240 protein-coding genes and 4 tRNA genes (2 of these 244 only partly in view) are annotated in these 230686 nt (G+C 26.5%); 110 read left to right on the top strand and 134 right to left on the bottom strand.

Annotated features, from left to right (window positions below; genetic code table 11):
* Positions 1 to 1465, top strand: partial view of a transporter substrate-binding domain-containing protein gene (locus AELL_RS08000; protein WP_118917446.1) — the 3' portion only. The gene continues 2354 nt to the left of window position 1, outside the view; the window shows 1465 of its 3819 coding nt (coding positions 2355-3819); the start codon falls outside the window, past its left edge; the stop codon is at positions 1463 to 1465.
* A gap of 3 nt (positions 1466 to 1468) precedes the next feature.
* Here the strand turns inward: AELL_RS08000 and AELL_RS07995 are convergent, their stop codons facing one another.
* Genes AELL_RS07995 through AELL_RS07980 form a run of 4 tightly spaced genes read right to left on the bottom strand, consistent with a single transcriptional unit; the run spans position 1469 to position 5435 of the window.
* Positions 1469 to 2047, bottom strand: coding sequence for a nucleotidyltransferase family protein (locus AELL_RS07995; RefSeq protein ID WP_118917445.1), 579 nt, complete (start codon positions 2045 to 2047; stop codon positions 1469 to 1471).
* A gap of 1 nt (position 2048) precedes the next feature.
* The gene (locus AELL_RS07990) at positions 2049 to 2831 is read right to left on the bottom strand and encodes an XdhC family protein (protein WP_118917444.1); all 783 of its coding nucleotides are present in this window, start codon (positions 2829 to 2831) and stop codon (positions 2049 to 2051) included.
* Positions 2832 to 2834: 3 nt separating this feature from the next.
* Positions 2835 to 4979, bottom strand: a complete 2145-nt coding sequence (locus tag AELL_RS07985; RefSeq protein ID WP_118917443.1) for a xanthine dehydrogenase family protein molybdopterin-binding subunit — start codon at positions 4977 to 4979, stop codon at positions 2835 to 2837.
* 3 nt (positions 4980 to 4982) lie between these two features.
* Positions 4983 to 5435 carry a (2Fe-2S)-binding protein gene (locus AELL_RS07980; RefSeq protein ID WP_118917442.1) on the bottom strand — a complete coding sequence of 151 codons (453 nt, stop codon included), beginning with the start codon at positions 5433 to 5435 and terminating at the stop codon, positions 4983 to 4985.
* 280 nt (positions 5436 to 5715) lie between these two features.
* On the opposite strand from AELL_RS07980, the gene AELL_RS07975 reads away from it, so the two are divergent.
* Both AELL_RS07975 and AELL_RS07970 read left to right on the top strand, forming a co-directional pair.
* Positions 5716 to 7212: a hypothetical protein gene (locus AELL_RS07975; protein WP_118917441.1), complete on the top strand. Its 1497-nt coding sequence runs from the start codon at positions 5716 to 5718 to the stop codon at positions 7210 to 7212.
* Between the two features lie 91 nt (positions 7213 to 7303).
* Positions 7304 to 8899 (top strand): ABC-F family ATP-binding cassette domain-containing protein, encoded by a 1596-nt coding sequence (locus AELL_RS07970; protein WP_118917440.1) that lies wholly within the window; start codon positions 7304 to 7306, stop codon positions 8897 to 8899.
* Positions 8900 to 8970: 71 nt separating this feature from the next.
* On the opposite strand, the gene AELL_RS07965 is transcribed toward AELL_RS07970, so the two are convergent.
* Both AELL_RS07965 and AELL_RS07960 read right to left on the bottom strand, forming a co-directional pair.
* Entirely contained in the window at positions 8971 to 9444 is a 474-nt protein-coding gene (locus tag AELL_RS07965) for an acyl-CoA thioesterase (RefSeq protein WP_118917439.1), read from the bottom strand.
* A gap of 134 nt (positions 9445 to 9578) precedes the next feature.
* A complete protein-coding gene (locus AELL_RS07960; RefSeq protein WP_118917438.1) occupies positions 9579 to 11357 on the bottom strand; it encodes a PAS domain S-box protein in 1779 nt (592 codons plus the stop codon).
* A gap of 276 nt (positions 11358 to 11633) precedes the next feature.
* Here AELL_RS07960 and AELL_RS07955 point away from each other — a divergent pair, with 276 nt between their 5' ends.
* Positions 11634 to 12737, top strand: a complete 1104-nt coding sequence (locus AELL_RS07955; protein WP_118917437.1) for a response regulator — start codon at positions 11634 to 11636, stop codon at positions 12735 to 12737.
* A gap of 28 nt (positions 12738 to 12765) precedes the next feature.
* On the opposite strand, the gene AELL_RS07950 is transcribed toward AELL_RS07955, so the two are convergent.
* Complete coding sequence (locus AELL_RS07950; protein ID WP_118917436.1) at positions 12766 to 15273, bottom strand: sensor histidine kinase; 2508 nt, start codon at positions 15271 to 15273, stop codon at positions 12766 to 12768.
* Between the two features lie 12 nt (positions 15274 to 15285).
* A complete protein-coding gene (ligA, locus tag AELL_RS07945; protein ID WP_118917435.1) occupies positions 15286 to 17235 on the bottom strand; it encodes an NAD-dependent DNA ligase LigA in 1950 nt (649 codons plus the stop codon).
* 101 nt (positions 17236 to 17336) lie between these two features.
* Here ligA and AELL_RS07940 point away from each other — a divergent pair, with 101 nt between their 5' ends.
* Positions 17337 to 17684 carry a hypothetical protein gene (locus AELL_RS07940; RefSeq protein ID WP_118917434.1) on the top strand — a complete coding sequence of 116 codons (348 nt, stop codon included), beginning with the start codon at positions 17337 to 17339 and terminating at the stop codon, positions 17682 to 17684.
* A 79-nt stretch (positions 17685 to 17763) separates the two neighbouring features.
* A complete protein-coding gene (locus AELL_RS07935) occupies positions 17764 to 18051 on the top strand; it encodes a TFIIB-type zinc ribbon-containing protein (RefSeq protein WP_118917433.1) in 288 nt (95 codons plus the stop codon).
* A gap of 39 nt (positions 18052 to 18090) precedes the next feature.
* On the opposite strand, the gene AELL_RS07930 is transcribed toward AELL_RS07935, so the two are convergent.
* The 4 genes from AELL_RS07930 to ccsA form a co-directional block, all read right to left on the bottom strand.
* Complete coding sequence (locus AELL_RS07930; protein WP_118917432.1) at positions 18091 to 19383, bottom strand: M20/M25/M40 family metallo-hydrolase; 1293 nt, start codon at positions 19381 to 19383, stop codon at positions 18091 to 18093.
* 38 nt (positions 19384 to 19421) lie between these two features.
* Positions 19422 to 22229 carry a transporter substrate-binding domain-containing protein gene (locus AELL_RS07925; RefSeq protein ID WP_118917431.1) on the bottom strand — a complete coding sequence of 936 codons (2808 nt, stop codon included), beginning with the start codon at positions 22227 to 22229 and terminating at the stop codon, positions 19422 to 19424.
* Positions 22226 to 22945, bottom strand: a complete 720-nt coding sequence (locus AELL_RS07920; RefSeq protein WP_118917430.1) for a response regulator transcription factor — start codon at positions 22943 to 22945, stop codon at positions 22226 to 22228. The genes AELL_RS07925 and AELL_RS07920 overlap by 4 nt, the downstream gene beginning before the upstream one ends.
* A 130-nt stretch (positions 22946 to 23075) precedes the next feature.
* Positions 23076 to 25817: a cytochrome c biogenesis protein CcsA gene (gene ccsA / locus AELL_RS07915; RefSeq protein ID WP_118917429.1), complete on the bottom strand. Its 2742-nt coding sequence runs from the start codon at positions 25815 to 25817 to the stop codon at positions 23076 to 23078.
* Between the two features lie 133 nt (positions 25818 to 25950).
* Here ccsA and cmoB point away from each other — a divergent pair, with 133 nt between their 5' ends.
* Complete coding sequence (cmoB, locus tag AELL_RS07910; protein ID WP_118917428.1) at positions 25951 to 26865, top strand: tRNA 5-methoxyuridine(34)/uridine 5-oxyacetic acid(34) synthase CmoB; 915 nt, start codon at positions 25951 to 25953, stop codon at positions 26863 to 26865.
* Positions 26866 to 26885: 20 nt separating this feature from the next.
* Here the strand turns inward: cmoB and AELL_RS07905 are convergent, their stop codons facing one another.
* From AELL_RS07905 to AELL_RS07895, 3 genes are read right to left on the bottom strand one after another with little or no spacing between them, the layout of a single operon-like run.
* The gene (locus tag AELL_RS07905; RefSeq protein WP_118917427.1) at positions 26886 to 27860 is read right to left on the bottom strand and encodes a GGDEF domain-containing protein; all 975 of its coding nucleotides are present in this window, start codon (positions 27858 to 27860) and stop codon (positions 26886 to 26888) included.
* Positions 27861 to 27868: 8 nt separating this feature from the next.
* Positions 27869 to 28771, bottom strand: coding sequence for a GGDEF domain-containing protein (locus AELL_RS07900; RefSeq protein WP_118917426.1), 903 nt, complete (start codon positions 28769 to 28771; stop codon positions 27869 to 27871).
* Between the two features lie 13 nt (positions 28772 to 28784).
* On the bottom strand, positions 28785 to 29378 hold the full coding sequence (locus AELL_RS07895; RefSeq protein WP_118917425.1) for an MBL fold metallo-hydrolase: 594 nt from the start codon (positions 29376 to 29378) through the stop codon (positions 28785 to 28787).
* Between the two features lie 53 nt (positions 29379 to 29431).
* Between AELL_RS07895 and AELL_RS07890 the strand changes: the two genes are divergently transcribed.
* Together AELL_RS07890 and AELL_RS07885 are read left to right on the top strand one after the other, a co-directional pair.
* A complete protein-coding gene (locus AELL_RS07890; RefSeq protein WP_118917424.1) occupies positions 29432 to 30250 on the top strand; it encodes a ferritin-like domain-containing protein in 819 nt (272 codons plus the stop codon).
* Complete coding sequence (locus AELL_RS07885; RefSeq protein WP_118917423.1) at positions 30250 to 30909, top strand: hypothetical protein; 660 nt, start codon at positions 30250 to 30252, stop codon at positions 30907 to 30909. The genes AELL_RS07890 and AELL_RS07885 overlap by 1 nt, the downstream gene beginning before the upstream one ends.
* Here the strand turns inward: AELL_RS07885 and AELL_RS07880 are convergent.
* From AELL_RS07880 to dnaJ, 3 genes are read right to left on the bottom strand one after another with little or no spacing between them, the layout of a single operon-like run.
* Entirely contained in the window at positions 30906 to 31499 is a 594-nt protein-coding gene (locus tag AELL_RS07880) for a hypothetical protein (RefSeq protein WP_118917422.1), read from the bottom strand. The genes AELL_RS07885 and AELL_RS07880 overlap by 4 nt on opposite strands.
* A gap of 14 nt (positions 31500 to 31513) precedes the next feature.
* Entirely contained in the window at positions 31514 to 32731 is a 1218-nt protein-coding gene (trpB, locus tag AELL_RS07875) for a tryptophan synthase subunit beta (RefSeq protein ID WP_118917421.1), read from the bottom strand.
* Between the two features lie 33 nt (positions 32732 to 32764).
* On the bottom strand, positions 32765 to 33883 hold the full coding sequence (dnaJ, locus tag AELL_RS07870) for a molecular chaperone DnaJ (protein ID WP_118917420.1): 1119 nt from the start codon (positions 33881 to 33883) through the stop codon (positions 32765 to 32767).
* 89 nt (positions 33884 to 33972) lie between these two features.
* Here dnaJ and recR point away from each other — a divergent pair, with 89 nt between their 5' ends.
* The 4 genes from recR to AELL_RS07850 are packed head-to-tail and all read left to right on the top strand — an operon-like array spanning position 33973 to position 37146.
* The gene (gene recR / locus AELL_RS07865) at positions 33973 to 34545 is read left to right on the top strand and encodes a recombination mediator RecR (RefSeq protein ID WP_118917419.1); all 573 of its coding nucleotides are present in this window, start codon (positions 33973 to 33975) and stop codon (positions 34543 to 34545) included.
* A gap of 3 nt (positions 34546 to 34548) precedes the next feature.
* Positions 34549 to 34725: a uracil-DNA glycosylase gene (locus tag AELL_RS07860; RefSeq protein WP_118917418.1), complete on the top strand. Its 177-nt coding sequence runs from the start codon at positions 34549 to 34551 to the stop codon at positions 34723 to 34725.
* Between the two features lie 3 nt (positions 34726 to 34728).
* Positions 34729 to 36210 carry a PAS domain-containing sensor histidine kinase gene (locus tag AELL_RS07855; RefSeq protein ID WP_118917417.1) on the top strand — a complete coding sequence of 494 codons (1482 nt, stop codon included), beginning with the start codon at positions 34729 to 34731 and terminating at the stop codon, positions 36208 to 36210.
* 9 nt (positions 36211 to 36219) lie between these two features.
* On the top strand, positions 36220 to 37146 hold the full coding sequence (locus tag AELL_RS07850) for a dUTP diphosphatase (RefSeq protein ID WP_118917416.1): 927 nt from the start codon (positions 36220 to 36222) through the stop codon (positions 37144 to 37146).
* Between the two features lie 22 nt (positions 37147 to 37168).
* On the opposite strand, the gene AELL_RS07845 is transcribed toward AELL_RS07850, so the two are convergent.
* From AELL_RS07845 to AELL_RS07810, 8 genes are all read right to left on the bottom strand, one after another.
* Positions 37169 to 37669 (bottom strand): gamma carbonic anhydrase family protein, encoded by a 501-nt coding sequence (locus AELL_RS07845; protein WP_118917415.1) that lies wholly within the window; start codon positions 37667 to 37669, stop codon positions 37169 to 37171.
* Positions 37670 to 37714: 45 nt separating this feature from the next.
* A complete protein-coding gene (locus tag AELL_RS07840; protein WP_118917414.1) occupies positions 37715 to 40300 on the bottom strand; it encodes a M14 family zinc carboxypeptidase in 2586 nt (861 codons plus the stop codon).
* A gap of 3 nt (positions 40301 to 40303) precedes the next feature.
* Positions 40304 to 41800 carry a helix-hairpin-helix domain-containing protein gene (locus tag AELL_RS07835; protein ID WP_118917413.1) on the bottom strand — a complete coding sequence of 499 codons (1497 nt, stop codon included), beginning with the start codon at positions 41798 to 41800 and terminating at the stop codon, positions 40304 to 40306.
* Positions 41801 to 41805: 5 nt separating this feature from the next.
* Positions 41806 to 42726: an ATP-grasp domain-containing protein gene (locus tag AELL_RS07830; protein WP_118917412.1), complete on the bottom strand. Its 921-nt coding sequence runs from the start codon at positions 42724 to 42726 to the stop codon at positions 41806 to 41808.
* An 11-nt stretch (positions 42727 to 42737) separates the two neighbouring features.
* Positions 42738 to 43832 carry a M20 family metallopeptidase gene (locus AELL_RS07825; RefSeq protein WP_118917411.1) on the bottom strand — a complete coding sequence of 365 codons (1095 nt, stop codon included), beginning with the start codon at positions 43830 to 43832 and terminating at the stop codon, positions 42738 to 42740.
* A 135-nt stretch (positions 43833 to 43967) separates the two neighbouring features.
* Positions 43968 to 45209, bottom strand: coding sequence for an argininosuccinate synthase (locus AELL_RS07820; RefSeq protein ID WP_118917410.1), 1242 nt, complete (start codon positions 45207 to 45209; stop codon positions 43968 to 43970).
* A gap of 122 nt (positions 45210 to 45331) precedes the next feature.
* The gene (locus AELL_RS07815; protein WP_118917409.1) at positions 45332 to 46858 is read right to left on the bottom strand and encodes a YfiR/HmsC family protein; all 1527 of its coding nucleotides are present in this window, start codon (positions 46856 to 46858) and stop codon (positions 45332 to 45334) included.
* 7 nt (positions 46859 to 46865) lie between these two features.
* On the bottom strand, positions 46866 to 48971 hold the full coding sequence (locus AELL_RS07810) for a TonB-dependent receptor plug domain-containing protein (protein WP_118917408.1): 2106 nt from the start codon (positions 48969 to 48971) through the stop codon (positions 46866 to 46868).
* Between the two features lie 96 nt (positions 48972 to 49067).
* On the opposite strand from AELL_RS07810, the gene AELL_RS07805 reads away from it, so the two are divergent.
* Genes AELL_RS07805 through lptB form a run of 4 tightly spaced genes read left to right on the top strand, consistent with a single transcriptional unit; the run spans position 49068 to position 51439 of the window.
* Positions 49068 to 49316 (top strand): S4 domain-containing protein, encoded by a 249-nt coding sequence (locus tag AELL_RS07805; RefSeq protein ID WP_118917407.1) that lies wholly within the window; start codon positions 49068 to 49070, stop codon positions 49314 to 49316.
* Positions 49316 to 50299: an anthranilate phosphoribosyltransferase gene (trpD, locus tag AELL_RS07800; RefSeq protein ID WP_118917406.1), complete on the top strand. Its 984-nt coding sequence runs from the start codon at positions 49316 to 49318 to the stop codon at positions 50297 to 50299. The genes AELL_RS07805 and trpD overlap by 1 nt, the downstream gene beginning before the upstream one ends.
* A gap of 8 nt (positions 50300 to 50307) precedes the next feature.
* Positions 50308 to 50724 (top strand): tRNA (adenosine(37)-N6)-threonylcarbamoyltransferase complex ATPase subunit type 1 TsaE, encoded by a 417-nt coding sequence (gene tsaE, locus AELL_RS07795; RefSeq protein ID WP_118917405.1) that lies wholly within the window; start codon positions 50308 to 50310, stop codon positions 50722 to 50724.
* Positions 50717 to 51439 (top strand): LPS export ABC transporter ATP-binding protein, encoded by a 723-nt coding sequence (gene lptB, locus AELL_RS07790; protein ID WP_118917404.1) that lies wholly within the window; start codon positions 50717 to 50719, stop codon positions 51437 to 51439. The genes tsaE and lptB overlap by 8 nt, the downstream gene beginning before the upstream one ends.
* Before the next feature lie 17 nt (positions 51440 to 51456).
* On the opposite strand, the gene AELL_RS07785 is transcribed toward lptB, so the two are convergent.
* From AELL_RS07785 to kdsB, 3 genes are all read right to left on the bottom strand, one after another.
* On the bottom strand, positions 51457 to 52776 hold the full coding sequence (locus AELL_RS07785) for a GGDEF domain-containing response regulator (RefSeq protein ID WP_118917403.1): 1320 nt from the start codon (positions 52774 to 52776) through the stop codon (positions 51457 to 51459).
* Positions 52773 to 54749, bottom strand: coding sequence for an EAL domain-containing protein (locus AELL_RS07780; RefSeq protein ID WP_118917402.1), 1977 nt, complete (start codon positions 54747 to 54749; stop codon positions 52773 to 52775). The genes AELL_RS07785 and AELL_RS07780 overlap by 4 nt, the downstream gene beginning before the upstream one ends.
* A gap of 98 nt (positions 54750 to 54847) precedes the next feature.
* Complete coding sequence (gene kdsB / locus AELL_RS07775; RefSeq protein WP_118917401.1) at positions 54848 to 55573, bottom strand: 3-deoxy-manno-octulosonate cytidylyltransferase; 726 nt, start codon at positions 55571 to 55573, stop codon at positions 54848 to 54850.
* 84 nt (positions 55574 to 55657) lie between these two features.
* Between kdsB and polA the strand changes: the two genes are divergently transcribed.
* From polA to AELL_RS07755, 4 genes are all read left to right on the top strand, one after another.
* The gene (polA, locus tag AELL_RS07770; RefSeq protein ID WP_118917400.1) at positions 55658 to 58345 is read left to right on the top strand and encodes a DNA polymerase I; all 2688 of its coding nucleotides are present in this window, start codon (positions 55658 to 55660) and stop codon (positions 58343 to 58345) included.
* Positions 58346 to 58438: 93 nt separating this feature from the next.
* The gene (locus AELL_RS07765; protein ID WP_118917399.1) at positions 58439 to 59143 is read left to right on the top strand and encodes a response regulator transcription factor; all 705 of its coding nucleotides are present in this window, start codon (positions 58439 to 58441) and stop codon (positions 59141 to 59143) included.
* A 39-nt stretch (positions 59144 to 59182) separates the two neighbouring features.
* Complete coding sequence (locus tag AELL_RS07760) at positions 59183 to 59377, top strand: hypothetical protein (RefSeq protein ID WP_118917398.1); 195 nt, start codon at positions 59183 to 59185, stop codon at positions 59375 to 59377.
* Entirely contained in the window at positions 59377 to 59649 is a 273-nt protein-coding gene (locus tag AELL_RS07755) for a DUF2116 family Zn-ribbon domain-containing protein (RefSeq protein ID WP_118917397.1), read from the top strand. Before AELL_RS07760 ends, AELL_RS07755 begins: the two co-directional genes overlap by 1 nt.
* A gap of 2 nt (positions 59650 to 59651) precedes the next feature.
* On the opposite strand, the gene lgt is transcribed toward AELL_RS07755, so the two are convergent.
* The 3 genes from lgt to AELL_RS07740 form a co-directional block, all read right to left on the bottom strand.
* Positions 59652 to 60467: a prolipoprotein diacylglyceryl transferase gene (lgt, locus tag AELL_RS07750; protein ID WP_118917396.1), complete on the bottom strand. Its 816-nt coding sequence runs from the start codon at positions 60465 to 60467 to the stop codon at positions 59652 to 59654.
* Positions 60468 to 60470: 3 nt separating this feature from the next.
* Positions 60471 to 61769 carry a (Fe-S)-binding protein gene (locus tag AELL_RS07745; protein WP_118917395.1) on the bottom strand — a complete coding sequence of 433 codons (1299 nt, stop codon included), beginning with the start codon at positions 61767 to 61769 and terminating at the stop codon, positions 60471 to 60473.
* Positions 61770 to 61871: 102 nt separating this feature from the next.
* A complete protein-coding gene (locus tag AELL_RS07740) occupies positions 61872 to 62858 on the bottom strand; it encodes a hypothetical protein (RefSeq protein WP_118917394.1) in 987 nt (328 codons plus the stop codon).
* Between the two features lie 134 nt (positions 62859 to 62992).
* On the opposite strand from AELL_RS07740, the gene rraA reads away from it, so the two are divergent.
* From rraA to ovoA, 4 genes are read left to right on the top strand one after another with little or no spacing between them, the layout of a single operon-like run.
* Positions 62993 to 63472 carry a ribonuclease E activity regulator RraA gene (gene rraA / locus AELL_RS07735; RefSeq protein ID WP_118917393.1) on the top strand — a complete coding sequence of 160 codons (480 nt, stop codon included), beginning with the start codon at positions 62993 to 62995 and terminating at the stop codon, positions 63470 to 63472.
* A 2-nt stretch (positions 63473 to 63474) separates the two neighbouring features.
* Positions 63475 to 64041 carry a gamma-glutamylcyclotransferase gene (locus AELL_RS07730; RefSeq protein ID WP_118917392.1) on the top strand — a complete coding sequence of 189 codons (567 nt, stop codon included), beginning with the start codon at positions 63475 to 63477 and terminating at the stop codon, positions 64039 to 64041.
* Positions 64042 to 66264, top strand: coding sequence for a tetratricopeptide repeat protein (locus tag AELL_RS07725; RefSeq protein WP_118917391.1), 2223 nt, complete (start codon positions 64042 to 64044; stop codon positions 66262 to 66264).
* Positions 66261 to 68351 carry a 5-histidylcysteine sulfoxide synthase gene (gene ovoA, locus AELL_RS07720; RefSeq protein ID WP_118917390.1) on the top strand — a complete coding sequence of 697 codons (2091 nt, stop codon included), beginning with the start codon at positions 66261 to 66263 and terminating at the stop codon, positions 68349 to 68351. The genes AELL_RS07725 and ovoA overlap by 4 nt, the downstream gene beginning before the upstream one ends.
* Before the next feature lie 8 nt (positions 68352 to 68359).
* Here ovoA and AELL_RS07715 read toward each other — a convergent pair whose 3' ends face one another.
* Positions 68360 to 68908, bottom strand: coding sequence for a hypothetical protein (locus tag AELL_RS07715; RefSeq protein ID WP_118917389.1), 549 nt, complete (start codon positions 68906 to 68908; stop codon positions 68360 to 68362).
* A 44-nt stretch (positions 68909 to 68952) separates the two neighbouring features.
* Between AELL_RS07715 and AELL_RS07710 the strand changes: the two genes are divergently transcribed.
* Positions 68953 to 70188 carry a ComEC/Rec2 family competence protein gene (locus AELL_RS07710; RefSeq protein WP_118917388.1) on the top strand — a complete coding sequence of 412 codons (1236 nt, stop codon included), beginning with the start codon at positions 68953 to 68955 and terminating at the stop codon, positions 70186 to 70188.
* Here AELL_RS07710 and AELL_RS07705 read toward each other — a convergent pair.
* The 4 genes from AELL_RS07705 to tatB are packed head-to-tail and all read right to left on the bottom strand — an operon-like array spanning position 70177 to position 73063.
* Complete coding sequence (locus AELL_RS07705) at positions 70177 to 70917, bottom strand: 3'-5' exonuclease (protein ID WP_118917387.1); 741 nt, start codon at positions 70915 to 70917, stop codon at positions 70177 to 70179. The two genes, AELL_RS07710 and AELL_RS07705, sit on opposite strands and share 12 nt — an antisense overlap.
* A gap of 9 nt (positions 70918 to 70926) precedes the next feature.
* Positions 70927 to 71949: a tRNA preQ1(34) S-adenosylmethionine ribosyltransferase-isomerase QueA gene (queA, locus tag AELL_RS07700; protein WP_118917386.1), complete on the bottom strand. Its 1023-nt coding sequence runs from the start codon at positions 71947 to 71949 to the stop codon at positions 70927 to 70929.
* A gap of 2 nt (positions 71950 to 71951) precedes the next feature.
* A complete protein-coding gene (tatC, locus tag AELL_RS07695) occupies positions 71952 to 72686 on the bottom strand; it encodes a twin-arginine translocase subunit TatC (protein ID WP_118917385.1) in 735 nt (244 codons plus the stop codon).
* Positions 72686 to 73063 carry a Sec-independent protein translocase protein TatB gene (gene tatB / locus AELL_RS07690; protein WP_118917384.1) on the bottom strand — a complete coding sequence of 126 codons (378 nt, stop codon included), beginning with the start codon at positions 73061 to 73063 and terminating at the stop codon, positions 72686 to 72688. Before tatB ends, tatC begins: the two co-directional genes overlap by 1 nt.
* A gap of 90 nt (positions 73064 to 73153) precedes the next feature.
* On the opposite strand from tatB, the gene AELL_RS07685 reads away from it, so the two are divergent.
* Genes AELL_RS07685 through AELL_RS07650 form a run of 8 tightly spaced genes read left to right on the top strand, consistent with a single transcriptional unit; the run spans position 73154 to position 77679 of the window.
* A complete protein-coding gene (locus AELL_RS07685; RefSeq protein WP_118917383.1) occupies positions 73154 to 73909 on the top strand; it encodes a TerB family tellurite resistance protein in 756 nt (251 codons plus the stop codon).
* 3 nt (positions 73910 to 73912) lie between these two features.
* A complete protein-coding gene (locus AELL_RS07680) occupies positions 73913 to 74143 on the top strand; it encodes a (2Fe-2S)-binding protein (protein ID WP_118917382.1) in 231 nt (76 codons plus the stop codon).
* Positions 74143 to 74373, top strand: coding sequence for a (2Fe-2S)-binding protein (locus AELL_RS07675; RefSeq protein ID WP_118917381.1), 231 nt, complete (start codon positions 74143 to 74145; stop codon positions 74371 to 74373). Before AELL_RS07680 ends, AELL_RS07675 begins: the two co-directional genes overlap by 1 nt.
* Before the next feature lie 2 nt (positions 74374 to 74375).
* Positions 74376 to 74588, top strand: a complete 213-nt coding sequence (locus AELL_RS07670; protein ID WP_118917380.1) for a hypothetical protein — start codon at positions 74376 to 74378, stop codon at positions 74586 to 74588.
* Positions 74589 to 74609: 21 nt separating this feature from the next.
* Positions 74610 to 75371: an NAD+ synthase gene (locus AELL_RS07665; protein ID WP_118917379.1), complete on the top strand. Its 762-nt coding sequence runs from the start codon at positions 74610 to 74612 to the stop codon at positions 75369 to 75371.
* Between the two features lie 3 nt (positions 75372 to 75374).
* Complete coding sequence (locus AELL_RS07660) at positions 75375 to 76514, top strand: DegT/DnrJ/EryC1/StrS family aminotransferase (RefSeq protein WP_118917378.1); 1140 nt, start codon at positions 75375 to 75377, stop codon at positions 76512 to 76514.
* 6 nt (positions 76515 to 76520) lie between these two features.
* The gene (locus tag AELL_RS07655; protein ID WP_118917377.1) at positions 76521 to 77474 is read left to right on the top strand and encodes a tetraacyldisaccharide 4'-kinase; all 954 of its coding nucleotides are present in this window, start codon (positions 76521 to 76523) and stop codon (positions 77472 to 77474) included.
* A 1-nt stretch (position 77475) separates the two neighbouring features.
* A complete protein-coding gene (locus AELL_RS07650; protein ID WP_118917376.1) occupies positions 77476 to 77679 on the top strand; it encodes a PLDc N-terminal domain-containing protein in 204 nt (67 codons plus the stop codon).
* Between the two features lie 14 nt (positions 77680 to 77693).
* On the opposite strand, the gene hemN is transcribed toward AELL_RS07650, so the two are convergent.
* Positions 77694 to 79061, bottom strand: a complete 1368-nt coding sequence (gene hemN, locus AELL_RS07645; protein ID WP_118917375.1) for an oxygen-independent coproporphyrinogen III oxidase — start codon at positions 79059 to 79061, stop codon at positions 77694 to 77696.
* Entirely contained in the window at positions 79062 to 79991 is a 930-nt protein-coding gene (gene argF / locus AELL_RS07640) for an ornithine carbamoyltransferase (protein ID WP_118917374.1), read from the bottom strand.
* Between the two features lie 212 nt (positions 79992 to 80203).
* On the opposite strand from argF, the gene AELL_RS07635 reads away from it, so the two are divergent.
* Genes AELL_RS07635 through AELL_RS07625 form a run of 3 tightly spaced genes read left to right on the top strand, consistent with a single transcriptional unit; the run spans position 80204 to position 83115 of the window.
* The gene (locus AELL_RS07635; RefSeq protein ID WP_118917373.1) at positions 80204 to 82318 is read left to right on the top strand and encodes a ribonucleoside triphosphate reductase; all 2115 of its coding nucleotides are present in this window, start codon (positions 80204 to 80206) and stop codon (positions 82316 to 82318) included.
* Positions 82296 to 82460 carry an anaerobic ribonucleoside-triphosphate reductase gene (gene nrdD / locus AELL_RS14415; RefSeq protein WP_118917372.1) on the top strand — a complete coding sequence of 55 codons (165 nt, stop codon included), beginning with the start codon at positions 82296 to 82298 and terminating at the stop codon, positions 82458 to 82460. The genes AELL_RS07635 and nrdD overlap by 23 nt, the downstream gene beginning before the upstream one ends.
* Complete coding sequence (locus tag AELL_RS07625) at positions 82411 to 83115, top strand: anaerobic ribonucleoside-triphosphate reductase activating protein (RefSeq protein WP_268878302.1); 705 nt, start codon at positions 82411 to 82413, stop codon at positions 83113 to 83115. The genes nrdD and AELL_RS07625 overlap by 50 nt, the downstream gene beginning before the upstream one ends.
* On the opposite strand, the gene AELL_RS07620 is transcribed toward AELL_RS07625, so the two are convergent.
* Genes AELL_RS07620 through hemB form a run of 3 tightly spaced genes read right to left on the bottom strand, consistent with a single transcriptional unit; the run spans position 83092 to position 85972 of the window.
* Positions 83092 to 83769, bottom strand: a complete 678-nt coding sequence (locus AELL_RS07620; protein WP_118917371.1) for a response regulator transcription factor — start codon at positions 83767 to 83769, stop codon at positions 83092 to 83094. The two genes, AELL_RS07625 and AELL_RS07620, sit on opposite strands and share 24 nt — an antisense overlap.
* Before the next feature lie 3 nt (positions 83770 to 83772).
* A complete protein-coding gene (locus AELL_RS07615) occupies positions 83773 to 84996 on the bottom strand; it encodes a PAS domain-containing sensor histidine kinase (protein WP_118917370.1) in 1224 nt (407 codons plus the stop codon).
* A 1-nt stretch (position 84997) separates the two neighbouring features.
* Positions 84998 to 85972: a porphobilinogen synthase gene (gene hemB / locus AELL_RS07610; protein ID WP_118917369.1), complete on the bottom strand. Its 975-nt coding sequence runs from the start codon at positions 85970 to 85972 to the stop codon at positions 84998 to 85000.
* 59 nt (positions 85973 to 86031) lie between these two features.
* Between hemB and ribA the strand changes: the two genes are divergently transcribed.
* The 8 genes from ribA (at position 86032) to AELL_RS07575 (ending at position 91410) form a co-directional block, all read left to right on the top strand.
* Positions 86032 to 86607 (top strand): GTP cyclohydrolase II, encoded by a 576-nt coding sequence (gene ribA, locus AELL_RS07605; RefSeq protein WP_118917368.1) that lies wholly within the window; start codon positions 86032 to 86034, stop codon positions 86605 to 86607.
* Positions 86604 to 87185 (top strand): 16S rRNA (guanine(527)-N(7))-methyltransferase RsmG, encoded by a 582-nt coding sequence (gene rsmG, locus AELL_RS07600; RefSeq protein ID WP_226805965.1) that lies wholly within the window; start codon positions 86604 to 86606, stop codon positions 87183 to 87185. Before ribA ends, rsmG begins: the two co-directional genes overlap by 4 nt.
* 2 nt (positions 87186 to 87187) lie before the next feature.
* Positions 87188 to 87403 carry a PP0621 family protein gene (locus AELL_RS07595; RefSeq protein WP_118917367.1) on the top strand — a complete coding sequence of 72 codons (216 nt, stop codon included), beginning with the start codon at positions 87188 to 87190 and terminating at the stop codon, positions 87401 to 87403.
* Positions 87404 to 87412: 9 nt separating this feature from the next.
* Positions 87413 to 87781: a hypothetical protein gene (locus tag AELL_RS07590; protein WP_118917366.1), complete on the top strand. Its 369-nt coding sequence runs from the start codon at positions 87413 to 87415 to the stop codon at positions 87779 to 87781.
* Between the two features lie 59 nt (positions 87782 to 87840).
* On the top strand, positions 87841 to 88119 hold the full coding sequence (locus tag AELL_RS07585; RefSeq protein WP_118917365.1) for a hypothetical protein: 279 nt from the start codon (positions 87841 to 87843) through the stop codon (positions 88117 to 88119).
* A 48-nt stretch (positions 88120 to 88167) separates the two neighbouring features.
* Positions 88168 to 88326 carry a hypothetical protein gene (locus AELL_RS14285; RefSeq protein WP_164967242.1) on the top strand — a complete coding sequence of 53 codons (159 nt, stop codon included), beginning with the start codon at positions 88168 to 88170 and terminating at the stop codon, positions 88324 to 88326.
* Complete coding sequence (gene glyS / locus AELL_RS07580) at positions 88319 to 90334, top strand: glycine--tRNA ligase subunit beta (protein ID WP_118917364.1); 2016 nt, start codon at positions 88319 to 88321, stop codon at positions 90332 to 90334. The genes AELL_RS14285 and glyS overlap by 8 nt, the downstream gene beginning before the upstream one ends.
* 161 nt (positions 90335 to 90495) lie before the next feature.
* On the top strand, positions 90496 to 91410 hold the full coding sequence (locus tag AELL_RS07575) for an AraC family transcriptional regulator (protein WP_118917363.1): 915 nt from the start codon (positions 90496 to 90498) through the stop codon (positions 91408 to 91410).
* A 125-nt stretch (positions 91411 to 91535) separates the two neighbouring features.
* Here the strand turns inward: AELL_RS07575 and AELL_RS07570 are convergent.
* The 5 genes from AELL_RS07570 to AELL_RS14280 all read right to left on the bottom strand — a co-directional run bounded on the left by AELL_RS07570 (position 91536) and on the right by AELL_RS14280 (position 93280).
* A tRNA-Thr gene (locus AELL_RS07570) sits at positions 91536 to 91612 on the bottom strand.
* A gap of 25 nt (positions 91613 to 91637) precedes the next feature.
* Positions 91638 to 91714 (bottom strand) — tRNA-Met (locus AELL_RS07565).
* A gap of 303 nt (positions 91715 to 92017) precedes the next feature.
* On the bottom strand, positions 92018 to 92590 hold the full coding sequence (locus AELL_RS07560; protein ID WP_118917362.1) for a hypothetical protein: 573 nt from the start codon (positions 92588 to 92590) through the stop codon (positions 92018 to 92020).
* 3 nt (positions 92591 to 92593) lie between these two features.
* Positions 92594 to 92887 (bottom strand): hypothetical protein, encoded by a 294-nt coding sequence (locus tag AELL_RS07555; protein WP_118917361.1) that lies wholly within the window; start codon positions 92885 to 92887, stop codon positions 92594 to 92596.
* A gap of 60 nt (positions 92888 to 92947) precedes the next feature.
* Positions 92948 to 93280, bottom strand: coding sequence for a hypothetical protein (locus AELL_RS14280; RefSeq protein ID WP_164967243.1), 333 nt, complete (start codon positions 93278 to 93280; stop codon positions 92948 to 92950).
* 155 nt (positions 93281 to 93435) lie between these two features.
* Between AELL_RS14280 and AELL_RS07550 the strand changes: the two genes are divergently transcribed.
* The 17 genes from AELL_RS07550 to AELL_RS14275 all read left to right on the top strand — a co-directional run bounded on the left by AELL_RS07550 (position 93436) and on the right by AELL_RS14275 (position 105279).
* Positions 93436 to 93936, top strand: coding sequence for a hypothetical protein (locus tag AELL_RS07550; RefSeq protein ID WP_118917360.1), 501 nt, complete (start codon positions 93436 to 93438; stop codon positions 93934 to 93936).
* Positions 93933 to 95066: a tyrosine-type recombinase/integrase gene (locus AELL_RS07545; RefSeq protein ID WP_118917359.1), complete on the top strand. Its 1134-nt coding sequence runs from the start codon at positions 93933 to 93935 to the stop codon at positions 95064 to 95066. The genes AELL_RS07550 and AELL_RS07545 overlap by 4 nt, the downstream gene beginning before the upstream one ends.
* A 12-nt stretch (positions 95067 to 95078) precedes the next feature.
* Positions 95079 to 95441: a hypothetical protein gene (locus tag AELL_RS07540; RefSeq protein ID WP_118917358.1), complete on the top strand. Its 363-nt coding sequence runs from the start codon at positions 95079 to 95081 to the stop codon at positions 95439 to 95441.
* A gap of 415 nt (positions 95442 to 95856) precedes the next feature.
* Positions 95857 to 96267 carry a hypothetical protein gene (locus tag AELL_RS07535; RefSeq protein WP_118917357.1) on the top strand — a complete coding sequence of 137 codons (411 nt, stop codon included), beginning with the start codon at positions 95857 to 95859 and terminating at the stop codon, positions 96265 to 96267.
* 110 nt (positions 96268 to 96377) lie between these two features.
* Positions 96378 to 96788 (top strand): hypothetical protein, encoded by a 411-nt coding sequence (locus tag AELL_RS07530; protein ID WP_118917356.1) that lies wholly within the window; start codon positions 96378 to 96380, stop codon positions 96786 to 96788.
* 56 nt (positions 96789 to 96844) lie between these two features.
* A complete protein-coding gene (locus AELL_RS07525) occupies positions 96845 to 98233 on the top strand; it encodes a hypothetical protein (protein WP_118917355.1) in 1389 nt (462 codons plus the stop codon).
* Positions 98234 to 98235: 2 nt separating this feature from the next.
* Positions 98236 to 98430: a hypothetical protein gene (locus AELL_RS07520; protein ID WP_118917354.1), complete on the top strand. Its 195-nt coding sequence runs from the start codon at positions 98236 to 98238 to the stop codon at positions 98428 to 98430.
* Between the two features lie 2 nt (positions 98431 to 98432).
* Positions 98433 to 98891, top strand: coding sequence for a glycoside hydrolase family protein (locus AELL_RS07515; RefSeq protein ID WP_118917353.1), 459 nt, complete (start codon positions 98433 to 98435; stop codon positions 98889 to 98891).
* Between the two features lies 1 nt (position 98892).
* Positions 98893 to 99126 (top strand): hypothetical protein, encoded by a 234-nt coding sequence (locus AELL_RS07510; protein WP_118917352.1) that lies wholly within the window; start codon positions 98893 to 98895, stop codon positions 99124 to 99126.
* A 1-nt stretch (position 99127) separates the two neighbouring features.
* Positions 99128 to 100339 (top strand): hypothetical protein, encoded by a 1212-nt coding sequence (locus AELL_RS07505; protein ID WP_118917351.1) that lies wholly within the window; start codon positions 99128 to 99130, stop codon positions 100337 to 100339.
* 21 nt (positions 100340 to 100360) lie between these two features.
* The gene (locus AELL_RS14410; RefSeq protein ID WP_268878303.1) at positions 100361 to 100483 is read left to right on the top strand and encodes a hypothetical protein; all 123 of its coding nucleotides are present in this window, start codon (positions 100361 to 100363) and stop codon (positions 100481 to 100483) included.
* Positions 100483 to 101448, top strand: a complete 966-nt coding sequence (locus tag AELL_RS07500) for a hypothetical protein (RefSeq protein WP_118917350.1) — start codon at positions 100483 to 100485, stop codon at positions 101446 to 101448. Before AELL_RS14410 ends, AELL_RS07500 begins: the two co-directional genes overlap by 1 nt.
* 72 nt (positions 101449 to 101520) lie before the next feature.
* A complete protein-coding gene (locus tag AELL_RS07495; protein ID WP_118917349.1) occupies positions 101521 to 102291 on the top strand; it encodes a hypothetical protein in 771 nt (256 codons plus the stop codon).
* A gap of 66 nt (positions 102292 to 102357) precedes the next feature.
* Complete coding sequence (locus AELL_RS07490) at positions 102358 to 103089, top strand: hypothetical protein (protein WP_118917348.1); 732 nt, start codon at positions 102358 to 102360, stop codon at positions 103087 to 103089.
* Positions 103090 to 103266: 177 nt separating this feature from the next.
* A complete protein-coding gene (locus AELL_RS07485) occupies positions 103267 to 103674 on the top strand; it encodes a hypothetical protein (RefSeq protein WP_118917347.1) in 408 nt (135 codons plus the stop codon).
* Between the two features lie 94 nt (positions 103675 to 103768).
* Positions 103769 to 105124 (top strand): hypothetical protein, encoded by a 1356-nt coding sequence (locus AELL_RS07480; protein WP_118917346.1) that lies wholly within the window; start codon positions 103769 to 103771, stop codon positions 105122 to 105124.
* 11 nt (positions 105125 to 105135) lie between these two features.
* Positions 105136 to 105279 (top strand): hypothetical protein, encoded by a 144-nt coding sequence (locus AELL_RS14275; RefSeq protein WP_164967244.1) that lies wholly within the window; start codon positions 105136 to 105138, stop codon positions 105277 to 105279.
* Between the two features lie 24 nt (positions 105280 to 105303).
* On the opposite strand, the gene AELL_RS07475 is transcribed toward AELL_RS14275, so the two are convergent.
* Positions 105304 to 105380, bottom strand: a tRNA-Met gene (locus tag AELL_RS07475).
* 19 nt (positions 105381 to 105399) lie between these two features.
* Positions 105400 to 105474, bottom strand: a tRNA-Gln gene (locus tag AELL_RS07470).
* A gap of 119 nt (positions 105475 to 105593) precedes the next feature.
* On the opposite strand from AELL_RS07470, the gene AELL_RS07465 reads away from it, so the two are divergent.
* Positions 105594 to 106625: a bifunctional 3,4-dihydroxy-2-butanone 4-phosphate synthase/GTP cyclohydrolase II gene (locus AELL_RS07465; protein WP_118917345.1), complete on the top strand. Its 1032-nt coding sequence runs from the start codon at positions 105594 to 105596 to the stop codon at positions 106623 to 106625.
* Positions 106626 to 106638: 13 nt separating this feature from the next.
* Here the strand turns inward: AELL_RS07465 and AELL_RS07460 are convergent, their stop codons facing one another.
* From AELL_RS07460 to AELL_RS07440, 5 genes are all read right to left on the bottom strand, one after another.
* A complete protein-coding gene (locus AELL_RS07460) occupies positions 106639 to 107133 on the bottom strand; it encodes a hypothetical protein (protein WP_118917344.1) in 495 nt (164 codons plus the stop codon).
* An 84-nt stretch (positions 107134 to 107217) separates the two neighbouring features.
* The gene (gene pckA / locus AELL_RS07455; protein ID WP_118917343.1) at positions 107218 to 108798 is read right to left on the bottom strand and encodes a phosphoenolpyruvate carboxykinase (ATP); all 1581 of its coding nucleotides are present in this window, start codon (positions 108796 to 108798) and stop codon (positions 107218 to 107220) included.
* Between the two features lie 29 nt (positions 108799 to 108827).
* Positions 108828 to 110153, bottom strand: coding sequence for a sodium ion-translocating decarboxylase subunit beta (locus AELL_RS07450; RefSeq protein WP_118916242.1), 1326 nt, complete (start codon positions 110151 to 110153; stop codon positions 108828 to 108830).
* 17 nt (positions 110154 to 110170) lie between these two features.
* The gene (locus AELL_RS07445; protein WP_118916243.1) at positions 110171 to 111985 is read right to left on the bottom strand and encodes a biotin/lipoyl-containing protein; all 1815 of its coding nucleotides are present in this window, start codon (positions 111983 to 111985) and stop codon (positions 110171 to 110173) included.
* A 5-nt stretch (positions 111986 to 111990) separates the two neighbouring features.
* A complete protein-coding gene (locus AELL_RS07440) occupies positions 111991 to 112239 on the bottom strand; it encodes an OadG family protein (RefSeq protein ID WP_192941184.1) in 249 nt (82 codons plus the stop codon).
* A gap of 328 nt (positions 112240 to 112567) precedes the next feature.
* Between AELL_RS07440 and AELL_RS07435 the strand changes: the two genes are divergently transcribed.
* On the top strand, positions 112568 to 113224 hold the full coding sequence (locus AELL_RS07435; protein WP_118917341.1) for a S24 family peptidase: 657 nt from the start codon (positions 112568 to 112570) through the stop codon (positions 113222 to 113224).
* Between the two features lies 1 nt (position 113225).
* On the opposite strand, the gene AELL_RS07430 is transcribed toward AELL_RS07435, so the two are convergent.
* Genes AELL_RS07430 through AELL_RS07405 form a run of 6 tightly spaced genes read right to left on the bottom strand, consistent with a single transcriptional unit; the run spans position 113226 to position 118180 of the window.
* A complete protein-coding gene (locus AELL_RS07430) occupies positions 113226 to 114224 on the bottom strand; it encodes a peptidoglycan synthetase (RefSeq protein WP_118917340.1) in 999 nt (332 codons plus the stop codon).
* Positions 114224 to 116182 carry a methionine--tRNA ligase gene (gene metG / locus AELL_RS07425; protein ID WP_118917339.1) on the bottom strand — a complete coding sequence of 653 codons (1959 nt, stop codon included), beginning with the start codon at positions 116180 to 116182 and terminating at the stop codon, positions 114224 to 114226. The genes AELL_RS07430 and metG overlap by 1 nt, the downstream gene beginning before the upstream one ends.
* A 14-nt stretch (positions 116183 to 116196) precedes the next feature.
* Positions 116197 to 116403 carry a hypothetical protein gene (locus AELL_RS07420; protein WP_118917338.1) on the bottom strand — a complete coding sequence of 69 codons (207 nt, stop codon included), beginning with the start codon at positions 116401 to 116403 and terminating at the stop codon, positions 116197 to 116199.
* A complete protein-coding gene (locus tag AELL_RS07415; protein ID WP_118917337.1) occupies positions 116396 to 117238 on the bottom strand; it encodes a class 1 fructose-bisphosphatase in 843 nt (280 codons plus the stop codon). Before AELL_RS07415 ends, AELL_RS07420 begins: the two co-directional genes overlap by 8 nt.
* A 2-nt stretch (positions 117239 to 117240) precedes the next feature.
* Complete coding sequence (gene mobB, locus AELL_RS07410) at positions 117241 to 117738, bottom strand: molybdopterin-guanine dinucleotide biosynthesis protein B (protein WP_118917336.1); 498 nt, start codon at positions 117736 to 117738, stop codon at positions 117241 to 117243.
* A gap of 52 nt (positions 117739 to 117790) precedes the next feature.
* A complete protein-coding gene (locus AELL_RS07405) occupies positions 117791 to 118180 on the bottom strand; it encodes a PLDc N-terminal domain-containing protein (protein WP_118917335.1) in 390 nt (129 codons plus the stop codon).
* 141 nt (positions 118181 to 118321) lie between these two features.
* Here AELL_RS07405 and AELL_RS07400 point away from each other — a divergent pair, with 141 nt between their 5' ends.
* On the top strand, positions 118322 to 118804 hold the full coding sequence (locus AELL_RS07400) for a hypothetical protein (protein ID WP_118917334.1): 483 nt from the start codon (positions 118322 to 118324) through the stop codon (positions 118802 to 118804).
* On the opposite strand, the gene AELL_RS07395 is transcribed toward AELL_RS07400, so the two are convergent.
* From AELL_RS07395 to bamA, 6 genes are read right to left on the bottom strand one after another with little or no spacing between them, the layout of a single operon-like run.
* Positions 118773 to 120434 (bottom strand): lytic transglycosylase domain-containing protein, encoded by a 1662-nt coding sequence (locus tag AELL_RS07395; RefSeq protein ID WP_118917333.1) that lies wholly within the window; start codon positions 120432 to 120434, stop codon positions 118773 to 118775. The genes AELL_RS07400 and AELL_RS07395 overlap by 32 nt on opposite strands.
* Positions 120435 to 120443: 9 nt before the next feature.
* Entirely contained in the window at positions 120444 to 120716 is a 273-nt protein-coding gene (locus AELL_RS07390; protein ID WP_118917332.1) for a YggT family protein, read from the bottom strand.
* On the bottom strand, positions 120713 to 122014 hold the full coding sequence (gene gltX, locus AELL_RS07385) for a glutamate--tRNA ligase (RefSeq protein ID WP_118917331.1): 1302 nt from the start codon (positions 122012 to 122014) through the stop codon (positions 120713 to 120715). The genes AELL_RS07390 and gltX overlap by 4 nt, the downstream gene beginning before the upstream one ends.
* 2 nt (positions 122015 to 122016) lie before the next feature.
* Entirely contained in the window at positions 122017 to 123309 is a 1293-nt protein-coding gene (locus tag AELL_RS07380) for a M16 family metallopeptidase (RefSeq protein WP_118917330.1), read from the bottom strand.
* A 6-nt stretch (positions 123310 to 123315) separates the two neighbouring features.
* The gene (locus AELL_RS07375) at positions 123316 to 124389 is read right to left on the bottom strand and encodes a dehypoxanthine futalosine cyclase (RefSeq protein WP_118917329.1); all 1074 of its coding nucleotides are present in this window, start codon (positions 124387 to 124389) and stop codon (positions 123316 to 123318) included.
* A complete protein-coding gene (gene bamA, locus AELL_RS07370; RefSeq protein WP_118917328.1) occupies positions 124389 to 126662 on the bottom strand; it encodes an outer membrane protein assembly factor BamA in 2274 nt (757 codons plus the stop codon). Before bamA ends, AELL_RS07375 begins: the two co-directional genes overlap by 1 nt.
* An 85-nt stretch (positions 126663 to 126747) precedes the next feature.
* On the opposite strand from bamA, the gene AELL_RS07365 reads away from it, so the two are divergent.
* Complete coding sequence (locus tag AELL_RS07365) at positions 126748 to 127578, top strand: prephenate dehydrogenase (protein ID WP_118917327.1); 831 nt, start codon at positions 126748 to 126750, stop codon at positions 127576 to 127578.
* 18 nt (positions 127579 to 127596) lie between these two features.
* Here the strand turns inward: AELL_RS07365 and folP are convergent, their stop codons facing one another.
* From folP to AELL_RS07340, 5 genes are read right to left on the bottom strand one after another with little or no spacing between them, the layout of a single operon-like run.
* Entirely contained in the window at positions 127597 to 128736 is a 1140-nt protein-coding gene (folP, locus tag AELL_RS07360; RefSeq protein ID WP_118917326.1) for a dihydropteroate synthase, read from the bottom strand.
* A 10-nt stretch (positions 128737 to 128746) separates the two neighbouring features.
* Positions 128747 to 129376: a DNA polymerase III subunit delta' gene (locus AELL_RS07355; protein WP_118917325.1), complete on the bottom strand. Its 630-nt coding sequence runs from the start codon at positions 129374 to 129376 to the stop codon at positions 128747 to 128749.
* 2 nt (positions 129377 to 129378) lie between these two features.
* The gene (locus tag AELL_RS07350) at positions 129379 to 129930 is read right to left on the bottom strand and encodes a HobA family DNA replication regulator (RefSeq protein WP_118917324.1); all 552 of its coding nucleotides are present in this window, start codon (positions 129928 to 129930) and stop codon (positions 129379 to 129381) included.
* Between the two features lie 2 nt (positions 129931 to 129932).
* Positions 129933 to 131144, bottom strand: coding sequence for an aspartate kinase (locus tag AELL_RS07345; RefSeq protein WP_118917323.1), 1212 nt, complete (start codon positions 131142 to 131144; stop codon positions 129933 to 129935).
* A 17-nt stretch (positions 131145 to 131161) separates the two neighbouring features.
* A complete protein-coding gene (locus AELL_RS07340) occupies positions 131162 to 131659 on the bottom strand; it encodes an RNA pyrophosphohydrolase (protein WP_118917322.1) in 498 nt (165 codons plus the stop codon).
* Between the two features lie 55 nt (positions 131660 to 131714).
* On the opposite strand from AELL_RS07340, the gene hemW reads away from it, so the two are divergent.
* From hemW to AELL_RS07315, 5 genes are read left to right on the top strand one after another with little or no spacing between them, the layout of a single operon-like run.
* Positions 131715 to 132782, top strand: coding sequence for a radical SAM family heme chaperone HemW (gene hemW / locus AELL_RS07335; RefSeq protein ID WP_118917321.1), 1068 nt, complete (start codon positions 131715 to 131717; stop codon positions 132780 to 132782).
* 53 nt (positions 132783 to 132835) lie between these two features.
* Positions 132836 to 133663, top strand: coding sequence for a peptide chain release factor N(5)-glutamine methyltransferase (gene prmC, locus AELL_RS07330; protein WP_118917320.1), 828 nt, complete (start codon positions 132836 to 132838; stop codon positions 133661 to 133663).
* Between the two features lie 14 nt (positions 133664 to 133677).
* The gene (locus AELL_RS07325; RefSeq protein ID WP_118917319.1) at positions 133678 to 135645 is read left to right on the top strand and encodes a M3 family metallopeptidase; all 1968 of its coding nucleotides are present in this window, start codon (positions 133678 to 133680) and stop codon (positions 135643 to 135645) included.
* 52 nt (positions 135646 to 135697) lie between these two features.
* The gene (locus tag AELL_RS07320) at positions 135698 to 136159 is read left to right on the top strand and encodes a hypothetical protein (RefSeq protein ID WP_118917318.1); all 462 of its coding nucleotides are present in this window, start codon (positions 135698 to 135700) and stop codon (positions 136157 to 136159) included.
* A gap of 17 nt (positions 136160 to 136176) precedes the next feature.
* Positions 136177 to 136455 carry a hypothetical protein gene (locus tag AELL_RS07315; protein WP_118917317.1) on the top strand — a complete coding sequence of 93 codons (279 nt, stop codon included), beginning with the start codon at positions 136177 to 136179 and terminating at the stop codon, positions 136453 to 136455.
* On the opposite strand, the gene AELL_RS07310 is transcribed toward AELL_RS07315, so the two are convergent.
* Together AELL_RS07310 and AELL_RS07305 are read right to left on the bottom strand one after the other, a co-directional pair.
* Positions 136456 to 136812, bottom strand: a complete 357-nt coding sequence (locus tag AELL_RS07310) for a sirohydrochlorin chelatase (protein WP_118917316.1) — start codon at positions 136810 to 136812, stop codon at positions 136456 to 136458.
* A 53-nt stretch (positions 136813 to 136865) separates the two neighbouring features.
* Entirely contained in the window at positions 136866 to 137918 is a 1053-nt protein-coding gene (locus AELL_RS07305) for a tyrosine-type recombinase/integrase (RefSeq protein ID WP_118917315.1), read from the bottom strand.
* Positions 137919 to 138038: 120 nt separating this feature from the next.
* Here AELL_RS07305 and AELL_RS07300 point away from each other — a divergent pair, with 120 nt between their 5' ends.
* From AELL_RS07300 to AELL_RS07230, 14 genes are all read left to right on the top strand, one after another.
* Positions 138039 to 138632: a hypothetical protein gene (locus AELL_RS07300; RefSeq protein WP_118917314.1), complete on the top strand. Its 594-nt coding sequence runs from the start codon at positions 138039 to 138041 to the stop codon at positions 138630 to 138632.
* A gap of 3 nt (positions 138633 to 138635) precedes the next feature.
* The gene (locus AELL_RS07295) at positions 138636 to 138845 is read left to right on the top strand and encodes a hypothetical protein (protein WP_118917313.1); all 210 of its coding nucleotides are present in this window, start codon (positions 138636 to 138638) and stop codon (positions 138843 to 138845) included.
* Between the two features lie 2 nt (positions 138846 to 138847).
* A complete protein-coding gene (locus AELL_RS07290) occupies positions 138848 to 139069 on the top strand; it encodes a hypothetical protein (protein ID WP_118917312.1) in 222 nt (73 codons plus the stop codon).
* A gap of 196 nt (positions 139070 to 139265) precedes the next feature.
* Positions 139266 to 139670: a hypothetical protein gene (locus AELL_RS07285; protein ID WP_118917311.1), complete on the top strand. Its 405-nt coding sequence runs from the start codon at positions 139266 to 139268 to the stop codon at positions 139668 to 139670.
* A 96-nt stretch (positions 139671 to 139766) separates the two neighbouring features.
* Positions 139767 to 141128, top strand: a complete 1362-nt coding sequence (locus AELL_RS07280; RefSeq protein ID WP_118917310.1) for a hypothetical protein — start codon at positions 139767 to 139769, stop codon at positions 141126 to 141128.
* 176 nt (positions 141129 to 141304) lie between these two features.
* Positions 141305 to 141763 (top strand): glycoside hydrolase family protein, encoded by a 459-nt coding sequence (locus AELL_RS07270; protein ID WP_118917308.1) that lies wholly within the window; start codon positions 141305 to 141307, stop codon positions 141761 to 141763.
* A gap of 1 nt (position 141764) precedes the next feature.
* Complete coding sequence (locus tag AELL_RS07265) at positions 141765 to 142001, top strand: hypothetical protein (protein ID WP_118917307.1); 237 nt, start codon at positions 141765 to 141767, stop codon at positions 141999 to 142001.
* A 9-nt stretch (positions 142002 to 142010) separates the two neighbouring features.
* Positions 142011 to 142766 carry a hypothetical protein gene (locus AELL_RS07260; RefSeq protein WP_118917306.1) on the top strand — a complete coding sequence of 252 codons (756 nt, stop codon included), beginning with the start codon at positions 142011 to 142013 and terminating at the stop codon, positions 142764 to 142766.
* 122 nt (positions 142767 to 142888) lie between these two features.
* The gene (locus AELL_RS07255; protein WP_118917305.1) at positions 142889 to 143851 is read left to right on the top strand and encodes a hypothetical protein; all 963 of its coding nucleotides are present in this window, start codon (positions 142889 to 142891) and stop codon (positions 143849 to 143851) included.
* Positions 143851 to 144606 carry a hypothetical protein gene (locus AELL_RS07250; protein WP_118917304.1) on the top strand — a complete coding sequence of 252 codons (756 nt, stop codon included), beginning with the start codon at positions 143851 to 143853 and terminating at the stop codon, positions 144604 to 144606. The genes AELL_RS07255 and AELL_RS07250 overlap by 1 nt, the downstream gene beginning before the upstream one ends.
* 60 nt (positions 144607 to 144666) lie before the next feature.
* The gene (locus AELL_RS07245; RefSeq protein ID WP_118917303.1) at positions 144667 to 145410 is read left to right on the top strand and encodes a hypothetical protein; all 744 of its coding nucleotides are present in this window, start codon (positions 144667 to 144669) and stop codon (positions 145408 to 145410) included.
* 232 nt (positions 145411 to 145642) lie between these two features.
* Positions 145643 to 146038 (top strand): hypothetical protein, encoded by a 396-nt coding sequence (locus AELL_RS07240; protein WP_118917302.1) that lies wholly within the window; start codon positions 145643 to 145645, stop codon positions 146036 to 146038.
* Positions 146039 to 146142: 104 nt separating this feature from the next.
* A complete protein-coding gene (locus tag AELL_RS14270; RefSeq protein ID WP_192941183.1) occupies positions 146143 to 147312 on the top strand; it encodes a hypothetical protein in 1170 nt (389 codons plus the stop codon).
* A gap of 8 nt (positions 147313 to 147320) precedes the next feature.
* A complete protein-coding gene (locus AELL_RS07230; RefSeq protein ID WP_118917301.1) occupies positions 147321 to 147551 on the top strand; it encodes a hypothetical protein in 231 nt (76 codons plus the stop codon).
* A gap of 28 nt (positions 147552 to 147579) precedes the next feature.
* Here AELL_RS07230 and AELL_RS07225 read toward each other — a convergent pair whose 3' ends face one another.
* Together AELL_RS07225 and AELL_RS07220 are read right to left on the bottom strand one after the other, a co-directional pair.
* The gene (locus AELL_RS07225) at positions 147580 to 147900 is read right to left on the bottom strand and encodes a TonB C-terminal domain-containing protein (protein ID WP_118917300.1); all 321 of its coding nucleotides are present in this window, start codon (positions 147898 to 147900) and stop codon (positions 147580 to 147582) included.
* 185 nt (positions 147901 to 148085) lie between these two features.
* On the bottom strand, positions 148086 to 148271 hold the full coding sequence (locus AELL_RS07220) for a helix-turn-helix domain-containing protein (protein ID WP_118917299.1): 186 nt from the start codon (positions 148269 to 148271) through the stop codon (positions 148086 to 148088).
* Between the two features lie 107 nt (positions 148272 to 148378).
* Between AELL_RS07220 and AELL_RS07215 the strand changes: the two genes are divergently transcribed.
* A complete protein-coding gene (locus AELL_RS07215) occupies positions 148379 to 148804 on the top strand; it encodes a hypothetical protein (RefSeq protein ID WP_118917298.1) in 426 nt (141 codons plus the stop codon).
* 201 nt (positions 148805 to 149005) lie between these two features.
* On the opposite strand, the gene AELL_RS07210 is transcribed toward AELL_RS07215, so the two are convergent.
* The 15 genes from AELL_RS07210 to AELL_RS07140 all read right to left on the bottom strand — a co-directional run bounded on the left by AELL_RS07210 (position 149006) and on the right by AELL_RS07140 (position 165512).
* Positions 149006 to 149596: a flavodoxin family protein gene (locus tag AELL_RS07210; RefSeq protein ID WP_118917297.1), complete on the bottom strand. Its 591-nt coding sequence runs from the start codon at positions 149594 to 149596 to the stop codon at positions 149006 to 149008.
* Between the two features lie 10 nt (positions 149597 to 149606).
* Complete coding sequence (locus AELL_RS07205; RefSeq protein ID WP_118917296.1) at positions 149607 to 150680, bottom strand: protein-glutamate methylesterase/protein-glutamine glutaminase; 1074 nt, start codon at positions 150678 to 150680, stop codon at positions 149607 to 149609.
* Between the two features lie 19 nt (positions 150681 to 150699).
* Positions 150700 to 151377, bottom strand: a complete 678-nt coding sequence (locus tag AELL_RS07200; RefSeq protein ID WP_118917295.1) for a chemotaxis protein CheD — start codon at positions 151375 to 151377, stop codon at positions 150700 to 150702.
* The gene (locus AELL_RS07195) at positions 151374 to 152219 is read right to left on the bottom strand and encodes a CheR family methyltransferase (RefSeq protein ID WP_118917294.1); all 846 of its coding nucleotides are present in this window, start codon (positions 152217 to 152219) and stop codon (positions 151374 to 151376) included. The genes AELL_RS07200 and AELL_RS07195 overlap by 4 nt, the downstream gene beginning before the upstream one ends.
* A gap of 5 nt (positions 152220 to 152224) precedes the next feature.
* Positions 152225 to 154315 carry a chemotaxis protein CheA gene (locus AELL_RS07190; protein WP_118917293.1) on the bottom strand — a complete coding sequence of 697 codons (2091 nt, stop codon included), beginning with the start codon at positions 154313 to 154315 and terminating at the stop codon, positions 152225 to 152227.
* Between the two features lie 16 nt (positions 154316 to 154331).
* Positions 154332 to 154700, bottom strand: coding sequence for a response regulator (locus AELL_RS07185; protein ID WP_118917292.1), 369 nt, complete (start codon positions 154698 to 154700; stop codon positions 154332 to 154334).
* Positions 154701 to 154867: 167 nt separating this feature from the next.
* Positions 154868 to 157042: a polyribonucleotide nucleotidyltransferase gene (locus tag AELL_RS07180; RefSeq protein WP_118917291.1), complete on the bottom strand. Its 2175-nt coding sequence runs from the start codon at positions 157040 to 157042 to the stop codon at positions 154868 to 154870.
* A gap of 6 nt (positions 157043 to 157048) precedes the next feature.
* Entirely contained in the window at positions 157049 to 157699 is a 651-nt protein-coding gene (locus AELL_RS07175; RefSeq protein WP_118917290.1) for a phosphoribosyltransferase, read from the bottom strand.
* The gene (locus AELL_RS07170; RefSeq protein WP_118917289.1) at positions 157699 to 159822 is read right to left on the bottom strand and encodes an LPS-assembly protein LptD; all 2124 of its coding nucleotides are present in this window, start codon (positions 159820 to 159822) and stop codon (positions 157699 to 157701) included. The genes AELL_RS07175 and AELL_RS07170 overlap by 1 nt, the downstream gene beginning before the upstream one ends.
* Complete coding sequence (locus tag AELL_RS07165; RefSeq protein WP_118917288.1) at positions 159815 to 160252, bottom strand: RDD family protein; 438 nt, start codon at positions 160250 to 160252, stop codon at positions 159815 to 159817. The genes AELL_RS07170 and AELL_RS07165 overlap by 8 nt, the downstream gene beginning before the upstream one ends.
* A gap of 7 nt (positions 160253 to 160259) precedes the next feature.
* On the bottom strand, positions 160260 to 161525 hold the full coding sequence (purD, locus tag AELL_RS07160; RefSeq protein ID WP_118917287.1) for a phosphoribosylamine--glycine ligase: 1266 nt from the start codon (positions 161523 to 161525) through the stop codon (positions 160260 to 160262).
* 457 nt (positions 161526 to 161982) lie between these two features.
* Positions 161983 to 162678 (bottom strand): Rha family transcriptional regulator, encoded by a 696-nt coding sequence (locus AELL_RS07155; RefSeq protein ID WP_118917286.1) that lies wholly within the window; start codon positions 162676 to 162678, stop codon positions 161983 to 161985.
* The gene (locus AELL_RS07150) at positions 162669 to 163310 is read right to left on the bottom strand and encodes a hypothetical protein (protein WP_118917285.1); all 642 of its coding nucleotides are present in this window, start codon (positions 163308 to 163310) and stop codon (positions 162669 to 162671) included. Before AELL_RS07150 ends, AELL_RS07155 begins: the two co-directional genes overlap by 10 nt.
* 836 nt (positions 163311 to 164146) lie before the next feature.
* Complete coding sequence (locus tag AELL_RS07145) at positions 164147 to 164599, bottom strand: hypothetical protein (protein WP_118917284.1); 453 nt, start codon at positions 164597 to 164599, stop codon at positions 164147 to 164149.
* Between the two features lie 280 nt (positions 164600 to 164879).
* The gene (locus AELL_RS07140) at positions 164880 to 165512 is read right to left on the bottom strand and encodes a recombinase family protein (protein WP_118917283.1); all 633 of its coding nucleotides are present in this window, start codon (positions 165510 to 165512) and stop codon (positions 164880 to 164882) included.
* A 492-nt stretch (positions 165513 to 166004) separates the two neighbouring features.
* Here AELL_RS07140 and AELL_RS07135 point away from each other — a divergent pair, with 492 nt between their 5' ends.
* The 8 genes from AELL_RS07135 (at position 166005) to AELL_RS07100 (ending at position 175737) form a co-directional block, all read left to right on the top strand.
* Entirely contained in the window at positions 166005 to 166589 is a 585-nt protein-coding gene (locus AELL_RS07135; protein ID WP_118917282.1) for a hypothetical protein, read from the top strand.
* Between the two features lie 102 nt (positions 166590 to 166691).
* Positions 166692 to 168194, top strand: a complete 1503-nt coding sequence (gene istA / locus AELL_RS07130) for an IS21 family transposase (protein WP_192941207.1) — start codon at positions 166692 to 166694, stop codon at positions 168192 to 168194.
* Positions 168191 to 169030 carry an IS21-like element helper ATPase IstB gene (istB, locus tag AELL_RS07125; protein WP_080950537.1) on the top strand — a complete coding sequence of 280 codons (840 nt, stop codon included), beginning with the start codon at positions 168191 to 168193 and terminating at the stop codon, positions 169028 to 169030. The genes istA and istB overlap by 4 nt, the downstream gene beginning before the upstream one ends.
* 44 nt (positions 169031 to 169074) lie before the next feature.
* Positions 169075 to 169701, top strand: a complete 627-nt coding sequence (locus AELL_RS07120) for a site-specific integrase (protein ID WP_118917281.1) — start codon at positions 169075 to 169077, stop codon at positions 169699 to 169701.
* 127 nt (positions 169702 to 169828) lie between these two features.
* Positions 169829 to 171388: a type I restriction-modification system subunit M gene (locus tag AELL_RS07115; RefSeq protein WP_118917280.1), complete on the top strand. Its 1560-nt coding sequence runs from the start codon at positions 169829 to 169831 to the stop codon at positions 171386 to 171388.
* Between the two features lie 11 nt (positions 171389 to 171399).
* Entirely contained in the window at positions 171400 to 171627 is a 228-nt protein-coding gene (locus tag AELL_RS07110) for a hypothetical protein (protein WP_118917279.1), read from the top strand.
* On the top strand, positions 171620 to 172858 hold the full coding sequence (locus AELL_RS07105; RefSeq protein ID WP_118917278.1) for a restriction endonuclease subunit S: 1239 nt from the start codon (positions 171620 to 171622) through the stop codon (positions 172856 to 172858). Before AELL_RS07110 ends, AELL_RS07105 begins: the two co-directional genes overlap by 8 nt.
* A gap of 14 nt (positions 172859 to 172872) precedes the next feature.
* Positions 172873 to 175737: a type I restriction endonuclease subunit R gene (locus AELL_RS07100; protein WP_118917277.1), complete on the top strand. Its 2865-nt coding sequence runs from the start codon at positions 172873 to 172875 to the stop codon at positions 175735 to 175737.
* 5 nt (positions 175738 to 175742) lie between these two features.
* Here AELL_RS07100 and AELL_RS07095 read toward each other — a convergent pair whose 3' ends face one another.
* The 18 genes from AELL_RS07095 to AELL_RS07010 form a co-directional block, all read right to left on the bottom strand.
* The gene (locus tag AELL_RS07095) at positions 175743 to 176975 is read right to left on the bottom strand and encodes a tyrosine-type recombinase/integrase (protein WP_118917276.1); all 1233 of its coding nucleotides are present in this window, start codon (positions 176973 to 176975) and stop codon (positions 175743 to 175745) included.
* Positions 176976 to 177268: 293 nt separating this feature from the next.
* Entirely contained in the window at positions 177269 to 177922 is a 654-nt protein-coding gene (locus AELL_RS07090; RefSeq protein WP_118917275.1) for a uroporphyrinogen-III synthase, read from the bottom strand.
* Positions 177915 to 179486 carry a SulP family inorganic anion transporter gene (locus tag AELL_RS07085; protein ID WP_118917274.1) on the bottom strand — a complete coding sequence of 524 codons (1572 nt, stop codon included), beginning with the start codon at positions 179484 to 179486 and terminating at the stop codon, positions 177915 to 177917. Before AELL_RS07085 ends, AELL_RS07090 begins: the two co-directional genes overlap by 8 nt.
* A gap of 17 nt (positions 179487 to 179503) precedes the next feature.
* On the bottom strand, positions 179504 to 180970 hold the full coding sequence (der, locus tag AELL_RS07080) for a ribosome biogenesis GTPase Der (protein ID WP_118917273.1): 1467 nt from the start codon (positions 180968 to 180970) through the stop codon (positions 179504 to 179506).
* 92 nt (positions 180971 to 181062) lie between these two features.
* On the bottom strand, positions 181063 to 181605 hold the full coding sequence (hpf, locus tag AELL_RS07075) for a ribosome hibernation-promoting factor, HPF/YfiA family (protein ID WP_118917272.1): 543 nt from the start codon (positions 181603 to 181605) through the stop codon (positions 181063 to 181065).
* Positions 181606 to 181753: 148 nt separating this feature from the next.
* Positions 181754 to 182599 carry an EF-hand domain-containing protein gene (locus tag AELL_RS07070; protein ID WP_118917271.1) on the bottom strand — a complete coding sequence of 282 codons (846 nt, stop codon included), beginning with the start codon at positions 182597 to 182599 and terminating at the stop codon, positions 181754 to 181756.
* 59 nt (positions 182600 to 182658) lie between these two features.
* The gene (gene fliD / locus AELL_RS07065; protein WP_118917270.1) at positions 182659 to 183996 is read right to left on the bottom strand and encodes a flagellar filament capping protein FliD; all 1338 of its coding nucleotides are present in this window, start codon (positions 183994 to 183996) and stop codon (positions 182659 to 182661) included.
* 11 nt (positions 183997 to 184007) lie between these two features.
* Entirely contained in the window at positions 184008 to 185606 is a 1599-nt protein-coding gene (gene flgK, locus AELL_RS07060) for a flagellar hook-associated protein FlgK (protein ID WP_118917269.1), read from the bottom strand.
* A 9-nt stretch (positions 185607 to 185615) separates the two neighbouring features.
* A complete protein-coding gene (locus AELL_RS07055) occupies positions 185616 to 185990 on the bottom strand; it encodes a hypothetical protein (RefSeq protein WP_118917268.1) in 375 nt (124 codons plus the stop codon).
* 13 nt (positions 185991 to 186003) lie between these two features.
* Positions 186004 to 187137, bottom strand: a complete 1134-nt coding sequence (locus tag AELL_RS07050) for a flagellin N-terminal helical domain-containing protein (RefSeq protein WP_118917267.1) — start codon at positions 187135 to 187137, stop codon at positions 186004 to 186006.
* A gap of 13 nt (positions 187138 to 187150) precedes the next feature.
* Positions 187151 to 189121, bottom strand: coding sequence for a flagellar hook-basal body complex protein (locus AELL_RS07045; protein WP_118917266.1), 1971 nt, complete (start codon positions 189119 to 189121; stop codon positions 187151 to 187153).
* A gap of 115 nt (positions 189122 to 189236) precedes the next feature.
* A complete protein-coding gene (locus AELL_RS07040) occupies positions 189237 to 189989 on the bottom strand; it encodes a flagellar hook capping FlgD N-terminal domain-containing protein (RefSeq protein ID WP_118917265.1) in 753 nt (250 codons plus the stop codon).
* A gap of 83 nt (positions 189990 to 190072) precedes the next feature.
* Complete coding sequence (locus AELL_RS07035) at positions 190073 to 191401, bottom strand: ArsS family sensor histidine kinase (RefSeq protein WP_226806024.1); 1329 nt, start codon at positions 191399 to 191401, stop codon at positions 190073 to 190075.
* Positions 191376 to 192062 (bottom strand): response regulator transcription factor, encoded by a 687-nt coding sequence (locus tag AELL_RS07030; protein ID WP_118917264.1) that lies wholly within the window; start codon positions 192060 to 192062, stop codon positions 191376 to 191378. Before AELL_RS07030 ends, AELL_RS07035 begins: the two co-directional genes overlap by 26 nt.
* Positions 192063 to 192125: 63 nt before the next feature.
* On the bottom strand, positions 192126 to 194369 hold the full coding sequence (locus tag AELL_RS07025; protein WP_428015339.1) for a DNA translocase FtsK: 2244 nt from the start codon (positions 194367 to 194369) through the stop codon (positions 192126 to 192128).
* 10 nt (positions 194370 to 194379) lie between these two features.
* Positions 194380 to 195327, bottom strand: a complete 948-nt coding sequence (lpxD, locus tag AELL_RS07020; RefSeq protein WP_118917262.1) for a UDP-3-O-(3-hydroxymyristoyl)glucosamine N-acyltransferase — start codon at positions 195325 to 195327, stop codon at positions 194380 to 194382.
* A 36-nt stretch (positions 195328 to 195363) separates the two neighbouring features.
* On the bottom strand, positions 195364 to 195861 hold the full coding sequence (ilvN, locus tag AELL_RS07015; RefSeq protein WP_118917261.1) for an acetolactate synthase small subunit: 498 nt from the start codon (positions 195859 to 195861) through the stop codon (positions 195364 to 195366).
* On the bottom strand, positions 195861 to 197558 hold the full coding sequence (locus tag AELL_RS07010) for an acetolactate synthase large subunit (RefSeq protein ID WP_118917260.1): 1698 nt from the start codon (positions 197556 to 197558) through the stop codon (positions 195861 to 195863). Before AELL_RS07010 ends, ilvN begins: the two co-directional genes overlap by 1 nt.
* 182 nt (positions 197559 to 197740) lie before the next feature.
* Here AELL_RS07010 and AELL_RS07005 point away from each other — a divergent pair, with 182 nt between their 5' ends.
* On the top strand, positions 197741 to 198544 hold the full coding sequence (locus AELL_RS07005) for a hypothetical protein (protein WP_118917259.1): 804 nt from the start codon (positions 197741 to 197743) through the stop codon (positions 198542 to 198544).
* Here AELL_RS07005 and AELL_RS07000 read toward each other — a convergent pair.
* Genes AELL_RS07000 through AELL_RS06990 form a run of 3 tightly spaced genes read right to left on the bottom strand, consistent with a single transcriptional unit; the run spans position 198541 to position 201137 of the window.
* Positions 198541 to 199461: a Ppx/GppA phosphatase family protein gene (locus AELL_RS07000; RefSeq protein ID WP_118917258.1), complete on the bottom strand. Its 921-nt coding sequence runs from the start codon at positions 199459 to 199461 to the stop codon at positions 198541 to 198543. The genes AELL_RS07005 and AELL_RS07000 overlap by 4 nt on opposite strands.
* A 9-nt stretch (positions 199462 to 199470) precedes the next feature.
* Positions 199471 to 200028, bottom strand: a complete 558-nt coding sequence (locus AELL_RS06995) for a CDP-alcohol phosphatidyltransferase family protein (protein WP_118917257.1) — start codon at positions 200026 to 200028, stop codon at positions 199471 to 199473.
* A complete protein-coding gene (locus AELL_RS06990; protein ID WP_192941218.1) occupies positions 200025 to 201137 on the bottom strand; it encodes a diguanylate cyclase domain-containing protein in 1113 nt (370 codons plus the stop codon). Before AELL_RS06990 ends, AELL_RS06995 begins: the two co-directional genes overlap by 4 nt.
* Before the next feature lie 98 nt (positions 201138 to 201235).
* Here AELL_RS06990 and AELL_RS06985 point away from each other — a divergent pair, with 98 nt between their 5' ends.
* Genes AELL_RS06985 through trxC form a run of 3 tightly spaced genes read left to right on the top strand, consistent with a single transcriptional unit; the run spans position 201236 to position 202393 of the window.
* On the top strand, positions 201236 to 201730 hold the full coding sequence (locus AELL_RS06985) for a putative metalloprotease CJM1_0395 family protein (RefSeq protein ID WP_118917256.1): 495 nt from the start codon (positions 201236 to 201238) through the stop codon (positions 201728 to 201730).
* Positions 201720 to 201959 carry a hypothetical protein gene (locus AELL_RS06980; protein WP_118917255.1) on the top strand — a complete coding sequence of 80 codons (240 nt, stop codon included), beginning with the start codon at positions 201720 to 201722 and terminating at the stop codon, positions 201957 to 201959. Before AELL_RS06985 ends, AELL_RS06980 begins: the two co-directional genes overlap by 11 nt.
* A gap of 2 nt (positions 201960 to 201961) precedes the next feature.
* Complete coding sequence (trxC, locus tag AELL_RS06975; RefSeq protein ID WP_118917254.1) at positions 201962 to 202393, top strand: thioredoxin TrxC; 432 nt, start codon at positions 201962 to 201964, stop codon at positions 202391 to 202393.
* Positions 202394 to 202396: 3 nt separating this feature from the next.
* Here trxC and AELL_RS06970 read toward each other — a convergent pair whose 3' ends face one another.
* Together AELL_RS06970 and AELL_RS06965 are read right to left on the bottom strand one after the other, a co-directional pair.
* Positions 202397 to 202891, bottom strand: a complete 495-nt coding sequence (locus AELL_RS06970; RefSeq protein WP_118917253.1) for a 2-thiouracil desulfurase family protein — start codon at positions 202889 to 202891, stop codon at positions 202397 to 202399.
* Positions 202888 to 203676, bottom strand: coding sequence for a PP-loop family protein (locus tag AELL_RS06965; RefSeq protein ID WP_118917252.1), 789 nt, complete (start codon positions 203674 to 203676; stop codon positions 202888 to 202890). Before AELL_RS06965 ends, AELL_RS06970 begins: the two co-directional genes overlap by 4 nt.
* 180 nt (positions 203677 to 203856) lie before the next feature.
* Between AELL_RS06965 and AELL_RS06960 the strand changes: the two genes are divergently transcribed.
* The 3 genes from AELL_RS06960 to AELL_RS06950 are packed head-to-tail and all read left to right on the top strand — an operon-like array spanning position 203857 to position 206181.
* On the top strand, positions 203857 to 204057 hold the full coding sequence (locus AELL_RS06960) for a hypothetical protein (protein ID WP_118917251.1): 201 nt from the start codon (positions 203857 to 203859) through the stop codon (positions 204055 to 204057).
* A gap of 7 nt (positions 204058 to 204064) precedes the next feature.
* Complete coding sequence (locus tag AELL_RS06955) at positions 204065 to 205285, top strand: molybdopterin molybdotransferase MoeA (RefSeq protein ID WP_118917250.1); 1221 nt, start codon at positions 204065 to 204067, stop codon at positions 205283 to 205285.
* The gene (locus AELL_RS06950; protein ID WP_118917249.1) at positions 205285 to 206181 is read left to right on the top strand and encodes a DMT family transporter; all 897 of its coding nucleotides are present in this window, start codon (positions 205285 to 205287) and stop codon (positions 206179 to 206181) included. The genes AELL_RS06955 and AELL_RS06950 overlap by 1 nt, the downstream gene beginning before the upstream one ends.
* Here the strand turns inward: AELL_RS06950 and AELL_RS06945 are convergent.
* From AELL_RS06945 to AELL_RS06925, 5 genes are read right to left on the bottom strand one after another with little or no spacing between them, the layout of a single operon-like run.
* The gene (locus AELL_RS06945) at positions 206175 to 207239 is read right to left on the bottom strand and encodes an SO_0444 family Cu/Zn efflux transporter (protein WP_118917248.1); all 1065 of its coding nucleotides are present in this window, start codon (positions 207237 to 207239) and stop codon (positions 206175 to 206177) included. The two genes, AELL_RS06950 and AELL_RS06945, sit on opposite strands and share 7 nt — an antisense overlap.
* 3 nt (positions 207240 to 207242) lie before the next feature.
* Positions 207243 to 208700 carry a DNA recombination protein RmuC gene (locus tag AELL_RS06940; RefSeq protein WP_118917247.1) on the bottom strand — a complete coding sequence of 486 codons (1458 nt, stop codon included), beginning with the start codon at positions 208698 to 208700 and terminating at the stop codon, positions 207243 to 207245.
* Complete coding sequence (locus AELL_RS06935; protein ID WP_118917246.1) at positions 208701 to 209927, bottom strand: M48 family metallopeptidase; 1227 nt, start codon at positions 209925 to 209927, stop codon at positions 208701 to 208703. It abuts the gene before it with no gap.
* 51 nt (positions 209928 to 209978) lie between these two features.
* The gene (locus AELL_RS06930) at positions 209979 to 210452 is read right to left on the bottom strand and encodes a phospholipase D-like domain-containing protein (RefSeq protein ID WP_118917245.1); all 474 of its coding nucleotides are present in this window, start codon (positions 210450 to 210452) and stop codon (positions 209979 to 209981) included.
* A 9-nt stretch (positions 210453 to 210461) separates the two neighbouring features.
* Positions 210462 to 210824 (bottom strand): YbgC/FadM family acyl-CoA thioesterase, encoded by a 363-nt coding sequence (locus tag AELL_RS06925; protein WP_118917244.1) that lies wholly within the window; start codon positions 210822 to 210824, stop codon positions 210462 to 210464.
* A gap of 121 nt (positions 210825 to 210945) precedes the next feature.
* Here AELL_RS06925 and AELL_RS06920 point away from each other — a divergent pair, with 121 nt between their 5' ends.
* The 3 genes from AELL_RS06920 (at position 210946) to AELL_RS06910 (ending at position 213267) form a co-directional block, all read left to right on the top strand.
* The gene (locus tag AELL_RS06920) at positions 210946 to 211335 is read left to right on the top strand and encodes a hypothetical protein (RefSeq protein ID WP_118917243.1); all 390 of its coding nucleotides are present in this window, start codon (positions 210946 to 210948) and stop codon (positions 211333 to 211335) included.
* A 115-nt stretch (positions 211336 to 211450) separates the two neighbouring features.
* Positions 211451 to 211714 (top strand): hypothetical protein, encoded by a 264-nt coding sequence (locus AELL_RS06915; RefSeq protein WP_118886471.1) that lies wholly within the window; start codon positions 211451 to 211453, stop codon positions 211712 to 211714.
* 56 nt (positions 211715 to 211770) lie between these two features.
* Positions 211771 to 213267, top strand: a complete 1497-nt coding sequence (locus tag AELL_RS06910; protein WP_226806023.1) for an ABC1 kinase family protein — start codon at positions 211771 to 211773, stop codon at positions 213265 to 213267.
* A gap of 41 nt (positions 213268 to 213308) precedes the next feature.
* On the opposite strand, the gene AELL_RS06905 is transcribed toward AELL_RS06910, so the two are convergent.
* The 4 genes from AELL_RS06905 to AELL_RS06890 all read right to left on the bottom strand — a co-directional run bounded on the left by AELL_RS06905 (position 213309) and on the right by AELL_RS06890 (position 218456).
* Entirely contained in the window at positions 213309 to 215849 is a 2541-nt protein-coding gene (locus AELL_RS06905; RefSeq protein ID WP_118917241.1) for a methyl-accepting chemotaxis protein, read from the bottom strand.
* A 75-nt stretch (positions 215850 to 215924) separates the two neighbouring features.
* Positions 215925 to 216944, bottom strand: coding sequence for an aldo/keto reductase (locus AELL_RS06900; RefSeq protein ID WP_118917240.1), 1020 nt, complete (start codon positions 216942 to 216944; stop codon positions 215925 to 215927).
* 69 nt (positions 216945 to 217013) lie between these two features.
* On the bottom strand, positions 217014 to 217424 hold the full coding sequence (locus AELL_RS06895) for a hypothetical protein (RefSeq protein ID WP_118917239.1): 411 nt from the start codon (positions 217422 to 217424) through the stop codon (positions 217014 to 217016).
* A gap of 54 nt (positions 217425 to 217478) precedes the next feature.
* The gene (locus AELL_RS06890; RefSeq protein ID WP_118917238.1) at positions 217479 to 218456 is read right to left on the bottom strand and encodes an SLAC1 anion channel family protein; all 978 of its coding nucleotides are present in this window, start codon (positions 218454 to 218456) and stop codon (positions 217479 to 217481) included.
* 55 nt (positions 218457 to 218511) lie between these two features.
* On the opposite strand from AELL_RS06890, the gene AELL_RS06885 reads away from it, so the two are divergent.
* Positions 218512 to 218727 (top strand): malate dehydrogenase, encoded by a 216-nt coding sequence (locus AELL_RS06885; protein WP_118917237.1) that lies wholly within the window; start codon positions 218512 to 218514, stop codon positions 218725 to 218727.
* A gap of 85 nt (positions 218728 to 218812) precedes the next feature.
* Here the strand turns inward: AELL_RS06885 and AELL_RS06880 are convergent, their stop codons facing one another.
* The gene (locus AELL_RS06880) at positions 218813 to 220069 is read right to left on the bottom strand and encodes a cobyrinic acid a,c-diamide synthase CobB (RefSeq protein ID WP_226806028.1); all 1257 of its coding nucleotides are present in this window, start codon (positions 220067 to 220069) and stop codon (positions 218813 to 218815) included.
* 107 nt (positions 220070 to 220176) lie between these two features.
* On the opposite strand from AELL_RS06880, the gene AELL_RS06875 reads away from it, so the two are divergent.
* Together AELL_RS06875 and AELL_RS06870 are read left to right on the top strand one after the other, a co-directional pair.
* Positions 220177 to 220791: an acyl carrier protein phosphodiesterase gene (locus AELL_RS06875; RefSeq protein WP_118918627.1), complete on the top strand. Its 615-nt coding sequence runs from the start codon at positions 220177 to 220179 to the stop codon at positions 220789 to 220791.
* Positions 220792 to 221283, top strand: coding sequence for a SixA phosphatase family protein (locus AELL_RS06870; RefSeq protein WP_118917235.1), 492 nt, complete (start codon positions 220792 to 220794; stop codon positions 221281 to 221283).
* A gap of 4 nt (positions 221284 to 221287) precedes the next feature.
* On the opposite strand, the gene AELL_RS06865 is transcribed toward AELL_RS06870, so the two are convergent.
* The 7 genes from AELL_RS06865 to AELL_RS06835 are packed head-to-tail and all read right to left on the bottom strand — an operon-like array spanning position 221288 to position 227019.
* The gene (locus AELL_RS06865; RefSeq protein ID WP_118917234.1) at positions 221288 to 222247 is read right to left on the bottom strand and encodes a FecCD family ABC transporter permease; all 960 of its coding nucleotides are present in this window, start codon (positions 222245 to 222247) and stop codon (positions 221288 to 221290) included.
* Positions 222244 to 222942, bottom strand: coding sequence for an ATP-binding cassette domain-containing protein (locus tag AELL_RS06860; protein ID WP_118917233.1), 699 nt, complete (start codon positions 222940 to 222942; stop codon positions 222244 to 222246). Before AELL_RS06860 ends, AELL_RS06865 begins: the two co-directional genes overlap by 4 nt.
* Positions 222917 to 223750, bottom strand: a complete 834-nt coding sequence (locus AELL_RS06855) for an ABC transporter substrate-binding protein (protein WP_118917232.1) — start codon at positions 223748 to 223750, stop codon at positions 222917 to 222919. The genes AELL_RS06860 and AELL_RS06855 overlap by 26 nt, the downstream gene beginning before the upstream one ends.
* 1 nt (position 223751) lies before the next feature.
* Entirely contained in the window at positions 223752 to 225569 is a 1818-nt protein-coding gene (locus tag AELL_RS06850) for a TonB-dependent receptor plug domain-containing protein (protein WP_118917231.1), read from the bottom strand.
* Positions 225570 to 225592: 23 nt separating this feature from the next.
* Complete coding sequence (locus tag AELL_RS06845; RefSeq protein WP_118917230.1) at positions 225593 to 225772, bottom strand: hypothetical protein; 180 nt, start codon at positions 225770 to 225772, stop codon at positions 225593 to 225595.
* Between the two features lie 33 nt (positions 225773 to 225805).
* Complete coding sequence (locus tag AELL_RS06840; protein ID WP_118917229.1) at positions 225806 to 226516, bottom strand: sulfite exporter TauE/SafE family protein; 711 nt, start codon at positions 226514 to 226516, stop codon at positions 225806 to 225808.
* Complete coding sequence (locus tag AELL_RS06835) at positions 226516 to 227019, bottom strand: hypothetical protein (protein WP_118917228.1); 504 nt, start codon at positions 227017 to 227019, stop codon at positions 226516 to 226518. Before AELL_RS06835 ends, AELL_RS06840 begins: the two co-directional genes overlap by 1 nt.
* A 301-nt stretch (positions 227020 to 227320) precedes the next feature.
* On the opposite strand from AELL_RS06835, the gene AELL_RS06830 reads away from it, so the two are divergent.
* Together AELL_RS06830 and AELL_RS14265 are read left to right on the top strand one after the other, a co-directional pair.
* Complete coding sequence (locus AELL_RS06830; protein WP_118917227.1) at positions 227321 to 227944, top strand: HAD family hydrolase; 624 nt, start codon at positions 227321 to 227323, stop codon at positions 227942 to 227944.
* An 11-nt stretch (positions 227945 to 227955) separates the two neighbouring features.
* The gene (locus AELL_RS14265) at positions 227956 to 228117 is read left to right on the top strand and encodes a hypothetical protein (protein ID WP_164967239.1); all 162 of its coding nucleotides are present in this window, start codon (positions 227956 to 227958) and stop codon (positions 228115 to 228117) included.
* Here the strand turns inward: AELL_RS14265 and AELL_RS06825 are convergent.
* The gene (locus tag AELL_RS06825) at positions 228114 to 228800 is read right to left on the bottom strand and encodes a pseudouridine synthase (RefSeq protein ID WP_118917226.1); all 687 of its coding nucleotides are present in this window, start codon (positions 228798 to 228800) and stop codon (positions 228114 to 228116) included. The two genes, AELL_RS14265 and AELL_RS06825, sit on opposite strands and share 4 nt — an antisense overlap.
* Positions 228801 to 228862: 62 nt before the next feature.
* On the opposite strand from AELL_RS06825, the gene aat reads away from it, so the two are divergent.
* A complete protein-coding gene (gene aat / locus AELL_RS06820) occupies positions 228863 to 229528 on the top strand; it encodes a leucyl/phenylalanyl-tRNA--protein transferase (RefSeq protein ID WP_118917225.1) in 666 nt (221 codons plus the stop codon).
* On the opposite strand, the gene AELL_RS06815 is transcribed toward aat, so the two are convergent.
* The 3 genes in view from AELL_RS06815 to AELL_RS06805 are tightly spaced (at most 25 nt apart) and all read right to left on the bottom strand, a layout consistent with a single transcriptional unit that may run on beyond the window.
* Positions 229518 to 230162, bottom strand: a complete 645-nt coding sequence (locus tag AELL_RS06815) for an Nmad2 family putative nucleotide modification protein (protein ID WP_118917224.1) — start codon at positions 230160 to 230162, stop codon at positions 229518 to 229520. The genes aat and AELL_RS06815 overlap by 11 nt on opposite strands.
* 25 nt (positions 230163 to 230187) lie before the next feature.
* Positions 230188 to 230559, bottom strand: a complete 372-nt coding sequence (locus tag AELL_RS06810) for a DCC1-like thiol-disulfide oxidoreductase family protein (RefSeq protein WP_118918626.1) — start codon at positions 230557 to 230559, stop codon at positions 230188 to 230190.
* Positions 230549 to 230686: the 3' end of a S24 family peptidase gene (locus tag AELL_RS06805; protein WP_118917223.1), read on the bottom strand. It continues 240 nt past the right edge of the window; the window shows 138 of its 378 coding nt (coding positions 241-378); its start codon lies beyond the right edge, outside the window; the stop codon is at positions 230549 to 230551. Before AELL_RS06805 ends, AELL_RS06810 begins: the two co-directional genes overlap by 11 nt.

Raw genomic sequence — 230686 nt, 5'->3', positions numbered from 1 at the left:
AGGATTAAATAGTTTAACTTTAAAAGAGTTAGATGAATTAGAAGAGAAATGGTTTGGGAAATATGATATTACTGATAAGATTGATGAATTAAATATTAAACTTGATGATGATGAATTATCATATTTATCAAAAAAGAAATTAATAAAAATGTGTGTTGACCCAAATTGGATGCCACTTGAAAGAATAAATGAAAATGGTTTTCACGAAGGAATGGCAGCAGATTTGATTAAAAAAATGTCACAAAAATTGAATATAAATATAGAGTTGATAAAAACATCTTCATGGGAACAAAGTTTAGAGTTTGCTAAAAATAGAGAGTGTGATATTTTATCTTTAGCTATGAAAACAGAAGAAAGAAGTAAGTATCTTGATTTTACAAGCCCTTATTTATCTTTTCCTTTTGTGATAGCAACATTACATAAAGAACTTTTTATTGAAAATATTGAGCAAATTTTAGATAAAGAGATAGCTTTAGTAAAAGGTTATGCTTATAGTGAAATTCTAAAAAAAAGATATCCAAATAAAAAGTTTATTGAAGTAACAAATATAAAAGAGGGCTTGGAATTATTATCTGAGAAAAAAGTTTTTGCTTTTATTGATACTTTGGTTTCAATTGGTTATGAAATTCAAGAGAATAATTTTTATAACATAAAAATTGCTGGAAAACTTGATGTAAAATGGGATTTATCTCTTGCAACAAGAAATGATGAACCTATTTTAAATAGAATTTTTCAAAAGGGTGTAAATTCTATTTTAGAAAATGATAAACAAAATGCCTATAATAAATGGTTTTCTATTAAGTTTGAACAATCAGTTGATTATATGATTTTATGGAAAATAATTGTTCCTATTTTTATTTTAATTTTTATTACAATTTATTGGAATAGAAAACTTTATAATGAAAAAGAAAAAACTAAAAAAGCATTAAACTCTTTAAAAAATCTTCAAGATATTTTAGAGATAAAAAATTTTGAATTAGAAAAAATGTCTAATACAGATAAATTAACAAATCTTCATAATAGACATAAACTAGATGATTCCTTAAAGTATGAATTATCAAGATTTCATAGAACAAATATTGGTTTTGGATTGATTATTTTAGATATAGATTTTTTTAAAGATGTAAATGATACCTTTGGACATAATATTGGAGATGAAGTTTTAATAGAAATTTGTTCTGTTCTTAATAAAAATGTTAGAAGTAGCGATATTTTAGGAAGATGGGGTGGTGAAGAGTTTTTAATAATTGTTCCAAATGTTACAAAAGAGGAGTTAGAAGCTTTTGCTGAAAAATTAAGAAAAGAGATTGAAGAACATCACTTTTTTAAAGTTGGTAAAAAAACTTGTAGTTTTGGTTTAACTATTAGTAAAGAGTTAGATAATGAAAACTCTATAGTAAGTAGGGCTGATAAAGCATTATATAAAGCAAAAAACAAAGGAAGAAATAGAGTGGAATTTTTATAAATTCTACTCTAAATAGTTTAAATCCTCTTTTGTATCAATATCTATTGAATACTTTTTTAAAAGTTTTATTGATATATTTTTTTCTTTTTTTAGAATCTCTTTTGCACCTTTGTTGGTATCTAATTTTAAAAGTTTGTTATAAAACTTTTTAGGAAAAATAGCAGGAACAGTTGGATTTTCATTTTCTTCATAAATTGAAGAGATTATAGATTTATTATCAATTTCTTTTTTTAAAGAGTTTAGATGTTTTATTGGTATAAATGGTTGGTCACAAAGCATTATTAAAGTGTTTTCAAAATATTTTGTATAACTAATACCAAAAGATATAGAAGTTCCCATACCATCTTTATAATTTTTGTTATAAATTAGATTTATATTTTTAAATTCCTTTAACTCATGTTCACACTTTTCTTTTTCATGTCCTAGAACAACAAAAATATTACTTGAAATTTTCAAAGCTTTTTTAACTGATATTTTTAAAAGAGATTCATTTTTATATTTTAATAACTGTTTTGGCTTGCCAAGTCTACTTGAACTTCCTGCTGCTAAAATTAAAATTGCTAAATTATTCAATTTTTCCATATCAAATCTTTTTATTTTTTCTAGCTTCTATTTGAGCACAAATTGATAAAGCAATAGCTTGATGAGTATTTCCTCCAATATCTAAACCAATTGGAGCAAAAAATCTTTTATCATTTTGTAAATTAAACTCTTGTTTTATTCTTTGCATATTTTTTTTATTTCCCATCATTCCAATATAATTCATATTTGAATTAATCAAAGCTTTTAGATAAATATCATCAGTTTTTGGACTATGACTTAAAATTACACTTGCGTCAAAAGAGTTTAAATCCATAGATAAAATATCTTCAAGTTTTTTTAATTCTATTAATGTATCTGCTTCTTTTACAAATTCATTATGAATTTCTACATCAATAACTGTTGTTTCCCAACCTAATAAGTTCGCCATTAAAATCAAAGAAGTAACATGAGCTCCAGAGCCAAAAATCAAAAGTGAAAAAAGTTTTTTTAAATTTTTATCTAAATCTTTATAATCTTTATCATAAAAAAAAGGTTCAACTTTATATTTTGAAGTTCCATGACCTGTTGATTCATCTTTAGCAATTGATTCAAAAAAATTTATCTCTTTTTTTTCTAATGAAATTTTTGATAACTCTAAAATTTTATTTTGTAAAAAAGAACTTCCTAAAATACCTGTAAATTCATTTTGTGAATTTACAAGCATCATATTTCCAACTTTTGCATATGTAGAACCAAAAGTTTCAACTACTGTTGTTATAGTTATATCTAATTTTCTATTTTTACAATTTTTTATAAAATCTAAAATTTTTTTATCTAAAAACATAAATTATCCTAGTTTTATAGGAAAACTTGTGTATCTTTTTCCAGTTACATCATAAAGTGCATTTATAATAGCAGCAAACATTGGAGGAACTCCAACTTCACCAATTCCACCTATTTTTTCACCTGAATTTATAATTTCAACATTTATACTAAGTGGCGCATCACTAATTCTATTTACTTCATAATCATAAAAATTGTTTTGGTCAACTGCTCCGTTTGTTAGGGTAATTTGAGCAGATTTAATATATCCAATTGTAAAATTAATTGCACCTTCAATTTGATTTTCAATTCCTAGTGGATTTACAGCTATTCCACAATCAACAGCTGCCCAAACATGTTCAACTTTATAATCATTGTTTTCAACTTTTACTTTTACAACGTAAGCCACGATACTACCGAAACTTTCAGCAATTGCAACTCCATAACCACTATTTTTTTCTCGTTTTTTCCAGTTTGATTGCTTTGAAACATTTTCAAGAAGTTTTATAAATCTTGGCTCTTTTAAATTTTTGATTCTAAAATCTATTGGGTCAAGATTGCTTGCTATTGCAGCTTGGTCAATTATATTTTCAACAATAGGAGCTGAAACAGTGTGCCCAACTGAACGTAACCATAAAACAGGAATAGGAGAACTTGGACAAAAGGCTTTTAAATCATGAGTTGCTATTTTATATGGATGGTCATCAAGACCTTCTCTTTGAGTTTTATCTATCCCATCTTTAAACATCATTGATTCAAACATTGTTCCTTTTGTTAAAGATTGATTTATTATATCAGCTTTAAAAGCTGTGATATTTCCTTTTTTATCAACTGCCATTTTTGCTTTGCTTAAAGTCATTGGTCTATAATAACCCATTTTTATATCATCTTCTCTTGTCCATAAAGTTTGAATTGGCCAAGCTTCATCTTTTGCAACTAAAACAGCATCAACGACAAAATCACTTGCAAGATTTGCTCTTCTTCCAAAACTACTTCCTAAATAATTATTATAATATTCAACATTTTCAGGTTCTATTCCTAAAATTTTTGCAGCTGTTCCTCTATATAAAGTTTGAAATTGTCCACCAACGCTCATAAATGCTTTAGAACCTTGATGATGAACTGTACAGTTTAGTGGTTCCATTGGAGCATGGGCTAAAAATGGGAAAGAATACTCAGCCTCTACAACTTTAAAAGCTTTATCAAATGCAGTTTTACTATCACCATCTTTTTTCATTATTGGTAAATCTTCTTTACCTAAATAACTCTTATACTCTTTTTCTAAATCAGCTGTACTAATTTTTTCAAACTCCCCATTATCCCAAATAACATTTATTGCTTCGCTTGCAAGTTTTGCTTGATACCAATGATTTGCAATTACAGCAATTTTTTCATTTGGAAGTTGTTTTATTTTTAAAACTCCTGCCATATTTTTTGCTTTAGAGTCATCATAACTTTTAATTTTTCCACCAAATACTCTTGGTTGAACAAGTGCTGCGTATTTCATATCAGGAAGTCTAACATCAATACCAAATTTAGCCTTTCCTGTTATTTTTTCTTCAACTTCTATTGGATGTCTTTTAACTCTTTTTCCTATTAAGTTATATTCACTTTTATCTTTTAATTTCACATCACTTGGAATTGGCATATTTTTTATTTCATCAATTAAACTACCATAAGATAATTTCTCTTTTGTTCTTTTATTTATTACAAATGAATCTTTTGTTTCAACATCATAAATTCTAACTTGCCATTTTTTTGATGCAGCAGTTTTTAGCATATATCTTAAAGTTGCACCAACTTGTCGTACACGTTGTTGTTGAGTTTTAATACTCATAGAACCACCCGTTAACATCATAGGCATGCCTGGAATATTATAAACATCTTTAACTGGTGCTGGTTCAAAAATAATCTCATCCCAATAAGCATCTAACTCATCAGCAATACACATGGCAATTCCTGTATATGCTCCTTGCCCCATCTCAACTTGACCAAGAATAAATGTGATTTTATTATCTTTATCAATTTTTATAAAAGCATTTGGTTCAATAACTTCTTTTTTCTTTTCTAATTGAGCTGCCATTCCTTTAATTGGAAGATTAAATCCTATAACAAAAGCTGAACTAACAAGTGCACTATTTTTAATAAATTCTCTTCTAGTTAATTTCATTTTTTATCCTTTTGCCACTGTTGTTATAGCTTTTAAAATTTTATTATATGTTCCACATCTGCAAATATTTCCTTGCATTGCCTCTTTTATTTCTGTTTCTGTTGGATTTGTTTTTGATTTTAATAATCCTGTTGCATTCATAAGTTGACCTGATTGACAATATCCACATTGTGCAACATCATATTCACGCCAAACAATTCTTAAAGCTTTTAATTGTTTATCCTCTTGATTTTCTATTGTTGTGATATTTTTTCCAAAAGCTTGTGATATTGGTGTTGAACAACTTCTTATAGATTCATTCTCAAGTAAAATTGTACAGGCTCCACATTGGGCAACTCCACAACCAAATTTTGTTCCAGTTAAATTAAGATAATCTCTTAATACCCATAATATTGGTGTATCTTCTGAAATATTTTTTAATTCATATTTTTTATTGTTTATAGTAACTTCATTCATAATTTTTCCTATTTAAAAAGATTAGTTAATTTTTTATTATATAAAAAAGTATTGATTAAAGGTAGAACAATTTTCCAGAACTATTGCCTAATCCTCTAAATTTAAAGAGATAAAAATTTAAAAAAAATAATCATTTGTCTTGACTTTTGAAATTTATTTTTTGTTTAAAGAGCAATTATAAGAAGTGGTTATTTTGTATATATTGATTATAGTATGCTATAAGAAATAAAATGATAAAATTTAGAGTAAAATTAGAAAAATAATATTTAAAAGGTAGGATATGCTTAATCTCGGAGAAATCGAAAATTGGCTAAAAGAACATTCTATTAATAATTACATGATTTCAGAAGATTTATATGTATCAGTCCAAGGAAATGTAAACTTAAATGAAAGATTAAATGGAAAAAAGATTCCTATTAAATTCGATAGAATAGAGGGATATTTTGATATAAGCAATAACAATTTAACTACATTAGAAGGTTGTCCTAAAGTTGTAGTAAAAGATTTTAATTGTTCAAAAAATAAATTAGTTTCTCTATTCGATGCTCCTACAGAAGTTGGGGATTTTGATTGTTCTTACAATCAGTTAAAAACATTATCTTATGCTCCAAAAGAGGTAAAAGGAAGTTTTAATTGTTCATTTAACGAATTAACATCAATAAAAGCAAGTCCAAGAACTATAAAAGGTCATTTTAAATGTAATGATAACAAATTGGTATCATTAGAGGGTGGTCCAAAAAATATTGATACTTATTTTGATTGTTCTCATAATTTTATAGAAAGATTAAATGGTGGTCCAGTTACAGTTAAACATGATTATATTTGTAATGGAAATAATCTAGCTGATTTAGAAGGTCTTGCTGATGAAATTGGTGGAGATTTAGTAACAGATATAAAATTAAACAATTTAACTTCAAGATTTAATGAAGAAGAAAAATATTGGAAATATAAAGGTAGTGAAGTAATATCACATATTTATAAACCAATGGTTGCTTTAAACAACAATGAAGATATTTTAAATTGGCTAAATAAATATGATATTAAAGGTTTTACAATATTATCTGATGGTTCAGTTGATGTTGCTGGAGATGTTAAATTATCAGGAAGATTAACTAATCTTTTTAAACTGCCTATAAATTTTAATAATGTTGATGGAGATTTTGACATTAGTGAAAATGAATTAGTATCTTTAGAAGGAAGTCCTAAAAAAGTTGGTGGAAGTTTTTTAGCTCATAAAAATGAACTTAACTCTTTAAGAGGTGGTCCAAAAGAGATAAAAGGAAGTTTTATTATTTTACACAATAATATCACTTCATTATTGAATTCACCAACTATGGTAAAAGGTGATTATATCTGTTCCCATAATCCTTTAAGAACACTAGAAGGAATAAACACTGTTTTAGGATATGTTTTTACTGGTGTTTATATTCCAAGATTAAAATGCCAAAAATATAACTATAAAGGTGTAACAACTTATAAATATCCAGGTGATTCTGTAATGAAATATTTGGATGAAGAGTATATTTCATTGACTGATGAAGAAAAAGCATTTGAAGCAACAAAAAAGAATTTAGAAAAAGTAATCAAAAAAATGCTAAATGCAGGAACTTTAACAAAAGAGATGATAAATGATACTTTAATTAAAAACTTAACTAAATATCAATTAGATCAATTAAAAACTAAAGTTTTATGGATTAAAAATCCACCAAATGAAGATAATAGTGATATCGTAAGTGAAGAAGATATTATGAAATTAGCTTTTGAAAAAGAGTTATAAAAAAAAGCCTTAAGTCCTAAATATATTTTTTTGGATATAATCGCAAAATCAATACAATTAAGTAAATAAAATAAATGGAGAGAATTATAATATGGTTCAAACTGTCAATCTAAAAAAAGCTTTTGGTCCAAGAGTTTTATTTCAAGATATAAATTTAAAATTAGATACAGGAAAAAGATATGGACTTATTGGTGCAAATGGTGCTGGTAAGACGACTTTTCTAAAAATATTATCAGGACAAGAAGAAGCAACAGAGGGTGAAGTACAAGTTCAAAATGGTAAAAAAGTTGGAGTATTATCACAAAATCAATTTGCTTATGAAAACTATACAATTTTTGATACAGTTTTATTAGGAAATAAAAGATTATATGATGCTGTAAAAGAAAAAGAAGAACTTTATATGAGTCCTGAATTTACTGATGAAGTAAATAATAGACTTGCTGAACTTGAAATTATTTGTTGTGAAGAAGACCCAACTTATGAATATGATATTAAAATTACAAAAATTTTAGAAGATTTAGGATTTCCAGCTGCTAGTCACCAAGATTTAATGAGTACATTAACAGGTGGGGATAAATTTAAAGTTTTATTAGCACAAGTTTTATATCCAAAACCAGATGTATTATTTTTAGATGAGCCTACAAATAACCTTGATATTGAAACAATTGGTTGGTTAGAAAACCAACTTCAACATCATGAAGGAACAATGGTAGTTATCTCTCACGATAGACACTTTTTAAATGCTGTTTGTACACACATTTTAGATGTTGATTTTAAACAAATTAGAGAGTTTGCAGGAAATTATGATGATTGGTATATTGCATCAACTTTAATTGCAAAACAAAATGAAAAAGATGTTAATAAAAAATTAAAAGAAAAAGAAGAACTTGAGAAGTTTATCGCTAGATTTAGTGCAAATGCTTCTAAAGCAAAACAAGCAACTTCAAGACAGAAACAACTTGAAAAACTTGATGTTGGTGCAATTCAAGTATCAAGCAGACGTGACCCTTCAATTATTTTTAGACAAAAAAGAGAAGTAGGAAAAGAGTTATTAACTGTTAAAAATATCTCTAAATCTTATGATGACCATGTTGTATTAAATGATGTTTCATTTACAGTTGAAAAAGGTGATAAAATAGCTTTAATTGGTACAAATGGTATTGGAAAAACAACTTTATGTGAAATTTTAGAAGGTAATTTAAAACCAGATTCTGGAGAAGTTTTATGGGGAGCAACTATTCAAAACTCATATTTTCCACAAAATGCAACTGATATTATCAAAGGTGATATGACTTTATATGATTGGTTAAGAAGTTTTGATAGAGATGCAGATATTTCTGAAATCAGAAATTGTTTGGGAAGAATGTTATTTAACGGTCAAGAACAAGAGAAAAAAGTTGATTCTTGTTCAGGGGGAGAAAAACATAGAATGATGCTTTCTAAAATCATGTTAGAGCAAGGAAATTTCTTAGTTTTAGATGAACCAACAAACCACTTAGACTTAGAAGCTATTATTGCTTTAGGTGAAGGATTAAATGATTATGCAGGTTCTGTAATTTGTGTATCTCACGATAGGGAATTATTAGATGCTTATGCAAATAGAATTATTGAAATTCAACCAGGTGGAACAATAGTTGATTTTAAAGGTACTTATGAAGAGTACATTGAGTCTAAAGAACAAGCGTAAGTTTGTTTTTTAGCTAAATAAAAAGGGGAAGATTTAAAAATCTTCCCCTTTTTTTATGGAAATAAAAGAGATTATTTTGCGTGTCTTGAAGCCATTCTAATCTCTCTTCTTTGAATAGCATCGTTATATCTTCTTTTATCATCTTCAGTTACTAATTCTAATTTAGGAACTGGTGCTGGTTTTCCGTGTTCATCAACTGCAATCATAGTAAAATAACAAACATTTGTATTTTTGATTGTATGGTCTTTAATGTCTTCTGAAATTACTTTAATACCAATTTCCATAGAAGTTCTTCCAGTATAATTAACTGAAGCATGGAAAGTAACAAGAGAACCAATTTTAATTGGGTCTTTAAATAAAACCATATCTACTGACAATGTTACTGCATACATTCCTGTATATCTTGCTGCACATGCATATGCAACATGATCTAACATTTTTAAGATTTCTCCACCATGAACATTTTTCCCAGAGAAGTTTGCTTTATCTGGAGTCATTAACATAGTCATTGTAAGAGACTTTTCTCTTTTTACTTCTTCACTCATCTTTTAACCTTGTGTTATAATTATTGATATATCTTGTATTATAAAATAAAAACGTGCCATAACCGTAGCAATTTAAAAAAATAGTCTTATAGATTGGAAAAATATATAAAAAAGTAACATTTTGATTTTAGTTCTTAATCTTTATATCTATTTCTAATTTCAATAAATAAGTTTTTATTTTCTAAAAATAAACTCACAAGAAATGGATCAAACTGTTTTCCTTTTTCATTTTCTAAAAGTTCAAAGATTTCTTCATCTTTCCAAGCTTTTTTATAACATCTATCACTTCCTAAAGCATCAAAAACATCTGCAATTGCTGTAATTCTTCCATAAATATGTATCTCTTCACCTTTTAATCCAAAAGGATATCCAGTACCATCATATCTTTCATGATGTTCTTTTGCAACAATTGCTGCTGTTTTTAAAATATCTCTATTAGAATCTTTTAAAATGTTATAACCAATTATTGAGTGTTCTTTCATAAAGTCAAATTCATCTGGAGTTAATTTTCCAGGTTTTTTTAATATAGAATCAGGAATACCAACTTTTCCAATATCGTGCATAGGAGAAGCAATTAATAAATTATTTGCTTCATTTTCACTTATCCCATAAAGAATTGCAAGAAGTTTTGAGTATTCAGCAACTCTTTTTACATGATTTCCTGTCTCTTTACTTCTTGTTTCTCCTATTTCTCCCATTTTATAAATAATCTCTTTTTGAGTTGATTGAATCTCTTCATTTAGATTAAATAGTTCAGTTAAATCATTTATAATCCACATATATTCTATTGTAAAATTGTTATCATCTTTTATTTGAACAATAGTAATATTTATCCAATAGTTATCCCCATTTTTTGATTTGTTATTTAATATTTTATTAAATATCTTTTTGTCATCAATCAATAATTCAAGATTTTCAAATAAAGAATCTTTTATATCTTTATGTTTAAAAATTTTATAATCAGAACCAATTAATTCTTCTCTTGAAAATTGAGTAAGTTCAATAAATTTATCATTTACATAAATAATTTCTCCAAAATTATTTGTTCTTAATAAAATACTACTTATATCAATGGCTTTTTCATACTCTTTTGCAAGTTTTATAGAGTGATTGAGATTATCTTCTGAACCTTTTAATTTAAGTTTGAAATACTCTTTTGCCTCTTCTTGTTCTGTTATATCATTTCTTAAAGCAATAAATTCTTCAATATTTCCATTTTTATCAATAATTGGTTTTATAAAAGCTTCAACCCAATAATATGAACCATCTTTTTTTTTGTTTTTTATTTTCCCTTTCCAAGCAATTTTTTTGTTTTTTATTGTGTTCCAAATCTCTTCAAAAACTTTTTTAGGAGTATCAGGATGTCTTACAATATTGTGATTTTTTCCTATTAATTCCTCTTTTTTATAACCTGATAATAAACAAAACTGTTCATTTACATAAGTTATGATGCCTTTATTATTAGTTTTTGAAACTATTGAACTCTCATCTACGGCATCTTTATACTCTTGTAACAATAATGAAGAGTGATTTGACTCTTTTTGCTTTTTTCTATTATCAATCCACAAATCAATTTTGAAATATAATTCTTCTTTTAAAAATGGCTCTTTTATAACATCAACAACACCTAATTTATATGCATTTTTAATAACTGAAATCTCTTTTACTCCACAAAGTATTATAGGAATTTCTAAAGTAGATATTTTTTTTAAAAAAGAGATTTCATCATACTCTTTTGAATTAATATTTAGTATTATCAAAGCAGGTTGTTGTAGTTTAATTAATTTTATAATTTCATCAATTTTATAAAAATGTATAATGTTATTATATTTCTCTTCAATTAAACTTTTTATTTTTTGTTGCACTGAATTATCAACAATAAAAATTGTTTCAGAACTCTTTTCAATTTTCATTAAAAACTCTACTTACTCAATAAGATAAAATTATTTTATATAATTAATCTAGTTATAATTTGAAAAAATAATTACACTTTTTACTATATAAACGTCTTATTATAACTTTAGCATAAAATCATAATTTTATTATATTAATAACTGGTCGAATAATTTACAATTTTTATTCCTTTAAAAAATAAAATGATATTTTTATAATACTTTTTTTGAATATAATAAAATAATGGTATTGAAATATAATAAAAGAAAGTTTTATTAAAAAATGATAGGAATATGATGAAAAAGTTTACTATTTTGATTGTAGATGATATTGAAGAAAATATCTATTCATTAAGATTATTGATTGAAGAGAGTTTTGATGTAAATATTTTTACAGCATTAAATGCAAAAGAGGCAATTAAAGTATTAGTTGAGAATAATATTGATTTGATTTTGACTGATATTCAAATGCCAGATATTGATGGATTTGAATTTGCACAATATATAAAAGGTGTAGATTCAATTAAACATATACCTATAATTTTTATAACAGGGATTTATGATAAAGATGAATATAAAAATAAAGGTTATGAAGTTGGTGGTGTTGAGTATATAACAAAGCCAATAAATAAAAATCTTTTAACTTCAAAATTAAAAATCTATATTGATATTTACAATAAAATAAAAGAGACAACTGAAAAATTAAATACAACTCAAGATTTATTAATTCAAAATAGCAAATTAGCTTCAATGGGTGAAATGATAGGTTTAATTTCACATCAATTAAAACAACCACTAAATGTTTTGTCAATGAGTTGTGATAATATAAATATGGCTTTTGATTTTAGTGAATTAGATGAAGAGTGTATGAAACGTTTTTCTGAAAATGCAAAAAAACAAATAAATTATATGGATACAACAATAAATGGTTTTCTAAATTTTTTCAAACCAAATAAAATAAAAGAGCATTTTTTAATTAAAAATTGTATAGATAAAACAGAAGAGATACTAAAAAATAAAATCAAATTATATGATGCAGTCATAAATTTAGATATTGATGAAAAATTGGAGATTTTTGGTGTAGAAACAGAGTTATTACAAGTCTTAATAAATATTGTAAATAACTCTTTAGATGCATTTAAAGAAAGAGATATAAAAAATCCAGAGATATTTATAAAATTATATAAAGAAAAAAGTAAAATAGTTTTAATCCTAGAAGATAATGCCGGCGGTGTAGATAAAGAAAATTTAGATAGAATCCAAGAACCATATTTTACAACAAAAGAGAATGGTACGGGAATAGGTTTATATTTAGTTGAAATTATTATTGAAAATAGTTTTCAAGGTAAACTAGAAGTTTTAAATGGGGAAAAAGGATTGAAGTTTATTATTGAACTTTGAAATAAATAGATGATAAAAAATCATCTATTTATATATTATTTATTTCTTCATTTGAAAGAGGAAGTTTAAAAGATTTTTCAATTTTTTCCTCTTTTACAGAATTTAATTCATCATTTGAATAAAGAATTATCAAATTATTATCCAATTTTTCGTTTATTAGATTTTTTTCTAAATCACTTAATTTTGAAATATCAATCATAATCTTTGAGTTTTCATTTTTGTTTTTCAAATCAATCAATTTATCCAAAGAATTTGTTTGTTTTACAATATATTTTTTATTCAATATGGTAATTAAATTTAAAAAAGTGATTGGGTCATTATTTAAAATTAAAATACTCTCTTTAGTTTTTTTCTCTATTTGAGAACTATTTTCTAATTTGATATTTTCAAATGAATCTATTTTTTCTTCATTTTTGATTGAGTTTTTTATTTCATTTTTTAAATTTTTAGGAAGCAATAATTCAAAAGTTGTTCCTTTATTTAATTCACTTTTTACATCAATTTTTATATCTAATAATTTACATAATTCTTTAGAAATTGCCAAACCAAGTCCAGTTCCACCATATTTCCTAGTTGTACTACTATCTACTTGTTTAAATCTTTCAAAAATTTCATTAAGATTTTCTTGAGCAATTCCAATACCATCATCTTCTATATTTATTTTAATAAACTCATTTTCATTTTTAACTTTTAATCTAATTTGACCTTTATTTGTGAACTTAATCGCATTACTTAAAAGATTGTTTATTATCTGTTTTAATTTTTCTAAATCAGTATAAATATCTTTTATATTTTCATCTATTTCTAAAACAAATTCCAGATTTTTATTTTTTGTTTGTTCATAAAATTTATCATAGATTGTTTGAATAGATTTTTTAATATCAACTTTTTCTATAGAAAGGTTTATTTTTTTTGCGTCTAATTTTGATAAATCTAAAATATCTGTTATTAAATAAATTAAATCTTTACCACATTTATTTATAATTTGGATATTTTTTAATTGGGTTTCATCTAAAGAGTTAGATTTATTTTTAAGCATAATATCGCTAATTACATTTATTGAGTTTAATGGAGTTTTTAGTTCATGACTCATATTTGCTAAGAAATTATCTTTTGCTTTATTTGCTTCTTCTGCGAAAACTTTCGCATCATATAGTTTTTTGTTTTTCAGATTTAACTCATTAATCATTTCTGTAAAATTTTGGCTTAATTGAGAAATTTCTAAAATATTTGTATCAAGAACTTTTATATCACTATTTGTCTCTTTTATTTGTGAAGTTTGTTTTGATAAATCAATAATAGGTTGAGTAATTGAAAAAGAGAATTTATTTATTTTTTTCAATAATAAATAGAAAAATATAATATAAAACAATAATAATAAAGCAATAGCTATATAACCGATTTTATTTGATAAGTTTTTTAGATATTCAATTGATGCAAATATGTTCTTTTTATCAATTAAAATCATCAATTTCCAGTTCGTTTCATCTATATTTTGTTGTAAAGTTACATATTCATTATCGTTGATTTTTAGTGTAGATAGAGTTTTATTATTTTTTATTAAATCTTTAAAATGTTCTGCAAATGGACTTTTGTTTTTTAATAAATTAAACTCTTCAGGTTTAGAAATAGTTTTTAAGATAGCATCTGTGTATAAATGTTCTTTTAACTCTTTTAGTCCTAATAATTCTTCTATTTTTTCAGGCATTGCTAAAATCATACCATCTTTATCAACCATGAATAAATTTGCATCATAAGGAAGTTTTCTATTTAAAATATTTTTAACAAACCTATCAATTGTAATATCTAGTCCTGTAACACCCTCTAAAAAATCATTTTTGTATATTGGAACTATACAAGATAACATCCAACCATTTCCAGCTGGGTCAAGATAAGCTCCCGTCCAAACAGGTTTTTTATCTGGATTATGTTTTTTAGTGGCTAAATAATAAAAGTTATAATCTTCCATATTTATGTGTTCACCATATTGTTCATAAACTTTAGGAATAAAAGGATATAAACGATTCATATTATCCCAAGAGTTAAAATATGCTGCAACAATATCAGGATTTATATCTACAACACTTTTTAAAGAGATATCCATAGCTTCAGTAAATGTTGCTTTATCTACTTCTTTTTGTGTTATAGGTGTTTTAGAAGAGTAATATAAACTTGCTCCTATTTCATTTGTTTTATAAAAAACACCATTTGGTGCAATTGCAAATTTTGGTTCATTATTTGGTAAACCAAATCTATTTGGATTTGTAAAAATTGTTTGGTGTTCATTTTGTAAAAGAAGAGCCGTTTTTGAAACTTCATTTAATTTTTCACTAATAAAAGTAGCTTCATTTTCAAGTATTGCTTGAGAATAAGATTGAGCTTCCCCAAGCAATAAATTGATATTTTTAGAAGAGATATATGAATTTATTGAAAAGTACATAACTAATAATGCAACTTCAACAACTAAGATAGGAATTAATGAATATCTAATAAAATGTTTAGATAAAAACTTTTCAAGTCGTTGTTTTTTAATCATTTATATTCCTTTTTAAGAAATTAGTCTGTTCATCTCTTCTTCTGTTAATGTTGGAACATTTAATTCAATTGCTTTGTCGTATTTACTTCCAGCATCTTCTCCAAAAATCACATAATCTGTCTTTTTAGAGACACTAGAAGCTACTTTTGCTCCTAAAGATTCAAGTGTTTTTTTAATCTCACCTCGGCTTATACTCATCGTTCCAGTTATTACAACAGTTTTTCCTTTAAAAGGATTTTCTTCAACTTCAATTTTTTCTTCAACTTTTGGATTAATTATAGAGATTAATTTTTCAACTAACTCTTTATTTACTCTCATAAATTCAGTAAATGAATTTGCCATTTGCTCACCAATTCCATCTAAGGCTATAAGTTGTTCAAAAGTTAAATTTATAACATCTAAGCCAAACTCTAAGCAAATTTGTTTTGAAGCAACTTCCCCAATATGTTCAATTCCTAAAGCATTGATGATTCTGTGAAGTTCACTTCCTTTTGTATTTTCTATTGCATTTAAAAGATTGTTTATTTTTTTCTCTTTAAAACCCTCTAAATCTTGTAAATCTTCATATTTTAATGAGTAAATATCTAAAATATCATAGATTTTTTTCTCACGTACGAGTTGTTCAACAATTTTATTTCCTAAACCATCAATATTCATACAATTCTTACTAGCAAAATAGATAATAGAATTTACAACTCTTGAAGGACAATCAAGATTTTGGCATTTTATAAGTGCTCCTTCATCTAAAAGTTCACTAGAACAATCAGGACAAGAAGTAGGGCGAGGAATATCAATTTGAGTTCCATCTCGGCGTTCTGTAAAAACCTTTGTAATTTTTGGAATTACATCACCACTTCGTATAATTATTACTTCATCATTGATTTTTATATCTTTTCTTTCTATTTCATCAAAGTTATGTAAACTTGCACGTTCTACTATAACACCTTCAATATCTGTTGGTTCAACAACTGCAACAGGAGTGATAACTCCTGTTCTTCCTACTTGTAAAATAATATCTTTGATTTTTGTTGTTTTTTCTAAGGCTGGAAATTTGTAAGCACATGACCATCGTGGAAATTTTACAGTGTAACCAAGCTCATCTTGAGTTTCTATATCATTGATTTTTACAACCATTCCATCAAGCATCATTTCTATTTCATCTCGAACCTTTATTATTTCATGGTAAAGCTTCTCAATTCCTTCAACACTTGAAGTTAAAGTTTGCATAGGTGGTTTTACAAATCCTAAAGAGTAGATATAATCCATCATTTCAGAGTATTTTGTAAAACCAAGTGAGTTTAAACCAACACCCCAAACATTAAAAAATAGTTTTCTTTTTGCAGTTATATTTGGGTCAAGTTGTCGCAGACTTCCTGCTGCTGCATTTCTTGGATTTGCAAAAACTTGTTCGTTGTTTTTGATTCTCTCTTCATTTATTTTTTCAAAATCGGCTTTTTTGATTACTATTTCACCACGAATTTCTATTAAAGATTTTTCTTCTATTTGAAGAGGAATAGAGTAAATAGTTTTTACATTATTTGTTACATCTTCACCAACAGTTCCATCACCTCTTGTGATTGCTTGTTTTAATATTCCATTTTCATAAATTATATTTAAAGATGCTCCATCAAATTTCGGTTGGCAAAAAAACTCTAAGTTTGTATTTACTTTAGAAGCTCTTTTTATCCAATCTTCAAGTTCCTCTGTATTAAAAACATCTTCTTGTGACCACATACGAGATAGGTGAGATGCTTTTTCAAATCCATCAAGTACAAATCCACCAACTCTTTTATTTGGTGAGTTTGGGTGTGAAAGTTGTGGATTTTCTTGTTCAAAAGCTAAACAAGCACGAGAGAGTTTATCATACTCTTCATCAGTTGCTATTGGATTATCAAATACATAATAGGCTTGTGCCCAAGAGATTAATTTTTCTATACTTAAATCATATTCACTTTTAGTCATAACTTCTCATTAATAATTTTTATTTGAATTATACTTAATAGATTTAGTATAAAAGATAAATAAGTTATAATTATTTTTAAATAAAAATAAAAGAAGAGTTGATGAGTTATTTAGATATTTGTATAATTGGTTGGAATTTAAACGCCTTGATGTTTGTGATAAATTTTTTGATTGCAATAAGAGTTATTTCAAGTGGTGATAGAACTAAATTACAAGAAGAGAGTTTAGTTTTAAAAGAGTTAAAAGAGGAGTTAGATAAATATTATCCATATAGAACTTTTGCAACAATTGCTGCATATATGGTTCCTTTTACAGCATTTTTTAGAATATCTTTTAGACTTGTTGAAATGTATCTGTTTTTCCAAAAAAATCAAAATGCAAAGATGTTTGATTATATGGTATATAAATATTCTTATGATATTGAAAAGGCTAAGTATAACGATAAATAACAATCTTTAATTTATTTTAAATAAAAATCTTATAGTATAGTCATTTAGATAAAAATATTTATAATTTATGGAGGAAAAAATGAAATGTCCAGTTTGTAAAGATGTAGATTTAGTAATGAGTGAAAGACAAGGTATAGAGATTGATTATTGTCCATCTTGTCGTGGAGTATGGTTAGATAGAGGTGAATTAGATAAAATAATAGAAAGAAATTTAACATCAACATCTAATTCATATTCACAAAATTCATATAATGAGCAAAAATCTCATAAAGAACATCATAATAAATATGATAATCATGCTAATCATGGTTACCATAAAAAGAAAAAAGAGGGATTTTTATCAGAGATTTTTGATTTCGATTTTTAAGATTTCTTTTAGCTATCCTCTATATTTTAGAGGATAGTTTTATTTCATCTCTAAAGCTATTTTTTTCACAATCTTATAAACATTTTCTACTGATTTTATAGAAACTTGTTCTTTTTTTGAGTGAGGGAAATTTATAGTTGGTCCAATTGAAGCTACTTTTATATGTTGATATTTGTCTTTAAATATTGCACATTCAAGTCCTGCGTGGATAGCTTCTAGTGAAGCATTTTCATTAAACTCTTTGTATATTTCCAAAACTTTTGAGGTAAATTCATTTATATCTGGTTTCCAAGCTGGATATTTTCCATTTGTTGTTACTTCAAAGTTATAGTTTTTTAGCATTTCTATCGTTTCATTTTTTAGATTTTTTAAATCATCATTATCCATAGAACGACCACTTAATTCTATTGTTATTCCATCAATTCCTGTTTTTATGATTGCTAGATTTATTGAAGTTTGAACTACATTTAACTCTTCATTCATAGCTCTTACACCATTTTGGAAGTCGTAGATAAAATCGATTATTTTATCATCGTAGATATTTAAGTGTTCAGATTTTGTATCTATTTTATTTATTATCATATTTTCGTGAGCAGAAATAGGGTGGGTTTCACTTGCAATTATTGCTTTTACATTTACTGGAATAGAGTTGATTCTTTCACCTCCATTTATATCTAAAAGTTTTCCATTGCACTCTTTTATAGTTTTTGCTATTAACTTTATACCATTTGGAATATTTTTATCTATATCAACACCACTGTGTCCACCTTGAAGTTTTCCTATACTAATTTCATATAAATCAAGATTCTGCGTATTTTGAACTATTTTTTTATTAAAATTTGTTCCAAAAATATCAACTCCACCAGCACAGCCTATACAAATCTCACCTTCTTCTTCACTATCAAGATTTAACATATAAGAGGCATTTAGTGGTAAACTTAAATTATTTGCTCCAATTAGACCAATCTCTTCATCACTTGTAAATAAAAACTCTCCATCATATTTTTCACACATTAAAGCAATCATATATGAACATCCAATTCCATTATCACTTCCAAGTGTTGAATCAACAGCTTCTAATAAATCCCCATCTTGAATGATTTGTGGGACACAATTATCACTTAAACAAACAATATCATAGTGAGATTGAAAAGCTAGTTTTGCAGTTGAATTCTCTTTTTTACATAAAATATTGTTAAATTCATCAACTAAACACAAATATCCTAACTCTTTTGATAACTCTTTCATATAATTTATAAATGGTTCGTGAGTTCCTGAACATCTAGGAATTGCTGTAATTTCTTTGAAAATATCAATTATATTATTATTCATTTTTCTAAAAATCCTTTTAAATTTTTTGTATTATATCATTATAAACTAAGAGGCAATTTGATGGTAAAAAGTGCACCATTTTCACTATTTCTAACACTTAAATTTCCCAAACAGTGTTCATCAATAATAATTTTACTCATATAAAGACCAATTCCTGTTCCTTCTTTCTCTTTTTTTGTTGAAAAATATGGGTCAAATACTTTATCAATAATTCCAAGAGAAATTCCACCTGCATTATCATTTATTTCAATAACTGCAAAATTATCAATTTTTGATGTTTTTATAAAAATCTTTTTATTTTTTATATCTCTTTCTTCAAAGGCATCTTCTGCATTTTTTAAAATAATCAAAATTACTTGTTGAACTTCATTTATATAAGTTGTGATTTTTTCATCATATTGATATTTTATCTCTAATTCTATATTTTTTGAAATGAGTGATGTTTTAATTATATTTATAGATTTTTGGATTATCTCTTTTAAAGAAGATTCAAATTTTATTTTGTCACTTCTAAAAAAGTTTCTAAAATCATCTATTGTTAAAGAAAGATGTTGAGAATAATCATTTATTAGTTTTAGTTCCACTTCTAAATCTTTATTTTCAATCTTTTTACCTAAGATGATTTTTAATAATAAATTATTTGTTGTTGCACTAATTGCTGCTAGTGGTTGTCTCCATTGATGGGCAATCATACTAATCATTTCACCCATTTGTGCAAGTCTTGATTGTTGGATTAGTTGATTTGTTTTTTCTTTATTTTTTTTAATCTCTTCGGCGATTCTTTCTTCTAGTTTATAAGTTAGACTCTCTAACTCTTTTTCCATTTTTTTTCGTTTATTAATATCTCTAATTACTGTATGAATTAAAGGAACATCATCTATTTCAATATAAGTTAAAACGATTTCTATCCAAAGATTTTCTAAATCTTTATTTTGAAAAATCCATTCAAAACTAGAAATACCATTTGTTATGGTTTCATTGATTTTTTCTTGGGCTTTTATATTTGAACTTTCTCCATTTAATTGATATTTAGGTGAAATATCAGGTAAAAATTTATTTAAAAGTTCATCTTTTTCATATTGAAGAATCTTTAAACTTGCTTCATTACAATCAATAATTTTATTATCTTTTATAAGTAAAACTCCATCTGCTGATTTACTATATAATTTTTCAAAAAGTTCTTTTTGTTTTGCAATTAATTTTGTTTTTTCTGCAATCTCATTATTTGCTAATTTAAGAGCTTTATTATGTTTATTTAAAATAATTTGTCTATAAATTAAAACACATAAAACAATAAAAATAAAAGATAAAACTTTCCATAAAAGAGAATAATCATAAGAATTTTTCAAAAAAGAGTTTGCCCATTTGTTTGAAATATTTGTATATTCATACTCTTTTATTTGTTCAATAGTTTTATTTAGAATTTTATATAAAACATAGTTTTCATTTGAAATGGCTATTTTTGTATTTAAAGTTAAATCTGTATATCTTGAAATAAAAATATCATTAAAAGCATATTTTGATACATAATAAGCAATAACAGGAAGAGGTTCAACAGCATAATATACTTTGTTGTTATTAACTGCTTCTAAGGTTTCATAATCATTTGAAGTCTCAAAAATATCAATGTTTGGATATTTTGATTTAAAATAATCAATATTTTCAGAAGTTGATTTTTTAGCCATTGTTTTGTCTAAAATTTCATCTATACTTTCTACAACAGGCTTGTTTTTTTGGGTTATAATCGCAAGTTTATAACTTAAAATAGGATTGGTAAAAAGTGCAATATTTTTAAGTTTTGTATCTTCTTGTGTTGTAGGTAAAATATCACAAACACCAGTTTGTAAATATCTTATAGCAGTTTCATAATTATAAACTTTTATATTCTCAAATTTGATATTAAGTTTTTTCCCAATCAAATTTAATAAATCAATATTTATACCTTTAACTTCATTGTTTTCATAAAATTCAATAGGTTCTAAATCTATAATATGACACATTTTTATAACAGATTTATTATTAAGGTAAGTTTTTTCTTCATTAGTTAAAAAATTCTTTTCATTATGAATTTCAGTTGTACCAAACCATTTTCTTTTTAGATTCAACAACTCTTCATCTGTAACACTATTTTGAGCTTTTATAAATATTGAATTTAAAAGAGGTTTGTTTTTTGAGGTAGCAATACTTATATGACTAACTAACTTATTATCATCAATATAGTTTGTAGGTACAACTTCTGAAATATTTTTTGTTGAAATTATGTAATCCATTACATTTTTTTTATCAATTGTTGCATCGGCTTTTCCTAAAGAGAGCAATTTTAATGCTTCAACAGAATCAGTTACTAAGATTTGTTCTATATTTGGATAGTGTTTTTCTATATATTGTTGAGCAAAAAAACCTTTTGTCATTACAATAGTTTTACCTTCTAGTTTTTCTAATGTATCTAAGTGTTCATTTCCTTTTTTTACATAAATTGCGTTAGAAGCAGAATGATAAACATTTGAAAAATTAAAAAATTTTTCTCTTTGGGGACTGCTTGACATATTTATAATAGCGTCAATTTCATCTTTTTTTAACATTTTTACAAATTCGTCCCATGATGGACCTGAAATATATTTTACGTGGATATTTAATTTTCTTGCCAAAAGATTTACATAATCTATAACAAAACCTTTGGCAATACCATTTTCATTAAAATTATAAGGAGGCCAATATTGTTCGTTATGTAATTTTAAAGGTTGATTTTTTGAGAGAAATTCTAATTCTTCTTTTGTTAGATTTATATTATTTGTTGCATTTAAAAAAGTAGTAAAAAGAATGAAAAAAAGAAGTATGAATTTCATTCTTCTTCTTCATATTTTAGAGTATATCCAAAAGAGTAAACTGCTTCAAATAAATCACAATTTAATTTTAATTTTAGTCTTGTTATTAAATTTCTCAATCTTTTTGTATTATCTTCATAATTATTAAATAAATTGTATTCAATCTCATCATAAGTCTTTGATACACAATTTGTAAGAAGAAATAGTTCAAAAAGGTTTCTTTCATATTTTGATAGTTTTATTATTTCATTGTTTTTTAATAATTGATTAGTAGTTTTATCCCAAACAAAACCATATTTTAATTTGACTCTATTATCATATTTCTTTTTTAAGTCATATTTGTCAATCAATTTATCTAAAGTTTCTGCAATTTGTTCCAAAGTATAAGGTTTTAAAATATAACCATCAATTCCTTCATTAATAGTCTTCATAAAATATTCTTTGTCATCGTGGGCAGAAAGTACAATTATAGGAATTTTTTTATTTTTTATTCTTACTGTTTCAATAAAAGATATACCATCAACCAAAGGCATTTTTATATCTGTAATTATTAGATCAAAGCACTCTTTATTGAATAAATCAAGGGCAATTTTTCCATTATCTGCTAATTCAATTTTTTTAAAAAATGAAGATAACATTTTGTTTGTTTGAAATTGTACATCAAGATTATCTTCTATATACAAAACATTAAAGTTTTTTGTATAAGTTATAATATTCTTTAATTTATCACTATGCATTGTTTACCTAAGATTTAATTTAAAGTAGGGATTATATGAAAAAAATGATGTTAAAAAGTTAAAAACAGGGTTTTATAAGAAAAAAATAATTTATTAAGGAGTTAAATAACTTAACTCCTTAATTGTTTGTTTAGATACTCTCTTTTAAATCTCTGTTTTTAAAAGCAAGTAAAATTGTAATTATAACTATAGTTACAGTTACATATGCCCAAGTAGGAATTGGAACAGGATCACCTGTTGCATAAGAATGCATTCCCGATAAATAGAAGTTTACTCCTAAATATGTCATTAAAATTGAACTGAATGCCAATAAAGAGGCTGTTGCAAATACAAATGGAGTATTTAGAGATTTTACAAATCTTAAATGAATTACAAATGCATAAACAACGATTGATACATAAGCCCAAGTCTCTTTTGGATCCCAGCCCCAATATCTTCCCCAAGATTCATTTGCCCAAACTCCACCAAGGAAATTTCCAACAGTAATAGCTGCAAGTCCAATAATTAAAGCAATTTCATTAATTGCTGTAACGTGTTTGATTATATCATCAAGGTGTGGTCTATTTTTTCTAAAAATAAACATAATTAATGTTAAGAATCCTAAAATTGCTCCAAGTCCAAAGAATCCATAAGATGCTGTTAAAATTGAAACGTGAATTGTTAACCAGTATGATTTTAAAACTGGAACTAAGTTTGTAATTTGTGGGTCAACATCTGTTAAGTGAGCTGTAAACATGAAAATTCCAGCAATAATAACAGCAGCACTTAAAGCTAAAAGAGATTTTCTAAAGAAAATAACTCCAGCAAAAACAGCTGACCAAGAAATATAAACTAAAGTTTCATAAATATTTGACCAAGGTGCGTGTCCTGATAAAACCCATCTGTAACCCATACCAAAAGTTTGTAAAGCAAATAAAATTGCTAAAATCACAAAAAATGAAGTTGTGATTTTTTTAGGTTGAAATTCTGGTTTGAAAATAACAATAAATGCCACAACAAGCATTACAAAACCAAGAAGTACGTAAGCTAAAGTTAATTTGAAGAAGATATCAATTTTATTAAATAAAATTTCTGCATCAATTTTTGATTTTGAAAGCATTACATCTGCTCCAACTTTTTCTTGATATATTGAAATCATATTAATAAAGTTATCTGCATCTTCCCATTTATTTTCAACAATAGAGTTTACTAAACCTCTTGTTATAGTTTCAACAGCAGCTTGATTTTGTCCTGTAAAAGTTTGCATTGCTTCTAAAGGAGAATACCATTTTGAATTATCATCTTGAGCTGTTGCATCTTTAACTTTTGGGAAGATATTTAATAATGAACCATTAAATACAGAATACATAATATTTAATTTTTCATCTAATTTAATAATATCTTTTTCGTAAGTTCCTCTTTCAATAGGTTTTGTTTGAAGAGCTTTTTCTGCTTCAGCTGCTAATAAATATTCACCATTTCTAAATACTTCAGAAAAAGCAATATATTTTTCATTTACATCAACACCTAAAAATTTCTTTAATTTTGGTGTTTGGATTTTTATCATTTTAACATCTTTCCAAACATCAGGTTTAGATAACATACCTAAAACTAATTGGTCAGCACTCATTCCTAAAACAGACGCTTTTCCACTTAATTTTTGAATAATTTCTCTATTTAAAGTTGCTAATGGTTTCATTCTTCCACCATTACTTTGTACAACTAAATGACCAAATTTATCAGCAGTTTGTAAAGATTCATCTTTTAATTTATTTAAGTATTCAACAGTTTGTGCTGTATTATCAACTTCAGTTTGATTTTCAGCAGCATTAAGTGAAACTGTACTAAAAGTACAGGCAAAAATAATTGCAATTGATGCAAGATTTTTATTACTAACAAATTTTGTTAATTTCCAAAATCTTGATTTTTTATCAAAGAAATTTAAAAGTAATCCAAGTGTTAATAAAAAATATCCTAAATAAGTTGGCCATTTTCCTGGGTCATTATTTACTGATAATACAGTTCCTGTTTCATCAGGGAAATATGAACTTTGGAAAAATAAGAAATTTCCTTCACTTAAAGTTCTATTCATAAAAATTCTATAATCATAAGATTTTCCATCTTCTTTTATAACTGTAACTTCAGATGCATAAGATGAAGGTGACATACTACCTGGATATCTATCAAGTTGGAAGTCATTTAATTTTATAGAAAAAGGTAAATCAACAATTTTAGAACCATACTCTAAAGTAACAGCTATATTATCAAAAGTTAAGTCTCTAGCTATTCCTTTTTGCCCTCTAAGTCCAGGTAGTCTAATATCTTGGATTTGTCCATTATAAATAGCTTGAACACTTAAAAGTCCCATTTTTGCTTGTTCTTTTTTTGCAAACATAAAATTTTTATAATTTAGCGTTAAAGATTTATCACCAAAATTTATTTCATGTGAAAAGTTGTTTAAACTTGAAAGTAAAGAAGTAAACTCTTTTTGATATTCTTGATAGTAAACCTTATCACCATCTTTTATAGTAACTTGTAAATAAGGTTCAAGTGAAAGCATTTTATTTTCTGTTTGACCTTCTGGTATTTGCATAATACCTTCATATCCAACATATCTAGTGATACCTGCTCCAATTAGAATAATTACAAAAGATGAGTGAAATATAAATCTAGCTTTATTTTTCCACATTTTATATTTAAAAATTATTCCAATTAAATTGATTGTAGTTAATACAAGAACAGTTTCATACCAAAGGTTATTGTAAACCAAAACTCTTGCTGAAGATGTACCAAAATCATTCTCTATAAAGGTAGCAACTCCCGCTCCAATTGCTAATAAAGCAAGTAAAATCAATGTAGTCTTAAATGAAAATAAGACATTTGTAAGCTTCAAAAAATATCCTTTAAATTTTTAATTTTGACGATTATATTAACTAGAGGTTAACTCAGCGTTAATGAAATGTCAATTTTGTGTTATCTTTATTAATTTAAGATGGAATTTTATCTTAAAAATTTATAATTACGCCATGAATTTAGAAATATTACAAAATAAAAAACAAGAATGTCGTACTTGGAAAAATGTTGAACCTTGGTATTTACAGCTTCAAGAGGCTTGTAAAATAGAAAAATCTGATTTAGAAATAGATTATGGTGATTGGTTTAGTGTAGGTAAAAAAGAAGATTTAACAAATGATGAGTATGAAGTTATAGTTGAAACTGCTAAAAAGTTAATACCTTGGAGAAAAGGTCCTTTTAAAGTTTTTGGTTTAGAAATTGATAGTGAATGGCAAAGTAATATCAAATATAATTTAATTCGTCCATATTTTAATTTAAAAGATAAAGTAGTGGCAGATATTGGTTGTAACAATGGTTATTATATGTTTAGAATGCTTGAGGATAAACCAAAAAGATTAATTGGATTTGATCCCTCACCACTTACTTTACACCAATTTGAGTTTATAAATCATTTTGTAAAATCAGATATTGTTTATGAAATGTTGGGCGTTGAACATTTAGAGTTTTATAATCATAAATTTGATTTTATTTTTATGCTTGGAGTTTTATATCATAGACCTGACCCAGTTGGAACATTAAAATCACTTGCACGAGGATTAAATAGTAAAGGTGAAATTTTAATTGATACTTTTATGATTGATGGAGAGGATGAGATTTGTTTAACTCCAAATAAAAGATATTCAAAAATTCCAAATATCTATTTTATTCCAACAATTCCTGCTTTGAAAAATTGGTTAGAAAGAGCAGGGTTTGAAAATATTGAAGTATTGGCAACAACTGTAACAACAAGTGAAGAACAAAGAAAAACAGAATGGTCTTTTGACCAAAGTTTAGAAGATTTTTTAGATGAAAATGATAAAACAAAAACAGTTGAAGGTTATCCAGCTCCAAAAAGAGTTTATATAAAAGCTAGAAAAGTACTATAAAAAAGATAAGATACAATAGATTAAAATAAATCTATTGTGTCTTCAGCACTTAAATCACTAAATTTAAAAAGTTGGCTTCTACCCTTGTTTTTTGCTTCATATAGAGCAATATCAGCATTTTTTATACACTCTGTAATTGTAGTATCTGAATCTATTTTATAAATTTCAAATCCAATACAAATAGTTTTTTTCAAGATTTGTTTTGTTTCTTCATTTACAACTATATCAACTAAAGCAAAATCTGAAATGATTTTTTTAGCTAATTCACATGCTTGATATTCATTTGCATTATTTAAAATAGATACTAAAAATTCATCCCCATTTAATCTTCCAACCATATCAAATTCGTTTATATTTGAGTGAATTACACGTGCTAGTTCAATTAAAACTTTATCCGCAACATCATAATCAAACTCATCAATAACAGCTTTAAAATGGTCAATTCCTATCATTAAGAAATATATTTCATTTTGTTTATTATTTGAAATTCTAAGATGTTTAGTTAGATTATCAATAAGATAATTTCTATTATAAACATTTGTAACAGAGTCTAAAGAAGATGAATCTATAAAATTTTTCTTTAGAATTGCACTTTGAACCATAGGAGAAATCTGAAAAAATGCAGCTTCAATAATAGAATATCTCTCTTCTAAAATTTTGTGATGAACTTTTGAGGTTGCACAAAATGATACAGTAGCATTTAAACTTGTGTGAGTAGTTATAATAAAAAAATGAGATAAATCATCATCTAAAAAAAACTCTTGACCTTTTATTAAAATCTCTTCTTTTGTGTTTTTATTTATATCAAATAGCGAAAATATCATATTGTCAATGTTAAATTCTTTGTTTAACCAAGTAAAAATATCTTCTGCTAATTGTTTTATATTTGTAGCATATTGAAGTTGTTCATATAGGTTAAAAATAGTAACTAAAGATTTATAAGCATCTTCATTTGTAGCAGATAATTTAATTAGTTCAAGAATTTTGTTTTTCATATTTTTACCTAAAAGAAATCTATTTTATTTGTATCTTCTTCATTGAATAAAAAAACTTGACCTCTACCTCTATTTTTAGCTTCATATAGAGCAATGTCAGATTTTTTTATGATTTCTTCAATTGTTGTTGCATTATCTGGATAAATAGATATTCCACCACAAATTGTCTTCATTAATACTTGTTTTGTCTCTTCATTAATAACTACTTTTTCTTTGCTGAAGTTATTAATAAGTTTTTCAGTGATGAGTATAGCATTGTTTTCATTAATAATGTTCAATAAAATAACTAAAAATTCGTCATTTGAAATTTTGATAACTATATCAGATTCTCTAACACTATTTTTTAAAGTTTGAGCTAAAGCCTTTAGAACTTTATCTCCAATTTCATAATCAAATTCATCAATTACAGCTTTAAACTGATCAATTGCAATTTTAACAAATGCAATTTTCTTTTGTTCTCTATTTGATAAACTTAAAAGATTTCCTACATAATTGTTTAAATAACATCTATTATATGACCCTGTAACATGGTCAACCAATGACATCTCACTTAGAGTTTTTTCCATATATTTGTTATATAAAGATTGTGAAAATATTTGTAAAGAGAGTTTTATGAAGTTTAGATTTTCTTTAATTGATTCATATTCTTCTTGTGTTTTTGATAAAAAACTAAAGATTATTTCAGTGTCACAATTTTGTTTAAAATCTAAAGTATTTATGAAATAATCTGTTTTGATATCACAAGATGAAAATAGATTTTCTATTTTTTCATTTTTTTTAATATCAATTTTAAGAAACTCTATTTTGTGATGTAAGTTTAAATAATCAAAAATATTTAAACAACTTTTTTCTAAATCAGAAAGTTTTAATTTTTCATTCTCATTTATAATTGTTTCGCAAGATAAATTCATAAATCAAGCCTTTTTATATATGTTTTTCCCATTGTCTAAGAGAAGGAATTTCATTTCTTAATGTCGTTTTATCCCCATGCCCTGGATAAATATGAAAATCTTCTTCCCATTGTAAAATTTTATTTAAACTTCGTTTCATTAACATAGCATTTGAGTTAGGAAAATCAAATCTTCCAATAGTTCCTTTAAAAATAAAGTCTCCACTAAATAAATGTTTGTCAATTTGAATAGCACTACAACCAGGAGTGTGACCTGGAAAATGATGAAATTTTATTTTTATTCCCTCTATTTCTAACTCTTCATCTGGATTAACAAGAACATCAGCATAAGAAGGAGGCATTCCTAATCCATATGGATCTAATGTTAACATAAATTCATCATCTTTTGGAGTGTAAAGTTTTATTCCAAAATTTTCTTTTACAGCTTGATTCGACCACACATGGTCAAAATGTCCATGTGTATTTAAAACTGCTATTGGATTTTTTGCGTACATTTTTAGCCAAGAAAGTGCATTAACCCCTGGATCTATGATTATATCTTTTCCATTAATTGTTACGATATAACAATTAGTTTGATAGTCACCCATTGGTTGTACTTTTATATCCATTTTAAACCTTACTTTGATAAAATTATTTCATTATATCAAAAAAGAGGTTATTTATGGATTATTTTAAAACACTTGAAGAAATTTTATTCACAAGTGAGCCTAAAAATAAAATTGAAAAGTTTAGAGATTTTTATGAAAAATTTTTAGATGGAGATTTTTATTTTGATGATTCTTATGAGCCTTATAAATTTGATAAACCTTCATATGCTACTTTTTTAGAAATTGTAAAACCAACAGCTTTACCTCCGATAAAAAATTTTAAAACTATTGAAGGAAAAAAATATTTAGTACATACAATTTTGCATATTGAGTATTCAGCGATTGATTTAGCATTGGATGCAGCTTTAAGATATAAAAATTTACCAATACAATTTTATAAAGATTGGTTAGAAGTAGCGGATGATGAGATTAGGCATTTTTTAATGCTTGAAGAGTTATTAAGTGAACTTGGAGGAGTTTATGGAGATTTTCCTGTTCATAAAAATCTTTTTGAAGCAATGGAAGCTACTCCTGAATTTTTAAGAAGAATGGCAGCAGTTCCTAGATATCTTGAAGCAAATGGACTTGACCAAAATCCAAAAATTATGGAAAAATTAAATTCAAATAGAGATGAATTTAATATAAAGTTTATAGAAGCATTAAGAGTTATTTTAGAAGAAGAAGTAAGTCATGTTAAAAAAGGTGATATTTGGTTTAAATATGAGTGTGAAAGATTGAATTTAGAGCCTGAAAAAACATATTTAGAAATAATTGAAGAGGTTTTTCCAGGCTCAACTACAAGAAAAATGGATTTGAATTTTAATGCAAGAAAAGAGGCAGGATTTTCTTGTTCAGAATTAAAATATTTATCTAAAAAAGAGGATTGCAACTGATGATAAATTCAAATTATGATATTTTGCTTTCAACTATTCAAAAATCAGATGCTGCAATAAAACAAGAAGTTGATAGTTTTTTAAATAAATTAGTTGATGTTAGAAATGAAAATAAAACTTCAAGAACAAATGCTTTAACATATGAAAATATAAAAGGTATAAGTTTAGAAGAGATAGAAACTTTGTTTGTTAGTGAAGATGATAAAAATATGGCAAAAAATCTAAGACTTGCAACTTTGTTTTCAAGTGATGAAAATTTATCAAAAGCTTTATTTAACACAGTTTTAGGAAAACCTTTTAATTTGGGATACTCTTATTTAACTGATAGATACAATGATAAAAATATATTTTTAAATTCAAATAGTAGTAGTTTGTTTGATATGTTGGATTCTTCAATTACAAGTAAAATAAACAATTCTCAAACAAATTCAACTGATGTAATATCTCAAGATAAATTAGATGAGATATTAACAAAAGTAAACTCTTTTAATTTTTTGAGTGCTTTATCTCAAAGTTCAAAAAGAGGTTATGATAAGTATAAAGATGAAAAAAGTGATTATTCATTTTTATACAATGATTACTATTTACAATACCAAGAACTTATTTCTAAATATCAAGATTTAGAAAATTTTAATAAAAATTTAATAAAACAGTTTTAAAAAATATTTATAAATAGATGTAATTTTAAATTGTCGTTTTCATTAGTTAATTTTAATTTTGAACTAATTCTATGTCTAGCTAATTCACCTTCAATTGTTTGTAAAATATGCCAAAACTTTTCATTAAATGGTATCTCAAGTTTTTTAATTTTGTGTTGAATTATTAATTCAACAATTGTTTGAATACAATGAAAATAGAAGATTTTATTTTTTGCTCTTTGAATTTTATAGTTTTTCATTAATCTTAGATTTGAAATATATGCATATTTTTCAATATCAGATAAAGTAGTTCTATTTTCTATCTCTTTTTCTTCATTATCTAGATGTATTAAATAAGAAGAGATTTCTGTATTCATAGTATTTTCTAAATTAGGATGAAATTTTAAAAGAATATCTAAAATTTCATTTGATGATAAATTTTTATGATTTATCTGATTTGAATAAACTTTTTTCTCTTCATAGGGGTGATTTATTGAATTTAGAATATCAATAGCAAAAGTTAAATATACAAATTTATCTTCTTTACCATCTTTAAAAAAAATCCCTTTTTCATCTATAATTGGTTTTGGTCCTGCATATTCAACTTTCATTAATTTTCCTTAATTTAAAATTTTGAGTTTGGAATAGGGTAGTTATTAATAACAAAATCAATATCTTTATCACCTCTACCACTAAGACTTACTAAAATAGTTTTGTCTTTATCTAAAGTTTTTGCTAATTTCATAGCGAAACCAACTGCATGAGCTGACTCAAGAGCTGGAATAATTCCCTCTAGTTGAGATAATTTATAAAAAGCATCAACAGCTTCAATATCATTACAAAGACCAACTTTACTTCTTCCAGATTCTTTTAAATAAGCATGTTCAGGACCAACAGATGGATAATCGATTCCACTTCCAATAGAGTAAACAGGAGCTGGGTTTCCATCTTTATCTTTTAGCATAATAGAGTTAAATCCGTGCATGATTCCTTCTTCACCATAAGTTAAACTTGCACTATGTTCACCAATTTTATCACCTTTTCCCATTGGTTCAACACCATAAAGCTCAACCTCTTTATCATCTATAAATCCAGAAAAAATTCCCATTGCATTACTTCCCCCACCAACACAAGCAGCAACTGCATCAGGAAGTTTTCCTTCATGTTCTAAAAATTGCTCACGTGATTCAAATCCAATAACACTTTGGAAATCTCTAACCATCATAGGAAATGGATGAGGACCAACAACAGAACCAATACAATATATAGAGTTTTGTGTATCTGCTAAATATGCTTCAAAAGCAGAATCAACAGCTTCTTTTAAAGTTTTTAATCCGTGAGTTGCAGGTACTACTTTTGCCCCAAGAATTTTCATTCTAACTACATTTGGATGCTCTTTTGCAATATCAACTTCACCCATATGAATTTCACATTCTAATCCAAAATAAGCAGCAGCAGTTGCTAATGCAACACCATGTTGACCAGCACCTGTTTCAGCAATTACTTTTTTCTTTCCAAGATGTTTAGCTAAAATAACTTCAGCCATACAGTGATTTAATTTATGAGCACCAGTGTGGTTTAAATCTTCTCTTTTTAGATAGATTTTTGCTCCACCACAAAAATTAGTTAGATTTTTGGCAAAAGAAATAGGCGTAGGTCTTCCTTGGTAGTGTTTTCTAACATATTTTAATTCTTCTATAAATTTAGGAGAATTTTTTAACTCTTCATAAGCTTTTTTAATCTCTTCAAAAGGCTTTTCAAGAGCTGGAGGAATAAATGAACCTCCAAATTTACCAAAAAAACCATTAGTATCAGGCATACTTTCTAAATATGATTTGTTCATTTATTTTCCCTTTTAATATATCAATTTATTTTTTTATGAAAACCATTTTTTTACTTTATCAAACATTGATTCAAATATTGATTCATGAGGTTTACTCTCTATTCCAAAGCTATCTTGTAATTTTTCTAAAAGTTCTTTTTGTTCACTATTTAACTCTTTTGGATACTCAATTTTTATTTGAATAACTAAATCACCTTTTCCATAACCTTGAACAGATTTAACACCTTCACCTTTGAAAGTGAATTGTTGTTTATCTTTTGCACCTTTTGGAATTTCAAGTTCTAGTTCTCCTCTTAAACTTGGAACTTTTATTTTTCCTCCAAGAGCAACTTGTGTAAAGAAAATTGGAGCTTCAAAATAAATATCATCATCATGTCTTACAAAATGAGAATCCTCTTTTACTTTTACTTGTAAATATAAATCTCCACGTGAGCCATCAGGTGCGATATTTCCTTTATTTGAAACTCTAATTCTCATTCCATCATTTACACCTTCTGGAATATCAACTTTAAAGTTATCTTTTACTTCATCAAAACCTGTTCCACTACATGATTTACAAGAAGCAGATGCTGCTTGACCAGTTCCTCCACATCTAGGACAAGTTTGTGCAAAAGTCATAAATCCTTGTCTTGAATGAACTTGTCCATGTCCGTTACAAGTAGAACACGTAGCCATTTTCCCATCTTTTGCACCAGTTCCAGAACATGATTTACAAGCTGTTTTGTACTTATAATTTATCTCTTTTTTACATCCAAAAACAGCTTCATTGAATTCTAATTTAACTTCAATAGTAACATCTAAGTTATAGTTATATGATTTTTTTTGTCTTCTTCCTCTTGAACTTGAACCAAATCCAAACATCTCTTCAAAAACAGAACTTAAATCATCAAATCCACCAGAGAATCCACCACCTCTTTGCCCATGACCTTCAAGTCCAGCTTTACCATATTTGTCATAAATAGCTCTTTTTTCTTCATCACTTAATACTTGATAAGCTTCATTTATAGCTTTAAATCTTTCTTCTGCTTCGTTATCACCTGGATTTTTGTCAGGATGATATTTCATAGCCATTTGTCTATAGGCTTTTTTGATTGTACTTTTATCTGAACCTCTACTAACTTCTAGTAGTTCATAATAATCAATTTCAGTCAATTTCTATCTCCCTAAAAAATAATCTAATAAAAATTTATGTAAGTCGCGATTTTATCTAAAAATAGTTAAATCTTAGATATAATTCCGCCATGAATAAAGGATTAGAAAAATTTTACGAACTTGTTGAAGCTTTTGAGTCATTACCTACTATTGGTAAAAAATCAGCTTTACGTTTAGCTTATCATATTGTTATGAATGACAATTACTGTGGAATAAAGATTGCTCATAGTATTGAAAATGCTCTAAAAAATATAACAAAATGTTCAAGATGTGGCTCTATGAGTGAACATGAAATTTGTGAATTTTGTTTAGATGAATCAAGAGATAATGAAAAATTATGTATTGTTCAAAGTGCAAAAGATATTTTTGTAATTGAAGATTCAAATCAATTTGATGGTAGATATTTTGTAATTGAAGAGTTAGACCAAGATGTTATAGATTCTTTACAAAAGTTTATAATAGATAATGAGGTTAAAAATATACTTTTTGCAATTACACCATCTATTGCAAATGATGCGTTTATTCTATTTATCGAGGATAAACTAAAGAATTTTGATATTAAATTTACAAAAATTGCTCAAGGTGTACCAACTGGTGTGAGTTTAGAAAATGTAGATATTTTATCACTATCAAAAGCTATACAAAGTAAAGTGGAAATATAGAAAATGCAAAATAGAATAGTTTGTCAAAAGTGTGTTTACTATTTTGTTACATGGGAAGCAAACAGACCACATGGCTGTAAAGCTTATGGTTTTAAAACAGCTGTTTTACCTTCTATAACTGTTAAAAATTCAAGTGGTGAAGATTGTAAATTTTTCACTTTAAAAAATTTTCAAAGATAATTCATGGAAAATTTTATTGAACAAATTGAAAAAAATAAAATTGCAATTATAAGAAAATGGATCTCTTTCCCTACTGTAATAGAGCTTATAAAAAATTATGAATTAGATGAAAATCTATTCATAAGAAGGTACTCTTTTGCAGTTGTTGAACATTTTATTTCAGTTATAAAAAAAGATGAAAAGACTGAAAAAAATTCTGCTGTAATTGATTTTTTAAAATATTTAAAAAAACAAAATTTTAAAATAAATGAACTTTTTTTAATTTTTTCTGCTTTTAGAGACTCTTTAATTGATTTTCTTTTCAAAATAAAAATGGAAACAATTGAATTAATTGAAAAAATTAATTTTAATTTTGAAAGGATTTTTTCAGTTCTTTTGGATATTTATTCAAAATCTATTTCTCAAATAGAGAGTGCTTTAAACAAATCAATAGATATAGTTGATAAATATGTGATTATGTCAAGAACTGATACAAATGGAATAATTCTTAGTGTGTCAAATGCTTTTTGTAAAGTTTCAGGTTATGAATCTTTTGAATTAATAGGAAAACCTTTTGATTTTTTAAAACATTCTGATATGAAAGATGAGTTTTTTGCCACTATTAAAGAGATTATAGAATCGGGTGAAATGTGGCAAGGAGAAATAAAAAATCAAAAGAAAAATGGTGAGTTTTATTGGCTTAAAACCACTATTCATCCAAATTTTGATAATAATGGAAATATTACAAGTTATGATGCAATCAATGAAGATATTACTTCTCAAAAAGAGTTAAAAAATCAACAAAATTTACTTGTAGAACAATCTAAATCCGCTGCAATGGGTGAAATGATTAGTATGATTGCTCATCAATGGCGACAACCTTTACAAGCTGTTTCTATTTTGATTCAAAAACTTCCTTTGTTAAAAGAGATTCAAGGTGAAATTTCTGATGAGATGTTAAATGATGTTGTTTCTCAAGTTTCAATGCAACTTGATTATATGTCAAAAACAATTGATGATTTTAGGGATTATTTTAAACCAAATAAGAAAAAAGAAGAAGTTTATATAGAAAATGTTATAAACAAATCTATGGATTTTTTAACATATTTATTTAAAATAAATTCTGTTGAAATCAGATATAAAAATGAATCTACTTCAAAAATTGAATTATTTTTAAATGAAATGGTACAAGTATTTATAAATCTAGCAAAAAATTCTTGTGATGCTATGATTGAAAGAGAAATAAAAGATAGATTTATAAATATTTATAGTTATGAAAAAAATAAAAAATTATATATAGAGTTTGAAGATAATGCAGGTGGAATAAGTAAAAATTTTTTAAATAAGATTTTTGAACCTTATTTCTCAACTAAAAGCAATAAAAATGGTACAGGTTTAGGATTATATATGATAAAAACTATAATTGAACAGTATAGTTTTGGTAAAATAGATGTTTATAATACTGAAGTTGGAACAAAATTTATTATTGAATTACCACTAAAATAGGAGTTAAGTTTGTTATATAAAGATTTTAAAGAGAGTATAAAAGCATTAGGTTTTTTAACAATTGAAGATTTTATACAATATTCTGGAGTTACATCAGATGATGTTATAAATTGGGAAGAAAAAAATGAAGTTCCTTATATGGTATCACTTTTATTACATCTTTTAAAAGGTGAAAAAGAGTTATTACCAACAAATTGGGCTTTAGATACTGTAATAGAAGAGTGTTTACCTTTAGCTTCACTTTTAGAAGAGGCTTCATCATTTCCACATAAATTAGAAGAGATGTTTTTATTACAAAAAAAATTAAATGACTCTACAAATGGTAAAAATTGGGAATTAGGTTTAAATAAATTTGGAAAAGAGATTAACTGGCTTAGATGTATTCATATGGAAGTTGCTGAGTTGATTGAATCAACTCCATGGAAACACTGGAAAAATATCAATTCAGCTCCTGATATGAATAATATTCACGTTGAACTTGTTGATATTTGGCATTTTTTAATGTCTTATATTTTACAAGAAACAAATGTTCCAAAAGCAGTCTCTTTATCAAATACTCATTGTATTTATGAAGCTTCTGAAGATGTTGATGTAAAACTTATGGTTAAAGAAGCTGAAAAATTATCTTATATAGCTTTAGCAATTGATACGGGAAATATGCCTTCATTTAGTGGAATAGAAAGATTTATAGACCAATTCTTTAGATGTTGTAAAATTTCAGGTTTATCATTTACTTGGTTACAAAAACTTTATATTGGTAAAAATTGTTTAAATCAATTTAGACAAGATAATGGATATAAAGAAGGGCATTATATAAAAGTTTGGAATGGAAATGAAGATAATGTTGTAATGGTTTCTTTACTTGAAAAAATGGATGATGTAAGTTTTGATGATTTATATTCTAAATTAAAAGAAGAGTACTCTAAATGTAAATAATAGGTTTTAAACCTATTATTTTTTATCTATATTCGTTTTTATATTCTACATAATGACCAGCGTGAGCTATAAGTTTATCAACATCTTCTTGTGTTAACTCTTTTACAACTTTTGCAGGACTTCCCATAATCATACTTCTTGGTGGAAATACTTTTCCAGCAGTTACAAGTGAATTTGCTCCTACTATACTTCCTTCTCCAATTACAGCATTATCTAAAATAGTTGCACTCATACCAATCAAACAATTATTTTCAATAGTACAACCATGAAGCATAACTTTATGACCAATAGTTACATTATCTCCAATGATTGTTTTTGTGTTTGTATCAGTGTGAATACAAGATAAATCTTGAATATTTGTATTTTTACCGATTCTTACTTCATTTACATCAGACCTAATTACACATCCAAACCAAACAGATGAATCTTCACCAATTTTTATATTTCCTATTAAATCAGCACTTGGTGCAATCCAAGCACTTGGATGAATTTCTGGGTAAAACTCTTTAAATTTTAAAATCACAGCTCTCTCCTTAGCTAAATTTGAAATTATTATAGCAAAGGAAACTTATTTTGGTATATATTCTATTATTATTGGTTCACTATAATTTGGAACATTATCATAAGTAAATATTGCATAATACTTTGATATATCAGTTGCTCCAAAATCATCATAGGTGTATTCATCAACTCCTGCATAAAGTTTTTGTCCATCATGAGAAGAAAGAGGTTTTCTAAATGGATTTTTGATAACTTTTACTCCTACAAAATCTAAATCTTTTGGATTTGTCCAAGTAAGTTTTATTTTTCCATTTTCAACAACTAATGAAGCATTTGAAACTTTTTCTACAGGAAATCTTCTTTTTACAATATGTTCAATTATTAGTTTTGGAGATAAACTTATATTTTTTGTTTCCCAAGATACTTTTTTATTTTTTAGAGTTTTAAGAGCAGAAGTTGGTTTTAAAACAAAAGCGATATTTGCTTTATCTTTTAGTTTTTCATTTAAAACTATTTCAGAAAATGAATCAAAAATAAAGTATTGAGTTTGATTGTTTTTTAACTCATTTGCACTAATATCATAACCAATATTTTGAATAACCTCTCTATTTGTAATAGCTTCATAGTTTTTTTCAAAGTGTTCATCAATAAACTCAAGATGAAATCTCATATCATCTTTTATATATATTTTTGTAGAGTTTAGTTCAAAATAGGCTTTAGTAATCATTGTGTCATTGTATGGAGGAAGAGAGGAGAGGTTAAACTCAAAAATAGAGTAGATTTTATTTCCTTTTTCATCAAATCCAGCACTAATTTCATCTTTTTTCATCTCATTTTTACTAAAGGTAAAAATCTCTTTTGGATATAAAGTTGTAATAGTTGGTTCAACTGTAAAAGTTAATTCAAGTCTTGGACGATAATTTAGTCCAAAACCAAATTTTCCATATCCAATATCCCATTGCATCATCTGTTTTGTTCTTCCAATTTTTAACTCTTTTGGTCCTTCAATTCTTAAAACAATACTATCTTTTCTAATAGAATTTTTTAAAGTTATACACTCTAAACCTGATAACTCCCAACTTCTCCAAATTCCTTGGGTTAGTTGAAAAGATTGAGTTGCTCGTCCTATATATTGAGTAATTTGCATATTTTGTACATCTTCAAAATTTGTAATATCACCCATTGTGTCTTGATTTACAATTCCAACATTCCATTCACCATATTTTTCAATAGTTGTTGAAACTCTATTTATTGGGTATAAATTAAATGTTGCAGATTTTATGATGGCATTTAAAGGAAGAGATTTTACATTTATTGAAACAATTGCATAAGAAACTCCTTTATCATCATCAACACCAACAAATAAAGAGTTTATTCCAAAATGTTTTGCATTATTGTTTAGATTTTCAGCAACATAACCTGTACCTTTTGCATTTGCATAATAGGTTCTGCTAAATTCATCATATTCAACTAAAGTTCGCACTTTTATTTGTGGACAAAAGGGTGATTTTTGATTTGTTTTTTTATCTACTGCTCGAATATTGTAGTAATAATTTTTATTTGAAAAAAGATTTATATCATTAAATTCTAAGTTTTTTGTTTTTGCTATTAGATTTGAAGAGTTACAATATTGTTTATCTTTTGTACTTCTAAAAACTTCAAAATAGATATTTTCATTTAATTCATATTCCCATTTTAAAGTCACATGGTTTGAGCCAATATGTGTGATATTAAACTCTTCAACTCTTTTTATAGAACTATTTTTAGCATAATTATCAACCTCTTTTAAAGCATAAATAAGTGCTGGAATATGCTCTTTTATATTTTCACTTAAATCTTGCATATAATCACTAATATTTCTAGTTCCTACCTCAACTACAGTTGAGATAATTCCTAAAGAGTAATAAAACTCTCTTCCACTTCCACCTATTAGTTTTGCTGGTGGTTTTCCTTGGTGAATTCCATATTCATGACCTGATATTTTTCTTATCTCTTCAGCCATATTTGCACAAAGTGTATTCATATCAGTTGTATCAAAAGTATCTTCATGTCTAAAATCGTGCGCTGGGAAAAATACATTTCCTTGACTATGGTAATCAAGTGCAATAGTAATATTTGGATGAGCTAAAACAAAATCTCTTAAAGCCCTTGTTTCTGGTTCACTAAAGGGTTCAGGTCCACCATAAACATTTGAAGTTGTAATTGTGCTTTTATTAAATCCTATTGGAAAATTTCTATTTAAGTCAACTCCATAGGTTCCATCTGCATTTTGTCTTCTATTTTTTCTCCAAAAAGAGAAATGGTTTCTTGAATACTCATATCCATCAGGATTAACACAAGGAACCATATAAACTGTACTTTCATTTAGATATATTTGTAAACTAGGGTCCGTTTCTAAATTTTTTAAAATATAAATCGCAAACTCAATTGCTAACTCATGCCCAATCCACTCCCTTGCGTGAATTGTTCCTGTATAAAAAAGTGCTGGTTTAGTATGAGTTTTTTTTATATCTTTAGACAGAGTAATAAGATAAATTTCTCTTTTTTCCCACGTCTGACCAATTGATTCTATTTTAAAATTATTTGGATATTTTTCTTGTAAATCATTGAAAATATTTGTTGATTCTTTGTAGGACCTATACAATCTTTTCAAAATCTATTCTCCTACTTTTAATCTTGATTTTAATTGGGCAAATTTATTTTTTCCAATACCTTCAATATTTTTTAAATCCTCTATACTTTTAAATTGACCATTTAGTTCTTTATACTCAAAAATTATTTTGGCTAATTTATTTCCAATACCTTTGATTTTTTTCAAATCCTCTTTTGTACTATTATTTATATCAATTCTCATATCATCAATATGCTCTTCCCAACATTTAAGCATCTGTTCATCTATTGATTCAAGTTCAAGTAAATCAGAACAATCAGTTATGATGTTGTCTTGTAAATACTCTTTAATTTCAATTGCTAAATCCTCTTCCATCCCATATAAACTCATCAAATCAGTTAAACTAGCTTTATTAAAATCTATTTTTTTAGGGCAAAAATCGTTTTGTTTTGGATTTTCTTTGTCAATTTCTATTGCACAATTATCTATATTCGAAAAGGGCATATCATTTTCATTTGATTTTTCTGTTATTTCCATTTCAAAAATATCTTCTTTATCTTTTATAAATCTTTCTCCATCATAACTTTGAGTATATTTACCAAAAGTTATATGTCTTAGAGTTCTAAGTAGACTTGAATCAATTTTTCCTAACTCTTCCCAAGAGAATAGGGGAATATGAGTTTTTTTATATTTTCCTTTTGAAAAATCCCACATCAAATATTGACAAATCCAATCTCTAATATATGGGAAAGCTGCAAAAGCTGTTGCACACTCTAAAATATAAGCTTTATTTGTATTTTCATCAATTGCAATATCGCAAGCAAAATATTCAGCTTTTGAAGCTTTTGAGGCTTTAACAGCTAGTTCAAGGGCATTCATAGGAACATCTTTATAACTCATACTTCCTCCTTGTGAAGTATTTGTTATCCATTGATTTTTTCCTGAATATCTCCAAAATGCACAAACTGGTTTATGCCCAATTAACATAACTCTAATATCTCCTGAATCTTTTAGTTTGATTGCATTTTGTGTATAGATTGGATTGTATTTTTTTAATTCAAGTAACTCTTTTGCCTCTTGATAGTTATTTGCTTTATGTACATAATATCCACCATAATTTGATGGTCCATAACTTCTTTTTATTATTTGTGGATATTTAGCTTTATTTCTTAAATAGTCTAAACCTTTTTCCATATTGTAAAAGATTTTTGTTTTTGGAATTGATAAATCATATTTTTTACAAAAAAGAGTTACATTCTCTTTTGATTTATTTGGAAATTGGCTCTCTATTGAGGGAACAAACCTAACCTTTGGTAACTCTTTTGCTATTTGTACAAAAGTATCATAAGCGGTTGCAGGAATATTTCCAACTAAAATATCAATCTTTTTTCTTTTTACCTCTTTTATGAATCTCTCTTTATCATTTTTCCAATGATAAACAACCGATTCAATTTTGTTATCCCAACCTTTGAAATTTGATTTATCAAAAAATCTTAAAACATAATCCAGATATAAAAGTCCAATTTTAGGTAATTTTTTCATGTTATTTATCCTTTTTTCAGTGCTTTTCTATCTATTAAATCAACAATTAAATCAATTTTTTTATCATTGAAATTTAGACCTAGTTTTTCTTGTTCAGGAGTTGCAAATGCTGGAATTCCATTTACTTCTAAAACTATATATTCTTCTTTTTTTCTATCAAAAATAATATCAACTCCCGCAATATCAAGACCTAATACCTTTGTTGCATTTATAGCTAGATTTACTATTTCATCATTTGCTTCTCTTAAAAAAACACTTCCACCACTTGTTACATTTGTTTTCCAATGTCCAGTAGCAGCTTTTCTTCCATAACATCCAACAAATTGCCCATCTACAATATCTATTCTATAATCAGTATTATCATAATCTACATATTTCTCAACATAAAAATGTTTTAGATTTATTTGATTTAAAAAAGGAATTAACATATTTAAAGCTTCAATATTATCTATTTTTGTAACTCCAATTCCTCCCCATCCATCAACTGGCTTATAAACCATTTTTTCCCATTTTTGCATAATATTTTGAAGTCTATATGTATCATCTTTATTACAAAGTTTATAATCAGCAGTTCTAATTCCATTTTTTCTTAAAAGAAAAGAAGTGTGAAATTTATCTTCACTGATTTCAAAAGCTTCATAAGAGTTAATCATAGGAATAATTCTATTTAGAGCCTTATATAAATATACTTGATATGGAGTTTGTTCTCCTGCATTATAAGAGAAGAATAAATCTAATTTATCTAGTTTAAGATTTTTATTTTTCATCTCATAAATAATATGACCATTTTTAGCCAAGGCATCTTTTAGATTGATATTAGGTAAAACTTCGATCTCTCTTTCTTTTAACTTTTTAATCATCTTTTTTTGAATAACATCTCCACCACTATTTTGATAAAGCCACATTCCAATATTTCTTTTTGCCATAATTTCCCCTTTTATATATGTTTTTGAAAATGATTTAAGATTTTTGTCATAAGTTCTATTCTTGAAGTAAAACTACTTTTTAATGCTCTTTCATTTATTGTATGGTCTCCATCACCAAATGGACCAAAACCATCAAGAGTTGTTACTCCACAACTTGCAACTATATTTGCATCACTAACTCCACCTCTTTTTTCTTTTAAGATTTTTGTATTAGTTATGTTTTCTAACTCTTGTATAAATTTTAGTTGTTCTTTATTTTCAGCCATAACATCCCTTTGAATTCCTCCATTTAAAGTTGCTTTTGAGCCTTTTATATATGAAGTGTTTACTATTTTTTCTAATGAGTCTAAAACTCTTTGTTTCTCTTCATTTGATGTATATCTGATTTCTAAAAGTAGTTCACATTTTGGAGAGATTGTATTTGCTCCAATTCCTCCTGTGATTTTTCCAACGTTTACAGTTGTTTGAAGTTCTAAATTTGTAAGTTTTACAAGTTCTTGAAGTTTGAAACTAGCTTCCCAGTTTGCATCAACACCTTTATCATAGTGATTTCCAGCATGACTAGCAACTCCTTCAATAGTAATTGTAAAAGTTCCAACTCCTTTTCTTTGAGTTACAACTTCAAGATTAATTCCAGCTGCTTCAAAAACAAAACAATAATCGTAATCTTTGGCAATAGATGTTGTAAGTTCTTTTGAATCATCACTTCCAGTCTCTTCATCAGAAACTAAAAGCAAATCAATGTTGAAGATTTTTTTATTTTGATTAAAAATATTTCTAAGAGCTTGTAAAGCAACAATATTTCCACCTTTCATATCACAAACTCCAGGTCCATAAACCCAAAATTCATCTTCTTTGAATCCTTCAAAACTATTTGGAGGAAAAACTGTGTCATTATGTCCTAGAAGTAAAATTTTTTTGCCAGATTTTTTTTGGGAGGAAAAGAGCAGGTGATTACCAATGTTTTCCCTTGTAAAAATAGAAGTATTAAATCCAAGAGGTTCAATCCAACTTATCATTTTTTGTCCGACTAAATCAACACCTGATTTGTTTTTTGTGTAAGAGTTTATATTTACGATTGTTTCTAAATCTTTTAAGTAATCCATACTTTCCTCACTGATAAGATGGATTATTCTAATGTTGAAAAATTACAGTTGAGTGACAGTTACAAATTGGTTATGAAAAAAGAAAAAAGAAGAGGGGAAAATAGGTTTAGCTAAAGTGGAAATTCCACTTTTAGCTTATTTTCTGTTCGGATTGCTTCCAGCGATGATAAATCTTAATGCATTAAGTCTGATAAATCCTTCTGCATCTTTTTGGTTGTAAACTTCATCTTTTTCAAATGTTGAGTAAGCATCGTTATATAAAGACATTTTTGAATCTCTTCCTACAACAGTTACATTTCCTTTGTAAAGTTTGATTTTAACTGTACCTTCAACATTTTTTTGTGTTGCATCAATAGCAGCTTGAAGCATTTTTCTTTCAGGTGAGAACCAGTATCCTTGGTAAATTAACTTAGCATATCTTGGCATTAACTCATCTTTTAAGTGAGCAGCTTCTCTATCTAAACAAATAGATTCGATTGCTCTGTGAGCTTTTAACATGATAGTTCCACCTGGAGTTTCATAACAACCACGTGCTTTCATACCAACATATCTATTTTCAACAATATCAACTCTTCCAATACCGTGTTTATTACCTAATTCATTTAATTTAGCTAATAAAGTTGCTGGAGACATTTCAACACCATCAATAGCAACTGGGTCACCATTTTTATATGTTAATGTTAAATATTCAGGTGCATCTGGAGCTTTTTCTGGAGCTGTTGTCCATAACCACATTGAATCTTCTGGCTCATTATTTGGATTTTCTAAATGTAAACCTTCATAAGAGATATGTAGTAAGTTAGCATCCATAGAATAAGGACTTACTTTTGGATTTCCATTTTCATCAACGTGTTTTTGAGAAATTTCAATTCCATTTTTTCTTGCATATTCAAGTAAACTCTCTCTTGAGTTTAAATCCCACTCTCTCCAAGGAGCAATAACTTTGATATCAGGTCTTAATGCTAAAGCACCAATTTCAAATCTAACTTGGTCATTTCCTTTTCCTGTAGCTCCGTGAGAAACTGCATCTGCTCCAGTTTCATTTGCAATATCAATTAATTTTTTTGCAATTAATGGTCTAGCAATTGAAGTTCCTAATAAATATTCACCTTCATAAATTGCATTTGCTCTAAACATAGGGAAAACATAATCTTTTACAAACTCTTCTTTAATATCTAAAATATATACATTTTCAGGTTTGATACCACAAGCGATTGCTTTAACTCTTGCAGGCTCAACTTCTTCACCTTGACCTAAATCAGCTGTAAAAGTGATAACTTCAGCTTTATATTCATCTTGAAGCCATTTTAAAATAATAGAAGTATCAAGACCTCCACTATACGCTAAAACTACTTTTTTAACATCTTTTTTACTCATAAATTTATCCTATGGTTACATTATTTTAAGGGTGATATTTTAACGAAAATAAGTTGTAATTCAACTAAAGCCTAAAAACAGAAGAATGATTTGTAATGAAAGTGTAATCGAAGCAGGTTTAATTACATAAATTCAATTTTATTTCTTCCTTTTTCTTTAGCTTTATAAAGTGCATCATCTGCAAGTTTTAGTAAGTTTTCTTGATTTAGATTTTCATTAAAGGTTGAAATACCAATACTAACAGTTACACAATCTTTTATATCAAAATTTGTTTTTTCTATAAGCTCTTTTAGATTATTTGCAAGAGTTAACGCAGCTTTTAAATCACTATTTGGAGCTAAAATCAAAAACTCTTCTCCTCCCCATCTTGCACAAATATCAGTATTTCTAATATTGTTTTGCATTAAATTTGATATTTGTTTAATAACAAAATCCCCTTTATCATGTCCATATGAATCATTGATTTTTTTAAAGAAATCTATGTCAATTAGAAGTATAGAAAAAGGAATTTTGTACCTTTTATATTTTGAAATCTCTTCTTCAAGTTTATTTAACATAAATCTTCTATTGTATAAACTACTTAAAGAATCAGTTTGAGATAGATTTTTTAGAAGTCTATTTTGTCTTATTCCATTTAATCCTAGAATTACAATAATCATAAATAGCACAACTAAAGTGGCAATTATATTTTTTTGGTCAGCAATAACTACCTCTTTTAACAACAAATTGTTTTTTTGTTCCTCAATTTGAGAATTTAAAAACTCTAAAGTTTGTTTTGCATTTTCAAACTCTTGTTGTTTCTCTTGTTGTAAACTTATAAGTTCTTGAACAACATTTTCTTTATCTTTTACTTCTAAAATAGCATTTGATAATTTCTCTTTTTGAGATTCAATATTTTTATAGATTTCATTTAATTGTCTTTTTTGTTCTTCTAAAGATTTAGTTTGAATATTTAATTTATTTTCATAATCTTTGATATTTTTAGTTTGATTTGCAATCATATTTTTTTGTTCTTCGATTGCTTTAATTTTAGATGTAAGTTCTAAATTTTTTGTTTCAATCTTTTGATTTAATGAGTTTATAGTATCTTTTTGCTCTTTTAATGCATATTGTGAAGTTTTATAAAGATTAGCAACATCAATTTCAGTTCCACCTAAAAGTATAAGATTTGGTGAAATCTCCAATGAGCGATTTAAAATATTTGCTTTATTTATTTCAAAATTGATTTTAGTATCATTTTTTAATAAATTAATCATAACTTGTTTTTTATCTTCATATTCATCACTGATAAATAAAGTATTCTCTTTATCATATTCAAAAAATAGTTTTTCATATATCTCTATAAAAGATTCATCAATATAGATGGCTTGAATATTTTTATATTTTTTAGTTTCATCATAAATCAGAACTTCTAAATTTTTATCTTTTAGTTGTTTTCTTGAAGCTAACATCAAAAACATATTATTTAAAGTATCATTTTTTGAAACTATCATTAAACGATATTTATCAATTTTTTGTTCATTTTGCCAAGATATATTTTTTAAAAAATTATAAACGTAAGCAACTTTTACTTGTTCTTCTTTTATTTCATTTGAAAAAAGATTATTAACAATTAAAAATATAGTAATTATGTAAACAAATATTTTCATTTTTTCCCTAAAAATTAATGGTATATGCTAATGATACCATTCTTGTATTTTGTGGTGTAACATATTTTGATGAAGTGTTATATCTTACACCATAATAGTGTGTATCAAATAAATTATCAATTTTTAATGATAATTTCTCTTTTTTATTTAAAGAATAACTACTATAAAGATTACTAATAAAATAACTATCAACCCTTGCTAATTCACCATCTTTATAATAAGAAGCAGTAATTGGGCTTACCCATCTAATAGAAGGTGTTAAAGTAAAATCTTTTACTTTAAGAGTTGTTCCTGCTTTAAAAATATTTTGCGCTAAAAAAGGCAAATCATAATCATATTCATAGTCAATTCTTCCATCAATATAACTATAATTTAACCAATAGTTTAAATCATATCCTGAAAAATATGAGTGTCCATTATATGAAATATCACTACCATAAATTTGAGAACTAGCTGCATTATTAGCACCTCTTGGGTCTAAAATAGTAGTGTCTTCAATATAGTTACTTTGTTCCGGCATTTTTTCTTCAATTAAAATTAAATCTTTAATTGTTGAGTAATAAATAGAAAAAGAGATTAAATCATTTTTACTTAATAAAAAATCTAAATTATATTCATAACTTTTACTTTGTTCAGGTTTTAAATCTGGATTTGCAACTCTAAATGTATCAGTTTGATATTTATTTCCATCTCCTAAAGTATTTGGTTCAAGAGGTGTTCCATAAATTTTATATTTATTGTAGTTTGATGGCGCTAAAAAAGCTTGTGAATATATTAATTTTTGAGTTAAAGAATCTTGTGAATGAATTAAAGCAACTCTTGGATTAAAATTTGATTCATACGAAGAATTTACATCATAACGACCAGCAATTGATAATTGAAAGTTTTCATTTAAAGTAATTTGGTCTTGCAAATAAAAAGCAATATTATTCCAACTCTCATCATAAATAGGTGCTTCTATTTCATTATTTGAACCTTTTATATAGACATTTGATAAAGATTGAGTTGGTAAATCATAAGTCATAGGAATTGATTCAAACCATTCTATAGAAGTTCCAAAAGTAAAATTATGATTTTTGTAATTTTTATTTAATGTCTCTTCAATTGCATATCTTTGTGATTTTGAATATTTGTATCCTGGTTCATAAGAGGTATAAATATTTCTAAAATAACTATCTTTTAAAAGTTCAGTTGATTTATAACTTATAGTTGTTGTAGATTCAATTTCATTAAAAATTGTTGTTTTGTATCTTGCAAATGTGCTAAATAGTTCACTATTTAAGTTGGCATCTTTATCAAAGACATTTGAGAGTGAGTTTTTCCCATTCATTGCAGTTAAAGTTGATTCTGAAAAATATCTATAATTTATTCCTGTATCAAAACCATCTTTTGCATATTTTAGGTTTAAAGATTTTGTCTCTTGAGGTTGAAAATCAGAAGAACCACTTCCCCAATAATCATATGGATACTCTTTATCAAAATTATAATCTTGGTCTGTGTGAAAATGAGCTTTGTAAGAGAATAATCCTTCATCTAATTTCAAAGCTTGAGTTGCATAAAAATATTTATAACCTCGCTCTCCTGCCCAAATCCCTGCTTGCCCATTCTCTTTTGTTGAACTTATAAGATTTATAACTCCACTCATAGCATCAGCCCCATAAATAACAGAAGCTGCTCCATAAAGTATTTCAACTCTTTCAATACCAAAAAGCGGATATTGCATAGAAACACTCATTATCTCACCATCAGTTTGGTTGATTTCTATTCCATCTTGAAGAATTTTGAAATAGTTATTCCCCATAATTCCACGAATACCAATTTGATTCATAATTCCACTATCAGCATGATTTAATATTTGAATAGCAGGCAAATCATTTAGAAGTTCATCAATACTTCTATAACCTCTTTGTTCTATTTGCTCTTTTGTAATTACTATCATTTTGGCTGGAGTAAAGTTTAAGTTTTGTGAATATTTTGAAGCAGAGTTTACTTTTATCTGTTGAAGTTGTTCTAAATCTAAATCAAAGATATCATCCAATAAATCAAACTTATATTCATTTGCTTGAAGTATTAGGGAACTAGAAAGAAATAGAAACAAAGACTTAATTCGCATCAAACTCCAAAGATAAAAATTATTAAATAATTACATTTATTTTATCTAAAAAATATTAAAAGACTCATTTAGCTTATTTTAGTTATAATCTATCTTATGAGAATAGATAAATTTTTAAATGCAGTAAATATTACAAAACGAAGAGCAGTTGCTGAAGATATGCTTGAACATAAAGTTGTTTTTATAAATGACCAAGCTGTAAAAAAAGCAAAAGAAGTAAAAGTTGGAGATATTATAGAGATTAAATATCTTGAAAAGAGTGAGAAGTTTAAGGTATTACAAATTCCTGTTACAAAATCAACTCCTAAATCAAAAATAGAAGAATATGTGCAAAGGATAGACTAATGTTTAATACAACAAAATTAAAATTTGATGATATTTTTGAAAATAGATTAAGTCAAGAAGAAATCAGAGAATATTTATTAGAACTTTATGAAAGAGGGGAAACAGCTTCTGAAATTGCAGGTGCTGCTAGTGCTATGAGAGACCATCTGATTCCACTTCCTATACATGAAGATTTAAGAGCAAAAGCAATTGATGTTGTAGGAACAGGTGGCGATAAAAGTTATAGTTTTAATATCTCTAGTACAGTGTCTATTTTATTAGCAGCTTGTGGATGTTATGTGGCAAAACATGGAAATAGAAGTGTTACAAGTAAATCTGGAAGTGCTGATATGCTTGAAGCTTTGGGAATAAATCTAAATCTAAGTTTAGAAAACACTGCAAAAATGCTTGAAGAAACAGGTTTTGGTTTTATGTTTGCAAATAATCACCATCCAGCAATGAAATATATTACACCTGTTAGAAAAACAATTCCACATAGAACTATTATGAATATTTTAGGACCTTTATGTAATCCAGCTGGTGTTACAAAACAAGTTATTGGAGTTTTTGATAAAAGTTATATAAATAGAATTGCAACAGCTCTTGATTTACTTGATAGTAAAAGAGCAATGATTTTATCATCAAACGATGGAATGGATGAAATTTCAGTTTCAGATATTACTTATGCAACACTTTTAATAAATGGAAAAATCACAGATTTAGAGATAAATCCTGAGGATTATGGAATTCCAATGGCTTCAAAAGAGGATATTGTAGGTGAAGGTCCAGAGTTTAATGCAAAACTAACAAGAGATATTTTATCTAAAAAAATTGTTGGAGCAAAACTTGATATTGTTTTATTAAATGCTGCTGCTGCAATGATTGTTGATGAAAAAGCAAGAGATTTTAAAGAAGGAATTGAGATGGCAAGATGGGCTATTGTAAGTGGTGCTGCTCAAGAAAAATTAGAACAAATTATTAAAGTATCTCAACAATTAAGTTAAGGTTTAATTTGAAAAAAGAGTTTGAATTAGAATTAACAAATTTAGATGTTTTAGTAAAAGAGCTAAAAGATATTATTAAAAATGAAGATACTATTATAATTTTAAGAGGTGATTTAGCAAGTGGAAAAACTACACTTGTTAAAAGTTATGTAAAATCTTTGGGATTAAGTGATTTGGTTACTTCTCCTACATTTTCATTACAAGCAATATATTCAAATAATATTTTTCACTATGATGTTTACAATAAAACTTTACAAGAATTTATTTCTCTTGGTATGTTAGAAGAGTTTGAAAAAGAGGGAATTCACTTTGTAGAGTGGGGTGATGAGAAACTAGAAACAATACTAAAAGATTATGGGTATAGAGTTATTTTAGTTGAAATTGAAAAAAAAGACAATAAAAGGTTGTATAAAATAAATGCATAAATTAGAAGTAAAAGATATAACAAAAACAATCAAAAAAACACAGATTTTACATGGAATATCACTTGAAGTTAACTCAGGGGAAATAGTTGGTTTATTAGGACCAAATGGAGCTGGAAAAACAACAACTTTTTATACGGTTTGTGGATTAGTAAAACCAACAAGTGGAAATGTTTATTTTGATGATAAAGATATTACAGCACTTCCACTTCATAAAAGAGCAATTAAAGGTATTGGATATTTACCACAAGAGTCTTCTATTTTTAAAGATTTATCTGTTGAAGATAATCTAATGCTTGCAGCTGAAATTATTACAAAAGATAAAGATGAACAACATAAAAGAGTTGAAGAGTTACTTGAACTGTTTAATATTGAGCCAATTAGACAAAGAAAAGGAGTTTCTTTATCAGGAGGTGAAAGAAGAAGAACAGAAATAGCAAGAGCCTTAATCTCTCATCCAAAATTTTTACTTCTGGATGAACCTTTTGCAGGAGTTGACCCAATTGCTGTTAAAGATATTCAAGAGATTATTCACCAATTAACAAAAATAAATATTGGAGTTTTAATTACAGATCATAATGTAAGAGAAACGTTACAAATATGTGATAGAGCTTATGTTATGAAAGCAGGGGCTTTACTTGCAAGTGGAACAAGTGAAGAAATAAAAAATGATACAAGAGTTCGAGAACACTATTTAGGTGAAGATTTTAATTTTTAAATGATATAGAAATAGCTTTATTGAGCTATTACTATATTTTTCCCACTTTTTTTAGCTAAATAAAGTAGCTTATCACTTTTTGAAATCAATGAAAAATCATCATCATTTTCATCCATTTGACATACTCCAAAACTTGCAGATATTGGTAAGTTTTTTTCTGTTAAAGGTTTTTCTATAATTGTTACTCTAATCTTTTCTGCAACTGCTTTTGCACCTTCTAAATTTGTTTGAGGAAGTAAAATTAAAAACTCTTCTCCTCCCCATCTAACGCAAATATCAGGTTCTCTAACATTATTTAGAAGTATTTTTGAGATTTCAATTAAAACTTCATCTCCAATTTGATGACCATAATTATCATTTACGTTTTTAAAATCATCAATATCAAAAAGTATTATTGACAAATTATTCTCATATCTTTTTGCTCTTTTTATCTCTTTAGAATAGAGTTCATCAAATCTATTTCTATTGAACAAACCAGTTAATTTATCATGGCTTGCTTGATATTCAAGTAAGTTTGATTTCTCTTTTAGTTTAGTAATATCTGTTAAAGAAAATACATAATAATTATCTTTGTTTTCATAAAAGTCAACATTTATCGCAAAAATTTTTTCTTCGTTAGATGAATTTTTTATTTTTACAATTCTATCAATCTCATGTAAATCTTTTATATATTGAATCCAAGATTCTTGTTTATTTATTTTTTCTTTAGTAATAAATCCAAACTCTTCTTGAAAAAAATCAAAAATATTTTTTCCACTAGAAGTAAAATCATCAAAATCTTTAATTTCAAAAAAGTCAAGAAATTTTTTATTTACATTTGTGATATTTTCATTGTGTGTAACGATAATAATATTATCTTGAGCATCTAAAATAGATTTAATTTTACTAACTTCTTGTTCTATTTTGCTCTCTAATGATAAATTTAATTCAATAAGTTTTCTTTTTAATAAAATAGGCTCCATTGCTTTTATGATACTCTCTATTAATTGGTACAAATCAATAGGTTTCATGGCATATGTATTTACACCTACTTCAATAGCTTTTCTTAAAAAATTTGTATCATTGTGAGCACTTGTTATTACAAGAGGCATTTCATTGTTTATTTTTCTAATTTGCTCACACATATCTAAACCATTCATTTTTGGCATATTTATATCTGAAATTATTAAATCAATATCATTTTGATTCTCTTTATATAATTCTAATCCTTCTAAACCATTTTGAGCTACATAAACTTTTTTTAGTAATGAACCTAATAATTTTGAAGTAAATTCTCTAACATCATTTTCGTCTTCAACATATAAAACTGAGATATCTTTTAAAATTTCTTTGTTCATTTTTCTTTCTTTTCTTTAAATTCATTAATATTAGGTTCTGCAATTGGAGCTGAGAAATAATATCCTTGGGAATAATCTGCTCCAAGATTTTTTACAATATTAAAAATCTCTTCATTTTCAACATATTCAGCAATAGTTTTCAAATTTAGATTTTTTGCAAATTCAATAATTGTTTTTGTAATCTTATATGAATTTTCGTTTTTAGCAATATTTTTTATTAATGAAGCATCAATTTTTAAATAATCAACATTCATTTTTAGTAGATGCTCAAAATTTGAATATCCACTACCAAAATCATCAATTGCAACTTTACAACCTAAATTTTTTATTTCATCAATAAATGATATCAATAAATTGTAGTTTTTAATATTTTCATCTTCTAAAATTTCAAAAACGACTCTATTTTTAACATCATATTTCTTTAACATCTCTTTTATGAAATCTAAAAATGAACTATTTTCAATATCTTCATAAGAAATATTAACTGAAAACTCAAAAGGTAAATTTTCAAATTTTTTAAATGATTTTTCAATAACAATTTTTGTAAGTTTTGTATATTGGTTTGACCTTTTTGAAATATCTAAAAAGAAATATGGATTTACAACTTTTCCATCTTCATCAATAAGTCTTACTAAACATTCATATTTATCTACATTTAGAGTTTCATTATTAACTAAAGGTTGAAAATATACTTCAATATTGTCATTTATAAAAGCAGATTTTAGTTTTTTAGTCCAAAACATATTATTTTCATATTCTTGGAATTTATCAAGTTCATCATAAAAAATCAAATAATCTTTATGGTCTTTTTTTGCTGTTTGTAAAGCAATATCAGCTGTGATTAATTTATTGTTTTTATCTGAAAATGAAATTCCAGCTGTCATTCTAATATCAATTTCATAATGTTCAAAAATAAATACATTTTTATAAATTGTTTCAATTATTTCATTTATTAAATCTACAAATTCATCTCTTGATTCTTCTGTATTTACTACACAATAAGTATCAGAAGGGAATTTATAAAGTTTTAGATTTTTATGATTTTGTATTTTTTTTGAAATTAGTTTTGCAACATCAATTAAGATAGAATCTCCAACTTTATGCCCAAAAAAATCATTTACTTCTTTAAATGAATTGATATTTAACAAAGAAACAGCTTGTAAATTTAAACCATTATTTTGTAAATCTTCTATCAATTTTGCACGATTTGGGAATTTTGTTAAATTATCAGTATATAAAAGTTTATAAAGTTCATGTTTATGTTCTACTTCATGGCTTATATCATTTAAGATAATTATATTTGTATCATTGTGAGATAAGTGAATTTTTTGGATAGAAAAAAATCTTTTTTTATTTCCAGTTTTTATACATACTTTTAGTTTTTTCTCTTCTAATTTATTAGAAGAAATTTTTTCCATATCTGTAACACAACCTTCTTCTTTTTCAAAAATATCTTTAACCGTTTTATATTTTTGATTCAATTCTTGAAGTGAATAACAGTTTGTAAGTTCATAAAAATGATCATTTGCAAAGATTATATGTTCTTTATCTACAGAAAAAATAGGATTATTTATATTGTTTATTATTGAATTTGAAAAATCCTCTTCATTTTTTAACAAAATATGATTTTTGATGTTATTTGTAAAATACTCTATTTTTGAAGTTAATTTAGAAAAATCAAGTGGTTCATATAAAATATCTAATTTTCTTGAATTTGATATTTTGGCTAAATCAGAGTTATCATTTATAATAAAAATAATATAAGGGTCGTTTTTTAAATATTTTTCAATGATATTGTAATATTCAATAGAATCTATATGAACGATAAGTACATCAACAAACTCTATTTCATTAATCATATCTTCAAAATTTGGAAATAATGAAATATTTACATTTCTAATTTTTTTTGAAGAGTACTCTTTAAAATCATTAAATTTTAAAAAATTATCTATGATGAAAACATCATAATGCATAGAATCACCCTTATTTTTATTCTTTTACACAAGTTTTACATAAAAGTGCTTTAATATTACTTTACTTATAAGATTAAGTTATAAAGCACTTTTGATAATTATTTTTTAAAAATTTCAAGAGCTCTATTTAAGTCTTCTTGTGTATCAATTCCAAAAGATTTAGAAACAACTTTTACCATTGCAACTTTATAACCATTGTCAATTGCTCTTAATTGTTCTAATTTTTCTATATTTTCTAATTTTGATGAAGGTAATTTACAAAATTCATTTAATGATTTTTTTGTAAATCCATAAATTCCTAAATGTCCATTATAATTAGAAACTTCGTGATGGTCTCTATGATATGGGATTTTAGCTCTTGAAAAATATATTGCGTTTGAGTGTTCATCTAAAATTACTTTTACATGATTTGGATCATCTGCTAATTCAGAAGTTATCTCTTTAAAACAAGAAGTTATCATAATATTTTCATCATTTTCTTTTATTTTTTTTACTCTATCTATTACCGTTTGTACAACTTCTGGTTCTATAAATGGTTCATCTGCTTGAACATTAACAATAATTTCATCTTCACTTAAATTCAAAATATTAACAGCTTCATTTATTCTATCTGTTCCACTATTGTGAGAAGTTGAAGTAAGAACAGCATCAAAACCATATTGTGAAGCTAAATCCATAACTTCTTGGCTATCTGTTGCGATTACTACTTTATCTAAACTACTAACTTGACGAGCAGTTCTAATTACCATTGGTAATCCTAAAATATCAACCATTATTTTGTTTGCAAATCTACTTGAATTTAATCTTGCAGGTATAATTATCATTTATGTTCCTTTTGTAGTAAAACCTTATTTTTAGTGACATTATTATAATATAAAAAGACTAAACACAAGCAAAGAGAAGAATTTATGAAAAAAACAATCACCGTAATAGACACATTTGGATTTTTATTTAGAAGTTATTTTGCACTTCCTCCTTTAAAATCAAGAGAAGGTTTCCCAACTGGACTTCTAACAGGTTTTATTAATTTTATATCAAATATTGGAAAAGATTTTCAAACAGATTATATTGTTTTTGCACTTGATGCAAAAGGAAATACATTTAGAAATGAACTTTATGATGGATATAAAGCTCACAGACCGGATGTTCCAGAAGATTTACTAAAACAACTTCCAATTGCAATCTCTTGGATTGAACAAATGGGATTTAAAACAGCAATTAGAACAGGTTTTGAAGCAGATGATATTGTTGCATCAATTGCTTTTGATGCAAAACTAAAAGGTTTGGAAGTTCGAATTGTATCTCACGATAAAGATTTGTATCAATTAATAGATGATGATACAATTTATTTATTTGACCCAACAAAAAAAGTTATCATAAATGAAGAAAAATGTTTTGAAAAATATGGAGTTCATCCTTCACAATTTACTGATTATCAATCACTTTTAGGTGATAGTGCTGATAATATTCCAGGAGTTAAAGGAATTGGAGCAAAAACTGCTGAAGCACTTATAAAAGAGTTTGGAACTTTAGAAAATATTTATGAAAATATTGAAAATATAAGTAAAAAAAGAACAAAAGAGTTATTACTTGAAGGTAAAGAGATGGCATTTATCTCTAAAAAACTTGTAACTTTATCAAAAGATTGTCATATGATTGATAATCTTGAAGAGTTTATTTTACCCCTTGAAAATCCAATTTTAAAAATTAGTGATATTTTAGTTAAATATGATATGCACAAAATTTTAGAAAAAGTAAATAAAAATGGGATGGGATATAAAACAGAAATTCCCAAAGAGGTAGAAAAAAAAGAGGATAAAGTAGAGTACATTTTACTTGATAATGAACATAGTTTATCTTTAGTTATAAACACAATTCCAAGAGATTCTATTATCTCTTTTGACACAGAAACTACAGATATTGATGTAACAAAAGCTAAAATTGTAGGATTCTCTTTTACTTATGAAGAAAATAAAGCTTATTATGTTCCAATTGCACATTCATATTTAGGTGTTGGAAATCAAATATCAATGGAAGCAGCACGTCAAGCTATTATTCAATTAAATAGATATAAATTAGTTTTACAAAATTTTAAATATGATTATCAAATAATAAAACATAATTTTGATGTTGAATTAAAACTTTATGCAGATACGATGATTTTATCTTGGCTTTTAAACACAAATGAAAAAGTAGGGCTTGATTATCAAATTGATAAACATTTTAGACATAAAATGATTAGTTTCTCTGATGTTGTAAAAAAAGGTGAGAATTTTTCAAATGTAGAAATATCAAAAGCTTGTGAATATGCAGCAGAAGATGCTTTAATGACTCTAAAATTATTTAATAGACAATTAGAGATTTTTAAAGAAAAAAATGAAGAAGAGATTTTAAAACTTGCATTTGATGTAGAATTTGAGTTTATTTATGTTCTTGCTGAAATGGAAAATAATGGAATAAAAATTGATGTTGAACTTCTAAAAGAGTATAAAGAAAAAAGTAATAAATATATTAGTGAACTAACTTCAAAAATCCACGAAATAAGTGGAGTTGAGTTTAATATTAATTCAACAAAACAATTAGGTGTTGTTTTATTTGAAACTTTAGGTTTAACAGCATCTAAAAAAACAAAAACAGGTTACAGTACAGATGAAGCTGTTTTGAGTAGTATTGAAAATGAACATCCTGTAATTCCTTTACTTTTAAAATATAGAGAAGCTTATAAACTTCAATCAACTTATATAGAACCATTATTGGAACTTGGATTAAAAAATGAAGATAATAGAGTTCATACTTCATTTTTACATACAGGAACTGCAACAGGAAGATTAAGTTCAAAAAATCCAAATTTACAAAATATTCCAGTTGGAAGTGACTCAATATTACAAATAAGACAAGCCTTTATTCCAAAAGAGGGATATAAGTTAGTTGGAATTGATTATTCTCAAATAGAGTTAAGATTATTAGCTCATTTTAGTCAAGATGAGGCTTTAGTTGAAGCATTCAAAAATAATTTAGATATCCACTACCAAACTGCTGTAAAAATTTTTGGAGCAGAATTAGCTAAAGAGAAAAGAAATATTGCAAAATCAATAAATTTTGGATTATTATATGGAATGGGAAGCAAAAAACTTGGTGATACTTTAGGGATTCCATCTAAAGAGGCTAAAATTTATATCGATTCATATTTTGAAGCATTTAAAAGTGTAAAAGATTATTTAAAATCAATTGAAGATTTTGCTTACACAAATGGTTATGTAAAAACATTATTAAATAGAAAAAGATTATTTGACTTTGATTCTGCAAATGCTATGATGAAAGCTGCTTATTTAAGAGAAGCTGTAAACACCTTATTTCAGGGAAGTGCTGCAGATTTAATAAAATTATCAATGATAAAAATTTATAAAAAATATAAAAATAACGATAAGATGAGATTGCTTTTACAAATCCATGATGAACTTATTTTTGAGATAAAAGATGAATTTGTTGAAAGTTTTACTGAAGAAATACGTGAAATAATGGAGAGTATCTATACATTGAATGTTCCTTTAAAAGTGTCAGTTGCAATAGGAAATTCGTGGCAAGAACTAAAATGAAGATAAAAATTATCTAATTTATAATTTTATTTTGACAAATAAAGAAATTTTTGTTATTATTATATCTTAAACCAATTATTAAAGAGTTATATTATGTTAAAAACAGTAAGAAATATAAGAAAATTGTACAATGCAAAGTTACTTTTTATAAGTAGCGATTTGGCAGTTAAACAAACTATTGAAAGTGAGTTTGACGATTATTTTAAAGAGTTAAAAATTGCGACAACAATGTCTGAAGCTTTATCTTTAGCTTGTTCAAACAATTATGATATGTCAATTATTGATGCTGATATTGAAGGTGTTTCTTTTTCAGAATTATGTTCAGAGTTATCTCAACTAGCTCCAACATTACCGAAAATAGTTATTTCTAGTTCTGATGACAATGAAAATATTGTTACAGCAATTAATTCAGGTGCTTATACATTTTTATCAAAGCCTTTAAGAGCAAAAGATGTTAAGTTAGCTGTAATTATGTGTTTAAACCAAACTAAAAGAGGTGATAAAATTGAGTTTGAAAATGGTATCTATTTTGATGAATATAGAGACCAATTTTTTAAATCAGGTGGAGTTTTAATTGACTTTACTAGATTAGAAAAATCTTTCTTAAAATTATTAATTACAAAAAGAAATGAAATTACAGATTATGATACAATAAAAGATGTAGTATGGAAAGGTAAAGATATGTCAATCTATACTATGAGAAATATTGTTAATAAAATTAGACAAAAAACTTATTATGAAATTATTAAGAACCATTCAAATAAGGGTTATACGATTGATATTTTAAAAAATAATTAGACATTATGATTTGCAAAATCTAAATAAAAAAGTTATAATATGCAAGAACTGATCATACCAAAAGAAGAACTTATTGAAATGTTTGAGAATCAAAAGATTGAAGACACAGGTCGAGGTTGGCTTATGGATGGTAAAGTTATTGATATTATAGCTTTACATGATGTTGATCCAAAATTTCTTCAAGATGTTAGTAATGCAAAGTTCTACAAACTAATAATTAAAGGTAAGAAATAATGTCGCATTGCCCATTTTGCAAAAAAAAGATTGCTATGAGTAAGGCTTTTTGTTCAAGAAGCTGCAAAGAGAATTATTTTCAACTAATTGCTATCCAAGTTCCTAAACCTTTCCTAAAAAGAATTTTTGTATTTTGTACTCCTGAACAAAGAGATGCAGAAATAGAAAATTTTGCGAGTAGACATGGCTGGAGATTAGATTTATTAAAAAATAAAATTGTAGAACTAGCTATCGAATCTGGTTATAGTAAAGAAGTGAAAATAAATAGTTAAAATTAACTATTTATTATTTTTTTTCTGTTGATATAGATTGTAATACAAATCCCTAAAACTATTAAAGATTGTAAAATCCCCATTGTTAACCAATCACTATATAAAAATCCTAATTGAGTATCTGGTTGTCTGAAAAGTTCTGCAATAATTCTTGCTATTGAATATAAAGCACCATACATTAATGCTAATTGTCCATCAAATGTTTTTCTTTTTCTAAAATATACTAAAATTAAGAATACAAAAAGACCTTCAAGTATTGCTTCATAAATTTGAGAAGGGTGTCTTAGAACTCCACCAACATAAATTCCCCAAGGAACATCAGTAACTCGTCCTATTAACTCTTGATTGAAAAAGTTTCCAATTCTTCCAAATATATAAGCTGCACTAATTCCAAGAACAGCAATATCTGTTATAAACCAAAAAGATATTTTATTTTTTCTACAAAAAAAGTAAGAAGCTATAATAAATCCGAAAAAAGCTCCATGATAACTCATCCCTGAAATTCCTGCATAAACACCATTTATATATGGATTAAATATTTGCCATGGATGAGTTAAATAGTACATTGTATGTGTGTCATAGAATAATACATATCCAATTCTTGCACCTAAAATTACTCCTATTTCTGCCCACCAAATATATGAATCAAATAAGTCATTTGAAATAGGTAATTTATCATGTTTGATAAACCATTTTGCAATAAAAATTGCACTTATTAGTGCTAAAGCATACATAAGTCCATACCAATGAACAGCAACTGGTCCTAAATTAAAAGCTACTGGATTAAAATTTGAATAAATATTTTGCCAAAATTCCATATTTTAATCTTCCAATGCTTCTGCTATTAATTCAATAGGATTTTTAAATTCTACATCTACATTTGCTTGATATAAAGAGTTAGTAATTTGCATTCTACATGCACTACATTCAGCACTTACAATTTGTGCTTTAGTATCTCTAATCATAGCTGCCTTTGGAGCACCTGCTGCTTTTGCAAAATCATATTTTTCAGTTTGCATAGTAACTCCACCAAATCCACAACATCTATTTGAATCACTCATTTCTTTTAAAACATAATTTTGTTTTAAAAGATTTCTTGGCTCTTGCCAAACATTTTGCATTTTTTTAGCATGACACGGGTCATGATAAGTTACAAGTTGGTCGAATTTTTTACCAGAATTTGCTAATAAATCTTTTAAATCTGTATTATTTTCAAGCCATTTTGTTGCTAAAAAGATTTTTGAAGATAGTTTAGCAGCTCTTTCTTTCCATTCGGGTTGGTTGTGTAAATAGTGTTCCCAATCTTTATTTATCATTGCACTACAAGTTGCTTCTGGAATAATAACAGCATCAACTTCATCAATCCAAGTTTCAAAATATTTAATATTTTCTTTTACTAAATAATCAACTGTATCAAAAGCCCCTGTAAAATATGCAGGTGCTCCACAACAAAGTTGTTTTTTTGGAATCATAATATCTAAATCTAATTTTTTTAGAATTTTTACCAAAGAATCACCTGTATTTGTATATGTATAGTTACTCATACAACCAATAAAAATTGCAACTTTATTTTTTTTACCAATTTCTTCTTTTTTATTTGTTGAAGGAATATTTGCTGGATATTTATTTAAAAAACTTGTACTATCAGCAAATGGTAATGCCCTATCTTTTTTAACTATTGGAAGAGAAAACCTAGGAAGAGCTGATTGTTTTTTATGGTCAAGTTTTAAAGCACATGTTTGGAACATCCAACCCATTTTTGATAGAAAATCCATAGTTTTTCTATGTCTTAAAAGATAAAAGAAAAGTTTTTTGTACCAAGCAAGTCCATATTTTTGAGCAATATCTGATCTCACTTGTTCAATAATCATATCTGTTGGTAAATCATTCGGACAAACTTCAACGCAGTTTGTACATAAAAAACATGATTCAAATATATCTTTTGCTGTTTTATCTAATTCTAATTCATCTCTTTTATATGCACCTAATAAATCAATAAATCCTCTTGGACTTGTTGCTTCATCTTGATTTATATTGAAAATTGTACAAACAGGTTTACATTTACCACATTTAACACAATCATCAGAAATCTTTGTATAGTCAAATTTTTCAATAGCCACTTAGCGAACCTTTATAATTTTAAAATTTATAATATTTATAATAAAAATTTAATATACAAAAATATAGGTTAAAAGTTGTTAAATAGGGATTTTATCCCTATTTTATGGAAGTTGAGACTTGGCTTTGATTTTTTCTTGTAAATTAATAGTTGTTCTATTGATTCCATAATTAATTAAATCAAGATATTCTATATTTAAAGTAAGAGTTTTTGCTTGATTATAAAGTTTATTTGCAATTTCAAGTTTTCCATAAGCTTCATAAATTAAAGCTAGATTATAAATTACTTCAAAACTTTTGCCATTTAATTCTTTATCTAAAATTTCAAGATGAGTTTTTGCAATATCTAAATTTGTATCTTCAATCAAGTTTACAATATTTTCAAATCTATTCTTTTGTTCTTTTGTATAAAGGGGATTCTCATCATCTAACTCTTCAATAATATTGATATTAAAATAGACATAATGTGGAGAAATATCGTCAATTATATCACTTGCAATTTCATCAGCAATTTGAGAATTTATTCTATAATTATTGTTAGATGATAGACTCATATGAGGAATATAAGGTCTATCATAACAGATATTATCATAACTTGATTTATCGTAAGTTTTTGAAAAAATTATACTATTATTTATTGGTTTTATAATTTGTAAGTTTGTAGTAACATTATAAGTTCTATTCTCACAAGGAATATATCTAATTGCATATTCAATACAGTGTTTTGTTATGTTTTTTTCATCATATCTATAAAATCTACATCTTGAATAATCTATCTCATTTTTATAATATGTATGTACATTAACAGAAGAGTTTAAAACTTCTCCTGTAATTATTGCATCTGTTCCAAAAATATCATTTTTTAGAGTAAATACTCTTTTATTATCAACAATTTTATTTGCTATTTTGTTTTCTAAACTTATTGTTTGATTTACATCATCATTTCTAAATCTTTCTACAACTATTGTATTGATTTTTTCTTTTTCAATTTTTGAAGGGTGTAGAGTTCTTACTGTTAGTTTTTTTGAACTACAACCACTTATAAAATATGATAAAAATAGTATTAAAAAAATCTGGAATAAATTTTTCATAAAAATCCTTTTGATGATGGAAAATTATAACTTATTTGTATAATTAATGTGTAATTACTACTAAATAAGAATAATTTAATTCTAAAATGAGATAATAATATTATTTAATAAATTTTATAATTAAGGATAGTTTTATGGGATTTTTTACAGCAGATTTATGCGATGAGTTTAGTGAAAAAGTACAAATTTTAGGACCAGATTTTAAATCATATGGTGGGAATAAAAAGTTTAGAGGCGAAGTTATTACTGTAAAACTAGAAAAAAACAATAAAGATTTAGCAACATTTTTAAAAAACAATGATGGAACAGGAAAAGTTGTAGTAGTTGACGTAAATATGAGATATTTTGCTGTAGTTGGTGATAATTTAATGAGATTTGCAGCTGATAATAAATATGAAGGAATTATTGTAAATGGTTATGTAAGAGATACAATCAATACTAAAGATTTTGAAATTGGTCTTATTGCAAAAGGGACTTGTCCAAGAAAATATATTCCTGTTCAAGATGGACAAATTGGTGTTCCTTTAGTTATTGATGATGTAGAAATTTATCCAGGTGATTATATTTATGTAGATGTTGATGGTATTGTAATTAGTAAAGAAAAATTGGTTTAATCATGTATTTATTTGGTTTTGGCTCTTTAATAAATCTTTCTAGTGCTCAAAAATCTTTTAAAAGAGTTTTATCTCAAAAAGATTTACTTCCTGTAAAAATTAAAGGTTATGAAAGAGTATGGAATGCAATTGAATCTATACAATTTGAAGAGGAAAACGAATCTATAAATGGAGTTTTTTTAAATATTAAAAAAAATGAAAACTCTACTTTATATGGAGTTATGATTGAAATCTCTGATGACGAGTTAGAAATTTTAAAACTTAGAGAAAAAAATTATAGTTGTATAACTATAAAAAAAGAAGATGTTTTAAGTTTTGAAGCAAAAGATGATTTGATAGCTTTTATGACAACAAGAGAAGACAAATTAGGAAAAATTGGTGATAAAAATTGTTTTATTCCCTTTAAATATACACAAATAGTAAAAGAAGCTTTAAATAATTATGATGAAGATTTTAAAAAAGATTTTGAAAAAATATTTGAAAATTATCCTTTTGTTTTAAAAAATGGAAATTATACATTTACTGACCCAATACAAAATAAAGCTGCACGTGAAGGAACAAAAAGTTAAATGAACCAAAATAGTTGTTTTATTCATATCTCAAAACTTTGCAATTCAAAGAGAAAAACAAAAGAAGATAGTTGTGTTTCAAAAAAAAATAATAGTTTATATATAACTTATTGTGAAAATGATAGTTTAGATAAATTTGAAGCAGATATAAATTTACTTGCTGGAAATTCCTCATTTTTATATTTTTTGAAAAAAAGATTTGTTTCAATTTTTATTTCAGTTATCTCTGTTTTGGTAATTTTGATAGCTTTATTATCTGTATCTATTTATGAAGATTTTTTAAAAAAAGTTATTTTTGAAATGCCTTTTGACTGGCAATTAAATGATTATATAGCTTTTATTTTTGTTTTTGTTTTCTTTTTAGGTTTATTAATGATGCCATCAATTTTAGATGGAGAAGGGAATGAATTTAAAAATTTGATTTCATCTTGGTTTAATAAAGATGTTAGAAAACTTCGAAAATTAGAACTTGCTCTTTCAAATTTTGATAAAAAGATGGAAATTCATCTTTATAATTTTGATTTAGAAGATAGTGAACATTGGATTTGGAAAATATTTGTAAGTAGAGTAGTTCATAGATTTTCTAATATAAATTTTTATATAAGAAATGATAAATTACAAACCATATCAAAACGAATAAATAAGTTTGAGATATTAAATCTTGAAATTATAAAAGCAGAAAAAACACCTAAAAAATGTGATGTTGAGATTTTATTAAGTGCAAAAGAACAAAAACTTTACTCTTTAATGCAATTATGTTCAACAGTGATTGCAAAACAAAGGGATAAAAAAACTTTTATTTCATTGGAACTTTTTGAGTATTGTGGAAAAAATTTTATAAAAGAGGAAAATGATTCAAAAAATCAACTAATTTTTGGTTTTCAAAATTTTATAAATAGAAGTTTTGATGATTTTAAATTTTTAGTTCAAGAAAAATCTTTACAAGTTTTTTTTACACAAAATGTAATTTTTAAAGATTTAAGTGAAGAAGAAAAACGTCTTGCATATTATTTAAGAAATCATATTGAAGAGTGTGTGGAGAGATTTGAAAATCCTATTTCTCTTTTGATTTTATATTATTATGTCAAAGATATTGTTTTAGATAAAAGAAGAAATATAAAAATTTTGGAAAAATTTATTAGTTCTGTGAAAAACAAACAACAATATGAATTGATTAATTTTTATTGGTTTGAAATAGCTGGATTTATGTTTGATTTTAATGATGTAAATACTTTTGAAAGTTCAAATAACTCTTATTATAGAAAAATCTCAATTGAAGCTTTAAATGATTTGGCATTTTTATTTGAAAGAAATGGGCATTTTGAACAAGCAATACTTTTAAATCAATATTTATATGAAATAAATCCAAATAAATATGCTTTAAATATCTGTTCTTTATATGAAAGAATGGGGAAATTTGAACAAGCTTATAATAGTTTACCAAAAGAGTTAAATTTAGGAAAAAATACAAAACCAACAGATATAGAAATAAGATATTATCAAAGAAAAGCTGCTTGGGTTATTATTTCGCAAAGAAATGAAGATTTAAAAGAAGAAGGAATAGAGTCTTTAAATAAATTAGAAACTTTGCTATTTTCTCACAATGAAGATAATGTTCCTTTATGGTTATGGCATTTTTACAATATAAAAGCAAATTTAAAAGAGTGGGAAGAAAATTATGATGAAGCAATAGTTTTTTATAAAAAATGTTTATCAATCCCAACTTTAGGTGCTTTTGAGTATGGAGCAACTTTTGTAAATATGGCAATTTCATATAGATGTAAATATATAGAAGAGTCTATAAAAGATGAAAAAACAATTGATAAGTCGATAAAACTTGGACGTCTTGGAATGATTTTAAAAGAATCAGTTGGAGATAGGGATGAAATGCCAGTTGTTTTACATAATTTTGCTTTAAATATTTTATATAAAATTTCAAACTCTTTTGATATTAATTTATGTAATGAAGTATTAACAGCAACAAATGATGCTTTAGAAATTTTAGAGAGAACTAAATCTATAAAAAGATTAGGAATGGTTTTAATTGAAAATTATATTTCAAAATCTCTTTTAAAAATTGATACAAAAGATATAGTTTTAAAACTTGAAAATCATTTACCAAATTTGGGACAAAGTGAGTTGAAACAACTATTAAATATATACAAAGAGTTTGAAAAAAACAATAAAATGAAAAAATTGGAGTTTTTAGAAGGAAGAATATGAATTATATAAAAAGTAGCGTAAATTTAACTACGGGCACGATAAAAGAAAAAAGAGAAGAGATTAAAAAACAGTTTTTACAGACTTACGAATTAGATGAAAAACTCTTTGATTTATTAAAAGACAAAGAGTTTTTATATCAACAACCAAATAGACTTAGACATCCATTAATTTTTTATTATGGACATACTGCAACATTTTTTATAAATAAATTAGTTTTAGCAAATATTTTAAAAAATAGAGTAAATAAGGATTTTGAATCGATATTTGCAATTGGTGTTGATGAAATGAGTTGGGATGATTTAAACTCTAATAATTACAAATGGCCAACTTTTGAAGAGATAAAAGAGTATAGAAAAAAAGTAAAAGAGATAGTTTTAGATTTGATTGAAAATATAGAGTTTTCAATTCCTATAAACTGGGATTGTGCTATGTGGATTATTTTGATGGGAATAGAACACGAAAATATTCATATAGAAACAAGTTCAGTTTTACTTCGAGAACTTGATATTAAATATTTAATAGAAGATGAAATTTTTGAGTATTCAAATGAATTTTCAAAAGAGTATCCAAAAAATGAACTTCTTGATGTAAAAGGAGCAGATGTAATTTTACAAAAAGATAGAAATAATCCAGTTTTTTATGGTTGGGACAATGAATTTTCATATCACAAAACTTTTATAAAAGATTTTCAAGCTTCAAAATATCTTGTTTCAAATGGAGAGTTTTTAGAGTTTGTAAAAGAGGATGGTTATAATAAACCTGAATTTTTCTCAAGTGAAGGAAAAGAGTGGTTAGGTTACACAAATGCAAAACATCCAACATTTTGGATAAAAAAAGATGAGGAGTATTTTTTAAGGGAAATTAATAGAGTAGTTCCACTTCCACTTAATTATCCAGTTGATGTGAATCTTTATGAAGCTGAAGCTTTTTGTAAATATAAAAGTCAAAAGTTAGGTTTTGAAGTGAGACTTCCAAGTGAAGATGAATATTATAGACTTTATGATTTTGTAAATGCCCAAGAAAAAGAGGCAAATATTGGATTGAAGTTTTTCAATCAAACTCCAGTAGATAAATATAAATTTGATGATTTTTATGATGTTGTTGGAAATGTTTGGCAATGGAGTTTAACACCAATTTATCCTTTTGATGATTTTGTAACTCATCCAATTTATGATGATTTTACAACTCCAACTTTTGATGATAGACATGCACTTATAAAAGGTGGGTCGTTTATTAGTTTAGGAAATGAGACTTTAAGAAGCGCAAGATATGCCTTTAGAAAACATTTTTTCCAACACGCAGGATTTAGATATGTAAAATCTTCAAATGAATATAGAACAAAACTAAATGATAATGTTTATGAAACAGATGAATTAATCTCTTTATATTGTGATTTTCATTATGGAAGTGAAAATTTTGGAGTTAAAAACTTTTGTTTAAATTCAGTAGAACTTTTAAAACCATATTTAAAAGATATAAAAACTTCAAAAGCCCTTGATTTAGGTTGTTCTGTTGGAAGAGCATCTTTTGAGTTAGCTAAAATTTATGATGAAGTTTTAGGAATAGATTTTTCTGCAAACTTTATAAATGTTGGAGTTAAACTAAAACTTTATGATTCTTTGATTTATAAAGTAAAAAAAGAGGGTGAAATTTTTGATGAAAAATCAGTTTCTTTAAAAGATTTTGATTTAGAAAAAATAAAAGATAAAGTAACTTTTATGCAAGGTGATGCTTGTAATTTAAAAGATATTTATACAGGTTATGATTTAGTATTTTGTTCAAATTTAATAGATAGATTATATTATCCTCAAAAATTTTTAGAAGATGTTCCTTCTAGAGTAAATAAAGATGGTTTACTTGTAATTTTAAGTCCATATACTTGGCTTGAAGAGTACACTCCAAAAAGCAATTGGCTTGGTGGATTTATAAAAGATAATAAAGAAGTTACTACTTTGGATTCTTTAAAAGAGAATCTTTTAGGTCAATTTGAATTACTTGATATCATTGATGTTCCATTTGTAATTAAAGAGACAAATAGAAAATATCAACATACTATTTCTCAAATGAGTATTTGGAAAAAGAGATAGAATTTTTTCTATCTCTTTTGTTTTAATTGTTCCATTAATTTTATTTGGTCACTTATATTTATGCTTAAAAGTTGACTCTCTTTTAATGAAGTTCCATTTTTGTTAAAAACATCTTTTAAACCATTGATTTTTTCTTCAAAATCTTTTTGTATAGGCAAAAGTTCATTATTGTTTTCATTTGTATCTCTTACTGATCTTCCAGTTGCTTTTTCTTGAGCTTTAATTAAAGTCTCTTTTATATCTCTTAATATTTCATCAATATCTTCTGGCAATACATTACCTCCTGAAGATCTTTTCTTTTTTAAACTTTCTAATTCTTGTAAAAGTTTTTGAATATTTTTCAACTCTTCTTCTGTAAAACCAGTTTTTAATAAAGATAAAATATCTTTTACTAGGTTTTCTCTTTCTTGAATTTCATTTTTTAACTCTTCTTTTTCCTCTGTTTTATTATTTTCTATCATTGATTCAAAAGTATTGTCTAAAACCTTATCATCCTCTTTAGATAATAAGTTGTTTGGAGTGCTATTTAAGATTGATGTTGTGTTTGTAACTTGCATAAAAAAGCCTTTTAATATTTATTATTTTAAGTATAATAATCTTTATGATTATTTATAAAGAAAAAAGTAAACAAATTGTAACAATATTATTCTTATTTTTTATTTTCTTACTGAATCTTTCTATTGAATATAGTAAATATTTAGATTTGATTGAGGAAGAGATTTTTGAAACACAAGTAGAAGTTTTAAATATTTATCAAAAAGATGATTTTGATATTTTAAAATTAAAAGCTTCAAATTTTGATTTTTTTACAAGTTTTCCAAAAGATGAAAAGATAGATAAATTTCAGATTTTAAATATTGTTTTTATTTCTAAAGATATAAGTTTTTTAGAATATTTAAAAGGTTTTTATACAAAAACTGTATATTTTGATTTTTTAGAAAAAGAGGAAAAATTCAAAGATAAAATCATAAAAAAGATAAATTCAAATCATCAAGATAAAATGATAAGTGAACTTTTTCAAGCTCTTTTTTTAGCACTTCCAATTTCTAAAGAGTTAAGAGATATTTGTACAAATTATGGAATTGCTCATGTTATAGCTTTGAGTGGTTTTCATATAGTTGTACTCTCTTTTTGTATTTATTGGATTGTTTATTTTCCATATAGTTTTTTTCATCAGAAATTTTTCCCATATCGAAATAAAAGATTTGATATATTAATTTTTACTTTGATTTTTTTACTCTATTATTTGATTTTAACTGACATTGTTCCTTCGCTTTTGAGGGCTTTTGTAATGTTTTGTTTAGGTATTTATCTTCTTCGTTCTAATATAAAAATTTTTTCATATATGACACTTTTTTATACTTTTTTGATTGTAATTGCATTTTTTCCTAAATACATTTTCTCTTTAGGGTTTTGGTTTTCTATTATTGCTGTTTTTTACATATATTTATTTATGCAATATTTTAAAAATTTGAATAAATATTTTCAACTATTTTTTTTTAATCTTTGGATGTTTTTGATTTTTAATCCAATTGTCCATCTTTTTTTTCCTCAAACAACAATTGAACAATTTTTATCTATAATAATCACAATAGCTTTTACACTTTTTTATCCTTTTGAGATAGTTGCTCATACTTTTGATTTTGCAATATATTTTGATGAGTATATAAAAAATTTTTTAGAGTATAAATTTTTTGTCTATGAGGTAAAAACACCTTTATATTTTTTTATTGTTTATTTGATTTTTTCATTTTTATCAATATTTTATAAAAAGGCGTTTTATATTTTAAATTTGTTGATGATTTTATTTAATCTATTTTTATATTTAAGATTTTAAAACTTTATCTAAAGTATATTTTAAATCTTCATCAAGTTCCATACTTGTTCTCATCCAGTTTAAATAACTTGGGTCTTCTTTTGCCACAGTTTCAACATCTTTACCTTTGTATTTTCCAAACTTAAATGTTTTGATAAATACAGGAGTTTTTGTCAAATCTACAAGTTTTTCAATTGGATTATAATCAGGATAAATCTCTCTACATTTTGATACAAGTTTTGTCAAAAATAGTTTCATAACTAAAACATCACCAATTGCATCGTGAGCTTTTATAGTTATATTATGTTTTGCTGCTTCTATTTCTTCAACTTTATAAAGTTCAAGGGCATATCTTATATATTGAAGTCTGTGATATGGAAGTTCAGGGAATAGATGTTTTGCGCATCTTAAAGTATCAATGATTTGATATTGATTTACAAATCCCTCTTTTTTTATCATTCCCATATCAAAAGAGATATTATGAGCGATTAAATAGTTTTCATTTGAATTTAACTCTTCTAATCTTTTATAAAAATTTGTCTCATTTGCTTTTGGTTTTCCTTCTATTAAATCAGGAGTAATATTATGAACTTCCATAGCTTCAAGTTTTATTTCAATATCACTTGAACAAAATTCATCAAAAGCTTCAACTTTACCTTTTTGATCAACAATCATTGCACCAAATTGAATAACTCTATCCTCTTCTTGGTTTCCTGTTGTTTCTGTATCAAATAGTACATAATATGGCATTTTTGTCCTTTAAATTATTAACATACCATCACCATAAGAGTAAAATCTATATTTTTCTTTTATAGCTTCTTGGTAAATTTCAAGTGTTTTTTCTAATCCTACAAAAGATGCAATAAGCATAATTAGTGTAGATTTTGGTAAATGAAAGTTTGTTAGTAAATAATCAACTTTTATTGGTTGATTTGATGGATTTAAAAACAAATCACATTCACCTTGTATTTTATTTGTTCTTGCATAGTATTCAACTGTTCTAGTTACTGTTGTACCAACTGCTAAAACTTTTTTTGCATTATCTAAAGCTTTTTTAGCTTCTATTCCTATTTCAAAATATTCACTATGCATTGGATGATTTAAAATCTCATCCACATCAACAGGTTTGAAAGTTCCAGCTCCAACATGTAATGTTAGATAATTTACATCATATTTATTATTTATTTTTTCTAATAATTCAGGTGTAAAATGAAGTGAAGCTGTAGGAGCTGCAACTGCTCCATAATTTTTAGCAAATAAAGTTTGGTAATCTTTCTCATCCTCTTTTTCATCTTCTCTATTCATATAAGGAGGAAGTGGAAGATGACCAATTTTATTTAAAATATCAACAAGTTCTAAAAAATCTAAGTTTTTTTCTTTTTTGAAAAATTTAACAACTCTTGTTCCATCTTCATTTAATTCAATTACTTCTGCAATCAAATCTTCATCAAAAAATAGTTTTGTTCCTATTTTTACTTTACCTCTTATCATTACAAGATATCTATCCATAAAAAGAGGTTTATTTAATAAAAGTTCAACTTTTCCACCAGATTCTTTTTCTCCAAAAATCCTAGCTTTTATAACTTTTGTGTCATTTAAAAAGATTGATAAATCAGGAGGTAAAACTTCCATAAGGTTTTTAAATATTGTGTGGGTGATTTTCTTTTCTTTTCTATTGTAAACCAAAAGTCTAGCACTATCTGCTGGACTTACTGGTTTTGTTGCGATTAACTCTTTTGGTAAATCGTAATCATAACTCGAAGTTTTTAATGGGTCTAGCAATTTTATTCTTCCTCTTCCTCTTCTTCTTTTGGAGCAGGATTAAATACTTTTGCTATATAAATAGAAACTCCATAAAGTAAAGTCAATGGAGCTGCCATTAATAATTGGCTAATAACATCAGGTGGAGTTAATAAAGCTGCAATAATAAATATAAATACAATTGCATATTTAAAGAAATCTTTTAGCATTTTATCATCAACGATTCCAATTTTTGCTAAAAAGAAAGTAATAACAGGTAACTCGAAAGAGATTCCAAAACCAATCAATAATTTAGTAAAGAAACCAACATAAGCACCAATACTTGGAAGAACTGTAACAACAGCAGAACCAAAAGCAATTAAAAAATTAAATCCAACAGGAACTACAACATAATAAGCAAAAGAAGCTCCCATTAAAAACATTAAAGTTGCAAAAAATACAAATGGAACTACAAGTTTTTTTTCATGGTCATAAAGTCCTGGAGCTAGAAATAACCATAATTGCCAAAATATAACAGGAAGTGAAACTATAAAACCTGCAAAAAATGCTACTTTCAAAGCTGTAAAGAATGTCTCTTGAATTTCAACTGCAACCATTTGTGAGTTTGCAGGAAGTGCTGCTTCAACAGGTACCATCATCCAAGTTAAAATTGGTTCATAAAAAGAGAAACAAACAAAAAACATTGCAATAACAGTTAAACTTGAGATTACTAATCTTTTTCTTAAGTCAGCAATATGGGGTTTTAAATCTTCAAACATTAAGCATTTTCCTCTTTTTTCTCTAATTTTTCTTTTTTGAATGAAACTTTTTCTATTTTTTCATTTGTTTCATTTTTTGATGAATCATTAGTTAAATCATCCTTTAAAATATCATTTAAACCTAAATCAATTTTTGATTCTATTGATAAAGAAGCTTTAGTCTCTTCTATTTGTGATTTAAACTTATTTGCTTCGGCTTTCATTTCTGAAACATTTAATTCATTATCTAAAGTTGATTTTGCGTCTTCAAGACCTGTTTTAAATTTTCTGATAAATTTTGCAATTTGAACCATTGCATCAGGTAATTTGTCAGGTCCTAATGCGATAATTGCGATTATTGCAATTATTAAAATTTCCATAAAGCCCATTCCAAACATTTGTAACTCCATTGTCTATTTAAAGGGAGAGATTTTACCTAAAATTTGATAAAATGAACCAAAAATTTAAACGTGAAGTTAAGGAAAAATATGGAATTAATAGTTTTAGCAGTTGTTATTGTTATTTTATTTTTTATTGGAAAAAATTATAAAACAGAAGAGTTCAAAAATATAAATTTAAAAAGAAAAGAGATTTTCCAAGGAGATTTATTACACCACGAAGCAGGACTTTTAGTAGCTTTAATGGCAAAAGTTGCAAAAGCTGATGGAAAAGTAAGTGAACTTGAAGCAGAACTTTTAAAACATACATTTAATGATATCTCAAGTCATTTTGAAAACTTTGAAGAGATAAGAAATAAATTAAAAAGTTTATATGAAACAGAAAAACAAAGTTTTGATAATTTAGTTATTTTAAGTGAAAAATTATATGGTTTAACAAGAAATGATTACAATAAACGTCTAAAAATTATGGAATATCTTATAAATTTAGCATTTATTGATAAAGAGTTTTCAAATACTGAAAAAATGATAACTGAAGATATTTCAACAGCATTAAAAATAAAAAAAGAGGATTTTGATAGATTAGTTTCAACTTTTGAAGCTTTTTATGCTCAACAAGCTTCAAATAAAGCTACAAGTTTAGAAAAAGCTTATGAAATTTTAGAATCAACACCAAATGATGATGCAGCAACTTTAAAGAAAAATTATAGAAATTTAGTAAAAAAACATCATCCTGATATTATTTCAGGGCAGGGTGCAGCACAAAATATTATTGATGAAGCAACAAAAAAACTTCAAGAGATAAATGAAGCATATGAGATAATCAAAAAAGATAGAGGTTTATAAAAATTGTTAAATTTTCCAAAAACTTATGAAGTGTGTAATTGTAAAAAAGTTACAATTGCACAAATTGAAGATGTAATAATTAATCAAAATGCTAAAACTCTTAGAGACATTCAAGACCTTACAACTGCTGGAACGGATTGTAGAAATTGTATATTTGAAGAAACTGATTTTGGAAAAGTTAAAAAAAAGATATATTGTAAAGATATCTTAAATAGTGTAAAAGAAGGATTTTAATGGCTAGAAGTTTTCCACACTCTTTTGTGGTTTGTACTTGTAAACATGTAACTTTAGGTGAGATTATTTACTCAATCAAAGAAAAAGGTGCAACAACTCTTGATGATTTAGGAAATTTAACAGATGCTGGAACTTGTTGTAAATCTTGCCAAAATTCACAAAGTGATATTGGTGTTGAAAAAATGGAACTATATTTAGAAGAGATTTTAAATAAATTTAATAAAGAATAATTATGAAACAAATATTAATAGAAGAGATAAAAGAGTTAATCAAGATAAATCCAAATGATAGTATAGAAATAAATCCTAAATACTTAGAATACTTTGATGAAGAAGAACTTTTGAATATCAAAAAAGAGTTAGAGTTAAGAAAAGAAAACATATCTAAAATAAGTAATAATTATTTAGATGAAATTTATGAAAAAACAAAAAAAGATGAGATATAATTACTTAATAAAGGATTAAGAATGATAATTTGGGAAAAAATTAAGCAAGATTTAATCTTCTTTTTAAAAGATGAAGTTGCTAAAACAGGTCTAAATAAAGTTACTGTTGGATTATCTGGTGGTTTAGATTCAGCTGTTGTTGCTATTTTATGTAAAGAGGCTTTTGGTGATAATTTGAATTGTGTTCTTATGCCATCACAATTTTCATCAAAAAGCTCAACAGAACATGCAATTGAAGTTTGTGAGAAATTTAACATCAAATATGAAATTATCTCAATAGAACCAATGGTTAGTGCTTTTATAAAAAATATGGATGAAGACAAATTAAGAATTGGGAATTTTTCGGCAAGAATGAGAATGTCAGTTTTATATGATGTATCTTCAAGAGAAAAGTCACTTGTTGTTGGAACTTCAAATAGAAGTGAAATATTATTAGGTTATGGAACAATTTTTGGAGATATTGCCTGTGCAATTAATCCAATTGGAGAAATCTATAAAAGTGATGAGTTTGAATTTGCAAAATATTTAGGTGTCCCTGAATCTATTTTAGGAAAAGCTCCAAGTGCTGATTTATGGGAAGGTCAAAGTGATGAAGAAGAACTTGGGCATACTTATAAAGAGATGGATGATTTATTAAAAGCAATGATTGATGAAAATAAATCAAAAGATGAGTTATTAAAACTTGGTTTTGAAGAAACATTTATTGATAAAATAAGTTATAGAGTAAAAGCAAATGCTTTTAAGGGAAAATTACCAACAATAGCAAAAATAAGGTGGAATTAATAAATGGGAAAAAATATTGCAATATATAAAGCAACAATTGATAATGATGAATTTAATCAAATCAAATCAGTTTTAGATTCAAAAAATGATTTATCAAAAGTTTTAGAGTTTGAAGATGGAATAAGAAAGTATATTGGTGCAAAATATGCTATTGCAACTGCTACATCAACAGCTGCAATTCATCTAGCTTTAAGTGCTATAAAACTTAAAAGAGGTGACAAAATTTTAATGTCAGTAAACTCTTTTATAAATTTACCTGAAGTTGTAAGACATTTTGATGCAGAACCTATTTTTATTGATATCAATATGGAAGATATGAATATTGATATTGATAAGTTTGAAGAGGCTCTTGCAGCTAATGATTCTAAAAAACTAAGAGGTGCAATTATTACTTTTATTGGTGGTCAAGCTCCTGATTTAGATAGAATTTATGATATAGCTCACAAATATGGAATCATTTTAATCGAAGATTGTAGAGCCTCTTTAGGAACAACTTATAAAGGTAAAAAGGTTGGAAATTTAAGAGCTGATATGACAATTTTTTCAACAAATCCTTCTCCTTCAAAATATGCAATTAGTAGATCGGGAGTTATTGTTACAAATAATGAAGAGATTGCAAATCGTGCAAAACTTTTAAGAACACATGCACTTACAACAGCTTATGATAGTTATGGAAACTTAGATTATGTTTATGATGTTGTTGATATTGGTCATAAATATGATTTATCTGAATTAGATGCTGCTTATTCATTGGCACAATTAAATAAAACAGATAAATTTATCAAAAGAAGAAAAGAGATTGCAAAACTTTATGAAAAAAGATTATCAAATGTAAAACATATTACGATTTTACCACATAAAGATGAGCATATTTTTACACAATTTATTATAAAAATTTCAAGAAATAGAGATGCTTTTGCAAGAGCTTTAAAAGAAAGAGGAGTTGCAACTGGACTTAATTACATCCCTTTACATCTTTTATCTTATTATAAAACAAAATATTCTATTAAAATTACAGCATTTCCTAATGCTTTAAATAATTATCAACAAATCTTATCACTTCCTATTTATGCTGGACTTAGTGATGAAGATGTAAATTATGTATGTGACCAAGTAATCGAAGTTGCATCACAATGGGTTTAATTTAGTTTGAAACAAAAATTTTATTTATGGATTGAAGAGTATCTCTTCTTTCCAAATAACTTTCAAAAAATAATCTCTTTTTTATTATTACCTTTAACTTTTATTTATATGCTAATTATTCTTACAAAAAGAGCAATGGCAAAACAAATTGAGTTTGGAATACCAATAATTTCAGTAGGAAATATTATTGTTGGTGGAAGTGGAAAAACTCCAGTTACAATAAATCTTGCATCAAAATATGAAGATGTTTGTATTATTTTAAGAGGTTATGGAAGAGCTTCAAAAGGTTTACAAGTAGTAAGTTTAAGAGGTAAAATATTAGTTGATGTAAAAACAAGTGGCGATGAAGCTATGCTTTTAGCAAACTCTTTACCAAAAGCAACTGTAATAGTAAGTGAAAATAGAGTAACAGCTATTTTAAAAGCAAAAGAATTAGCTTGTAAAATTATATTTTTAGATGATGGTTTTTCAAAATATCATATTTCAAAATTTAATATTTTACTTCGACCAAAAGATGAACCTACAAATATCTTTTGTTTACCAAGTGGTGGATATAGAGAACCAAAAGGTTTTTATGCTCAAGCTGATATTGAACTACTTGAAGGAAAAGATTTTAAAAGAGTAATAAGTATAAAAAAAGATGGAAAAATATCTGAACTTCCAACTAAAACTATATTGATTACAGCTATTTCAAAACCAAAAAGATTACTTGAATATCTGCCAAAAGATATAAAAATGATAAGTTTTCCAGACCATTACTCTTTTTTAAAAGAGGATATTGATAAAATCCAAAATGAGTATAAAGAGTATGTTATTTTGACAACAGGAAAAGATTTAGTAAAATTAAAAGAGTTTAATATAAAAAATCTTTATTTAATGGATTTGGAAATAGAGATTTCAAAAGATGTAGATTTTTCTTTGATGAATGAATATATAGAGAGTTTTAACAAAGGAGTTTAAAATGATGGGTATTATAATTTCATCTTTTATGATGATATTCGTATTTTTTACTTTTATTTTGTATGTCTATATCTTAATCGATATTTTAAAACATGAATTTACAGGTTATAATAAAATTATTTGGATTTTAGTATTAATATTTTTTCCAATTTTAGGAGCAATTTTATATCTGATTTTTGGAAGAGGGCAAAGAATAAAAAAGTAGTTTTAACTACTTTTTTATATAGTTTTAGAGAATCTTCTTTTTTCTTCAGGAATTTTATTTAAGTATGCATCAAATGGCATACAAATATTTCTAATAAGCATAGTTCCAGTTTGTGAAACTTCTATTTTATCTTCAAAAACTTTGATTAAATCAGCATCTTCAAACTCTTTTAAAGCTTTTAATGCATCATCAAAATACTCTTTGAAATTGATATTAAATTCTTCTTCAACTCTTTTAATATTTAAAGAGAAATTACTCATAAGTTCCATAATTACATATTGTCTTAATTGGTCATCATCACTTAATCTATAACCTTTAAATACTGGTAAATCTCCATTATCAATTGCATTTTCCCAAGGCTCTAACTCTTTGAAATTTTGTGCATAATAATCAACACCATTACCAATAGATGTTAAACCAATTCCTATTAAATCAGCCCCACCTTTTGTTGTATAGCCTTGGAAATTTCTATGTAATTCACCTTTTTCAATTGCTTTAAATAACTCATCTTCAGGTTTTGCAAAGTGATCCATTCCAACCATTTTATAACCATTTGATGTAAAGAAATCAATAGTATCTTTTAACATCTCTAGTTTTTCTTGTGGTTTAGGAAAAGTTGTTTCATCAAATTTTCTCATAGTTTTCATAAGCCAAGGAACATGCGCATAATTAAATACTGCAAATCTATCAGTATTAAGTGTAATCATTTTTTCTAAAGTTTTTTTGAAACTCTCTCTTGTCTGATATGGTAAACCATAAATTAAATCTGTATTTACTGAATGAATTCCAGCATCTCTAGCTATTTTAATTACATTTTGAGTTAATTCAAAAGGTTGAATTCTATGAATAGTTTTTTGAACCTCTTCATCTAAATCTTGAACTCCAAAACTAAGACGATTACAACCACCAGCTTTTAAAACATTCATATGTTCAACAGTAAAATATCGTGGGTCTACTTCACAAGAAACTTCTGCATCGCTAGCGAAGTTTGGAAAAATCTCTTTTACAGCAGTTATAACTTCTTCTAATTGAGAAGGAGAAAAGTATGTAGGTGTTCCTCCTCCAAAGTGCATTTGCGTTACAACTCTTTTTGTATTTAGATGATTTTTTAAAATATTTAACTCTTTTTTTAAATACTCAATATATCTAGTTTTTTTATCTTCTTTTGAAGTAAAGATTGTATTACAACCACAAAAATAACAAGCACTTCTACAAAAAGGCATATGAATATAAAGTGATAATGGTCTATTTTCACTTTGGTTTTTATAATACTCTTTTAAATCATCTTGTGTGAAAGTTTCACTAAACTCAGGAGCTGTTGGATATGAAGTATATCTAGGTCCTGGTTTTGAATATTTTACAAACTTAGCGAAATCTATCATCTATTTTTCGTCTCTTTTTCTATCAAGCCAAACCATTACACCTTTTTGTGCATGTAATCTATTTTCTGCTTCTTCAAAAATAAGACTTTGAGAACTTTCCATTACTTCATCACTAACTTCATAACCTCTATATGCAGGTAAACAATGTAAGAAAATCGCTTTTTCTTGTGCTAATTTCATCATATTTGAATCAACCATATAACCAGCAAAATCTTTTACTCTTTTCTCTTTTTGCTCTTCTTGACCCATAGAAACCCAAGTATCAGTTGTAACAACTGTTGAGCCTTTAATAGCCTCTTTAGGGTCATTTGTGATAGTGATTTTTGCACCACTTTCTTTTGCCATTTCAAGAGCTTTTTCTAAAATAGTTGAATCTACTTCATAACCTTTTGGAGTTGCAATTCTTAATTCAAAACCAAGTTTTGCAGCCATATTTAGCCATGAATGAGCCATATTATTTCCATCACCAACATAAGCAACAACTAAATCTTTATCTAGTCCTGCTTCTTGAATAGTCATATAATCAGCCATAAGTTGTACTGGATGGTATTCATTTGTTAAACCATTTATTACAGGAACTTTTGAATATTTTGCAAACTCTTCAATTTTACTTTGTTCAAAAGTTCTAATCATCACCATATCAACCATTCTAGAAATTACTCTAGATGTATCACTCATAGGCTCACCTCGACCTAGTTGAATATCATTTGATGAAAGAAATAACCCAATACCTCCTAACTGATAAATACCTGTTTCAAAAGATACTCTAGTTCTTGTTGAACTTTTTTCAAAAATCATACCTAAAGTTTTTTTAGGCATATAATCTTTAAATTCTCTTCGTTTAGTTTCATCTTTGATTTGTTTAGCTAAAGTTAATATTTCTAAGATTTCCTCTTTAGAATAATCAGCTAATGTTAAGAAATGTCTCATTTTATTTCCTCTGTAATTAATAAAAACAAACATTCTATTTAATTTAACTTTAGAACATCTTAAAATTTATAAAATTTAAGCATAAAAAATACTCAATTTAAAATTTTTTATTGCAAGAAGTACCATAAAATGACACTTTTGTGACAAAAGTGCTTATTAGTGCTTAAGAACAACTCCTCTAAAATTACAAAACTATTACAAAGGATAGGGTTATGATAGTTGATATATTAAAAAGAGATGGTACAAAACAAAAATTTGAATCATATAAAATTGAAGATGCAATAAAAAAAGCATTTAAGAGTGTAAATACAAAGTTTGATATTTCTGTATTCTTTAATGTTTTATTTGAACTAAAATGCAAAAGAGTAGTTGCTGTTGAAGATATTCAAGATATTATAGAAAAAGAGCTTTATAAAGCTAGATATTTTGAAGTTATGAAATCTTTTATACTTTATAGACATTTACATAAAATCCAAAGGGAACATGTTTTACAGTTAAATAGTGATACAACTTATATTAACTCAACACAAACCATAGAAGAGTACATAAATGGAAGTGATTGGAGAATAAAAGCAAATTCAAATACTGGATATTCTCACGCTGGACTTATAAATAATAGTGCAGGGAAGATTATTGCAAACTATTGGCTTGATAAAGTTTATACAAAAGAGCAAGGATATGCTCACAGAAATGGTGATTATCATATACATGATTTAGATTGTTTAAGTGGTTATTGTGCGGGTTGGAGTTTGAGAGTTTTACTTGATGAAGGATTTAATCAAGTAAGAGGAAGGGTTGAAAGTGATGCTCCAAACCATTTTAGAGAAGCTTTAGGTCAAATGGCAAATTTTTTAGGAATACTTCAAAGTGAATGGGCAGGAGCTCAAGCTTTTAGCTCTTTTGATACCTATCTTGCACCTTATGTTTTCAAAGATAAACTTGAATATAAAGAGATAAAAAAAGCAATTAGAAGTTTTATCTATAATCTTAATGTTCCAGCAAGGTGGGGACAAAGTCCTTTTACAAATATCACTATTGATTGGACTGTTCCAAGTGATTTGAAAGAGCAAATTCCAACAAGAAATCAAGAACATCTGTTTAAAAATTTTTATGATGAAGAGCTTTTTTTAGAGATTCAAAAAAGAGGTTTAACTTCATTTGAACAATTAACTTACAAAGATTTTCAAAAAGAGATGAATTTAATAAATAAAGCCTATTATGAAGTAATGACACAAGGTGATAAAACAGGACAACCTTTTACTTTTCCAATACCAACAGTTAATATAACTGAAGATTTTGATTGGTATGGAGAAAATACAGATTTACTTTTTGAAAATACCGCAAAAATAGGAAGTTCTTATTTTCAAAATTTCATAGGAAGTCAATATACAAAAGATGAAAAAGGAAATTTGATACAAAACGAACAAGCCTATAAACCAGGACATGTAAGAAGTATGTGTTGCAGATTACAACTTGATTTGCGAGAACTTCTAAAACGAGGTGGAGGTCTATTTGGAAGTGCAGAAATGACTGGAAGTATTGGTGTTGTAACTATTAATATGGCAAGACTTGGGTACTTATATAAAAATGATATAAATGCTTTGTTAAAAAGATTAGAAGAGTTAATGGATTTAGCAAAAGAGAGTTTAGAAACAAAACGAAAATTTATAAATAGTATGTATGAAAGAGGTCTTTATCCTTATACAAAAAGATATTTAAAAAATTTTAATAACCATTTTTCAACTATTGGAGTAAATGGTATGAATGAGATGTTAAAAAACTATTTTGGAGAAAATATTGATATTTCAACAAAAATAGGAAATCAATTTTGTATCGAAATATTAGATTTTATGAGAGATAAAATGATTAAATATCAAGAAGAGACAGGAAATTTATATAATCTTGAAGCAACACCAGCAGAAGGAACTACTTATAGATTTGCAAAAGAGGATAAAAAAAGATACAAAGATATTATTCAAGCTGGCTTTGATAAAAATATTTATTATACCAACTCTTCTCAACTTCCAGTTGATTTCACAGAAGACCCATTTGAAGCTTTGGAATTACAAGATGAATTACAATGCAAATATACAGGTGGAACAGTTCTTCATCTTTATATGAGAGAAAAAGTTTCATCAGTTGAAGCTTGTAGAAAATTTGTAAAAAATGTAATCTCAAATTTTAGATTGCCATATATCACTATAACTCCTGTATTTTCTATTTGTGAAATTCATGGATATATAGAAGGTGAACATGAGTTTTGTCCAAAATGCGATGAAGAGATTTTAAAAAAGGAGTTAAAAGATGACAAATTCAGAATTGCTTGAGAAAAATAGCCAAAAAAGAACTAAATGTATAGTATATACTAGGGTTATGGGCTATCATAGACCAGTTGAAAGCTTTAATATAGGAAAAAAAGGTGAACACAAACAAAGAGTTAAATTTACTGAATCAAAAACTAATTTATGATTTCACAAAATTTACAACAACAGATTATGTAGGGCATTTGTCTTGCATAATTTGGTTTATTAAGTGTAATTTTAGATGTTTGTATTGTTATAATGATAATATAGTTTATACAAAAGAAGGAAATTACAGTTTTTTAGAAATCTTAGAGTTTCTAAAATCAAGAGTTGGTTTACTAGATGCTGTTGTTTTAAGTGGTGGCGAAGCAAGTTTACATGACTTGGAAATTTTTTGTAAAAAGATAAAAGAGTTAGGTTTTAAAATAAAACTTGATACAAATGGAACAAATCTAAATTTAGTAAAAAATCTAATAAATAAGAGTTTAGTTGATTTTATAGCTATTGATTTTAAAGCTCCTAAATATAAATTTTCTCAAATTACAGCCACAAATTTTTATGATAAAGTAATAGAAACTATAAAATATTTAATAAAAATAGATTTTGATTTTGAACTAAGAACTACAATAAATACAAATCTTTTAGATGAAAATGATATAAATTCTATGATTGAAACTATTAGTTGTTTAGATTATAAAGGTATTTATTATTTACAGAATTTTATAGAAACCTCATCAAATATAGGAAATATCAAACAATCTAAAGTTATAAATAAAAGTCTGATAAAAAATAAAACTCTAACTATTCAATACAGAAACTAAATAACCTTGTCCTGAAATATTTTCTATCAAATCTTTAGAAGTTTTTAGACGTAATCGTTTAATAAATGTTCTTAATCTCTCATCATTTACCTCTTCATCCCAAAGAGAGGTTTTAATAGTTTGGGTTTTAACTATTGAGTTTTTGTTTTTGATAAGAAGATATATAAACTCTTTTTCTCTTTTTGTAAGATTTATAAGTTGTTCATTTTTATGTAAGGAGAAGTTGTTATTATCAAAAATAAACTCATCTTTTAAAATAGAAATTTTCTGTTTTTCTATTTTTGGAGCTAATTTTTTTATATGTTCTATTACTTCATCTGGGTCAAAAGGTTTGATAAAATATTTATTTATTCCAACATCAATAGCTTTTAAAAGTTTTTCTTTATCAGAGTGTGCACTTAAAACTATAATAGGTGTATTTGAATCAATCTCTTTTATCTTTAAAGTCATTTTCAATCCATCAAGTTGTGGCATCATTATATCTGTTATTACAATATCAGGTTTAAAACTTTTGTATTTTTTTAATCCCTCAATTCCGTCTTTTGCAATAATTACTTTAAAAAACGAATCACTTATAGCCTCTTTTAAAAGTTGGGCTAACCTTTTTTCATCTTCAACAATAAGGATTTTTAAAGTTTTTAATAAATCTTGCATTTTTTACTCTTTTTCATTTAAAAAAATTGTGATTGTAAAAATCGAACCATTTTTACTGTTTCTATGACTCAAAGTCCCTTCTAAACTCTTTTCTATAATCATTTTTGACATAAATAATCCAAGTCCAGTTCCTTGTGATTTATGTTTTGTTGTAAAGTAGGGCTCAAAGATAGAATCTAAGTTTTCTTCTTTTATTCCACCTGCATTATCTTCAATCTCTAAAATTACAGATTTTTTATCTAAATTTTTTTTCTCTTTTAAACTTATAAAAATATTTTTATCTTTTATTTCATTTTGTCTAAAAGCATCTTTTGAATTTTGTATTAGGTTTATTAAAACTTGAGCTAACTCATTTGAAACCCCTAAAATTTTGTAGTTTATGGGAACATCTACTTTGATTTTTATCTCTTCTTGTTCTATTACTTTTCTTAAAATTGTTAAAACTTCATTTATCACATCTTTTATTTCAAAGCTTTTTTTCTCTTTTAAAGGATTAAAGAAGTTTGTAAAATCTTCAATGGTTGTTGACATACCAGAAATTAGATTTTTACTCTCTTTGTATAACTCTTCTACCTTTTTTTCATCTTTATTTAAAGAGGCTTTTTTCATATTAAATAAAGTAAGATTTAATTCAGTTAGAGGTTGTCTCCATTGGTGAGCAATATTTCCAAGCATCTGTCCTAAACTTGCCATTCTTGATTGCCAAAAAAGAAGTTTTTGTTTTTCATCATTTTTAGAAATCTCTTCTTGCACTCTTTTTTCTAAAGTTTTATTTAACTCTTTTAACTGTTTGGTTTGCTCAAGAACTTTTAGTTCTAAATTTTGATTTAACTCTTCAAGTTCTTTCTCTTTTTGTTCTAAACTTTTTTTAAGTTCAACCTCAAAAGTTACATCATATCTTATTGCAATAAATTCTATTATATTTCCAAAATCATCTAAAATAGGGGTTATTGTAGTATTTAAGTAGACAGTTTTTTTATCTTTTGTAAGATTTTTTACTGTTGCTTTGTAGGGTTTTTTATCTAAAATAGTTTTCCATAAAACTTCAAAACTAGAAGCTTGTACATCTGGATGTCTTACGATGTTATGGTTTTGACCAATTAGTTCATCATAAGAGTATCCAGAGATTTTGCAAAACTCATCATTTACAAAAGTGATAATTCCATTTATATCTGTTTTTGAGACAATATTTGAATTTTCAATTGCTTCTTGATAAGTTGTGCTCATTTTAGTTTTTTCTTAAAATCTCACAAACCTCTTTTGCATGGTAAGAGATGATTATATTTGCTCCTGCTCTTTTAAATGCAATCATAGTTTCCATCATAACTCTTTCATAATCAATTAATCCTGCAATTCCAGCATGTTTAAGCATAGCATATTCACCACTTACGTTATAAACACATAAAGGAAGATTTGTTTGGTTTCTAATATCTCTAACAATATCTAAAAATGCAAGTGCTGGTTTAACCATAAGTATATCTGCACCTTCTTTTTCATCTTCAAGTGATTCTTCAATTGCTTCAAGTCTATTTGCTGGATTCATTTGATATGTTCTTCTATCACCAAATGATGGAGTTGATTCAGCTACATCTCTAAATGGTCCATAATATCCACTTGCAAATTTTGTTGAATATGCCATAATTGGAAGATTTTTAAATCCATTTTCATCAAGTGCATTTCTTAAAGTAGTAATAATCCCATCCATCATACCTGAAGGTGCTATCATATCTGCACCAGCACGAGCATGAACTACTGCTTGTTGTGCAGAGATTTCTAATGTTTTATCATTATCAACACTTCCAGTTTTTGGGTCTAAAATACCACAATGTCCATGGTCTGTATATTCACAAAAACATAAATCAGTTACGACAAACATTTGAGGGAATTTTGCTTTAATTGCTTTAATTGTTCTTGCAATTATACTCTCCCCACATAGACATTCACTTCCAACGGAATCTTTAGTATCAGGAATCCCAAATAAAATAATTGATTTTAAATTTATACTTACTAAATATTCACACTCTTTTAAAATTTCATCAATACTCATTTGATAAACACCAGGCATTGATGCCACTTCAGTTTTTATATTTTGACCTTCTCTTACAAATAATGGATAGATAAAATCATCAGGTGTTAAAACTGTCTCTTGTACCAAATTTCTTAGTGTTTCATTTATTCTTAATCTTCTAAATCGTTTAAACATTCTATTTACCTCTTTTGGTTATAATCTTCGGATTTTAACAGTTTAAGGTTTAAATACAAATGAATATTGAAAAGTCAAATATTGCTAAATTACCAACAAAACATGGAAATTTTAAAATAAAAGCATATAAAGATGACTATCAAGAACATCTAGCAATTATGAGTGAAGATTTTGAAAAAATTGAAGTTCCTTATGTGAGAATTCACTCAGAATGCCTAACAGGAGATGCTCTTGGAAGCCTAAAATGCGACTGTCAAGAACAGTTAAATTTAGCATTGGATTTTATAGCTAAAAATGGTGGTTTAGTGATTTATCACAAACAAGAAGGAAGAAATATAGGTCTATTCAACAAAGTAAACGCATATTCTCTACAAGATTTAGGAAGAAATACAATAGAAGCTAATTTAGAATTAGGTTTTAAAGAAGATGAAAGAGATTATTCAATCATCGGGTATATTTTAGAAGATTTAGGTGTAAAAAAATTAAAACTTATTACAAATAATCCTAAAAAAATAGAGTATGTTGAGAGTTTAGGAATACAAATAGTTGAAAGAATCCCAGCAATAATTGAAGCAAATAAATATAATGAAAAATATTTAGCTACAAAGAAAGAGCAAATGGGGCATTTACTTTGATATTAAAAGAGTTACTAGAATCAAATAATTTAAAATTTGATGATAAATTTTATGAAGATTGTGAAGTTTTTACTAAACTTTTACAACAATGGGGAAGTGTTCACAATCTAAGCGGTAGATTAACAAAAGAGGATATAAATGAAAATATTTTAGACTCTTTATATCCTTTAAATTTTATAGAAAATCATGAAAGTTTTGCAGATATAGGAACAGGTGCTGGTTATCCTGGACTTATACTTGCAATTGCTTTAAGAGATGTAAAATCTTATTTGATTGAGCCAAGAATAAAAAGAGTCTCTTTTTTGAATTTTGTAAAAGCTAGTTTAAAACTTGAAAATCTTACGGTTTTATGTAATAGAGTAGAAGAGGTTAAAGATTTAAAAGTTGATTTGATAACTTCAAGAGCAGTTACAAATACTTCTTTACTTTTAGATATTACAAAAAATATAAAAAAAGAAAATAGTTCATACCTTTTTTATAAAGGAAGTATGCTAGAAGAAGAGCTGGAGATTGCAAAAATAAATAATTATAAAATAGTAAATAGAAAAGATAGAAACTATTTATATATAAAAGGTTAATAATGGTTTTAAAAGTAGTTATAGTAATAATCGCAGCTTTTTTGATATATGTTTTTTTATTTAAAAAAGGCAGAGAAAAAGAGATAAATAAAAAAGATGAAATGATTACAGATGAGATGGTTGAGTGTCCTACTTGCAAAACTTATGTTTCTAAAAAAGAAGCAATTGTAAGTAATGGTAAATTTTATTGCTCAAAAGAGTGTTTATTAAATAAATAGGGTATTGCTATGATAATAATTGGAGATAATTTAGTTCCATTTGAAGAGTTAAATTTGATAAATTCTATTGAAGATATACAAAATACAAAAGCAAATTCAACTTTATTGTTTTTTTATAATGAAGAGTTATTAAAATACTCTTATGAAAATGAATTGTCTATTGCTATTGTTGTAAAAAGTATAAAAGAGGCAATTTATTCTAATAGTTTAAATGCAAAATATATAATATGTGAAAAAAAATTAGCTAAAAAACTACAAAAAATAGCAGATAATTATATGTATGATTCTAAAATTTTAGCAATAATCAAATCAAATGATGAGTTAGAAAATATTGCTAAAAATGAAATTGATGGTGTTATTTATAAAAATTTAATATGAAAATAGTTCTATTTTTATTTACTTTTTATTTCTATTCTTTTGCTTGTAGTGGCAATTGTATGTCTTGTCATCCAATTTTAAAAGAATCTATAAAAGAAAAACATCATCAAATATTAGTTAGTTGTGTAGAGTGTCATACTAAAACACCAACAACAATGGTTGAGTGTGGTGGCGATTGTTTTGCTTGCCATTCTCAAAACAAACTTATAGAATCAAATAGAGTTGAACATCAAAATTTAGCATCTTGTAAAAAATGTCATATAAATAAAGAAGATATTTTTAAAACTCCTGGTATCAATGAAGGTTCAACATTAGTTGATTTACTAAAAAATAAGTAATAATTAGTTAGAATAGCCCCCTTTTAATAGATACAAATTAGGAAAAATGTGAAAGATATATTAGACACAATAATACTTATTATGTTTGTTATTATGGTTGCTTTATTTATAATCAACTTTAATCGACAACAAATCAATAAATATACAGACAAACTTGAAGAAAATGAAAAAAACAATAACTCTAACAAGGATAAAATAGATGAATAAACCATTATTAATTGAGATTGGTGTTGAAGAATTACCAGCAATTCCATTTTTAAATGAATTACCAAATATTGAAAAAAAATGGAGTGATATATTAGAAAAAAATAGATTATTGTGCGATTTTGACTTTTTTTATACACCAAGAAGATTAGTATTATGGCATAGAGAATTCCAAATAAAACAAGAAGATTCAACAGTTGAACAGTTTGGAGCTCCTGTTAAAATAGCTTATAAAGATGGAGTTCCAACAGGTGCTGCTATTAGTTTTGCAGCTAAATGTGGAGTTGATGTATCTGCATTAGATAAAATTGATTTAGGAAAAGGCAAAGTTTTATATTTCAAACAAGAAGTAGTTGGTACTGTTTCTAAAAATTTATTAAATGATATGGTAAATGAATTTGTTCATTCATTAAATTTTGGAAAATCTATGAGATGGGCAAGTAGAACTGATAGTTTTATTAGACCAATTAGAAGTTTATCTATTATTTTGGGTGAAGAGATAGTTGATGCCGAACTTTTTGGAGTTAAATCATCTAATTTCTCATTTGCTCATAGAATGGTTTCTTATGAACCATTTACTTACTCTTTTGCAGGTGATTACTTCTGTAAACTTGATAAAAATGGCGTTATTTTATATCCAGATGAAAGAAGAAAAATCATTTTAGAACAAATGAAAAATATTGAGCAAAGACACAATATCAAAATTGAAATCGATACAGAATTACTTGAAGAAGTTGTTGCAATTACAGAGTATCCAACAGCTTTAATCGGAAAATTTGATGAGGAGTTTTTAGAGTTACCAGAAGAAGTAATTGTAACTTCTATGAAAGAAAATCAAAGATATTTTGCAGTTTATAAAGATGGAAAATTATCAAATAATTTCATTGTTGTTTCAAATGCAAAAACTGATGATTTTGGATATATTATTGCTGGAAATGAAAAAGTATTAAGACCAAGACTAGCTGATGCTATGTTCTTTTACAAAAATGATATTAGAAATGGTTTATCAAATGAAGGACTTAAAAAACTTGTGTTTGTCGAAGGTTTAGGTTCAATGTATGATAAATGTGAAAGAGAAGCAAAAATTGCAGCATATTTAGCTGATACATTTGAAATAAAAGAAAAAGAGTTAATTCAAAGAGCTGTTATGCTTTCAAAAGCTGATTTAATGTCTGAAATGGTTTATGAATTTACAGAACTTCAAGGACTTATGGGATATTACTATGCAAAAATTGCAAAAGAAAATGATTTGGTTTCTTTATCTTTAAAAGAACAATATTTACCAACTGGTGAAGATTCTGAATTACCTTCAAATATTTTTTCTTCAATAGTTGCTTTATCAAATAAACTAGATAATTTAATGGCTTTATTTAGTGTTGGAAAAATTCCAACAGGTTCAAAAGACCCATTTGGTTTAAGAAGAGCAGCAGCTGGAATTGTAAAAATTGCAATTGAACATAAATTATCAATTGATTTATCAAAAATTATTGATGAATTAGCACACAATTATAAAAATTTAGATAAAAAAGTTTTAATAGAGTTCTTTAATGAAAGATTATTTAAAATCTTTGAAGTAAACCCAACTGTTTTAAAAGCAGTTCTTGCAAGTGGAGAAACAGATATTTATAAAATTTCTCAAAAAATTTGTGCTTTAAATCCTATAGTACAAAGTGACAACTTTAAAGATTATGTTGCAACATTTAAAAGGGTTGCAAATATTATTAAAGATATTGATACATCAGTTAAACTTACAATTGATGAAGATTTATTAGAAAATAAAGAAGAAAAAGAGTTATATACAAAATTCCATGAAGCACAATTTAAAAAATATATTACAGTTGATGAAGAGTTAGAGGCTTTATTTGCTTTAAAACCACAATTAGATAACTTCTTTGATAATGTATTTGTAAATCATGAAGATGAAAAAATCAAAACTAATAGAAAAAATCTAATTGGTTTAGTATATCAAGGATTTAGAAAAATCGCTGATATTAAAGAAATTACAATCTAATCTAACTATAAAAGTACCTAGCAATAGGTACTTTCTTCTATAATAATCTATTTTTAAATAATCTATTTTATAGAATTAGGCAATTAAACTAGAGTATTTTTATACCTAAATAAAAAAATATTAACTATAATAAATTAGATATTACTCAATTTGGATTAACTATGGAAAGTCTAATAAAACAGTTTCAGTTAAATATACTTGAACTTATAAAACAAAAATATACTTATACTATTAATGGAGAAATTCAGACAGAAATTCCAAGTTTAGATTTTTATTTTTCAAAAGAATTAACTGAATTTAATACAGTAATTTATGAACCTTCACTTTGTATTATTTTACAAGGGAGTAAAGCTGTTGGTTTTGGAGAAGAACTTTATAGTTATGGATCTAAAAAGTATCTTTTATCTTCTGCACATATTCCAGCAAAAGTAAAAATACTTGAAGCAAGTTTCGAAAAACCATATATTTCTTTTCGTATAAAATTTAGTATGGAAGATATTTATGATGTAATTAAAAATATAAATCCAAAGAAACTTGCATTTAATTCAAAATCTGAAAAAGCACTATTTTTTGATGACATTAGTGAAAAACTTTATGAACCAATAAATAGATTAATTAATTTACTTAATAGAGAAAAAGAAGAGATGAATTATCTTTATCCTTTAGTAATAAAAGAGATTTTATTTATTTTAATAAATGATAAAAGTGGATATTTTCTTAATAAATTTGCAATGCAAGGAACAGTATCAAATAAAATTGTAAAAGTTATTTCTGAAATAAAAGATAACTTCAATGAAAAACTAAGTGTAAAAGAACTTGCAGATTTGATAGATATGAGTGAGGCCTCTTTTTATCAGAATTTTAAAACAATTACTTCAATGTCTCCCATTCAATTTCAAAAAAAGATTAGACTTGAAGAAGCAAAATTGATGCTTCTTAATCAAAATATAGAAGCTTCTGCAGTTGCCTTTGCAGTAGGATATGAATCTCCTTCTCAATTTAGTAGAGAGTATTCAAGAATGTTTGGTATGTCTCCTAAAGCTCATTCAGAGTTTTTAAAAACACAAACAATTTAAAAATTAAATTATTTTCGGAAATATAATTCCGAAAATAATAATATAAACTAACACTCGCGCATATTAATTTATGAGTAAACTTAATAATGATTTCTTATTTTGTGAGAAAAAAAGTTTGAATTTAGTGGAGCTGGTGAAGGGAGTCGAACCCCCGACCTGCTGATTACAAATCAGCTGCTCTAGCCAACTGAGCTACACCAGCACATAAAGTGCTATTCACTTTAAAATGGTGTCAAGAGAGAGACTTGAACTCTCGACCTCCGGCTTATGAGACCAGCGCTCTAGCCAGCTGAGCTACCTTGACATAAGACATCATTTTAAAGTAAACATTTTTTGGTTGCGGAAATAGGATTTGAACCTATGACCTTCGGGTTATGAGTACAAGATACTAAATAACAACGTGTGGAATTATAGAGATAAATAACTTTACATAACCTTAAAAAAAGTACAAAATTGTAAACTTTTTTGTACTTTTTTATAATACTCTATATTCGATAAAATCGAACTTCTTAACATTTTAATTTTTTAGGATTTTTTATAAAATTTGTATTAGTTTTTAGGGCATAAAAAAAGATATGTAATAAAATACATATCTTCAATTTTTTATTTAATTCAAATCGTAAGAGTTATTATGAATGTATATTTTAAAATTAACATTTTTTGATTGTTCTCTAAATTTTACTTTTTTTAAATTTTCTAGTGTTTTATTAAAATCATCATCATAAAAATATGAATTATTTCTTTTATATATTTTATAAAATAAATTTCCATATTCAGATATATTACCTACAATTTCAATTTTATAATCGTTTTCATTTTCTTTACTTTTTATTTTATTTAATTCATTTATTATTGTTTGAATATTGTAAATAAAATTATAATCTTCATATCTTGTGTACTCAATCTTTATATTAAAATCTTTATAACTATTATTTTCATAGTTATTTATATTTTTATTTTGTATATCTTTTTTTTCTTTTAACATTTTATTATATAAAGTAACTTGTTTGTTATACTCTTGAATTTCTTTTTCTTTTAAATTTTGAATATATAAATATAGTCCAATTGTAGCACCAAGAGCAACTATTATTATTCCTCCTAAAATAATATTATGTTTTTTTTCATCATTATTAAAATTAAGATTTTTTTTGTTTTTAGTCCAATCGTTTTTAATAGGCATATTTTATCTTATATAACAAGTTTTGTATTCACCATATTCATAGTTTCTACAATTACCCGATACCCTATCACCTTCTTTTAATGAAGTTCTTTCTAGTTTAGTTCTTATTCTTCCATTTTCTTTAGTTGAAATTGTAACTTCAACATAATCTCTATAATGAGAAACTCTAAATATTTCAGCATTTTTAAAGTTTATACTATCATCTTTGTAAGTATTTTTTTGTTGCTTGTTATTGTAGTAAACTTCACCAAATAATAGTGATGTTGTTAATGTAGTTAAAATAACTAATTTTTTCATTATTTATCCTTATTATAATTTATTAAATTATAACAAGTCAAAATAAAATAAAAATTATTTTTATAATTTTTCCTTTAAAATTTCAGCTTTTATGAGATGATAATAAATTTCTGCTTTTTCTTCTTTTATTTCATCAATCATTTTATGAAGTTCTTCTTTAAAATTTGTTTTTTCATTTTCTTTTATAATTATATTGCCTTTTCCAGTTGCAATAAAGTTTAAATTTATGTTTTCTTTTTCACAAACTTCAATCAATTTATCTGTAATAGTTTTTTGGTCTGTCATAAAAATATTGACTGTTTGTCTTGGAATGTCATATTTTTTTGAAATATCAATTTGTCTCAAACCTAATATATCTAGGGCTTTACAAAAATTCTCGCTTATTTTTGACATAAATTTCCTTACTTTTGGTAATAAATATATTGACATTTGTCATAAAATTTATTACAATACACAAATATTAAAGATATTTTAAAGAGTCAAACTCGCCAAAGTACACCTCTTTAAATTATCCATTATAGCCAATTTTTGCACTATAAAGGAATAAAATGTCTTCATTTTCTAACATTCCAAAAGATGAAAAGCTTATAAACAATATTCGATTAGCTTGTAATAATTTTGAAAATTTTTTCGGTTTATCTCGTGGAACTGCAAGAGATTTAATTATTAATAAATTAGGTTTAAAGTCTGTAAAGGAATTAAACAATTATTTTACTACTAGCGAAAAATATTTAAGAGTAGAACAACTATTTTTAATCCTTGATATTTTTGAATCTGAACAACAAAAAATCATTTTAGACTATATTGTAAATAAATATAATTTTGTACTTTCAGATTCTGCAACTGATTCAAATATTGCTTTAAATCCTGATTTTTCTATTTTTAATATTAATGCTGTTTCAGGAACTTTAAATCAAAAATATTTTGAATATAAAAATAATGATAGCAAACTTGATGAATTAGAAATCGAAAATCTTTTAAATCAATCTTATCTAGTTAGACAAACTTTAGTTAATTTTGAAAACAATTTAAGAGGTCTTTTAAAATGATTAAAACAAGTCATCAAGGTATCTTTTACGTTGTTTCTAAAAAAACAAATAAAAAAACTTATTACGGAAGATATACAGATTTACAAGGTAAACAACAAAAAGTTAATCTTGGAGAATCTCTTACAATAGCTGTTCAAAAATTTAAACAAATTAAATCAAATAATGAAATAGATTCTAAATTTAAAAGTAATGTTTATGGAAATAAACTTGCTAATGCTTTGTCTAAAACTCTTTTTAAAACTGCATTTTTAGAGTTTGAAAGAGTAGAGTTTAAAAAATGGTCTAAGCAAGAACAACAGACTAAAAAATCAAGATTTACTAAATGGATTCTTCCTAAATTTGGCTCTATGGAAATTGATAAAATTAATTATTCTGATATTCAAGAGTTTATAAATGATTTAGATAATAAAAACTCTATCGGTTCAATTAAATGTGCTAGAAAAACACAAGAGAATATTAAATCTAGTATTCAATCTTTTTTTACATTCCTTAAAAAAGAGGGCATTTTAAAAAGAGATAATCCAGCTCAACACGTTACGATTAAACCATATGATAATCACGTTCCTATGACTTTAACAGTTGAACAAATTACACTTTTTTATAAAAATATTTTTGATATTGATATTACAGATTTAGAAAATAGAAAAAAAAGACTTTTATTAATTTTAATGATTCACGGAAGACGTTGGGGCGAAGCTGTAAATCTTTGTTGGTCTGAAATTAATTTTGTAGCTAATAATTACATAATTCCAGCACATAAATCAAAAGATAAAAAAACACATTCACATCAAATGACAAACTTTTTAAGAAGTGAATTTTTAGAACTTCAAGTATTAAGAGGCGAAGATGATTTTATATTCATCAATCCAAAAACTAAAACACCATACTCAACAATAAGTAAATTTTTTAAATCTATAAAAATTGCTTCAAATGTTCCTCTTTCTTTTAGATGTCAAGATTTTAGACACGTTGTTGGAACTGTTGCACGTAATTCTCTTGGATTGCCTTTAGAAGATATAAGAGACGTTTTAGGACACGGTTCAGTTAAAACAACTGAAATTTATTCGGATAAAGATTCACATAATTCAAAAATCGTGATTCATAAACTTTTTGAATTATTTGATTTATAGGATTATTAAAAAATGAAAAATAACATAGCTTATGAAATGAAAAGATTTGGTTATCAATGGCTTACAGATTTGTCAGCTTTTCAAAAATTTTCAAGAGGTATAAATGTTTATATCAATTTTTATTATCACGATTTGAACACTAATGAATTAAAAGAAACTCCATTGTTTTTACTTGATAAAGATGAATTAAAAAACAATAAATTAACTAGAAAACAACAGTTTGAAAATGCACTTAATCATATAAAAATTCAAAAAGTTTTTCCTAACACAATAATGGATTATTTCTATTATACAGATAATAGAACTGTAATCCCAAAAGAGTTTATAAAAGAGGAAATTATGACAAGTAAATTAAAACAATTAACACTTTTCTAAAAGTTTAAATTAGCCCTTTAAAAGGGTTTATTTAAGCCTTTAGGCTTTATGTTCTTTAAAAATAAATAAACTGCCGAAAGGCAAAAGACACAAGGAAATATAAGGGCTTTAGCCCGATATTTCCAAAGAGAAAAATAAAATAAAAAAAGATTCGATTTTTTCAGTTATCAGCTGAACAAATTACGCAAGGGCTAGAAATGTATTTTTTTAGCTAAACAGTGCACCCGTTAATAATATCTCTAAATGATATTGAATTGCAGATTATCGAACGATGGGGCTTACCATACACAAAGTTAGCGAGTGAATGGAAGTTTGTGTAAGTGGAAGATAAATCCTCTCACTTAAACAGCAAAAAAAGATGGGGCGACAACTAGATTAAGTTTAATTAGTGCTACTGCACGTAAAAGGATATTTTATGAATGGTTCAAGAATAGCAGATGAATTTCTAGCAGAGGAGATGGGTGTTGATTATGATGAATATACATCAGATAAGAATCTACTTACAAAAGAAGATTTTCAGATTATTGATGATGTTGAAAAATTAAGAAATGAATTTGTAAGAGGTTCTCTTATTACTCGTGATAATCATTATATATTTTCTAATAATGAAGCTATTGAAATTTATAAAAAAATTTGTTTTTTTTATAGTCCGAATGTAGAAAGGGTTACAGTTACTTCAAAACATTATCCTATTTTTCCTAATTCAATCGTTTTTTATTGTGAAAGATATGTGGGTAGTGATTTGGTTTCCTCTCAAGTTGTTTTTGATTTTGATTTTAATGTAGTCAAAATTAATAACTATGAGAAACAATATTTAAAATCTTAGGGACTTACTCCCTAAGTATAACATTTTAAATTTTTGCTTAATTCTTGATTTTTTACAAGGGTTAAACAAAGGTTTAAACACCTTAAATAAATTAACAAAAAGGCAAAAAAATGGGTAATGAAAAACAAACTTATACAAAAGCAGAATTAGAACAACTAATTGAGCAACAAGTTGCAAGAATGAATAAAGAGTTTGAATTAAAACAAGAACAAAGAGAAAAAAATGTTGTTGAGCTTGGTGTACAAGTTACAGCAAAAAGAGTTCAAAAAGGACAACCAATTATTGATAAAACAACTAATAAACAAAAAATGATAGGTGATGTTCCTCAATGTTATCCTGATAAATATTTTGTAATGTTATCGGCTTCAGGTTTTGAATTTGAATCTCAAATTGATGAAAAAGAAACTTTTGAAGATTTAGAAGATATGAAAAAATATTTAGCTGTTGGAAGAATGGGGTTAGTTACTAACTTTGGAGTTACAGAATTAAAACCAATTATTACAAAATTCACAAAAATTTAAGAAATATAAAGAGGTGCGGGAGTCGGTTCCCGTGCTGGATTAACAAGGGGGTCTAAGTGGTTAAAAATCAAAATTCTATAACTGTTTTAAACGATATAGTAGATACTTTAAAATTGCAATTTTATCCTAATCATAATCTAACAATAGATGAAATAAAAAAATTTAATGATTTTGTTGATGGATTTGTAATTTTAAAATCAAAAGCAATGGAAATAAAAAATCCTGATAATCAAAAAAGATATATTAAAACTGATATTGATGGAACTAAATTTAACGTTATGGCAACTTCACAAAGTAATTTTAACGTTGTGTTGCAAAATGGGGATTTTTCAATCGGTCTTTTAAAAATAGGTAAACATTACAATCCTATTATTAAAGTTGAGTTTAGAGCCGAATTTTTGCTAAGAAATGGATATAAAATTGCCATTGATTTAGTTAAAGATTGTATTAATAATCTTATTGAAAAATATCTAATTAAAGTAAGTGAGATTCATTTAGCAAAAGATATTCAAGGATATGAATTTTCAACATTTGATTTTCATAGAATTAAAACACTTTCAAAAACAAAAACAATTTTTCATAATGACATTTCAAGTGAGTTTTATTTTGGTAATAGATTTACGGGCTTTTCAATAGGTAAGGGCGATGAATTATTAAGAATTTATAATAAAACTACTGAAATAAATCAAAAGAAAGAAAAGGCATTTATTCAGGTTCTTTCGTGGAATTATAAAGATAACTTCAATCCAAATCGTAATGTTTGGCGAATAGAGTTCCAATTACGTAGAGAAAGACTTAAAGAATTAATGCAAGGTTCAGGACTTTATGAAGATATGACTAACGTTATTAATTCTATTTCTAATTTATGGGCTTATTGTGTTTCAAGATTTGTTCATAAAGATTTAACTAATCAAGAAGTTCACGAACAAATAACACAAGTTAAAATATTAAAAAATGGTACTTTCAAATATTTAAGTCCTGAAACTTTAAGACAAAGATTTCGTAATGCTGAACCTTCTTACGTTTGGGATTCAATTCAATCATTTAATAACAAAATAGAACCAAAATTACAACGTGCAAAAGATATATCTAAGCCCGAAGTTGAATACGTTAAAAATGCTTTTAAAGCTGTACTTTCAACATTTATAAAATTAAAACGTGGTGCATTTGATTCTAATGAATTATCAAAAATACTTCACGAAGCAGATAAAGAATGTAGAGAAAAACACTCTTTAACTTTAGTGGACAAAGCACGTTTAAATACTCTTGATTATATGGTTAAGGCTAACGCATTCTATAACCATTCAGGAATTATTGAACAATACTTCTATGATTTTAAAAAGGACTTTGTAAATAATATAAAAGATACTTTTGCAATTTTAGAGAATGAATCTTCAACACTTACAACGTTTGAAGAGTTTAACAAAAAACTTTATAGGGTTTAGTTATGAAAGAAATTGTAATAAAAATAAATCCTATTGAACATCAAATTTTAAAAGCTATTGGCGAATTAATCTTAAAAAGAGAGGGGGAAAACAATGTAAATAAAAGAATAACAATTAATTCTTATAGTGTAGCAAAATGTTGTGGACTTGATTCAAGAACCACTAAAAAATATTTAAAAAAATTAAAGGATTTGTAAAAATGAATTATGAAGAATTAGAAAAATCAATTAAAAAGAGTGAAAACATAAGTTTAAAACCTTATTTGTGCCCAAAAGGTCATATAACAATTGGTTGGGGTAGAAATTTAAGATTAAATGGAATTTCAAAAAGTGAAGCAGATTTGATGTTAAAAAATGACATTTTAAACATTAAATTAGAGTTAGAGGACAAATTACCAATATTTAAAAAGCTAGATGATATTAGACAAAATGTTCTTTTAGAAATGGCTTTTAATATGGGAGTTCCTAAACTTCTTGGATTTAAAAATACAATAGCATTTTTAAAGAAAAATGATTTTGAATCTGCAAGTAAAGAAATGCTTAACTCAAAATGGCATAGAGAATTCATTGAATATGATATGAAAGATAATAAAAGAGGAAATTCAGGACTATTAAGAAGTGAATATCTAAGTAAAGTAATGAGAGAGGGGAAATACTAAAATGTTTATTACAATCTTAAAACAATTAATAATTAATATATTTGTTCCAGTTGCTGTAAAAACAGTAAAAGAATATATTAATACAACAGATACAAAAAAAGATGATAAATTGCTACAAATTGCACAATTATCAACTCAATATTTAGCAGAACAAACAAACAATACAGTAACCAAAAAAATTGCTGATGAGTTAAATGTTTGCACGACTATTAAATGCCAAAAATCTAAGGTTTAAAATGAAAATATTTGATTCTTATGTAAAATCTTTCAATAATCTAAGAGTATATCCTTTTTTTGATACTAGCTTTGATTATATGATTGAATTTCATAGTTTAAATTATTTTTTAGACTCTCATAGTTCTAGTTATTCAGAGGAAATTAATTCATCTTTTTTTGTTGATAGAGAAACAGAAATAAACAATCTATTTAATAGCTATCCATTTAATCAAAGTGAATTAATTCCAGCTGATTCTGATTCTTATACATTTGAACAGTTAGAGAGTTATAGAAAATTTAAAATGATAGAATTAATGGAACCTTATGTACTTTTTTCTTTAAAATCTTGGATACAAGATTATTTAGAGGATTTATATATTTTTCTATTTACAAATTTTGGCGATAAAGATTATATTTTTCCAGTTGGTTCAAGTTATTATAGTTTAAAACAAAAATCATTTATAACTTACAATGAACAAAATTATTTAACTTTTGAATTATTGAAGTGTAAAATTTACAGAGTTAAATTAAATGACAATAATTCACTAGATTCAAATAATTATGAAAAAGTTTATTATGATTATATTTGTTATATTGATTTTGTTCAATTTTTTAATTATCTTGGTGTTACAACTGGGAATTTAGCTATTTTAGAATTGCCAACTTTTACAGATGAACAATTATCTATAATGCCTTCAACTTTTAATGATATGTTGTTTAATACGGTTAATAATTATTCTCCATTCAAAACTAATTCTAATAAATTTGGGGATAGTTATATAAATCCATTTTCACATATTTTTGAGAATACTATAGGTCTTGATACTTATAATCGTAGTTATATAAAACCTTTTACTCATAGTACAGTTGTAGAAACTCAAAATAATATTAATGTTGATGAAACTGAATTTAATTCATTGCCTACATTTGTGCCTAATTTTTCACGTTTTTATAATGCTTTTAATCCTTTTGAATTTTTCTATATGAGACTTCTTGAAAGAAATAATACTTATTATATTGCACCTAAACCTTTTGGTGGAACACAAGAAAAATTAGCTAATCAATCTTTAAAATATAAAGTATATAGAATAAGATTAAAAGGTTATGACCAATACGCAGATAAATTTAATGGTTCTATTAATTTTGATTTCTTACCTGATACAACAGAGCCAATAATTAAAAAATGTTGTCTTTTTGATTTGTTCAATAAGACTAATCCAAATAATATTTAATAAAAAAAGAAAGGAATAAAAATGCCTGAAGATACACAAACACCAACGGAATCAGCTACACCAACTGCTGATGATTGTTACAATAAACTTAATGAAATGGTTCAACTATTACAAAAAATTGCAAGTGTGTTAGGGGTTAAATAATGGGTACATATAAAATTTATACCGATGGGGGCGGTGTTATCGAATTTACAACTGGAAATGATGAGTTTTTCAATGTTGGAAATGGACAGCTTATTGCAGATTTAAACAGTCAAGATGGTGGATTAAAAACCTTGACTATAACTACTGCAATGAATAAAATGGAAGATATTCAAGATGGTGATGGCACTTTAGTGGGAACTATGCAAGCAGAAAATTTTAATAAGTCTATGATTGGAATTGAAAATAATAATTTGGTGAAAGCTCAAAATGTTTATTTAGAAAATCAACAAAAGATTATTAAAGCTTCTGCACAAAGTGCAATTAGAAACACACAAGCTATTTTAAATAGTCAAGATGCTAATACATCAATGTTGCATAATTTAAAAAAAACTATTGAAGATACTTCTTTGAATGAGACTATGGTTCAAGCTTTGATTTTAGAATCTTTACAAAAAATTCAAGAGGCTATTGAAAGTAAAACCACAACAATTAATGCAACTGGTGGCGTTAATGTTTCTTTAGATACTGCACCAATAGTCCAATCACTTAATACAATGGCTCAAAATCAATCAGCTACAAACACTAAAATAGTTGAGGGTATCGAAAATCAAAAAGAAACTAATGCAAAAATTGTTGAAAATATAACAAAGAAAAATGACCATTTAGACTTCTTAAAAAATGGCGATTCAAATGTAAAAGATAGTTCAGGAAATATTATTAAACCTCGTGAAATTGAAGCTAAAAAAAATGCAGAATCTTGGATTGATCAAATAGAAATTAATGGAACTAAAATGGAAGATTTAATTGATTATGTTCAAGATTTCTTTCCTGTAACTACTGATGCAGTTGGTGATGTTTTAGGTTCTACTGATGGGTTTAATCTTTTTCAAAATCCTTTAGAAATTATTGATAGGATTCTTGTTGAAGATTATATTAATAATCAAGATGGAGAAAAACAACAATAATACATTTTTACTCTTTGAATTTATTTTTTTCTTGGCTTTGTGATAAGAATAAAATCAAAGGATAAAATTAATATGGCTACTCAAAAATTAGCAGATATTGGGAAAAATGCTGTTGAAGATGGTGTAGAGGATTTTGTTTCCTCTCTTTTATATAGAAGAATGAGAAAACTTACAGAGCCTTTCTTAAAAGATTTTGAGGGAGATTCTGAATTTGATGAAGCTATGCAATCATTTATACAAACTCTTTCAATGGGTTTAACCTTATATGCCTATACTAAAATAATGAATTTCTTTTTTGAAAGAGGTGTTAAAATTGGTACAGCTCTATGGGTTTATATTGTTGCTGGTTCTTTCAAATCTAAATTTATGCAAAAAATAAAAGATTCTAGATTTAAAGGTAGTAAAGCTTTTAAAACTGCTTCATTGATTATGGGAAGTGATAGAACTGCTGAAAGAATTGAAGTTGCAAAAATGATTCAAAATAACGTAAATTCATTTGACGCACATAAATTTCATTACCAAAATCAACAATTTCAAATGGATTCTAAATTAGATAATCTTTCTTTAAGTGCTTCAACTTTAAAAAATAGTAATGAAAATTCATATTTAACAAGATTTACTCATAAAACAATGACTGGAACTTGGTTAAATAATACAGATGACAGAAGATTATATGAAAGAGCAACTGGGATTAAACTTGTTGAAGCTGGTCAAGGTTCTTGGGCTAGTTTACATGAAAATCTTAATAAATATAATGAGTTTTCAAAAACAGTAGATGGAGAAATAACAAATCTTGCAACAGCTTTAAAATCTGTACTTTCTCGTTCAGGTCTTGCAGGATAAACAAATATACATTAGGGCTTTAGCCCGATGTATAAAAACAAATAAAATAAAAAAGGAAATATTAAAATGTTTTTTCATATTACAATGAGTCAGGGAAGGGCAGATACTTTTTATCTTGAATCATCTTCTAAAAGTAAAGTGTTAAGTTTTTTAACTACTCTTTCGACTGCAATCGTAAGAAATATTAAAGAGGTTGTATATTCAAAGAATTATAATGTTAATTATGTTTCTAAACCTCCATTTGTTGAAAGTCTTGCTTATCATAAAGTAATCATTTTTGCATATAGTAAAAATTATTCAAAACAGTTTACTTTATATAATGTAAAAAAATCAATTACACAAGAACAGCTAGAAACAGCTTATAAAAAACTATTTATTATCAATGAGCCTATTATTGGATTTTATGATATTAGTTTTTATAATGAAATTGCAAAAGATGAAAATATTGATTTTTTATATCAAGTACAATATCAAAGAAATTCAAAAACTTATGTCGAAGAGTTTTATTCAGATTCTTACCAAAAAGTTAAAGATTTTTTTGAGTCAACTATTGATGGAGAATTATTAGAAATTAGAAAATATGTTCATTTAGATACAACAGTTAAAAAAGATGAAGGAGATTATGTTAAACGTTGTTCATTTTATATTTATGATGATAAATATCAATTTTCTAGTTTTGTACCAAAATTAAATAAAAACTTTAAACCTGAAATTTTTAAAGATTTAATTGTTCAAAATTTGACTTTGAATAATAAAAATATTGATAGAGATAAAATAAAATTAACTTTAAAATACTAAAACAACAACATTATTTAGTTATACAAATTGTTATATTGCATAAAATTAAAAATCAACTACCATAAAATCGAGGTTTTTTTATTAATTTATGTCTATTGATTTAATTTTTTATTTTTTAAATAATTTCATTACTTATTACAAAGCCAAGTAATAAAAAATAAAATTAAGGAGAAAAAAATGGCTTCAAAAAAATATATTGTAAAACAAACAATTGCACATAACGGAAAAGCGGAAAAAACTGCAACTATTACTGTTCCTTGTGATGATGAAACAGAGTTATCGGTTTTAGTTAATGCTTTAGACGGAATTGTTGAAGTTTATGAACAAAATTTAACTTTAAGTGCTGGTACAAATTCTGCTTCTACTTCTTTTGTTACTGCTGATTCAATCAAAATGAGACATAAAGGTGCTGAAACTGTTTATATTAGTGCATTCAATAGACCTCTTGTTTTTAAATCTTCTGTAAATGTAAATGAGTTAGCGGAAACATTAAAAGCAACTATCAAACCATTTGCTGCAACAGAGTTTTTAGCAGCTAAACCTCAAGATGTATCAATTGATACAGGTGACATTAGAAAACTTTAATTTATTAAAATTATTGTTGCTGGTTTAAATTAAGGGAGTAGTTTTACACTATTCCCTTTTTTTATTTATAAAATAAATACATAAGGAAAAAAATATGGAAAATGAAATTTTAAATTTATTATTAGAAACTTTAAAAATTCAAGCTCAAAAATATAAAATTATTGTTGATGATGATTCACTAACACACGAACAAAGAAAAGAATTTGATACAGAGATTACACAAATGTATAACGTATTAGCTAATCTTTCAAATTCATCAACAATTTACACACTTGCAGAATTAAAAGGTTTAAAAGCCCAATATGATGTTAAATTTGCTGAATTTGATGAAAAGGTTGCTAATCTTGATTTATCTCATTTATTAGTTAGTTTTGATTCATTAACACAAGAGCAAAAAGACTCTTTAAAAGGTCAAAATGGTTTAAATGGAAATGATGGTGTAGATGGTCAAAATGGATTAAGTGCTTATGAAATAGCAAAAAATAATGGTTTTGAAGGTTCAGAGCCTGAATGGTTAGAAAGTTTAAAAGGTCAAAACGGTTTAAATGGAAATGATGGTGTAGATGGTCAAAACGGATTAAGTGCTTATGAAATAGCAAAAAATAATGGTTTTGAAGGTTCAGAGCCTGAATGGTTAGAAAGTTTAAAAGGTATAGACGGTCAAGACGCAGAAAGTGCAATTTTTGATTTTGATACTTTAGATACGGTTCAAAAGAATAAAATAGTTACTTTTGTTTTTCAATCTTCAACTTTTACAGATTTATTACAAAGAATTGCTAATCTTGAAAATAATTCAGGTTCTACACCAACAACACCTGAAACACCAACAACAGATTTTATAAATCCTTTTGAGATTGAAAATTCAATTTATTCATTTAATAAATTAAGTGATAATGAACTTTTAATTAGAGTTCTTAGAACTAGCCAAATTAATGATTATAATATGTTAGTTACTAATTTATCACTTAATGTTGCAGATATCGAAAAAATAGATTATAAAGTTGTAAAATCTTACAACCCTTTAGAGGTTTCAACTGATTTAAGTGTTTTAAATGCTCCTGAATCTTATGAAACTTTTACTTATATTTTAGATAGTTCAACAACTTATCCAACTGCATTAAATGCTATAAATGTAGAATATATGGAAAATCTTGGTAGTTCTTTCGCTAATTATGATAATTTAGCTTCAACTGTTGCAAATGAATTAAAAGCTTATATTGCTGTTATTAATGGTCAATTATTAATTATTGCAGATAGAAATATAAATGCCTCTTACTATATTGAAAATATTTTAATTACGTTAAAAAGTGGTCATTCTGCTGATATCTCAAACGTTTCAATTTTAGAAAGTGGTTTACTAACTGGTGCTCATAGATTACTTGATTTTAATATAACTGAATATGATACATTTGTTAATGATGTTTCAGATTTAATTCCTCCAGCAAATTAAAGAGGTGTTATATGACATTAGATAAAGATACAATCGAATTATTAACACAATTGTTTATTTTGATGAATAGTGTGGCTATTGTTCCACTTTTTAAATATATATTTTATAGTTTAAAAGAGATTAGCTATATAAAAGGTCATTTAGGATTGAAATAATATAAGATTTTATTATGATTTTTTTGGTTGCGGAAATAGGATTTGAACCTATGACCTTCGGGTTATGAGCCCGACGAGCTACCTAGCTGCTCTATTCCGCGGTATTTTTGTATCAATTTGTGGATGGGGTAGAAGGATTCGAACCTTCGAATGACGGTACCAAAAACCGTTGCCTTACCACTTGGCGATACCCCAAGCTTTTAAGTGATGGAATTATAGTTAAATAACAATTGGTTGTCAACCCTTTTTAGATTAAATTTTGGATTTTTTGATATAATAATTGAATAAAAAATAATTAATTATAAAGAAGTAATATGAATGCAATACAAAGAGTACAAGAAGCTATAAAAGAGATTCAAAAAGGTAATATGGTAATTATGTTGGATGATGAGGATAGGGAAAATGAGGGTGATTTAGTTTATGCTGCTCCTTTAAGTAGTCCTGAAAAAGTTAATTTTATGGCTACACATGCAAAAGGTTTGATTTGTGTATCTGTTACAAAAGAAACAGCAAATAGATTACAATTAAATCCAATGGTTAGTTCTAATACTTCATCTTATGAAACTGCTTTTACGGTTTCTGTTGATGCAGCTGATGCAAGTACAGGAATTAGTGCAAAAGAGAGAGATGATACTATAAAAATTTTATCAAATCCTATTTCAAATCCTTTAGAATTAGTAAGACCAGGTCATATATTTCCATTAATTGCAAAAGATGGTGGTGTTTTAGTAAGAACTGGACATACAGAGGGAAGTGTAGATTTATGTAAATTAGCAGGACTAAATGGTGAAGCCGTTATTTGTGAAATTATGAAAGAAGATGGAACAATGGCAAGACGTGATGATTTAGATATTTTTGCACAAAAATATGATTTAAAACAAATATATATATCTGATTTAGTTGAATATAGATTATCACATGAAAAATTAGTTGAAGAAATTTCAAGTGTTAATAAAAAGTTTTTTTCAACTGATACCTTACAAAAAGAGTTTAAAGACCATTTAGGAAATATACATACAGCAATTATTTTTGGTGATATAAAACAAGTAAGTCATATAAAATTTCATACAATAGTTCCAGATATTGAATTATTCTTAAATGATGAAAAGTTACAATCAATGCTTAAAACAATAAATTTCTTACAAGCAAAAGGTGGAGTTTTAATTTTCTTAAGTGATGAAATGAGAAAAAAAGAGACACAAAAAGATTACGGAATAGGGGCTCAAATCTTAAATTCTTTAAATATTAAACAAATTAAACTTATGACAAGTGGAGGTAAACACTCTTTTGTGGGATTACAAGGCTTTGGTTTGGAAATTGTAGAGGAGATACAAATAGAGTGTTAAAACACTCTATTTATTAATAAATTCCTGCAGCTGATTTTATTAATTCTAAAGTTCTTTGAGGGATAATTAGTGATTCAGCTAATTTTTCTTTATTTTCTTTATAATATTTTGATTCTAAAATAGCATTTATTTTATCTTCAAATTTTTGAATAACTGTTTCTTGAGTATCTTTATCTTCAATATTTAAAAATTGTTTAGGTTCTTGATTTTTAACACGAGTTAATCTGTAGTTAAATAAATAAGCATTATCAAAGTCTTCATTGAAAATTTTACAAATTTCTTTATAAACATCATCAAGTTCAGCTTCGTATTTTTTATAAATTATACCTGCACTATCATTTAATGCTTTTGTAAAATTATCATAATCTACAAATAACTCTCTTAAGACAGAATCCTCTAAACTATCTTTATTTACATCAAATTTTTTTGATAGTATATGATTACAACAATAATAAACAACTTCATCTTGATTTTTTTTAATATTTTCTAAAAAAACAGATATTTCCATGAGTTTCTCCCATTTTTAATTAAAAGGAAAGAGTGATATTATCACTCTTTCAACAGTTTTTATTTTTTCTAGGAGAATTATAACTTATAAAACTGGTCCTGCAGCTGTGAAATCATATTCACTTTCTAAAGTTAAGTATTTTTTAAAGTTAGTAATATACATTGAAGCTAATTTCTTTTTAGTTTCATCATAAGAAACTTTGTCTTCCCAAGTATTTCTTGGATTTAATACTTCCGTATCAACACCTTTTAATGTTTTTGGAATAGCTAAATTAAACACAGGTAGGGTTTCAAATTCTGAATTTTCAATAGAACCATCTAATATTGCATTAATACAAGCTCTAGTATTTTTAATACTCATTCTTTTTCCAACACCATAAGGACCACCTGTCCATCCTGTATTTACTAAATAAACATTTACATTATGTTTATCTATTTTTTTACCTAATAATTCTGCATAAACTGTAGGATTTAATGGTAAAAAGGCTTCCCCAAAACATGAAGAGAATGTAGCTATTGGTTCAGTAATTCCTCTTTCTGTTCCTGCAACTTTTGCTGTATAACCACTTAAGAAATAATACATAGCTTGTTGTTTATCTAGTTTTGCAACTGGAGGTAAAACACCAAATGCATCAGCACATAAGAAAATTATATTTTTTGGATGACCACCTCTCATATCTGGAGTATGATTTGGGATATGATCTAATGGATAAGAAACTCTTGTATTTTCAGTTTTTGAACCATCAGTATAATCTACAACACCATTTTCATCAGCTACTACATTTTCTAAAATAGCACCTTTTTTTATAGCATTAAAAATTTCAGGTTCACTAGATTTATCAAGATTAATAACTTTTGCGTAACAACCACCTTCAAAGTTAAAAATTCCTTCATCATCCCAACCATGCTCATCATCACCAATTAAAGCTCTATTTGGGTCAGTTGAAAGTGTAGTTTTTCCTGTTCCTGATAATCCGAAGAATAAAGCAGTATCTCCATCTTTACCAATATTTGCAGAACAATGCATAGGTAATTTTCCTTCTAAAGGAAGCCAGTAATTCATCATTGAGAATACACCTTTTTTCATTTCACCTGCATACCAAGTTCCACCAATAATTGCTGTATTTTCTTCTACATTAAATATTACATAAACTTCTGAGTGTAAACCATGACTAACATAAGCCATATCTACTGTTTTACAAGAATTATAGATTGTAAAATCAGGTTTAAAATTATCTAACTCTTCTTGCGTTTGAGGAACAATAAACATATTTTGAATAAAATGTGCTTGCCATGCAACTTCAGTTATAAATCTAACTGATTTTCTTGAATCAAGAGATGCACCACAGTAAACATCAGTAACAAAAATATCTTTATTACTTAATTGTTTTTTAGAATTCTTTAATAAATCTTCATAAACTTCTTTAGAAACTTTGTGGTTAATATCACCCCATGCAATATATTTATTTGATGGATCTTGATTTACAAAAAATTTATCTTTAGGACTTCTTCCTGTAAATATACCAGTATCAATCATTAAAGCACCAGTTGAAGATACTTTAGCACCTTCATTTTCTACTGCATATTTGATTAATGAATCTACATCTAAATTTCTTTTTACAATTCCAACGTTTTCTAAACCTAATGAGTCTTTAATTTCAGACATAATTTAACTTTCCTACTTGTTAATTTTAATTATTTAAATATCGATAAAAGGACACCAGCAGCAACTGCTGAACCAATAACACCAGCCACATTAGGACCCATCGCATGCATTAATAAAATGTTCGATTTGTCATAAAGTTGACCTTCTTTACTAACAACCCTTGCTGCCATTGGCACAGCAGATACTCCTGCTGCTCCAATTAAAGGATTTATTTGACTATCTTTTGAACTTACTAAATTCATTATTTTAGCCATTATTACACCCATTGCAGTTCCTGCAGCAAACGCTAAAAGACCTATTGCCATAATTCCTAAAGTCTCTGCTACTAAAAATTGCTCTGATGCTAGTTTTGAACCAACACCTAATCCTAAAAATATTGTTACAATATTAATTAATGCATTTTGCATTGTATCAGAAAGTCTATCAACAACTCCTGATTCCCTTGCAAAATTCCCAAAACATAATGCTCCAATTAATGGTGCAGCATCTGGTAAAATTAATAAAGTTAATGATAATACTACTAATGGGAAAACAATTTTTTCTAACTTAGATACTTTTCTAAGTGTAGACATTTTTATTTTTCTCTCATTTTGAGTAGTTAATACTCTCATAATTGGTGGTTGAATTAGTGGTACTAATGCCATATATGAATAAGCAGCAACGGCAATAGCTCCAAGTAATTCAGGTGCAAGTTTTGATGCAACGAAAATTGATGTTGGACCATCAGCTCCACCAATGATTGAAATTGCAGCAGCTTGTTCTAATGTAAAGTTAATCCCTGGAACAAATTGTGCTAATAATACTGCACCAACAAGTGATCCAAAGATTCCAAATTGTGCAGCACCACCAAGTAATGCAGTTTTTGGATTAGCTAATAATGGACCAAAGTCTGTCATAGCTCCAACACCCATAAAAATTAATAATGGGAAAAACTGATTTGTAATACCCATACTATAAATAATTCCTAGCATTCCATCTGGTCCTGCCATATTTGCTATTGGTATATTTGCTAATAATCCACCAAATCCAATAGGAATTAATAGTAATGGTTCAAACCCTTTTTTAATTGCTAAATAAAATAATAAGAAACAGATGAAAATCATGATGATTCTTCCATACCCTTGAGCAAAGAATGTCATCTCTTTTCCATGTGAATCTAATACACCAACTTGTGGTTCAAACAAGGCTTTAATACCAGTTGTTGCATAAAACGAATCAACTAGTTCACCCATTGTTTTTGAATGATAAGGCTGTTTTTCTTCTGTTGGTGTTTCAACAGCAGGTGTTGAAGCAAAACTATTTAGTGCAAAAGCACTAAATAGAAGAAAAATAGCTATTAATATATTTTTTTTCATTAATTACCCTCAAATTATTAACCAATAATGGCTAATGTTTGTCCTTCATCAACAGCTTGTGCATTATTTACTAAAATTTTAGTTATAACTCCAGAAACTGGTGCAGTTATATCTATTTCCATTTTCATAGCTTCAAGAATCATAATTTGTTGATCTTTTTCAACTCTATCACCTTCTTTTACTAAAATTTTCCATACAGCTCCATTTACAGCTGCTGGTACTTCTGTTCCACCATTTGAAGCAGGAGCAGGTGTTGAAGAAGCTACTGAATTAGAACTTGCAACAGGAGTTACTTGAATATCTGCATTTCCTTCAGCAATTGTTACATTAAATCTTTGTCCATCAACTACAACAGTATAGTTTCCACTAGCATTTGCCATTTTATTCTCTCCTAATTTACAATCTTTATCATTATCACAAACAGAATCATTTTTTCTTACATTTAAAGGTGATTCACCTTTTAAGAATGCAATTCCTTTTTCATCACAAGCAGCAGCAATAAAGATATTTTCTTCTGTTGCTTCAATTCCTTCAATCTCTAATCTTTGTTTCCAAACAGAGATTTTTTTCTTTTCATCTCTATCAGCGATATCCAAAGGATTTTCTTTTGTAGGTTCAAGTTTTAATTTTTCAGCTGCTAGTTTTACAACTTCTGGATCTGGCTCAACTGGTGTTTTACCAAAGTAACCTAAAACCATTTTCCCATAACCAGGAGCAATTTGTTTCCATGGACCAAACATAACATTTGCGTATGCTTGTTGCCAATAAAATTGAGAAACTGGAGTTACAGATGTACCATATCCACCTTTTTCAACAACTTCTCTCATAGCTTTAATAACTTCTGGGAATTTATCTAAAGTACCATTATCTCTCATCATTTGAGTATTTGCAGTTAATGCACCACCTGGCATTGGAGAGAATGGAATTAAAGGAGAAACTTGAGTAGCTTCTGGTGGGATAAAGTAATCTTTTAAGCAGTTAGCTAAAACATCTTGATATTTTAGAATTTTATCAATTTCTAAACCACCTAAATCGTAGTTTTTACCTTTTACAGCATGAAGCATAGTTAAAATATCTGGTTGAGATGTTCCACCACTAACAGGAGAGGCAGCTAAATCGATACCATCAGCTCCAGCTTCTAAAGCTGCTAAATAACAAGATACTGAAACACCAGCAGTTTCATGAGTATGAAGTCTAATATGAGTTTCATTACCCACTAATCTTCTTGCCATTTGGATTGTTTCATAGATTTTTTGAGGAGATGAAGTACCTGATGCATCTTTAAAGCATAAAGAGTCAAATGGTAATCCACTATCAAGAATATTTCTTAAAGTTTTTTCATAAAAAGGTACATCATGAGCACCAGTACAACCTGGAGGTAAATCCATAAGTGTAACAACTACTTCATGGTTAAGACCATATTTTTTAATACATTCAGCACTATATTCAAGGTTTTGAACATCATTTAATGCATCAAAGTTTCTGATTGTTGTTGTTCCATGTTTTGCAAACATTTTTGCATGTAAGTCGATTAATTCTCTAGAACCAGTATCTAGCATTACTGTGTTGATACCTCTAGCTAAAGTTTGTAAGTTTGCATCTGGTCCAACGATTTCTCTAAATTTATCCATCATTTCAAATGCGTTTTCTTGTAGATAGAAGAATAAAGATTGGAACCTTGCTCCTCCACCAAACTCAAAGTGAGTTATACCTGCTTCTTTTGCTGCTTCTACAGCTGGAAAGAAATCTTTCATTAGGACTCTTCCACCAAAGACAGATTGGAATCCATCTCTAAATGTGGTGTCCATGATATCTATATATTTTTTAGACATATATTTTAACCCTTCAGATTTTTATGATGTTGTACTGCAGCAACTATTGCAGCCATTTTTGCAGCTTCAGTTTTTGTGTTATTTGTTACTATTGGACTACTATTTACTGGTTTCTTCTCTTCTTGTGGAAAAAACTTTGTTAATATTATCCCTTGTGCTTTTAGTACAAATATCATTATTGTTAGGAATGCAAATACTACTCCCATCCCTAAAAACATAAACTTTACTGATTCTGCGATTAAGTTTACTTCCATATTTTTCTCCATGGTTACCACTTGTAAATATCAACGTAATAATATATAAAAGTTGCTTTAGTAATATTTATATTTTTAATAGATTTTTACTAAATTTATAAATTTTAATTTTTTCTTTTGATTAAAGGATTTTTTCACCAAACTCATAAATAAAAGTATCAATTTTTCTAAGAATTTTTATAACATTATTTTTAGTTTTGTTTATTTTTATTACCATAATATATCCTTTTTGTAAAATATTTCAAATTTTATAAAAAAATAAAAATATACTTGAAAAATATTTCATTTTGTAATATAATTTATTTTAATTACTTCAAAAGGAGTTAAAGTGTTAATAGTTGATGAAATTATAGAAAAATTAAAAGATATAATTAGTGCCGATGGTAAAAATGGAAAAGTATTTGATAAAGATGTTGCTGAATCTCTTGAATTAAGCCAAGCAAATTTTGCTACTATGAAAAATCGAGGAAAGATACCTTTTTCTAATATATTGAATTTTTGTGCAAAAAAGAAAATTTCAATTAATTGGCTTTTATATAATCAAAATCCAGGTTCATTAGTTGATACAACTGATAAATATTGGATTAAATATTATCCTTCTATTGCTGTTAGTGCAGGGGGTGGCGCTTATGAAGCTGAAGATAATTATGAATCATTAGAATTACCAACATATTTTGTAAATATGTTAGGAGGAAAAGAAAATTTAAAAAATATAGATGCTATAAATGTAGTAGGTGATTCGATGGAGCCAACTTTAAATAGTGATAATATTATATTTATTGATAAAACAAAAAAAGATGTAACAAGAGATGGAATATATGCTTTTACTACTACTCATGGATTATTTGTAAAAAGAATTCAAAGGCGTGTAGATGGAAAACTTGATATTATCTCTGATAATAAAGATTATCCATCTCAAATATTGAATAAAAATGATTTAGAAATTTTAGGAAAAGTTATAAGCTCTTTTGGATTAGTATATTAATTTAAAAGAGTGTTAAAACTTTTTCTGATTTCATAAAGTATTCATAAACATCTTTATAATTAAAACCTATAATATAAATAGCATTAAATTTTATATCTTTTATTATTGGTTTTAATTTTTCCAAATCATCTATTATAATTTGTTCCTCATCTTTTAAAAAATCTATTTTAAAAGATGAAATAAAAATAGTTTTTGCATATTTATATTTATCTTTAATATAAAAAATTTCTTCTTTATATAACTCTTCATTATTTTGACAAATTACAAATTTATCACTTTTCCCAAATTCAACTAGATTAAGACTTTTATCTAAAAATAGAGGTTTTAAATGATAAAAAGATTTTAGTTTTGTAAAATCTAAATCTTGATTAAATAGATTAAAAACCCTAATGAAATTTTTTAAATATAAACTAGAAATTTTTAATCTTGAAAAATAGTTACCTTTGTATGAAAAAGATGTTTCAAAAAGCGAATGTTCAATTAAATTATCAATTTCATCTAAGTTTATAGTTTTATCAAAATTAAAACAATTTGGGTATATTTTATCAAGGTTGTTTTTATCAGATGAAATTAAAATATCATTATTTTCAATATCATCAATAATTTTAAAAAGATTTTCTAACTTTTGAGGTATTAATTTTATATTTTGTTCAAAATTATTTGAATAAATTTTTAATAAATCATATGTTGCTTTTTGACAATAATAGACTTCAAGATTTTTAACTGCAAGTTTAAATCTTATTAATTTTATGACAGATAATTCTATATTTTTAACCTTTATCCAAGCTATTTCATTATCTATTATTGGATAATTCTCTTCTAAAATTATTGCAAATGCACCATTTTTAATTGCAAGTTCAATTTCATCTAAATTTTTAGTGATAAATAAATCACCTTCTTTAACTTTATTTACATTTGTTTTGATTGAATATATAAAAGAGATTGATGGAGAGTTTAATAAACTTCCATCAACTATATCTAAAATAGATGAGATTTGCACTAGCTTATTTTTGTTCCAGATTTTTTTGGTGCTTCTGGTCTTAATAATGATAAACCATTTTCATCTTTTGCTGCCATCAACATACCTTCACTTAACATTCCCATTAATTTTGCAGGTTTTAAGTTTGCAACAACACAAGCTTGAGTTCCTACTAATTCTTCAGCTTTGTAGTATTCTTTAATTCCAGCTAAAATTTGTCTATTTCTTCCTTCTCCTAAATCTACTTGTAATTTTAGAAGTTTTGCAGATTTTGGAACTTCCTCTGCTTCAACAATTGTTCCAATTTTTAAAGTTGTTTGGAAAAATTGGCCAATAGTTATTAAGTTGTCATCTTCTTCTTTTAATTCTATAACTTTTGCAACTTTTTTTGTTTCACATTCAGCTTTTGTTTCATCTGAAACAGGAGGTTGTTCTAAAAGAATTTCTTCAATTCTTGGGAATAGTTGATCAACTTTTGTAATAACAGTATCAGCTAATAACTCTTGATTTCTTATTAGTTTATTGAAAGTTTCAGTATTAATATTCATACCTAACGATTTAGCAATTAGTTTAATTTTTTCAGGCATAACAGAATCTAAAAGTAGGGCAACTTTAGCCATAATATTTGTAATTAAAGCAACTAAAGCCATAGCTTCAGCAGTTTTATTTTCTTTCATTAAATTCCAAGGCTCATAATCATTGATTGCTTTATTTGCAATAGTTAAAACCTTCCAAATCTCTTCAAGATATCTGTTTATTTGCATATTAAAAATATATTTTTCAACAGAAGCTAAAATTTCATTAACTTCATCAAGTTCTTTTTTGTGGAATTTTTCAACATCAACTGAACTTACTTTATAATCAAAATATTTTCCACTCATTCCAGAAATTCTATTTAATAAATTTCCTAAATCATTCCCTAAATCAGAGTTAATTCTGTCAATTAATGCTTTTTGTGAAAAATCTCCATCTTGACCAAATGGAACTTCTCTTAACATAAAATATCTAAATGCATCAAGTCCATAAGCATCAGCTACTTCTTTTGGATTTACAACATTTCCTTTTGATTTAGACATTTTTTCACCATCTCTTGTCCACCAACCATGAGCTGCAATATGTTTTGGAAGAGGTAATTCCAAAGACATTAAAAATGCTGGCCAATAAATAGCATGGAATCTTAAGATATCTTTTCCTACAAGTTGAACATTTGCTGGCCAGAAATTCATATTTTTATTGTCTGTTCCATATCCTAAAGCTGTGATATAGTTCATAAGTGCATCTAACCAAACATACATAACATGTTTTGGTTCATTCATTGATTCTGGTAATTTTACTCCCCAATCAAAAGAAGTTCTTGAGATTGATAAATCTTTTAATCCACCTTTTACAAAGTTAACTATCTCATTTTTTTTACTTCTAGGTAAGATACAATCTTCATTTTCTTCATACCATTTGATTAATTTATCTTCATATTTTGATAATTTAAAGAAGTAACTTTCTTCTTTTACTATTGAAGTTGGTCTTCCACAATCAGGGCAAAATTGTTCATCAACTAATTGTTTTTCAGTAAAAAATGTTTCACAAGATACACAGTAAAAACCTTCATATTCACCTTTGTAAATATCACCTTTATTAAACATTGTTTCAAATGCTTTTTGAACACCAGCTTTATGCTCAACATCAGTTGTTCTTATGAATTTATTGTATGTGATATCAAAATCATCCCATAAAGTTTTAAATTTACCAGAAATTTCATCAGCATACTCTTTTGGAGTTTTTCCTCTAGCTTCTGCACTTTGTGCTATTTTTTGACCATGTTCATCAGTTCCTGTTAGAAAAAATGTCTCATGACCTATAAGTCTTGTGTATCTAGCTAACATATCAGCGATTATTGTTGTATATGCATGTCCAATATGAGCTACATCATTTACATAATAAATTGGTGTTGTTATATAAACATTTTTACAAGATTCTTGCATTTTTACCTCTTTTTTTAAAATTCAAATCCACCGCCAGAACCTTTATTCATCGATTCATAAACAGCTATCACATATCTTTTTCTTAATTCACATTCAAAAAATTGACTACAAGGAGTACAAGATTTTAAACTATTTGATTCTTGACAGTTTTTTAATTCAACTATCATTTTGTCTAGTTTTAAATCCCACTCATCAATTACAATTTCATTATGTTCAGACATTTTTTTTATAAACTTCTAAAACTCTATTTATTTCAGTTTTTGAACCAAAGAAACAAGGAGTAGTATCATGAATATGAGAAGTTTGTACTTCTAAAACTCTTTTAAATCCATCAACGGCTGCTCCACCTGCTTTTTCATAAGCTAAAGCAAAAGGGAAAACTTCAAATAATTGTCTTAATTTTCCTTTTGGTTTATCACTAGTTCCTGGATATGAAAATAATCCTCCACCTTTTAATAAAATTTGGTGTAAATCTGGAACCATTCCTCCACTATATCTTAATCTATAACCATCATTAAAAATGTCATCAATTAATTGTTTATGAAAAGGTGCCCAACAATTTTGAGTTGAACCTGGAGCATTTAATTTACCTTTTTCATTTAATTTTATATTTTGGATAAATTTAAACTCACCATTTAGTAATCTATACATTTTAACATCAGTTGTAGTTACAACCATTTCAACTCTTGGTCCAAAAACTACATAAACCGAAGCAATTATATTTTGTGCATTAAATTCATTTTCATAAATACCAAAAATTGAACCAACAGATAGGTTTACATCAACTAAAGATGAACCATCAAGTGGATCATAAGCGATTAAATATTTACCATTTTCATGTAAATTAACAATTGCTTCTTGTTCTTCACTAACAATTGCTTTGATTGATGGAATTTTTTTGAAAATATTTTCAATAATTTCATCACTTTCAATATCAAGTTTTAATTGAGTGTCACCTGTTGAATTTTCAGATTCACTTTTTCCTGTATCACCAGTTTCAATTAAATATTTTATTTTTATTGCTGATTCTTCAATAGCTTTAATTATTTCTTGCATATTTATACTCTTTTTGCATTTTTATTTATCCAAGAGATTAACTCTTCTGGATTGTTTAAATCTAATTTTTCAATATTGTTTGGAATATCATCTTTATTGATAGTTTCATCACAAGCAATTGCATCTGTAACACCAAAATAACTTTCATCTAATCTATCTCTAAAAATAGAAATCCTTGGAAGTTCTAAAGTTTTTAATCCTTCAACTAATAAATAATCAAAATCTTTAAAAAGTTCTATTAAATCATCAATTGAAGAAGTAGATTTTTTGAAATAAGTTGTTTTATTTGGACTTACAACAGCAACATCTGCACCAGTTTGAGAAAATTTAAAGGAATCTTTTCCTTCTCTATCAAACATAGCTTTATCTTTTGGATCATGTTTTACAATTGATACTTTAAAACCTTGATCTTGAAGAATACTTGCAACTTTTACAATGGCAGTGGTTTTACCACTATTTGATGGACCTGAAAAGGCTACTACTAATCTTTTTTTATTCATAAGTCGGATTTTATCTAAATGATTGTTAAACTTAATTTACGTTAGGAATATTTTACTTATAATTAACTACTTGTATTCTTTTAAAATCAGGATAAACAAATGCACTAAAAGGTACAAATAAAATCAATGTTATCCAAAGAAGTTTGTTATTTTTTCTTTTAAATTTATTTTTTAAAACAGAAAATAATGAATAAATCCAAGTAATAATATAATTTATTGCAAAAATAACAATGAATATTAAAATTTCAAAATATAAAGCAATCGCTAATATTATAGAATTTAAAATAATTTGGATAATCAAAAGTTTTGGTGTATATTTTTCATTAGTTTGGATGTAACCTGAACTCATAATATTTGAATATGTAATTTCAGGAGAGTTTTTCCTTAGACTACTTTTTAATCTTCCATTTAATTTAATTCGTTCTTTTCTATTTTTTTTCATTGTAAATTCTTTTATTTATTTTGGTTATTTATTTAAAATTATTATTTTTTTCATCATATCATTTTTTTGCTAATTTTTTATAAAAATATTTTTCAAAGCCTTTGTACTGTAAAATAGGGGTAATAAAAGCTTGGAGAGATTATGTATAAAATTATATTTCTTTTATTTATTTCACTTTTTTTTGTTTCTTGTGGTCCTAAAAATAGTGCATTTAGATATTTTGAAAAAAATGATGTTGAAACAAGAGGAGTACAGTTTACAAAAAAAACTGATATATTAAAAGATAAAGAAGTTGATGTAATTTTTATGGCTACTTATCTAAATAAAATTGATAAAAAAATATCAGATACAAAAAATGAGGTATTTCTAATTTTTACATACTTTTCAAATAAAGAATCTCAAAATATAGAAGATAATGCTTATCAAATTTTCTTAAATGAAAAAGAGCCAATTTTGGTAGAAAAAGTAGAAAAAGATGATGAAAACTTCAAAGATTTAATGTTGAAAAATCATTGGGGAAACTATTATTTAGTTAAGTTTGACTCTATTGACGATATAAACTCTTTAAAATTAGAATTAAAAAATTCAGAGTCTAGTAGGGCGATACTAGACTTTGAAAAATAGTAGATAGTGAAATAGGATTTTCACTATTTAGATAATTATTATAAATATAGTAATTTGCAAGAACTTTTTTACCATACTCTCTAGTTTCTGTAAAAGAAATCATTTCCATACTTAAAAATGGTTCAAATTTCCCTTTTCCTGAAAATAGACCTTTTTGTAGTTGTCTTTTTGTATATCCACCACCACCATTATATGCATAAGCTATAAATAAAGGATTATTATCAAATTGTTTCATTAGTGTATCTAAATGAAAACTTCCATATTTAATATTTTTATTTGGTATAAATTGTTCATAAATATTATAATCTTCATTTAATTTTTTTGAAATATCAAGGGATAAAAATGGCATTATTTGCATTACTCCTTGAGCTGAAGAAAAAGATATAGAAGATGGAATAAAATGACTCTCTTGTCTTGCTATTGAATAAATTAAAACTTGTTTGTAAATATCGTAATTTTTAATAATATTTCTATATGGAGTTATATAATATTGAGTTTTGTATTTATTAAATCTTTCTAAAACAAAAGTTAAGTGAGGTAAAGTATTTTCATCACTAAAAATTTCATAATATTTTTGAAGTTTTGCTTCATCAAGATTTTTTTTAGTATCTTCAACAACTTCCATCCATTTAAAGGCATCATAAATATCAAAAGAACTTTTTGTATTTTTTAAATCAACATTAAAGACGATATTATCAGGTTTTATTCTATATATCTCTTTTGCATATAAAGAGTAGATATTATTATCCCAACTTGTCGATAATTCTTGTAAAAAAGAGGTATTTTTACTTACTAAATATAACCAAAATAGAGATTTATCTTTATCAATTTTTAAATAAGATTTATTGTATGAATTTAAAAAGAAGTTATAAGCTGCGTTAATATTGTCATTATTAACAGCATTAATCCCAAGTAAAAATTGTATTTGAGGTGGTAACTCTTTGTTTGTTTCAAATAAAAATAATGATTTTTGGATATTTGTAAGTTTTTTATCAAAAACTACATATCTTAAAAATTTCTCAAAATCTTTTTCTAAAGATATTTTATTTAAAAGTTCATTTGGAATTTTTTTGTTTAAAACTTTAATTCTATAATCTTCTCCTAAATCAAAAAAAAGTCTCAAAAATCTTTTTACATCTGAATTTACTAATGAAGTAAAAGGATCATTTGAATTTAAAATTATTAAGTCATTTTTCAAAGTAGGGTATGGGTCAAGTTTTGTTATAAAATAAGTTAAATCTTTTTTTGATAATCCTTGTGCTTCTTGTAAAGATAATCCTAATGCAATACATTTTGAATCTTCATTTTTTAATTGTTCTATACTTGCTCTATAACATTTTAAATCAATAGGAGCAGTTTTTTTATATTTGTCATTAAAAACTTTTTTTAGTGTAGCATTTGTTCCATTACCCATTTCATAAGCAATTTTTGCATCTTCAAAAGATAAATTATCTTGATTTAGATATTGTAAAATAAAAAAGTCTTTTGCATAAGATTTAGGTTTTTGTTCAAGCCACTCTAAAGTAACTTTGAAATCTTTTTGTAAGAAATCTGTAGTGCTAATTTCACTAGCACTGACAGATAAATTTAATAATATAGTAGCACTTAAGCTAAAAAGTTGTTTTTTCATAATTATATATTAAAAAGCTAAACTTTTTAAAAATGTCTCTAAAAAAATTAGTGCAAAAATTAAAATAAGAGGAGCTAAATCCATCCCTCCAACAACAGTTGGAATATATCTTCTTACAAATGCATAAGCTGGTTCTGTTAATCTATAAAGCATCTGAACAATTGGATTATAAGGATCAGGTCTAACCCAAGTTAAAAGAGCAGAAATAATAATAACCCATTTGTATAAAAATATAATACTTAAAACTATTGTAAAAATAGAGTTTAATAAAGCATCTATCATTTTATAATCTCTCCTAAATAATTTTTAATTAAAGGATAAATATCTGAAATGTTTGGACCATTATCAACACCTGTTAAAATATATCTTAATGGTTTAAATAGATTTTTACCTTTTAATCCTGTTTGTTCCATTACATATTTTTTTAACTCTTCATAATCCTCAAAAAATGGTGCTTTTTGTAAACACTCTTTTAATTTTGAAAACTCTTCTTCAAAACCTTCACAAGAAGTTTTTGGTGCAAAAATTGGTTCAATTTTTTCTTTTATCTCTTTTGTTGTACTTGCTTCTTCTAAGAAAATTTTTCCAAGTTTTCCAATATCAGCATCAGCAAAACCTAAAATTTTTGATAATCTCATTTCATCAAGCATTTCAATATGTTTTCTATTTATAAATCTTAATTTATCAATATCAAATTTTGCAGCACTTTTTGAAACATTCTCTATTTTAAACCACTCAATAGCTTCTTCTAAAGTAAAAATTTCAGTTGGAGTTTTATTTCCCATTAAAACTAAATAATTAGCAATAGCACTTGGTAAAAAACCTTGTTCAATTAACCATTTTACACTACTTGCATCATCTCTTTTACTCATTTTTTTACCAGTTTGAGCATTTAAAATAATTGGTAAATGAACATATTTTATCTCTTTTTCATATCCCAAAGAGTTTCTTACATGAATTTGTTTTGGAGTATTTGAAACATGGTCTTCACCACGAATTACTACAGAAATATCCATTAACATATCATCAACTGCACATGCATAGTTGTATGTTGGTGTTTTATCTTGTCTTAAAATAATAAAAGAATCAACATCAAATGGTGCATAATCAAAATCACCTTTTAATAGGTCTGTAAATTTGATATTTTGTTCAGGTTTTTTAATTCTAACTGTAAAAGGAGCATTTGTATTTAAAACTGTTTCATCAGATAAATTTTCACAAAATCCATCATATCTAAATGGTTTTCCCTCTTTTTTTGCTTCTTCTCTTAATTCATCAAGTTTATCATCACTACAAAAACAAGCAAATGCTTTTTTTTGAGTCATTAGTTGTAAAGCCATTTTTTGATGGTATTTTAAATTTGCACTTTGATAGAAAAGTGATTTATATTCAATTGAAAAAAGATTTAAAATTTCTAAAATCTCTTTATCTTTTCCTTCAATATTTCTTTCTGTATCTGTATCTTCAATTCTAATTATTAAATCTTCTTTTAATTGTTTAGATACAATATAATTAAAAATAGCAACTCTTAAGTTACCAATATGCATATCTCCTGTTGGACTTGGGGCAAATCTTAACAAAATTATTTCCTTACAATTGAAAATGTTAAATTATTAATCTCATTGTGAGATTTTATATATTTGTTTAAATCATCTAATTCTAAATTTTGAATTTTTTCTAACTCTTTTTTAGAATAATCAGGCTCTAAACCTCTATAGTATAGAGTAAATGCTCTATTTAATCTTTGAGCTAAAGTTTCACTTCTTAAAGGTTCACTTCCTGTTAAAAAGTTTTTAGCTGCTTCTAATTCCTCTTTTGTTACACCTTTTTCAACAAAATCTGCAACAATTTGAGAAACAAGTTTTTGTGCTTCATCTGCACTTTCATTTTTAGTTTGTAAATAACCATTAAAGTAAGTATGAGATTTATTTATTGAAATTGAACCATAAGCACTATAAGCTAAACCTCTTTTTACTCTAATTTCTTCCATTAATCTTGAACCAAAACCTGAACCACCCAATATAAATGATGCAACTTTAGCTTTATAATTCTCTTCATCTTTTGAATTTATATTAAAAGAACTTCCAAAATAGATATAAGCTTGTTCCGTCTCTTTTATTAAAGTTTTTTCATCTTTTTTAGAAGAGAAAATTATCTCTTGAGCTTGAGCTTTTTCTCCAACTTTTAAATTATCTAATATTGGTTTTATTAAAGATTCAAATTCACTTAAATTAAAATCTCCACCTGCAACGATAATTAGGTTATTTAAACATAAAGTTTGATTTATAAAAGTTTCAATATCTTTTAATTTAATCTTTGAAATTGAATCAACACTTCCAGCAGCTGGATTTTCTAAAGGAGTATTTTTAAACAAAATTGATTTTAGCTGATTTTGTGCAATATAATCAAAATCATTCTCTTTTCTTTTTAATCCACCAATTTGAATAGTTTTTAATTTATTTAAAGTATCTTCTCTGAAATTTGGAGATTTTAATAAATCATTTAATAAATTTATTGCTTTTTTTGATTCTTCTTTTAAGCTTGATAATTCAATTACTAATGTTTCAAAACCATTTGAAGTATTTATTGTAATTGCATTTTCATCTAGTTGTTCTGCAAATTTAGTTGCTCCTAACTCTTTTGTTCCTTCATTTAAAAGCTTTGATGAAAGACTAACTAATCCATTTTTATCTTTGTCTTGAATATAACCAGAATTTTGAAAAACTAACTGTAAATTTAAAATTGGTAAACTTTTTTGTTCTTCAAAAATTACAGGGATTTCAACCCCTTTTATATTAATATGCTTTATTGTAGCACCCATTAAACTTCCTTGTAAAATTGCTATTATAAATAAAAAATAGTATTTTATTTTCATTAGATTTTAAAACCTTTCTAAAATCTCATAAGCTGTATTTCTTTTTGCAGGATATTCACCAATATCTTTTATCAATCTTATCATTTCATCTTGATTCATTCTATTTGCTGCACCTGCTGCTTTTACAACATTTTCTTCCATCATGGTACTTCCTAGGTCATTTGCTCCAAATTTAAGTGCAAGTTGACCGATATAAGAGCCTTGTGTAACCCAAGAACTTTGCATATTTTTAAAGTTATCTAAATAGAGTCTAGCAACAGCTAATAATCTTAAATATCTATTTGAAGATTGAGGTTTGATTTCAGGATGTTCTTCTGCAAGTTTTGTATTTTTACCTTGAAAAGACCACATAATAAATGCTCTAAATCCACCTGTTTCATCTTGTAATTTTCTTAAATGTTCCCAATGTTCAATTATCTCTTCATCAGTTTCAACTGTTCCAAACATCATAGTTGCAGTTGTTTTCATACCAATTGAATGAGCAAGTCTATGAACTTCTAACCATTCTTGGGTATCCATTTTTTTAGGAGCAATTATATCCCTTACTCTATCAGATAAAATTTCAGCACCAGCTCCTGGAATTGAACTTAAACCTTTTGCTTGTAATCTTTTTAAAACTTCAAGTTTTGAAATTTTTGAAATTCTAGCAATAAAATCAATTTCAATTGCAGAAAAACCATGAATTGTAATTTGTGGATATTTTGTATGAATATGATTTACTAATTCTTCATAATAATCAATTTTTAATTTTGGATGAACTCCACCTTGGAAAAGGATTTGTGTTCCACCAATAGCTAATAATTCTTCTATCTTTTCATCAATCTCATCAAATTTTAAAACATATGAATCTTCATCTTTTCCATGTCTAAAAAAAGCACAAAATTTACAATCTACCCAACAAACATTTGTATAGTTAATATTTCTATCAACTATAAATGTTGTTAATTTTTCTGGATGAAGTTCAGCTTTTTTAGCGCTTGCCATTTCACCTAATTCTAAAAGTGAAGCATTTCTTATTAAATCAAGTGCTTCTTCATTTGTAAGTCGTTTTTTTAAATCAACTTCAAGTTTTTTAACCATTAGAAGCTTGCTCCTAATGAGAATTCAAATGATGAAGTATCATCACCTGGCTCATCATCAAGTGCTCTTGAGAAGATTAATTGTAATGGTCCCATTGGTGAAATCCATTCTAACAATGCACCAGCTCCTGATCTTTCAATATCATTAAATGTATCTTGTCCAATCATTCCATAATCATAGAATAATCCCCATCTCATTTTTGCACTTGGGATTAATGGGAAACTCATCTCTGCTGAATTTGCCCATAAGTTTTTGTAAGGGTCTGTTTTATAACCTGTTTCATTAGCTGGGAAAGCAGAAGATTTATAACCTCTTAAAGTTTTTGGACCTCCAAGATATAAAGAGTCTCCTTGATTAATTTGACCATTATCAATTAAAGTTTTCATTTGAGTTTTTAATCTTAATACCCAATCAAGCTCTGTTAAATCTTCTAAAGAGTAAAAATATTTTAAATATGCACTAGGTTTTACATATTTTGAATCTCCACCAATTCCAGCATATTCAGCTGAAACTCCAGCTCTATAACCTTCTCTTGGGAAATAATAATCATCTGTGTTGTCATAATTTAGATAAGGTGTGATTGAACTTGAAGTATAATCTTGTGATTCATAAATTTCTTTAGAAATATCTCTAGATGCTAAAAAAGTAGAAGTATAATCATAATCTTCACTAACAAAATCAAGTCTATATCTTGCTCCTGCATATAAGTTTCTCATAACCTCTTTACCTAAAGCAACAGAGAAACCTTTTGTATCTATAGTTGAATCATAAGTATCTCTGTTGATTTCTGATTCAGTACTATGAACTTCTACTTCACCATTGTAGTCACTATCTCTAATAGCAGGATTTTTTAAACTTAATTCAAATCTATTTGTTCTAGCCGATAAGTCTGCACTTAATCCAAGTGCCATTCCTGAACCAAAAATATTTACATCGCTAATAGATCCATTAACCATAAATTTGTCGTAAGAACCATATCCTCCACCTAGCATTAATGAACCAGTTGGTGCTTCAGTTACTTTTACAACAATATCCATTTTTGTATCACTAACTCTTTTTTCTTCAATTTGAACATCTTCAAAGAATCTTGAACGTTTTAATTTATTTGTTGAGTCTTTAAAATCAGTTAAATTATATAAATCTCCAGGAGCTAAGAATACATTTCTTCTAATTACTCTATCTAAAGTTCTATTATTCCCCGAAATTTTTACATCATTAATATAAACTTTTTTACCAGGAATTACATTATAAATAACATCAACTTTTCTTTCTGCTTCATTTTTCTTTAAATCAAATTTAACTTCTGTAAAAGCGTAACCTTGATTTGCCACTTGAGTTTTTATATAGTCTTGGTCAGCTCTTAATTTTTTAATATTAAAAGTATTTCCCACAATTAGTTTTAATTCAGGATAAATTGTTGCAGGGTCTACAATAGATGAATCTAAATATATTTTGATGTCATTTGTTGTATATTTTTCACCTTCAAAAATAAAGAAGTCTAGTTTTGCTTGGTCAGATGCAAAATCAATATCTAAAAATGGTTCTTTAACTTGAGCATCTAAATAACCTTTTTCATAATACAAATCATTAATTCTTCTTGCATCATACTTTAATTGGTCAATTTTTACTTCACCATCATTTTGTCCAAACCACCAAGAAGCAAACTCTATTTCTTTATTTGCAGTAACTAAATCAAAATCATCTTGTTCTAAATTATCAGCACCGTGATAATTTGCTTTTTTAATAATGATTTCATCACCTTTATTTACATTAAAAGTAACTTTTAATGATTGCTCGTTTATTTTTTCAACTTCAGTTTCTACAACAGAGTTAATAAATCCTTCACTTTCAAGCATACTAAGAAGTTTTTCTTTTGCTTCTTTTATTCTTTTTTCAGTATACATTGAACCTTTTTTTAATCTAATTAGATTTTTTAAAGTTTCAATATCTTCACTTCTTGATTTATAACCTTTTATATCAATACTTGCAATTGAAGGTTTTTCTTTGAAAATTAATTTTAAATTACCATTTTCATTTACAATTTTAATATCTTCAAAATAACCCTGTTTATAAAAATTTATAACAGCATCATTTAGCTTATCTTCATTAAGTTCATCACCAACTTTCATATTTAAAGTTTCATCTAATATTTGAGGTGAAATTTTGTTTACATCTTTATATTCTATTGATTTTATTGTAGTAGCGCTTAATGCTGTTGCACAAGCAAGAGATAATAGTACGACTTTCTTTTTCACAACTATCCTTATTTTCATTATAGTGCATTAATATATCTAAATATAGTTTATATAAATATAAAGTAGGCTATAATCCTTTAATAATTTATAAAAAGGTCGTAGTTTGAATATTGGAATTATTGGTTTAGGACTTATGGGTGGTTCTTTAGCAAAAGCTGTAAAAAGATATGGTATTGCAAAAAAAGTTTATGGTTTTACAAATAGTGAAAAAAATAAAAAAGATATTTTAGATTTGAATTTAGTTGATGAGTTAGTAGATTTAGAGACATTAAAAAAAGTTTCAGATGTAATTATATTAGCAATTCCTGTAGATGCAATTATTGGAATGTTTCCAAACTTTTTAGATATAGATGATGAAACAACAATAATCGATATGGGTTCAACTAAAGAGTATATTGTAAAAAGTATTCCAGAAAAAATAAGAAAAAATTTCATTGCAGCTCATCCAATGACAGGAACTGAAAAATCGGGTCCAAAAGCTGCTATTGATGATTTATATGAGGGAAAAACTGTTGTTTTTTGTGATTTAGAAGATAATGCAAATTTACATGTAAATAGAGCATTTAGAATTTTCCAAGAAATTGGTATGAGAATTGTTGTAATGGATAGTGACCAACATGATATTCACGCTTGTTATATCTCTCACTTACCTCATGTTATATCTTTTTCTCTTGCAAATACAGTTATGAGTCATGAAGACCCAAAATCAATCATTGCACTTGCAGCTGGTGGATTTAAAGATATGAGTAGAATTGCAAAATCAAGTCCAAGAATGTGGAGCGATATTTTTAAACAAAACAGAAAAAATCTTTTAGCTTCTATTGAAACATTTGAAGAACAATTACAAAGTGCAAAAAAAATGGTTGAAAATGAAGATTATGAAGCTTTAGAAGCTTGGATGAAAAAAGCAAATACTTTACATGAGATACTATAAAAATAGTATCTCTTCTTTTTAATTTATATTATTTATAGCTTCAAAAACTTTTATTGCTTGATAGTGTTCTTTTACATCATGACATCTAATAATTGAAGCACCATATCTAATAGATTCTAAATGAATAGCTAGAGTTCCAGGAAGTCTATCAACAATTTCAGTTGGAGTTATCATATTAATCATAGATTTTCTACTTGCACCTATTAATAATTCATAACCAAAATGTTTAAAATGTTCTAAATTCTTTAAAAGTAATAAATTGTGTTCTAATGTTTTTCCAAAACCAATACCAACATCTAAAACAATATCATCTATTCCAAAACTTTTAGCTTTTTCTATTTGATTTTTTAAATAAGTATCAATATCTAAAATTACATTTTCATACGTTGGATTTTCTTGCATATTTGTTTGATTATTTTGCATATGCATAATTACAACCTGCGCATTGTATTTTGAAGCTATTTTACAAACTTCATCATTTTCTAAACCTGTAATATCATTTACAATTTTAAAACCATGATTTAAAACATAATCAATAACTTTAGGAGCATAAGAATCAATTGAAAAATCAACTTTTTCGTAATATTTATTTTTATAAATAGTTTGAACTATATCTTTTACCCTTTCTAATTCAACATCTTCAGAAACTGCAAGACTTCCAGGTCTAGAAGAAACTGCTCCAATATCAATTATATTAGCTCCATCTTCAATCATTTTTTCAATTTTTATTGAAGCACTAGAGTTATCAAATCTACTATTTTTAAAAAATGAGTCTTCATTTGCATTTAAAACACCCATTATTTTTGTTTTATAATTTTGTTCTTTTACATAATCTTTTAAAGTTTTAGCTAACTCTTTTAAACCAAAAGGTTGAGCTAACTCTTTTCTAGATAAAACTTCAAAATGTTTAGTTGTTCCAATTAAAACTGCATCTACATATTTATCACGAGCTACAATAACTCCACTTGGAACTGCTAAATCAGCACCAATAGATAAAGCATCTTGTTTTAAAATATTTGCAGCTCCCACATGTAAATCTTTTATGTATAAAGTATGAAGTTTTGATTTTTTAGATAGTATTTCTATACCACCTTTATCACAACCTAAATTTTCATAAAATTTTTTTGTATCAGATATTGATATTTTATATGTTTGCATATAAAACCTTTTAATTTTTATTTTTTTGATTTGCCAAAAATAGAAGTAGGGTAGTTAACACATTTATTGGTCTTGAATTTAATTCTAATAATTTTATTGATTTAGAAAAGAATTCTAACTCTTTTTGTGATAATTTTATTTTTTGATTATTTACTTTTAATAAAATTGATTCTACAATATCTTTAGCTTCTTGTTTAGAAATTTTTTGATTTTCTTTTAAAAAGTTATAAATATCTTTTAAATCTAATTTATTTAGATTTAGAGTAGATTCTTGTTTTATCAAAGATTTTTTTAGATATTTGTATGGTAATCTCGAATAAATTGTTGGTAAAAGAGATGTTTTAGAATTTGTTATTATTATAAAAACAACATTTCTTGGTGGCTCTTCTAAAATTTTAAGTAAAGAGTTTTGAGCCTCTTTTCTAAAAGTTGTTCCACATAAAAAAATATATTTTTTTTCAATTGAAGCAATATATGCTTCTTTTATTGCTTGTGTAGCTTGAGCAATTTGAAATTCTTCTTTTTCTTCATTTTTTATAATTCTTGTAGAATGTAAAGGATATTTTGGAATCAATTCATTTATAGTTGTTTCAATATCATTTACTATTAAAATAGAAGAGTTTTCAATGAATTCAATCATTTTTAATTTTCCACATTAATTTCAGCAAATAAAGAAGCACTAACTGATTTATTATATAATCTAAACATTTGTAAAAGTTTCATATCTAAAGCTTCATCACTACTTTTTAAATTAAATGCATCTTGTTTCTCTTCATCAAATAACCATAAAAAAGAGTTCTTAGAAACTTTTGGAATAATAGCTCTTACATCTTGACTTTTACCAATATACCAAAAACAATATCCATTTGGAAAAGAGATACTTAACATATCTTTTATATATGAAATATCTTCATCTGATTTTACAGCATCAATATATCTATAAAAAGATTTAAAATCATAGTAAGGTAAAAACGGTCGATTTAATTTAGGAGAATTAATATTTCCTAAAATATATTCTAAAAACCATTCTCTCTCTTTATCTGTAACAACAATAATAGAAAAACCTCTTTCTAATAAATTGTTTATGTTTTTAGATACTAATGGTGTCCATTCGTACTTTTTTTCTTCCAACCAAGGAGATATTAATCTATCTTCCCTGATTGTATTTACAGTCCAATTTAGAAATTCTTGCACTATTATTTATCCAGCTCATATGCGTCATGTAAAGCACGAACTGCTAATTCAGCATATTTTAAATCAACAATCATAGAAATTTTAATTTCACTTGTAGAAATAATTCTAATATTGATATTTTCATTTGCCATAGCTGTAAATGCTTTTGATGCAACTCCTGTATGAGATTTCATACCAACACCAACAACTGAAACTTTACAAATTGCTTCATTATAGTCAATGTTTTTTGCTTGTTCTTTAAATTGTTCCATAACTTTTTTACAAATTTCAAAATCTGTAGTTGGAATTGTAAAGTCTAAATCAGTAGTACCATCTAATCCTCTTGTTTGAACAATCATATCAACATTGATATTTGCATCAGCAAGAGCTGTAAAAATAGCAGAAGCAATACCAGGTTTATCAGTAACTCCATACATTCCTACTCTAATTTGGTTTTTATCTAAAGCAATTCCACTAACGATTGGTTTTTCCATTATATTTTCTTCCTTTGTGATTAATGTACCATCAACTTCTGGCGTAAAGCTGCTTCTTGATACTAAATTTACATTTAATTTTTTCGCCATTTCTACAGATCTATTTTGTAATACTTTTGCACCTAAACTTGCTAATTCTAACATTTCATCGTAAGAAATTTTTTCAAGTTTTTTTGCTTTTGGTTCAATTCTAGGGTCTGTTGTATAAATACCATCAACATCAGTATATATTTCACAAACATCAGCTTCAATAGCCCCAGCAATTGCGACAGCAGTTAAATCACTTCCACCTCTACCTAAAGTTGAAACTCTTAATGTATCTTGTGTAACACCTTGGAAACCTGCAACAATTATGATGTTTCCATCATTTATTGCTTTTTTCATTTCCATTGTATCAATAGATTCAATTCTTGCTTTTGTATGAGCATTATCTGTAATAATTCCAGCTTGTCTTCCACTCATAGACATTGCTTTATAACCCATTTCATTTAAAGCAATAGATAAAAGTGCAGAAGTAACTCTTTCTCCTGAACTTAAAAGCATATCAATTTCATCTAACTTAGGAGTTTTCGAGTAATATTCAGCATATTCAATTAATTTATTAGTCTCTCCACTCATAGCCGAAACAACAGCAATTACATCATGCCCTTCATCTCTGATTTTTTTGATGATATTTGCAACATTTTGTATTCTATCAAGTGTACCAACACTTGTTCCACCAAACTTAAGTACTTTTAACATTTAATTTTTTATCCTTTTTAAATATAACCTTCATTCTTAAAATATTTTAAAACTTGTTTATAAACAGTTCTTTTGAAAAAAGTTATATATTCATAAATATTTTTAGTAGGCACAAATTTATATTCGCTAAATTCAGGAATCTCCGTATTAATATTTATTTTAGCGCCTTTTTTTAATTTCACTAGATAATATTTTTGTCTTTGCCCATCATAAGGATACATCCTTTTTGCAATTGCAGGAGGAAATTCATATGAAACCCAAGTAGGGTATTCAGCAATAATTTCTACTTCTCTAGTTCCAATCTCTTCTTCTAATTCTCTAAATAATGCTTCTTTTGATGACTCACCATCATCAATTCCTCCTTGAGGAAATTGCCAAGCATTTTCTACATCAGTTCTTGAAGCAATAAATATTTCGCATTTATGAGGATATTTTGCTGATAGTACAATTGCGGCAACATTTGGTCTAAACTTTTTTTTCTCGTGGTTAATTGTATTTTCTCTTTTATCAGTCATAAATATATTTTCCCTTATAATTAGCCAGATATTTTACAAAAACTAGGATTAAAAATTGCTTTTATATATACACATTCCCTTCTGCGATAGTAAATGTTTTTACTGCGCTTTTAACTCATATACTGATAGATTTCACCTAAAACAGGAATATATGAAGGCATTAAAAAAACAATTAAAATATAATTTAGATAATTATGTTTTGAAAAGAAATAAAAAAATTGAAACAGTTTTCATAGGAGGAGGAACTCCTTCTACAATAAAAGCTTTTGAATATGAAGAAATTTTTTCGATGATAAAACCTTTTTTAACAGAATTTGCAGAAATTACAACTGAAGCAAATCCTAATTCAGCATCTTTTGAATGGCTACAAAGTATGAAAGATTTTGGAGTAAATCGTGTTAGCTTTGGAGTACAAAGTTTTGAAAATAACAAACTAAAATTCCTAGGACGTTCACATAATAGTAATAGTGCTATAAAAGCTATACAAAATGCAAATAGTATAGGTTTTAAAGGTATTAACTGTGATATAATTTATGGTGTTCGAGGTGACACGATAGAGAGTATAAAAAGTGATTTAGATGTTGCTTTTTCTCTTCCAATTACACATTTGAGTGCATATTCACTTACTATTGAAGAAGGAACAAAGTTTTTTGATAGAAGTAGTGTAAAAATTGATGATGAAGAGTTGTCTTATGAAATTTTTGATTACATTAATAAAAAAGGTTTTCACCAATATGAAATCTCAAATTTTGCAAAAAATAAAGAATCAGAATCAAAACATAATTATGGTTATTGGCAACATAAAGAGTATTTAGGAGTTGGAGCTGGAGCTGTTGGATATATTAATTCTCAAAGAGAATATCCAAGTAAAAGTATTGAAGAATATATCAATGATCCACTATTTTTTGAAATAGAAAAAATAGAGGAAGTTGACGTAAAAACTGAAAAAATTTTACTTGGATTTAGATGTTCAAATGGAGTAGAATTAGAGCTTTTTAATGAAAAAGAAAAAGAAAAAATTGATGAATTAATACAATATAATAAGCTGTATATAGAAAATAAAAAAGTTTATAATAAAAACTTTTTGCTAGCTGATGAGTTAGCTTTATACATATTAGATTAATCTCTTAATTATTTTTATAATATAATCTAAACTTTTAAAAGGTAAATAAATTAATGACGATAAAAGAAATTGTAAGAAAATATACAAATCAATTAAAATTAGTAACTCATATTCCTGCAAAAGAGGTTGAGATACTAATTATGCATCTACTAGATAAAAATGCTATTTGGCTTCATTTAAACTACAATCAGGAATTTTCAAAAGAAAAAGAACTTGAAGTTTTAGTAAAAAAAAGAGCTACGAATTATCCTTTGGAATACATTATAAATAAAGCTTCATTTTATGGTGAAATGTTCATTGTAAAAGAAGGTGTATTAATTCCTAGACCTGAAACTGAAATTTTGGTTGAAAATGCTGTTGAAATCTTAAAAGATATTAAAGAGCCTATAAAAGTTTTAGAAATTGGAACAGGTAGTGGAATAATATCTGTAATGTTAGCTATGTTAATTGAAAATATTAAAATTATTGCAGTTGATATAAATGAAAAAGCATTGGCTTTAGCAAAAGAGAATGCTATTAAGCATAATGTTTTAGAAAAAATAGATTTTCGCTTGAGTAATTTATATGAAAATGTAAATGAAGATGATATCTTTCTTACAATTTCAAATCCTCCGTACATAGCAGATGATTATAAATTACCTCAAAATGTAAAGTTTGAACCATCAAATGCACTTTTTGGAGGAGTAGTTGGGGATGAACTTTTAAAAGATATTATAAAACAAACTAATGATAAAAAAATTCCATATTTACTTTGTGAAATGGGATATGACCAAAAAACTCCTTTAGAAAACTATTTCAAAGAGTTTGAAGTTGAATCTTATAGTTTTTATAAAGATTATGAAAGTTTTGATAGAGGATTTACTCTAAAATTTAAAAAATGAGAAAGGAATAAAAAATGTTTAAAGAATTTGATTTAAGTAATTTAGAAAATAGTAAAGAATTATTAGAAAAGTTTTTAGATGAAAATAGAAAAAAAGTTGATGAGTTATTAAAAATAGAAAATAAAACTTATAAAAATTTTGTTTTACCTTTTCAAGAAATAGGGGAGAGTATAAATGATTTTTTAACTCCAATCTTTCATATTGATTCTGTTAAAAACTCAGAAATAACTACAAAAGTTTATGAAGAGTGTATTCCAGTTATCTCAAAATATGAAACAGAAATTTCTCAAAATGAGAATATATATAGTGCTTTAGTAGATATACAGTCTAAAGAAAAAAGTACTTTAAACAATATACAAAATAAAGTTTTAGAAAATGAAATAAGAGATTTTAAACTTTCAGGTTGTCACTTAGAAAATAACAAAAAGAAAAGACTTGAAGAGATAAATTTAAGACTTAGTGAAATTTCTCATAAGTTTTCACAAAATCTTTTAAATGCTACAAAATCTTTTGAAATGATTATTGACAATTTTGAAGATGTAAAAGAAATCCCAGCTTCTGATTTAGAATTAGCAAAATTTGAAGAAGAAGGAATTACAAAATATAAATTTACATTACAAATGCCATCTTATTTAGCATATATTACTTATGGAACATCTAGAGAAAAAAGAGAAGAAATATATAAAGCATATTGTACAAGAGCACCAGAAAATGGAAAAATAATAGAAGAACTTTTAGCTTTAAAAGATGAAAAAGTAAAAATCTTAGGTTTTGAAAACTATGCTCAATATTCACTTGCTACCAAAATGGCTTCAAAAGAAGAAGATGTTGTTTCATTTTTAGAAGAATTAGGAAGTAAAGCTAAAAATAGAGCAAAAGAAGAACTTGAAGAGATAAAAGCTCTTGCTTTAAAAGATGGAATATCAGATTTTAAATCTAGTGATATGTCATATTATTCTGAGAAATTAAAAAAAGCTCAATATGATTTAGATGAAGAATATTATAGACCATATTTTGAACAACAATCTGTTTTAAATGGATTTTTTGATTTTTTACATCAAATGTTTAATATCAAATTTACAAAAGCAAATACTCCTGCTTGGGATGAAAAAGTAAAAGTATATGACTTAAGCGAAGATGGAAAAATAGTTGCTAGAATTTATATAGATTTAGAAGCTAGAAAAGAGAAACGTGGTGGTGCATGGATGAATAATTGGCATACATACCATAGAAACTCAAAAGGTGAAATAAAACTTCCAACAGCTTATATTGTAGGAAACTTCCCACAATCTACAGAAGAAACTCCTTCACTATTAAGACATTCAGATGTAGTAACACTTTTCCACGAGATGGGTCATGCATTACATCATCTTTTAAGTAAAATTGAAGAGCCATTTGTTAGTGGAATTTCTGGTGTTGCTTGGGATACAGTAGAATTTCCATCACAATTCTTAGAATATTTCTCTTATGATAAAGATGTTTTAAAACTTTTTGCAAAACATTATCAAACAGGAGAAGTTTTAGATGATGCAGCTATTGATAGAATTATAAAAGCTAAAAATTTTCAATCTTCTTTAGCAACTGTAAGACAAGTTGAATTTGCATTGTTTGATTTTAAACTACATCAAAAATTATACAAAACTGAAGAAGAGATACAAAATTTATTGGATTCTGTAAGAGAAAAATTCTCAGCAATGATACCTCCAAGATATAATAAATTCCAAAATGGTTTTTCTCATATCTTTAGTGGAGGATATTCTGCTGGATATTATTCATATAAATGGGCAGAAGTTTTAAGTGCAGATGCATTTTATATGTTTATTGATTCAGGAAATATCTTTAACAAAGAGTTAGGAATTAAATATAGAGATACGATTTTAAGCCAAGGTGGTTCGTATGATATGGATAAATTATTTTTCAATTTTGCACAAAGAGAACCAAGTGTTGATTCTTTATTAAAAATTGATGGAATTATTAGCTAAATTTTGTAATAATACGGCTTTTAATAATATATACCAACGGGGATTTAATAACATGACAAACGCAGAAACAATTTCAAAATTAAATAACGCTTTAAGTACTTTAATTAAGGCATATGAAGAACTTCAAGATGAAAATAATAATTTGAAAAGTAGAATTAATGAATTAGAAGATGAAGTTTTAGAATTAGAAGCGGCAAAAGAAGATTTAGAGAAAAATGTTGATGAGTTTAAAAATCATACTCAAGAAGATAAATCAAATATTAGTTCTATGTTAGGTAAAATAGAAAGTATTTTAAATAGAAAAATTGGTGATTCTACACCTTCAAGTTCAACAGCTACAAAAGTTGAAGATAAAAAAGAAGAGGAAGAAGTAAAAGAAGAACCAAATATTTTAAATACAAACCCAAACTCTTTTGAAAATGTATTACAAAAAGAAGAAGTAAAAGAAGAATCAAATAGTAATAAAATAGATTTAAATAGAATGGCTTCTTTATTAAATGGTTTTAATCATTAATAAAAGAATTTGAATTTATGATTATTTCTGTAGATAAAGATTCTTTATTTAATATATTTGGAGTTAGTAGTTTCAATTCTTTAGAAGATAAGATTGATTCTATGGCTCCTTCATTAGTAGAGTATCATTTATCAAATTTTTACAATTATAACAATGACAATGTATATTTTAACAAACGAGATGTTGAAGAGAGCGTTTCAATTGGAGAATATAATTTGTATTTTGATTATAATGAGAATATTTATTTAGAAGTTACTGAATCAAACTTAGATGATAATACTCAAACTCTTTGGTAATCAAGAGTTTGATATTATCATATTTTCAATGCCATTACATAATCCAATATGTGGTAATAAAATAAATTCTAATTCAGGATATTGTTTTTTGAATTTTTTTATTTCACAAGGAATATCTTCTAAAACATGTTTCCCTGCAGCTAAAAAATAAGGAAATATTTTTATTTTTTTACAGTTTTTATTTATTGCATTATTTATAGTTATAAATAAAGATGGTTCACTCAGTTCTAAAAAAGCATGAAAAACATGAAGATTTGTATTTTCATTTGACTCTTTAATTTTTTCTACAATTGTTACGATTTCATCATTTGAACTTTTCATTTTACTACCATGAGCTACAATTATTAAAGCTTCCATTCTTCCATCCTTTCTCTTAAATTAAATATTTATTTATATTACAGAAATATTATTTAAAATATCTCTGTAGTTTTACGTAATCTTTCTTTATCAAAGTGTGTATAAATTCTAGATGTGTTAATATCTGCATGACCTAGAGCTTCTTGAACAAGTATTAAATCATGATGTTTTGCATAAAGTAGGGTTGCAAAACTATGTCTTAACATATGTGCACCATTTTTTTCTTTTCTTATTCCTGCACTTATTAAAATGTTTTCAACAATTCTACTTATGTATGCTTGAGTTAATCTTTCACCTTTTTGATTACAAACTAACAAATCACTATTGCAAATTCTCATATCTAACCAATTTCTTAAATCATTTTCAATAATTAAGCTTTTTATCATTACAACTCTTGGTTTATTACCTTTTCCTCTTATTTGAAGTAAATAAACATTATCTTCTTTAAATATATCTTTTATTTTTAAATTTAGGATTTCACTAACCCTAACTCCAGTATATATTATAATTTTTAATATTAATCTATTCCTATAAGAAGTATTGTTTGAAAACTCAAAAGTATCAATTGCATTTAAAAATCTATCAATTTCATCTTTATTCATAAAAGAGGGTAGTTTTGTACCACTTTTTCCACTTAAACCTCCCCAATTTTTTAGTTCAATTTTAAATAAATATGAACTTCCATCTTCATTTTGATTTTGTTTATCTATATATGAAAATAGTGATAATAGGGCAATTCTATGGTTTTTTTTAGAAGCATCAGATAAAGAACTTGTCTCACTAGCTAAAAAATCACTAAGTAATTCTTCATCTATTTCTTTCATTGAAGCAAGTCCAAGAGTAACAATAAAATTGTATAGTTTTAATAGGGGATTAAAATATGTATTAACTCCTGCTAAACCTATATTTCTTGCTTCTTTAACAATAGTAGCTAATTCATCAATAGATTTAGTTCCTTTTACTAATTGTTGAATTATTGAAGCTAATTTTTCTTTATCTGTAACTTGTCTGTTTGATAATGTTGTAAGTTTATTTCTAACAAATCTTTCAATCCAAAATAATAATGTATCGTTAAAGTTACTCTTAAAATCTAAATCATATCTCATTTTAATCCTAATCAATAAATATCTAATGAAAGTATTATAACAGAAGATATATTTATTTTAGTTTGAAAATTATAGTTTTCAATACTAAAACTATAAAAAAATTAAAAAAGGTTTTTTTCTATGGAAAATATATCAAATGACGATTTTATAAAACTTTTAAACATAGCTTTAAAAGATGAAAAAATAAATAACTATGAGTTTAAAATGCTGTTATATATTTTTAATAACTCTGATTTTCTAATCACTCAATTAAAAAAAGATTTGAGAATATCATCATTTAATATGATTTCTAAATTTTTAAAAAATCTAGTAAATGAAAACTATATTATTAAAGTTTCTAAACATATAAAAAATTCTAAAAATGTTAGTTCATATAATTATTTTATAAATGTTGAAAAGTTGCAATTACAAAATAATAATAAAAACACGATTAATAATGCTTTCTATGATAATTGGAATTTATATTATTACTTCTTTGAAAAAATCCCAACAAATAAAAAAGTAGATAAAAACTTAAATTTAAAACAAATTACTCTCTTATTAGAGTTTGATAATTATCCTATTTTATATTTAAAAAATCTAATTGATTTTGTTTCGGAAAATGAGGAATTAAAATTTTTATATTCTCGCCCTCTTTCGTTTAGAAAAAATATAAATGAAATTATTTCACTTTATGAAAATAAAAATCAAATTACATCAACAAAGGAGAATTAATAAATGAATTTATTAAAAGCAACTAATCATAACAAATTAAAAGCAGTTCAAGAACTTAAACAACTAATTAAACAATATGAAAATGAGGTGGAGAAACTAGGCTCTATTTTTTTATCTAAACAACAAAAAGAAATCTTAGGAGAAGAAATAAAACTTTTAGAAATCAGTTTAAAAAGTAAATTTTTCATAGCTTCTCAAATGAAAGGATTTTAATTATGAGTGCGTGTCAAATTTATTACAAAAACAGAATACCAAACGACCAACAACACTTAATAAAAAAAGTGACTGTTAATGAATTATTTGAAGCTTTTGAAAAATCATTTCCTTCATTAGATGAGAAAAAACACAACTTTGAAAAAGTTGTAAATATGGGAAAAAATTTTTATTTAGGCTTTGACGGTCTTTTCTATAAATTGGACTTAGGAGAAGTTTTATAACTCCCCTATTCTAAAAAAAAGAAATTAAAAGAATAAGAGAAAAAAACTGGGCTTAGGGCTTTGCCCGATTTGCCCTAAATGAAATTAGAAAAGGGCGAAGCCAAAAGAATTTAAAAAAATCTAAATATTAATTTAGCTTTCTTTAAGTTCTTATGAACTTAACCAAAAAAATTAAACAAAAAAAAGGATTTTTATTATGAGTAAAGAATTAAAAGAAACTGGCTTAACATTTGAGGAGTTAGTAGCCAAAGAACTGGAAAAACAAAGAATTGAATTTGAGAACAAATTAAAACAAAGGGAAGAGAATAAAGTATCTCTTGGGGCTACTGTTGTTGAGTTAATACAAATTGATGGTAAACCAATTTTAGACAAAGAAACTAAACAACAAAAAGAAATTAATGGAGAGTTAGCCTTTTATCCAAACTCGTATAAGGTTAAATTATCTTTTAATGGTGGAGAAATCGAAACACCAATAAACCAAAACAATTTTAATTCTTTAGAAACTGGAGAAAAATATTTAGCTAAAGGAAGACTTGGAGAGGTTAAAGAGTTTGGGAATACTTATATAAGACCTATTTTCACGGAGTTTATTAAGCTTTAAAATTCAAAAAAAAAGCTTTTCCCCCGTCTGGATTAACAAGGGGGGCTAAACGGGACAAAGCAACCCAATAGACAAAATAAAAAGGATTAAAAAAATATGTTTGTTTGTTTAAATGATTTAGTTGATACTTTAAAATTACAGTTTTATTGCTCTGACGTTGAAAAGGATAAATTACATTTTAATTTGCACGTTTCGCATTATATGGATTTAAAAAATGAAGCAATGACAATTAAAAGCGACGACCCTCAACAACGTTATAAAATGACTTCTATTGATAAAATAAAGTTTAGAGTAATGGCAACAACACAAAAGGGCTTTAATGTAGTTCTTCAAAATGGAGATTTTACGTTATCTTTAAGAAAAATTGATGATAAAAATCATAATCCAGTTGTAAAAGCTGAATTTAGGGCGGAGTTTCTTTTAAGATGTGGTTATCAAAAAGCTATTAATATTGTAGTTGAAACAGTTGAAGAAATGTTAAAAAACTATTTTATTAAAGTTAGTGAGATACATTTAGCTAAGGACGTGCAAAAATATAATTTCTCAATGTTGGATTTTTATAGATTAAAAACATTAAAACGTAATAAAGAAATATTTAATCAAGATACAAACATATATTACAGCGGTTTAAAATTTACTGGCTTTTCTGTTGGTAAAGGTGCGGAAATGCTAAGAATTTATAATAAAACTCACGAAATAGACAAAAACAAAAATAAAGCTTTTGTTAAATATTTGAGTTGGGATTATAACCCCTCTTATGATGAAACTTTGCCCGTGTGGCGGATTGAGTTTCAATTAAGAAGGGAAAAATTAAAACAACTATACAGTTCTTGGGGTATGGTTGAAAGTTTACAAAGCTTATTAAAATCTATTGGTAGCTTGTGGGATTATTTAATAAATACTTTTGTTTTAAAAGATTTATCAATTAAAGAATGTCAAGAAATACAAGCAGGTTACAGATTTAAAGGAGATGAGTTATTAATTTTAAATGCTGATACAGTTAAAAAAAGATTTCAAAGGGCGAATTTGTCGCCTTTATGGTCTTTTATTTCAACATTTAAGGGCAATATTGTAGAAAAATTACAAAAGATAAAAGATATTAAAAAACCTGCTTCAATGTATGTAAAAAATGCTTTTAAAGCTGTACTTTCTACATTTATTAAACTTAAAAGAGGTGTTTTTAATTCTTATGAATTAACAGAAATTTTAATCGAAGCAGATAAAGAACTCCAACAAAAAAAGAAAATTAATATCGTAGATAATGCACGTCTTAAAACTTTAGATTATTGCTCTAGGGCTAAAGATTATTATAATCATACTGGAATTGATGAAATACAATATAACAATTATTCACAACAATTAAGAAAAAATTTAATGGATACTTTCGTATTAATCGACGGAAAAGAGTCAACAATACAAACATTTAAAGAATTTAATAAAAGGTTAAAAATTGCGTGAAATTACATTAAAAAAGAATGAAATTTGTTTTTTAAAAAGTGTGTGCGATTTGATAGAAAATAATATTAATTCAGAAAATAAAATTAATATAAATGCTTTTCAAATCTCAAAAGATTTAGGGATTACTTATAACGGAGTAAGAAAAATTATTAAAAGATTAAAGGAAATATAAAACAATGAATTATGAATTATTAGAAAAATCAATTAAAAAAAGTGAAAACATAAGTTTAAAACCCTACTTATGCCCAAAAGGTCATTTAACTATTGGTTGGGGTAGAAATTTAAAACTTAATGGAATTTCAAAAAGTGAAGCAGATTTATTATTAAGAAATGACATTTTAAATATTAAATTGGAATTAGAAGACAAACTTCCAATATTTAAAAAATTAGATGATATTAGACAAAATGTTCTTTTAGAAATGGCTTTTAATATGGGTGTTCCAAACTTATTGGAATTTAAAAATACTATTAAATATTTACAAAATAACGACTTTCAAAGTGCTTCGGAAGAAATGCTAAATTCAAAATGGCATAAAGATTTTATTAACTACGATATGCAAGATAATAAAAGAGGTAATTCAGGACTTTTAAGAAGTGAATATTTATCAAAAGTAATGAGAGAAGGAAAATATTAAAATGGAAATCATAACAGAAAATTTAGGAAATATATTATTAGTTCTTGGGGCTGTATATCCCCCTTTAATGTATCTTTTACCAGTTAAATATGCTAGTAAAATTGATTTAGGTATCAAAATTTTAAAAGCTGTTTCAAACACTTTGGAAAATGCAAAAAACTCAAAAGGTGGCTTATCTCCGAAAATTGATGAAGCATTAACAGAAAATAAAACTTTTATGCAAAAAAGTAAAAATTAGGTTATTAAAATGTCAATTTTATTAGACGGTAGATACTGGGGAAAAAAAGCCGATAATAATAATCCTAGTGTTAATATTTATGAAACTTACGGGGCAGAAGGTTTAAGAAATATAAACGTATCAAATAATATAAAAAGATTGATACGTTATAACTCTATAAAAGAGATTTTTAGGGAATATTCATTTACAATTAATTTGCCTACTATTAATGGAGTTAGTTGTGTTATAAATTACGATAAAACTAAATATTTGCCCTTACCTGATAATTTCTATTTTACTACTTCAACGTGCAATGATAATCCCAACTATTTAAAATGGCAATATGAAGCAATTTTGCAAGGTGGCGGAGTTCCTTTATGTTTTTTTGAAGATGGAAAGTTATCTTATTTAATTGCAAGTAAAGCTAATTATAGAGTTGTTAATTACTACGGTTTGAAGCCTTCGCAACTTGAAATGATGAGATTATTTAACGATGACACAATAAAATATATTTATAGTAATACATCAAATTTATTTCATTCTTTTCGTGTTCCTTCTTATAAATATCCTGAGGAATATATTGAAGATACATATTATTCACACTATGCCGGTTCTAGTGGCATAAGAATAACAGTTTATCAAACTGGCTTTAGATTGTTTGAATTAGGTTTCGATTATATTTGGATAACTCCACGTCTTAAAATGTTTATATCGCATACAGATGTTACAAAGTTACCAATTATGCCCGATTGTTGTATTTATGATTGTTTTACTAAAAAAAATTAATCATAAAAAAATTAAAAATTAAAATAAAAAAAGGAAAATAAAAAAATGGACGAATGCAAATTATTATTAGAACAAATTTTAGCCGAATTAATGGCTATTAGAGAATTATTAGGGGGTCAATAATGGCTGATGAAATCCCACAAATTGAAGACCATTACTTACCTCTTGGTGCAACTGGAAAATGGACAGTAACAACACAAAATGGGAAAGGAAAACTTTCCTTTTATATTGGAGAAGATGAGTTCGCACTAGCTAACGAAACACAAGGAACAACAATAGATGACGATTTGGCACTCGCTGGAATACTTGACGAACAAAAAACAAGATTTAAAGAACATTTAATGAACAAAATGTTAACAGATTTTGACGCTGAATTAACAGTCCCACAAGCCCCAACAACTTCCCCTTTGATTTCACAAATGAAAGCGGGAAACGATTTAAAGCAAAAACAGCACGAAAGAGAGATACAACTCGCTAAAGTTGAAGTTGAATACAAAAAAGCTGATATACAAGCAAAATTAAAAACTATAAAATTGCAAGAAGAGGCAAACGCAATTCAACAATTGCAACTTAATATGCAAGGTAAATTATATGAACAAAATGAGAGAATAATTAAACAAACTTCTACATTATTAACAAATATAGCAAAATTAAAAAGTGTTATTGCTCAAAAAGAATATACATTAAGTACAGATAACTTAAATTTAGGAGATGTAAAGCTTGATACTTCCCAACTCGTAGAGTCGCTTAATAACTTAACTACATCAAACAAAGAAGTTAATCAAAAAATAATAGAAAAAATTAACGCAGATTTAGACAAAAATGTCGAATTTGAGGGAAAAATGTACAATAAAACAGAATTACAAAATTTGTCTAATGTTGAAAAAATTAAAAATTTAAAAGATGAAAATGAATTTGCATTAAATGACGGTTTAGAAATGGTTGAAGATTTTATGATTAATGACGGTTTTAGCCTTGACTTTAATCCTTTCCAATATTTACTTGATGAAATTGAAAAAGGTTTAAAAGATGAGTTTTCACAAATTAAAACAAAATATAATATTAATAATGTAGGGAGTATTTAATGCAATCTTTAAAAACTGTATTTACTAATTCTCTTGAAGATACAACCGACGATTTTATAAGTACTTATTTATTTATGAATATGAGAAATTTTACTCAACCAATTTTAAAAACTGGCGACGATTTAACCTTAAAAGATGAAGCAATAAACAATTTTATTACACAACTTTCTTTCGGTGCTACGCTTTGGGCTTATACTGGAATTATGGCATATATAACAAAAGTAGCAACTAGAACTGGGATTATGTGGGGTTATATTGTTTCAGGAAAATTAAAAAAGAAAATACAAGAATTAAAAACAAAAAACATAAAAGGAAAAAAAGCTTTAAACTTTCTTGGTGCTGTGATTGGTAGTGATAAAACGTTAGAGAGAATTGAAGTAATGAAAATTGCGGACTCAAACTTAAGACAAATTGATACACAAATACAAAACGAAAAAAATAATCGTATGGCAATTGAAAATAAGATAGTTTCTCTTGGGGCAACTTCTACACAATTAAAAGGGGTTTCAAGTCAAGAAAATTTTAATTTATATCTTCATAAGACTAAAACTAGCAGTTGGAAAAATACAAACGCAGATAAAAAACTCTTTGAAAAAGTAACTGGGCAATTAATCGCAGATAGTGGCACATCTTGGTCGGATATGGTCGAAACAATTAATAATTATTCAGAATTTGCAAAAGACGTCGAAGGACGAATTTTTAATTTAACTGAAGCTATTTTAAAAATAGTAAATAGAACAAATTTAGCAAAATAAAATCCCTGAGGGCTTTGCCCGATTGGGGTAAATTAATATAAAAAATAAGGATAAAAATATATGTCAAATATTTATCACGTTACAACACAATTAGGGCGAATGGATAGCTTTTTTTTAGAGGCAAACAGTTCGCAAGACATTATAAATCTATTAAATGAAATAAGTGAAGCCGATATTATTAACATTAAAAAAATCATTTATTCAAAAAATTATAAAATTGCTACAAATGACTCTCTAAGTCAATATCCAAAAAATGAAGATAGCATTTATAAGTGGTCTTGGTTTTGTTATTCAAATAATCACTCTAAACAAATTGACCTCTATAACTTGAAGCCTTACACAACAAAAGAAGATATAGAAAAATTTTTAAAAACTCAATTAATAGTAGATGAGCCAATAATAGGTTTTTATGATGATGTAAGAACAGATTTCAAAGATACAAATATATTTGATGAAAATCTTTATCAAGTAGTATATAAATATAATTCAAGAACTTATAATGAAAATTTTTACTCTAATAATATCGAAGAATTAAAAAAATTCTTTGAAAAATTTGTTAGTGGCGAACTTGTAGAAATTAGAGAATTTGAGTTCTCAAATTTATCAATAAAAGAGGACGACGGAAATTATTATAAAAGAGTTTCATTAAAATTTATTGATGATAACTTGGTATTTAAAACTTTTATTCCAAATATAAAAAAGAATAAAGATTTTAATTTGATTAAACAATTAATTACTAATAATTTAAGATTTAATAATAAAAAAATTGAAGCTGATAAAATTAATTTCTTTTTAAAATCATAAAAAAAATAAAAAAAATGAAACTTTAAATTATTAAAATATTTTATTGTTTCACTTTTTTTTTATGCTCTCCCCTATTCTTCGCTTATCTTGAAAAAAAAAGTTAAATATTGACACATTTTAAAAAATCTATTTTAATTTCATTACTTTTTAACTTTTTACCTTTTAAAAAAGATAGAAAAATAAAAAAGAAAAAAAACAAATTTAAAATTATAAAAAAAGGAAAATAAATAAAATGGCTGTAAAAAAATATATTATCAAACAAACAACTAACTGGAATTCAAAAGGGGAAAAAGTAGGTACTTCTACTGTTCAAATGGACGAAGGTGACATCGCAGGTTATATTGCTCTTTTAGACGGTAAAATCGAAGTTTTTGAACAAAATTTAACTCTTTCGGTTGAAGCTTCGACTATTACTTCATCTTTTAATATTGCTGATTTTGTAAAAATTAGACACAATGTTTTAAAACCTATTTATATTTCAAATGGAAATAAAAGACCTTTAGTATTTAATGCAAGTTTAGAAAATGTTATCAACGTATTAGGTGCAATTAAACCTTTTGAAGCTCCATATAGTTCTGATTTACCAATCGACGTTTCTATCGACTCAGGAAATATGTCTTTATTATAATCTTTAAAGGATTATTAAAATATGTTTAAAGGTTAGGTATTCATTTATCTAACCTTTTTTAATTTATAAATAAAAAATAAAAAAATAAAAAGGAAAATAAAAAAATGACTAATTTGGAATTACAAGAAGGAATAGTACAAAATTTACTATTAGGTTTAAAAAAACAAAGTGAGGCATATTTAGATTTAATTTCAAATAATGAATATACACACGACCAAAGAAAAGATTTCGAAAAAGAACTAAGCGACATTAATAAAGTTTTGAATGAATTATCAGGAAAAACAATTAATTACACTGTTTCAGAACTTGAAGCCTTAAAAGTTCAGTTTAATGATAGATTAACTCAATTAAACTCAATCATAACAAATTTAGAAATTAACACCTTAAAAATTGAATTTGACTCTTTAACTCCTGAACAAAAAGCATTTTTAAAAGGAGAAAAAGGAGATAAGGGAGATAAAGGGGATAATAGTTATCAATTAGCTGTAAGATATGGTTTTGTAGGAAATGAAATAGATTACCTTAACTCTTTAAAAGGAAAAGACGGAGTAAATGGAGTTGATGGAATAAATGGTGTTAATGGTGAAAATGGATTAAGTGCTTATGAATTAGCGGTTAATAATGGTTTTACTGGTACACTTAACGAATGGTTAGAAAGTTTAAAAGGTGCTGACGGTCAAGACGCAGAAAGTGCAATTTTTGATTTTGATACTTTAGATACAATCCAAAAAGAAAAAATATCAACTTATCTTTTTAATTTAACTCAATTTACACAATTATTACAAAGATTAACTAATCTTGAAAATAATTCAACTGGTTCAACTGGTGGAGATATTGAAATTATAAAAGAATATAATGCAGTTAATGAATTTATTTTTTCTAGTCCTGAACTATTACAGAAACAATATTATTTCGCTTTTAAATTAGGTTTACAAGAGTTTGACGCAGTTACTTTTATTCTTTCAAATGGAACTAATACATATTTACTAGAGTATGAAGTTTCAGCAACTGTTTATGGAAAAAATTTAGAATTAACAAGTAGTAATCTACCTGAAAATATAGTGGAATATCCATTTTATAATATTAATTCTGAAAATGAAATCTTTGCATTTTATTTAAAATTTGAGAATGAAAATAATGAAGTTATTTATCCTTTCGACTCTTATGCTATAACAATATCAAGAGAAGGAAATAATCTTGTTTCTGAATTTGTAGAAGTTACAGCAGATAAAGCATTCTATGATGGACTTCCAAAACCTCCATTTATTGGTTAATTTTATTTATGGAAAATTTAGAATTATTTAAAGAAATGATTAACTATTTAATTATTCCTTTGTTTGTTTGGGTTTGGAGAACTGATAGAAAATTAAAAGAGATTGAATTAACAACGATTAAACATCAAGACTTAAAAGACATTTACAAGATATTAGATGAGATAAAAAAAGATATACATTCTTTAAATGATAAATTTGTTACTCCCAAAATATGCGATTTTAGACATAAAACAAATTAAAAAAAATAGGGGTTTAAACTCCCCTATTCTATTTTTTTTCGCTTTCGAAATCAGTTTTTATTTTTATTTTTTTATTTTTATAAACTGGATATTTTATTTTTTTTTGTTTCTCTAAAAAATTTTTTAAACTATTGTTAAATTCTTCTGAATTTGCCTTTTTAATAAATTCATAATCAAAAGCCCCGTTTTCATCAATAAAAATATTTAATGTAGCTTTTTCATTTTCTCCAACTGGTATCCATTCTGAAAGCCTTTCCCCTATACTGCTATAATATGAGTCTATAAAATCATCATTTGCACTAATTAAACTAAACAACATCAAAAAACTAACTAATATTTTTTTAATCATTTTTTCTTTTTCCTTTATATAAATATTATAATAAAAATACCTATTGTTATAAGTGATAAAAAAAGCCAATCAATACTATTAAAATTTAATTTACACATATTAAGCCTTTTAAATAGATTTTTATAAATTCTATCAAAATAAAAACTTTTTTTTGACTCTTTTTTTATTAACAATTATTTTTTTTATTATTTTTTAATATCTTCTTTTAATTTGATAATCGCTTCAAGGTCTTTTAAACTAATGTTATATTTTTTGCACAATCCCCCTATTTTTAATAGTTCCAATTGTTCGGGGTTGTGTTTTTTCATATATTTCATATTTGCTTCAGTTCTTCCGATTAATTCGGCTATTTCATTATATGTTATTTGCATATTATTCCTTTAAATTAATAAAAGTATAATAACCTAGACTTTATTAAACTATTCTTAAGGTTTAGTATGCTATACTTTCAGTATAAATAAATAACAAAAGGAAACAAATGCAAGTAATGATTAAGTTTTTAAATAGCACTAAGAAAAAAACATTAAAAGAGCAAATTATTGATTTAGAATTAAATAAATTTAGTTCTCTTGAAGATTTTTCAAAAAAAGTTTTATTTATTTTAAAAAATAAATATAAAATTAATAATATTGTTTTCATAGATGGTGGAAACACTTTCAAAGGTTGTGAATATAAATATTATTTAAGATTTAAAACTACATTAAAAGAAATTAAATCTATTAATTTTGATGATTTAGAAAATATTATAAATGAAAAAAAAGTTAATGAAATTAAATTAATAAGAGTTAAAAATTTAATGAATAAAATTTTTGATAAAGCTGTTAATTATGAAATAAATATGGATTTATGGGAATATCAAAAGAAAAGATTAAATAAAATTTTTGCTTTGATTGTCAATAATTAAATAAATAAAAGGTTATTTCTAAGTTATTTTTAATTATAACTTTTGTAATATCCCTACTCTATAAATATTATTTATTTAATGTCGTTTATTGTTTTAACTCGTTTTTACTAAATTAAGTAAAAATTAAGAAAAATAAGACTAGAATTTTATAGCTCTATTCTTAAAATTATGGTTTTCAATACTAAAATAAATTTAAATTAGCTATTTTGAATTATTAACTAATTTATCTGCCATCTCTTTTAATCTTTTAGCATAATCTTTTATTAAGTCATTTGTTGGAATTATTGCTTGCCAATCTAATACTTTTGCTCCAATAGAAATTGATGCTTCTTCCATATACATTCTAGCCATATAAAAACTATGATTCATAAAATACTTTGTAGTATTATAGTTTATTAAAATAGAAGTTTTATCTAAAACTGTTTTTCTTGGAGTTGAATGAGCTTGACTATATGGCCAATAATGATATGCAATTAATCTACTTTCAACTTTCTCAAATAACTTATTTCTATTAAATAAATCATTTCTATCAGCTATAATTACAAATGCCGTTCCTTCTTCAATTTTGTCAAGTAAATCATTCATATCATCTTTTATAACACATTTGGTAGGACTATCACTTTTTATTAAAGTACAACATCTACATTGGGTACATTTAACAATTTTAAATTCTTTAAATTTTATTCTTTCATTTTTTATATTTAAAGAGTCAAAATAATTTATGAGGAAATTTATTATATCTTCAATATTTTTATCTGATTTCTCAGTGCAATCAATTATTTTTATAAACATTTAAAAGATATTACCTCTTTTTCCCTCTAGAAAAATCTATTATATATTCTGCAATTTCATCTAAATGAACGATATCTTTTACAGCTCCTGCTTGAATTGCTTTCATTGGCATTCCAAAAACTACACAACTCTCTTCATTTTGTGCAACTGTATATGCACCATTATCATGTAGTTCTTTCATTGCGATTGTCCCATCATCGCCCATTCCAGTCATCATAACAGCCATCGCAGCTCCACCAACAGCATTATTTACAGATCTAAATAGAACATCAACACTTGGTTTATGTTGACTTACTTTTTTTGTATCTAATAATTTTGTTCTATATTCATTTGCATATTTCTCAATTGTAAGATGCATATTTCCTGGTGCTAAATAAGCATGACCTTTTTCTAATATCATTCCATCTTTTGCTTCACAAACTTCGACTTCAGAATTATCATTTAATCTATGAGCAAAAGAGTTAGAAAATCCATATGGAATGTGTTGAGTAATTAATATAGGAGGTAAATCTCCTGGAAGTTTTCTAAAAACTCTTAATAATGACTCAACTCCACCTGTTGATGAACCAATTGCTATTAATCTCATCCCTGGAAATTTAGCTGCTCTTAATGGTATTACTTCATCAGGATGTACTTTATATTCTATATTAGTTAATACCTTATTACTCTTTTTTAAAGCAGGTGGCTTTTTTAGAGTATATCTTTTTAATAAGAATGTTAAATTTAAAAGAGTATCTTTTATTCTATCAGAAAATGAATTCATTGATTCACCGGTATCAGGTTTTGGAATAAACCCAACTGCACCATCATCAAAAATATCATTTCCTCTTACACTTTCTCCTGAAATTACAACAGCAGGCATAGGATGTAATCTCATTAAATTTCTTAAAAATGTAACTCCATCCATTTTAGGCATATTTATATCTATAGTTACAAGATCAGGTTCATACTCTTTTATTTTTTCTCTTGCATCATAGGCATCTGTTGCAACACCTATAACTTCAAATTCATCTATGGAATTAATCATATCTTTTATAATTCTTCTCATAGAAGGTGAATCATCTATAACTAATACTGTATACACTTATATTCCTACCCTATTTTTAGAAAAGTTCAATTTCCATTTGAGGTTCAACTTCTTTAGTATCAATACCAAATAAGTCAACACCACCAACATATTCTTTGATAACAGGAGCTTTTGTAATCTCTTGTTGTAAATATTTTTCATCAGATAAGATTTTACTATCAGTTTCAGATTTTTGAGTAACTTTGATAAATGTCTCAAAATTATCTGCTAATAATATTAATCTTCCATGTTCACCACGAGTGTGTTCACTTACTAATTTGAAACCTTCTGATTTACAAAAATCTTTAGCAAATTCAACATTTCTAAAACCAATAGATTGACTAGACATATTAATTTGCATAATATCTGCACCACCAGATATTTTTGCAACCATATTATTTTTACTACAACCTAATTTATACATTTCATTAAGCATTGCCTCAACTGAGTATAATCCATATTTCATATCATCATTAGTATTGTTTGTTTTTGGTAATAAAAAGTGATTCATACCTTTTATTTTTGTATTTTTATCATAAAACATAATAGCCACACAAGAACCAAGTAATGTTTTAAATGCAATTTGATCTAAATCACTTCCAACTGCAAATTCTCCACCAATAACAGTATGAGTTAAAAAACCTTTAGTTTTTTGAGTGAATCTTACAGCAGAAGTTTTTTCAATACTTCCGTCTTTATGTCCAATAACAATCATACTATTTCCTTCTCTTTAACAAAGATATTTTGCCCAACTCTTTTTACATAATGAACTAAATCTTGAGGATTTTCTGAATGTCCTAAATATAAAGTGCCACCGATTTTTAGATGTTTAAATAACTTTTTTAATATTGAGTTTTGATCTTCAGCAGAAAAATAAATTAATACATTTCTACAAAAAATTACATCAAATTGATTTTTTGCAAAGGGATAAGAAGGATCACTTAAATTCATTACATGAAATGTAATCATTCTTTTTAATTCATCATTAACTTTTATAAGAATTTCTTCACCAGAAAGATTTTTTTGAATTCTTCTTTTAAAAAAATTCTGTGGTCTAATCCATGATGGAAACTCTTTTGATGATTTAGAATATCTATAAATCCCATTTGCTGCATATTGTAAAACATTTGTATCAATATCTGTTGCAATAATTGATGCACTGATATTTTTACCTAATTCTTCACTTGCTTTAAATACAGTCATTGCCATAGAATAAGGTTCTTCTCCAGTTGAAGAAGCAGAACAATACATATTTATTTTTGTTCCACTATTTGCAAATGCAGGAAGAACTCTATCTTTTAAATCTACAAAATGAAAATCTTCTCTAAAAAAATGAGTTTTATTTGTAGTAAAAGAATTGATAAATTCTGTTACATTATTTCCTTGCTCAATTGAATTTAATAAATCCATTATATCGCCAGAATATTTACAATTTCTCTTTAATTTATCAATTCTATTTGAAATCATAATATCTTTATTGTCTGAAAGAGTAATTCCTGTTAGAGAATAAAGAAGTTTTTTTACTTTATTATGAACATCTTGTGTTGTATATGCCATTTATTTTAAGAAGCCCTTTTTGCAGCATTCATATCTTTTTCAATTTTTATTTGTGCATTGATTATTCCAACAACATCTAAAATTAGACCAATACTTCCATCTCCTCTTACTGTTGCTGCACCAATTCCTTGAACACTTCTAAAGTTTTTATCTAAAGGTTTAACAACAACTTGGTGTTGATTTAGGAATTCATCAATTGAAAGAGCAACTTTTGTATTTCCTGATTTAACAACAATTAACATTCCATCTTCTAGTTTATCAAAACTTTTTTCTAAACCAAACAGTTGATGTAATTTTACAACAGGAATAAATTCTTCTCTTAACATTAATAAGTCTTGTGTTCCATCCCCGATTTTTTTAATCATATCTGAAGTTGGTTGTAAAGATTCAACAATTGAACTTAGAGGTAAAATATATTTTTGATTACCAACTCTAATATCTAAACCATCTAAAATTGCAAGAGTTAGAGGTAACATAATTGTTATTGTTGTCCCCTCACCTAAATGTGTATCAAGTTTAATTGCTCCACCAAGTTTATGAATGTTTGTTTTAACAACATCCATTCCAACACCACGACCTGAAATATCAGTAATTTGATCAGCTGTTGAAACCCCTGCTCCAAAGATTAATAAAGCTTTTTCATTTTCAGTCATTGTGTTATATTGATTTTCATCAATTTGACCTTGCTCAAGTGCTTTTTGAGCAACTTTTTCAGAATTAATTCCTTTACCATCATCTTCAATAGTAATAATCATTTGACCATTTGCTTGTTCCGCTGAAATGCTAATTGAACCAACTTCAGGTTTCCCTGTTTTTTCTCTTTCCGCAGGTGTTTCTATTCCATGATCTAAAGAGTTTCTAATAATATGCATTAAAGGATCAGTTAATCCTTCAATCATAGCTTTATCAATTTCAACATTATCTCCATAATGTTTGAATTCTACTTTTTTCCCAAGTTTTTTAGAAATATCTCTTACAACTTTTGGGAATTTAGAGTAAATTGAATCCATAGGAACCATTCTAATACTCATAATAGAATCTTGCATATCTCTAATATGTCTTTCTAATAATTCAAGTCTTTCTAAAACAGAATTTCTTGTTTTTGTTTCGTCAATTGTTGATGAGAACTGTGTTAACATTGCATTTGTAATAACTAAATCTCCAACATTATTCATTAATAAGTCAATTTTATCAAGATTAACTCTAATACTATTGTTGTTATTTGATACTGATTTTTTCCCAGCTGCATCTTCATTTTCTTCAGCTGTTACAGCTCTTGATTTTCTTACTACTGGTGCAGATTTTTCAACAACTTCTTCTTTTTCAACAGTTGGAAGAATTTTTTCTTCAATGTCATTTGTTTGCATTACAGAATCAGGAGTGATATTTGGCATTTCATCAAAGAAACCAAAATTTTCTTTATCATCATTTGATATTTTAAAATCACTATCTTTTGTATTTTTAGAAATTGTTTCTAAATCATCATCATAAAAACCTATATTTTCATGAACTGCATCAATATCATCATCTGCAAAAATTCCATAAGGTTTGTTTTTTGTATCTCTTTGTTCGTTTAAATCATCATCAAAAAATCCAAAATTATCACTATCTAATGTAGTAATTTCAATTTTTTCTTCTACTTTTGGTTTTTCAATTTTTTCTACTTTAACAGGTTCTACTTCTTTTTTTACTGCTGTTCCATTTGAATAAGATCTAATTTCTTCTAATAAAGAGCTAGTCATTTGAGTAAAAGTATCTCTATCTAGTTTATCTGCTACTTCAAGGTCTAAAATCTCTTTCATAACATCAAGACCATCAATTAATGTTTCTGCCATTTCTGGAATAAATTCAATTTTATGATTTCTTAATTTATCCATCAAGTTTTCAACATCATGTGTAAATTCAGCAAATAAAGCTAATTCAACAGATGCACCACTACCTTTTAAAGTATGTACATCTCTAAAAAGTTGTCCCATTTCTTCATCTGTTAATGTACCATTATTTTCAGCTTCTAAAAGAACATTATCCGCTGATTCGAAAAGTTCAACAGCTTCTTCAAGAAACATTTCCCTATATTTAGAAATATCAAACGACATGAAAGCTCCTTTATTTTTATCTACTTAATACTATGTTAACTGCTTTTAATAACTGGTCTGGTACAAATGGTTTTACAATCCAACCTGTAGCTCCTGCAGCTTTACCTTTCGCTTTCATTTCATCACTTCTTTCTGTTGTAAGAACAAGAATTGGTTTTTTAGTATATTGTGGTATTTTTCTTAATTCACCAATTAATGTTAAACCATCCATATTTGGCATATTTACGTCTGTGATAATTAAATCAAAATCTGTAGCTTTTGCTTTTGCTAAACCATCAACACCATCAACGGCTTCAGTTACATCCGTATAACCACCCTCATTTAATGCATAGTTTAGCATATCTCTTAGCATTGTAGAATCGTCTACGATTAAAAGCTTAGCCATATTAGAACCCCTTAAGTTTACTTATAAAAAATTATTTTAACTATACTAACGTAAGAAATATTAATTTAGGATTAGAATTGATTATAATTTTTTGATATTGATATAAAATTTGCTTAAATGGTCATATTTAGGGGATTTTAGTAGGTAAATTAATCCTTTATAAAGGATTAATTTGAAGATAATTCTATTCTATCTTTTTTAACTTTTAAAACTTTTACTTCGATATCTTGTCCAACAGATAAAACATCTGAAATATTATTTACTCTTTCTTTAGAAATTTTTGAAATATGTAAAAGACCTTCTCCACCTTTTGGTAAAAGAATAAATGCACCAAAATCCACTAATCTTTCTACTTTTCCTGTAACAACTTCATCAACTTGATATAATTTTTCAAAATCAACATTTTTTGGTGTCTCTTTTCTTGAAGGAGCATTATTTGAAATAGTTTTAATATGTTCACAAGCATCTAAAACATTTTGTTTATTTTCACCACTAACTTTTACTGTTCCACTATCTCTATCTAAATCGATTGAAACAGTGAATTTTTCAATAATTTCTTTGATTGTTGCTCCAGCTTTTCCAATGATAACCATTATTTTACTTGGGTCAATTGCAAATTGTTCAACTAAAGGTAAAGCTTCACTTGGAACTATTTCATTTGCAGCTTCATTCATAAGTCCTAAAATATGCTCTCTACCCTCTTTTGCTTGTAATAAGGCTTCTTTTAAAACATTTAATTCAATTCCACCAAGTTTTATATCCATTTGTAAAGCAGTAATTCCTTTATTAGTTCCAGCAACTTTAAAGTCCATATCCCCATCATGGTCTTCAAGTCCCATAATATCTGTTAAAATTGAATATTTACCATCTTCTACAACCATTCCCATAGCAACACCTGCAACTAAATCAGAAATTGGAACTCCAGCTGCTTTTAATGCTAAAGAACCTCCACAAACTGTAGCCATAGAAGAAGAACCATTTGATTCTAAAATTTCAGAAACTAATCTTACAGTTTCATTGTAATCATCATCAATTGTAGCTTCAAGTGCTTTTTTAGCTAAATTACCATGTCCTAATTCTCGTCTTCCAACACCAAACATAGGTTTAGCTTCACCAACTGAAAAACCTGGGAAGTTATAATGAACCATAAATCTTTCCATTGAAGTTGATTTATCAGTTAATACTTCATACATTTGTCCATCTTTAGGTCCTGCAATTGTACCTATAACTAATGCTTGTGTTTCACCTCTTGTGAATAGACAAGAAGAGTGAGTTGATGGTAAAATATTTGTTTCAATAGTAATTGGTCTAACATCTTTTAATCCTCTTCCATCAGCTCTTACTTTGTCATTTACAATCATTGCTCTTACAATTTCTCTTTTTACAATTGAAACTGCTTCATAAATTGTATTAAATTCTAACTCATTTGTAATACAATATTCATTTTTAGAAATCATTTTAGCAACATCTTTTAATTGAGTTGCTCTTTCACTTTTTGCAAGTTTTTTAATAGCTTCTCTTATCTCATTTGAAAAATTATCTCTAACATAATTTATTACAGACTCTTCAATAGTAAATTTAATTAATTCTACTTGAACTTTTTCTTTTGAAACTTCTTCAAAAGCTTTTTCATAACTTAAGTTAGCCTCTTTTAAAGCATTTTGTGCAAAGGCAATTGCTTCAACTAAAGTATCTTCATTCATTTCATTTGAATTATGGATTTTAGTAAATGCTTCAATATCAACTTCAACTAATTCACTAGAAGAGATAGTTTTCATTTCAATCATTAATAATTCATCTTTAGATCCAGCTACATATAAATCTAAAACAGAATTTTCTAACTCAGCTGGAGTTGGATTAATAACTAAATTATTTTCTATTTTAGCAACTCTTACTCCACAAACAGATTTTTTAATTGGTAAATTAGATGTGTATAAAGCAGCATTTGCAGCATTTAACGCTAATGTTTGTAAATCAACATCTTTATCTGCACTTAAAACCATAACTGTAATTGTTGTAGGATAAACATAACCTTTTGGGAAAAGTGGTCTTAAACTTCTATCAATTACTCTTGATGTTAAAGTTTCAAAATCGCTTGGTTTTCCTTCTCTTTTTATAAAACCACCAGGTAATTTTGCAGCTGCATAAGTTTTTTCTATATATTGAACTGTTAAAGGAGTAAAATCTTCACTAACAGGATTATCGAATTCACTTACAACAGTTGCTAATACTACTGCATTCCCTATTTTTGCTAAAACTGAACCATTTGCTTGTTTAGCTACTTTCTCAAATTCAAAAATCTCTTGTTTTCCATTTAATTCAAATTCACACACTGTTGCCATAATTTTTTATCCTTTATTTATTTTCTCTATATCTTCAAAACTAAGTTCTTCCAAACTATCATAATAAAAATCTATTTCTACAAAATGATCTAATTTTTTAATAAAATATAAATCATCAGCAATAGATTCAATTGTTGGAATACTAGCTGTTGGTAAAATTGGAGTAGCTACTGAAATAGATTTTGCTTTTAGATTAATTGCAGTTTTAATACAAGCCATCATTGTAAGACCTGTATTAATTCCCTCATCAACAATTAAAACATTTTTATCTTCTAATTTTTCAATTCTCTCACCATGTCTAAATCTATTAACTTTTTTTACAATAGATTCTTCAAAAACTTGTTTAGATTTTGCATATATATAATCTAAACTAATATTAAACGATTTTACTAACTCCTCATGTATTAATACTTCTTCATGTTCCGTAACAACTGCAATCTCACACTCTTCATTATTTGGGGCGTATATTTTTTCAGAAAACATAATATCAAATTTTCCATTTAGTGTTTTTGCAATTATTTTTGCTATTTCAAATCCTCCATAAGAGCTTGAAATTACCGTCCAATCTTCTAATTTCATACTATCAATTGGTAAAACATCTAAAAGTCTATATGCAGCAACTTCTCTATTTTTGAAATATACTTTATCAGAATTCATTAATTATCATTTTCCATTTTATATTTTTGTTTTATTCCACCTAATGGTTTTAATAATAGATTCATAGTTATTAGTTTTTGGTCAACACCATCTTTATAAGTTGATGAAGAAGGTCTAATTTCACTTTCTAATTTAAAATCTAAATTCCAACAACTATCATTTATATTAAAACCTATACCTTGTTTACTTCTAATTTTTTCCAAAAGGTTATAATTTTCATAATAACTAATACTATAATCTTTTGATATTTTATATGAAGTGCTAACTCTATATGATTCTAAATCTTCTTTATCTGTATTTGGAGTCTCTTTAGATTTGTAATAACCTAAAGTAAATGATAAATCTTCATAAGTTAAAGTATTACTAAATGTATCTTCTACAAATTGTTCATCTTGCATATTATAAACAACTCTTCCAGATATGTAACCAAAGTCATGATTTATTTTTACATAATTTTCAAAATCTTGTAGTTTTGGATTATCTACTTCATCATAAAGTATAGATTGAGACATTTTATGATTAATAAATTGTTTTAAACTATCTTTCATATATAGTGATTGATTAAGTGTTAAATTAATATTTTTTTCTTCTTGGTTAATTGGAAATGCTTTTAATTCTTCTTCTTTTGTGGAACCACTTACAGTTGTAATTTTATATAAATCCCCATCCTCTTTTAGATTCTTTGGAATTACATATTCAGCACCTAAATTTACAGTATGTAAGTAATTTTCATAAGGTTTAATTAAATCACTACCAAGTAAAATTGATGCTCTATTTTGGATTAAATTCCCATCTTCATAAGTAGAATCATAAAAGTTATCATAATCATATTTACTAACAACTATTTTATTTTCAAGAGTTAAATACATAAAATCATCTAAAAGATATTTTGTATAACTAATAGGTGCACTTACTTCATAAATTGTTGATGTTAAACCCTCAGGTCTTGTGTAATTCATAACTTTTGTATCTAAAGAATATACTAAATTATCAACAAATGCTTCTTTATTATATGAATGAAATTGTACTTGTGGTAACTCTTGTAAAGTTTGACTATTACTATCTTTTGAAGTGTCAATATAATATCTTGAATAAGCACCTGTATAATAATCAGGAGTATTATAGAAATAATTTATTTTTGATTCAACTTTTTTATCAGTTGACAAAGTATAATCTGATTCTTCTAAAGTTATGTATTCAACATCATTTAGATACTTTATTGCTGTATATAAACCATCCGTTGATTCTGAAGTTTGAGAATTTGTAAAAATATTTCTCCTACTATAATCAATATCTAATCCAAAATGTTCTTTGTGCTCTAAAAGATTCTCTTCTCTATAATCTTCATTCTCAACAAAAACCCCTGATTTTATTTTTAAAAGAGAATCTGGAGAATCAGCATATCTATAATATCCATATATACCTTTTCCTCTTTGGGTTCTAATTTGTGGAATTAATTCTAAATCATAATTTTGTGCAGGGGCAAAATATATTGGTTGCGAGTAGTATAAACCTTCTCCTTCAGAAAAACCTAAAGTTGGAAGTAATAATCCTGTTCTTCTAGTTGTATCTGTAGGAAATCCAAAATAAGGACTATAAAATACAGGTACATCTTTTATATATAATCTTGGATTATAGGCATTTATCCATTTATTTTCAGTATCATAATCAGCACTTGATGTTCTAATACTCCAAATTGGATTTAAACAATCACAAGAAGAGATTATCGAACTTTCTAATTTTACAATCTCTTTTTCTTTATTTGACTCTTTTGAATTAAGCCAAATATTATTACTATTTTCAAATAAGAACATAGGATATTGATTTGACGTATCATTTTTTAAATCTACAAAAGCATGTTCACTTTGAGTTTGAATATTATTTTCTTTTATTATTAAAACATTATCAAATAATTCAAAAGTCTCTTTCTCTTTATCAAATATTATTTTATCGGCACTTAAATAGTATGTAGGTGAGTAAATTACTACACTTCCTGTTGCTGTGATAATATTATCTTTTGCATCAATGTTTTTAGCAATTAATTGAAATTTTTCGTTATTTATTTCTTGACCCTGCAATAATGCAGATGTAATTAGTAGTGAACCTATGATTTTTTTATACATTAACTACCAACGTTTTACCTGTAATATCATGAAATGTTTTTCTTCCATCATTAAAAAATCCTAATAAGAAACCTACATAAAAAAACATTTCTGAAAATATTCTTCCTACAGCTCTTAATAAAGAAGAAAACAAATTAACTCTTCCCCAATTATTTGCATCTATTACTCGTATTTTAGCTACTATTTTACCGATTGTTGCACCATAATACCAAACAAAAAAAGTATGATATATAACTTTTAACACTATTAAAGGCATAACTAATTCAGCTTTCATTAGATACATTAAAGCATCTGGATCATTACTAACTGCGTAAATATTTTCCCAAAATATAATCATAATAATTAAAGTAACAAGTAAATCATCTATTACATAAGCAAATGCACGTGAACGCATTGACGCTAGTTGAAGATTATTTGTATTATTTTGCATTAAAAAATTACTTTAGTGCTTGATACGCAATATCAGTTCTACATTTTTTACCAGCAAAATGTACTTGACCACATAAAGCATAAGCTCTATTTCTTGCCTCTTTTATTGATTTACCAAATCCAACACAAACAAGAACTCTTCCCCCTGTTGCCATTAATTTATCATCAATTTTTTCAACACCAGCATAAGAAATATGCGAGTTTTCTAATAAATCAGCATCAACAATTTCATCAACTATAATTTCAGCAGGAGCACTTGAACCATAAGGATAGTTTCCACTTGCCATTACAACACCAACACCAAACTCATCTTTGATTTTAATATCAAGTTTGTCAAGTTGTTTTGTTGCACCTTTATAAAATAGTTCAGATACAGGAGTTGCTAATAATGGCATTAAAATTTCACACTCTGGATCACCAAATCTTACATTATATTCTAAAATAATTGGCTCACCTTTTACTACCATAACTCCAATAAATAGTACACCTTCAAAAGGTGCACCCTCTTGTTGCATACCTTTTAAAGTTGGTTTGATTACTCTTTCTTCTATTTTTTTATAAATGTCATCATTCACTAAAGGAGTTGGAGCATAAGCACCCATACCACCTGTATTTGGACCAGTATCTCCATCCCCTATTCTTTTGTGGTCTTGTGCAGCTGGTAATACTTTGTAATTTTCTCCATCACAAATAGCAAATACTGATAGTTCATAACCATCTAAATACTCTTCAACAACAATAGAAGTTCCAGCATCACCAAAAGCTGCTCCACTTAACATTTCACTTGCAGCTTTTTTTGCTTCATCTTTTGTTTGTGCAATAATTACACCTTTTCCTGCACATAAACCATCTGCTTTAACAACAATTGGCTCACTCATTGTATCAATAAAATCAAAAGCCTCTTTTTCATTTGATGTTTCTATAAATGCTGCTGTTGGTATGTTATATTTTTTAAGTATATTTTTCATATACACTTTTGAACCTTCAAGTTGAGCAGCTGCTGCACTTGGTCCAAAAATCACTAATCCATTTTGTTTAAATATATCAACAACACCATCTACTAAAGGAGCTTCTGGTCCTACAATAGTTAAATCAATAGAATTATCTTTTGCCCAAACTGCTAGTTGATTATAATCTTTTATATTTATATTTGTACCCAATCTATCAGTTGCACCATTTCCTGGCATAAAATATAAATTATGAGCATTTTCTTTGTATATTGCTAATCCAATAGAGTATTCTCTACCACCACTTCCTAGTATCAATATATTCACGATAATTCCTTGTAATGTTTTTAATTAAGTAAGATTACCCAAGTAGTCGTTAACCATCAAATGGCCCACATAAGCCACAAATTGCAGGCAAGTGCAAATTTCAGGAGCGAGAACGCAATGAATCGCTGCACACCATCTGACGGGACTTTGGGATTATTTCTCAAACACAATTTATGTATTTAATTTGCAGTTATTTTATCTAACTAAAGCTTAATATTTGGATAATGTGAATGAGTTTGTGATAGTAAACTTTATATCAGTTATCTTTTCTAATAATATAAAATAAGGCCTTTTCCTATTTAATTACATTTAATAAAGACTTTTTATGTGCTATTGTTTTAATGTTAAGTATTATCTTTAAAGTATATTTCTTGAGTAACACTTCTCACAGTGCTCGTCATTATGCAAGTACGTTAAATACCCTATGTGCCCACAGCTCATACATAAACTTTTTTCATTAAGCCACCTCCAAAGTTTTTCTTAATCTTCTTAAATGATATTCACTTAATTCTTCTTCTCTTTGTTTATAAGTGAAACCTCTCCTTATCAGGAACTCATCATACTTCTCTAGTTCTGATATTACCTCTAAGTCTTTTGAACTTAAATGGTCTCTCATACACTTTCTATCTACTTGATGAATGTCACAATATTGTTTAGCTGTAAGCCCTAAGACAATCTTATTTAGCATATCAGCCTCATTACTAAAGTGATAAATCTTAGCGTCATCTCCAAGCTCATCTTTAAGTGAACCCGTAAGTCCCTTGTAACCTTCTTTAGCTATCTTACGTTGAAACCTAAAGTCCTCTAGCTCTTTCTTCATCTCATTAAAGGCTTTTATATAAGCTAACTTAAACTCAAGAGCTTTAGGTCCAGTGAATCCCATAGCTAAAAGAGTGAACCCATCTTGAGTTAAAAGATATTCTTTTCTTGTTTCGCCTTTCTTGTCTTTATACTGTGAAATAAAGAACATTTTAACCAACGCAATATTGAGCTCGTTAGAGGACAACCCAAAATTGGGGTCTCCTCCATCTATCAAGTTTTCAATAGCTCTAATTACGTCTGCGTGTCTTTTCTCAAAAATCTCTGCAACTTTTCTTGAAGTTGTTACAGGGATATTCTCCCCTTTTATTTTGTGTTTAGATATTAGTTGCATAAGTCGTCCTCTGAAAAAAGTTCATCTAGTGGTATAGTTCTGAGAAATGATGCTTTAAGAGTTGGATTATTATCCAGTTCGTACATTAGAAAATCTATTTTTTTCATCTTTTCTAAAATATTTTTCCAGTAATCTTGTTCTAAGTGATAGTCATCTAACCAAATCTTTATAACACTAGAGTTACTATAACCTCCAAGAAAAGTTTTAAGTAATGTATCATTTATAAATAACTCTAAATCTTCATTATCAGTTATAAAGGCAGACAAAAAAGCATCAAAACCATCTTTATCAATTTCACTTAATAAACTTTTAAATACAGCTACTTTCTCTAAAGCTGTTTCATATTGCTTTAAATTATTATATTTCCCAAATATACCTATATACTCTAACCATTCAGTATGGATTTTATTCCAATAAGAATAACCTTCAGATGTATTTTTCCAATTGAAAGTAGTAATAAGTTGTCTTGCATTCTCTACTTCATACCAACTGAATCCTTCAGCTTTCTCAAGTTTCTTAAATCTTGAAAAAACTTTTTTACTTTTTAAGAACTCATTTCTTATCATTATGTAATCTGTATCTCCCATTATAGAAGCTCCAAATCTCATTTTGTATTTTTCTGTTTGTTTCATTTTTAAATCTCCTTTTTTGATTTTTAGATTGATTAACCCTACAATAAGGGCAACAAGACTATTTATGACGGTAATTCCGTAATTTATGTAACTTAATTAAATTAAGTGTTTGGAGTATCTCTCTCCTAGAGTGGGCTATTGGAAGGAACTTTAATCCGACAGTCAAGTTTCAACTATTTTCTCTCCTAGAGTGGGCTGTAGGAAGGAACTTTAATCCGACAAGCTTTCGGTTTGAGAAGTACAATAGGTGGCATTTTAAAGAAAGAAATAGACAATATAAAAGAAAGACACTTATTGAGCAGGGAACTTAAAGTCCAACCTATAGTTATTCTTTAAGTATTAATTCTAAGTTTATTGATTATTAGAAATGAGATTAAGGTCTAGCAATAGCACTACTTTTAATACATCTATACTAGCTACTACATCTTATTTCTAAATACAATACTAATATAGAAGAGAGTTAAAGAACAACTACACAGCAACAGTAACAGTCAGTTTAATATGATTTATGGTCTGTTGATAATCTCTTTTCTATAGATTATCAAGCTTAACCAACAACCAAAGACTCTTAAAGTCCCTACTTAAAATAAGATTGTTGTTCTTTACAGTATAAGCTCTGTATAGCCTATCAAATGGGCTTAATTTTTATATTGGACAGTTTTAGCTTTATACTTTCTGTCCAGTTAAGTTTTCTCATAAGTATATATTACTATCGTAACCTTTTTGGTCATAGCACATTTTATATCGTTAGTTTAGAAGTTTTGACAGCAACTAAAAGTCTCTTTAGTTTTCTTACAAGTATATATTACCATTATGTCCTTTTTGGTCATACCATACTAGATTACTATTTCATCTTCAAAGTCTTGTTCAAACCCTTCAAGAACAAATACACCACTCTCTTTAGATTTAAAATCTTGATTATTAATAGAAATACCTTCTAAAACTAATTGAGCAAAGAGTTCATCATCTTTTCTCTTCTTATTTTGATACTTCAAGTCATCTTTAGATATTGCTTCTTTACCTACATACCATTTATATTTAGTTGAACCAACTTGAACGATTTTAATATAACCTTTTTCTTTGAGTTCATCTTTTGCTTTATAGTATGGTCTTCGTGAAACTCCAAGTTGTTTCATTGCTTTATCATCTGCTAGGTTTTCATCTTTTAATATTTCATAGTAAATCAGATTAAGAAGTTTAAAGGCATTAGGACTTAATTCAATAACTGTCTCTTTCATATCAACTTTACTTCGTTGAACTTTAGCAATATATTTTCGATTAGTAGCCATTACGCTTCCCTTTGATACACCAATTTAAGTGGCTTATCCTTTGTGTTTGATTGTTGTTCATTTGAACCTCCTTTTTGACTTGATTTTGTTTATTTTGGATAGATTTTCTTTCCTAGAGTGGGCTATCTTCTACAAAGCCGATTTTATGAGCATTTCTGAAAGTGGATTTTTAGGGTGATTTTTTGATATAAAAGTCTTCTCTGAAGTTGGCTACAAGCCTTTTTAGTAGTTAGGTAATAAAAGTATTAGGATAAATTAAAACAAGAGCTGTGAGATGACTTCACAGACCTCTTTTAGTGATGTAAGTAGATAAGCTTTGAACTGAACAGTTACCTTTTCCCATAACTGGTTCTAAATGATTTGAAACTATTTTATTTAGAGATAGACCTAAGTTTTTAAGTTCAATGATTCTATCTTTATATTCATCATATTTTGATTTTTGTAAAGTTCCCTCAGGTTTACCAAGTTTAACACCTTGTTCTTTTCTTGACTTTAGAGCCTCTTTAGTTCTTTGACTAATCAAGTCTCTTTCAAGTTCTGCAAACAGACCAAACAAAGTTACCATAGCTTTTGAAACAAAGTCATTTTTATTATTAGGATTAATTACTAGATTGTTTTTAATGATATGTAGTTCTACGTGTAAGTTCATTAGTCTTTCTATTGTTTGTAATACTTCTTGAGTTGACCTACCAAGTCTTGAAAGTTCACTTACAATTACTTTATCATCTTTTGATAAGACAGATAAAAGTTCATCAATCTTTCTATCTCTTAAATCTTTTCTTGAACTCATTACAACTTCAATCCAATCATCAACAGTTATCTTTAGTTTATCATTACAGTAAGCTCTAATCTCACTCTTTTGATTCTCAACAGTTTGCTTATCAGTTGAAACTCTAAGGTATCCTATTGTCATCTAAAATCTCCTTTCAAGTCTTAATATATATTTTACTTGAAACTTTATCAAATCATAAACTCTTTGTCAAGTATTATACTTAATAAATCAATAAAGTTTTAATGATGGTTATAACTTGATAAACTAGATTATTAATCAAACGAATAGAAGTCTGTTAGCTCATCTAGGAACACTAGAACTAATTTATTAATCGAATCAATCACAAAGAAGAATAAAAGAGCTTGTAGGCTTCTGACAGAAAGGTTTTTATTTTAGTTGGTGGATTAAGTTGCCCTTTGAGTTGTCAAAAATGAAACTCAAGTGGGGGTATGGGGAGAATCTCTTTTACGTGTATTGAGATATGGGCTTTGAGATTTTTTAATTATTTTTAAAATATTTTTTATAAGAGTATTGAATACATAAAGTATAAGGATTACCGTATCCTTAATGCCTATTGACATATCTATTTGAAAAAAGTATATTGCTATTTTTAATTATTTTTTGGAGATTAGAATGTATCAAAAAACTAATGGTTATTGGAAATCAGATTTTAAAATTAATCATATTAGGTATCAAAAAAGTTGGGATACTCAAGATAAAGAATTAGCTCTTAGACTTGAAAAAGAGTGGAAAAAATATATAAAAGAACCTAGTATATATCCTAACCCTGAAAATGGTTCAAGAAAATTAACTTTTTATGATGCTACTGAATATTTATATGAAACAAAATGGAAGTATTTTAGAGATAAAAGAAATCCAAAAGATAGATGGTTAAAGATTTGCAGTTTTTTTGGAGAAAAAAGAGCTATTTCAAATCTTACAATAGATGACCTTGATAGATTTAAAAGATACCTTGTAAATAAAAAATATGCAAATAAAACAGTTAATCACTACATTTCTGCACTAAAATCAAGTGTTGAATATCTTGAACGAAAACAAAAAATTATACTTGAAAATAAACTATCATTTCAAGGTTTAAAAATGAGTATAGACTCAAAAAGAAAAATTAGTTTTACAAAAGATGAAGAGTTGGATATGTATAACACCTTACTTAATATTTATGATGAAACAAGAATGAATTTTTTGACTGAAAATTGACCCACTATTTTGAAAACTTTTGACCCACCTGTAAACTAAAAAAACATACTCTTTTCTCATAAAAATAATAATTATGAAGAAAGGTAAAAGGAGATGATTAGTATGGAGGATTGGGTAACTATTCGTAATCTAAAAAAGAAAGATCCAAACTTAGGGACAAGAACCATTGCTTTAATGTTAGGTATTAGTAGAAATACTGTAAAAAAAGCATTAGCAAGTGATGAATTACCTTTATATAACAGAGGTGAGAAAAAGATAAATGAAGCAGTTGAACCATTTATTGATTTTATCAAAGAGTCATTTTTAAAGAAAAATTTAAAAGCTAGTAGAATTTTAAAAGATATAAAATCAAAAGGATATAGAGGAAGTCAATATGCTTTATATGCTTACATAAGAGAAATTTTAAAACCAATAGCAAACGATGTAAGTAAAAATTCACCTCATGCTTACATGAGATATGAAACAAAACCAGCTGAACAGATGCAATATGATTGGAGTCCATATACAGTTACTATTGGGGAAAATCTTGTAAAAATAAATATACATCAAACAATCTTAGGATTTAGTAGATATAAATTTTATGATGTAAGTTTAAATGTATCAGGAAGTGATGTATATACAGCATTAGAAGAGAGTTTTATCTTCTTTGGTGGAGTTTGTGAGAGAATACAAGTTGATAATGCAACAGTATTTATAACAAATGCTTCTAAAGATAATCTAATTTGGAATCCAAGATTCTTGTCATTGTGTGGATTATATGGAATAAAACCAACACGAAGTATGCCATCACATCCATGGAGTAAAGGTAAAGTTGAATCACCTTTTAGTTATCTTGAAACACATTTTATATCTGGAAATGAGTTTAAAAGCTTTGAAGATCTAAGAGAACGATTAAAACAATTCCAAGATGAGCATAATCTTGAAATTCATGGAACAACTAAACAAATTTCAAAAATACTCTTTGAAAAAGAGGAACAAAGTTTTTTAAAACCACTACCAATAAATCCAATAACTGGGGAATTAAAACGATATGTTGGATTTAAAGAAGAGTTTAGAAAGGCAAATTCTGAATGTTTAGTCTCTTACAAAGGTAATAAATATTCAGTTCCACATTACTTTGCAAGTAAAGAGGTGTGGTTAAGAGTATTATATGGAACAACTTTGCAAATATACTCAAGTAAAAATAAACTAATAGCAACTCATACAATTAGCCTTAAAAAAGGTGAAGTCCTTGTTAATAAAGAGCATTTCTTTGGATATAGAAAAGAGAGTCAGTTTGATTCAATAGCCATTTCAATATCAAGACTTATAAAAAGATTTGCTAACTACATAAATATTCATAAATTCATTGAAAATATCAAAGTTCAAAAAAGAATTAGCCCAGCTTATCACCTTTATAAAATAGCAAACTTGTTTGAATACTATGATGAAGCTGATTGTATTATGGCAATGGAAGAAGCAATTAGTTTAAATATTTATAGCTTCTCCTTTATCAAAGGAACAATTACACATCAAACTAAGCCAAAAAATGAACAGTTAAATCTGTTTAATATCAAATTACCCCAAGCAAATATAAAAAGAGATTTAGGAGATTACAAATTATGAGAACTAAAAATACAACAAACTTACGTAATTCTGGACCAGTTAATTTAGAAAATGGTTCACTAAAAGCAAATATAGAGAGTTATTGCAAACTTTTATCTCTTTCATCAGTAGCAGATAATTATGAAAGTGCAGCACTCGATGCTGCTAAAGCAAAACTATCATATCAAGATTATCTGTATAAACTATTGCAACAACAAATTGTTGATAGAGTTGATAGAAGTGTAAATGCTAGAATTAAAAAAGCAGGATTCAAATATATGGCAACTTTAGATGAGTTTGATTTTAGCTTTCAACCACAAATAGATGAAAAATTAATAAGAGAATTAGCAACTCTAAGCTTTTTAGATAGTGCTACAAATGTACTTTTAGTTGGAGCACCAGGAGTTGGAAAAACTCATCTTTCAATTGCATTAGGACTTGAAGCCACCAAACAAAGAAGAAGAGTAAAATTTATAAGTGCTGAAGATTTAACCAATGAACTAATAGCTGCAAATCACTCTAATACTATAACAGATTATCTTGAAAGTATGAGTAGAATAGAGTTACTAATAATTGATGAAATTGGATACTTAGACCTTTCAAGAGAAGTAGCATCACTTTTTTTTAGACTTATTTCAAAGAGATATGAAAAATCTTCAACAATAATTACATCAAATAAAGAATTTCAAGAATGGGGACAGATATTTAATGATGATGTGATAGCAACAGCAATACTAGATAGACTTTTACATCATTCACATCCATTTTTAATAAATGGTCCAAGTTATAGAATGAAAGATTTATTGCCAAAAAGTAAAAAGAAACAAAATTTAGAGAATAAAAATAACGAAATTTAATGTTATAATTTCAATCTGCAGGTGGGTCATTTTTAATCAAAAAAGTGGGTCAAATTTCAATCAAAATTTTCACAAGAAATCCAACTGATTGGGAAATGATACAGTTTTTTATAATTAATTCAGGATTAGGTTTACGTCCAGCAGAGTATTATAATTTGCAGATTGGAGATTTTGATTTAGAACAAAATACATTAACAATAAGTAGAGGTACTTATGCTTCAACAAAAAATAATTTGATAAGAACTTTACCCTTAAACGGAGTTGTTTTAGAAGCAGTTAAATTACAGCTAGAGTTTGCACTAACTAAACTTTATGAATTAAAGCTAAACAAACCTTTTGTATTGAAAGATGAAATAAACAATATTAACTACAGTAAACTAACCTTTACTTCACTTACAAAAGATATGATTGAATACAGATGGAATAAGATGAAAAGATATCTTGGTTGGACAGATAAAGAAAGATATAAAGAGTATATACCTTATGGTCTTAGACACACAGTCGCTTCAAAATTAGCAAGTATTAGTAAATGGAATAGTTATAAGATTATGACCTTTATGGGACATAAAAATCTTAGTACAAGTTTAAACTATATTCATTTGGGAATTGAGGATATAAGAGATGGAGGAGCTACAAATATACAAGATATAAAACTTATTAATCATACATAAATCCAACACCCCCACGGGGGAGAATCTAAAAGTAACACTATAGATTATTAGCTTTGAGATTTTTTTGTTATTTTTTATAGGAGTTTGGCTATTATACACCCTTTAAAAATATAAATAAGGTTTTACTTTGAGTGAAGAAAATAAAAAAGTTTTAGAACAACAATTATGGAATATAGCAAATACCCTTAGAGGTAAAATGGACGCTGATGAGTTTAGAGATTATATATTAGGATTTATCTTTTACAAATACTTATCAGAAAAAATGGAAGATTATGCAAATGAAATACTTGTAGAAGATGGTAAAACATATTTTGAAATTATTGGCTCAAAAGATGAAGAAGATTATATTAGTGCAATAAAAGAAGAAGCTATTGAAAAACTTGGTTATTTTTTAAGACCTGAAGAGTTATTTTCACAAATAGCAAAAAGAGGAAATGGTACTTCAAACAACTTCATATTAGAAGACTTAACTTCAATCCTAAGAAACATTGAACAGACAACTATGGGGCACGAGTCAGAAGATGACTTTGTACACCTATTTGAAGACCTTGATTTAACTTCTACAAAACTTGGAAAAACAGTAGAAGCAAGAAACAAACTAATAGTTCAAGTATTAACACACCTTGACAAAATCAATTTTGAACTAAAAAACCACGATAGAGACGTACTTGGAGATGCTTATGAGTATCTAATCGGACAATTCGCGGCTGGTGCTGGTAAAAAAGCTGGAGAGTTTTATACTCCTCAACAAGTATCTAAAATCTTAGCTAAGATAGTAACAAATGGAAAATCAAAACTAAAATCTGTATATGACCCAACTTGTGGTTCAGGTTCACTACTTTTAAGGGTTGCAAAAGAAGTTGATGATGTATCTAACTTTTACGGTCAAGAGTTAAATAGAACTACATATAACTTAGCTAGAATGAATATGATTATGCACGACGTGCACTATAGAAAGTTTAGCATTAAACAAGAAGATACACTAGAACACCCTCAACACTTAAGCGAAAGATTTGAAGCAATCGTTGCTAATCCTCCATTTTCTGCTCAATGGTCTGCAAATGATTTATTTATGTCTGATGATAGATTTTCTCAATATGGAAAATTAGCACCATCTTCAAAAGCTGACTTTGCATTTGTTCAACATATGATTTATCATCTTGATGACAATGGAACAATGGCTATAGTTTTACCTCACGGAGTTTTATTTAGAGGTTCTGCTGAAGGTCACATAAGAAAATATTTAATAGAAGATAGAAACTATTTAGATGCAGTTATTGGACTTCCTTCAAATATCTTTTATGGTACTTCTATTCCTACTTGTATTTTAGTATTTAAAAAGTGTAGAGAAGATAGTGAAAATGTTTTATTTATAGATGCTTCAAATGATTTTGAAAAAGCCAAAAATCAGAACTATCTAACAGAAGAAAATATTGAAAAGATAGTAAATACTTACGCAAAAAGAGAAGAGATAGAAAAGTATTCTCATCTTGCTTCTATGGACGAAATAAGAGAAAATGATTACAACTTAAATATTCCAAGATATGTAGATACGTTTGAAGAGGAAGAGCAAATAGACTTAGATAAAGTTTCAAGTGAACTAAAAGCACTAGAGATTGATATGAAAACAACAGATGAAATAATAGCTAAGTTCTGTGATGAGCTTGGTATTGCTAAACCATTTTAATGGAATATGTTATGGGTAATATAATCAATAATCAAATGATAGAAGATATTAGAAATCTTTTAATCAACTCAAGATTACTAATTCAGGAGACGGTGTCTCTCAAATTGAGTTGGACTCATAATCTAATTTTTTCAATTCAAGACTTAGTGAGTAATAAATATTTACCAACAGTTGAAGAGCTACAAAAAGAGCTTTTAAGGGAAAGAAATCTACTTTTAAAAGGTAGTGATAATGAGTAAAAATATGAATGTACCTAAGTTGAGATTTAAAGAGTTTAGTGGAGATTGGGAAAAAATAAAAATACAAAATCTTATTGATAATAAATCTATTATAAGTCACTTAGATGGTAATCACGGAGCTTTATATCCAAAAAGTGATGAGTTCACAAAAAATGGTATTCCATATGTTACAGCAAATGATTTTATAAATGGTAAAGTTAATTTAAAAAAATGTAAGTGTTTACCTATTGAAAGAGCTTCAAAGTTTAAAAAAGGCATTGCCAAGAATGGAGATGTTTTATTCGCACATAATGCAACAGTAGGTCCTGTGGCATTACTTGAAACAGATTTTGACTATGTTGTATTAAGTACAACAGCCACATATTATAGATGTGATAATCAAAGATTGTTAAATAATTATCTTAAAGTATATTTTAATACTAATGATTTTATAGAACAATATTCGAGAGTTATGTCTCAATCAACAAGAAATCAAGTACCTATAACTACTCAACGGTTATTTTATGTTCAGCTACCCTCAAAACAGGAACAAGAAAAGATAGCTTCATTTCTAACTTCAGTTGATACAAAAATAGAACAGCTGACACGTAAAGAAGAACTTTTACAACAATATAAAAAAGGTGTAATGCAAAAAATCTTTTCACAAGAGATTAGATTTAAAGCTGATGATGGTAGTGAGTTTCCTGAATGGAAATGGAAATATGGGAATGAAATATTTCAAACAATTACAAATAAAAATCACAGTTCAGAGTTACCTATTTTGGCTATTACACAAGAATATGGTGCTATACCTAGAGATATGATTGATTATCAAATTAGTGTTACTGACAAAAGTGTTGCAACATATAAAGTTGTAGAAATAGGTGATTTTATAATTAGCCTTAGGTCATTTCAAGGAGGAATTGAATATTCCAATTATAAAGGTATTTGCAGTCCAGCTTACATCATCTTAAGACCTCACATTGAAGTTGAAGATAGGCTTTATAAATTATATATGAAAACAGATAATTATATTAAAGAACTTAATAAAAACATTGAAGGTATAAGAGATGGTAAAATGATTAGTTTTAAACAGTTTTCTGAAATCAAACTTCCTTATCCATCTATTGAGGAACAAACAAAAATAGCCAACTTCCTATCTTCAATAGATTCAAAAATAGAGCAAGTTCAAAAACAACTAGACTCTACAAAAGAGTTCAAAAAAGCACTACTACAACAGATGTTTGTATAAAACAAAGGTTTAAAATGAGTAAACAAAGTGAAGCAGTATTAGAAGAAAACTTAGTAAAACAGTTAGCTTCTCAAGGTTATGAAAAAGTAACTATCAAAGATGAAGAACAACTAAAAGCAAATCTAAAATCACAACTAGAAAAGCATAATAAAACAACTCTAAGCAATACCGAGTTTGCAAAAATACTAAACCATTTAAACAAAGGAAATGTCTTTGAAAAGGCTAAGATTCTTAGAGATAAATATGCACTTCTAAGAGATGATAATACAACTATCACTTACATTGAGTTTTTGGATAGTGAACATTGGTGTCAAAACCTTTTTCAAGTAACTCAACAAGTAACAATAGATGGAGCATATAAAAACAGATATGATGTAACTATTTTGATAAATGGTCTGCCTCTTGTTCAAATAGAACTAAAAAGAAGAGGATTAGAACTAAAAGAGGCCTTTAATCAAATTAATCGTTATCAAAAACACTCTTATGGCTTTAATAGTGCTTTATTTCACTATGTTCAAATCTTTGTTATCTCAAATGGTGTAAATACAAAATACTACTCAAACAATAAAAAACAAACTTTCAAACAAACATTCTTTTGGGCTGATAAAAACAATAAAAATATCACAAACCTTGAAGAGTTTACAACTATCTTTTTAGAAAAATGTCATATCTCTAAGATGATATGTAAATATATTGTTTTGGCAGAAGTTCCAAAGATTTTGATGATATTAAGACCTTATCAGTATTATGCAGTTGAAGCTATTGTTGATAGGGTTAAAAATACAAATAAAAACGGATATATTTGGCATACAACGGGTTCAGGAAAAACTCTTACATCATTTAAAGCTTCACAAATCTTAGTAAAACTTCCTGAGGTTGATAAGGTAGTTTTTGTTGTAGATAGAAAAGATTTAGATTATCAAACAAGCAAAGAGTTTAATAGCTTTAGTGATGGAAGTGTTGATGGAACTGATAATACAAAAGTTTTAGTAAATCAGTTTTTAGGAGTTCATAGAGATAAAAAAGGTGTTACAAAAGATAGTGACTTAATCATCACAACTATTCAAAAACTAAACACAGCAATATCAAAACCTCACTACTTAAAAGATATGGAAGCTTTAAAAGATAAAAAGATTGTATTTATATTTGATGAGTGCCATAGAAGTCAGTTTGGAGAGACACATAAAAATATCACAAACTTTTTCACAAATGCTCAACTTATAGGATTTACGGGAACTCCAATATTCCCTGAAAATGCAGTTGGAAATAAGTTTGGTAAAAGAACTACAGCTGAACTGTTTAATGAGATACTTCATAGATATGTTATAACTGATGCAATAAGCGATGATAATGTATTGAAGTTTTCAGTTGAATATATTGGAAGATATAAAAGAAAAGATAATGATGAAGTATTTAAAGACTTTGAGGTTGAGGGTATTGATACTAAAGAGCTTATGGAAGATGATAAAAGACTAGAACAAATAGTTGATTATATCATCACAAACCACGATAGAAAAACTCACTCAAAAGAGTTTACAGCTATGATGTGTGTAAGTAGTGTAGAAGTTCTTTGTAAATATTATGAACTGTTCAAAAAGAAAAAACATAATCTAAAGATAGCTACAATCTTCTCATATAGTGCAAATGAAGAGGACAAAGGTGCTGATGGTATATATGACCTTGAAGAATCTGATGGAGCACATATTGATGAATCACATATAAATAAACACTCAAGAGATAAACTTGAAGAGTATATTAGTGATTATAATAAAACCTTTGATACAAAGTTTACTACAAAAGACTCTCAAAGTTTCTACAACTATTACAATGATATTTCAAAAAGAGTAAAAGAGGCTCAAATAGATATTCTTTTAGTTGTAAATATGTTTTTAACTGGTTTTGATAGTCCAAGACTAAATACTTTATACGTAGATAAAAACCTTAAATATCACGGTTTAATTCAAGCTTACAGTAGAACAAACAGAATACTTGGAGAGAAAAAATCTCAAGGTAATATAGTGTGCTTTAGAAATCTAAAGAAATATACAGATGATGCTATTGCACTTTTCTCAAATAAAGAAGCAAAAGATATTATTTTGATGAAGCCTTATGACACTTATGTTAAAAAGTTTAATGAAGCTTTTGTAGAACTAATAAAAATAGCTCCAAGTGTAAATAGTGTTGATGAGATTATTGATGAAGAGAAACAACTAGATTTTATAAAAGCATTTAGAGAGCTGATTAGACTTAAAAATATTCTTGAAGGGTTTAGTGAGTTTAAGTGGTCTGATTTATCTATGACTGAACAGCAGTTTGAAGATTATAAATCTAAATACCTTGATTTATATGAAAAGATAAAAGCTCAAAAAGGTGGTTTAGGAGATGGTAAAACTTCTATTTTAAATGATGTTGATTTTGAACTAGAACTAATCCATAGAGATGAGATAAATGTATCATATATCCTGAAACTTTTAGCAAAATATAAAGAATCATCAAAAGAACACAAAGCAAAACAAAGAGAAAATATTATAAATACTATTAACTCTAATCCTCAGCTTAGAAGTAAAAAAGAGCTTATTGAGAAGTTTATTGATACAACGTTAGAGGGAATTAATCCTGAAGAGATTGAAGAAGAGTTTGATAAGTTCGTTGAAGAAGAGAGAACAGTTGCTTTTGAAGTTTTATGTGCACAAGAGAAATTACATACTGATAAACTAAAAGATGTGATTGATACTTATTTATATGATGGAAGAAAACCACTTAATGATGATGTTGCAGGAACACTTCAAGTCAAACCAAAGTTGCTTGAAAGAAAAACAATCATTCCAAGAGTGCTTGATAAGATTGTAGATTTTGTTGAAAAGTTTTATGATAGGTAAGGTTTTTACATCAAGCATTCTATGGCTTCTTTTAGTTGCTTAAGTGTGTAACCATTAGTATAAACTGTTTTTGTCATTGAAGTATTTTCATAACAATGACCTAATATTTCTGAGATTTTGTCAATATCAACATCAGCTCTTTTTAGATTAGTTGCAACAGTATGTCTAAAACCATACATTACTTTGTTCTTTTTATCTTTAATTGAGTTTATAACCTTGTTATTGAAAGTATTACTCACAGTAGATTGTTTATAGTTTGATTGTAGGTGTTTTAAGCTATTTAGAATGCCTTTATCGATAAGTTTAGAGTGAATAGGTATCAAACGTCTACTTGAAGCTGTTTTAAGCTCTACGCCTTTATATGACAAATCAAAATAGTATATCTTATCTTTACACCCTATTCTACATTTCCAAAACTCAGAAGTTCTCATTCCAGTATAGGCAAATGTATAGTAAATAAGACCTAAATCACCTAACATATCAAACTCCTTATGAAGAATCTTTAAGTCATCTTCATTAAATGGATTAACACTAACTGTAGAAGGTGTTGGTAGTTTTGCTCTCTTACTTATTTTTCTATCTATCTTACCATCATCTACAAGAAAGTTCTCTAGTTGTCTAAATGCTTTGATATACTTAATTACTGTACTAGATGAGATAAAGTCTTTAGAAGGAACATTTGTTAGCTGTAATATTTCTTTGAAACTCATAGACTTGTAAGGGCTTTTAAGTGGATTTGGATAAGTAGTAAGAAAATCAATATACTCTTCAATATCATCTGTAGTAAGTTCTCTTACAAGCTTAGACTCTCCAAAGTAGTTTATAGCTGTTCCTAGTCTTTTTATTACAAGTTTATATTGGTGTTCTGAAATATTTTGCTTCTTGTACCATTTATCATACAATGCAAAAGCTTCTTTAATATTAAGCCCTAAGTCTTGTTTAGTCTGTGTTTCTAATTTATCAGGAATAACAAGTTTAAGAATATTCTTTGTGTAGTCATCAACTTTTAACTTTAATGTATCATCATCAATCCAGTCTGAAACTTCAAGTAACTCTAAGTATCTGCTTCTATAGACCATAGCTTTAACTTTAGCTTTTTTATATTCTTTTGTAGACAGTGTTTTAGTAATGTACTCTTTGTCAAAAAATCTTCTTAGTCTTTTAGATACTCTAAATCTAAGATAGTAGACACCATATTTATTAGTATTTAATGTAGGAATTAGTTGATTTACACTCATCTTTAGCCTTGTTAAGTTGACTAAAATACATCAAAAATGTGAATGAGTTTGTGATAGAGTATTCTAAGTTTTCTTTAAGAATTAGCTAGAAAGCCCATAAAATTGAGTAATACCCAAGTAGTCGTTAACCATCAAATGGCCCACATAAGCCACAAATTGCAGGCAAGTGCAGATTTTAGGAGCGAGAACGCAATGAATCGCTGCACACCATCTGACTACAACTGCCCGCGAAAATTATTTATTCGGACCCACAACAATGGAAATCTCGAACTACTTAGATTCTCTTATTTTATCTAATTATGATTAAAATTGAGTTTAAAAAAATTTTGCTTTGCTAGTTTTATACATTCATCTACAGAGGTTTCTAAACTTATTTCATAATTAACATCTTTTGGTAGATATTTTGCTGTTGTTTTTCCAATTACAATTGCTTTATAAGAATCTTTCCATGAGTATTGTTTAAAGAAACATTCAATTGTTGAAGGAGAAGTAAAAATAAATATAGAATTATCTTCTAAAACTTTATTTGATTCTTTACAAGAAGTCTTATATGTAATAACTTCATCAACAAAAATATCATTTTCCTTTAAAATTTTTGGTAAATCTGAAACAGTTTTTAAAGCTTTTATATATAAAGCTTTTTTATCTTTTAATAAAGGTATTAATTCATATGCAAAATCATTTCCATGACCTGAATTACCTATAAATGATATTTTACCACCTAGACTTTTAATAATACTTGCAGTTTTAGGTGCAATTGCATATGAAGGAACATCTTTCCAATCTTTATTAGATGAATCTAAAGAGTAAATAGCATTTTTTGAAGTAAATATCAAAGCATCATATTTTGTTAAATCAATATTCTTTTTTAAAAATTCTATTTGAAAAACTTCTAAATTTTCAATACCCTCATATTTTTGAGAGTTAAGTAAATAAATTTTAGCCATGAATTAATTCATATTTTTGCGTATAATTTATCGCATCATCTAAATTTGAATACATTCTAATCTTTTTAAACACGTTATCATTATCTACAGATAGTATTTTTCTTTTATGTCTATATCTAAGAACTAAAATTATTTCCAAATCTTTACTTTTGAATTTTTCAATAATTTCTTCTAAAGTAAATATTGCAGAAATATCAAAAAAGGATACATTTTTACAATCAATTATAATTTTTTTACAATTCTTAACTTTTTCTAATTTATCTTCAAGAAATGCAGCCGTTCCAAAAAATAAAGAACCATTTACTTTTATGATTTTTACATCTTGATTTTCTATATCTATATCAAAAGATACTTTTGAACGAGCAGTTTTTATTTGTGTATTTCTTGAAACTTGATAAACAGCCATAATTGATGAAATTGTTATACCAACACCAACTGCCATAATTAAATCTACAAATACAGTTAGTAAAAAAACAGTAATCATAATAATTAAATTTTGTTTTGTTATTTTTGTTAAAACTTTTAAAAATTTATAATCTAAAATATCAAAACCTACTTTTACCAAAATTCCAGATAATACTGCTAATGGGATTTTTGAAGCAAGAGGAGCTAAAAATAAAACTATTAACAAAAGTGTTATTGAATGAACCATTCCTGATAGTTTTGTTGTTGCTCCACTATTAATATTTATTACAGTTCTCATTGTTGCCCCTGCTCCTGGAATTGCACCAAAGAAAGAACAAATGGCATTTCCAATTCCTTGCCCAATCAACTCTTTTTTAGAATCATGTTTTGTTTTTGTTTTTGAATCAGCAACAACAGAAGTTAAAAGAGAATCAATAGAAGCTAATAAAGCTAATGTAATAGACAATGTTAAAATCGTACTTAGTTTTAAAATATCAAAAGACATTGGTAAAACAAAATCAGGTAATCCCATAGGAATTTCACCAATAACTTTTACTTGAAAACTTAAAAATATTGATAATAGTGTCATTGAAACAAGAGCAATTAAAGCAGGAGGTATGATTTTTGATATTTTTTTAGGAGTTAAAAACATAATAATCAAAGTAAGTGTAGCAAGAATTACTGCTTCATAATTAATTTTTCCAAAAGTATCAAGTAAGTGAGTTACTGTATAAATGATTGATGTGTATGAATCCACACCTAAAAATGGATTAATTTGTAAAATAATGATAATAACACCAATTCCACACATAAAACCAGAAATTACTGGATATGGAATATATTTTATCCATTTACCAATTCCTACTATTCCAAAAGAAATTTGCATTAAACCAGCAAGGAAAACAATAGTCATAACAGTAGAAAAATCATTTGGGAAGGCTGCAATTGCAGATGCAAAAACAACGGTCATTGGTCCTGTTGGACCTGAAATTTGAGTTGGAGTTCCTCCAAATAAAGCAGCAAAAAAACCTAAAATTATAGCACCATATAATCCAGCAATTGCACCCGCACCACTTGCAACTCCAAAAGCTAAAGCTAATGGTAAAGCTACAACGGCAGCAGTTATTCCTGCAAAAATATCATTTTTAACTCTATTCAAGGAAATACTCCTAAAAACTATTTATCTCTTTCTAAATACTCTTCATCACCCATTTTATCGTTTTTACCACGTGCAATTACGTGAATTGGAGTTCCTTCAAAATTGAACTGTTCTCTTAAGAAGTTAATTAAATATCTTTTATACGTAAAGTGTAAAAGACTTGGTTTATTCATTACAAGTGCAATTCTTGGTGGTCTAGTACTAAATTGTGTTGCATAATAAATTCTTAAATAAGCACCATTTGGACTTGGAAGTGAATGTCTAATTACAGCTTCTTCAATTACTCTATTTAATTGAGAAGTTGGAATTCTTTGTGTATAGTTATTGAAAATTTCAATAATTTTATCTTTTAGTCTTTCTATACTTCTTCCTGTTTTTGCAGAAACTGCAATTATTGGAGCATAAGATAAAAATCTAAATCTTCTTCTTATTTCTTCTTCCATTTTTTGGAAGGTATCCATATTTTCATCCCATTTATTTAAAACAATAATTGTTCCTAAACCATACTCATCAACAAGCCCAGCAATTTTTTCATCTAAATCTGTTAGTTCTCTTGAAGCATCTAAAACAACTAAAGCCATATTTGCTTTTTCTAACATCTCTTTAGTTCTCATTAAAGCATATTTTTCAATACCTTCTATACTTCCTCTACGTCTAAGACCTGCTGTATCAACGAAAGTAATTTGTTTATCTTTAAATTCAAACGATTCATCAACTGGGTCAATTGTAGTTCCAGCAATTGGAGAAACAACTGAACGTTCTTCACCTAAAATTGCATTAAGTATAGAAGATTTTCCAACATTTACTCTTCCTATAATTGCAACATTGATTTTATTTTCATCAATTTCAGTAACTTCTTCTTTAACAAAATCTTCATCTGATTCTAAAGAATAATCTTCTTCATCATCAAAATCAAAATTTTCTTCTCTTTCTTTTCTTAAAGCCTCTGCTTCTTCACGTGCAACTGTTTCAAGATTAACAGGAAGGTGTTGGTAAATCCATTCAAATAGATTTTTTGTTCCTCTATTATGAGAAACTGAAATTCCAAAAAGGTTTTCATCTCCAATACCAAATTCAAAAAACTCCCAAAGTCTTTCTAATTCTTTATCATTATCAATTTTATTTACAACTAAGGCTAACTCTTTCCCTAATCTTTGAAGCTCATAAAATAATTCTTTATCTTTATCATCAGGTATATTTTTACCATCAACCATAAAAAGTATTATATCAGCCTCTTTTGCTGTTTCTATAGCTTTTCTTTTTACATTTGAAAATATAGCATCATTAGTTTCATCGATACCACCTGTATCTAACATTAATGCTTTTCTATCCATTATTTCAATTTCGTGTTTTCTAATATCTCTTGTAGTTCCTGCCATATCAGATACAATTGCAATTCTTTTATTTGCAATTCTATTAAATAATGATGATTTTCCTACATTTGGTTGCCCTATTAGTGCAATCTTTTTTAGTGTTTTATCCATAAATATTTTAAATCCTAAGTTTTTTTGTTTTTTAAATAAAAAAAGGTATTAGCATTATAGCTAATACCTTCCTTAAATAAAAGAGGTTTATATTAATATAATCCAAATTTACCTGCAACTGAACTTTTATATAAAACTCTCATATTGTCATCTTTATCAATAAATACTTTAAATAAAGCATCTGAAGCTTTTAAATCTTCTAGTGCTTCTTCAATATCCATTGGTTTATAAGATGTTAATCTTACAGGAGTAATTTCTTCTTCAAATTTCTCTAATTCTAATGCAATTTTATCTTGAATTTCATTAGCTTCAACTTCTGATAATTTAGTAGCTTTGTGAGCTGCAATTTTATCATGATGTCTTCTTAAAACTTTAGATACTCTATCAACTGCAATATCAATTGCAGCGTATAAATCTTTATCTTTTTGTTTTACAACAATTGTATCTAAATGAGCAATATTTAAAGTGAATTCAAAAGAGAAAGCTTTTTTACCATGTTTTTCATCTTGTGAAATTATTGAGTTTACAGAAATAATATCTAAATTATATTTTTTAAACACTTCTACTGAGCTATTAATGTAATCTTTGATCGCATCTGTTAATTCTATGTGTCTTCCTACAATACTTGTATTCATAACATACTCCTTATATATAATTTATTTATTCTAACATAAAAAAGATAAAATGGGTTAGTTTCTTAAAAAAATAACACTTGTATAACCTTGTAAATGAAGAGAAATTTTGATAATTTTTTGAATTTTTATAAATTACGCTTAGAAAACTCTAAGTGTAATTAAATATAGAAGAATTTGAGTTTGAAAGGTTTTTAACGTAACTATTTAATTCACTATTATTTGTTTGATTATTCATCATTTTCATAATGTTTTTGAAGTTACTTAAATCTAAATTTTCTGATGAATCAGAACTATTTGTTTTTATAGTATCAAGTAATAATTTTATAGTATCTTTTACCGTTGAATTATCAGCTGTTTCAATTCCTAATGCTGCATTTTTTTCTTCTTGAGAAACTACGCCATCTTTATTTGTATCAAGTTCATCATACTCTTCTTCCTCACTAGCTGAACTGCTACCTCCACCACTTGGAGGTGGTGGCATTGATGCTACAAATTCAGAAGAATTAGAAGATGTATTAGTTACTTGATCATATGCACTTGATAATTCATCAGTTGAAATTGAACCATCGCTATTTGTATCAAGTGCAGAAAACTCTTCATCACTTAATATAGAAACTTCACTTGCACTAAGAAGTGAATCTGAATCACTATCATAACTTGACATTATCATAGAACTAAAATCATTTGCTTCTTTAGTAGTTGATGGTTCTGGCATTTGAAGACCTAATTCAGATATTAAACTTTCAAACTCTTCTTTTGAAGGCATTTCTCCATCAAAAGAAGATAGTTTACTATCAATTGCACTTGCTATTTCATTTTGTGTAACTAGTCCATCTCCATCATTATCAAGTGTAGAAAACTGTTCTTCACTAACACCTAATTCATCAATACTTAAAGATGAATCAGAATTTGTATCACTTTGAGAAATAATGTCTTTTGAAATATTACTTATAGGAGACATTATACCTATAGAACTATACGAAGAAATTGTCATTGTATCCTCCTTTTTTTAAAATGCTATTCTTTTAAAGTAAATAATGGGTAACAAAATTATTAAGAATCACTACTTCCGTCAATAATTAATTTTAAAGATTCAAAAGCTGTTTCCATTTGTGTAATCAATACTGTATATTCTGCAAATTGTGTAGCCATTTGTTCATATTTTTCATCTAATTTATCAGAAGCTGTTTCATAATCTTCATTTAATGTATCTATTCTGTCGTTTAATTTATCTTCATAAGTTGTAAAAAGTCCATCTAAACTATCTAATGAATCTAAGTATGTTTTTAATTTTGTGCCTATTCCTTCTTTTTCAGCATAACCAACAAATAATTCTTTTAAATCATCATAATTATCCGTAACTGCTTCAGTTAATTCTGTTGAATCGACATTTAGATAACCATCACTATCAAATGAAATTCCATACTTAAACAAACTCTCTTCATCATCTAAACCATAACTTCCAAATAAAATCTCTTTTATACTATTCATCATTGTTTTTAATGTACTTGAATCAGAAATAGTTGCTGGGTCATCTTCATCACCTAGAATATAAGAGTTTACTAAATCAACTAAATCATTATATTTATCTGCAACTTCTTCGATTGTTGATACTAATGTACTTGTATCTCTTTCCATGGTAATTGATGAATCACCAGTTGTAGTAGCAGTTATTATTAAACCATTAGCCATTGTTACTTTATTTGATGAAACATCGTAAGAAATACCATCAATTGTTGCTTGCATATTTTGTGCTGTTAAAACATGACTATCTTCATCTTCAAATCCTAAATCTATATCTGTTTGAGAAATAGAAATTGCATTTAATTCTCCAGTTTCACTACTTTTTATTACAAGTCTATATGAATCATCACCTACTTGCTCTAAACTTGCTTCAAAATTAGAGTTATAACCCATTTCAGTTACCAAACTTTCATAAGTTTTTCCATCTGTCGAAAAATCATAACTATTTTCACCCACTGTAATAGTTATGGTTCCTGAATCCATAGTTGCTGTTGTATCTGAAATTGTATTTGATTGATATACATCTTTTTGAGCTAATTGACTAACACTAACACTAATTGTCCCTGGAGTTAATTTACTTGAATCAGTTGCATCAAAAGTTACAGAATCACCTGATGTTGTTGCACTAATTTCATCAAATGCATTAGTTCCACTTGTATATAAATCAAAATCATCAACTAAATCAAGTAATTCTAACACCATTGTTTCTATCTCTGTTAAAGCATCTAATTCTGCTTGAGTATCTTCTATTTCTTCTGTTATAGGGTCAAGAGTTGCTGTACTTTCTGCTGTTTTTAATTTAGTAATCAACTCTGAACTTAAATCTACACTTCCTGAACTTCCAAGTCCTAAAATTCCATCTGCCATTTTATATCCTTTTACATTGCTAAAAGCGTTTGAAGCATTTCATCAACTGCAGTTATTATCTTTGCATTTGCTTCATATGCTGCTTGAAATTGAAGAAGATTTATCATTTCCTCATCTGAATCTACTTTTGTAAGATTGTTATATGTTGTTTCTAAAGAATTTACTATTGCATTTTGAGAGTCAAGTTTAAAACTATTATTCTCAACATTTGAAGAGACTGTAACTAATAAATTTTGATAAAACTCACTAAATGAGGTATTTGAAGTTGAACCAATAGTTAAATTTGTTGACCATTGTATTTGTGATAAATTTTCTAAATCATCACTTGATAAAGAACTTACATTATCAGAAATAAAATTTAGTGTATCAACACTTGAACCAGTAAATAGAGGTGTATCACTACTTGAATTAACTAAATCAACCAATGAACTTCCAAATTCATCTAAACTATTTTTATATGAATATATATTTGAAGTTGAAGTTGTAAGTTCTTGTGTTATAGCTTTTAAAGAACCACTTGCAAGAGATAATTCATTATTATAAACAGCTAGTGAGACATTATTTTCAGCTTCAACAGAAGTTGCACTTTTTGATATTTCACTACTATTTACAGAAATACCAATATCAAAAGAACCCTCTTCTCCTTTAATATTTGATTTAATAACAAGATTATTACTTGAATCAAGATAAGCTGTGTAGTTTGAAAAATTAGAATTTGAACTTATTTCATCAATGATTTGTTGTTTTAACTCATTTTCATCTGTTCCACTAAGATTTGCACTTAATGTTAATGTTGTAGTGTTATTTAAAGAAATAGTAATTTCATCTCCATCACTAAAATTACTATCATCTAAAGAAGATGAAGAATAAATATCTTTTTGTGCAATATTTTCTTCATTTATACTAACTTCATGTAAATTTGTATCATTGAAAATTACATTCACACCTGAAATTTTTAAGTTATAAGTGTCACTATCTCTATTTATTTCTATATCTACATAATTTGCTAACTCTTTTTCTAAAGCATCTCTTTTATCAAGCAAATCATTTGTTTCTCCCCTTTGTTGCATCTGTTTATTTAGATACACAATTTGTTCTAAAATTTCATTTACACTATTTACTTGCTCTTGTAATTGTGTATTTAAACTCTCTAAGGTATCATCTAAATCACTGTTTAATGATTGTAAATTGTTTACTAATAATTGAGATTGAGTTGATAATTCATTTTGATAAATTAAGTTTGTAGGTTCTTCTCTTAATGATTCAATTGAATTAAAAAAGTTACTCAAAGTTGTTGAAAAACCACTATCATCAGCTTCATCAAACATTATTTCGATACTACTTAATATAGAATCTTCTTGTTCATAATATGAAGCTAAGCTACTTTGAGCAACTAATTTATCATATAAATAACTATTTGTTGTTCTAGTAACTCCATCAAAAGAGACTCCATTTCCAATATTATCCTCTAAGCTACTTAATTCTGAAGTATTAACAACTCTTTTTACATAACCATCAGTATTTTCATTTGCAATATTATTAGAAGTTACATCAACAGAATATTTTGAGGCATTAAGACCACTTTTTGCGATGTATAAAGAATTTATCATAATAAACTCCTAATAGATTCTTTTTACATCAACAAAATCAATAAAAGTTACAGTGTCATCTAAAATATATTTTTTTTCTAAAGCATCTATTCCTAAAACTTCATGACAAACTAAATATATTTTATTATCTTTTGTTGTTTGAATTGAACTAACATTAAATTGTCTAAAACCTCTTTCACCATTTCTTAATCTACCATCTTCGACAACTCTATCAATAATATTTACAATATTTGTCATAGTTAATAAATTCATTGATTTTTGTAATTGAATTACCATCGATTCTAAATTATCAAAATTTGTATTTTGATAATTATTCATAAAATAGCTATAACACTCAATTACTTGTGATTCTAGACCTTTTATATCCATAATATTATTTTTCATTTTCAATCCTTTTTTAACTTAAATATTTAACTAATGACAAGTTATTTACTTTGTTGATAGTTGAGTATAAAGCTGTATATGTATTTTCTAAAGCTTGAGATTCAACAGCAAGTGCAGTTAAATCTGCTGCACCAACTGTTTCTTGTAAAATGCTAAAGTTTGTTAGTTTTGTTTGAACAATTGATTCATAGTTTTCAATTGAAGCAGTTCTTATACCAAGTTTTGCATGGGCTAAATTTACATTATCGTAGATATCTCCAATTTTATCAACGTAACTTGATAAAATTGAATCAGCTTCATCTTCAGTTATTGAATTACCATTTTTATCTTGTTGTTTTAAAGAATTTATTACTTCATCTAAATCATCAAAAACAGAGTGTTTTGATGTTAAAGGTGTTGTTCCAGTATTAGTAGTTGTAAAAGTTCCATCTCCATTATCTGTAATTGATAGAGGTGTTTGGGAACTATCACCATTTAGATATAAACCATTATAAACACCATCATTATCTGTGTCTAATAATTTATATTGATTACCGTCTTTATCTAGAATAATTTCATTTTCATCAAATGTTAAATTTTCACCAGTTTGAGCAGTTTGATTTGTATAATATAAAAGTTCAATACCATTTAATCCCTGATTATTATAAGTATTTGTTTCAACATTAACTGTTTTATTGTCATTTGTAGCTACATAAGAGATTTTTCCAGTTGTTTCATCTTTTACAAAAGGTTGTGTTGTTACACTATTTCCAGAAAAAAGATATTGATTACTTGCACTACTATTTGCAAGAGAGAATATATAATCTTTTATAGATTCTAATTCATTTGCAATCGTTTCTTTATTATCACTATCTGTTGTATCAGTAGAGGCTTTTAAAATCAAAGATTGAGCTGATTCAAGAGATGTTTTTATACTCGAAACAGCTGTATCACTTGTTGTATTATATGAAGTAGATGATTGAATTCTATCTAAGATTGAACTATAAGAATTAACACTATTATTTATAGATAATAATTGATTATACTTTGAAGAATCATCACTACCATATTGTAAAGCTTCATTACTACTTAATCCATAAGTTACTTTTTCATTTCTACTATTTAACAAACTTAAATTATACATAATAGTATTTATTGAACTAACCATAATAAACTCCTAACTATCTTTTAAGACCAATTAATGTTGTTAGTATTTCATCTGCTGTGGTAATAGATTTTGCATTTGCTTCAAAAGCTCTTTGAAATACCATCAAGTTAACTAAACTCTCACTCAAATCTGCTGTACTTAATTCTAAAGTTTCACTTTCAACTGATACACCATTATTATTGTTTACAGCATAGATTGGATTACCACTCTCTTTAGTTGCAGCTAATAAATTATTTCCTATAGACTCTAATCCTATATTATTTGTAAATTGAGCGATTGCAACTTGTCCAATAACAAAATCAACTCCATCTTGAGTCATAGTTATAATTCCACTATCATCAACTGAAAATTCTCCAAAAGATGAATCAGTTAAACCTAAAGAGCTTAGATTTAATTGTAAAGAAGATAAAGATGTTGTTTGGTCAACAGTTGATACAATTTGCATAAATTCAGCATTTGCTCCACTATTTCCACTTGCATCTTGATTTCTTTCTTTTGAATAAACAGTTCCAGCATCATCAAACTCTATTACACCTGAGAACTCTTCACCTGAATTTTTTGCTTCTATAACTAACATTCCATTTATTGTTTTTGCTTCAACTAAAGTTTGTAAATCTGCATCTGTATTTATTTTTGATATTAAGTCTTGAATTGCACTATTGTAATCAGTAAGAGTATTATCAGTTGTTAGGGTAACTCCATTTAAAGTAAAAGATATTGTATCTCCTACATCAAAACTTAAAATATTTCCATTGTCATCACTGATAATATCTGAGGCATCATATACATCTTGTTGAGTTCCAGCAACTGCATCTCTTAAAGCTTCCATCGCACTTTTAACTGCTGCTTCACCAGTTCCTTCAACTGCATTTGTTAGAGTAGTTTTTGTTCCAACTTGTTCAGTTGTTCCAGAAACTTCAGCTAAATCACCTATTATAAATGATGTTCCAGGAATTACTGAATCTATTTTTATAGCACCATTTAAAACATCTACATTTGATGTACTAGCATTATTTGATGAATCAACTGTATAAGCTTTTAATCCAGTGATTTTTGAGATTTCATCAGCCAAAGATTTATAAGTTGCAACTCTACTTGCTAGTACATTATATTCTTCATCCGTTGTAACTCCAGATGTTGTAATTCCAGCTGCATCCATTTCATCTTTAAATGAATCTGTTGCTGTAGTAGTTATATAATTTTGTGTAATTTTATTTCCATTTACATAAACATATATTTGGTCACTTTCACTATCTAATAAACTTGTTCCTGTATTTGGATAATCAATTAGTGTTGTTTGCGCAATTGAAGCACTACTTGATTCTTCTGGATTTTTGGCATAACTTTCTAAAGCTTTATTATAATTAGTAATTAATGCTTCAATATCTGAAATTTTTGCTGATTGTGTCTTTATTCCTGAACCTGAAAGTTCAGTTGAATCACTTTTTGCACTTGTAGTATAATCAGACATTTTTGCAGCATAAGTTTCAATTTTATTAGAAAATTGAATTACTTGATTTCCTGCTATTTCACTAAAAACATCTGTAAAATAAGAAAGATTAGAATTAGTAGAAGTAACATCTGATGAAGCATCAATTGTACTTATTGCCCATCCTTGAACTTGATTTCCTGATGCATCTTGTAAAGTTCCGTTCTCTCCCATTCTGAAATTTCCAGCTCTTGTATAGTAATTTTCAGATGTTCCACTAAAGTTTTTATTTGATACAACAAAAAAACCATCTCCATCAAGTGCTAAATCATAAGAAGAACCTGTTAAATTTAAACTTCCTTGTGTATATTGTTTTTCTGCATTTGTAACAGATGAACCTTTTCCTATACTGTCTTGATACATCAAATCAGCAAAAGAGACTCTTGATGCTTTATATCCAACAGTATTTACGTTTGCAATATTATTTGACTCATTATCTAAAGCTGTTTGCTGAGAAGAAAGTCCTGCAATTCCAGTCCATAATGCACTAATCATTTTTAATCCTTTATAATTAATAGTGATTCCACTTATTTAATCATAAGGATTTAGGGTAAATTTAGGGTATCTAAAAAATAAATAGTTTTAATAATTTACTAACCGTTGGTAACAGTTAGTAAATTTTTGTAATATTATTGTAAGAAATAGTTTTTGCTTCACTTCCATAAGCTGTTGCCGTATCTTCTGAATATGCTAGAGCTAAATTATTTTGAGATAAAGATGAAGAACCATTACTAATTGAAACCACTAATTGATAATTTCCACTACTGTTTTGAACTACACTTGATGTCATTCCTGAAGTTTCTGATATTTCAGCTGCTAATTCATCATATGTTTTATTATAAGTTGAAAAACTATAGGAATTTCCATCACTATTTGTTAAAGTCATTGAACTATCTTCGTTAGTTGAATCAATAACATCAGAACCACTTGATACTTCATCAAAATAATAAACATCATAATATCCAGTTAATTCATATGCTGTTAAACTGATTTCTCCATCATTCATTGAAACAGAAGATATTTTATATTGTTTATTATTTCCTTCATCATCTGTATCACCATTTTCTACGATAGTACCTATTAAAGAGGCTGAACTAGAAAGTGCTGATTGTTCAAAAGTTGATTGTAAAGCTTCCATTGCTTCTACGGTTGCTGTACTTGCTTCTAAATTTGATAATTGAAGTTGTGTATCAAGCATTGTTGAAGAGTCAACAGCACTTGTTGGGTCTTGAAGTTTTAATTGGGTTAACATTAAAGTAATAAAATCAGAGCTTTCTAATTGATCATTACTTACTGCTGAAGTTACTGTATTACCATAAGCATCTAATGATGAGCTTGTTGTTACGGAACTTGTAGTTGACATAGTATAACTCCTTAATAGTATAGAATAAAAAATTCTAACTCTTAGGAGTAAATATAGGGTATTAAAGAGTAAATAAAAAGTAACTAGCTACTAATAATTATATAAAAATGATGACAACCATCTATATATTTATATTCAAGTTTATAATTATGAATTTTAATAATATTATTTGAAATATATAGTCCTAATCCCAAACCACTCGTTGCTGTTTCGTAATCATGGTTAAAAGGTTTATAATATTCTTCAATATCTTTTGTTAGTTTTTTTCCTTTGTTAATTATTTTTATTGAATTTTTTTCAATAATAATTTTTGGTTCTTCTTCTACACTATACCTTATTGCATTATCAATTAAATTTTTTAAAGCAATAGAAAATAGTTCAAAATCTGCATTAATTTTTAAATCAGCTTTTTCATCAATTTCAATAGAATGTTCATCCAATAATAAAATATCAAAAGATTGATTAACTAATTCAATAATATGATATTCATTTTTATTTAGAGTGATTTGACCAGAAGTTAATTCTTCAATTTTTGCAAACTCACTTAATAAATATTCTAATCTTTGAAAAACCCTAATTAAAATATATTTTCTTTCACTATCTTCATAAAAATCTGTTATTAATTTTCCTTTTGTAATTGGTGTTTTTAATTCATGCATTATATTTCGCAAGAATAGATTTCTTGAATCTCTTAACTCTTTTAATTGTTTTAATGCATTTGAGAACTCTTTTGTAAGCTCTGAAATCTCATCTTTTCCATCTGTTTTGGTAGAAATTTTAAAACTACCTTTTGATAAATTTTTCATATCTTCTCTTAAACTAATAAGTGGTTTTAACTTTTTCTTAATAAATAGAAAAAACCAAATCAATAAAATATCAATTACACTTAAAACTAACAACCAAAAATATTTAAAATTTTTTTCTTTCAATTCATCAATTAATAATACCTCAAAAGGTTTAGGTCTTAATTTAAAAAAAATTGGTTCTTCAAATCTTTCAAATAGTGGTTTTTCAGGTGGTGGAGGCATTCTTTTTAAATCAGGAAATTTAGGATTAAAATGAATATATTTAATTCCCTCTAGCATATATATATCAAGAGGAGCTTCTTTGTCAATTTCTAATTTTTTATAATTTGAAGTTAATATATCTTGTAGATTTTTATTTGATAATTTCATATCAAAAATTGCAATTTTTTCATTAATTTCTTGAAGTGAGGCATTTTTCATATTCAAATCTTCAACTATTCTAATTGTTGAGAGATATCTTTTTATCTCCAATAAAGAGTATGTTTTGCTATCAACTATAAATTGTATTATTATGATGATATTAATAATTAAAAAAATTGAAAGAAAAAAAAGCCTAATTTGAAAAAAAATAGAATCTTTTTTATTGATTAACCAGTTTATAACCAACTCCTCTAATTGACAAAATATATTTGGGTTTTTTAGTATTTTCTTCGATTTTTGTCCTAACTCGACCAATTAAAACATCAATACTTTTATAAGAACTTTCATATTTTATAGAATCAACATTTGAAAGTAACTCTTGCCTTGAAACAACAAAACCATTTTTTTGAATCATATATTGAAGTATAAAATACTCAGCATTTGTTAAATCAAGAAGTTCTCCATCTTTATATATTTCCATTTTAGATTCATCAAAAGTAAATATTTGTTTTTTATTTAAAGAAGACTCTTTTTCAATAATTTGATGATTACATCTTTTTAAAATAGATTTTATTCTAAGTATTAATTCTTGTGTATCATATGGTTTTGGCATAAAATCATCAGCTCCATAAGAAAAACAAGCGATTTTATCACCTAAATATGACCTTGCAGAAGATATAATAATTGGTAAATCATATTTTTGTCTAATTATTCTACAAACTTCTATTCCATCAATATTTGGAAGAGATAAATCTAATATAACTAAATCATATTTTTTTAAAGAGAGTGCTGATATTCCAAGTTCTGGAGTATCATAATTTGTAACAACTATATTATATTGGTTTAGGTATTCAGTTAAGATTTTAGCTAGTTCAATGTCATCTTCAATCATTAAAATATTAATCAAATTTTTACTCCTTATTTACTTTTGAATTATAGTGTATCAATGTAAATAAAAAGTAACAATTTGTTAAATTAAGATTTCTCTATTTCCCTTAGCATTTACTTCAGATAAAATTCCAGTTTGTTCTAACTGTTCAACAATTGTTGCTGCTCTGTTATATCCAATTCTAAGTCTTCTTTGAATATATGAGATTGAAGTCTTTTTCTCAGTTAAAACAATCTCTTTTGCATCTTCATATAATTCATCAAGTTCAACTAAATCTGAATTATTTGAATTTCCACCACCAGATGAAGAAACACCAGAATTTCTATCTTTTATAAAGTTCATATCATAAGAAACTTCTCTTTGGTCTTTTAAAAACTCTACAACTTTTTCAATTTCGCTTTCTGTTGACCAAGGTGCATGAATTCTCACAAGTCCAGACATTCCAGGAGGTGTAAATAACATATCTCCACGTCCAAGAAGTGATTCAGCTCCCATTGAATCTAAAATAATTTTAGAATCTATCTTTTGCCCTACTTTATAAGATAATCTACTTGGTAAATTTGCTTTAATAAGTCCTGTTACAACATCAACAGATGGTCTTTGAGTTGCAACTATTAAGTGAATTCCACTTGCTCTTGCCATTTGGGCAAGTCTTGCGATTGAGTATTCAACATCTTTTCCACTTGTCATCATCAAATCTGCTAACTCATCAATTACAACAACAATATAAGGCATAGTTTCATAACCTTCATTTTTTGCTTTTTCATTATAGTTTTCAATATTTTTTGTTTTTGTTTTTGACATTAATGTATAACGTCTTTCCATCTCACTAACCATATTTGCTAAAGCATTGATTGCATCACTTGCTTTTGTAATAACAGGAGTTAAAAGATGTGGAATATCATTATACATTGAAAACTCAAGCATTTTTGGGTCAATCATCACAAGTCTTAAATTATCTGGTGAATTTTTATAAAGTAAAGATAAAATCATTGAGTTAATTCCAACTGATTTACCTGACCCCGTTGTTCCAGCAATCAAAAGATGTGGAAGCTTTTTTAAATCTGTTATAAATGGTTTACCTACAATATCTTTTCCTAAAATCATAGTAAGTGGTGAAATAGAATTTTGGAAAATCTCACTCTCTAACATCTCTTTTAAATATATTGTTTGTGTATCTTCATTTGGAACTTCAATTCCCACAACATCTTTTCCAGGAATTGGTGCTTGAATCCTAATTGTTTGAGCTTTTAATGCCATTGCTAAATCATCTTGTAGGCTCAAAATTTTTGAAACTTTTACATTTGGTGCTGGTTTAAACTCGAAAGTTGTAACAACAGGACCTGTATAAGTTCTTACAACATCACCTTCAATTTTAAACATTGCAAGTTTATCTAATAAATCTCCAATTTTTTGGTCAATAAAAGCTTCTGAAACTTTTGATTTATTATCCTTTGGAGGATTTTGAAAAAATGAAGTTGGTGGTAATTCAAAATTTTTAGGTTTTTCAGTTTTACCTACTTCAATTTCTGCTAAAAGTTTTTTGTTTTCTTCTAACTCATCTACAATAATTCCATGTGATTCAACTACTTGAATATCTTTTTCAAAATCATCACTATCAAATAAAGAAGATTCATAAATATTTGTATCTTTTATCTCTTCAATATTTTCATATATTTCAGGAGTTATTGTTGCTACATTTTTATTACTATTATCTGGAGTTGTTTTAATTTCTTTTACTTCAGGAATAGTTTTATTAAGTTTTTTATCTATACTATTTAAAACTTCTTTTGTTGTTTCTTCAACTCTTTTTTCTCTTCGTTTATTTTCTATTCTTTTAATATCTAAACTATTTCTTAATTTTATTTTATTTTTTAATTTTTTTAAATCTTCAATATCAAAATCTGAATTTTCAAATAGAACTAAAACTGAAATTATAAAACCAACTAAAACAAAGAAATAAAGACCTGCACGTCCTATTACAGGACTTAAGGAATCAACCAAAATATTCCCAATTTCTCCTCTTGTATAAGGATTTTCAAGAATTAATGCTTGAAAAATCAAACAAACAAAAAGTAGTAAAAAGACAACAAGAACATTTAATATTAAATCTTTTTGGTCGATATTTTTCTTAAAATTAATTGCATAAAGAGGAAATATTAATAACAATAAATATACATAAGATAAATATCCAAAATATTTATGAGAAAAATCAGAAAAAGAATATCCAACATTTCCCACAATCTCTTTTCCACTTTCAAATGTAGAAAATTGAAAATAAACAATAATAAATAAAATAATTAGGGATATAATTTTCTTAGCTATGATAAAGCCTTTACTTTAATAAATTTGAAATTTTTCCTTGTAATTTAAGCCATTGTCTATGCTCAAATAAAGGGAAACCTGCCCATTGTTTTTTTGGTTCATGTATTGTTTTAGTTACACCACCACGAGCTGCAATTGTTGTAAAAGGTGCAATTTCTAAATGCCCAGCTGTTGCACTTTGTCCACCCATAACAACATAAGGATGTAAAGTTGTAGAACCTGATAATCCAACTTGAGAAACTAAAATACAACCTGAACTTATTTTACAATTGTGTCCAATATGAACTAGATTATCAATTCGAACACCACTATCAATTTTTGTTGTTTTGAATACTGCTCTATCAATGGTACAATTTGCGCCTATTTCAACATCATTTCCAATTTCAACATTTCCATTTTGATAAATTTTTATATATTTACCATCTTTTGTATTAGCAAATCCAAAACCATCACTACCAACAACAGTTCCTGCATGAATAATACAATCATTTCCAACTTTACAATCTCTATAAATTGTAACATTTGGATAAATAATAGTGTTATTTCCAATAGTTACATTATCCCCGATAAAAGCTCCAGCCATTATAGTACAATCACTTCCAATAACTGAATTTTTACCAATATAAACGTTTGGCATAACTTTTGTTCCACCACCAACTAATGGCTTTTCACCATCCATTTCTATCACATTTGGAGCAAAAAGTTTGCTAATTTTTGCTAACATTAAATATGGTTCATCACAAATTAAAGCAATAGTATTTTGAGGAACTTCACTTGAATTCTCTTGTGTAACTAAAACTGCTGCTGCTTTTGTATTTTTTAAATCTGATAAATATTTTTTATTTTCTAAAAAAGTAAGTTCAAATTCTGTTGAATCTGTTAATGTATTTAAACCAGTAATCTCTTTGTCACTTGTGATATCTAAACCAATATAATTTGCAATTTCTTGAAGAGTCATTTTTATCCTTTAATTAGGATAAGATAAGAAAAACTCTTATCTTTCCATAGCTACAATACCACTTCTTACAACTTCAAGTGGATTGAATTTTTGCATAACTTTAATAAAATTCATAATTCTTGCAGATGAATCAGTAGCACTTACGATAATTGCTTCATCTGTAACATTTTGAATAGCTCCATGATAAGCACGAGCTATTACATCAATATCTGATAAATTATTATCAATTGAAAATTTCATTAAAACAGTATCTTTTTCAACTACATTTTTATGTTCATTTACTTTTAATACAGGAATTAATTTATTTAATTGTTTAACAATTTGATCTATCACTCTTTTATCACCAGTTGTAACTATTGTCATTCTTGAATATGGACTTTCAGCAATTGGAGCAACAGTTAATGAATCAATATTATAACCTCTTGCTGAAAATAGTCCAACAATTCTAGATAATACATTGTGTTCATTTAATACAACTACAGAAATTACTTGTCTTGTAGTTTCACTATCATAATAATGATTGAAGTTATTCATTATTTTGCTCCTTCAATTAATGTCATTTCATTTAACGCATGTCCATTTGGAACCATTGGTAATACCTCTTCATTTCTTGCAACAACTACTTCAATCATTGCAGGTTTTTTCTTTTCAACTGCATCTTTTAAAGCAGCATCAAACTCTTCTTTTGTTGTAACTCTATAACCTAAACCACCAAAAGCTTCAACTAGCATTTTAAAATTTGGTTGAGCAGATAAGTCAGTTTCTGATAATCTATTTTCATAGAACATTGTTTGCCATTGTCTAACCATTCCTAAATAGTTGTTATTTAAAACTATATTAATTACTGGTAAATCATATTCTACACAAGTCATAAGCTCTTGAATGTTCATCAAAATAGAACCATCGCCTGTAAAGTTTATAGTAACTTTATCAGTTCCTTTAACTGCTCTTGCTACACCCATAGCAGCTGGTAATCCAAATCCCATAGTTCCTAAACCACCACTTGTAATCCATTGTCTTGGATATGAAAATGGATAAAATTGAGCAGTCCACATTTGATGTTGACCAACATCTGTAGAAATAATAGCTTTATCTCCTAAAAGTTTCCCTACCCTTTGGATTGGCCATTGTGGTTTAATAACTTCATTTGAATCAAGATATCTTAAAGGTTCTTTTTCTCTGTAATCTTTTAATAAATCAACCCAGTTAGTATAATCATTAAATTCATTTTCTTCAATAGCTTCAATCATAGCTTTAACTGTAACTTTTAAATCTCCAACTATTGGATAATCTGGAACTACTAATTTTGCAATTGAAGTTGGGTCAATATCAACATGAATAACTTTTGCTTTTGAAGCAAACTCATCAAGTCTTCCTGTAACCCTATCATCGAATCTTGCACCTAAAGAGATTAATAAATCTGTTTCATAAGCTGCCATATTAGCTGCAAATTCTCCATGCATTCCTAACATTCCAAAGAATAATGGATTTTCATCACCCATTACTCCTCTTGCCATTAAAGTTTCAACTGCTGGAATATTTAATTTTCTAGCTAATTCTCTAATTTCAAATGCACAATTAGATAATATTGCTCCACCACCTATATATAAAAGAGGTTTTTTTGCACTTGAAATTGCTTCCATTGCTTTTTTTAATTGTCTTTTATTGTAATTTACCGTTGGCTTATAAGTTGGTAAATTTATTTCACTTGGATATATAAATTCAGCAACTTGAGCTGTAATATCTTTTGGAATATCCACATGAACAGGTCCTGGTCTTCCAGTACTTGCTATATGAAACGCCTCTTTAATAATTCTTGGTAAATCTTCAATTTTATTAACTAAATAATTATGTTTTGTACAAGGTCTTGAAATTCCTACTGCATCAATTTCTTGGAAACCATCAGTTCCTATAATTGCTGTTGGAACTTGTCCTGAAATGATAACTAATGGAATCGAATCCATATAAGCATCAGCAATTCCTGTTATTGCATTTGTAAATCCAGGACCACTTGTAACAATTGCAACCCCTGTTTTTCCAGTTGCTCTTGCATAACCTTCAGCTGCAATTATTGAAGCTTGTTCATGTCTATTTAGAATGTGTTGAAAATAGTTTTGTTTATATATTTCATCATAGACGTTCATAATAGCGCCTCCAGGGTATCCAAATACTACTTCAACCCCTTCTTGATGTAATGATTCTACAACCATTTTTGCGCCAGTCATCTTCATAATAATTCTCCATTGTTCTAAAAATAAGTATTTATTTTACAAAAACTATGATTAAACTACCTTTTGATTATCTATTTATTTTGTAAATTTAGCTATATCTAAATAAAAAATATTAATAGTAATGAATAATTATTAAAAAAATTAGCTATAATAAATTAAAATAATAATTTGAAGGAGCCCAAATGGATGTAAATGCGATAAATAATAATTCTATATCAAGTTTAAATACCTCGTCATCTTCTTCGTTACAGCTAGAAAAATCTTCTTTAAGTGGTAAAATTAATAATTCTGAAAAAGAGGCATTAAACTTAAGTATAAGTGATTATAACAAACAAAGAGATGAGTTATCTTTAAATGTACAATCACTAAATGATGGAATAGCTATGTCTAAAATTGCTCAAAATTCTATTGAAAAACAACAAGATTATTTGAAAAATATTCAAAATAAACTTGAAAATATTAATAATTTAGAAAATAAAAATGATATAAAACAAAGTATAAATGAAGATTTAAGAAATTTTAATCAAGTTGCTTATGAAACAAAATACAAAAATGAATCTTTATTAGTAAATAGTTATTATGATGACAAAAATAGTATAGATATTAATACTAGTTCTGAAAACTTTTCAATGGCTAAAACAAATACAGCAAGTTTCGCAAATGATATTTTTGAAACTGTAAATAATAATGATTTGAATAATCCAGAAAATGTATCAAATGCTTTAAATAAAGTAGCTTCATCTTCAAGTGAATTACAAAATGTTTCAAATCAATTTTCCCAATTTAGTAAACAATTAGAAGAAAAAGCATTAGAAAATATTAAAGAACAAAATAATTTATACAATGAAAATAAAATGAATAAAATAAAAGATTTTGGAAAAGAATCAACAGATTTTACAAAATCAAATATCAATGCAAATGCTGGATATTTAGCAGCTTCTCAAGCAAATATAGTTCAAGAACAAAGTGTGAGATTACTCTCTTAATTTCTACACTTTGTTAAACAATAATTTATAGCAACACCTTCTCTTAAGCCATCATCTAAAACTATTGACTCTTTTTTATTTAAAACTTCAAATATTGTTTTATAAATAAAAATCCCAACTTCAATAAACTCAACTCTACCACGACCAACAAGTCTTGTTATCTCTTCTTGTGAAGAATCTTTAAAAATATTTAAACAAAAAGTTAAATCTTCAAGATTAACTGTTGCACCATTTACAATATTTCTGTCATATGAAAAAAAATCTTGTCCAAGTTTAATTGCTGCGATAGTTGTTGGTGTTCCTGCAGTTGCAACAAAACTATAATTTGTTAAATCTAAATTTAAAGAGTCCAAAAACTTTTTAATCTCAATTTTTTTATTTTCTAAATCATTATGTAAATCATGTGTTTTTAAAAATTTTTGAGTCATTGTTACAATACCAAAATCAAAACTTTTTGCTTTATAGTTATCTTTAGTATTTACAATAATTTCAGTTGAACCACCACCAATATCAAGAAGTATAAAATTATCAGAATTGATTTTTTCTCTTTTTAAAGCATATTTAACTGCAAGTAAAGTAAGTCTTGCTTCTTCATCACCATCAATTATTTCAAAATTTATTCCTGTTTCATTTTTAAAAAATTCTAAAACTTCTTGATTATTTTTAGCTTTTCTCATGGCAGCTGTTGTTACACAAACAGCATCTTTTGCTTCATATTTTAGAACTTCGCAAGAATGGTTAATTGCAGATATTACTCTTAACATAGCTTCCTTTGAAATAATTCCTGTATCTACTAAACCATCAGCCATTCCAACTACTTCATTATATTCTGAAATGATTTCATGATTTTTACAATCATATTTTAGAACTCTAAAAGAATTAGAGCCTAAATCTACACTTACAATTTCATTATTCATAAATATAACTTATAAATGAGGAATTTTAACTTTTGAATTTAATAGATAACCAATAATTATCATCATAAAAAGTACAAAAGTTTCTGAAATAAATCCTGTTAAAAAAATTAAATAAACTATCCATAATAAAATAGCACCAAGTGGAGTTGGAACACCTGTGAAATATTTTTCAACCTTACCTTCATCTGCATTTATATTAAATTGAATTAATCTTCTAAGTCCAGAAATTACGTAATATACAAATGCAAAGATAATTAAAGGAACACTTAAAAAAGGTTCTTTTGTATCAATTACTGCAAAATAAATAAACATAGTAGGAACAATTACAAATGATAAAAAATCTGCAAAAGAATCTAATTGAATACCAAATTGTGTTGAAAGATTGTATTTTCTAGCGATTTTTCCATCAACTATATCAAATCCACCTGCAAGCCAAGCAAAAAGTGCAGCTGCAAAAAATTGATGATGTGTCAAAAAATATATTGCAAATAATCCTGATGCAATATTAAAAAAAGTAACAATATTTGCTAAATTAAAATGATTGTACTTATTAAACAAAAAACTCATTCATTTCCTTTGTTATAAATATGATATTGATTTCTTCCATTTTCTTTTGACTTATATAAACATTCATCTGCAAATTTATAAAGTTTGTTAGCTGAGATATATGAATTTGGTTCATATATTATAGCTCCCATTGAAATTGAAACAACGTCAAGTATTTTACTATTTTTATGCTCAATTTGTAATTCGACAATTCTTCTATTCATATCTTTTAGACAATTTTCTAAGGTATTTATATCTGTATCAAACAAAATTACACCAAATTCTTCTCCACCTAATCTAAAAACGAATTCATATTTTTTATTAAAATACTCTTTTAAACTTGTTGCAACTTTTTTAAGTGTAACATCTCCTAAATCGTGTCCATATGTATCATTATATTGTTTGAAATAGTCTATATCAACCATAATAAAAGCACATTTCCAATTATTGGCATTTGAAATAAATGGCATATTATCAAAAATTGTATCAAAATATTTTCTATTATAAAGTTTTGTCATAGAATCAGTAATAGAATCGATTTTATACTTTTTATTTAATACAGTTAATTGTCTATCTTTTTTTATAACTTGATAGATAATATAAGCAATAATCACAAAAGATAAAAATAAAATTAAAACAATATTATAAAAAAGATAATTTTTCATTTGCTCATAATCATCTAAAAAAGCTTTTCTTTGTTTAAAAGCTTGTTGTGTTTCATATTTTATTAGAAAATCAACTCTTTTTAAAATATTAATAAAAAGATTATATTTGTTGTCTTTAAAGGATTGAAGAATTTCATTATTGATTGTATCAACAACTATTTTCTCATCTTCATTTTTATAAGCTTTATAGTAATAATCCCATTCTTGAAGTATGATTTCTTGTTCTTTTTTAAATTCACAATTATATTTTATCTTTCTACAAGCGGTGATTTCTTGAAAATTATCAGAAATAATTTGAAGTTTTATGATAGGAATTAAATTTCCAAAATATATATTGTCAATCTGTTTTTTTAACTGTTCAATTTGACTATAAAATAATAGTGCAGAAACTATTAATGTACCTAAAACAGTACATACAAGCATTAATAATTTTAAAGTAGTTGATTTTAGAAAATTATATATCATTAAATTATTTTATCGAAAGATTTATTTAAAAAAAGTAAAAATAGTTTATTTACAATTACAATTTTTTTTGTTAAAATGAAACTAAAAATGGGTAAAGTATGGAACTAACTGATAATTATCAAAACTTATCATCAATTTATCAAGAATTGTCTATAAAAAAAGGACAATTAGCAAAAATTGATAAAAAAGAGTTAGAAAAATCTACTTTTGAAAAAACTGATACAGTTGTATTAGGCGCTGAAAAATATGATGAAAATGATTATCAACGAGTTTTGAATAAATTTAAAAATAAAGATAGTGAAATAAGAACTCATGAGCAAACGCATGCTTCAAGTGCAGCGACAACAAGTGCAATAAATTATAATTATCAAATTGGTCCTGATGGAAAATTATATGCAATGGGTGGAAGCGTTAGATTTGATACATCTATTCCAAATGATCCACAAAGTGCTAAAATTAAACTTGAACAATTAAAAGATGCATCTAGTTCTGTTAGTTCTATGAGTGGAGCTGATTCAAGTATAGCTCAAACAGCAAATTTGAATAAAATGTTATTAGAAAGTTTAAAACAAGGATTTAATTATGAGAATTGATAATAATCTTAATTCAATGGTAGCTTCTGAATTACAAATCAATGAAATGGCTACAAATATCGCAAGAGTTGCAAATACAGTTGCTGATCCCCAATTTCAAGAAGTTAGTGCAGATTTAATAGATTCTATTGTAAATCAAATACCTGAAGTTATTTCATATTCAGCTAATGCAAAAAGTATTGAAACACAAAATGCAACTTCTGATATGTTACTAAATATAAAGGCTTAAAAATGTCAAAAGTAAATGTAGTATGTCCTCACTGTTTAAAAATAAATGCAATTCCCGTAAAAGATAGTTATTCTAAAGCAAATTGTGGTAGTTGTAAAAAATCATTACTTGATACAACACCAATTGAGTTAAATGAAATAAATTTTGATCATATTATTGTAAATTCAGAAATTCCAGTAATTGTAGATTTTTGGGCACCTTGGTGTGGACCTTGTAAAATGTTTGCTCCAATTTTTACACAAGTAGCACAAAAATACCCTTTAAAAGCTTTGTTTGTTAAAGTTAATACAGAAGTAGAACAAACTTTATCAAGAAAATTTTCAATTATGTCTATTCCCACACTTATTGTTTATAAAAATGGAATAGAGAAAAAGAGAGTTTCAGGTGCATTAGACCCATTAAGACTTTCAAATTTAGTAAATGAGAGTTTATAAAAACTATTTATTAGTTTTTATAAACTTATTTAACTCTTTTAATTCATTTTCATTAAATACTTTTATTCCATTTTCTTCAAGTAATTTTGCTGTTAAACCTTGACCATTAATCAAATTAGAAGAAAAAGTACCATCATAAATCTCTTTATTTCCACAAGATGGAGATTTTGATTTTAAAAGAGCAACCTTTATATTCTCTTCTTTACAAATATCTAAAGCTTTTTTTGCACCTAATAAAAAATTTATTGTTACATCAAGCCCTTCTTGATTTTTTACTATAAAAGGTTTATCATTTTTTACTATTTCAGCTGAGATTCGAGGAATTGGCAAACCTCCTGCAACTTCTGGGCAAAATGAATAGATTTCATTTTCACATAAAATATCCATAAATAATTCTTTTAGTGAGAATGGAAATTTTGGATCAAATGCGATAGATGAATTGTTTCCATCATATCTAACATCTTCTCCCAATAAACAAGAAGATACTAATATTTTCATATAATATTATCTTCTTCCGTTACTTCATCTGTTAATTCTTTTATATCTTTATAAAAGAATGTTGATAGTTGAATATTGCTAAAAGCAGCTTTCATTGAAACGAAAATTTTAGGATTTTCTTCTTCAAGTTTTGCTAATAACTCTTTTGTTGTTGCTCTTGCATGTGGCATTTTTACATCAAATCTAAGACCTGGACAAGCTTCATCACCAATTACATTGATTTCATTTGTATTTGCAAATGCACGTAATTGTCTCTCTCTACAAAAAATAAGTGGTCTTATAACTTCTAAACCATTTTCTGCTTTATAAATTGGAGGCATAGAACGCATTGTTCCGTTATAAAAGAAATTCATAAAAAATGATTCCATTGCATCATCTAAATGATGCCCAAGAGCTACTTTGTTATATCCTTGTTCTTGTGCTGTTGAGTATAAATACCCTCTTCTCATTCTTGAAAAAAATGAACAAAAAGATGAATTTTTTCTGATTTTTTCACCAGCTAATTCAAAAATTTGAGTATCAATTATTTCGTGTTCAATTCCATGTTCTTTGCAATGATTACTTAAAAACTCAACTTGTTCGCCCATACCATAAGTTACAGTTACAGCTTTAAATTCAAAATTGTATGGAGCTATTTTTTTTATTCTATTTAAGGCATGAATTAGCGTTAAAGAATCTTTTCCACCAGAAAATCCAACTAATATTCTATCACCCTCTTTAATTAATCCATATTCAGCATTAGTTTTACCTACAATTGTAGAAATTTTTTTACTTAATTCAACCAATATATTATTCCTATAATTTTTTTGTGATTATATCAAAAAAGGTTTAATACTATTTTACATCTAATTTTTAGAACATCTTTTGTTCAAAAAAAATAATTTAATTTCCATAAAATGGTTAGATTTTACTCAAGTTTTAGATAAAAAATATATAATTTCATAAATATTATACAAAGATACAAAATGACATTAGAAGAAGAGACACTTTTTAGAGAAAAAATTAAAGAAACTATCTTACCATTGGCTATGAATATGACTGAAGAACAAATAAGAAATATTATTTTATCAGTTGAAAAAGCTAATAGCGAATTACCAGTGGGCTTTGGAGCAATGTTATTTGAACAAATTATGATACATAAATATAATCAATTAAAAAAGTTATAAATTTAATATGCGAAATTTTATTAGTTACAAAAAATCTATTGAAATATTAAATAATATTCAATTAACAAAACAAACTACACAAAAACTGTTTATTACTCAAGCATTAGGAAAAATTTTAGCAAAAGATGTGATAGCAAATCATAATAGCCCAGAATTTCCAACTTCTGCAATGGATGGTTATGCAATTAGATATGAAGATTTAAAAAGTGAGTTTTTAGAAATAATTGCAAAAAATCCTGCTGGTTATGTTGTTGAATCTGAAGTTAGTTTAAATAAATGTATAAAAACTTTTACAGGTTCACTTATGCCAAAAGGTAGTGATACTTTAATTCCTATTGAAAATGTTGAAGTAATTGAGAATAAAATTAAAATAAAAAAAGATGTTCCATTTGCTTTTGCTGTAAGAGAAATGGGGGAAAATTATAAAAAAGATGAAGTTCTAATAAAAAAAGGAACAAAAATTGGATTTGCAGAAATTGGTGTTTTAGCATCATTAAATATTTCAATGATTGAAGTGGTTGTTAATCCAATTATTGCGGTTGCAAGTACAGGAAGTGAAGTTTTAGATTTAGGTGAAATTCAAACAAATGATTCTCAAATTAGAAGTTCAAATCATCTTACTTTAGAAGTTTTATTTAAAAGTAATGGTGCAGAAGTTTTACAAATGGGTGTTGTAAAAGATGACATAGACTCTATTGCAAATCTATTTGAAACAGCTTTACAAAAAGCTGATATTGTTGTAACAACTGGTGGAGTTAGTGTTGGAGATTATGATTTTGTTCAAGATGTAATCAAAGATAAATTAAAAGCTGAAGTTTTATTTCATGGTGTATCAATCAAACCTGGAATGCATATTTTAATTGCACTTAAAGATAAAAAAATCATTGTGGCTCTTCCTGGATTTGCTTATTCTTCAACTGTTTGTGCAATACTTTATGTTTTACCTCTAATTTATAAATTTAGAAACTCAAATGAATCTTTACCAATAATTAAAGCAAAAATAACTCAAGATTTCCCTAAAAAAACAGATAAAACTGTATTTACTGCTTGTAATGTAAAATATTTAAATGGTGAATATGTTATTGATTTTGAAGGAAAAAAAGAGGGAACAAGTGCAATTTTAACAAATATGCTTGAAAGCCCTGCTCTTTTAATTCAAGATGAAGATAGTAAAGATTTAAAATCTGGAGATTTGGTAGATATATTATTATTAAACCAATTAAAATAATGAATAAAAACTTATTTCATATTTTAATGGTTTTTGCCATGATTTTTTGGGGTGCTTCATGGATTAGCACCAAAGTTTTAACAAACTATGTAAATGAGTATGAATTAGTATTTCTTCGAATGGGTATTTGTTTTATATCTATGTTTCCATTAATCTATTTTTTCAAACTCTCTTTTAAATTTGATTTAAAATCTTTTATCTTTATTTTAATTGCTTCAGTGATTTTAACCCTTTATAGTATAGTTATGTTTTTAGGTGTTCAACATGGAACTGGAAGTTTTGGTGGGGCTTTAGTAACTACTTTAATTCCAATAATAACTTTTATATTAATTGCTTTATTAAATAAAAAAACTATTAGTTTAAAACACTCTTTTGCTTTGATTCTTGGTGCTTTTGGGGTTTTAAATATGCTAAATATTTGGAATTTTAATCTAAATGAGATATTTTCAAAAGATAATATATATTTTTTATTAGCTGCTTTTTTATGGTCAATTTTGACGATTATCACTTCAAAAGCTACAAAAATAAATGCTTTTGTTTTTACTTTTTATACTTATATAGTTTCAAGTTTTACGCTTTTTGTATTTTTTGTAGATGGAAATATTTTCCATAAAATTGTAGATTTTGATTTTATTTTCTGGTTTAATATGTTTGTTATTACTATTTTAAGTACAACTTTTGCTACTTCTATTTATTTCATTGGAGCTACAAAACTTGGTGCAAAAGAGGTTTCATCTTATATCTTTTTAGTTCCTGCAAGTGCACTTTCTATTGGAGCTATATTTTTAGGGGAAGAGATAACTTTTAATGTAATAATAGGAACAATATTTACAATAATTGCCATCTATATTTTAAATAATCTAAATTTACTTAGATTATTTAAAAAAAATCAATGACAAGAACCTGAACTACAACAAGAACTCTCTTTTTTTCTTTTTAACCAAGGTTTTATTAAATAATATGACATCAAAGCAAGCATAATAAAACTTGAAAGTTGAGAGATTAAAGAGCTGTTTTCTTCTTCTAAACTAAAATTTAATATTTGTAGATTTGAAAAAAATGTATCAAAAATATAACCAAAAAATAAAGATAAAACAGCAATCACACTTAAATATATAATCAACGAAGTTTTTCCTAAACTTTTATAAACAACACTCATTGTTATTAAACTTGTTGCTGGTCCAGCACTTAAAAGTATAAAAGCTGCTCCTGGACTCATTCCTTCTATTATTAATGCTGCTGCAATTGGTAAAGATGCAGTTGCACAAATATATAAAGGCATTGAAAATAAAATTATTACAAAATATGTAAGTATTTGATTTTCAAAAAGCAAACTTGTGTACTCTTTTGGAGCTAAGGTAGTAAAAAGTGTGGCAAATAAAAGTCCAATAAACAGTGGTTTTACCATATCTTTAAATAAAGTTACATAAGCATAAGAAAAAACCTCTTTTATAGAAAAAGGTTTTTTAATTGATTTTTGAGAACTACAAGAACAATGGCAAGAACAAGATGAAGTTTCCTCTTCTTCTACTTTTTTTTCTTCTTTATCAAAAATATTTTGAATTATTCCAGTAAGTATTGCAATTATCATTGATGAAACAACTCTGTAAATTGTAAAAAACCAACCAAAAAAAGAGTAAGTTGCTAAAATCGAATCAACTCCAGTTATTGGACTTGAAATCAAAAAACTTTGAACAGCACCTTTACTAGCACCCTCTTTTCTAAGACTTTGAGCTAAAGGAATAACTGAACATGAACAAACTGGAAGTGGTATTCCAAAAACAGTAGCTTTTATAACTGAACTAATATTTCCACTTCCTAGATGTTTTATTATAAAATCATCAGGAACTATTTGTTTTAAAAATCCAGCTATTAAAAGCCCAATCAAAATATAAATAGCCATTGCATCTAACAATGCTAAAAAATTATTTGCTAAAGTTATGGCTAAATCCATATTCTATTCCTCTTGAGAATTTATCAATTTATTTGAAATCTGTTTTTTAGGTTTTACACCTAAATCTATAAACTCTTCGGCTCTTTTTATAAGATTTGCATTTCCTAAAGTTAGTTTATTCATTGCACTATCATAAGCTTTTTGAGTTCTATTTATATTAACTCCAATATCTTCAATATCAGCTACAAAAGAGGCAAATTTATCATATAAATCAGCTGCTTTTTTTGAAATCAATAAAGCATTTTCATTTTGATGTTCATTTCTCCAAATATTTTCTATTGTTCTTAAAGTTACATATAAAGTTGATGGAGAAACTAACATAATATTATTTTCAAAAGCTAACTTAAATAGATTATCATCAGTTGAAGTTGCAAGGATAAAAGCACCTTCAACAGGAATAAACATCAACACAAAATCAAGTGTTCTAACACCATCTATCTCTTCATATCTTTTTGAACTAAGAGCTTTTATATGAGAAATAATAGATTTAACTAACTCTTTTGAAGCAGCTAATTTATGTTCTTCATTTTCAGTTTTACAATAATTTATATAAGCGTTTAAAGATACTTTTGAATCAATAACAATATCTTTTTTTGATGGTAAATGAACAATAACATCGGGTCTTAATCGTTTTCCATCATTATCATTAAATGAGCCCTGAATAGTATATTCTTTCCCTTCTCTAAGTCCTGTTTGGTCTAAAATAGATGATAAAATCATCTCTCCCCAATCACCTTGAGTCTTATTTTGACCTTTTAAAGCTTTTGTTAAATTAACAGCATCTGTTGAGATTTGATTATTCAAATCTTTTAGATTTTTAATCTCTGTTAAAAGGGTGGTTCTTTGTTTTGTTTCTTCATTGTAAATCTCATTAACTCTTTTTCCAAAAGAGTCTAATTGGTCTTTAAATGAAGTTAAAACTTGTGTTAAATTTAGAGTTGATTTTTTCTGATTTTCATCAAAAAGTTTATTAGCAAGATTTTCAAACTCTATTTTTAATTGTTTTTTTGACTCTTCTAAAAGAGTTATTTTTTCATTAAAATTTTCTTCTTTTATTTCAAATTCTCTAAGTAATTGTTTCTCTTTTGCTTCTGCCATCTTTGCCAAACTTGAAAGTTTAAATTCATAAGTTTCAACTGTATTTGAATTTATTTGTGAAGAGTGTTTTTCTAAAATCTTTAATTTATCTTCAAAACTCTCTTTAATAAGTTTTTTTTCTTCTTCTAGTTTTCTATTTGCATTATTCAAAGTGCTTATTTGAGCCTCATAATAACTATGATTTAACTCAATTTTTTCATTTAATGCTTTTAATTTTAATAAAGCTTCATCTTGTAAAACTTTTAATTGATTTTCATATTTTTGTCTTGAGAATTGTAATATTATCAATAATCCAGATATTATGGCAATTATTGCAACTATTAAAGTAAGATAATTAACTTCAATTATTCCTTGACTTAACATCTATTTATTCTCGCTAAATTTTAAACTTTTTACATCATATCCAAGCTCTTTAAATCTCTCAACTAAAGGTGGATGAGAATAATAAAAGAAAATATATAAAGGATGTGATAAAGGAAATGATTTATTTTCATTTGCAAGTTTTAATAAAGCATTCACTAAATCCTCTTTTGATTGTAAATTTGACCCAAATTCATCGGCTGCATATTCATTATGTCTTGAAATCATAGAGATTAATGGCATCAAGAAAAACGATAAAATAGGAGAAAATATCAAAAACACAGTAATAATCGCATAAGGTTCATTGTTTAATGATAATCCTAAAAATAGTTCATCAGGTAAATTTCCAAAAATAGCAAAAAAGATAAACATAACAACACCCATAATTCCAATATTTTTTACAATATCACCATTTTTAAAGTGTCCTAATTCATGTCCTAAAACAGCAAGTAACTCATTGTGTGTTAATTTTTCAACTAAAGTATCAAATAAAACTACTCTTTTAGTTGCACCTAAACCACCAAAATAAGCATTTAGTCTATTATCTCTTTTACTTGCATCAACGCTGAAAACTCCACTACTTTTAAATCCAACTTCATTTAAAAGATTTTCGATTTTTGCTTCTAACTCTTTATCTTTTAATTTTTCAAATTTATCAAACATTTTATCTCGAATCACTGGATAAAGCATATTTATTAAAATTATTACAGCAAAAATAAAAACAAATCCCCAAATCCACCAAGAAGAGAAACTATTTATAATAAATGAAATTCCTGCAATTACAAGTGAACCAAAAACTAAAAATAAAATTCCAGTTTTTATAGTATCTTTTATAAAAAGTGCTGGTGTCATATTTGAAAAACCATATTTTTTATTTAATTTAAAAGTTGAATAAAGTTCAAATGGTAGAGTTAAAATCCAGTTTATGATTATAAACAGATCCACAAAAACAACGGCTTTTAACCAAAAAGATTCAATTTGAACTAATGAATCCAAATAAGATAATCCAAAACCAATCCATAAAATAAATAATACAAAATCATAAAAAGTTGAAACAATAGCAAGTTTCTCTTTTTCTATTGAATAATTAGCAGCCTCTTCATATTTTGCTGAATCTAATATAATAGCTTGAAAAGTTTTTGCATTTTTTACAAAACCAATTTGCATAAAAGAAGTATAAATATTAAATGCAAAATAGGCACAAAAACCTATAACAAATATTTCTAACACCAAAAAATCCTTTTTAAATTTTTTTATTCATATGATACAATTTTAATGCTTTTAGTTGAATATTTCTTTTATTTCAACTATCTTATCTATAACTTTTTTATCATCAGTTATATAAATTAAATCATAATTTTCTTCAAATGATTCTTTTGTCCAATTTGTACTTCCAATAATGGCTTTAGAAGAATCAATTAAAGCAACTTTTAAATGCATTTTGTTTTTATCTTTATTGATTATTGTTTTTATTCCATTCTCTTTTAATAAATCTAAAACTTCATCATCTTTTTTTGTTTTTTTATCATCAAATAAAACAGTTACTTTTACACCATTTTTTGAGGCTTTTATCAAATCCTTTGCAAAACTTTTATATGAAAAATTGTACATTGCAATAAAAATCTCAAATTTTGCATCCAAAAGAGTTGAACTTATTTGTTCTTGTGCTTTTTTTGAGTCATTTGGAAGAATAAAAACTTCACTTGAATATAAATTTAAAACCAAAAACAAAGATATAAATAAAATTTTTAACATAATTTTTTCCTAATTAAATAATTCAAAAAAATCCAAAGGAATTTTTGAAGGTTTAAAATTTTTTAAAAAAGCTAATTTAAAAGTAGCCTTAAATAAAACTTCATCATCTCTTAATATCTCTTGATACATCATGATAGAAGCTGATTTTTTTTCAACAAGTTTTGTATTAATCTTTAAAATATCTCCAAATACAGCAGGTTTTATCCAATCAGCCGTTGAACTTCTAACTACAAAAAATTCATCTTTGTTATGTGGTGATAAACCTTTTTTAAAAAAAAGTTCACTTCTTGCTCTTTCACAAAAATTAAAATAATTAGAGTGATAAACCACTCCTCCACAATCTGTATCTTCGTAATAAACTCTAATTTGCACTTAATAACCTTAATTTAATATTTGAATTGATTTTACACTCTTATGAGTAAATATGATGTTAATTTTATTCTATTATGTTAAAATCCGTTTTTAAAATTATGTATATTTCAAGGTGTTTTTTGTGTCTATTTTTGCTTTACAATCAATAGCAGGTGGTTTTCTTGATGAAGATTTACAACATTTCAATAAAAAATTTGATGATTGGTGTATTCAATTTGAAAATTATGAAGATGCTATGAAAGTTATGCAAACTCTTGAAAATCAAGAAAATATAGATATAGTTGAAATAACACCATTAAGTTATCCAAAATATTTTTTTCCAGCTTTACAAGGTACAATTTACGTAACAAGACAAATTGAAGATAAAATCATTTGTGTTGTAGAACCAATTATGGGTTCAAGTTTTAGAATCGCAATATGTGATCTTAAAACAAGTAATGTAAGACTAACAAAAACTCATTATAAAACTATTCCAAGTGTTGAAGGTGCTTTTGCTAGTTTTAGCGAATAGTATCTCTATCAACTTTAAACTCTTATTTTTTATTAAACTATAAAAAGACAAAAAACAACTACTAAAAAACTTTTCTTCGTTATATATTAAAACAATAAAATAAAAAGGATATTCTATGTTAAAAGAGCTTATTTTTACAGGACTTGGTGGAGCGTTAGTTTTAAAAGAAAAAATAGAAGATGAACTAAAAAAACTAGAAGAAAAAGGAAAACTTGATACAAAAGATGTAAAAAGTTTTTTGGAATCACTAGAACAAAAAGGTAAAGAAAGTGATGAAAAATTTAAAGCTGAACTAAAATCTACTCTAAAAGAGATAATTGATGAATTGGGACTTGCAACTAAAGAAGATTTACAAAAATTAAAAGAGGATTTAAAATAAAAGAGTTTTTTAAAACCCTAAATTTATACTCACCAAATAGAGTATATAAAGTCTTTTTGTTTTTATTAACTATTTATTTAGTTATCAAAAGAAAAGAGAGTTTTTTAGGTCTAAAACCTTTAAAACCTCAAAAACTAAAAGATACAATCACTACTTTAGGAGCTAGTTTTATAAAATTGGCTCAAGTGTTAGCAACAAGAGCTGACTTTTTTTCTCAAGAATATTTAGATGAGTTAAAAGAGCTTCACGATAAATTACCACCTATGAATAATAGTGAATTTGAAGAAGTTTTTAATAAAGCTTTTGAAAACAACAGCTTTAAAACTTTTGACAAAACTCCTATTGCTTGTGCTTCAATAGGTCAAGTTCATAAAGCAGTTTTATTTGATGATACAAAAGTTGCTGTAAAATTAAGAAGAAAAGGTATCAAAAAAAGAGTAATTGCTGATATAAAAATTATAAATATTTTTAACTTTTTATTTAATCCCCTATTCTCTTTTTATACTAAAAATTCCATAGAAGCTGTTATAAAAGAGTTTTCTTCAATGATTTTACAAGAAGTTAGTCTAAATCAAGAATTACAAAACCTGATTAAATTTTCGCAAATGTATAAAGATAGTGGTATAAAATTTCCAAAACCTTTTATTGATTTATCTTGTGATGATGCTTTGGTTATGAGTTTTGAAGAAGGTTTTAGATTTGATGACAAAGAAAATATTTTAAAAGAAAAAATTGATTTTAATAAAATTATAGGAACCCTTGTAAACTTTTACACAACTCAGATGTTAATAAATGGCTATTTTCACGCAGACCCTCATCCTGGAAATCTTTTGATTTCAAAAGATGGTCAAATAATTTTACTTGATTTTGGAATGGTAAAAAGTGTTCCAAACTCTTCAAGAATAGCAATAATTGAGCTTATTAAAGCTGCAAATGAAAGAGATTATGAGCTTTATATAAGTGCTAGTAAAAGATTAGGAACAATTGCCTATGAAGCACCAACAAGTGAATTAGCTGAATTTACAAGCAAAATGTTTGATATCTTTTCAAATGACAATTTAAGTAGTGAATCAATGCAAAAACTAGCTTTTGAAGTTTTAGAAAGCACAAGAAAAATGCCATTTAAACTTCCAAGTGATGCAATATATATTTTAAGAGTTAGTGCAATTATCGAAGGTTTAGGTACAACTTATATAGAAAATTTTAATGGTATAAAAGATATTTTGCCAATTTTACAAGAAAATCTTCCAAAAGCCCTTGGAGCAAAAGATAGTATTATTGAAACATTAGTTGATGAAATAAAAGATATTCCTTTTACGCTAAAAAATTTAAAATCAGTTATAAAACAAGCTAGTAATGGTGAACTTAAAATTGAAATATCAAACAATCAGTTAGAATTTATCTCAAAAGAGATAAAAAGTTTTATAAAACCAATTATTTTATCATTTGGATTAATTTTTACATCGATATTTATGATTTTGTATGATAAAGAATTAAAACAAATGGCTTTAACTCTGTTTGTTATTGGAATTATTAGGCTTTTATATAGATAAAAGAATTTGAAGAAAAATCTTCAAAATTCTTTTGTTTGTAGTTAGTTAGAACAGTTAATTTCTCTGATTTTATTTAATAAATCAAATACTATTTCTATATTATTTTCCATCTCTTTTGTTGTAGAGAAGATTTTTTCATTTTCTGCTTTAGCAGCATATAAATAAACTGTTTCTTGAACTAATTCATGCACTTTTTTATGTGCAATTTTTAAATCTTCCCACTCTTTTGTTTTTGCAAAAGCTTTATTTTCATTTGAATCTATCCATTTACCTAAATTACACTCATGTGCATTTTTAACTGTAAATTTGAATCCCTCTTTACATTGGGCAAAATTAACATTTTTGAAATTAATATGATCAGATTTTAATCTATTTATATCAATAATTAAATTTGTATCGCAAACTCTTTTGTGTGCATTTTTATCAAAACTTGTTTGATTTATCGTACTTTCAAGTTGTGTTACTAAAATCGAAGTTTTTACAGCCATATCATTGATAGTTGATGCAAGAGCTGCATTTTGTTGAGTTGCTTGGTCTAGTGAATTAACTGTATCATTAATTTGAGCCATTGCTTTTTGTTGTTCTTTTGATGCAGTTGCCACATCATCAATTAGTTTTGTAGTTACAACAATATTTTCATTTAACTCATTATATCCTTCAATCATTTTTGAAGTAATCTCTTTTCCTTCTTTTGCTTTAATTGTTGCATTTGAAACTATTGTTTTTATTTCATTTGCAGCATCTGCACTTCTACTTGCTAGATTTCGCACTTCTGCTGCAACAACAGCAAATCCTTTTCCAGCTTCTCCAGCAGTTGCAGCTTCAACAGCTGCATTTAAACTTAGAATATTTGTTTGGAATGCAATTTGGTCGATTACAGAAATAGCTTCATTGATTGCTTGAACTTGATTATTTATCTCATCCATTGAAATAGCTGTTTTATGTGCTAATTCTTTTCCTGTATCACTTGATTTTGTAACATTTTTTGCATATAAAGCCATTTGAATAGCATTTTCACTACTTCTTGTAACTGTTGCAGAGATTTCTTCAATAGCTGCTGCTGTTTCTTCTAAAGATGCTGCTTGTGTATTTGATGAATCACTTAATTTTTTAGAAGCATTTGCAAGTTGTGTTGAACTAGAAGCTAATTCATTATTTGATTTTTCAATTAAACACATAATTTCATTTAATGAAGATTGTGTAACTTTTGTACCACTTAATAAAGAAGCGATAATTCCAGTTAAATTATCTATATGTGGAATTTGATAATCATATTTTGCAGTTGATAAAGCAACTAAAGATTCACTTAAAATTGTTAGATTTTTTTGCATTCTTTCTATCATATTATTAATTTCATTAACTAAAGAATCAACACCAGCTGAATTAGCTTTTCCTTTAATTCTATCATTTAATAATCCAGCATTAACTTTTTCAATAATTGTTCTTGATTCTTCTATTACAATTTGGTCTTGAATTAAACCTTTTTCGATTGAATCTAAATAATTATTAAAGCTATTTACAACATCACCTATTTCATCATTTGATTTCACTTCAATTCTTGTTCTTTCAGTTGAATTATTTGAAATACTTTCAATTGAATTTTTAAGATTAAGAATAGGAAGTAAAATATTGTTTCTCATATTTACCAACGAAATTACCATGATAATTAATACTGCAACAATCAAAATAATTAAGGCAACCCAAATAATATAAGAAGCATGATCTATTGCAACTTTTACAGAGTCAATTGGTTCAGCAATTAAAGCAATTCCTAATTTTTTCCCTGTAAAATCAGTAATATCTACATAACTATAAAAATATTTATCTGTTATTAAAAAACTATCATTTAAAAGTTTGCTAAAGTTTATTTTTTTAGCATCTTCTAAAAAATCTTTATTTATAAACTTTTGAGAAATAAGATATTTATCTAATTTATTTTCTGCTTTTACATCAGCAGTTGCTAAAGATAAATCCATTAGTAATAAAAAGGCTTTTTTCTCTTGGTCAAATGAACTAGCAACAGAATTAATTCCTTGCATAAACTCTAATGAACCAACATGATTTTTATTTGAATCAAAAATAGGAACAACAGATCTAATTCCAAGTCCTGCATTACCTATTTCAAAACCATTAATTGCTTTTTTGTCTGTATTAACTTTTACTACACTTGGTCTGAAAGAACTTAAATCATCCCCAAATTTATCAGCTTGCCATGATCTTAAAAAAGAGTGATTATCTTTTGTATGTAAATGAATCTGAATATTTTGAAAAGGTGTTGATTCTTTCATACTTTTTGATAAATTAGCTAAAGTTTTGATTGCTAATTCTCTGTCATTGTTAGCTAAAGCTTCTTTTATTGAAGAGTCATTAGAAATAGAAATTGCATTTGAAATACCTGCTTCTAATTTTCCTTCAATTTTTAAAACAGTTAAAGCGTTTAACTCTATTTTGACATCATTATAAACTTCCTCTGTCAAATCATTTTTATATTTATTCAATATAAAATAACCTATAACTAAAACTAATAAAGTCACTATAACGTTTGTTAAAGTAAATTTTTTATTAATACTCAAGTCTTGCATCCTTATCCTTTTGCAGAAATAACCTATATTTTAGTGAAAACTACATTAAATGTTATTAAATGATATAAAAAAAAGTTATCCCATAGGATATAAAATCTCTTTTTGAATTTGTTCAATTTTTAATAAAAGTTCATCACCTATTTTAAAATCAAATGCCTTTAAAGAATCATCAAGTTGAGTTAAAACTCTAGCTCCTATGATTGTTGAAGCTATAAAATCAAAATGCTTAGAATATGAAACTGCCAAAGTTACAGGTGAAATCCCATATTCACGAGCTAATTCTATATATCTTGCAGTTGCAGCTAATGTTTTATCATTTACAAATCTATTTGCCATAGCTTGAACTCTTACACTTTGATTGTTTTTGTAAGCTGTAAATCTTGCATCAGTTGGATAAAAACCACCATTGTATTTTCCACTTAAAACTCCACCTGCTATTGGAGAGTATGGAAGTAGTGAAATATTTTCTCTTCGACAAACATTTGCTAATTCATCTAAAAATCTTGGATTTAAAAGTGAGAAATTGTTTTGAATTGATTCAAATCTAGTTAGATTTTTATATTTTGAAGTTTCATTTGCTTTTGTTAATCCATAAGCACTATCATTTGAAGTTCCGATATATCGTACTTTTCCTTCTCTTACCAACTCATCAAAAGCTTTTAAACTCTCTTCAATAGGTACAATTGTATCTGGCCAATGCATTTGATAAAGGTCGATATAATCTGTTTGAAGTTTTTTTAGACTTCCTTCAACTGCTCTTTTTATATGAAAAGAGTCAATTGCAGTTAAACCGTGTCTAATTGGTGGCACAAACCATCCTGAAGCAGCACCTGCAACTTTAGTTGCAAGAATTATTGAATCTCTTGGTTTTGTTTTAAGCCATTGCCCAACAATTTGTTCAGTTATTCCAGTTGTATTTGCTTTTGGAGGAACTGGATAAAGTTCTGCTGTATCAAAAAAGTTTATTCCATTTTCATAAGCTTTATCCATAATTTTAAAAGCCTCTTCTTTTGTTGTAGTTGAACCAAAAGTCATAGTTCCCATACAAATTGAAGATACCCTAAGCCCACTTTTTCCTATATATCTAAATTCCATAATAAATCCTTCAAATTTTTTAATAGGATTTATTATAACACTTTAGACTTATATTAAAAAAATTTTATTTTATTTACAATCTGATTTTGTAATAATTATTGTTGAAATTAATTCAGAATTTTTGTCTTTGTATGTAAATGAGTAATCAACACCTTTTGACAAATTATCTAAAAAATTTTGTTTTCCACAAATACTATTTTTTAAAGATTCTTTTACACCTGGAATTATTTTTTCAACATCAACTTCTTCTTTAGTTATTTTTACTAAAGTGTAATAAGTTTCAATTTTTTTATCTACAAACTGAACTAACTCAAGTCTAGTCTCTTCATCTACCATTTTTGGAAGAGTTTTATTTGTTTGTAAAATTTCTGTTTTAATTTTTTCAAAAGGGTCATTTAAAAACATAGGTATAAAATAGATTGCACCTATGATAATTAAAGATAAAACCCCATATAAAATAACATTCTTATTTTTTGACATTCGCAAAACCTTAATATTTTAAATTAGAAGGGGTATTATATCTTTTTAAATTAATTACTCCATAATACAAATCTCTTTTTTCATCATATGTTTAATAGTTTGAATTGCAACTAATAAAACAATTATTGTTGTAATAAAAGTTAAAACATAAGAAAAAATAGAATAAATCCCTTTTTGAGTTAATTCATACATCAAAATCGTACTTAAAGTAACTGCTGCCATTGGAAAAGTAAATGCCCACCAAGAGATAAAGAATTTGATTTTTACAAAGTTTTTATACATAACAAAAACTAAAATTGTAAAAAATAGCCCTAAATTAAATAAAATTTGAGCAAAAAAATCTAAACTTCCAGTTAATTTTATATAAGAGATAAATCCAATAGAAGGAGGTGCAATTAAAATAAAAAGTGTTGGCATAAATTTTGGAGCAAATTGATTGTGAAAAATAATTCTATTTAAAATTATTGAAAATAAAATTATCCAAAAGAAAATTCCAATTGAAAAATAAAAATATAATATTGAATCATCTACAAAACCTTTTCCAGCAATTGGAACTATCAAATTCCCAACAATAGGAATAAACCAAGCTGGATTTGAATGTTGCATTTCAAGATTGTTGTTTATCCAAAATCTAATGGTGTAATAGGTAAAAAAGATATGAAAAATTGCTCCAAAAACAAAAAATAGTTCTGATACATTTGTATAATAATGTCTATAATCAATCGATAAAATTAACATTGATATAGAAAACGCAGCAAAAAAATTTACTCTTATTGGATGAGAAAACTCTTTTTTAACTTCATCTTTATATTTTATTAGTTTTAAAATATAAAAAATCAAAACTAAAAAAAATAAAAAAGTAGAAATACCCAACATAAATAAAGCTAAATAATTTGGAAAAGAAAAAATTGCATTTAATCTTTCATATACTAAAGTTAAACCACCTAAACCCATAATGGTAGCAAACATCATTATAGGGAAAAATTGTAATCTGTTTGAGGGAATCGATTTTATGCTCTCTTGTACTTGCATTATAAATCCTATTAAGAATAATTTATTATAATTAGAAAAAATTAAAAGGTCTATTTTGGCAAAAAGTAAAAAGTTAATAATTGATTTAAGTAAAGAAAATCTCTTTTTTGAAGAGAGAAATCAAACTATCAAACTTCTAAACTTTAAAACTGAAACAATGAGTTTAGATATTGCAATTTTTGAAAAGGAAAAATTTATCAAAAATAGTACAATGGTTTTCGCTCATCTACCAAAAAAACTCAAAGCAAAACTAAATCCAACTGGAAAATAATTTGTTTTTCTAATAATTAATTCATAATTATAACTTATAAAAATTAAAGTTTGTTTTATTTTTCATAAGTAAAAATTATAATACTCTATAAATTCAAATATTTTTTAATCTTATTAAAATTATTCCTAAACATTGTATGAAGATATGTTCCAAAAACATTATTATTTTTAAATGCAGCATAAGTTCCATCACTACTATTTTTTTTATAAAGTTTGTATTCCCCTACTTTTTGCTCATCTATAAGTTTTGTAAAATGAAAAGCATGACCTGTGATTCCTAATTCATTTTCATAATATCCCATTCGATAAAACTTTTTTCCTAAAGTAAAATCCAAATCTAATAATCCCATCATTTTTTTATCATCAACTCTGTTTGATAAAAATAGTAATCCAGCACATTCACCATAAATTGCTTTATTTTGTTTTGCATGAGTTAATAATGAGTTTTTAAAATCATTTGAGTTTTCTATTTTTTCATAAGCTTTTGAAGTTTCAATATAACCACCAACAATAAAAACAATATCTGCATCACTTGGAATAATTTCGTTGTTTATAGCATTTACTATTGTTACTTTTTCGAAACTCTCTTTTAAAAACTCCAAATTATCATGGTATAAAAAAGAGAAATTTTCATCATTTACCAAAGTTATGTGTTTATTATATTTTTCTATTTTTTCAAAGGGATAATCTTCTGTTTTAGAAGCTGTAAACTCTGCAATTTTTTCTAATTTTTCTAAATCTATATGTTTTAAAACCTCTTTTGAAATATGTTCAAGTTTTTCAAACTCATTATCTTTTAAATCAAGTCCAAGATGTGTAGAATCCAAAGTATCAAGTCTATTTTCAATCCAACCTAAAACTTCTATATCATCAAAATCTTTTTCAACTTGATTTTTTATCAATTCAAAATGACTATTTGAACCCACATGATTAAAAATCACACCTTTTATAGTATTTCCTTCTTGATAAGTTTTAAGACCTTTTATAATTGCACTTAAAGTTATATATGAACCACTTGCATCTAAAACTATGATTGTTGGAACATTTAAAAGTTTTGTTACATCATAAGCAGAAGCATTTTTATCCATACCATCATAAAACCCCATAACTCCCTCAAGAATAGAGATATTTTTATCACTATATTTATCGAATAACCATTTTACTTGGGCTTCATTCATAATACAAGTATCAAGATTTATACTTGGAGTTTGGCATATTTTTTGATGAAAAAGAGGATCTATAAAATCAGGTCCAATTTTAAAAGGTCTAACAGATTTTCTAAAATGATATAAAAGTGCTGTTGTTAGAGTAGTTTTTCCTTGATTTGATGCCGTTGCACTTATACATATAGCTTTGATTTTGGCTCCTTGTGATTTTTTTAGGAAATATTATCTAAATGTCACAAAAACTTGATAAAATTTTCATAGATATAAAAAATAAAAGGAAATATTTGAACTGGTTAGCACATGTATTTTTATCAGAATTAGATATAGATTTTCAAATTGGAAATTTTTTAGCTGACCCTTTAAAAGGTCGAGTTTGGGAAAATGCTTCTGATGAGATAAAAAAAGGAATGCAAACCCATAAAAAAATTGATTCATTTACTGATTCCCATGAAATTATTTCATGTAGTAAAAAAAGATTAAGAGAAAGAGGTTTATTAAAACCTGTGATAGTTGATTTAACTTATGATTATCTTTTGACTAAAAATTGGGATAAATTTTGTACTATTCCTTTAAAAACTTTCTCAAATAGTTTTTATACACAAGCTTATAAAAGAGCTCCTTTTATGCCATATATTGCAAATATCTCTATAACAAATATGATAGAAAGAGATTTACTAAACAAATATCACACTATAAATCAATTAAAAACCTCTTTTGATAGAATGGATAAAAGATTATCTCCTAGACTTTTACAAAGAGAAACAGCAAGTGGTTATTCAAATACTGTTATTGATAATATAAATTATTTAGAAAAAGATTTTTTAGAGTTTTTCCCACAACTTTGTAAAACTCTAAAAAGTGATTTGGATAAAAATAAATTAAAACATTGGAGGCTGTAGATGAAAAAATTGTTTTTGATAAGACATGCAAAATCTTCTTGGGAAGATTTAAGACTTGATGATTTTGATAGACCTTTAAATAAAAGAGGTGAAAAAGATGCTCCTTTTATGGCAGAGCTATTAAAAGAAAAAAATATCATACCTGATTTGATAATCTCTTCACCCTCACTTAGAACAAAACTAACTGCAGAAATAATTGCTGAAAAGATTGGTTTTATTGATAAAATAAGTTTTGATAAAACTATTTATGAAGCACCTTTATCAAGTTTAAAAAAAGTTGTTCATAATATAGATAATTCGTTTAATACAATATTTTTTATAGGACATAATCCTGGACTTTGCGATTTAGCAAACTCTTTGTGTGATTTAGAAATAGAAAATATACCTACTTGTGCAATTGTTGAAATAGATTTTGATACAAATTCTTGGAAAGATATATCAAAAGAGAATTCAACTTTAATCTCCTTTGAATCTCCTAAAAAGTATAAATAAAAATTTATACTTTTTTATTTCTTCTAACTAATAAATATACAAAAAATGGCGCTCCTATAAAAGCCGTTACCACACCAATTGGAAGGCTTGAATCTGTATTTAAGTTTCTTGAAATCAAATCACTAAATACTAAAAATATTCCTCCAAAGAAAAATACAGGAAAAAATAGTTTATCGGCACTTTTTTTATAAACAAGTTTTATAATATGAGGAATAATAAGCCCAATAAATCCAATGGGTCCCACAAAACTAATACTTATCCCTACACTTAAAGATACGACAACAAGCAGTAAAATATTTATTTTGTGTACATTTAAACCTTTTAAAAATGCTGTATCGTTGCAAATTAGAAGCAGTTTTATTTTCTCTTTATTTAGATGTACAACTGCATAAAATATTAAACTTACAATCATAACAACAATTCCACTTGTATAACCAACAGTATCTAAACTTCCAAGGGTAAATCTAACTATTGAATAGTTTTCTTGTAAATTACTCATATAAAAAACCAACATCAAAGCTGAACTATAAAAATATGATAAAGCAATTCCAATAAGTAAAATTGAGTTTGTAGAGACTGCAATTGAGCTTTTATTTATCTGTTTTGAGATGAAATATAAAATCAAAATAGTAATAATAGAACCAAAAACAGAGGAAATACTCATATAAAGAGCTGGAAAAAATACTATTGAAATAGCTGTAAAAAGTGTCGTTCCACTTGCAATTCCCAATGTATATGGTGTTATTAATTGGTTTTTAAAAATAATTTGAAAAATCAAACCACCCAATGCCAAAATTCCACCAACAAAAAATGCCAAAAAAACCCTTGAAACTCTTAAATCCCAAAATATCGTATAAGTTGTTGAATTTGGTTCAAAAATATCTTTTAAAGAAATAGGTATTTCTCCCCAAAAAGGTGCAATACAAACTATGATAACACTAATTATATATAAAAATATTTTCATAGATTTACCACCAAATGATTATCTAATTTTAAAATAGTATTGTTATAAAATTTTTTTAGATTTTCATTTGAAAAAAATTCATCATGTTCTCCAAAAAATTCGATTATGCCATCATTTAGAAACAGAACTTTATATTTTAAAGCATAAGCTAAATCAAGATTATGAGTGATAATAATTTTTTGTTCAAGTAAATCAGAATTTAGAATATCAAAAACCTCTTTTAATCGACTAATATCTAAATTTGCCGTTAATTCATCAAAAATAGTGATTTTTGCATTGTGCATTATCGCACTTGCTAGAAGTAAAAGTTGCTTTTCACCTGAACTAAATGATTTACAAAATTTATCTTCTAATTTTCTCAAATTTAAAAGTTTTATTGTTTCATCTATTTTTTGAATATTTACACTATCAATAAAAGAGAGTTCCAAAAACTCTCTTAAAGTTACATATTCATCAAAAATTGAGAGTTTTGGTGGAATATAATTTATAAGTTTTGCTCTTTTATAATCACTTATTTTTGAAATATTTTCTCCAAAAAGTTTTACTTTTTCATTTGAAATAAGATTTGATAAAACCTTTGCTAGAGTTGATTTTCCTGCACCATTTTCACCAAGAATTATCAAATTTTCATTCTCTTTTAACAAAAAAGAGATTTCGTGCAAAATAAAACTATTGTAATCTTTTATTTCTAACATTTTCTAATATCTTTTTAAAATCTTTTATAAAAAACTCCACTCTTTGGCTTGGAATTCCAGCATAAAGTTTATCAACAGCATAAATATTATCATCTTTTGAAGCATTTATAGGAAGTTGTTTCCAAGCGTTTATTATCTCTTTTTGCTCATCTATTTTTCCATCTAAAAATGGAGCTAATAAAACTATAATATCTGGATTCATATTTATAATTTTTTCAGTATTTACAACAGGTTGTGCAGGATTTTCTGAATTATAAGCATTTTGATTTCCACTTGCTTTTATAATATCTTCAAAATATAAAAAATTCCCAGTTACATAAATCTGATTTGATAATGATTTTTTCGGACTAATTACAACTAATATCTTTTTATTTTCAATAATTGAATTTAAAGAAGACAGAGCATTATCAATATTTGATACTAATTCCTTTGCTCTTTCAGTTTTGTTGAAAAAACTTCCTAAATCAAGAATAGTATTTTTTATTGATGAGATTGTATTTGTTTTATAAATTAAAGTTTTTATACCCAAAGCTTTTAAATTTGAGTTTAATTTTTCATCATAATCTTGTCCAATTACAACTGTTGGTTTTAATTCAAGCACTTTTTCCAAAGAGATATTGTTATAACCTCCAATTTTTGGAAGATTTTTTGATTCTTCTGGAAAATCACAATGTTTAGTATTTGCTACAACATTTTCACCAACACCTAAAGCAAATACAATCTCATTTATAGAAGGTGAGAGAGTAACTATTCTCTCACTTCCTAATAAATTTACACAAAAAATAAGTATAAATAAAAAAAATTTCATATTAGAAACTAGCCTTTAATCCTATATAAGCACTTCTTTCAGCTGTTGCATAACCATCAACTGTTTGATAGTATTTGTCAAAAATGTTATCAACTTTTAAATATGCTTTGTAAGTTTTGTTTATATCATAATTTATCACAGAATTCCAAATTGTATAGTTTCCAGTTTCAGCACCTGTTTTATTATCTTTATCATATCTATCACCAATATATTTACCATTTACATTAAAATGTAATTTACTGATTCCATAATAATCAACTCCAAAACCTATTTGATTTTTTGGACGTCTAGCTAAATCTTCTTCTTTACTATTTTTTGCACTTAAATGAGTATAATTTAAGTTTATTAATAAATCTTCAATTATCATTTTTGAATATTTTGATTCATAACCTTCTATAGTTGAAGTTCCAGCAATATTTTGATATTTTGAAGATTGCCAATTTATAAGATTATCAACTTTATTTTTAAAATATGTAAGTGTAAAATCTTTATAAGTTGAAGATACATCAAAAGATTTAACTTTTTCTGGTTCTAAATTTGGATTTGAAATTCCCCAAGGATTTAAAGATTGTATTAAATTTGGAGCATTGTATGCTGTTCCATAATTTGTACTAAATGATAAATCTTCATTAATAGAATATTTTGCACCAATTTTTCCAGTATTTTTTGAACCAAAGCTAGAATAATCATCTCTTCTTAATGATTCAGTCAATACTAATCTTTCAAAAGTATTAGTATTAGTTAAAAATATTGATTTATTTTTTGTTTCAGAATCATTTTTATCGTTATTTCCTTTTATATAATCAACTTCAGTTTTTTCCTTATTAACTCCAATAACTACATTATCATTATCTAAATAAGAAATTTTATCAGTTAATTCTATACTTGTAGTTTGACCATTATAATTTTTTACTTCCGAAGATTTCGTAGCTTCTAATTGTTCTTTATCAAATTTTGAAATATCATATTTTAATTTAATATCGTGACTTTCATAAATTTTATTATATGCTAGTGAATATAGATTTGATTCATTATCACTTCTTTTTGTTTCATTACCTGTATTTCCATCATATTGCGATAAAGAATTAATATGATTATAATTTGCACTTATTCTATCAGAATCTGTTAAGTTATAACCACCTTTTAAATTAACAGTTGTATTTCTATAACCATTTTTTACATACTCATCCGGATTTTCACCATAAGGAACTTGAGAAGAAAATCCATCAGTTAATACTCTATTTGCTGAAAGTCCAATATCATAATTATCTGTTTTATTAGAAACTGTCATTCCATATTTTTTAGTTTGAAAACTTCCCATTTCCACAGAAGCATTTCCATGAAACCCTTTTTTAGCTGAACTTGTAATAATATTTATTACACCAGCACTTGCATCTGCTCCCCAAATACCACTTTGAGCACCTTTAATTACTTCAATTCTTTCTATATCATTTATCATTAAATGCTCAAGTGCAGCACCACTAGTATTTGAAGGGTCTTGATATTTTATTCCATCAATTAAAACTAAAACTCTTTTTGAGTCCATACCTCGTAAGTATAAAGAAGTTGAATTACCTAATCCACCATTACTTACAAATGAAATTCCTGCAAGTGTATTTAAAGCCTCTGGAACAGAAGTAAAGTGTTTCTCTTCTATCTCTTCTTTTGTTATAACTTCAACATTTGAAGTAACATCTTTGATTGATTGTTCTGATTTTGTAGCACTTGTAACTGTGATTGTTTCTAAGTTTTCGGCTGAAAAAAGGTTTGTCGCTATTAGAAAGCTTGCAACTAAGCTTATAGATAAATTTTTTTGCATTTCTTATTTCCTAAATTTTTTATTTATATGTTATTTGTTGAATATAATTTCATTGGTTTTAATTGTTTATGTAACAATATTTTAGTAATTGCTGGTGCTTTTGATAAAACAGAAAGAATCATACAATTTAAAGATTCTAATTTCTTATTTACAGTTGCAGCTAAAATACCAAAAAAACTAAAGTATTTTTTCTTTTTAACCATTTTGTCCTCCTTTATAAAATTTAATTGATTTTTTTAAATATGACAATTTAAAATAGTTTTTGTTGGGTCTGTTAAATATTCATAACCGATATAAGCTATATATATTCCAAAAGCTATTACTAAAATTGAAGCAAGTTTGATAAATAAATCTCTAAGATTTGATTGTTTGAAAAGTCCAACAAAAAAGCCAAGAGAAAAAAGTGCGGGAATTGTACTAAGTCCAAAAATAAGCATTACTATCGCACCCCAAAATGCACTTCCTGTACTTGCAGCTGTGATTGCAAAAACATACACAAACCCACATGGAAGCAGTCCATTTAACATACCCAAAAGATAAAAACTAAATAAAGAGTCTGAACCTAAAAGTGATTTGAATGTTTTTTGATAAAAAGATGATTTTGAACAACTATGTTCAAGCATTGTTAAAAACTTGATTTTCCCAAGAAGTGAAAGTCCAACTAAAACCATCATAAAACCAGTTATTAGTAAAAATATTCCACTTGTAAGATTATCAAAAGTTACAACTCCACCAACAAGACCAAATAAGGCTCCTAAAATCATATAAGTTGTAATTCTTCCAAATGAATATAATAGATGAGCAATTGTTTGTGTTTGTTTTGACCATTCACTTCTTATTTTTGTACTTGAATAAGCAATTACAATTCCTCCACACATTCCCACACAATGTCCAAATGAACCTAAAAAAGCTATTGAAATAATTGTTAAAATACTAATTGTTTCCATTATTTACCTAAAAGCTCTTTTTTATAAACAGGATTTGCCATAGTTTCACCTCTTAGCATTCTTAAACTCATCTCTTCAAAAGTTATAAATCCATCTTGTTTGTTTTCATAAGCTCCAAATCCATATCTCATAGGAGTTGCTTCTGTTGTACTATAAAAAGCTGTTCTTCCATCAATATATTTATTTGTATCTTTTGACATAACCCAAATTTTTGCACTATCTTTAAACTCTTTTGTTCTTAACCAATTTGCCATTCCACCGTGGTCGTGAAAAAACCAAGTTTTTCCATCATTTGAAACAACTTGAGAGGCATAAGTTAAATCAGTGATTATCATTCCACAATCACTATCTTGATATTTTCCTAAAACTATTTCAAGTGGAGTTAAAGTTGTATTACCCTCTTTTAAAACAACCATTTGTTTGCTATTTGACATAGATAAAAATATTACAACAATTATTGCTATTATTAAAATTATTGTAAAAAAAGGTAAGATTTTTTTCATAGAAACTCCCAAAATTTAGCGGTATTATATTCACTTGTATATAAATTTTAGATTATTAAGGCATAAAAAAAGGCTTTACAGAGGGAAAAACTGTAAAGCCCGTATTCAAATTTACTTCAGAGTATAGGATACAAAATCATATGTATTTAGTAGTAGGAGGATTTAATACAAATATCCTATGAAAGAATAGTAACAGTTCTAATATTAAAATAAGATAAAATTTCTCCTATATTTAAAAAATATTTAACTTTTTACTTATATTTTTCATAATATAATAAAAAATACAAAAAAAAGGAATTTAATGCGTCTGATAATGTTTGATATGGACGGAACATTGATTGATAGTGGATATGCAATTACAAATACTATAAATTATGTACGAGAAAATTTAGGTTTTGAAAAATTAGAAAAAAATCATATTTTAGAAAAAGTAAATGACCCAACTATAAATTCAGCAGAGTTTTTTTATGGAACAAAAGAGTTTACACAAGAACAAACAAAACTTTTTGAAGAGTATTACAATCAACATTGTTTAAGTGATTTAGTAGTTTATGATGGAATTACTAAACTAATTGAAGATTTAAAAGGTGATTTTACACTTGCTGTTGCAACAAATGCTAACTCTACTTATGCATATAAGATGTTAAATCATGTAGGTTTAGCAAAATATTTTTCAACTATTTTGGGATATGACAGTGTAAAAAATCCAAAACCACATCCAGAAATGGTTTATAAAATCTTAGATAAACACAATATTGAAAAACAAAATGCTCAACTAATTGGAGATTCGCATAAAGATATTATGGCTGCTACAAATGCAGGAGTTGATTCGGTTTTAGTAAACTGGGGATTTTCAAATCATGAAAAAGATGCAATAGAGACTGTTGCTGAATTAGAAAATAGAATAAAAGCAAAATTTTATTAAGAGTTATATTTATGTTTGAAACTATAAAAAATCTATTTAAAAAAGAAGAAGTTTTTTCTTGTATTGTTTTTGATGGAAAAATTATGAAATATCTAAATTTGACTCAAAAACAAATAGATAAACTTCAAGAAGAAAATAAAGATTGGACAATAACAAAAAAAGAGGAGTGTTAAAGTTCTATGAACTTATACTCACCCTCTTTTAAATCTTCTACATCAAATCCAGCAAAATTTAATCTATGAAGTTTAACTACCCTATTTCCAACTGCTGCAAACATTCTTTTTACCTGATGATATTTTCCCTCAACTATCTCAAGTCGCACTTGTGTAGAAGTTATAACTTCAAGTTTTGCTGGAAGTAAAGGTTTTTTTTCACCATTTAACATCAACTCTCCACTTGCAAAAATTTGTGTTTCATCACCTTTTAAAGGTTCAGCCAAAGTTGCTTCATAAACTTTTATTACATCACTTTTTGGACTTGTTAATTTATGGTTTAAATCACCATTATCTGTTAAAATAATTGCTCCTGTTGTATCAACATCAAGTCTTCCAACAGTTGAGATTTTTGGATTTCTTCTATTCCAACGTTGTGGGATTAAAGAGTAAATCAAACTTCCTGCGTCATTATGAGAGCAAATAAATCCACTAGGTTTATTTAATAATATTGTGATTGTTTCAGCATCTATTGGTTCTTTATCAATTTTAATATCGTCGTGATAAGCTTTTAAAGATGGGTCAAAAATTCTTTTATCTTTTACTAAAACTTCAAAAATTCTCAAAAACTTTTTCGCTTCACCTCGCGTACAATATCCCAAACTCGATAGATGAGCATCTATTCTTTTATAACTATTTGCCATAAATTCCTATCTTTTTCTTTTAAATTGGTCGGATATTAACATTTTTTCAATAAAATACAAACATGAAATTACTTGATAAAAAAAATAAAATATATTTACTTGATGATGAAAACTTTGATTTTCCAACTTTAGAGATGATGAAAGATGATTTAGTTGCTGTTGGTGGTGACTTTCATCCTCAAAGACTTATAAATGCTTATGAAAATGGGATTTTCCCTTGGTATATTGATGATTATGGTTATATTCATTGGTTCTCACCAAATAAAAGAATGGTGTTAAATCCAAATGAAATGAAAGTATCAAAAAGCCTGAAAAAATCATTAACAAACAAAGGTTTTGTAGTTAAATCAAATGAAAACTTTGAAAAAGTTATGCGTGAATGTTCCCAAATTAAAAGAAAACATGAAGATAGCACTTGGATAAGTGAAGAGTTTATAGAAGCTTATACAAATTTATTTGAACTTGAAATTGCTTTTTCTGTTGAAACCTATCTAAATGATGAGTTAGTTGGTGGACTTTATGGACTTGTTATTGGTGATGTTTTCTGTGGGGAAAGTATGTTTGCAAAGGTAACTGATGCTTCAAAAGTTGCTTTTTATCATCTTTGTCAGTGGGCAAAAGAGAATGAAATCAAAATCATAGATTGTCAAGTTTATAATGACCATTTAGCTAGTTTGGGAGCAAGGGAAATAAGTAGAGAAGAGTATTTTAAAATTCTTAAGAGTTAGAATTAAAAAAATTTTTCTCTATCTTTTTTCTTCTACAACAACTCATCTCTTTTGTTCTATCACTTGGACTTATTAATCCAATAACATGAGGTTTTGCATAGATTTTATTTAGTTCAGAATTTTGATTTTGTAACCAAAAGAAAAATTGATTTTTTAACTCTTCATTTAACTCTATAAAGTCAATATCTAAACTAACAATATCTAAAAACTCTTTTGGTAATTTTTGAGCAACACTTCCAAAATAATAAAAAAAATTTGATAATAAAACGTTTTCCCCAAATAAATCCATCTCTTTTGTACAACGACTATGAACACTAGGACGAAGTTTTATCTCATCATTTGAAAAATCATAAACACTATCGCCCATTTGTTCTTCTATAATTTTACTTGTTTTATTTGGTATTTTTATTTGTAAATGCTCTTTTGTAAACTCGTCATACTCCTTCATACTCATAACAGTAGTGATTTTCATAGTATAGATAAGTTCAAAAGAGTTTGAAAGCCCGATAATCCAATCACCTTTTTTTGCAATTTTACGTAAATTCATTTTACAAATAGCAAGAGTACAAACTCCACCATAAGGATTTGGAGCTGCACCATCATCAACTGGAACTATATAAACATATACTTTCATCTATTTTCTTTTTGATTTTATCTTATCAGATTTTGCTATCTTTTCTTAAAATAAAAAGTATAAATTTTCTCAAAATAAAAAGAATTTTGTATAAAAATTTTGAAAAAATATTTTCATAAGCAAAGAAAAAATGCAATTTTCCCAAAATTGTAGTTTTATCAACTGCACTATTTAAAAACTCTAAAGCTTTAGCACCTTGAAAACAATGATTTTCATATACAACTATAAAACCATCATTTATATCTAGGTTTTTACAAATATTTTCTAGTTCTATTTTATTTTTTCTAGCATCTATTAGTTTTAAATCAAAACTCTTTTTTAGCTTCAAAAAGTTTGTATAGTTTTTACAAAAAGGACACTCTTCATCGTAAAATAGGATTATTTGATTAGTTTTCATTTTCAAAATATATCAAAACTTTTGCGATAATTCTACAATCCTCTTTTTTATAAACAAGATGAGAAAAATCAGGATTTATAGATACAAAAAACTCTTTTTGCTCTATAAGACTAGCTTTTTTTATCCA

Origin of the sequence: Arcobacter ellisii, assembly GCF_003544915.1 — a bacterium.
In the GTDB taxonomy this organism is placed as follows: Bacteria; Campylobacterota; Campylobacteria; order Campylobacterales; family Arcobacteraceae; genus Aliarcobacter; species Aliarcobacter ellisii.
Note: the sequence above shows the minus strand (reverse complement) of the source record. Positions and strands in the feature narration are given on the sequence as shown.

Excerpts from the sequence above, each read along its gene's own strand:
- AELL_RS07635 (WP_118917373.1), top strand. The coding sequence starts at position 80,204 with ATGATAGTTGATATATTAAAAAGAGATGGTACAAAACAAAAATTTGAA.
- ribA (WP_118917368.1), top strand. The coding sequence starts at position 86,032 with ATGAATATTGAAAAGTCAAATATTGCTAAATTACCAACAAAACATGGA.
- AELL_RS07900 (WP_118917426.1), bottom strand. The coding sequence starts at position 28,771 with ATGAATTTATCTTGCGAAACAATTATAAATGAGAATGAAAAATTAAAA.
- AELL_RS06950 (WP_118917249.1), top strand. The coding sequence starts at position 205,285 with ATGAATAAAAACTTATTTCATATTTTAATGGTTTTTGCCATGATTTTT.
- AELL_RS06810 (WP_118918626.1), bottom strand. The coding sequence starts at position 230,559 with ATGAAAACTAATCAAATAATCCTATTTTACGATGAAGAGTGTCCTTTT.
- AELL_RS07810 (WP_118917408.1), bottom strand. The coding sequence starts at position 48,971 with ATGCGAATTAAGTCTTTGTTTCTATTTCTTTCTAGTTCCCTAATACTT.
- trpB (WP_118917421.1), bottom strand. The coding sequence starts at position 32,731 with ATGAACAAATCATATTTAGAAAGTATGCCTGATACTAATGGTTTTTTT.
- AELL_RS07990 (WP_118917444.1), bottom strand. The coding sequence starts at position 2,831 with ATGTTTTTAGATAAAAAAATTTTAGATTTTATAAAAAATTGTAAAAAT.
- nrdD (WP_118917372.1), top strand. The coding sequence starts at position 82,296 with ATGACAAATTCAGAATTGCTTGAGAAAAATAGCCAAAAAAGAACTAAA.
- trxC (WP_118917254.1), top strand. The coding sequence starts at position 201,962 with ATGTCAAAAGTAAATGTAGTATGTCCTCACTGTTTAAAAATAAATGCA.
- tatB (WP_118917384.1), bottom strand. The coding sequence starts at position 73,063 with ATGTTTGGAATGGGCTTTATGGAAATTTTAATAATTGCAATAATCGCA.
- AELL_RS07765 (WP_118917399.1), top strand. The coding sequence starts at position 58,439 with ATGTTAAAAACAGTAAGAAATATAAGAAAATTGTACAATGCAAAGTTA.
- AELL_RS07650 (WP_118917376.1), top strand. The coding sequence starts at position 77,476 with ATGATGGGTATTATAATTTCATCTTTTATGATGATATTCGTATTTTTT.
- AELL_RS07300 (WP_118917314.1), top strand. The coding sequence starts at position 138,039 with ATGGAAAATATATCAAATGACGATTTTATAAAACTTTTAAACATAGCT.
- AELL_RS07555 (WP_118917361.1), bottom strand. The coding sequence starts at position 92,887 with ATGAAAAAATTAGTTATTTTAACTACATTAACAACATCACTATTATTT.
- AELL_RS07550 (WP_118917360.1), top strand. The coding sequence starts at position 93,436 with ATGTCTTCATTTTCTAACATTCCAAAAGATGAAAAGCTTATAAACAAT.
- kdsB (WP_118917401.1), bottom strand. The coding sequence starts at position 55,573 with ATGATAATTATACCTGCAAGATTAAATTCAAGTAGATTTGCAAACAAA.
- AELL_RS07380 (WP_118917330.1), bottom strand. The coding sequence starts at position 123,309 with ATGAAAATAAAATACTATTTTTTATTTATAATAGCAATTTTACAAGGA.
- AELL_RS07395 (WP_118917333.1), bottom strand. The coding sequence starts at position 120,434 with ATGAAAAAACAACTTTTTAGCTTAAGTGCTACTATATTATTAAATTTA.
- AELL_RS06815 (WP_118917224.1), bottom strand. The coding sequence starts at position 230,162 with ATGAAAGTATATGTTTATATAGTTCCAGTTGATGATGGTGCAGCTCCA.
- AELL_RS14270 (WP_192941183.1), top strand. The coding sequence starts at position 146,143 with ATGACTAATTTGGAATTACAAGAAGGAATAGTACAAAATTTACTATTA.
- AELL_RS07055 (WP_118917268.1), bottom strand. The coding sequence starts at position 185,990 with ATGAAAAATAATATTATGGATATAAAAGGTCTAGAATCACAAGTAATT.
- AELL_RS07615 (WP_118917370.1), bottom strand. The coding sequence starts at position 84,996 with ATGAGCACAACTTATCAAGAAGCAATTGAAAATTCAAATATTGTCTCA.
- AELL_RS07090 (WP_118917275.1), bottom strand. The coding sequence starts at position 177,922 with ATGGCTAAAATTTATTTACTTAACTCTCAAAAATATGAGGGTATTGAA.
- rraA (WP_118917393.1), top strand. The coding sequence starts at position 62,993 with ATGGGATTTTTTACAGCAGATTTATGCGATGAGTTTAGTGAAAAAGTA.
- AELL_RS07390 (WP_118917332.1), bottom strand. The coding sequence starts at position 120,716 with ATGATAGATGCTTTATTAAACTCTATTTTTACAATAGTTTTAAGTATT.
- AELL_RS14410 (WP_268878303.1), top strand. The coding sequence starts at position 100,361 with ATGCCTGAAGATACACAAACACCAACGGAATCAGCTACACCAACTGCT.
- AELL_RS07785 (WP_118917403.1), bottom strand. The coding sequence starts at position 52,776 with ATGAACAAAGAAATTTTAAAAGATATCTCAGTTTTATATGTTGAAGAC.
- AELL_RS06825 (WP_118917226.1), bottom strand. The coding sequence starts at position 228,800 with ATGGCAAATAGTTATAAAAGAATAGATGCTCATCTATCGAGTTTGGGA.
- AELL_RS07835 (WP_118917413.1), bottom strand. The coding sequence starts at position 41,800 with ATGAAAAAATTACCTAAAATTGGACTTTTATATCTGGATTATGTTTTA.
- AELL_RS07885 (WP_118917423.1), top strand. The coding sequence starts at position 30,250 with ATGATAAATTCAAATTATGATATTTTGCTTTCAACTATTCAAAAATCA.
- AELL_RS07225 (WP_118917300.1), bottom strand. The coding sequence starts at position 147,900 with ATGATTAAAAAAATATTAGTTAGTTTTTTGATGTTGTTTAGTTTAATT.
- istB (WP_080950537.1), top strand. The coding sequence starts at position 168,191 with ATGAGAACTAAAAATACAACAAACTTACGTAATTCTGGACCAGTTAAT.
- AELL_RS06830 (WP_118917227.1), top strand. The coding sequence starts at position 227,321 with ATGCGTCTGATAATGTTTGATATGGACGGAACATTGATTGATAGTGGA.
- pckA (WP_118917343.1), bottom strand. The coding sequence starts at position 108,798 with ATGTCTGAAATTAAAGACTCATTAGGTTTAGAAAACGTTGGAATTGTA.
- AELL_RS06895 (WP_118917239.1), bottom strand. The coding sequence starts at position 217,424 with ATGTCAAAAAATAAGAATGTTATTTTATATGGGGTTTTATCTTTAATT.
- lgt (WP_118917396.1), bottom strand. The coding sequence starts at position 60,467 with ATGGAATTTTGGCAAAATATTTATTCAAATTTTAATCCAGTAGCTTTT.
- ovoA (WP_118917390.1), top strand. The coding sequence starts at position 66,261 with ATGAATTATATAAAAAGTAGCGTAAATTTAACTACGGGCACGATAAAA.
- AELL_RS07825 (WP_118917411.1), bottom strand. The coding sequence starts at position 43,832 with ATGGATTACTTAAAAGATTTAGAAACAATCGTAAATATAAACTCTTAC.
- AELL_RS07960 (WP_118917438.1), bottom strand. The coding sequence starts at position 11,357 with ATGAAAATTGAAAAGAGTTCTGAAACAATTTTTATTGTTGATAATTCA.
- AELL_RS07705 (WP_118917387.1), bottom strand. The coding sequence starts at position 70,917 with ATGCCATATTATGTACTATTTGATACAGAAACAACAGGAAACCAAGAA.
- ilvN (WP_118917261.1), bottom strand. The coding sequence starts at position 195,861 with ATGAATAACTTCAATCATTATTATGATAGTGAAACTACAAGACAAGTA.
- AELL_RS07930 (WP_118917432.1), bottom strand. The coding sequence starts at position 19,383 with ATGAATAATAATATAATTGATATTTTCAAAGAAATTACAGCAATTCCT.
- cmoB (WP_118917428.1), top strand. The coding sequence starts at position 25,951 with ATGAATTTAGAAATATTACAAAATAAAAAACAAGAATGTCGTACTTGG.
- AELL_RS07520 (WP_118917354.1), top strand. The coding sequence starts at position 98,236 with ATGAAAGAAATTGTAATAAAAATAAATCCTATTGAACATCAAATTTTA.
- AELL_RS06845 (WP_118917230.1), bottom strand. The coding sequence starts at position 225,772 with ATGGTTAAAAAGAAAAAATACTTTAGTTTTTTTGGTATTTTAGCTGCA.
- AELL_RS06995 (WP_118917257.1), bottom strand. The coding sequence starts at position 200,028 with ATGAGTTTTTTGTTTAATAAGTACAATCATTTTAATTTAGCAAATATT.
- AELL_RS07955 (WP_118917437.1), top strand. The coding sequence starts at position 11,634 with ATGAAAAAGTTTACTATTTTGATTGTAGATGATATTGAAGAAAATATC.
- AELL_RS07880 (WP_118917422.1), bottom strand. The coding sequence starts at position 31,499 with ATGAAAGTTGAATATGCAGGACCAAAACCAATTATAGATGAAAAAGGG.
- AELL_RS07980 (WP_118917442.1), bottom strand. The coding sequence starts at position 5,435 with ATGAATGAAGTTACTATAAACAATAAAAAATATGAATTAAAAAATATT.
- AELL_RS07045 (WP_118917266.1), bottom strand. The coding sequence starts at position 189,121 with ATGATTAGTGCATTATGGACTGGAATTGCAGGACTTTCTTCTCAGCAA.
- metG (WP_118917339.1), bottom strand. The coding sequence starts at position 116,182 with ATGCAAGAATCTTGTAAAAATGTTTATATAACAACACCAATTTATTAT.
- AELL_RS07725 (WP_118917391.1), top strand. The coding sequence starts at position 64,042 with ATGAACCAAAATAGTTGTTTTATTCATATCTCAAAACTTTGCAATTCA.
- AELL_RS07110 (WP_118917279.1), top strand. The coding sequence starts at position 171,400 with ATGGGTAATATAATCAATAATCAAATGATAGAAGATATTAGAAATCTT.
- AELL_RS06865 (WP_118917234.1), bottom strand. The coding sequence starts at position 222,247 with ATGAAAATATTTTTATATATAATTAGTGTTATCATAGTTTGTATTGCA.
- AELL_RS07105 (WP_118917278.1), top strand. The coding sequence starts at position 171,620 with ATGAGTAAAAATATGAATGTACCTAAGTTGAGATTTAAAGAGTTTAGT.
- AELL_RS07215 (WP_118917298.1), top strand. The coding sequence starts at position 148,379 with ATGCAAGTAATGATTAAGTTTTTAAATAGCACTAAGAAAAAAACATTA.
- AELL_RS07940 (WP_118917434.1), top strand. The coding sequence starts at position 17,337 with ATGAGTTATTTAGATATTTGTATAATTGGTTGGAATTTAAACGCCTTG.
- AELL_RS07185 (WP_118917292.1), bottom strand. The coding sequence starts at position 154,700 with ATGGCTAAGCTTTTAATCGTAGACGATTCTACAATGCTAAGAGATATG.
- AELL_RS07245 (WP_118917303.1), top strand. The coding sequence starts at position 144,667 with ATGTCAAATATTTATCACGTTACAACACAATTAGGGCGAATGGATAGC.
- AELL_RS07740 (WP_118917394.1), bottom strand. The coding sequence starts at position 62,858 with ATGAAAAATTTATTCCAGATTTTTTTAATACTATTTTTATCATATTTT.
- AELL_RS06860 (WP_118917233.1), bottom strand. The coding sequence starts at position 222,942 with ATGTTAGAAATAAAAGATTACAATAGTTTTATTTTGCACGAAATCTCT.
- AELL_RS07280 (WP_118917310.1), top strand. The coding sequence starts at position 139,767 with ATGTTTGTTTGTTTAAATGATTTAGTTGATACTTTAAAATTACAGTTT.
- AELL_RS07145 (WP_118917284.1), bottom strand. The coding sequence starts at position 164,599 with ATGGCTACTAATCGAAAATATATTGCTAAAGTTCAACGAAGTAAAGTT.
- AELL_RS07315 (WP_118917317.1), top strand. The coding sequence starts at position 136,177 with ATGATTATTTCTGTAGATAAAGATTCTTTATTTAATATATTTGGAGTT.
- AELL_RS07155 (WP_118917286.1), bottom strand. The coding sequence starts at position 162,678 with ATGCAACTAATATCTAAACACAAAATAAAAGGGGAGAATATCCCTGTA.
- AELL_RS07540 (WP_118917358.1), top strand. The coding sequence starts at position 95,079 with ATGAAAAATAACATAGCTTATGAAATGAAAAGATTTGGTTATCAATGG.
- AELL_RS07070 (WP_118917271.1), bottom strand. The coding sequence starts at position 182,599 with ATGACAATTTCTTCGTATAGTTCTATAGGTATAATGTCTCCTATAAGT.
- AELL_RS07190 (WP_118917293.1), bottom strand. The coding sequence starts at position 154,315 with ATGTCGTTTGATATTTCTAAATATAGGGAAATGTTTCTTGAAGAAGCT.
- AELL_RS07970 (WP_118917440.1), top strand. The coding sequence starts at position 7,304 with ATGGTTCAAACTGTCAATCTAAAAAAAGCTTTTGGTCCAAGAGTTTTA.
- AELL_RS07535 (WP_118917357.1), top strand. The coding sequence starts at position 95,857 with ATGAATGGTTCAAGAATAGCAGATGAATTTCTAGCAGAGGAGATGGGT.
- AELL_RS06905 (WP_118917241.1), bottom strand. The coding sequence starts at position 215,849 with ATGCAAGACTTGAGTATTAATAAAAAATTTACTTTAACAAACGTTATA.
- AELL_RS07755 (WP_118917397.1), top strand. The coding sequence starts at position 59,377 with ATGTCGCATTGCCCATTTTGCAAAAAAAAGATTGCTATGAGTAAGGCT.
- AELL_RS07925 (WP_118917431.1), bottom strand. The coding sequence starts at position 22,229 with ATGAAATTCATACTTCTTTTTTTCATTCTTTTTACTACTTTTTTAAAT.
- glyS (WP_118917364.1), top strand. The coding sequence starts at position 88,319 with ATGAATAAACCATTATTAATTGAGATTGGTGTTGAAGAATTACCAGCA.
- AELL_RS07005 (WP_118917259.1), top strand. The coding sequence starts at position 197,741 with ATGGATGTAAATGCGATAAATAATAATTCTATATCAAGTTTAAATACC.
- AELL_RS07220 (WP_118917299.1), bottom strand. The coding sequence starts at position 148,271 with ATGCAAATAACATATAATGAAATAGCCGAATTAATCGGAAGAACTGAA.
- AELL_RS07510 (WP_118917352.1), top strand. The coding sequence starts at position 98,893 with ATGTTTATTACAATCTTAAAACAATTAATAATTAATATATTTGTTCCA.
- AELL_RS07920 (WP_118917430.1), bottom strand. The coding sequence starts at position 22,945 with ATGCATAGTGATAAATTAAAGAATATTATAACTTATACAAAAAACTTT.
- AELL_RS07340 (WP_118917322.1), bottom strand. The coding sequence starts at position 131,659 with ATGACTGATAAAAGAGAAAATACAATTAACCACGAGAAAAAAAAGTTT.
- AELL_RS07965 (WP_118917439.1), bottom strand. The coding sequence starts at position 9,444 with ATGAGTGAAGAAGTAAAAAGAGAAAAGTCTCTTACAATGACTATGTTA.
- AELL_RS07420 (WP_118917338.1), bottom strand. The coding sequence starts at position 116,403 with ATGTCTGAACATAATGAAATTGTAATTGATGAGTGGGATTTAAAACTA.
- AELL_RS06960 (WP_118917251.1), top strand. The coding sequence starts at position 203,857 with ATGACATTAGAAGAAGAGACACTTTTTAGAGAAAAAATTAAAGAAACT.
- AELL_RS06930 (WP_118917245.1), bottom strand. The coding sequence starts at position 210,452 with ATGTTAAAAATTTTATTTATATCTTTGTTTTTGGTTTTAAATTTATAT.
- argF (WP_118917374.1), bottom strand. The coding sequence starts at position 79,991 with ATGAGACATTTCTTAACATTAGCTGATTATTCTAAAGAGGAAATCTTA.
- AELL_RS07890 (WP_118917424.1), top strand. The coding sequence starts at position 29,432 with ATGGATTATTTTAAAACACTTGAAGAAATTTTATTCACAAGTGAGCCT.
- AELL_RS07515 (WP_118917353.1), top strand. The coding sequence starts at position 98,433 with ATGAATTATGAAGAATTAGAAAAATCAATTAAAAAGAGTGAAAACATA.
- AELL_RS07490 (WP_118917348.1), top strand. The coding sequence starts at position 102,358 with ATGTTTTTTCATATTACAATGAGTCAGGGAAGGGCAGATACTTTTTAT.
- AELL_RS07400 (WP_118917334.1), top strand. The coding sequence starts at position 118,322 with ATGTATAAAATTATATTTCTTTTATTTATTTCACTTTTTTTTGTTTCT.
- der (WP_118917273.1), bottom strand. The coding sequence starts at position 180,970 with ATGGATAAAACACTAAAAAAGATTGCACTAATAGGGCAACCAAATGTA.
- AELL_RS06850 (WP_118917231.1), bottom strand. The coding sequence starts at position 225,569 with ATGCAAAAAAATTTATCTATAAGCTTAGTTGCAAGCTTTCTAATAGCG.
- AELL_RS14280 (WP_164967243.1), bottom strand. The coding sequence starts at position 93,280 with ATGTCAAAAATAAGCGAGAATTTTTGTAAAGCCCTAGATATATTAGGT.
- AELL_RS06990 (WP_192941218.1), bottom strand. The coding sequence starts at position 201,137 with ATGATATATAATTTTCTAAAATCAACTACTTTAAAATTATTAATGCTT.
- AELL_RS07270 (WP_118917308.1), top strand. The coding sequence starts at position 141,305 with ATGAATTATGAATTATTAGAAAAATCAATTAAAAAAAGTGAAAACATA.
- AELL_RS07760 (WP_118917398.1), top strand. The coding sequence starts at position 59,183 with ATGCAAGAACTGATCATACCAAAAGAAGAACTTATTGAAATGTTTGAG.
- trpD (WP_118917406.1), top strand. The coding sequence starts at position 49,316 with ATGTTTAATACAACAAAATTAAAATTTGATGATATTTTTGAAAATAGA.
- AELL_RS07995 (WP_118917445.1), bottom strand. The coding sequence starts at position 2,047 with ATGGAAAAATTGAATAATTTAGCAATTTTAATTTTAGCAGCAGGAAGT.
- AELL_RS07595 (WP_118917367.1), top strand. The coding sequence starts at position 87,188 with ATGGTTTTAAAAGTAGTTATAGTAATAATCGCAGCTTTTTTGATATAT.
- AELL_RS07620 (WP_118917371.1), bottom strand. The coding sequence starts at position 83,769 with ATGCAAGATTTATTAAAAACTTTAAAAATCCTTATTGTTGAAGATGAA.
- AELL_RS07095 (WP_118917276.1), bottom strand. The coding sequence starts at position 176,975 with ATGAGTGTAAATCAACTAATTCCTACATTAAATACTAATAAATATGGT.
- AELL_RS07590 (WP_118917366.1), top strand. The coding sequence starts at position 87,413 with ATGATAATAATTGGAGATAATTTAGTTCCATTTGAAGAGTTAAATTTG.
- AELL_RS07255 (WP_118917305.1), top strand. The coding sequence starts at position 142,889 with ATGGCTGATGAAATCCCACAAATTGAAGACCATTACTTACCTCTTGGT.
- AELL_RS07050 (WP_118917267.1), bottom strand. The coding sequence starts at position 187,137 with ATGGTTAGTTCAATAAATACTATTATGTATAATTTAAGTTTGTTAAAT.
- mobB (WP_118917336.1), bottom strand. The coding sequence starts at position 117,738 with ATGAATAAAAAAAGATTAGTAGTAGCCTTTTCAGGTCCATCAAATAGT.
- AELL_RS07195 (WP_118917294.1), bottom strand. The coding sequence starts at position 152,219 with ATGGCATATACAACACAAGATGTTCATAATAAAGTAAAAAAACTTCTT.
- AELL_RS07210 (WP_118917297.1), bottom strand. The coding sequence starts at position 149,596 with ATGTTTATAAAAATAATTGATTGCACTGAGAAATCAGATAAAAATATT.
- AELL_RS07660 (WP_118917378.1), top strand. The coding sequence starts at position 75,375 with ATGGGAAAAAATATTGCAATATATAAAGCAACAATTGATAATGATGAA.
- AELL_RS07495 (WP_118917349.1), top strand. The coding sequence starts at position 101,521 with ATGGCTACTCAAAAATTAGCAGATATTGGGAAAAATGCTGTTGAAGAT.
- AELL_RS07250 (WP_118917304.1), top strand. The coding sequence starts at position 143,851 with ATGCAATCTTTAAAAACTGTATTTACTAATTCTCTTGAAGATACAACC.
- AELL_RS07485 (WP_118917347.1), top strand. The coding sequence starts at position 103,267 with ATGGCTTCAAAAAAATATATTGTAAAACAAACAATTGCACATAACGGA.
- AELL_RS06900 (WP_118917240.1), bottom strand. The coding sequence starts at position 216,944 with ATGGAATTTAGATATATAGGAAAAAGTGGGCTTAGGGTATCTTCAATT.
- AELL_RS07530 (WP_118917356.1), top strand. The coding sequence starts at position 96,378 with ATGGGTAATGAAAAACAAACTTATACAAAAGCAGAATTAGAACAACTA.
- prmC (WP_118917320.1), top strand. The coding sequence starts at position 132,836 with ATGACGATAAAAGAAATTGTAAGAAAATATACAAATCAATTAAAATTA.
- AELL_RS07320 (WP_118917318.1), top strand. The coding sequence starts at position 135,698 with ATGACAAACGCAGAAACAATTTCAAAATTAAATAACGCTTTAAGTACT.
- AELL_RS07230 (WP_118917301.1), top strand. The coding sequence starts at position 147,321 with ATGGAAAATTTAGAATTATTTAAAGAAATGATTAACTATTTAATTATT.
- AELL_RS07935 (WP_118917433.1), top strand. The coding sequence starts at position 17,764 with ATGAAATGTCCAGTTTGTAAAGATGTAGATTTAGTAATGAGTGAAAGA.
- AELL_RS07820 (WP_118917410.1), bottom strand. The coding sequence starts at position 45,209 with ATGAGTAAAAAAGATGTTAAAAAAGTAGTTTTAGCGTATAGTGGAGGT.
- AELL_RS07415 (WP_118917337.1), bottom strand. The coding sequence starts at position 117,238 with ATGCAAGAAATAATTAAAGCTATTGAAGAATCAGCAATAAAAATAAAA.
- AELL_RS06915 (WP_118886471.1), top strand. The coding sequence starts at position 211,451 with ATGTTAAAAGAGCTTATTTTTACAGGACTTGGTGGAGCGTTAGTTTTA.
- AELL_RS06970 (WP_118917253.1), bottom strand. The coding sequence starts at position 202,891 with ATGAAAATATTAGTATCTTCTTGTTTATTGGGAGAAGATGTTAGATAT.
- ligA (WP_118917435.1), bottom strand. The coding sequence starts at position 17,235 with ATGACTAAAAGTGAATATGATTTAAGTATAGAAAAATTAATCTCTTGG.
- AELL_RS14275 (WP_164967244.1), top strand. The coding sequence starts at position 105,136 with ATGACATTAGATAAAGATACAATCGAATTATTAACACAATTGTTTATT.
- aat (WP_118917225.1), top strand. The coding sequence starts at position 228,863 with ATGAAATTACTTGATAAAAAAAATAAAATATATTTACTTGATGATGAA.
- AELL_RS07345 (WP_118917323.1), bottom strand. The coding sequence starts at position 131,144 with ATGTTAAAAGTACTTAAGTTTGGTGGAACAAGTGTTGGTACACTTGAT.
- AELL_RS07575 (WP_118917363.1), top strand. The coding sequence starts at position 90,496 with ATGGAAAGTCTAATAAAACAGTTTCAGTTAAATATACTTGAACTTATA.
- AELL_RS07460 (WP_118917344.1), bottom strand. The coding sequence starts at position 107,133 with ATGGAAATATCTGTTTTTTTAGAAAATATTAAAAAAAATCAAGATGAA.
- AELL_RS07295 (WP_118917313.1), top strand. The coding sequence starts at position 138,636 with ATGAATTTATTAAAAGCAACTAATCATAACAAATTAAAAGCAGTTCAA.
- AELL_RS07240 (WP_118917302.1), top strand. The coding sequence starts at position 145,643 with ATGGCTGTAAAAAAATATATTATCAAACAAACAACTAACTGGAATTCA.
- AELL_RS07405 (WP_118917335.1), bottom strand. The coding sequence starts at position 118,180 with ATGAAAAAAAATAGAAAAGAACGAATTAAATTAAATGGAAGATTAAAA.
- AELL_RS07500 (WP_118917350.1), top strand. The coding sequence starts at position 100,483 with ATGGGTACATATAAAATTTATACCGATGGGGGCGGTGTTATCGAATTT.
- AELL_RS06955 (WP_118917250.1), top strand. The coding sequence starts at position 204,065 with ATGCGAAATTTTATTAGTTACAAAAAATCTATTGAAATATTAAATAAT.
- AELL_RS07815 (WP_118917409.1), bottom strand. The coding sequence starts at position 46,858 with ATGAAAATATTTGTTTACATAATTACTATATTTTTAATTGTTAATAAT.
- AELL_RS07310 (WP_118917316.1), bottom strand. The coding sequence starts at position 136,812 with ATGGAAGCTTTAATAATTGTAGCTCATGGTAGTAAAATGAAAAGTTCA.
- AELL_RS06855 (WP_118917232.1), bottom strand. The coding sequence starts at position 223,750 with ATGAAATTTTTTTTATTTATACTTATTTTTTGTGTAAATTTATTAGGA.
- AELL_RS07710 (WP_118917388.1), top strand. The coding sequence starts at position 68,953 with ATGATTATTTATAAAGAAAAAAGTAAACAAATTGTAACAATATTATTC.
- AELL_RS07100 (WP_118917277.1), top strand. The coding sequence starts at position 172,873 with ATGAGTAAACAAAGTGAAGCAGTATTAGAAGAAAACTTAGTAAAACAG.
- hemB (WP_118917369.1), bottom strand. The coding sequence starts at position 85,972 with ATGTTTAAACGATTTAGAAGATTAAGAATAAATGAAACACTAAGAAAT.
- AELL_RS07805 (WP_118917407.1), top strand. The coding sequence starts at position 49,068 with ATGAGAATAGATAAATTTTTAAATGCAGTAAATATTACAAAACGAAGA.
- AELL_RS06940 (WP_118917247.1), bottom strand. The coding sequence starts at position 208,700 with ATGTTAAGTCAAGGAATAATTGAAGTTAATTATCTTACTTTAATAGTT.
- AELL_RS07440 (WP_192941184.1), bottom strand. The coding sequence starts at position 112,239 with ATGGAAGTAAACTTAATCGCAGAATCAGTAAAGTTTATGTTTTTAGGG.
- AELL_RS07355 (WP_118917325.1), bottom strand. The coding sequence starts at position 129,376 with ATGATTGAATTCATTGAAAACTCTTCTATTTTAATAGTAAATGATATT.
- AELL_RS07985 (WP_118917443.1), bottom strand. The coding sequence starts at position 4,979 with ATGAAATTAACTAGAAGAGAATTTATTAAAAATAGTGCACTTGTTAGT.
- AELL_RS07585 (WP_118917365.1), top strand. The coding sequence starts at position 87,841 with ATGTCTTGTCATCCAATTTTAAAAGAATCTATAAAAGAAAAACATCAT.
- AELL_RS07165 (WP_118917288.1), bottom strand. The coding sequence starts at position 160,252 with ATGCAAAATAATACAAATAATCTTCAACTAGCGTCAATGCGTTCACGT.
- AELL_RS07560 (WP_118917362.1), bottom strand. The coding sequence starts at position 92,590 with ATGCCTATTAAAAACGATTGGACTAAAAACAAAAAAAATCTTAATTTT.
- AELL_RS06980 (WP_118917255.1), top strand. The coding sequence starts at position 201,720 with ATGAGAATTGATAATAATCTTAATTCAATGGTAGCTTCTGAATTACAA.
- hpf (WP_118917272.1), bottom strand. The coding sequence starts at position 181,605 with ATGAATACAAGTATTGTAGGAAGACACATAGAATTAACAGATGCGATC.
- AELL_RS07200 (WP_118917295.1), bottom strand. The coding sequence starts at position 151,377 with ATGATTGTTATTGGACATAAAGACGGAAGTATTGAAAAAACTTCTGCT.
- AELL_RS07670 (WP_118917380.1), top strand. The coding sequence starts at position 74,376 with ATGAAACAAATATTAATAGAAGAGATAAAAGAGTTAATCAAGATAAAT.
- AELL_RS06985 (WP_118917256.1), top strand. The coding sequence starts at position 201,236 with ATGGAACTAACTGATAATTATCAAAACTTATCATCAATTTATCAAGAA.
- bamA (WP_118917328.1), bottom strand. The coding sequence starts at position 126,662 with ATGAAAATAAGGATAGTTGTGAAAAAGAAAGTCGTACTATTATCTCTT.
- AELL_RS07830 (WP_118917412.1), bottom strand. The coding sequence starts at position 42,726 with ATGGCAAAAAGAAATATTGGAATGTGGCTTTATCAAAATAGTGGTGGA.
- AELL_RS07505 (WP_118917351.1), top strand. The coding sequence starts at position 99,128 with ATGAAAATATTTGATTCTTATGTAAAATCTTTCAATAATCTAAGAGTA.
- AELL_RS07135 (WP_118917282.1), top strand. The coding sequence starts at position 166,005 with ATGTATCAAAAAACTAATGGTTATTGGAAATCAGATTTTAAAATTAAT.
- flgK (WP_118917269.1), bottom strand. The coding sequence starts at position 185,606 with ATGATAAATTCTTTATACATCGCAAAAAGTGGTCTTAATGCCTCAAAA.
- AELL_RS07450 (WP_118916242.1), bottom strand. The coding sequence starts at position 110,153 with ATGAAAAAAAATATATTAATAGCTATTTTTCTTCTATTTAGTGCTTTT.
- AELL_RS07950 (WP_118917436.1), bottom strand. The coding sequence starts at position 15,273 with ATGATTAAAAAACAACGACTTGAAAAGTTTTTATCTAAACATTTTATT.
- AELL_RS07040 (WP_118917265.1), bottom strand. The coding sequence starts at position 189,989 with ATGTCAACTACAAGTTCCGTAACAACAAGCTCATCATTAGATGCTTAT.
- AELL_RS06890 (WP_118917238.1), bottom strand. The coding sequence starts at position 218,456 with ATGCAAGTACAAGAGAGCATAAAATCGATTCCCTCAAACAGATTACAA.
- lptB (WP_118917404.1), top strand. The coding sequence starts at position 50,717 with ATGCATAAATTAGAAGTAAAAGATATAACAAAAACAATCAAAAAAACA.
- AELL_RS07780 (WP_118917402.1), bottom strand. The coding sequence starts at position 54,749 with ATGCATTATGATGTTTTCATCATAGATAATTTTTTAAAATTTAATGAT.
- AELL_RS07665 (WP_118917379.1), top strand. The coding sequence starts at position 74,610 with ATGATAATTTGGGAAAAAATTAAGCAAGATTTAATCTTCTTTTTAAAA.
- AELL_RS07675 (WP_118917381.1), top strand. The coding sequence starts at position 74,143 with ATGGCTAGAAGTTTTCCACACTCTTTTGTGGTTTGTACTTGTAAACAT.
- AELL_RS07265 (WP_118917307.1), top strand. The coding sequence starts at position 141,765 with ATGGAAATCATAACAGAAAATTTAGGAAATATATTATTAGTTCTTGGG.
- tatC (WP_118917385.1), bottom strand. The coding sequence starts at position 72,686 with ATGTTTGAAGATTTAAAACCCCATATTGCTGACTTAAGAAAAAGATTA.
- AELL_RS07445 (WP_118916243.1), bottom strand. The coding sequence starts at position 111,985 with ATGTCTAAAAAATATATAGATATCATGGACACCACATTTAGAGATGGA.
- AELL_RS07000 (WP_118917258.1), bottom strand. The coding sequence starts at position 199,461 with ATGAATAATGAAATTGTAAGTGTAGATTTAGGCTCTAATTCTTTTAGA.
- AELL_RS07375 (WP_118917329.1), bottom strand. The coding sequence starts at position 124,389 with ATGGTTAAAAAACTTGAAGTTGATTTAAAAAAACGACTTACAAATGAA.
- istA (WP_192941207.1), top strand. The coding sequence starts at position 166,692 with ATGGAGGATTGGGTAACTATTCGTAATCTAAAAAAGAAAGATCCAAAC.
- AELL_RS07140 (WP_118917283.1), bottom strand. The coding sequence starts at position 165,512 with ATGACAATAGGATACCTTAGAGTTTCAACTGATAAGCAAACTGTTGAG.
- AELL_RS06835 (WP_118917228.1), bottom strand. The coding sequence starts at position 227,019 with ATGAAAAAAATCTTACCTTTTTTTACAATAATTTTAATAATAGCAATA.
- AELL_RS14265 (WP_164967239.1), top strand. The coding sequence starts at position 227,956 with ATGTTTGAAACTATAAAAAATCTATTTAAAAAAGAAGAAGTTTTTTCT.
- hemN (WP_118917375.1), bottom strand. The coding sequence starts at position 79,061 with ATGATAGATTTCGCTAAGTTTGTAAAATATTCAAAACCAGGACCTAGA.
- AELL_RS06840 (WP_118917229.1), bottom strand. The coding sequence starts at position 226,516 with ATGGAAACAATTAGTATTTTAACAATTATTTCAATAGCTTTTTTAGGT.
- AELL_RS07905 (WP_118917427.1), bottom strand. The coding sequence starts at position 27,860 with ATGAAAAACAAAATTCTTGAACTAATTAAATTATCTGCTACAAATGAA.
- AELL_RS07855 (WP_118917417.1), top strand. The coding sequence starts at position 34,729 with ATGGAAAATTTTATTGAACAAATTGAAAAAAATAAAATTGCAATTATA.
- AELL_RS07175 (WP_118917290.1), bottom strand. The coding sequence starts at position 157,699 with ATGAATTCTGATAAAGTATATTTCAAAAATAGAGAAGTTGCTGCATAT.
- lpxD (WP_118917262.1), bottom strand. The coding sequence starts at position 195,327 with ATGACTCTTCAAGAAATTGCAAATTATATTGGTTTAGATATCACAAGT.
- folP (WP_118917326.1), bottom strand. The coding sequence starts at position 128,736 with ATGCAAACATATAAAATATCAATATCTGATACAAAAAAATTTTATGAA.
- AELL_RS06945 (WP_118917248.1), bottom strand. The coding sequence starts at position 207,239 with ATGGATTTAGCCATAACTTTAGCAAATAATTTTTTAGCATTGTTAGAT.
- AELL_RS07010 (WP_118917260.1), bottom strand. The coding sequence starts at position 197,558 with ATGAAGATGACTGGCGCAAAAATGGTTGTAGAATCATTACATCAAGAA.
- AELL_RS07260 (WP_118917306.1), top strand. The coding sequence starts at position 142,011 with ATGTCAATTTTATTAGACGGTAGATACTGGGGAAAAAAAGCCGATAAT.
- AELL_RS07480 (WP_118917346.1), top strand. The coding sequence starts at position 103,769 with ATGGAAAATGAAATTTTAAATTTATTATTAGAAACTTTAAAAATTCAA.
- AELL_RS07730 (WP_118917392.1), top strand. The coding sequence starts at position 63,475 with ATGTATTTATTTGGTTTTGGCTCTTTAATAAATCTTTCTAGTGCTCAA.
- AELL_RS07285 (WP_118917311.1), top strand. The coding sequence starts at position 139,266 with ATGAGTAAAGAATTAAAAGAAACTGGCTTAACATTTGAGGAGTTAGTA.
- AELL_RS07180 (WP_118917291.1), bottom strand. The coding sequence starts at position 157,042 with ATGGCAACAGTGTGTGAATTTGAATTAAATGGAAAACAAGAGATTTTT.
- polA (WP_118917400.1), top strand. The coding sequence starts at position 55,658 with ATGAAAAAAACAATCACCGTAATAGACACATTTGGATTTTTATTTAGA.
- AELL_RS07715 (WP_118917389.1), bottom strand. The coding sequence starts at position 68,908 with ATGCAAGTTACAAACACAACATCAATCTTAAATAGCACTCCAAACAAC.
- AELL_RS07290 (WP_118917312.1), top strand. The coding sequence starts at position 138,848 with ATGAGTGCGTGTCAAATTTATTACAAAAACAGAATACCAAACGACCAA.
- AELL_RS07685 (WP_118917383.1), top strand. The coding sequence starts at position 73,154 with ATGGAATTAATAGTTTTAGCAGTTGTTATTGTTATTTTATTTTTTATT.
- AELL_RS07465 (WP_118917345.1), top strand. The coding sequence starts at position 105,594 with ATGAATGCAATACAAAGAGTACAAGAAGCTATAAAAGAGATTCAAAAA.
- AELL_RS07325 (WP_118917319.1), top strand. The coding sequence starts at position 133,678 with ATGTTTAAAGAATTTGATTTAAGTAATTTAGAAAATAGTAAAGAATTA.
- fliD (WP_118917270.1), bottom strand. The coding sequence starts at position 183,996 with ATGGCAGATGGAATTTTAGGACTTGGAAGTTCAGGAAGTGTAGATTTA.
- AELL_RS07150 (WP_118917285.1), bottom strand. The coding sequence starts at position 163,310 with ATGAAACAAACAGAAAAATACAAAATGAGATTTGGAGCTTCTATAATG.
- AELL_RS07305 (WP_118917315.1), bottom strand. The coding sequence starts at position 137,918 with ATGAGATATGATTTAGATTTTAAGAGTAACTTTAACGATACATTATTA.
- AELL_RS07170 (WP_118917289.1), bottom strand. The coding sequence starts at position 159,822 with ATGTATAAAAAAATCATAGGTTCACTACTAATTACATCTGCATTATTG.
- AELL_RS07860 (WP_118917418.1), top strand. The coding sequence starts at position 34,549 with ATGCAAAATAGAATAGTTTGTCAAAAGTGTGTTTACTATTTTGTTACA.
- AELL_RS06870 (WP_118917235.1), top strand. The coding sequence starts at position 220,792 with ATGAAAAAATTGTTTTTGATAAGACATGCAAAATCTTCTTGGGAAGAT.
- AELL_RS07545 (WP_118917359.1), top strand. The coding sequence starts at position 93,933 with ATGATTAAAACAAGTCATCAAGGTATCTTTTACGTTGTTTCTAAAAAA.
- recR (WP_118917419.1), top strand. The coding sequence starts at position 33,973 with ATGAATAAAGGATTAGAAAAATTTTACGAACTTGTTGAAGCTTTTGAG.
- AELL_RS07895 (WP_118917425.1), bottom strand. The coding sequence starts at position 29,378 with ATGGATATAAAAGTACAACCAATGGGTGACTATCAAACTAATTGTTAT.
- AELL_RS07975 (WP_118917441.1), top strand. The coding sequence starts at position 5,716 with ATGCTTAATCTCGGAGAAATCGAAAATTGGCTAAAAGAACATTCTATT.